Source organism: Pseudomonas tohonis, assembly GCF_012767755.2.
Lineage (GTDB): Bacteria > Pseudomonadota > Gammaproteobacteria > Pseudomonadales > Pseudomonadaceae > Metapseudomonas > Metapseudomonas tohonis.
The window spans coordinates 227,209-453,551 of the sequence record NZ_AP023189.1; the positions used below are offsets into that span (position 1 = coordinate 227,209).

At 61.7% G+C, this 226,343-nt stretch carries 206 protein-coding genes, 1 other RNA gene, 4 pseudogenes and 1 other annotated feature (2 of these 212 only partly in view); of the genes and pseudogenes, 122 read left to right on the top strand and 89 right to left on the bottom strand.

The genetic code is table 11. The features are described 5' to 3' along the window. On the top strand, positions 1–30 hold the 3' end of the coding sequence (locus tag HSX14_RS01090; protein ID WP_021218912.1) for a RidA family protein. The gene continues 351 nt to the left of window position 1, outside the view; only the last 30 of its 381 coding nucleotides appear in the window; the start codon falls outside the window, past its left edge; it ends in the stop codon at positions 28–30. Positions 31–89: 59 nt separating this feature from the next. Next, positions 90–827 carry a putative periplasmic lipoprotein gene (locus HSX14_RS01095; RefSeq protein ID WP_173178550.1) on the top strand — a complete coding sequence of 246 codons (738 nt, stop codon included), beginning with the start codon at positions 90–92 and terminating at the stop codon, positions 825–827. Positions 828–831: 4 nt separating this feature from the next. Here HSX14_RS01095 and HSX14_RS01100 read toward each other — a convergent pair whose 3' ends face one another. From HSX14_RS01100 to HSX14_RS01110, 3 genes are all read right to left on the bottom strand, one after another. Continuing rightward, complete coding sequence (locus HSX14_RS01100) at positions 832–1,452, bottom strand: LysE family translocator (RefSeq protein WP_173178551.1); 621 nt, start codon at positions 1,450–1,452, stop codon at positions 832–834. Between the two features lie 67 nt (positions 1,453–1,519). Continuing rightward, on the bottom strand, positions 1,520–2,320 hold the full coding sequence (locus tag HSX14_RS01105; protein ID WP_173178560.1) for a helix-turn-helix transcriptional regulator: 801 nt from the start codon (positions 2,318–2,320) through the stop codon (positions 1,520–1,522). A gap of 2 nt (positions 2,321–2,322) precedes the next feature. Beyond that, entirely contained in the window at positions 2,323–3,180 is an 858-nt protein-coding gene (locus HSX14_RS01110; protein WP_173178552.1) for an NAD-dependent epimerase/dehydratase family protein, read from the bottom strand. A 268-nt stretch (positions 3,181–3,448) separates the two neighbouring features. Between HSX14_RS01110 and exbB the strand changes: the two genes are divergently transcribed. The 6 genes from exbB to HSX14_RS01140 all read left to right on the top strand — a co-directional run bounded on the left by exbB (position 3,449) and on the right by HSX14_RS01140 (position 10,304). Then, complete coding sequence (gene exbB, locus HSX14_RS01115; protein WP_373874670.1) at positions 3,449–4,537, top strand: tonB-system energizer ExbB; 1,089 nt, start codon at positions 3,449–3,451, stop codon at positions 4,535–4,537. A 4-nt stretch (positions 4,538–4,541) separates the two neighbouring features. Next, the gene (gene exbD, locus HSX14_RS01120) at positions 4,542–4,964 is read left to right on the top strand and encodes a TonB system transport protein ExbD (protein ID WP_173178554.1); all 423 of its coding nucleotides are present in this window, start codon (positions 4,542–4,544) and stop codon (positions 4,962–4,964) included. After that, on the top strand, positions 4,965–5,705 hold the full coding sequence (locus tag HSX14_RS01125; protein ID WP_173178555.1) for an energy transducer TonB: 741 nt from the start codon (positions 4,965–4,967) through the stop codon (positions 5,703–5,705). It abuts the gene before it with no gap. A gap of 87 nt (positions 5,706–5,792) precedes the next feature. Continuing rightward, on the top strand, positions 5,793–6,734 hold the full coding sequence (locus HSX14_RS01130) for a hydrogen peroxide-inducible genes activator (protein ID WP_111259368.1): 942 nt from the start codon (positions 5,793–5,795) through the stop codon (positions 6,732–6,734). Beyond that, positions 6,731–8,806: an ATP-dependent DNA helicase RecG gene (gene recG, locus HSX14_RS01135; protein WP_173178556.1), complete on the top strand. Its 2,076-nt coding sequence runs from the start codon at positions 6,731–6,733 to the stop codon at positions 8,804–8,806. The genes HSX14_RS01130 and recG overlap by 4 nt, the downstream gene beginning before the upstream one ends. Before the next feature lie 91 nt (positions 8,807–8,897). Next, on the top strand, positions 8,898–10,304 hold the full coding sequence (locus HSX14_RS01140; protein ID WP_173178557.1) for an aminoacyl-tRNA deacylase and HDOD domain-containing protein: 1,407 nt from the start codon (positions 8,898–8,900) through the stop codon (positions 10,302–10,304). A 69-nt stretch (positions 10,305–10,373) separates the two neighbouring features. Here HSX14_RS01140 and HSX14_RS01145 read toward each other — a convergent pair whose 3' ends face one another. Next, positions 10,374–11,096, bottom strand: coding sequence for a hypothetical protein (locus HSX14_RS01145; protein WP_173178558.1), 723 nt, complete (start codon positions 11,094–11,096; stop codon positions 10,374–10,376). 107 nt (positions 11,097–11,203) lie between these two features. Further along, positions 11,204–11,596 (bottom strand): helicase, encoded by a 393-nt coding sequence (locus HSX14_RS01150; RefSeq protein WP_173178559.1) that lies wholly within the window; start codon positions 11,594–11,596, stop codon positions 11,204–11,206. 358 nt (positions 11,597–11,954) lie between these two features. On the opposite strand from HSX14_RS01150, the gene HSX14_RS01155 reads away from it, so the two are divergent. Further along, on the top strand, positions 11,955–12,674 hold the full coding sequence (locus HSX14_RS01155) for a response regulator transcription factor (RefSeq protein WP_081672164.1): 720 nt from the start codon (positions 11,955–11,957) through the stop codon (positions 12,672–12,674). A gap of 233 nt (positions 12,675–12,907) precedes the next feature. Here the strand turns inward: HSX14_RS01155 and HSX14_RS01160 are convergent, their stop codons facing one another. Next, on the bottom strand, positions 12,908–14,575 hold the full coding sequence (locus HSX14_RS01160; RefSeq protein ID WP_021701995.1) for a UvrD-helicase domain-containing protein: 1,668 nt from the start codon (positions 14,573–14,575) through the stop codon (positions 12,908–12,910). Then, positions 14,572–16,494, bottom strand: a complete 1,923-nt coding sequence (locus HSX14_RS01165) for an ATP-dependent nuclease (RefSeq protein ID WP_021218898.1) — start codon at positions 16,492–16,494, stop codon at positions 14,572–14,574. Before HSX14_RS01165 ends, HSX14_RS01160 begins: the two co-directional genes overlap by 4 nt. Positions 16,495–17,311: 817 nt before the next feature. Here HSX14_RS01165 and HSX14_RS01170 point away from each other — a divergent pair. The 3 genes and pseudogenes from HSX14_RS01170 to HSX14_RS01175 all read left to right on the top strand — a co-directional run bounded on the left by HSX14_RS01170 (position 17,312) and on the right by HSX14_RS01175 (position 19,551). Continuing rightward, the gene (locus HSX14_RS01170; protein ID WP_021218897.1) at positions 17,312–18,091 is read left to right on the top strand and encodes a COG4705 family protein; all 780 of its coding nucleotides are present in this window, start codon (positions 17,312–17,314) and stop codon (positions 18,089–18,091) included. A gap of 422 nt (positions 18,092–18,513) precedes the next feature. Further along, a pseudogene (locus HSX14_RS31075) lies at positions 18,514–18,621 on the top strand (helix-turn-helix domain-containing protein); the annotation flags it as partial. A 576-nt stretch (positions 18,622–19,197) separates the two neighbouring features. Continuing rightward, positions 19,198–19,551, top strand: a complete 354-nt coding sequence (locus HSX14_RS01175; RefSeq protein ID WP_021218895.1) for a histone-like nucleoid-structuring protein, MvaT/MvaU family — start codon at positions 19,198–19,200, stop codon at positions 19,549–19,551. Positions 19,552–19,629: 78 nt separating this feature from the next. Here HSX14_RS01175 and HSX14_RS01180 read toward each other — a convergent pair whose 3' ends face one another. After that, positions 19,630–20,046: a hypothetical protein gene (locus tag HSX14_RS01180; RefSeq protein ID WP_228723522.1), complete on the bottom strand. Its 417-nt coding sequence runs from the start codon at positions 20,044–20,046 to the stop codon at positions 19,630–19,632. A gap of 234 nt (positions 20,047–20,280) precedes the next feature. Here HSX14_RS01180 and HSX14_RS01185 point away from each other — a divergent pair, with 234 nt between their 5' ends. The 7 genes from HSX14_RS01185 to HSX14_RS01215 all read left to right on the top strand — a co-directional run bounded on the left by HSX14_RS01185 (position 20,281) and on the right by HSX14_RS01215 (position 27,165). After that, complete coding sequence (locus HSX14_RS01185) at positions 20,281–20,976, top strand: class I SAM-dependent methyltransferase (RefSeq protein WP_021703171.1); 696 nt, start codon at positions 20,281–20,283, stop codon at positions 20,974–20,976. Beyond that, positions 20,973–21,692, top strand: a complete 720-nt coding sequence (locus HSX14_RS01190; RefSeq protein WP_021703170.1) for a lipopolysaccharide kinase InaA family protein — start codon at positions 20,973–20,975, stop codon at positions 21,690–21,692. The genes HSX14_RS01185 and HSX14_RS01190 overlap by 4 nt, the downstream gene beginning before the upstream one ends. Before the next feature lie 558 nt (positions 21,693–22,250). Continuing rightward, a complete protein-coding gene (locus tag HSX14_RS01195) occupies positions 22,251–24,197 on the top strand; it encodes an LTA synthase family protein (protein WP_021703183.1) in 1,947 nt (648 codons plus the stop codon). A 289-nt stretch (positions 24,198–24,486) separates the two neighbouring features. Beyond that, positions 24,487–25,167, top strand: a complete 681-nt coding sequence (locus HSX14_RS01200) for a cupin domain-containing protein (RefSeq protein ID WP_004574802.1) — start codon at positions 24,487–24,489, stop codon at positions 25,165–25,167. Next, on the top strand, positions 25,164–25,748 hold the full coding sequence (locus HSX14_RS01205; protein ID WP_004574803.1) for a TetR/AcrR family transcriptional regulator: 585 nt from the start codon (positions 25,164–25,166) through the stop codon (positions 25,746–25,748). Before HSX14_RS01200 ends, HSX14_RS01205 begins: the two co-directional genes overlap by 4 nt. Positions 25,749–25,807: 59 nt before the next feature. After that, positions 25,808–26,584: an SDR family NAD(P)-dependent oxidoreductase gene (locus HSX14_RS01210; protein ID WP_004574804.1), complete on the top strand. Its 777-nt coding sequence runs from the start codon at positions 25,808–25,810 to the stop codon at positions 26,582–26,584. Between the two features lie 14 nt (positions 26,585–26,598). Next, positions 26,599–27,165 carry an OsmC family protein gene (locus HSX14_RS01215; protein ID WP_004574805.1) on the top strand — a complete coding sequence of 189 codons (567 nt, stop codon included), beginning with the start codon at positions 26,599–26,601 and terminating at the stop codon, positions 27,163–27,165. Positions 27,166–27,218: 53 nt separating this feature from the next. On the opposite strand, the gene HSX14_RS01220 is transcribed toward HSX14_RS01215, so the two are convergent. Beyond that, on the bottom strand, positions 27,219–28,148 hold the full coding sequence (locus HSX14_RS01220; protein ID WP_003150544.1) for a recombinase family protein: 930 nt from the start codon (positions 28,146–28,148) through the stop codon (positions 27,219–27,221). A 201-nt stretch (positions 28,149–28,349) separates the two neighbouring features. Between HSX14_RS01220 and HSX14_RS01225 the strand changes: the two genes are divergently transcribed. From HSX14_RS01225 to HSX14_RS01235, 3 genes are read left to right on the top strand one after another with little or no spacing between them, the layout of a single operon-like run. Next, on the top strand, positions 28,350–28,589 hold the full coding sequence (locus HSX14_RS01225) for a ribbon-helix-helix domain-containing protein (RefSeq protein ID WP_003089107.1): 240 nt from the start codon (positions 28,350–28,352) through the stop codon (positions 28,587–28,589). Beyond that, positions 28,589–28,999: a putative toxin-antitoxin system toxin component, PIN family gene (locus tag HSX14_RS01230; protein ID WP_003463562.1), complete on the top strand. Its 411-nt coding sequence runs from the start codon at positions 28,589–28,591 to the stop codon at positions 28,997–28,999. The genes HSX14_RS01225 and HSX14_RS01230 overlap by 1 nt, the downstream gene beginning before the upstream one ends. A gap of 3 nt (positions 29,000–29,002) precedes the next feature. After that, positions 29,003–31,996, top strand: coding sequence for a Tn3 family transposase (locus tag HSX14_RS01235; protein WP_003299771.1), 2,994 nt, complete (start codon positions 29,003–29,005; stop codon positions 31,994–31,996). Between the two features lie 12 nt (positions 31,997–32,008). On the opposite strand, the gene HSX14_RS31080 is transcribed toward HSX14_RS01235, so the two are convergent. The 3 genes from HSX14_RS31080 to HSX14_RS01245 are packed head-to-tail and all read right to left on the bottom strand — an operon-like array spanning position 32,009 to position 32,867. Further along, positions 32,009–32,221 (bottom strand): GDCCVxC domain-containing (seleno)protein, encoded by a 213-nt coding sequence (locus HSX14_RS31080; protein ID WP_003089113.1) that lies wholly within the window; start codon positions 32,219–32,221, stop codon positions 32,009–32,011. A 7-nt stretch (positions 32,222–32,228) separates the two neighbouring features. After that, positions 32,229–32,504 carry a mercury resistance system periplasmic binding protein MerP gene (gene merP, locus HSX14_RS01240; protein ID WP_003150552.1) on the bottom strand — a complete coding sequence of 92 codons (276 nt, stop codon included), beginning with the start codon at positions 32,502–32,504 and terminating at the stop codon, positions 32,229–32,231. Between the two features lie 12 nt (positions 32,505–32,516). Continuing rightward, the gene (locus tag HSX14_RS01245) at positions 32,517–32,867 is read right to left on the bottom strand and encodes a mercuric transporter MerT family protein (RefSeq protein WP_028697165.1); all 351 of its coding nucleotides are present in this window, start codon (positions 32,865–32,867) and stop codon (positions 32,517–32,519) included. Positions 32,868–32,941: 74 nt separating this feature from the next. Between HSX14_RS01245 and merR the strand changes: the two genes are divergently transcribed. Continuing rightward, positions 32,942–33,340, top strand: coding sequence for a mercury resistance transcriptional regulator MerR (gene merR / locus HSX14_RS01250; protein ID WP_003089120.1), 399 nt, complete (start codon positions 32,942–32,944; stop codon positions 33,338–33,340). 302 nt (positions 33,341–33,642) lie between these two features. Beyond that, positions 33,643–34,488 carry an AraC family transcriptional regulator gene (locus HSX14_RS01255; protein WP_003464995.1) on the top strand — a complete coding sequence of 282 codons (846 nt, stop codon included), beginning with the start codon at positions 33,643–33,645 and terminating at the stop codon, positions 34,486–34,488. 29 nt (positions 34,489–34,517) lie between these two features. On the opposite strand, the gene HSX14_RS01260 is transcribed toward HSX14_RS01255, so the two are convergent. The 4 genes from HSX14_RS01260 to HSX14_RS01275 all read right to left on the bottom strand — a co-directional run bounded on the left by HSX14_RS01260 (position 34,518) and on the right by HSX14_RS01275 (position 38,391). Beyond that, positions 34,518–35,036, bottom strand: a complete 519-nt coding sequence (locus HSX14_RS01260) for a YkgB family protein (protein WP_003464991.1) — start codon at positions 35,034–35,036, stop codon at positions 34,518–34,520. Between the two features lie 469 nt (positions 35,037–35,505). After that, a complete protein-coding gene (gene istB / locus HSX14_RS01265) occupies positions 35,506–36,309 on the bottom strand; it encodes an IS21-like element ISPst3 family helper ATPase IstB (RefSeq protein WP_011911830.1) in 804 nt (267 codons plus the stop codon). Beyond that, the gene (gene istA, locus HSX14_RS01270) at positions 36,302–37,801 is read right to left on the bottom strand and encodes an IS21-like element ISPst3 family transposase (RefSeq protein WP_173180429.1); all 1,500 of its coding nucleotides are present in this window, start codon (positions 37,799–37,801) and stop codon (positions 36,302–36,304) included. The genes istB and istA overlap by 8 nt, the downstream gene beginning before the upstream one ends. A gap of 179 nt (positions 37,802–37,980) precedes the next feature. Beyond that, a complete protein-coding gene (locus HSX14_RS01275; protein ID WP_173180428.1) occupies positions 37,981–38,391 on the bottom strand; it encodes a low affinity iron permease family protein in 411 nt (136 codons plus the stop codon). A 595-nt stretch (positions 38,392–38,986) separates the two neighbouring features. Between HSX14_RS01275 and HSX14_RS01280 the strand changes: the two genes are divergently transcribed. Continuing rightward, positions 38,987–40,486: a sensor domain-containing diguanylate cyclase gene (locus HSX14_RS01280; protein WP_173180427.1), complete on the top strand. Its 1,500-nt coding sequence runs from the start codon at positions 38,987–38,989 to the stop codon at positions 40,484–40,486. A gap of 207 nt (positions 40,487–40,693) precedes the next feature. On the opposite strand, the gene HSX14_RS01285 is transcribed toward HSX14_RS01280, so the two are convergent. The 3 genes from HSX14_RS01285 to ligD all read right to left on the bottom strand — a co-directional run bounded on the left by HSX14_RS01285 (position 40,694) and on the right by ligD (position 43,781). After that, positions 40,694–40,894, bottom strand: a complete 201-nt coding sequence (locus tag HSX14_RS01285; RefSeq protein WP_175384234.1) for a hypothetical protein — start codon at positions 40,892–40,894, stop codon at positions 40,694–40,696. Between the two features lie 68 nt (positions 40,895–40,962). Next, entirely contained in the window at positions 40,963–41,187 is a 225-nt protein-coding gene (locus HSX14_RS01290) for a DUF2188 domain-containing protein (RefSeq protein WP_111261199.1), read from the bottom strand. Then, a complete protein-coding gene (ligD, locus tag HSX14_RS01295; protein WP_175384235.1) occupies positions 41,187–43,781 on the bottom strand; it encodes a DNA ligase D in 2,595 nt (864 codons plus the stop codon). The genes HSX14_RS01290 and ligD overlap by 1 nt, the downstream gene beginning before the upstream one ends. Before the next feature lie 267 nt (positions 43,782–44,048). On the opposite strand from ligD, the gene HSX14_RS01300 reads away from it, so the two are divergent. From HSX14_RS01300 to HSX14_RS01310, 3 genes are all read left to right on the top strand, one after another. Next, the gene (locus HSX14_RS01300) at positions 44,049–44,597 is read left to right on the top strand and encodes a GNAT family N-acetyltransferase (protein ID WP_173179316.1); all 549 of its coding nucleotides are present in this window, start codon (positions 44,049–44,051) and stop codon (positions 44,595–44,597) included. Between the two features lie 215 nt (positions 44,598–44,812). Continuing rightward, entirely contained in the window at positions 44,813–46,876 is a 2,064-nt protein-coding gene (locus HSX14_RS01305) for an ATP-dependent nuclease (protein WP_173179314.1), read from the top strand. Next, positions 46,873–48,855, top strand: coding sequence for a UvrD-helicase domain-containing protein (locus HSX14_RS01310; RefSeq protein WP_173179312.1), 1,983 nt, complete (start codon positions 46,873–46,875; stop codon positions 48,853–48,855). The genes HSX14_RS01305 and HSX14_RS01310 overlap by 4 nt, the downstream gene beginning before the upstream one ends. A 139-nt stretch (positions 48,856–48,994) precedes the next feature. Here the strand turns inward: HSX14_RS01310 and umuC are convergent, their stop codons facing one another. Both umuC and HSX14_RS01320 read right to left on the bottom strand, forming a co-directional pair. After that, the gene (gene umuC, locus HSX14_RS01315; protein ID WP_111261194.1) at positions 48,995–50,266 is read right to left on the bottom strand and encodes a translesion error-prone DNA polymerase V subunit UmuC; all 1,272 of its coding nucleotides are present in this window, start codon (positions 50,264–50,266) and stop codon (positions 48,995–48,997) included. Further along, entirely contained in the window at positions 50,263–50,700 is a 438-nt protein-coding gene (locus HSX14_RS01320) for a LexA family protein (RefSeq protein WP_111261193.1), read from the bottom strand. The genes umuC and HSX14_RS01320 overlap by 4 nt, the downstream gene beginning before the upstream one ends. A 134-nt stretch (positions 50,701–50,834) precedes the next feature. On the opposite strand from HSX14_RS01320, the gene HSX14_RS31030 reads away from it, so the two are divergent. The 3 genes from HSX14_RS31030 to HSX14_RS01335 all read left to right on the top strand — a co-directional run bounded on the left by HSX14_RS31030 (position 50,835) and on the right by HSX14_RS01335 (position 52,467). Continuing rightward, on the top strand, positions 50,835–51,266 hold the full coding sequence (locus HSX14_RS31030) for an SOS response-associated peptidase family protein (protein WP_197970207.1): 432 nt from the start codon (positions 50,835–50,837) through the stop codon (positions 51,264–51,266). Positions 51,267–51,354: 88 nt separating this feature from the next. Further along, positions 51,355–51,909: a hypothetical protein gene (locus tag HSX14_RS01330; protein WP_158545595.1), complete on the top strand. Its 555-nt coding sequence runs from the start codon at positions 51,355–51,357 to the stop codon at positions 51,907–51,909. Positions 51,910–52,032: 123 nt separating this feature from the next. Further along, positions 52,033–52,467 carry a hypothetical protein gene (locus HSX14_RS01335; RefSeq protein ID WP_173179310.1) on the top strand — a complete coding sequence of 145 codons (435 nt, stop codon included), beginning with the start codon at positions 52,033–52,035 and terminating at the stop codon, positions 52,465–52,467. A 201-nt stretch (positions 52,468–52,668) separates the two neighbouring features. On the opposite strand, the gene HSX14_RS01340 is transcribed toward HSX14_RS01335, so the two are convergent. The 10 genes and pseudogenes from HSX14_RS01340 to HSX14_RS01385 form a co-directional block, all read right to left on the bottom strand. Next, a complete protein-coding gene (locus HSX14_RS01340) occupies positions 52,669–53,499 on the bottom strand; it encodes a Fic family protein (RefSeq protein WP_111261191.1) in 831 nt (276 codons plus the stop codon). Between the two features lie 50 nt (positions 53,500–53,549). After that, complete coding sequence (locus HSX14_RS01345; protein ID WP_173179308.1) at positions 53,550–54,089, bottom strand: hypothetical protein; 540 nt, start codon at positions 54,087–54,089, stop codon at positions 53,550–53,552. Further along, on the bottom strand, positions 54,067–54,612 hold the full coding sequence (locus tag HSX14_RS01350; protein ID WP_146603003.1) for a hypothetical protein: 546 nt from the start codon (positions 54,610–54,612) through the stop codon (positions 54,067–54,069). The genes HSX14_RS01345 and HSX14_RS01350 overlap by 23 nt, the downstream gene beginning before the upstream one ends. A gap of 26 nt (positions 54,613–54,638) precedes the next feature. Then, positions 54,639–56,762 carry a peptidase domain-containing ABC transporter gene (locus tag HSX14_RS01355; RefSeq protein WP_173179306.1) on the bottom strand — a complete coding sequence of 708 codons (2,124 nt, stop codon included), beginning with the start codon at positions 56,760–56,762 and terminating at the stop codon, positions 54,639–54,641. A gap of 1 nt (position 56,763) precedes the next feature. Further along, positions 56,764–57,927 (bottom strand): HlyD family secretion protein, encoded by a 1,164-nt coding sequence (locus HSX14_RS01360; RefSeq protein WP_228723661.1) that lies wholly within the window; start codon positions 57,925–57,927, stop codon positions 56,764–56,766. Positions 57,928–59,390: 1,463 nt separating this feature from the next. Then, on the bottom strand, positions 59,391–59,756 hold the full coding sequence (locus tag HSX14_RS01365; RefSeq protein ID WP_111261188.1) for a histone-like nucleoid-structuring protein, MvaT/MvaU family: 366 nt from the start codon (positions 59,754–59,756) through the stop codon (positions 59,391–59,393). Positions 59,757–60,107: 351 nt separating this feature from the next. After that, on the bottom strand, positions 60,108–61,193 hold the full coding sequence (locus tag HSX14_RS01370) for a hypothetical protein (RefSeq protein ID WP_173179304.1): 1,086 nt from the start codon (positions 61,191–61,193) through the stop codon (positions 60,108–60,110). 779 nt (positions 61,194–61,972) lie between these two features. Continuing rightward, positions 61,973–62,776: an inositol monophosphatase family protein gene (locus HSX14_RS01375; protein WP_111261186.1), complete on the bottom strand. Its 804-nt coding sequence runs from the start codon at positions 62,774–62,776 to the stop codon at positions 61,973–61,975. Between the two features lie 85 nt (positions 62,777–62,861). Next, positions 62,862–64,667 (bottom strand): hypothetical protein, encoded by a 1,806-nt coding sequence (locus HSX14_RS01380; protein WP_146603000.1) that lies wholly within the window; start codon positions 64,665–64,667, stop codon positions 62,862–62,864. Between the two features lie 313 nt (positions 64,668–64,980). After that, positions 64,981–65,601: pseudogene (locus tag HSX14_RS01385) on the bottom strand (ATP-binding protein); the annotation flags it as partial. Positions 65,602–65,648: 47 nt separating this feature from the next. Between HSX14_RS01385 and HSX14_RS01390 the strand changes: the two are divergent. The 5 genes and pseudogenes from HSX14_RS01390 to HSX14_RS31085 all read left to right on the top strand — a co-directional run bounded on the left by HSX14_RS01390 (position 65,649) and on the right by HSX14_RS31085 (position 70,435). Continuing rightward, a complete protein-coding gene (locus tag HSX14_RS01390; RefSeq protein WP_228723523.1) occupies positions 65,649–66,437 on the top strand; it encodes a TnsA endonuclease N-terminal domain-containing protein in 789 nt (262 codons plus the stop codon). Continuing rightward, positions 66,434–68,344: a Mu transposase C-terminal domain-containing protein gene (locus HSX14_RS01395; RefSeq protein ID WP_173179300.1), complete on the top strand. Its 1,911-nt coding sequence runs from the start codon at positions 66,434–66,436 to the stop codon at positions 68,342–68,344. The genes HSX14_RS01390 and HSX14_RS01395 overlap by 4 nt, the downstream gene beginning before the upstream one ends. Before the next feature lie 6 nt (positions 68,345–68,350). After that, a complete protein-coding gene (locus tag HSX14_RS01400) occupies positions 68,351–69,256 on the top strand; it encodes a TniB family NTP-binding protein (RefSeq protein ID WP_173179298.1) in 906 nt (301 codons plus the stop codon). 6 nt (positions 69,257–69,262) lie between these two features. Then, positions 69,263–69,649, top strand: a pseudogene (locus HSX14_RS31515) (TniQ family protein); the annotation flags it as partial. Positions 69,650–69,823: 174 nt separating this feature from the next. Beyond that, the gene (locus HSX14_RS31085; RefSeq protein WP_228723524.1) at positions 69,824–70,435 is read left to right on the top strand and encodes a hypothetical protein; all 612 of its coding nucleotides are present in this window, start codon (positions 69,824–69,826) and stop codon (positions 70,433–70,435) included. A gap of 125 nt (positions 70,436–70,560) precedes the next feature. Here HSX14_RS31085 and HSX14_RS01410 read toward each other — a convergent pair whose 3' ends face one another. From HSX14_RS01410 to HSX14_RS01420, 3 genes are read right to left on the bottom strand one after another with little or no spacing between them, the layout of a single operon-like run. Further along, entirely contained in the window at positions 70,561–71,715 is a 1,155-nt protein-coding gene (locus HSX14_RS01410; RefSeq protein ID WP_173179294.1) for a PD-(D/E)XK nuclease domain-containing protein, read from the bottom strand. After that, positions 71,672–72,367 (bottom strand): hypothetical protein, encoded by a 696-nt coding sequence (locus HSX14_RS01415; RefSeq protein WP_173179292.1) that lies wholly within the window; start codon positions 72,365–72,367, stop codon positions 71,672–71,674. The genes HSX14_RS01410 and HSX14_RS01415 overlap by 44 nt, the downstream gene beginning before the upstream one ends. Further along, the gene (locus tag HSX14_RS01420) at positions 72,357–74,390 is read right to left on the bottom strand and encodes an AAA family ATPase (protein WP_173179290.1); all 2,034 of its coding nucleotides are present in this window, start codon (positions 74,388–74,390) and stop codon (positions 72,357–72,359) included. Before HSX14_RS01420 ends, HSX14_RS01415 begins: the two co-directional genes overlap by 11 nt. A 497-nt stretch (positions 74,391–74,887) precedes the next feature. Between HSX14_RS01420 and HSX14_RS01425 the strand changes: the two genes are divergently transcribed. The 3 genes from HSX14_RS01425 (at position 74,888) to HSX14_RS01435 (ending at position 77,453) form a co-directional block, all read left to right on the top strand. After that, the gene (locus HSX14_RS01425; protein ID WP_173179288.1) at positions 74,888–76,153 is read left to right on the top strand and encodes a class I SAM-dependent methyltransferase; all 1,266 of its coding nucleotides are present in this window, start codon (positions 74,888–74,890) and stop codon (positions 76,151–76,153) included. A gap of 355 nt (positions 76,154–76,508) precedes the next feature. Continuing rightward, complete coding sequence (locus HSX14_RS01430) at positions 76,509–76,862, top strand: histone-like nucleoid-structuring protein, MvaT/MvaU family (RefSeq protein WP_173179286.1); 354 nt, start codon at positions 76,509–76,511, stop codon at positions 76,860–76,862. Positions 76,863–77,165: 303 nt separating this feature from the next. Next, positions 77,166–77,453, top strand: coding sequence for a HigA family addiction module antitoxin (locus tag HSX14_RS01435; RefSeq protein WP_173179284.1), 288 nt, complete (start codon positions 77,166–77,168; stop codon positions 77,451–77,453). Between the two features lie 50 nt (positions 77,454–77,503). Here the strand turns inward: HSX14_RS01435 and HSX14_RS01440 are convergent, their stop codons facing one another. Genes HSX14_RS01440 through HSX14_RS01450 form a run of 3 tightly spaced genes read right to left on the bottom strand, consistent with a single transcriptional unit; the run spans position 77,504 to position 79,531 of the window. Further along, complete coding sequence (locus tag HSX14_RS01440; protein WP_173179282.1) at positions 77,504–78,184, bottom strand: hypothetical protein; 681 nt, start codon at positions 78,182–78,184, stop codon at positions 77,504–77,506. After that, positions 78,174–78,890, bottom strand: a complete 717-nt coding sequence (locus HSX14_RS01445; RefSeq protein ID WP_173179280.1) for a hypothetical protein — start codon at positions 78,888–78,890, stop codon at positions 78,174–78,176. The genes HSX14_RS01440 and HSX14_RS01445 overlap by 11 nt, the downstream gene beginning before the upstream one ends. Next, on the bottom strand, positions 78,887–79,531 hold the full coding sequence (locus HSX14_RS01450) for a hypothetical protein (protein WP_173179278.1): 645 nt from the start codon (positions 79,529–79,531) through the stop codon (positions 78,887–78,889). The genes HSX14_RS01445 and HSX14_RS01450 overlap by 4 nt, the downstream gene beginning before the upstream one ends. 482 nt (positions 79,532–80,013) lie before the next feature. Between HSX14_RS01450 and HSX14_RS01455 the strand changes: the two genes are divergently transcribed. The 3 genes from HSX14_RS01455 (at position 80,014) to HSX14_RS01465 (ending at position 81,853) form a co-directional block, all read left to right on the top strand. Beyond that, positions 80,014–80,169, top strand: coding sequence for a hypothetical protein (locus tag HSX14_RS01455; RefSeq protein WP_173179276.1), 156 nt, complete (start codon positions 80,014–80,016; stop codon positions 80,167–80,169). A gap of 67 nt (positions 80,170–80,236) precedes the next feature. Next, positions 80,237–80,467, top strand: coding sequence for a hypothetical protein (locus HSX14_RS01460; RefSeq protein ID WP_173179274.1), 231 nt, complete (start codon positions 80,237–80,239; stop codon positions 80,465–80,467). Positions 80,468–81,055: 588 nt separating this feature from the next. Continuing rightward, complete coding sequence (locus HSX14_RS01465) at positions 81,056–81,853, top strand: hypothetical protein (RefSeq protein WP_173179272.1); 798 nt, start codon at positions 81,056–81,058, stop codon at positions 81,851–81,853. 994 nt (positions 81,854–82,847) lie between these two features. Here the strand turns inward: HSX14_RS01465 and HSX14_RS01470 are convergent. The 3 genes from HSX14_RS01470 to HSX14_RS01480 all read right to left on the bottom strand — a co-directional run bounded on the left by HSX14_RS01470 (position 82,848) and on the right by HSX14_RS01480 (position 87,205). After that, a complete protein-coding gene (locus tag HSX14_RS01470; protein WP_173179270.1) occupies positions 82,848–85,124 on the bottom strand; it encodes an ATP-dependent helicase in 2,277 nt (758 codons plus the stop codon). A gap of 426 nt (positions 85,125–85,550) precedes the next feature. Further along, positions 85,551–86,777, bottom strand: a complete 1,227-nt coding sequence (locus HSX14_RS01475) for an HD-GYP domain-containing protein (RefSeq protein WP_228723525.1) — start codon at positions 86,775–86,777, stop codon at positions 85,551–85,553. Between the two features lie 203 nt (positions 86,778–86,980). Continuing rightward, complete coding sequence (locus tag HSX14_RS01480; protein WP_173179268.1) at positions 86,981–87,205, bottom strand: hypothetical protein; 225 nt, start codon at positions 87,203–87,205, stop codon at positions 86,981–86,983. A gap of 58 nt (positions 87,206–87,263) precedes the next feature. Here HSX14_RS01480 and HSX14_RS01485 point away from each other — a divergent pair, with 58 nt between their 5' ends. From HSX14_RS01485 to HSX14_RS01500, 4 genes are all read left to right on the top strand, one after another. Continuing rightward, positions 87,264–87,578 (top strand): hypothetical protein, encoded by a 315-nt coding sequence (locus HSX14_RS01485; RefSeq protein ID WP_173179266.1) that lies wholly within the window; start codon positions 87,264–87,266, stop codon positions 87,576–87,578. A gap of 187 nt (positions 87,579–87,765) precedes the next feature. Next, positions 87,766–88,050, top strand: coding sequence for a hypothetical protein (locus tag HSX14_RS01490; RefSeq protein WP_173179264.1), 285 nt, complete (start codon positions 87,766–87,768; stop codon positions 88,048–88,050). Continuing rightward, the gene (locus HSX14_RS01495) at positions 88,043–88,240 is read left to right on the top strand and encodes a hypothetical protein (protein WP_173179262.1); all 198 of its coding nucleotides are present in this window, start codon (positions 88,043–88,045) and stop codon (positions 88,238–88,240) included. Before HSX14_RS01490 ends, HSX14_RS01495 begins: the two co-directional genes overlap by 8 nt. 78 nt (positions 88,241–88,318) lie before the next feature. Then, the gene (locus HSX14_RS01500) at positions 88,319–88,525 is read left to right on the top strand and encodes a hypothetical protein (RefSeq protein WP_173179260.1); all 207 of its coding nucleotides are present in this window, start codon (positions 88,319–88,321) and stop codon (positions 88,523–88,525) included. 151 nt (positions 88,526–88,676) lie between these two features. Here the strand turns inward: HSX14_RS01500 and HSX14_RS01505 are convergent, their stop codons facing one another. From HSX14_RS01505 to HSX14_RS01520, 4 genes are all read right to left on the bottom strand, one after another. Then, entirely contained in the window at positions 88,677–90,293 is a 1,617-nt protein-coding gene (locus tag HSX14_RS01505) for a ShlB/FhaC/HecB family hemolysin secretion/activation protein (protein ID WP_228723526.1), read from the bottom strand. A gap of 153 nt (positions 90,294–90,446) precedes the next feature. Continuing rightward, positions 90,447–93,905: a two-partner secretion domain-containing protein gene (locus HSX14_RS01510; RefSeq protein ID WP_173179256.1), complete on the bottom strand. Its 3,459-nt coding sequence runs from the start codon at positions 93,903–93,905 to the stop codon at positions 90,447–90,449. 129 nt (positions 93,906–94,034) lie between these two features. Further along, positions 94,035–95,735 (bottom strand): response regulator, encoded by a 1,701-nt coding sequence (locus HSX14_RS01515; protein ID WP_173179254.1) that lies wholly within the window; start codon positions 95,733–95,735, stop codon positions 94,035–94,037. Positions 95,736–95,789: 54 nt separating this feature from the next. Further along, the gene (locus tag HSX14_RS01520) at positions 95,790–96,254 is read right to left on the bottom strand and encodes a hypothetical protein (RefSeq protein WP_173179252.1); all 465 of its coding nucleotides are present in this window, start codon (positions 96,252–96,254) and stop codon (positions 95,790–95,792) included. 458 nt (positions 96,255–96,712) lie between these two features. Between HSX14_RS01520 and HSX14_RS31520 the strand changes: the two genes are divergently transcribed. Both HSX14_RS31520 and HSX14_RS01530 read left to right on the top strand, forming a co-directional pair. Further along, complete coding sequence (locus HSX14_RS31520; RefSeq protein WP_420803765.1) at positions 96,713–96,961, top strand: hypothetical protein; 249 nt, start codon at positions 96,713–96,715, stop codon at positions 96,959–96,961. A 43-nt stretch (positions 96,962–97,004) separates the two neighbouring features. Further along, the gene (locus HSX14_RS01530) at positions 97,005–97,706 is read left to right on the top strand and encodes a YoaK family protein (protein ID WP_173179248.1); all 702 of its coding nucleotides are present in this window, start codon (positions 97,005–97,007) and stop codon (positions 97,704–97,706) included. A gap of 1,037 nt (positions 97,707–98,743) precedes the next feature. Here the strand turns inward: HSX14_RS01530 and HSX14_RS01535 are convergent. Together HSX14_RS01535 and HSX14_RS01540 are read right to left on the bottom strand one after the other, a co-directional pair. Continuing rightward, positions 98,744–100,429, bottom strand: coding sequence for a sensor domain-containing diguanylate cyclase (locus HSX14_RS01535; protein ID WP_228723527.1), 1,686 nt, complete (start codon positions 100,427–100,429; stop codon positions 98,744–98,746). A 230-nt stretch (positions 100,430–100,659) separates the two neighbouring features. Beyond that, the gene (locus HSX14_RS01540) at positions 100,660–102,114 is read right to left on the bottom strand and encodes a methyl-accepting chemotaxis protein (RefSeq protein WP_173179246.1); all 1,455 of its coding nucleotides are present in this window, start codon (positions 102,112–102,114) and stop codon (positions 100,660–100,662) included. 50 nt (positions 102,115–102,164) lie between these two features. On the opposite strand from HSX14_RS01540, the gene HSX14_RS01545 reads away from it, so the two are divergent. Continuing rightward, a protein-coding gene (locus HSX14_RS01545) for an IS3 family transposase (RefSeq protein ID WP_173180457.1) occupies positions 102,165–103,387 on the top strand; the annotation gives its coding sequence in 2 pieces (ribosomal slippage) (positions 102,165–102,450 and positions 102,450–103,387; 1,224 coding nt in all). Beyond that, positions 102,443–102,559, top strand: a sequence feature (AL1L pseudoknot). It overlaps the preceding gene by 117 nt. Position 103,388: 1 nt before the next feature. Here HSX14_RS01545 and HSX14_RS01550 read toward each other — a convergent pair. Both HSX14_RS01550 and HSX14_RS01555 read right to left on the bottom strand, forming a co-directional pair. Continuing rightward, on the bottom strand, positions 103,389–105,116 hold the full coding sequence (locus HSX14_RS01550; RefSeq protein ID WP_228723528.1) for a UvrD-helicase domain-containing protein: 1,728 nt from the start codon (positions 105,114–105,116) through the stop codon (positions 103,389–103,391). Next, on the bottom strand, positions 105,113–107,530 hold the full coding sequence (locus tag HSX14_RS01555) for an AAA family ATPase (RefSeq protein WP_173176767.1): 2,418 nt from the start codon (positions 107,528–107,530) through the stop codon (positions 105,113–105,115). Before HSX14_RS01555 ends, HSX14_RS01550 begins: the two co-directional genes overlap by 4 nt. Before the next feature lie 337 nt (positions 107,531–107,867). Here HSX14_RS01555 and HSX14_RS01560 point away from each other — a divergent pair, with 337 nt between their 5' ends. The 7 genes from HSX14_RS01560 (at position 107,868) to HSX14_RS01590 (ending at position 120,040) form a co-directional block, all read left to right on the top strand. Then, positions 107,868–109,331: a hypothetical protein gene (locus HSX14_RS01560; protein WP_173176765.1), complete on the top strand. Its 1,464-nt coding sequence runs from the start codon at positions 107,868–107,870 to the stop codon at positions 109,329–109,331. After that, complete coding sequence (locus HSX14_RS01565; RefSeq protein ID WP_173176763.1) at positions 109,318–110,166, top strand: hypothetical protein; 849 nt, start codon at positions 109,318–109,320, stop codon at positions 110,164–110,166. The genes HSX14_RS01560 and HSX14_RS01565 overlap by 14 nt, the downstream gene beginning before the upstream one ends. Next, positions 110,144–115,915, top strand: a complete 5,772-nt coding sequence (locus HSX14_RS01570; RefSeq protein ID WP_173176761.1) for a coiled-coil domain-containing protein — start codon at positions 110,144–110,146, stop codon at positions 115,913–115,915. The genes HSX14_RS01565 and HSX14_RS01570 overlap by 23 nt, the downstream gene beginning before the upstream one ends. Further along, positions 115,912–117,012, top strand: a complete 1,101-nt coding sequence (locus tag HSX14_RS01575; RefSeq protein ID WP_173176759.1) for a hypothetical protein — start codon at positions 115,912–115,914, stop codon at positions 117,010–117,012. The genes HSX14_RS01570 and HSX14_RS01575 overlap by 4 nt, the downstream gene beginning before the upstream one ends. A 649-nt stretch (positions 117,013–117,661) precedes the next feature. Next, positions 117,662–118,615: a toll/interleukin-1 receptor domain-containing protein gene (locus HSX14_RS01580; protein ID WP_173176757.1), complete on the top strand. Its 954-nt coding sequence runs from the start codon at positions 117,662–117,664 to the stop codon at positions 118,613–118,615. A gap of 371 nt (positions 118,616–118,986) precedes the next feature. Beyond that, on the top strand, positions 118,987–119,742 hold the full coding sequence (locus HSX14_RS01585) for a DUF6088 family protein (RefSeq protein ID WP_228723529.1): 756 nt from the start codon (positions 118,987–118,989) through the stop codon (positions 119,740–119,742). 70 nt (positions 119,743–119,812) lie between these two features. Then, positions 119,813–120,040: a BPSL0761 family protein gene (locus HSX14_RS01590; protein WP_173176755.1), complete on the top strand. Its 228-nt coding sequence runs from the start codon at positions 119,813–119,815 to the stop codon at positions 120,038–120,040. Between the two features lie 38 nt (positions 120,041–120,078). Here the strand turns inward: HSX14_RS01590 and HSX14_RS01595 are convergent, their stop codons facing one another. From HSX14_RS01595 to HSX14_RS01605, 3 genes and pseudogenes are all read right to left on the bottom strand, one after another. Beyond that, entirely contained in the window at positions 120,079–121,884 is a 1,806-nt protein-coding gene (locus HSX14_RS01595) for a hypothetical protein (RefSeq protein ID WP_173176753.1), read from the bottom strand. Between the two features lie 79 nt (positions 121,885–121,963). Then, a pseudogene (locus HSX14_RS01600) lies at positions 121,964–122,191 on the bottom strand (magnesium chelatase domain-containing protein); the annotation flags it as partial. Between the two features lie 34 nt (positions 122,192–122,225). After that, positions 122,226–122,489 carry an accessory factor UbiK family protein gene (locus HSX14_RS01605; RefSeq protein WP_111261184.1) on the bottom strand — a complete coding sequence of 88 codons (264 nt, stop codon included), beginning with the start codon at positions 122,487–122,489 and terminating at the stop codon, positions 122,226–122,228. Positions 122,490–122,898: 409 nt separating this feature from the next. Between HSX14_RS01605 and glnK the strand changes: the two genes are divergently transcribed. The 4 genes from glnK (at position 122,899) to sutA (ending at position 125,625) form a co-directional block, all read left to right on the top strand. Beyond that, positions 122,899–123,237: a P-II family nitrogen regulator gene (glnK, locus tag HSX14_RS01610; RefSeq protein WP_003457590.1), complete on the top strand. Its 339-nt coding sequence runs from the start codon at positions 122,899–122,901 to the stop codon at positions 123,235–123,237. Positions 123,238–123,271: 34 nt separating this feature from the next. Further along, entirely contained in the window at positions 123,272–124,591 is a 1,320-nt protein-coding gene (locus tag HSX14_RS01615; RefSeq protein ID WP_111261183.1) for an ammonium transporter, read from the top strand. Between the two features lie 208 nt (positions 124,592–124,799). Beyond that, the gene (locus HSX14_RS01620) at positions 124,800–125,225 is read left to right on the top strand and encodes a secondary thiamine-phosphate synthase enzyme YjbQ (RefSeq protein WP_111261182.1); all 426 of its coding nucleotides are present in this window, start codon (positions 124,800–124,802) and stop codon (positions 125,223–125,225) included. Between the two features lie 76 nt (positions 125,226–125,301). Beyond that, positions 125,302–125,625, top strand: a complete 324-nt coding sequence (sutA, locus tag HSX14_RS01625) for a transcriptional regulator SutA (protein ID WP_111261181.1) — start codon at positions 125,302–125,304, stop codon at positions 125,623–125,625. 59 nt (positions 125,626–125,684) lie between these two features. Here the strand turns inward: sutA and HSX14_RS01630 are convergent, their stop codons facing one another. From HSX14_RS01630 to lptM, 6 genes are read right to left on the bottom strand one after another with little or no spacing between them, the layout of a single operon-like run. Continuing rightward, entirely contained in the window at positions 125,685–126,389 is a 705-nt protein-coding gene (locus HSX14_RS01630; RefSeq protein ID WP_173176751.1) for an HAD family hydrolase, read from the bottom strand. After that, complete coding sequence (xerC, locus tag HSX14_RS01635; RefSeq protein ID WP_173176749.1) at positions 126,386–127,285, bottom strand: tyrosine recombinase XerC; 900 nt, start codon at positions 127,283–127,285, stop codon at positions 126,386–126,388. The genes HSX14_RS01630 and xerC overlap by 4 nt, the downstream gene beginning before the upstream one ends. Positions 127,286–127,320: 35 nt before the next feature. Then, positions 127,321–128,022 carry a DUF484 family protein gene (locus tag HSX14_RS01640; RefSeq protein ID WP_173176747.1) on the bottom strand — a complete coding sequence of 234 codons (702 nt, stop codon included), beginning with the start codon at positions 128,020–128,022 and terminating at the stop codon, positions 127,321–127,323. Between the two features lie 13 nt (positions 128,023–128,035). Then, a complete protein-coding gene (dapF, locus tag HSX14_RS01645; protein ID WP_173176745.1) occupies positions 128,036–128,866 on the bottom strand; it encodes a diaminopimelate epimerase in 831 nt (276 codons plus the stop codon). Positions 128,867–128,870: 4 nt separating this feature from the next. After that, positions 128,871–130,118: a diaminopimelate decarboxylase gene (lysA, locus tag HSX14_RS01650; protein WP_173176743.1), complete on the bottom strand. Its 1,248-nt coding sequence runs from the start codon at positions 130,116–130,118 to the stop codon at positions 128,871–128,873. A 10-nt stretch (positions 130,119–130,128) separates the two neighbouring features. Continuing rightward, positions 130,129–130,257, bottom strand: coding sequence for an LPS translocon maturation chaperone LptM (gene lptM / locus HSX14_RS01655; RefSeq protein WP_173176741.1), 129 nt, complete (start codon positions 130,255–130,257; stop codon positions 130,129–130,131). Positions 130,258–130,408: 151 nt separating this feature from the next. Between lptM and HSX14_RS01660 the strand changes: the two genes are divergently transcribed. The 4 genes from HSX14_RS01660 (at position 130,409) to rnk (ending at position 132,525) form a co-directional block, all read left to right on the top strand. Next, positions 130,409–131,452 carry an AraC family transcriptional regulator gene (locus tag HSX14_RS01660; protein ID WP_173176739.1) on the top strand — a complete coding sequence of 348 codons (1,044 nt, stop codon included), beginning with the start codon at positions 130,409–130,411 and terminating at the stop codon, positions 131,450–131,452. 10 nt (positions 131,453–131,462) lie between these two features. After that, entirely contained in the window at positions 131,463–131,795 is a 333-nt protein-coding gene (cyaY, locus tag HSX14_RS01665) for an iron donor protein CyaY (protein WP_111261173.1), read from the top strand. Next, on the top strand, positions 131,776–131,973 hold the full coding sequence (locus tag HSX14_RS01670; protein WP_173176737.1) for a DUF1289 domain-containing protein: 198 nt from the start codon (positions 131,776–131,778) through the stop codon (positions 131,971–131,973). Before cyaY ends, HSX14_RS01670 begins: the two co-directional genes overlap by 20 nt. A gap of 144 nt (positions 131,974–132,117) precedes the next feature. Then, a complete protein-coding gene (gene rnk / locus HSX14_RS01675) occupies positions 132,118–132,525 on the top strand; it encodes a nucleoside diphosphate kinase regulator (protein WP_111261171.1) in 408 nt (135 codons plus the stop codon). Between the two features lie 27 nt (positions 132,526–132,552). Here the strand turns inward: rnk and HSX14_RS01680 are convergent, their stop codons facing one another. The 4 genes from HSX14_RS01680 to HSX14_RS01695 form a co-directional block, all read right to left on the bottom strand. Next, entirely contained in the window at positions 132,553–135,399 is a 2,847-nt protein-coding gene (locus HSX14_RS01680; protein WP_173176735.1) for a class I adenylate cyclase, read from the bottom strand. Between the two features lie 88 nt (positions 135,400–135,487). Then, positions 135,488–135,739, bottom strand: a complete 252-nt coding sequence (locus tag HSX14_RS01685) for a TIGR02647 family protein (protein ID WP_111261169.1) — start codon at positions 135,737–135,739, stop codon at positions 135,488–135,490. A 72-nt stretch (positions 135,740–135,811) separates the two neighbouring features. Then, positions 135,812–136,597: a substrate-binding periplasmic protein gene (locus HSX14_RS01690; protein ID WP_173176733.1), complete on the bottom strand. Its 786-nt coding sequence runs from the start codon at positions 136,595–136,597 to the stop codon at positions 135,812–135,814. Between the two features lie 78 nt (positions 136,598–136,675). Then, positions 136,676–136,966, bottom strand: coding sequence for a hypothetical protein (locus HSX14_RS01695; protein ID WP_173176731.1), 291 nt, complete (start codon positions 136,964–136,966; stop codon positions 136,676–136,678). A 135-nt stretch (positions 136,967–137,101) separates the two neighbouring features. Here HSX14_RS01695 and HSX14_RS01700 point away from each other — a divergent pair, with 135 nt between their 5' ends. Beyond that, complete coding sequence (locus HSX14_RS01700; protein ID WP_173176729.1) at positions 137,102–137,767, top strand: glutathione S-transferase family protein; 666 nt, start codon at positions 137,102–137,104, stop codon at positions 137,765–137,767. 9 nt (positions 137,768–137,776) lie between these two features. Here the strand turns inward: HSX14_RS01700 and HSX14_RS01705 are convergent, their stop codons facing one another. Then, positions 137,777–138,349, bottom strand: coding sequence for an AAA family ATPase (locus HSX14_RS01705; RefSeq protein ID WP_173176727.1), 573 nt, complete (start codon positions 138,347–138,349; stop codon positions 137,777–137,779). A gap of 34 nt (positions 138,350–138,383) precedes the next feature. Beyond that, a complete protein-coding gene (gene argH / locus HSX14_RS01710) occupies positions 138,384–139,778 on the bottom strand; it encodes an argininosuccinate lyase (protein ID WP_173176725.1) in 1,395 nt (464 codons plus the stop codon). A 226-nt stretch (positions 139,779–140,004) separates the two neighbouring features. Between argH and HSX14_RS01715 the strand changes: the two genes are divergently transcribed. The 6 genes from HSX14_RS01715 to HSX14_RS01740 all read left to right on the top strand — a co-directional run bounded on the left by HSX14_RS01715 (position 140,005) and on the right by HSX14_RS01740 (position 146,038). Then, positions 140,005–141,087, top strand: a complete 1,083-nt coding sequence (locus HSX14_RS01715; protein WP_173176724.1) for a sensor histidine kinase — start codon at positions 140,005–140,007, stop codon at positions 141,085–141,087. After that, positions 141,084–141,830: a LytR/AlgR family response regulator transcription factor gene (locus tag HSX14_RS01720; protein ID WP_173176722.1), complete on the top strand. Its 747-nt coding sequence runs from the start codon at positions 141,084–141,086 to the stop codon at positions 141,828–141,830. Before HSX14_RS01715 ends, HSX14_RS01720 begins: the two co-directional genes overlap by 4 nt. 96 nt (positions 141,831–141,926) lie before the next feature. Beyond that, positions 141,927–142,865: a hydroxymethylbilane synthase gene (hemC, locus tag HSX14_RS01725; RefSeq protein WP_173176720.1), complete on the top strand. Its 939-nt coding sequence runs from the start codon at positions 141,927–141,929 to the stop codon at positions 142,863–142,865. After that, complete coding sequence (locus HSX14_RS01730) at positions 142,862–143,632, top strand: uroporphyrinogen-III synthase (RefSeq protein ID WP_173176718.1); 771 nt, start codon at positions 142,862–142,864, stop codon at positions 143,630–143,632. Before hemC ends, HSX14_RS01730 begins: the two co-directional genes overlap by 4 nt. 16 nt (positions 143,633–143,648) lie before the next feature. Next, positions 143,649–144,809, top strand: coding sequence for a uroporphyrinogen-III C-methyltransferase (locus tag HSX14_RS01735; RefSeq protein WP_173176715.1), 1,161 nt, complete (start codon positions 143,649–143,651; stop codon positions 144,807–144,809). Next, entirely contained in the window at positions 144,806–146,038 is a 1,233-nt protein-coding gene (locus HSX14_RS01740; RefSeq protein WP_173176713.1) for a heme biosynthesis HemY N-terminal domain-containing protein, read from the top strand. Before HSX14_RS01735 ends, HSX14_RS01740 begins: the two co-directional genes overlap by 4 nt. 30 nt (positions 146,039–146,068) lie before the next feature. Here HSX14_RS01740 and HSX14_RS01745 read toward each other — a convergent pair whose 3' ends face one another. Beyond that, positions 146,069–147,145 carry a PQQ-dependent sugar dehydrogenase gene (locus HSX14_RS01745; protein WP_173176711.1) on the bottom strand — a complete coding sequence of 359 codons (1,077 nt, stop codon included), beginning with the start codon at positions 147,143–147,145 and terminating at the stop codon, positions 146,069–146,071. 105 nt (positions 147,146–147,250) lie between these two features. Here HSX14_RS01745 and HSX14_RS01750 point away from each other — a divergent pair, with 105 nt between their 5' ends. After that, positions 147,251–147,742 (top strand): disulfide bond formation protein B, encoded by a 492-nt coding sequence (locus HSX14_RS01750; protein ID WP_173176709.1) that lies wholly within the window; start codon positions 147,251–147,253, stop codon positions 147,740–147,742. A 284-nt stretch (positions 147,743–148,026) separates the two neighbouring features. Further along, on the top strand, positions 148,027–148,491 hold the full coding sequence (gene rsd / locus HSX14_RS01755; RefSeq protein WP_111261157.1) for a sigma D regulator: 465 nt from the start codon (positions 148,027–148,029) through the stop codon (positions 148,489–148,491). A 1-nt stretch (position 148,492) separates the two neighbouring features. On the opposite strand, the gene HSX14_RS01760 is transcribed toward rsd, so the two are convergent. Continuing rightward, positions 148,493–149,134: an FKBP-type peptidyl-prolyl cis-trans isomerase gene (locus tag HSX14_RS01760; RefSeq protein ID WP_173176707.1), complete on the bottom strand. Its 642-nt coding sequence runs from the start codon at positions 149,132–149,134 to the stop codon at positions 148,493–148,495. Positions 149,135–149,260: 126 nt separating this feature from the next. On the opposite strand from HSX14_RS01760, the gene HSX14_RS01765 reads away from it, so the two are divergent. Further along, complete coding sequence (locus tag HSX14_RS01765) at positions 149,261–150,310, top strand: AlgP family protein (protein ID WP_173176705.1); 1,050 nt, start codon at positions 149,261–149,263, stop codon at positions 150,308–150,310. Here HSX14_RS01765 and HSX14_RS01770 read toward each other — a convergent pair. Further along, entirely contained in the window at positions 150,307–150,768 is a 462-nt protein-coding gene (locus tag HSX14_RS01770; protein ID WP_173176703.1) for a TIGR02444 family protein, read from the bottom strand. The genes HSX14_RS01765 and HSX14_RS01770 overlap by 4 nt on opposite strands. A 50-nt stretch (positions 150,769–150,818) precedes the next feature. Between HSX14_RS01770 and HSX14_RS01775 the strand changes: the two genes are divergently transcribed. The 4 genes from HSX14_RS01775 (at position 150,819) to HSX14_RS01790 (ending at position 154,409) form a co-directional block, all read left to right on the top strand. Then, positions 150,819–152,732 (top strand): ATP-binding cassette domain-containing protein, encoded by a 1,914-nt coding sequence (locus tag HSX14_RS01775; RefSeq protein WP_173176780.1) that lies wholly within the window; start codon positions 150,819–150,821, stop codon positions 152,730–152,732. Continuing rightward, positions 152,732–153,271 carry a mechanosensitive ion channel family protein gene (locus HSX14_RS01780; protein WP_111261152.1) on the top strand — a complete coding sequence of 180 codons (540 nt, stop codon included), beginning with the start codon at positions 152,732–152,734 and terminating at the stop codon, positions 153,269–153,271. Before HSX14_RS01775 ends, HSX14_RS01780 begins: the two co-directional genes overlap by 1 nt. Before the next feature lie 79 nt (positions 153,272–153,350). Beyond that, on the top strand, positions 153,351–153,983 hold the full coding sequence (rhtB, locus tag HSX14_RS01785) for a homoserine/homoserine lactone efflux protein (protein ID WP_173176701.1): 633 nt from the start codon (positions 153,351–153,353) through the stop codon (positions 153,981–153,983). Between the two features lie 87 nt (positions 153,984–154,070). Beyond that, complete coding sequence (locus HSX14_RS01790) at positions 154,071–154,409, top strand: enhanced serine sensitivity protein SseB C-terminal domain-containing protein (protein ID WP_111261150.1); 339 nt, start codon at positions 154,071–154,073, stop codon at positions 154,407–154,409. Between the two features lie 44 nt (positions 154,410–154,453). Here the strand turns inward: HSX14_RS01790 and HSX14_RS01795 are convergent, their stop codons facing one another. The 4 genes from HSX14_RS01795 to HSX14_RS01810 are packed head-to-tail and all read right to left on the bottom strand — an operon-like array spanning position 154,454 to position 157,571. Then, a complete protein-coding gene (locus tag HSX14_RS01795) occupies positions 154,454–155,191 on the bottom strand; it encodes a penicillin-binding protein activator LpoB (RefSeq protein WP_173176699.1) in 738 nt (245 codons plus the stop codon). Between the two features lies 1 nt (position 155,192). Further along, positions 155,193–155,786, bottom strand: coding sequence for a penicillin-binding protein activator LpoB (lpoB, locus tag HSX14_RS01800; protein WP_173176697.1), 594 nt, complete (start codon positions 155,784–155,786; stop codon positions 155,193–155,195). Positions 155,787–155,807: 21 nt separating this feature from the next. Then, positions 155,808–156,167: a YcfL family putative periplasmic lipoprotein gene (locus HSX14_RS01805; protein WP_173176695.1), complete on the bottom strand. Its 360-nt coding sequence runs from the start codon at positions 156,165–156,167 to the stop codon at positions 155,808–155,810. Positions 156,168–156,176: 9 nt separating this feature from the next. Then, a complete protein-coding gene (locus tag HSX14_RS01810) occupies positions 156,177–157,571 on the bottom strand; it encodes a COG3014 family protein (protein WP_173176693.1) in 1,395 nt (464 codons plus the stop codon). 274 nt (positions 157,572–157,845) lie between these two features. Here HSX14_RS01810 and HSX14_RS01815 point away from each other — a divergent pair, with 274 nt between their 5' ends. Then, positions 157,846–158,298 (top strand): YaiI/YqxD family protein, encoded by a 453-nt coding sequence (locus HSX14_RS01815; protein WP_173176691.1) that lies wholly within the window; start codon positions 157,846–157,848, stop codon positions 158,296–158,298. 6 nt (positions 158,299–158,304) lie between these two features. Here HSX14_RS01815 and HSX14_RS01820 read toward each other — a convergent pair whose 3' ends face one another. From HSX14_RS01820 to HSX14_RS01830, 3 genes are all read right to left on the bottom strand, one after another. Beyond that, on the bottom strand, positions 158,305–158,775 hold the full coding sequence (locus tag HSX14_RS01820) for a thioesterase family protein (protein WP_111261144.1): 471 nt from the start codon (positions 158,773–158,775) through the stop codon (positions 158,305–158,307). A gap of 135 nt (positions 158,776–158,910) precedes the next feature. Continuing rightward, positions 158,911–159,576 (bottom strand): isoprenoid biosynthesis glyoxalase ElbB, encoded by a 666-nt coding sequence (elbB, locus tag HSX14_RS01825; protein WP_173176689.1) that lies wholly within the window; start codon positions 159,574–159,576, stop codon positions 158,911–158,913. Between the two features lie 13 nt (positions 159,577–159,589). Then, complete coding sequence (locus tag HSX14_RS01830) at positions 159,590–160,423, bottom strand: dienelactone hydrolase family protein (RefSeq protein ID WP_173176687.1); 834 nt, start codon at positions 160,421–160,423, stop codon at positions 159,590–159,592. 118 nt (positions 160,424–160,541) lie between these two features. Here HSX14_RS01830 and HSX14_RS01835 point away from each other — a divergent pair, with 118 nt between their 5' ends. Then, positions 160,542–161,777 carry a sterol desaturase family protein gene (locus tag HSX14_RS01835; protein WP_173176685.1) on the top strand — a complete coding sequence of 412 codons (1,236 nt, stop codon included), beginning with the start codon at positions 160,542–160,544 and terminating at the stop codon, positions 161,775–161,777. A 15-nt stretch (positions 161,778–161,792) separates the two neighbouring features. Here HSX14_RS01835 and HSX14_RS01840 read toward each other — a convergent pair whose 3' ends face one another. Further along, positions 161,793–162,383, bottom strand: a complete 591-nt coding sequence (locus HSX14_RS01840; protein ID WP_173176771.1) for a DedA family protein — start codon at positions 162,381–162,383, stop codon at positions 161,793–161,795. 235 nt (positions 162,384–162,618) lie between these two features. Between HSX14_RS01840 and hemB the strand changes: the two genes are divergently transcribed. Both hemB and ppk1 read left to right on the top strand, forming a co-directional pair. Beyond that, the gene (hemB, locus tag HSX14_RS01845; RefSeq protein ID WP_111261139.1) at positions 162,619–163,632 is read left to right on the top strand and encodes a porphobilinogen synthase; all 1,014 of its coding nucleotides are present in this window, start codon (positions 162,619–162,621) and stop codon (positions 163,630–163,632) included. Between the two features lie 19 nt (positions 163,633–163,651). Next, entirely contained in the window at positions 163,652–165,862 is a 2,211-nt protein-coding gene (gene ppk1, locus HSX14_RS01850; protein WP_173176683.1) for a polyphosphate kinase 1, read from the top strand. 73 nt (positions 165,863–165,935) lie between these two features. On the opposite strand, the gene ppx is transcribed toward ppk1, so the two are convergent. Further along, positions 165,936–167,441 carry an exopolyphosphatase gene (ppx, locus tag HSX14_RS01855; protein WP_111261137.1) on the bottom strand — a complete coding sequence of 502 codons (1,506 nt, stop codon included), beginning with the start codon at positions 167,439–167,441 and terminating at the stop codon, positions 165,936–165,938. Between the two features lie 362 nt (positions 167,442–167,803). Here ppx and trxA point away from each other — a divergent pair, with 362 nt between their 5' ends. From trxA to HSX14_RS01880, 5 genes are all read left to right on the top strand, one after another. Beyond that, a complete protein-coding gene (trxA, locus tag HSX14_RS01860) occupies positions 167,804–168,130 on the top strand; it encodes a thioredoxin TrxA (protein ID WP_021218198.1) in 327 nt (108 codons plus the stop codon). 260 nt (positions 168,131–168,390) lie between these two features. Then, positions 168,391–169,650, top strand: coding sequence for a transcription termination factor Rho (gene rho, locus HSX14_RS01865; RefSeq protein WP_173176681.1), 1,260 nt, complete (start codon positions 168,391–168,393; stop codon positions 169,648–169,650). A gap of 132 nt (positions 169,651–169,782) precedes the next feature. Beyond that, a complete protein-coding gene (ubiD, locus tag HSX14_RS01870; RefSeq protein ID WP_173176679.1) occupies positions 169,783–171,249 on the top strand; it encodes a 4-hydroxy-3-polyprenylbenzoate decarboxylase in 1,467 nt (488 codons plus the stop codon). Continuing rightward, a complete protein-coding gene (locus tag HSX14_RS01875; protein ID WP_173176677.1) occupies positions 171,249–172,217 on the top strand; it encodes a CDP-6-deoxy-delta-3,4-glucoseen reductase in 969 nt (322 codons plus the stop codon). The genes ubiD and HSX14_RS01875 overlap by 1 nt, the downstream gene beginning before the upstream one ends. Positions 172,218–172,517: 300 nt before the next feature. After that, positions 172,518–175,709 (top strand): PKD domain-containing protein, encoded by a 3,192-nt coding sequence (locus tag HSX14_RS01880; RefSeq protein WP_228723530.1) that lies wholly within the window; start codon positions 172,518–172,520, stop codon positions 175,707–175,709. 241 nt (positions 175,710–175,950) lie between these two features. Here the strand turns inward: HSX14_RS01880 and HSX14_RS01885 are convergent, their stop codons facing one another. Further along, positions 175,951–176,847 (bottom strand): LysR substrate-binding domain-containing protein, encoded by an 897-nt coding sequence (locus HSX14_RS01885; RefSeq protein ID WP_173176675.1) that lies wholly within the window; start codon positions 176,845–176,847, stop codon positions 175,951–175,953. A gap of 213 nt (positions 176,848–177,060) precedes the next feature. Between HSX14_RS01885 and HSX14_RS01890 the strand changes: the two genes are divergently transcribed. From HSX14_RS01890 to HSX14_RS01910, 5 genes are all read left to right on the top strand, one after another. Further along, positions 177,061–178,179: an ABC transporter ATP-binding protein gene (locus tag HSX14_RS01890; RefSeq protein WP_173176674.1), complete on the top strand. Its 1,119-nt coding sequence runs from the start codon at positions 177,061–177,063 to the stop codon at positions 178,177–178,179. A gap of 14 nt (positions 178,180–178,193) precedes the next feature. After that, on the top strand, positions 178,194–179,120 hold the full coding sequence (locus tag HSX14_RS01895) for an ABC transporter permease (protein ID WP_173176673.1): 927 nt from the start codon (positions 178,194–178,196) through the stop codon (positions 179,118–179,120). Beyond that, a complete protein-coding gene (locus tag HSX14_RS01900) occupies positions 179,120–179,920 on the top strand; it encodes an ABC transporter permease (protein WP_173176672.1) in 801 nt (266 codons plus the stop codon). Before HSX14_RS01895 ends, HSX14_RS01900 begins: the two co-directional genes overlap by 1 nt. Positions 179,921–179,937: 17 nt before the next feature. Further along, positions 179,938–180,972: an ABC transporter substrate-binding protein gene (locus tag HSX14_RS01905; RefSeq protein WP_173176671.1), complete on the top strand. Its 1,035-nt coding sequence runs from the start codon at positions 179,938–179,940 to the stop codon at positions 180,970–180,972. Positions 180,973–181,036: 64 nt separating this feature from the next. Beyond that, positions 181,037–182,497 carry an amidase gene (locus HSX14_RS01910; RefSeq protein ID WP_173176670.1) on the top strand — a complete coding sequence of 487 codons (1,461 nt, stop codon included), beginning with the start codon at positions 181,037–181,039 and terminating at the stop codon, positions 182,495–182,497. A 66-nt stretch (positions 182,498–182,563) separates the two neighbouring features. On the opposite strand, the gene HSX14_RS01915 is transcribed toward HSX14_RS01910, so the two are convergent. Next, positions 182,564–183,541, bottom strand: coding sequence for an NADPH:quinone oxidoreductase family protein (locus HSX14_RS01915; protein WP_111261127.1), 978 nt, complete (start codon positions 183,539–183,541; stop codon positions 182,564–182,566). A 190-nt stretch (positions 183,542–183,731) separates the two neighbouring features. On the opposite strand from HSX14_RS01915, the gene HSX14_RS01920 reads away from it, so the two are divergent. Continuing rightward, the gene (locus tag HSX14_RS01920) at positions 183,732–184,154 is read left to right on the top strand and encodes a flagellar basal body-associated FliL family protein (RefSeq protein WP_173176660.1); all 423 of its coding nucleotides are present in this window, start codon (positions 183,732–183,734) and stop codon (positions 184,152–184,154) included. A gap of 13 nt (positions 184,155–184,167) precedes the next feature. Here the strand turns inward: HSX14_RS01920 and HSX14_RS01925 are convergent, their stop codons facing one another. Then, on the bottom strand, positions 184,168–184,617 hold the full coding sequence (locus HSX14_RS01925; RefSeq protein WP_173176658.1) for an EVE domain-containing protein: 450 nt from the start codon (positions 184,615–184,617) through the stop codon (positions 184,168–184,170). Between the two features lie 201 nt (positions 184,618–184,818). On the opposite strand from HSX14_RS01925, the gene HSX14_RS31375 reads away from it, so the two are divergent. Beyond that, a complete protein-coding gene (locus HSX14_RS31375) occupies positions 184,819–184,947 on the top strand; it encodes a hypothetical protein (protein WP_021218212.1) in 129 nt (42 codons plus the stop codon). A 35-nt stretch (positions 184,948–184,982) separates the two neighbouring features. Here the strand turns inward: HSX14_RS31375 and HSX14_RS01930 are convergent, their stop codons facing one another. From HSX14_RS01930 to HSX14_RS01945, 4 genes are all read right to left on the bottom strand, one after another. Beyond that, on the bottom strand, positions 184,983–185,588 hold the full coding sequence (locus HSX14_RS01930) for a 5-formyltetrahydrofolate cyclo-ligase (RefSeq protein WP_173176650.1): 606 nt from the start codon (positions 185,586–185,588) through the stop codon (positions 184,983–184,985). 8 nt (positions 185,589–185,596) lie between these two features. Further along, a non-coding RNA gene (ssrS, locus tag HSX14_RS01935) (6S RNA) lies at positions 185,597–185,775 on the bottom strand. Positions 185,776–185,809: 34 nt separating this feature from the next. After that, positions 185,810–186,124, bottom strand: coding sequence for a cell division protein ZapA (locus HSX14_RS01940; protein ID WP_111261123.1), 315 nt, complete (start codon positions 186,122–186,124; stop codon positions 185,810–185,812). Continuing rightward, positions 186,121–186,330, bottom strand: a complete 210-nt coding sequence (locus HSX14_RS01945; protein ID WP_111261122.1) for a TIGR02449 family protein — start codon at positions 186,328–186,330, stop codon at positions 186,121–186,123. Before HSX14_RS01945 ends, HSX14_RS01940 begins: the two co-directional genes overlap by 4 nt. 157 nt (positions 186,331–186,487) lie before the next feature. On the opposite strand from HSX14_RS01945, the gene HSX14_RS01950 reads away from it, so the two are divergent. The 10 genes from HSX14_RS01950 to gcvP all read left to right on the top strand — a co-directional run bounded on the left by HSX14_RS01950 (position 186,488) and on the right by gcvP (position 198,853). After that, a complete protein-coding gene (locus HSX14_RS01950; RefSeq protein WP_111261121.1) occupies positions 186,488–187,051 on the top strand; it encodes a YecA/YgfB family protein in 564 nt (187 codons plus the stop codon). A 43-nt stretch (positions 187,052–187,094) separates the two neighbouring features. Next, a complete protein-coding gene (gene pepP, locus HSX14_RS01955; protein ID WP_173176648.1) occupies positions 187,095–188,429 on the top strand; it encodes a Xaa-Pro aminopeptidase in 1,335 nt (444 codons plus the stop codon). Then, positions 188,429–189,613: a 2-octaprenyl-6-methoxyphenyl hydroxylase gene (ubiH, locus tag HSX14_RS01960; RefSeq protein ID WP_173176646.1), complete on the top strand. Its 1,185-nt coding sequence runs from the start codon at positions 188,429–188,431 to the stop codon at positions 189,611–189,613. The genes pepP and ubiH overlap by 1 nt, the downstream gene beginning before the upstream one ends. 8 nt (positions 189,614–189,621) lie before the next feature. After that, complete coding sequence (locus tag HSX14_RS01965; protein ID WP_173176644.1) at positions 189,622–190,104, top strand: DUF4442 domain-containing protein; 483 nt, start codon at positions 189,622–189,624, stop codon at positions 190,102–190,104. A gap of 9 nt (positions 190,105–190,113) precedes the next feature. Continuing rightward, positions 190,114–191,331 (top strand): 2-octaprenyl-3-methyl-6-methoxy-1,4-benzoquinol hydroxylase, encoded by a 1,218-nt coding sequence (locus tag HSX14_RS01970; protein WP_173176642.1) that lies wholly within the window; start codon positions 190,114–190,116, stop codon positions 191,329–191,331. A 117-nt stretch (positions 191,332–191,448) separates the two neighbouring features. Beyond that, positions 191,449–192,450, top strand: coding sequence for an extracellular solute-binding protein (locus HSX14_RS01975; protein ID WP_173176640.1), 1,002 nt, complete (start codon positions 191,449–191,451; stop codon positions 192,448–192,450). 67 nt (positions 192,451–192,517) lie between these two features. Next, a complete protein-coding gene (locus tag HSX14_RS01980; RefSeq protein ID WP_173176638.1) occupies positions 192,518–194,137 on the top strand; it encodes an ABC transporter permease in 1,620 nt (539 codons plus the stop codon). A gap of 189 nt (positions 194,138–194,326) precedes the next feature. After that, on the top strand, positions 194,327–195,409 hold the full coding sequence (gene gcvT / locus HSX14_RS01985) for a glycine cleavage system aminomethyltransferase GcvT (RefSeq protein WP_111261114.1): 1,083 nt from the start codon (positions 194,327–194,329) through the stop codon (positions 195,407–195,409). 46 nt (positions 195,410–195,455) lie between these two features. Then, a complete protein-coding gene (gene gcvH, locus HSX14_RS01990; RefSeq protein WP_111261113.1) occupies positions 195,456–195,845 on the top strand; it encodes a glycine cleavage system protein GcvH in 390 nt (129 codons plus the stop codon). 131 nt (positions 195,846–195,976) lie between these two features. Beyond that, positions 195,977–198,853 (top strand): aminomethyl-transferring glycine dehydrogenase, encoded by a 2,877-nt coding sequence (gene gcvP, locus HSX14_RS01995; RefSeq protein ID WP_173176636.1) that lies wholly within the window; start codon positions 195,977–195,979, stop codon positions 198,851–198,853. Between the two features lie 160 nt (positions 198,854–199,013). Here the strand turns inward: gcvP and HSX14_RS02000 are convergent, their stop codons facing one another. The 4 genes from HSX14_RS02000 to HSX14_RS02015 form a co-directional block, all read right to left on the bottom strand. Further along, positions 199,014–199,238: a hypothetical protein gene (locus tag HSX14_RS02000; RefSeq protein ID WP_111261111.1), complete on the bottom strand. Its 225-nt coding sequence runs from the start codon at positions 199,236–199,238 to the stop codon at positions 199,014–199,016. A gap of 227 nt (positions 199,239–199,465) precedes the next feature. Next, positions 199,466–199,768: a DUF2388 domain-containing protein gene (locus HSX14_RS02005; RefSeq protein ID WP_173176634.1), complete on the bottom strand. Its 303-nt coding sequence runs from the start codon at positions 199,766–199,768 to the stop codon at positions 199,466–199,468. A 131-nt stretch (positions 199,769–199,899) separates the two neighbouring features. Next, positions 199,900–202,224, bottom strand: coding sequence for a multiheme c-type cytochrome (locus HSX14_RS02010; RefSeq protein ID WP_173176632.1), 2,325 nt, complete (start codon positions 202,222–202,224; stop codon positions 199,900–199,902). Between the two features lie 105 nt (positions 202,225–202,329). After that, complete coding sequence (locus tag HSX14_RS02015) at positions 202,330–202,602, bottom strand: hypothetical protein (protein ID WP_173176630.1); 273 nt, start codon at positions 202,600–202,602, stop codon at positions 202,330–202,332. A gap of 263 nt (positions 202,603–202,865) precedes the next feature. Here HSX14_RS02015 and HSX14_RS02020 point away from each other — a divergent pair, with 263 nt between their 5' ends. Then, the gene (locus tag HSX14_RS02020) at positions 202,866–203,648 is read left to right on the top strand and encodes an XRE family transcriptional regulator (RefSeq protein WP_173176628.1); all 783 of its coding nucleotides are present in this window, start codon (positions 202,866–202,868) and stop codon (positions 203,646–203,648) included. A 134-nt stretch (positions 203,649–203,782) separates the two neighbouring features. Here the strand turns inward: HSX14_RS02020 and HSX14_RS02025 are convergent, their stop codons facing one another. Further along, a complete protein-coding gene (locus tag HSX14_RS02025; protein WP_173176626.1) occupies positions 203,783–204,712 on the bottom strand; it encodes a LysR substrate-binding domain-containing protein in 930 nt (309 codons plus the stop codon). 167 nt (positions 204,713–204,879) lie between these two features. Here HSX14_RS02025 and HSX14_RS02030 point away from each other — a divergent pair, with 167 nt between their 5' ends. From HSX14_RS02030 to HSX14_RS02065, 8 genes are all read left to right on the top strand, one after another. After that, positions 204,880–206,499, top strand: a complete 1,620-nt coding sequence (locus tag HSX14_RS02030; RefSeq protein ID WP_173176624.1) for a 5-guanidino-2-oxopentanoate decarboxylase — start codon at positions 204,880–204,882, stop codon at positions 206,497–206,499. Beyond that, on the top strand, positions 206,496–207,299 hold the full coding sequence (locus HSX14_RS02035; RefSeq protein ID WP_173176622.1) for an ABC transporter ATP-binding protein: 804 nt from the start codon (positions 206,496–206,498) through the stop codon (positions 207,297–207,299). The genes HSX14_RS02030 and HSX14_RS02035 overlap by 4 nt, the downstream gene beginning before the upstream one ends. Positions 207,300–207,347: 48 nt before the next feature. Next, entirely contained in the window at positions 207,348–208,124 is a 777-nt protein-coding gene (locus HSX14_RS02040) for a transporter substrate-binding domain-containing protein (RefSeq protein ID WP_173176613.1), read from the top strand. 34 nt (positions 208,125–208,158) lie between these two features. Beyond that, positions 208,159–208,872: an ABC transporter permease gene (locus HSX14_RS02045; protein WP_173176611.1), complete on the top strand. Its 714-nt coding sequence runs from the start codon at positions 208,159–208,161 to the stop codon at positions 208,870–208,872. 8 nt (positions 208,873–208,880) lie between these two features. After that, positions 208,881–209,570, top strand: coding sequence for an ABC transporter permease (locus HSX14_RS02050; RefSeq protein WP_173176609.1), 690 nt, complete (start codon positions 208,881–208,883; stop codon positions 209,568–209,570). Positions 209,571–209,601: 31 nt separating this feature from the next. Continuing rightward, positions 209,602–210,783 carry a pyridoxal phosphate-dependent aminotransferase gene (locus HSX14_RS02055; protein WP_173176607.1) on the top strand — a complete coding sequence of 394 codons (1,182 nt, stop codon included), beginning with the start codon at positions 209,602–209,604 and terminating at the stop codon, positions 210,781–210,783. Between the two features lie 85 nt (positions 210,784–210,868). Continuing rightward, on the top strand, positions 210,869–212,614 hold the full coding sequence (locus HSX14_RS02060) for an amidohydrolase (RefSeq protein ID WP_173176605.1): 1,746 nt from the start codon (positions 210,869–210,871) through the stop codon (positions 212,612–212,614). A gap of 3 nt (positions 212,615–212,617) precedes the next feature. Next, positions 212,618–213,538 carry a CobW family GTP-binding protein gene (locus tag HSX14_RS02065; protein WP_173176603.1) on the top strand — a complete coding sequence of 307 codons (921 nt, stop codon included), beginning with the start codon at positions 212,618–212,620 and terminating at the stop codon, positions 213,536–213,538. Between the two features lie 4 nt (positions 213,539–213,542). On the opposite strand, the gene HSX14_RS02070 is transcribed toward HSX14_RS02065, so the two are convergent. Together HSX14_RS02070 and HSX14_RS02075 are read right to left on the bottom strand one after the other, a co-directional pair. Beyond that, positions 213,543–214,601 (bottom strand): polyamine ABC transporter substrate-binding protein, encoded by a 1,059-nt coding sequence (locus HSX14_RS02070; protein ID WP_173176601.1) that lies wholly within the window; start codon positions 214,599–214,601, stop codon positions 213,543–213,545. Between the two features lie 197 nt (positions 214,602–214,798). Next, complete coding sequence (locus HSX14_RS02075) at positions 214,799–216,175, bottom strand: glutamine synthetase family protein (protein WP_111263696.1); 1,377 nt, start codon at positions 216,173–216,175, stop codon at positions 214,799–214,801. A gap of 276 nt (positions 216,176–216,451) precedes the next feature. On the opposite strand from HSX14_RS02075, the gene HSX14_RS02080 reads away from it, so the two are divergent. From HSX14_RS02080 to HSX14_RS02120, 9 genes are all read left to right on the top strand, one after another. Continuing rightward, positions 216,452–217,204, top strand: a complete 753-nt coding sequence (locus HSX14_RS02080; RefSeq protein WP_173176599.1) for a gamma-glutamyl-gamma-aminobutyrate hydrolase family protein — start codon at positions 216,452–216,454, stop codon at positions 217,202–217,204. Between the two features lie 42 nt (positions 217,205–217,246). Then, the gene (locus HSX14_RS02085) at positions 217,247–218,605 is read left to right on the top strand and encodes a glutamine synthetase family protein (protein ID WP_111263694.1); all 1,359 of its coding nucleotides are present in this window, start codon (positions 217,247–217,249) and stop codon (positions 218,603–218,605) included. Positions 218,606–218,669: 64 nt separating this feature from the next. Continuing rightward, positions 218,670–220,040, top strand: a complete 1,371-nt coding sequence (locus HSX14_RS02090; protein WP_173176597.1) for an aspartate aminotransferase family protein — start codon at positions 218,670–218,672, stop codon at positions 220,038–220,040. 148 nt (positions 220,041–220,188) lie between these two features. Then, a complete protein-coding gene (locus HSX14_RS02095; RefSeq protein ID WP_173176595.1) occupies positions 220,189–221,289 on the top strand; it encodes a polyamine ABC transporter substrate-binding protein in 1,101 nt (366 codons plus the stop codon). 60 nt (positions 221,290–221,349) lie between these two features. Next, the gene (locus HSX14_RS02100; RefSeq protein ID WP_173176593.1) at positions 221,350–222,444 is read left to right on the top strand and encodes a polyamine ABC transporter substrate-binding protein; all 1,095 of its coding nucleotides are present in this window, start codon (positions 221,350–221,352) and stop codon (positions 222,442–222,444) included. 74 nt (positions 222,445–222,518) lie between these two features. Continuing rightward, positions 222,519–223,610 carry a polyamine ABC transporter substrate-binding protein gene (locus tag HSX14_RS02105; protein ID WP_173176591.1) on the top strand — a complete coding sequence of 364 codons (1,092 nt, stop codon included), beginning with the start codon at positions 222,519–222,521 and terminating at the stop codon, positions 223,608–223,610. A 145-nt stretch (positions 223,611–223,755) separates the two neighbouring features. After that, positions 223,756–224,898: a polyamine ABC transporter ATP-binding protein gene (gene potA / locus HSX14_RS02110; protein ID WP_111263689.1), complete on the top strand. Its 1,143-nt coding sequence runs from the start codon at positions 223,756–223,758 to the stop codon at positions 224,896–224,898. A gap of 23 nt (positions 224,899–224,921) precedes the next feature. After that, on the top strand, positions 224,922–225,803 hold the full coding sequence (locus HSX14_RS02115) for an ABC transporter permease subunit (protein ID WP_173176769.1): 882 nt from the start codon (positions 224,922–224,924) through the stop codon (positions 225,801–225,803). Further along, on the top strand, positions 225,800–226,343 hold the 5' portion of the coding sequence (locus HSX14_RS02120; RefSeq protein ID WP_173176589.1) for an ABC transporter permease subunit. The gene runs 341 nt beyond the window's last position; only the first 544 of its 885 coding nucleotides appear in the window; it begins with the start codon at positions 225,800–225,802; its stop codon lies off the right edge, out of view. Before HSX14_RS02115 ends, HSX14_RS02120 begins: the two co-directional genes overlap by 4 nt.

Genomic DNA, 226,343 nt, shown 5'->3' on the forward strand with positions numbered 1-226,343 from the left:
GAAATGGACGCCATCCTGGTGATCGAATAACGATCGCCCGTGCGGGGCGCAGGCCCCGCCGCTCCACCCGCTTCAGGAAGGAACCCGCCATGCGCTCGACCCTCGCCCTGCTGATCGCCACGGCCGTCCTCGCCGGCTGCTCCAGCGCGCCCACCGACCCGAGCGGCATCTGGATCAACCAGACCGCCATCGACGAGGCCGCCAAGGAGGGCAAGCTGCGCGAGTCCCTGCTCGCCTACGGTCCCAACCTGGAATGGCAGATCGACGCCAAGGCCGGCACCGCCAACTACAGCAACGGCTTCGAGCTGGGCGAAGGCCGCCTGGTCAGCCAGGGCAAGGCACACTGGCGCGTCGACTTCTACGGCGATGAATTCCACGAGCAGCTCAGCCTCAATGGCAAGGAACTGGTACAGAAAGCCAGCGAGAACCTGCCCGAGCAGCGCTTCGTCCATCCCGCCAAGCCCGCCGCGGCCGACGCCCCGGAAGGCAGCAGTTTCGAATATGCCCTCTACCAGGCCTACCTCGGCGGCACCTGGAAGATCCTCGAAGGCACGGGCCAGGGCGGCCTGGTGCTGTTCCACCCCGACGGCCGCCTCGAAGGCCTGCCCGGCGCCGACCGTTTCGCCCTGTGCCTGGCGGGCGACTGCGCCGCCATGAGCGGCGAAAACGACAGCATCTGGCTGCAACTGGGCGCCCAGGGCAACCCCTGGATCTTCGTCCACGACGGCAACCGCCTGGAGATACTCGAGGCCGGCAACCGTTCGCAGATCGACGAGATGCCCGAGTACGCCCCCGGCAAGCGCGCCTGGCTGCTGGAACGCCAGTAGGCCCTCAGCAGGCGCCGGCCACCAGCCACGCGCCCAACGCCGCCAGCAAGGCCCCGCAGGCCCTGTCCAGCAGCGCCACCCGGCGCTGCAGCCAGAGCCGCCAGCGCGAATGCCCCAGCAGGCGCACCAGCCCCATGTCCCAGGCCAGCACCACCAGGGTCATCCATAGCATCGACAGCCCCAGCCCCCATCCGGGCATTGCCGCACCCCGCAGCGCGCCGAACAGCCCCGCGTAGAAGATCGGCAGCTTGGGGTTCAGGCTGCTCGCCGCCAGCCCCTCCAGCATTCCCCGCCGCCAGGAGCCCTCCGCTCCGGTATCGCCCTCCTCGGGCAGTTGCAGACGGCGCCGCGCCACCAGCGCCTGTCCACCCAGCCAGAGGAAGTAGGCGCCGCCCAGCAACTGCAGCCCCCGCCACAACCCGCCGCCCTCGGCCGGCAGCAGGCTCAATGCCAGCAGCACCAGCAGCATGCTCGCCAGGTTGGCCAGGGCGATGCCCGTCGCGCAGCCGTCGGCATGATGGCGGCCCCGGGTCAGGGCAGCGCGCAACAGCAGGAAGAAGTCCGGGCCGGGGGACAGCAAGGCGGCGAAGTGGGTGCCGGCGACCAGCAGGAACAGAGCGAACATCGAGAGGGCCTCCAGGGATCGAGGCACCAGTGTCATGGCCTGGGAGCGGCCCGGTCTTGGAGAAAACTCAGGTGCGCGCGGCGCGGCGGAACTGCCCCGGGGTCACCCCGGTGAAGCGCTTGAAGGTGCCGGAGAAGTGCGCCTGGTCGTAGAAGCCGAGGCCGAGCGCTACCTCCAGCGGCGTCTGGTCCCCCAGCAGCAGGCGCTTGGCTTCGCGCACCCGGCGCTGCAGCAGGTAGGTGTGCGGCGGCACGCCATAGGCACGGCGGAACGCCTCGATCAGGTGGCGTGGATGGCGCTGCACCAGCGCCGCCAACTGCTCCAGGCTGACGGCCTCGGCATGGTGGGCCTCCAGGTAGTCGCGCAGGAAGGCGGTCATGCCCCCATCCCGGCTCGCCGGCGCCGCCGCGCGCAGCCCGCCATGGCGCACGAAGACGCGCTCCAGCAGCGCCAGCAGCTCGCTTTCCAGGGTCAGCGGATCATTGCGCCCGAACTCCTCGGCCAGGCGCGCCAGCCCCGCCGCAACGGCACCGTCGTCCACCGGGTTGAGCGCGGTGAAGCCGGTCGGCAGGCGCTTGCGCCCCAGCAGCGCCGGGAGGCGCGCTTCCTCGACATAGAGCATGCGGTAGACCAGCCGCTCGCTGATGGCATGCCCGGTATGCGGCTCCTCGGGGTTCATCAGCGACAGCGTGCCCGCCGCCAGGGCATGGCGCGCGCCCCGGCACTGGTAGCCGCCGATACCCTGGAGGATCGCACCGATGGCGAACGCATCGTGGCTGTGACGGCCGAAGGGCTGCCCGGAGAAATCCGCATGGAACAACTCCACCCCCGGCAGCCAGGGGCGGGCGAGCATGCGATTGGCGTCCAGGCTCAGGCCCCCTTCAGCACGGCGGCGTAGCCTTCGCGGTAGCTGGGGTAGAGCGGTCGCCAGCCCAGCGCCCGGGCACGGGCGTTGCTGCAGCGCTTGCTGCCGGCACGGCGCACGGTGGACTCCTCCGCCCACTCGGTGACACCCAGGGCCTCGCGCAGCCAGCCCACCACCTCGTGCAGCGGCGCCGGCGCATCGTCGACGCCCAGGTAATCCCCGGCGAGCTCGACACCGCGGGCATCGGCCTGGAGCAGGTAGGCCAGCAGGCCAGCGGCGTCTTCGGCGTGGATGCGGTTGGCGAACAGCGGCGGCTCGCTCACCACGCGGTAGCCCATGCGCACCTGCTTGAGCAGCCATTCGCGGCCGGGGCCGTAGATGCCGGTCAGGCGCACCACGGTCGCCGGGATGCCACTGCTGCGGGCGAGGCGCTCGGCCTCCAGCATGATCCGCCCGGAATAGCTCTCCGCCTCGGCAGGCGAATCCTCGTCGACCCACTGGCCATCCGCCTGGGCGTACACGCCGCTGCTGGACACGAAGAGCAGGCGACGCGGGCGCTGGCCGGACTGCTCCAGCCAGGCCAGCACATGACGCAGGCCCTCGACATAGGCGGAGCGGTAGCCGGGCTCGTCGTGCCGGGTGGCGGCGGCGCAATAGACCAGGTAGTCCAGCTGGCCCTGGGGCCAGGCCTGCGGGCGGGCGGGTGCTTCAAGGTCACCCGCGACCGGCAGCACGCCGACAGGCAGTGCCGAGGCATTTCGTCGCAACCCGTGGACGGGCCAGCCCGCTTCGAGCATACGTACGGCGAGCCGGCTGCCGACATCGCCGCAGCCGGCGATCAGCAAGGAGGGGGAGGCGGACATAGGGGGCGGGCTCCAGGGAAAAGTGCAGAGCATAGGGGGCGCAGGAGCAATCGCCAAACCCCCGCCGCCGGGCCGGACAAAGGTAATAAAGTTACATTGTCACTTTTATAAACAAGAATTACTTGCAATAATGTTCGCCCTTTTGTCCGTGATACCTCTATCGAATACGGACGAAACCGCAATTTTCTTTTCAGGTCCGGCCATGAAACCTATTGCATCCCTCGTCCAGCCCACCCTCGTCTCTCGCTTTTCCCGCCCCGTCGCGGCGCTGATGATCAGCCTGATGCTGCTCCCGGCTGGCGCGGCGCTGGCAGAGGAACCCACCAGTGCCGCCCCGGCAGCGGTCGAGGCCCCGGCAACCGCAGCGGCATCGGATGCCGCGCAGGCCGCCCCGGCGCAGGCTGGCACACCGGAGTCGGTCGGCCTGACCGCCCTGCGCGAGTCCATCGACACCCTGGGCCCGCAGGCCACCCCGGAGCAGATCCGCGAGGCGACCCGCCAGAAGATGCAGGAGCGTGGCGCCTCCGCCGAGGAGATCACCACCACCATGGACCGCCTCGCCGAAGGCGAGAAGCTCGGCCAGGACCTGGCCGCCGCGCTGAGCGGCGCCGCCCTGGATGGCGCGCTGGCCGGCGAGGAAGCCGACAACGGCCTGGGCCACGACCTGTCGCCCTGGGGCATGTACCAGAACGCCGACGTGGTGGTTAAGGGCGTGATGATCGGCCTGGTACTGGCCTCGATCCTCACCTGGACCGTCTGGGTCGCCAAGGGCATCGAGCTGCTGGGCGCCAAGCGCCGCCTGCGCGAGGAGCTGGCCCGGCTGAAAGCTGCACGCAACCTGCCGGAAGCCGCCGAAAGCGCCAGCCGCGAAGGCAGCCTGTCACGCGTCCTGGTGCACGACGCCCTGGAAGAGATGAAGCTCTCGGCCAACACCCGCGAGAAGGAAGGCATCAAGGAGCGCGTCAGCTTCCGCCTGGAGCGCCTGGTCGCCGCCAGCGGCCGGCAGATGAGCCAGGGCACCGGCGTACTCGCCACCATCGGTTCCACCGCGCCCTTCGTCGGCCTGTTCGGCACCGTGTGGGGCATCATGAATAGCTTCATCGGCATCGCCAAATCCCAGACCACCAACCTCGCCGTGGTCGCCCCCGGCATCGCCGAGGCCCTACTGGCCACCGCCATGGGCCTGGTGGCGGCGATTCCAGCCGTGGTGATCTACAACGTCTTCGCCCGCTCCATCGCCGGCTACAAGGCCCAGGTGGCCGACGCTTCCGCCCAGGTCCTGCTGCTGGTCAGCCGCGACCTGGACCACCTGCCTGCCGACCGCAGCCAGGCCCCGCACATGGTCAAGGTGAGCTGATCCGATGGGCCTGCATCTGAACGAGGGCGGTGACGATCTCCAGGAAACCCACGAGATCAACGTCACCCCATTCATCGACGTCATGCTGGTGCTGCTGATCATCTTCATGGTCGCGGCGCCCCTGGCCACGGTCGACATCAAGGTCGACCTGCCGGCATCCACCGCCAAGCCCGCGCCGCGCCCGGACAAGCCGATCTACCTGAGCATCAAGGAAGACCAGAGCCTGTACCTGGACAACGTGCAGGTCCCGCAGGAGCGGCTCGGCGCCGAACTGGACAAGCTGACCAACGCCGACAAGGACAAGACCATCTTCGTCCGCGGCGACAAGTCGGTCGACTACGGCAAGCTGATGGAAGTGATGGACGCCATGCGCGGCGCCGGCTACCTGAAGATCGGCCTGGTGGGACTCGAGACGGTCGGGAAGTAGATGAGCCAGGCAAAACGCAACCTGTGGTGGGCCTTCAGCCTCCTCGTCGTGTTCGGCATCCATGCACTGGTGTTCGTCTGGGCCCTGTTCTGGCACGCCACCGTCGAGCCCATCGAGCTGCCGCCGGCGGCCATGATGATCGAGCTGGAACCGCTGCCCGCGCCGGCCCCCGTGCCCACTCCGCCGCCGCCCCCGCGCGTCGAGCCGGAACCGGACCCGCTGCCCAAGCTGGCCGAGGCGCCGAAGCCGACCATCGCCATCGCGCCCAAGCCGAAACCCAAGCCGAAGCCGCCGAAACCCAAGCCCCCGGAGCCCAAGCCCGAGCAGAAGCCCCAGGAGCAGGAATCGACCAAGGAGACGGTTTCCGCGCCGACCACGGCGGCACCGAGTGACGCCAAGCCGGCCGCGCCGCAACAGAGCATGGCCAGCGCGCCCTCCCAGGCGAGGGAAACCTGGCAGAGCAAGCTGATGGCTCACCTGGCACGCTTCAAGAAGTACCCGGAAGACGCACGTCGCCGGAACTTCGAGGGCGTCAACCGCCTGCGCTTCACCGTGGACGGAGAAGGCAAGGTCACCGCCTACAGCATCACCGGCAAGTCGGGCAGCGCCTCGCTCGATCGCGCCACCCTGGAGATGATCCGACGCGCCCAGCCGCTGCCGCCCCCTCCGCCGGAGCTGCTGACCGACGGCGTGCTGGAAGTGACGGCCCCCTTCGTCTACTCCCTGGATCGCCGCCGCTGAGTTGATCCGCCCCCGCAAAGGGGGCGGCTGCTGTTGGTTCCATTGAGAGCAGCCGCTATGCTTGGGCCACTCCAATGGAATAAGACTATGACCCTCACCGAACTGCGCTACATCGTCACCCTCGCTCAGGAACAGCACTTCGGCCGCGCGGCGGAGCGTTGCCATGTCAGCCAGCCGACGCTGTCGGTGGGCGTGAAGAAGCTCGAGGACGAGCTGGGCGTGCTGATCTTCGAGCGCAGCAAGAGCGCGGTGCGCCTGACCCCGGTGGGCGAGGGCATCGTCACCCAGGCGCAGAAGGTGCTGGAGCAGGCCCAGGGCATCCGCGAACTGGCCCAGGCCGGCAAGAACCAGCTGACCGCACCGCTCAAGGTCGGCGCCATCTATACCGTCGGCCCCTACCTGTTCCCCCACCTGATTCCCCAGCTGCACCGCGTCGCACCGCAGATGCCGCTGTACATCGAAGAGAACTTCACCCACATCCTGCGCGACAAGCTGCGCACCGGCGAGCTGGACGCGATCATCATCGCGCTGCCCTTCGCCGAAGCCGATGTGCTGACCAAGCCCCTCTACGACGAGCCCTTCTACGTGCTGCTGCCGGCCAACCATCCCTGGACGGCGAAGAAGACCATCGACAGCGAGCTGCTCAACGACAAGAGCCTGCTGCTGCTCGGTGAAGGCCACTGCTTCCGCGACCAGGTGCTCGAAGCCTGCCCGACCCTGCGCAAGGGTGGCGAGGACAGCGCCAAGCACACGACCGTGGAATCCAGCTCCCTGGAAACCATCCGCCACATGGTCGCCTCCGGCCTCGGTGTCTCGATCCTGCCGTTCTCGGCGGTGGACAGCCATCACTACGCCCCGGGTGTGATCGAGATCCGCCCGCTGACCCCGCCGGTGCCGTTCCGCACCGTCGCCATCGCCTGGCGCGCCAGCTTCCCGCGCCCGCGAGCCATCGAGGTACTGGCCGACTCCATCCGCCTGTGCTCGGTGGCCCGCCCGCAGCAGGCACAGGCCGAACCGCAACCGGCATGACCGAGCTCTCTCAGGTTCCCGTCACCGTGCTCAAGGGCGTCGGTGACGCGCTGGCGGAGAAGCTCGCCAAGGTCGGCCTGGAGAACCTCCAGGACATCCTCTTCCACCTCCCGCTGCGCTACCAGGACCGCACCCGCGTGGTGCCCATCGGCGCCCTGCGCCCCGGCCAGGACGCGGTGGTCGAAGGCACCGTCACCGGCGCCGACGTGGTCATGGGCAAGCGCCGCAGCCTGCTGGTGCGCCTGCACGACGGCACGGGCGCGCTGAGCCTGCGCTTCTACCACTTCAGCAACGCGCAGAAGGAAGGCCTCAAGCGCGGCACCCAGCTGCGCTGCTACGGCGAGGCCCGCCCCGGCGCCTCGGGCCTGGAGATCTACCACCCCGAGTACCGCGCACTCAACGGCGACGAACCGGCCCCGGTGGAGCAGACCCTGACGCCCATCTACCCGACCACCGAAGGCCTGACCCAGCAACGCCTGCGCCAGCTCAGCCAGCTGGCGCTCGCCCGCCTGGGCCCGGAAAGCCTGCCGGACTGGCTGCCGGAGGAGCTGGCCCGCGACTACCGCCTGGGCCCGCTCGACGAAGCCATCCGCTACCTGCACCGGCCGCCGCCGGACGCCGATCTCGACGAACTCGCCGAAGGCCAGCACTGGGCCCAGCACCGCCTCGCCTTCGAGGAACTGCTCACCCACCAGCTTTCCCTGCAGCGGCTGCGTGAAACCCAGCGCGCCCAGCAGGCACCCCAGCTGCCACCGGCGAAGAAACTGCCACAACGCTACCTGGCCAACCTCGGCTTCAAACCCACCGGCGCCCAGCAACGGGTCGGCGCCGAAATCGCCTACGACCTCGCCCAGCCCGAGCCGATGCTGCGCCTGGTGCAGGGTGACGTCGGCGCCGGCAAGACCGTGGTCGCCGCGCTGGCGGCCCTGCAGGCCCTGGAGGCCGGCTACCAGGTCGCGCTGATGGCGCCCACCGAGATCCTCGCCGAGCAGCACTTCCTCAACTTCAGCAAATGGCTGCAGCCGCTGGGCATCGAAGTCGCCTGGCTCGCCGGCAAGCTCAAGGGCAAGGCACGCGCCGCCGCGCTGGAGCAGATCGCCGCTGGAGCCCCCATGGTCGTGGGCACCCATGCGCTGTTCCAGGACGAGGTGCAGTTCAAGCGCCTGGCCCTGGTGATCATCGACGAGCAGCACCGCTTCGGCGTGCAGCAGCGCCTGGCCCTGCGCAAGAAGGGCATCGACGGCCGCCTCAGCCCGCACCAGCTGATCATGACCGCCACGCCCATTCCGCGGACGCTGGCCATGAGCGCCTACGCCGACCTCGACACATCGATCCTCGACGAGCTGCCCCCCGGACGCACGCCGGTCAATACCGTGCTGGTGGCCGACAACCGCCGCATGGAGGTGATCGAGCGGGTCCGCGCCGCCTGCCAGGAAGGGCGCCAGGCCTACTGGGTCTGCACCCTGATCGAGGAATCCGAGGAGCTGACCTGCCAGGCTGCGGAAACCACCTTCGAGGAGCTATCGTCCGCCCTTGGCGAGCTGCGCGTGGGGCTGATCCACGGCCGCATGAAGGCGCCGGAGAAGGCGGCGGTGATGGACGAGTTCAAGCAGGGCAAGCTGCAGCTGCTGGTGGCGACCACGGTGATCGAGGTGGGCGTCGACGTGCCCAACTCCAGCCTGATGATCATCGAGAACCCCGAGCGCCTCGGCCTGGCCCAGCTGCACCAGCTGCGCGGGCGTGTCGGCCGAGGCAGCGCCGCCAGCCACTGCGTGCTGCTCTACCACCCGCCGCTGTCGCAGCTGGGCCGCGAGCGCCTGGGCATCATGCGCGAGACCAGCGACGGCTTCGTGATCGCCGAGAAGGACCTGGAGCTGCGCGGGCCCGGCGAGATGCTGGGCACCCGGCAGACCGGCCTGCTGCAGTTCAAGGTCGCCGACCTGATGCGCGACGCCGACCTGCTGCCGGCCGTGCGCGACGCCGCGCAAGCCTTGATGGAACGCTGGCCCCAGCACGTGAGTCCGTTATTGGAGCGCTGGTTGCGCCACGGCCAGCAATACGGCCAAGTGTGACGTGGCGCACATTGCGCCGGTCGCCTGACCCATCAGTCACCCAGGCCGCTCGTTATACTCAGGGCAGTCGCTTTTTCGCTGGATGCTACCCATGACCGAAGTCGCTCTCGCTCCAGATTCAGAACCCCAAGCCCCATCGGTGATCCTGCAACTGCTGGACAAACTGGGCCTGGCCTACCAGATACGCCTCGAAGAGCCCTCCCTGGAGCCGGCCCGTCGCGTACAGGCGGTTCTGTTGGAAGACGCGGTCGGCACCCTGCTGGTGTTCTACCCGCGCAACCAGTTGCTGGACCTCAACCGTCTCGCCGAACTCACCGGCCGCAAGCTGGTGGCGGTGAAGCCGGAGCGCTTCGACCGCATGCTCGGCAAGCACGACCTCAACACCCTGCCGGCCCTGCCGCCGCTGACCAGCTCGCCGTGCCTGTATGACGAGCGCCTGCTGCAGGAACCGCAGCTGCTGATCGAATCCGGCCACTCCGGCGTATTGCTGGAACTGGCCGCCGAGGATTTCCGCCAGCTGCTGAGCAAGGCCAGCGCCGCCCGCTTCGGCGTGCCGCTGAGCAGCATCCGCCTCAACCTCGATCGCCCTGACGACGACCGCGCCGAGATCACCCAGGCGGTGCAGGCCTTCACCGCCCGCCGTATCCAGCAGCGCCTCGAGGAGACCATCGAGATCCCGCCGCTGCCGGAAACCGCGCAGAAGATCATCAAGCTGCGGGTCGACCCCAACGCCACCGTCGACGACATCACCGGCGTGGTCGAGACCGACCCGGCCCTGGCCGCCCAGGTGGTGAGCTGGGCGGCGTCGCCCTATTACGCCGCGCCCGGCAAGATCCGCTCGGTGGAGGACGCCATCGTCCGCGTGCTGGGCTTCGACCTGGTGATCAACCTCGCCCTCGGCCTGGCCCTGGGCAAGACCCTGAGCCTGCCCCGCGAGCAGCCGCAACACGCCACGCCCTACTGGCACCAGGCGATCTACACCGCCGCCGTGATCGAGGGCCTGACCCGCGCCATCCCCCGCGCGCAGCGCCCCGAAGCCGGGCTGACCTACCTCGGCGGCCTGCTGCACAACTTCGGCTACCTGGTGCTGGCCCATGTCTTTCCGCCGCATTTCACGCTGATCTGCCGCCACCTGGAGGTCAACCCGCACCTGGCACACGGCTATGTCGAGCAGCACCTGCTGGGCATCACCCGCGAGCAGATCGGCAGCTGGCTGATGCGCTTCTGGGACATGCCGGAGGAGCTGGCCACCAGCCTGCGCTTCCAGCACGACCCGCACTACGACGGCGCCCATGCCGCCTACCCGAACCTCGTCTGCCTGGCCGTCAGCCTGCTGCGCTCCCGCGGCATCGGCACCGGCCCGGTGGAGGAAATCCCCGATGAGCTGTTCGAGCGCCTGGGGCTGTCCCGCGACAAGGCCGAGGAATCGGTGAGCAAGGTGCTGGAGGCCGAGGCCGCGCTGCGCGAGCTGGCCTCCCAGTTCAACCCGCCACACTGACGCGGGCAGTCGCAGAAAAGGGGCCTGGTGGCCCCTTTTTTCATGGCTGCGCTGGCGCCTCGCTGCGCACTACTTGAGCAGCGCCCGACGCTTGGCGAAGACCCCGGGCAGCGCCTCCAGGCTCAGCTCCAGCAGCTGCTTGACCGCAGGCCGCTCGTAGAGCTCCGCATAGGCCCGGACATCGTCGCTGGGCATCTGCCGGTAGGCGTACAGCATGAAGGACTCCACCGCCTGCTCACTGCTCGCGCGGATGCCTTCGGCCTGCTTGGCGGTCTGTTCGGCCAGGGCCTTCTCGCCGATCTTCTCGCCGCGCTGGCGCAGGGTCAGCATGGCCAGGGTCTTGCCCACTTCGTAGCGCAGCAGCGCGGCCAGGTCGGTGGTTCGCGCCGCGCGGTCGAGCCGGCGCACCAGCTCCAGGCGATCGGCACGCGGCGGCTTGCTCGCCAGCTGGGTGCGGTAGCTGGCCAGTCCTTCGCCCACATCGCGCTCAGCCGCAGTGAAGCGCTGCGCCAAGGGGCTATCGAGGGCGGCCTCGACCTCGGCGAGCTGCTCGGCGCTGACCTTGGGCGCGACGGCAGCGGCCAGGTCACGGCACATCGCGTCGGCTTCGAAGGCCTTGTTCAGCTGCTTGAGGTAGCGTTCCGGCGCGCCGCGCTGCAACAGCGGGCCGCTCTGCTCGCAGAGCAGGCGTACACCGGCCAGCTCGAAGGCCTTGGCCAGATCGTCGGGTTTCGGGGCCGCGAAAGCGGTGAGGCTGCCGAGCAGCAGCGGTAGGGCGAGGAGGGCACGCATGAGCTGGATTCCATCGATACGAGCACCCCTCGCCAGAGAGGGGCGCACAGGAATCAGCCTAGCGAAAGCACCGCGCGCCGACCAGCGACGACGCGGCCGAATGCGGATCAGGCAGCCTTTTTGGCCGCAGCCTTCTTCTTCGGCACCAGGTACTTGGTCAGGCCCTGGAACCAGATCACCAGCGCGGGGTTGCCCTGGATCTGGATGTCCTTGTTCTGGATGCCCTGCATGAAGGCCAGCTGCTTGTTCTTGGCGTTCATGGTGGCGAAGCCGTAGGCGCCGTCCTTGAAGCCGATGGCGAAGGCCGGGGCCTCGGCGGTGCCGCGCTTGCTGGTCACGCGCTGGTCTCTGACGATGAAGTGCCGCGCGACCTTGCCGTCCAGGGTATGCAGCTGGAAGACCAGGTCCTTGCCGGCGAGCTGCTCCTGAAAAGCGGCGTTGTCACGGCTGGCCTTGGCCATCAGGCGGCCCAGCATCCAGAGGAGAAGACGGAATTTCATGCGCACGAGCCTCGGCTGAAAATGGAACGGCGGCGCATTGTAGCGGTTTGCGAGAAGGACTACAGCCAGACTTGGGATGGGCAGAACGTGCTGTCAGATCACACCCGGAGCCTGGCGGCCCCGGGTGTCCATGGCCTTAGTTGACCGCGTCCTTCAATAACCATTGAGAAATACCGTTTCATTTTTTGAAACACCGCCACCCCCCACCAGATCAGCTCACCGTTGAGAATTCTTTTGATCAAGCAGAACATTCGTTTCATTTTATAGAAAAAAGCTTGCCCCTTCGGGCGAAAACACCCTCAGGTGCTTCTACCCGGCATGTCAAAATCGTCTCCATGTATCCTTTCGCCGCCCAAAAATGACAGCTATTGCAAAACTCATTTCGATCAAAATCCTTGTCGCTCACGATCACCCGGCACTGCGCTCACATATTCGAACCTGCCTTGAGAAGTTTGGCTACGAGGTAACAGAGACAGAAAGCTGCAAGCAAGCCACAATCGTCATGAATACATCAAAGTTCTCGGCGATGGTTTTTAATGGTGACGCGCCAGACTTTTTATCCGAAGCCCCTTTAATAATCAGGTGCTCAACTATAAACAAAGACACCCCATGCATTATTTTGGCGCAAGCTAATTCACTGATCATTAATAATAAAACCTTCAACCCGAAGATTGATGATTACTTGCTTAAGCCATTCAAAATTGAGGTTATTGCAAAGCGCATCGCCGCCATAATAAAACCGAAGAATCTAGGATCTATTACGTCTATAGGCAGCATGACACTTTGCGACAAAAAAGGGACGCTCACTATTGGCGGATCAACGTCGAGGCTTCCGAAAAGGCAACATCAAATACTCTTTACACTAGCCAAACATGCGCCTCGAGTAGTCCATCAAGATCTAATTATTGCTGCACTTGATGCTCAGAAAGAATGCAAATCAAGCGATGATACGACTATCAAGTCTACGATTTATCGATTGCGCAAGAGCTTGCGAGATGCTGGCAGTGATGTACGCATCAAAAACGTTCGGGGATGTGGATACAGAGTCCAAATCCCAGAATGCGAGCCATCGGACTGAAAGCCCACTCGGCCTCAGCTAAAATTCGCGGCAAATATTCAAATACGGATGAGGAACATATCCCCAATGGCATAGAGCGGGTAAGAGTCGTTACATCTACGCTTACTCTCGGCGAATTTTAAGGCCTCCCACTACCAATAAGGAATTCTGGTTTGGGTCTGACCGCATAATCCGAGCTGGCTTTGGTTTTTTATTTCCAAGCCTCCTCCACAGCGTGAGCGGGAATTTAATAATTAGAAGTGCTGCTTGGTGAGATGGCGCACAACATGGCTCACAAACTCGGCATGCGGAGCTCGATGCTCATCCCATCTTCTTGCGTTCTTTGGCCATGGCCTGTAATCCGCAGTTGTAAGCACAAGCCGGTTTTTGGCCCTAGAGATTCCAACAAAGAACACGCATCGCTCTTGGTCGAGTTGCCCCCAGAACGTTTGTTGCTCGACGCCAAGCACAACTACCGAATGAAACTCCAAACCTTTGCTTTTATGCATGGTTAGGAACCGAACTGCCGAATCGTCAGAAAGCCGTGCCAATGCTCTGAGTAAATCTGGCTCTGTAGCCAGTAGCCCTCTGATGCGCTCACGAACTTCGCGAACAATCTCTAACAGACGAGCCTTGGAGCGGTAGTCGGCGGAGAGTGCACTGACGGACGAGAAGCCTAGTTTTTTGAGGAATTCATTGGCCATATCCCACCATGAGGCATATGGATTCGCTGTTTTGCGCTCTTGCTTAACTTTCTTCAGGTGCTCACGATAGGTCTCTTCGAAGATCCGTTGGGCACTGCTTCGGCTGTCGTCGTCCTCGAACGGGGTGAAGTGGTCCATTAATCGAGACCATGCTTCTGCTTGCTCCTGGCCGTACAGGCAAGTGAGGTAGTCGACTACAAGGCTGACTGCCGGCTCTTTCAGGAGATCCTGAAGGTTGTGATCGTTGCGATGAGCGATTCCCAACTCAGTGAGTCGAAACATTAGGAATTCGCCGTACTCTTCAATCTGACGAGGCATCAAAACGGCGATCTGACTAGGTGGTATGCCTTCCTGAGAAATCCAGCGCTGAATAAGGTTCGCTACAGCCTGCGCTTCCTCCGCGGCATTTGGGAAACGCCCCGCCAAAATCTCCCCCCCATCACCCTTGGCAAGATCTTCCGGCATCACCGCATCAGCCTCAATCTCCCGAATGACGTCATTCTGCATCCGCAGAAGGGCTGGCTGGGACCGGAAGTTCAAGAACAGGCGCAGAGGGCGGGCACCAAAGTCGTCAGCGTAAGTTTTGAAGATTCCTTCAAGTGCGCCTGCCCAACCCATGATGGTCTGCTTGGTATCTCCTACAGCGGTCAGGATCGCTGGTGTACCGTGGAACAGCAGTTTTATCAGTTCGTATTGGTCTGCAGTGCAGTCTTGGAATTCGTCAAGGAACACATGTGAATAGGACTGACGTATTGCATTGCGGGCGATCACGCTCTCTTTCACGATCCGAAGGGCAAGCGGGAGCAGATGATTGAAGGTGATCTGTTTGCCTCGGATGTACTGTGGACCAATTTCGTAGTCTTGGCTCAACGCCTCATCCACCAAAATTGGGTGGAACCGATCAATGATCCTCTTCGCAAAGCCATGAAAGGTAACGCTGTCGAAGCGTGACGAGTAATCCCAGCCACAGCGAAGCTGAACCCGCTGTTTGAGATTCCGACTGGCATCGGTCTTGAACGAGACGGCAAGTATGCGTTTCGGGTAGCGGCAGGAGTTCGTACGTAGAAGAAAGTCCGCTCGCTGCGCAAGTACTTCTGTTTTGCCTGCACCAGGACCAGCAGTAAGCACTACTGACTCTTCTCGCTCCCGGATAGCCTCCCACGCATTTCTCTCCAGTCGAATTCCTGGGGAGGGAACCCAGCGTTCAGGCTTGATCATTCCGGTGACTCATCGAGCCGTTCGATAACTTTATCTGCGAGCCGATCCAGCGACTCAGGCAGGCCATCAAGAAGCTCCTGATCAGTGAGCCTTCCTAGCGCGCCCAAGTGGGCTGCAGGCTTGCTGCTCAACTTGAAAAGCTTGTGGTAAGCCTCGAACAAGCTCTGTTCATCTTCGTCGTATTGGTCGGGATTGAAATGGCTATCTCCTAAGACCTTGGTGTGGCTCTTTGGGGTTGCTGCGATGGCTTCAGCCTCATATGCCTGTGGGAAGGCACACAGCATTGCAAAGTCCAGATCCAAGGGGTCGGAGAAGAAAACGCTCCTTTTTTCGAGCTCGTTGAAGAGGCTTACTGTTCCACTCTCGAACCAGTTATGGGTTCGTACAGGCGTGTTGGGATCGTTCCATTCATGGTAAGGCCAGCCAGCGGGTAGGTTATTTTCAGGAGCATACTGAGCAAGCTGGTCCCTGACGTACTTCACGCGTCCCCACCCGCCCTGATGGCGGCCGACATCAAGGTCAAGGAGCGTGATGTAGGGAGTTCCGATCGCTGAGAGCAACCGCCAAAAGTGGTTCACATGGCGACCACCGAGCGGGGCAATTGCAACAGCAAATTCATCGACAGGTGCCCCCTTCGCCTGAAGGATTCTGGGCAGTACGATCTCTTCGCTATCACCTTCCCCCAGCACCACCAGTCGAGCGAAATAGATCTCAGGAAACGCCTGCACCGCCTCCCTAACAAACTTGTAAGCGTCGGTATGCTTCTGAGGTAGCTGAATAGTTGTGACTTGGGTGCGCCGATCTCCATTCAGTCGCAGGTACCGGATGTTTTCAGGCTCAACCCGCCGCAGCATAGAGGGCGCTTGAGTGGCTATCAGTGCTTGGGCATCCACGTCGACTGAGGACTTCAGCGAGTTGACGATGCGGCCGAGGTAATGTGGCGAAAGGCTGTTTTCCGGCTCTTCCACCGCGAGGATGGTGAATGCCGGCGGTTTCAATTTATGGGGATCGAAAGCCTTGTTCTCTCCCGACCTCACATCACGCCCTATCGTGAGTGCTGACAGGACCAGCGAGAGGTACAGCATGGACTTCTGCCCATCACTCAGGCGTGCAAAGTCAACCTGATTTTCTCCATGGCCAGGGCTGAAGGAGACAGTGAGGTGCCGAAGTAATGCTTCGATCTCAGAGTTCTCAAACGTCAGGCGGGGCGATGCAAAGAAGTCCCCCTTGTGCAGACGCTGCCAAGCAGTGGTGAGGCTATCGCTCAGTGTTTTAACTGACTCGTTCTCAACAAGGCAGTCAGTAATTTGCTCTGTGAGATCCTTTACCGTCTCTCGGTCTTCAGTCCAGTTGGCAGCTCGTAGGAGCCGCCCCAGAAGGGCTGTTGCGCCGTAGGCGACGTGATCGGAAGGATCGCGCTTGGCTGGGAGGTAGTGGAGATGGATTGTGTCACGATGCCGTTTTGGAACCGCCTGTTTCGATACAGGCTCGTCATTCTCGTCCGTCTTGGTGACGAAGAGAAATTGCTCTTCAATCTCCCCATCCTCGTACAGTGTTGCCTCTAGGCGAAAGCGTATCCAAGGGGTCCCTCCCACCTCGCGCATTGCCATTTGCCCGAAGAACGGCGGCACAGTGTCGTTATCATCGTCCTCGAGTGTTTCCTCAAACGTAAAATCTGCTTCAAGCCACAGATGACGCTGCTCGGGCTGCTTCGCTTCAGTGGCAGGGACGTGAAAGTCTGAACGGCGGATTCGGCGTAAGCTGGGATCAACTGAAAACATCCGGCAGAGTGCCTGCAGCGCGGCTGTTTTCCCTGCACCATTAGGGCCTAGGAGGTAGGTAACATCTTCGAACGAGATCTCCTCCGCTGCCGGCCCAAAGGACTGGAAGTTACTGATAAGCAGATTGCTCAGCCTCATCGCTCAGATTCCCTTCTGACTAATCTTGTTGTTCGTTTTCTTCGGGGCCGCAGGCTAGCGGATGGCACATCCTACAGCCGCTCTTGTTCGTCCCGAAGAAGTAGCTCTCTGAAGCATAAGTCAGGAATGAGCCAGCTTGCAGTATCAAATATGCCTGTCTGGCGAAGCTGCAGTCCGATCAGAGGCTGTTTCGTAAGCAGCTGGATTGTGGCCGCTCTAGCTGCTGAATCGCCCCATAATTCGTAGGCGCTGGAATGCCACTGTTAGTCCCTAGCTGTCCTCTACGGGATGTCCCTTTACGGCCGATTCTGTTGAAAAAGTCGGTTTCTGAGCGAGCTGCGTTTTGGTAGCTCAGAAAGCACTCGATTTCGGTGTTGCTACGTAAAAACCAAGACAGCTCTTCCTTCTGAGCAAGCCAGATTTCAACGTCGCTCACGCTCTTTCATGGGGAAAAATTGCGACGGGACTTTTTCAACAGAATCGGCCAATAGCGGACGCTGGACTATCACTCCCTCGGCTTCTGAGCTATCGAGCGAAGTGGCGACAGCACCTGCTTCTTGGTCTCACTGACTAACGACTCCTGCTCGAAGACTGGTAAGGCTGCTTTTATTTCCCTCGCTGGGCGGACCTGCCGAGTTTTGTTCAGGACAGCAGATCGCTCCTCCCGCGTAATGTTGCCAGGCCAACGAAAACTTCACGTGCACTTGACAGGCACTTCACACCTTCGCCTCTAACCTCCTTCGCATTTCTTGGCAAAGGCGGTGGGTGTACACGCATCCCGGCGAGCCTCGAACAACGACAACACGGAGGCTCCAGCATGCGAGTGGACAATAGTGATTGGGCCGATGCCCTGCAGAACAAGGTTCCAGTGGTGGCACTGGTGTTTTGGGTGATCAAGATCCTGTCGACCACGGTTGGGGAGACGGGGGCTGACTTCCTGATCTTCAAACTGCATTTCGGGCTACCGCTGACCTCCTTGATCATGGGGGCGTTGCTGGTGGCGGTCATGTTCATCCAGTTGCGCAGCGAGCACTACGTGCCCTGGAAGTACTGGTTGGCGGTGGTGCAGGTGAGCATCTTCGGGACTCTGGTTACCGACAGCCTGGTGGACACCTATGGTGTGGCGCTGACCACCACCACCGCGGTGTTCAGCGTACTGCTGGTACTGACCTTTGTGCTCTGGTTCGCCCAGGAGAAGACCCTGTCGATCCTGGCCATTTACCCGGGGCGGAGGGAGTTCTTCTATTGGACGGCGATCCTGATGACCTTCGCGCTCGGAACCGCCGCCGGTGACTTAGTCGCGGAAGAGCTGAAGCTGGGCTACGCGATCTCGGCCCTATTCTTCGCCGGGTGCATCCTCGCTGTGGCGATCGCCCACTATTTCTTCCGCCTGGATGTCGTGACGGCCTTCTGGGTCGCCTATGTGCTCACACGGCCGTTCGGAGCATCCGTGGGCGACTGGCTATCGCACTCAGCCAAGAAAGGCGGGTTGGGGCTTGGAACGGTCGGAACCAGCGAGGTGTTCGCCGTCATCATCATTGCACTGGTGTGCTACCTGAGCTGGCGCGATCGCCCACGGGTCCAAGCAGGCAGGTGACTTGGGAAGGCTGGCGGCGAGAATGCCGCCAGCCTGTTGTCATTCCAGTTCGGACAGTCGATTGCCACGTTGATCATTACTTGAATGGCTAACAGTGGTTGGCTGCCCGGCTGAGCACGAAGATTGAAATTCCAACCTGCGGCCAAACGAATACTACGTGTCCGGCAAGCTGCTGTTCACCGACAACTTTATCCAGCGTGTATGTGAGTCGCCTACAGGGCTCATTCACCAACCACCGCAGCAGCTGAGCCCACTGCTCGCCAACCCGGGCGAGTGGGCTTGCCCGGCAACCTAGGTGTAGGCAGCACCAGTAATTGAGGGCGCCCCCCCCGTATTGGCCGATCCTCGCGGCCATGATTTGACACAAAGTTGGGAGCTGCCTAGCAAACGATAATGCTTATATTTGCGAGCTGTGGTGTTCCAGGCCTCAGATCCATAAGCTTCGGCAAACGCTAGACAAGCCATTCGGCACGCCCTTGCTACATACTATTCGAGGCGTAGGGTTTCGGCTCGCTGATCTTAATGAGTAGGGCGAATGATCAAGGGGTGAACTTTTTCCGTTCCACACTACCTTATCAAGCTACGCATACCTGCCAGCATAGGTATTACGAAGCTCGTTAAGGGATAATGATGGATGCTCAATCCGCGCTACGCGCAAAATTGGCTTTGTCTGCTCGCATTGAGCGTGATCGCCTTCGAACTGCCATGCAGGCGCCAATTTCTGCGCCTCGGTACCGTGTGCTTTATCTGAAGGACGGTAAAGAAAAGCACTCTGCGTGGTTTTACAAGCATGACTACGCTAGGGTGGCACTTCAGTTAATGCAGAAGAAATACGGAGATAAGAAAGCAATTATCTACATCGATTAGGCGTTTTCGTGCCAAGCTAGAGCACATGCCAATCGATGATCATGGTTCTTTATATATCACCGCTTCTACGCGCTTGAGTGGGGTGCTTTGCCATGAAATGGGTGGGGAGGTATCAGGCTTCACTAGGCCGTACGGCATAAATTTAGTGCATTGGTCGACCTATTCGTCGTTAATTTCCTCGCTGCAGATGGCTCGTGTTAGAGTGATTTAATCCAATACACCCTAATAAAGGTTTGTCTATGTCTAAGCTTGCAGAATTCAAGGCTCTTGAGGCTCAGCTTGCCGCTCAGATTAAGCAGCTCGATGTGCTTAAAAATGATGGTGGTTTGAAGCGTGAAATTGAGTTTGAAGAAAAGCTACGCAAGCTCATGGCTGAATACGGCTTTAATTTGGGAAGCGTCATTTCTCTTCTCGACCCACAAGCAAGTCGCCGCTTGGCTCCGGCAATGCAGGGGCAGCGCCGGAAACGCCAGGTCAAGGTTTATAAGCATCCAGAAACCGGTGAAGTGGTTGAGACCAAAGGTGCCAGCAAAGTGCTGAAGGCTTGGAGGGCGCAATACGGAACTGAAAAGGTAGACGGGTGGTTGCAGTAAGTCAGCCGCGTCGATTGCGAAAGGCCAGGCATTGCCTGGCTTTTCTTTTGGAGAGCGGTTGGGTAGATATCACGTAAATTAGTGTTCGGAATCCAATTGCTTTTTCTTCGAGAAGGCCTCACCCATTCGAGATTTTACATGCCTACGCCACTCGTTATCCTCGTCGGTAGGCTTGTTGGCGATCCTGTCTTCCTCTGCTTGAAGTGCGTCTTTGCACTGGCTAAGCCCATCCTCCCACCCCATTTTGTACAGCGAGTCGTTCATGTACTGCCGTACATCTTTTCGAAATGGTTCTAGACCTCCTCCAGCATGCCGACCGCTGCTGCAGCCTGCATCGAAGCCATCAACATAGGTTGGTGGGTAGCCCTCGTATAACATCTGTTCTTGAGTGTTTTGGCAGCCAGATATGAGCGCTGCTGAAAAAATTAGACATGCAGCTAATAGGGGTGAATTTTCATTATTTAGTAATGAAAATGATGTATGCGGGCGATGCATTGACTGATTCCAGGGTGTAGCCTTGAAGTCAGTCTGTTCTTTCTGTTGTTAAGCAGTCGTCAAGATATTGTGAAAAAAACATCAAGCTTAATTGAGTGTTACTGCCACACTGCTCGACGCTGAAATATTAAGTAACCGTTGCTCCGCAGTTGACGAATTTTTCGCATTTTTTTAACGAGTGCTTGATGCCCGGATCTCTAGGGTGGTCAACCAGACCATCTGGAGCGCTATCTCATGCTCAAGCAAGACCCTATCGAGCTCGAATTTTCCCGCAAGTACGACCGCGACCATGCTCAGCAATACTTTGCTAAGCATCAGGATGGTCTGGCTCGACGAATTTCCCATTGGCGGGATGTGGAGGTTGCACGACAAGCACTTAAGCTTGCGGGCGATCCCGCACAAGTTCTGGATCTGCCTAGTGGCGCAGGCCGCTTCTGGCCGCTGCTCTGCGAGAACCCTAATCGAGTAATCCTTGCTGCTGACAACTCTGCTGAGATGCTTGAGATAGCTAGGCAGGGGCAGCCGAAGGATGTTGTCCGGCGGATCACTACCTTCCAAACCTCCGCTTTTGATATTCAACTCAATGACAGTGAAGTGGACTGCGTCTTCTGTATCCGACTGCTGCATCACATCGAGTCTTCAGAGCATCGCCTTGCGATGCTACGAGAGTTCTCCAGAGTTAGTCGCGATAGCGTCATCGTCTCTCTCTGGGTTGACGGCAATTTCAAGGCCTGGAGGCGCCGGCGCCTTGAGTCGAGACGAGCTCTGAAAGGTCGCCCAGCGCAGAACCAAAACCGCTTCATCGTTCCTCGATCGGTGATCGAAAGTGAGTTTAAAGAGGCAGGTTTCCAGGTCGTTGGCCACCTGGACTTCTTGCCGGGCTACGCCATGTGGCGCACATATGTCTTGCGTAAGGCTCCCAAGCTATGAGCCTGCATACGATTACCAGTGCTGCAGGGCGGGTGCAGAAGGGCGCCAAAGGCCTTCGCTCATTTGATCGTTGGTGGGACAGTGGTGGGGAATGGGTAGAGCCAGCCAATAAGCGGCGGGGAGGAGAGAGCGGAGTGCGCATTTTGCGCTCTCTTAACGATGAGCGGCCGGATCTCTACTGCAAGCGTCAGATCGGCCACATCTATCGTTCTCTTCAGCACCCAATGGGACTACCTACGGTGCTGCGTGAGCGAAAGGCGTACCTGGCATATGCTCGCCTCGGTATTCGAACACCAAACATTGTTTACTGTGGAGCCCGTCGCAGTGACGGAAATTGGCAAGCGCTACTGGTGACAGAGGCGCTTCGTGGTTTCGTTAGCCTTCAGGACTGGTATCGAGTTCAGGGTGAGACTCACGTTGCCCAACACCTCATGGCGGCGCTTGGCACAGAGCTGGCTCGGTTGCACAAGGGTAGGTGGCAGCATGGCTGCTTGTATCCCAAGCACATCTTTGTCAAAACCCTCACCAATACCTTGGGGGGAGTGCAGGTCGAAGTTGCTTTGCTCGATCTGGAGAAGAGTCGGCAGAGATGGAGTGTCGGCAAGGCCTCTCGAAAAGATCTATCCCAGCTGAGGAGGCACTGGGGAGAGCTCCCCAAGGATGATCTGCTAGCTCTCGAGGGATCCTACCAGCTTGCTCTAAGAGGGGCTTTGTAGGGGGCTGTGGCTGTATATCTGTGATGGCGGTGTCTGTGAAATGCGCCCCATGGCATTGCTGAATGCCAATTATTGGGGACGAAATAGTTGCAGATAACTCCTGCGGTCCTTGATCAGGCCGAGTGTGCTGGAGTCTTGTTTGATGCTCGGACGGGGACTTGGCTATCAGCCCTGCTACCTACCGGTGCGCACTCTGGAGCCACTGTTTCTATCTGGCTGAGCAATCTGCATTTTGGGGCTGCCTTACCGAGTCTTTGTCTGTGTGATGGGGTTGGGAGTAACCCTTCTAAGCATCACCGATGTAGTCATTTGTCAGACAAAACATCATGTCGGGGTTCGGACAGTTCATCGCTCAGTCAGTAGCAAAGAGCAGGCTCGTGCCTGTTCCTGAAGGGCGAAAATTCTCGCATAGCACTCACGTCTCAATCAGAAGTTACTGCTGCGTCATCAGAGTTCTAGATGCGCGCACGGCGTTGACAGCTTTTTCACATCTTCTTCACCAGTTTTCGACGGCGCACTTTGCAGACTGCCGGGCATTTCTACTGCTCGGACTCTCGTATGTTCACTCCCCGCACTGCGCCTATGCGTTTCCTACTACTGCTGCTGACCTGTTGGCTGGTGGTGTTTTTGGGTACTCGGGCAGTCTTGCTTGGTTCTCACCTTACTGAGGCTGGCGGCGCGTCCGCTGGAATCTTTGCTATTGGAGCACTTTATGATCTTGGCTTCCTGGCTTATGCAGCTTTCCCTCTAGGTTTGTATCTGCTGCTGTGCCCGCCAGTGCTTTGGCGACGTCCTGGGCATCGGATTTTTCTGATTACTCTGTTTTTGGTCAGCCTGTTTGCCATGCTTTTTGTCTCTACAGCCGAGTGGCTGTTCTGGGACGAGTTCGGAGTGCGCTTCAACTTCATCGCCGTGGACTACTTGGTGTACTCCGATGAGGTGCTTAACAACTTGCTTGAGTCTTATCCCATCGGGTTGCTACTGCTCGGTCTCGGCGCAGTTAGCGCACTGCTGGGGGGGATGCTCCGTCGCCCCCTCATTGCGGCCTTGAATGCACCTCTACCGACGTGGTGCTCTCGTGGCATCGCCGTGGCTGGGTTGGGTTTTGCTGTAGTTCTGTCCGCAGTGGCGCTCAATCAAGACAGTCCCCGAGGGATGGGGGGGAACGCATACCGCCACGAGCTAGCGAGCAATGGTCCATATCAGTTCTTTGCGGCGTTCCGGAACAACGAGCTTGATTATCAGCAGTTCTACAGCACGCTGCCTGATGCCCAGATCGGCCAGCAGTTGCGCCAGGAGATGAGCGAGCCGACTGCACAATTCACTAGCGATGATCCGGTGGATATTCGCCGGCAGATCAACAATCCAGGAGCGCCACGTAAGCTCAATATTGTCCTGGTGACCATCGAGAGCCTGTCAGCCAAATACTTGGGCAGCTTCGGTGATCCGCGGGGGCTGACCCCGAACATGGATGAGCTGCGTAAGCAGAGCCTGTTCTTCAACAATTTCTACTCAACCGGTACCCGGACAGACCGAGGCCTTGAGGCCATCACGCTTTCCATACCGCCGACGCCAGGGCGTTCCATCGTGAAGCGCATTGGGCGTGAGAGTGGCTATGGCAGCCTCGGCCAGCAGCTTGCGTCTCAGGGTTACGACAGCGTCTTTGTTTATGGCGGTCGCGGCTACTTCGACAACATGAACGCTTTCTTCAGCGGGAACGGGTACCGCGTGGTCGATCAGAGCAGTGTTGATGAGGCCGACATCCACTTTAAAAATGCCTGGGGCATGGCGGACGAGGATCTTTATGCTCAAGCACTTCGCTTAGCTGATGCTGATCATGCAGCTAGCAAGCCGTTCCTGCTGCAACTGATGACCACCTCCAATCACCGTCCATACACATACCCGAGTGGTCGCATCGACATACCTGCTGGCGATGGGCGTGAGGGGGCGGTTAAGTACACCGACTGGGCTATCGGTAACTTCCTTGAGCAGGCCAGAAAGAAGCCCTGGTTCGACAACACCCTGTTCGTCTTTGTAGCTGACCACTGTGCAGGTAGCGCCGGCATGGAAGATCTCCCGGTGGCCAATTACCACATCCCATTGTTCCTATACGCCCCCAAGTGGCTTCCGGCTCGCGAGGATGGTCAGTTGGCTAGCCAGATTGACCTAGCTCCGACCCTCCTTGGTTTGCTGAACCTTGACTACACCTCCACGTTCTTTGGCCGCGATTTGCTTAAGAGCAATGCTGCGCAGCCTCGGGTTCTTATTGGCAACTATCAGCACCTGGGCCTTTTCGACGGCAAAAACCTGGCCATTCTCAGTCCGCAAAATCATATGCGCCGGCATGACGATGCCTTGGGCGAAAGCCGGGAGTATCAAGTGGATGCTCAGGATCCTCTGATGCAAAGGAACATCAGCTACTACCAGGCGGCGAGTCATGCTTTCCAAAACGGTCTATTGGCCTGGAAGCCGTTTGAAAAGCAGATGGAGGTGGGGCAGCAATGAACCAGCAGCGATATTCAGTCCGTTTTGATAGACGATGGTGGTACGGCATCCCTCTCTTTTTCATTGCCCTGCTTTTAGCTTTTGAACCGACCAGGTTGGACTTCGCAATCGCGGACCTCTTCTAGGGGACGATAGAGAATTCGGAAAAAATCGTACGCTAAGCTTCGCGAGTTCTTGTAACCAATTCATTGTTTTTTCAATGGATGAAAGAAAATGGCGAAAGCTATTTGACAAACAAATCGGGATCTTATAACTTACCTACCAAGTAGTCGGTAGATGAAATAAAGCCATGAAACTCAATTCAGATCTTTCGCAGCGTGTTGTCGTCGAGCCTTCAAGCTTACAGTGGGTCGATTCGCCAGCGACCGGGATTCAACGCCAGTTACTGGAGCGTGATGGCGACGAAGTGGCGCGTGCCACCTCGATCGTGCGATACGCGCCGGGCTCCGCTTTTGAAAATCATAAGCACGACTTGGGCGAGGAGATTCTGGTCCTGGACGGCGAATTCAGCGACGAATCCGGGACCTTCGGGCCTGGGACTTACATCAAGAATCCACCAGGTTCTTCGCATGCACCGAGCTCCGCGACGGGTTGCACGTTGTTCGTCAAGCTGCGCCATCTTGATCTAGCCGACAGCCAACGCACCGTGGTCGACACCCGTAACGGCCCCTGGTTTCCAGGCCTCGTGCCGGGTCTGTCGGTGATGCCACTTTCTGAGTTCGACACACAACATACGGCTTTGGTGCGCTGGGCCCCGGGGACACGATTCAATTCGCATCGTCACTACGGCGGTGAAGAAATCTATGTGTTGGAAGGCGTCTTTGAGGATGAGTTCGGAAGCTACCCTACCGGCACATGGATGCGCAGTCCGCATTTGAGTGCTCACCGTCCCTTCAGCAATACAGGCTGCACCATCCTGGTCAAGACAGGCCACCTGCCAGTCGCCGAATCAAATGAGGCGCTTGCATGAAGCATTTCTCCGAAATCTCGCCGACCGCCGAGCGGGTGGTCGATGCCGCTGAAGGGTTGGTACAGCAGCACGGCTACAACGGCTTCTCATACGACGACGTGGCCCAGTTGGTAGGCATCAAAAAACCAAGTATCCACCACCACTTTCCCAAGAAGGGTGAACTCGTGGCCGTGGTCGCACAGCGCTACACGCACCGGTTTCGTGAGGAGTTGCTGAGCATCGAAGGGCAGCATGCGAAAGCGCCTGACAGGCTAACTGCGTATGCGGCACTTTTCGAACGCACCTTCGCCAAGGACCGGCGCCTTTGTGTCTGCGGCATGTTGGGTGCCGAGTCGGACTCGCTGCCGGACGCCGTTGTGAGCGAGGTCGAGCGATTCTTTAAAGTCAATCTCGACTGGTTGACTCTTGTCGTTGCCGATGGTCAGCGTGCCGCGCTGATCACCTCGAATTCCACCCCAGAGGCTCTCGCAGAGGCATTCTTGTGCGCGTTGGAAGGCTCGATGATGGTGGGCCGTGGCATGCGGTCGTCACGCGGACCGGCCGAAGTTGGAAACACTTTTCTTTCCACCGTGTTGACCTGAGGTCGGCACTTTTTTTGCAACACAACCCTACCATTTAGTTGGTAGTTAAGGAGATTATTATGAGTACTGAATTTAATGGCAAGAAGTTGTTGGTCATCGGCGGCACTAGCGGGATGGGACTGCAAACTGCCCGCATGGTTCTTGAGCAAGGCGGAAGCGTCGTCATCGTCGGTCACCGTGAAGACAAGGCCGAAGAGGCCCGCAAGGCGCTGTCGTCGTTGGGCACCGTGACCGCCCTGACTGCCGATCTCTCGCGAGCCGAAGATGTGAAGCGACTCCTGCATACCATCGATGAACACCACAAGGACATCAATCTTCTGGTCAACGCGGCTGGGGTGTTCTTCCCGAAGGCGTTTCTTGAGCACACGGAAAGTGATTACGAACAATATTTGACGTTGAATAAAGCGTTCTTCTTCATCACACAAAAAGTCGTGGCCAATCTCGTGGCCAGCGAGCGTCCCGGCGCCATTGTGAACATCGGCTCGATGTGGGGCAAGCAGGCGATTGCGGCTACGCCGTCGTCCGCGTATTCGATGGCAAAAGCAGGTTTGCATTCGCTGACCCAGCACCTTGCGATGGAGCTGGCATCCAAACAAATCAGGGTCAATGCCGTTTCTCCGGCGGTTGTCGAAACGCCGATTTACGAGGGATTCATACCCAAGGCCGAGGTTCATGGCGCCTTACAGGGATTCAACAGCTTCCACCCAATCGGCAGGGTTGGGACGCCACAAGACGTCGCCGAGGTCATCCTCTTCCTGTTGTCGGACAAGGCAGCATGGGTGACGGGCGCAATCTGGGACGTTGACGGCGGCGTGATGGCCGGGCGTAACACATAATGGGGGAACGAGAAATGAACACAAACATTAAAGGAACTCCCGGCAACGGGATCAACGTCGGCGCATTGCGTGAGTTTGCAGATCAGGTCGCAGCAAAGCCCGCCGCAGGCATCGCGACGTTCGGCGTCGTGACAACCTGGGAGGGTGGCACCCGGACGCGTGCGCGAACCATGCCGCTCGTACTAGGTGACACGGCCTTGGCGCGCGGCTTTGTCATCGACGCGGACGAACCGGCAGAATTGCTCGGTACCGACACGGCCGCTAATCCACAAGAATTGATCCTGGCTGCGTTGAACGCATGCATGACTGCAACCTACGCGGCAAATGCGGCGGCAATGAACATCGAGTTGCAATCGCTGACTATCCGCACAAAGGGAAGCCTCGATCTGAGAGGTTTTCTTGGAATCGATCCTGGGATCAATCCAGGGTACGACCAGGTCGAGTATGAGGTCGAAATGGAGTCGTCGGCGGATTCGGCGGCGCTGAAAGCATTGCACGCGCAGGTGCAGCGAACATCGCCGAATTACCACAACTTCGCGAGAGCCATTGATCTCAAGGCCAAGCTGACCATTCTCCAATGATCGAGTCAGTGTTGGGGTTTGGGGAGCAATGGAACCAAAAACCAACGTAAGCCCTACCAACGCTTTTCGGTGTCTTCTTCCCAGGCGCCCATCTCGACAAAACAGTTGCGCATGTCGGCCTCCTGGCTGATCTCGGTCAGCAGGTCATGCACGCTCTTGTCCAGCTCATCGTCGCTCCGATACGGAATGGTCAACTCATAGTGGCCGGCATCCAGCCGCTTCATGCCATAGGGCTCCAGGCAGTAGCGCTCAATGTTCTCCGTGGCCCGCTTCCGGCCGCGCACGAACTTGCTGTTATTCACCACCGCGAGGCGCAGGGTGACGGTGGCCACCCGCTCGGCGGCGGGCGGCTCTGCCGGCGACGCGGCCGAAGGCTGCTGGTCGCGTGACCTGGCGCTCTTCTGGTACGCGCCGATCTCGACACCACGGTGGCGCAGGTAGCTGTACAGCGTGCTCTTGGAGATGTGCAGCTTCTCGCCGATCGCGCTGACGCTCAGGCGACCTTCGCGGTAGAGGGTTTCGGCCGCCATGGCGGTGGCCTCAGCCTTGGCTGGCAGGCCCTTGGGACGGCCACCGATCCGGCCACGCGCCCGTGCGGCCGACAGACCCGCCTGAGTCCGCTCGCGGATCAGCTCGCGCTCGAACTCCGCCAGCGAGGCGAACAGGTTGAACACCAGGCGGCCTTGGGCGTGGGTGGTGTCGATGGGGTCATTCAGGCTCTGTAAGCCGACCTTGCGCTCTGCCAGCTCGCCGACCAACTCGACCAGGTGCTTGAGGGAACGCCCAAGGCGATCCAGCTTCCAGATCACCACGGCATCACCCGGCCGCACGTTGGCCAGCAGTTTGTCCAACTCCGGCCGGGCGCTTTTCGCGCCGCTGGCGATGTCTTGGTAGATGCGTTCGCACCCGGCCTGTTTCAGGGCATCGACTTGTAGGTCGGCTTTCTGATCCCGAGTGCTCACTCGCGCATAACCGATCTTCATCAAAAGTACTGTTTACTCGACTACGTTAGTAATAGTTGAACTTTGATTAAGCGTACCAGTTATTTGAACCGTAGCGCGGGGAGCTTAACGAACCGAGCCATTCCTCGATAGAGTTCGGCAAAACCTTCGTTTTGTCGAACCATTGCATCGCCCTTTGTGATTGGCGTATAAACACACAAACACCTATTAGCGGAGAACGCTATGAATACCATTCGCTGGAATGTCGCCGTCTCGGCCGACACCGACCAGTCGCTTCGGATGTTTCTGGCCAGCCAGGGCGGCGGCCGTAAGGGCGACCTGTCGCGCTTCATCGAAGAAGCGGTACGGGCACACATCCTGGAGCTGAGCGCTGAGCAGGCCAAGGCCGCTAACGCCCATCTGAGTGAGGCAGAATTGACCAACGCGGTTGACGAAGCGCTCGACTGGGCACGTAAGCGCTGATGCGGGTCGTGTTGGATACCAACATCCTGTTCAGCGCCCTGATCTCGCCACATGGCGCGCCCGATGCGATCTACCGTGCCTGGCGGGCGGCGCGTTTCGAGGTGGTGACCTCGCGGATGCAACTCGATGAAATTCGTCGAGCCAGCCGCTATCCCAAGCTTCAGGCCATCCTACAGCCCGCCAAGGTGGGCGCCATGATCAATAACCTGCAACGGGCTGTGGTACTGGAGCGCCTGACCATCGAGGTCGAAGCCGATGATCCGGATGACTCGTTTTTGCTGGCCATGGCCTTGGCGGGCGATGCGGACTACCTGATAACCGGTGATCGCCGCGCCGGCCTGCTGCAACGCGGGCACATCGAACGCACGCGGATCGTCACGCCCGCCGTGTTCTGCGTCGAGGTGCTGTGATCAATGCCGGTCGGTTTTCTGACTCAAGAGCAACGCGACGGTTTTGGCCGCTATGTTGATTCGCCCAGCCGTGAAGAGCTGGAACGTTACTTCCACCTGAGCGATGAAGACCGTGAAGCCATCCAGGTGCTGCGGGGTAACCATAACCGTCTGGGTTATGCCGTTCTGCTGACCACCGTCCGCTTCGTTGGCGTTCTGCCGGACAAGCCCGCCGCCGTGCCGGTGGAAGTCCTGCAGGTGCTTTGCCGACAACTGGCGATTCCAGACCCCGACTGCCTCCAGCGCTATAGCGATCATCGCCGCTGGATACATGCCACCGATATTCAGAACCGCTTTGGCTATCGTCATTTCACCGATCCGGGCATCGGCTTTCGCTTGAGCCGCTGGCTGTATGCCCTCTGCTGGACGGGCACCGACCGGCCGGGAGTGCTGTTTGAGCGAGCCACCTCGTGGCTGTTCACACAGAAAGTCCTCCTGCCTGGTGTGTCTCAACTAGAGCGCTTTATCGCCCAGTTGCGCAGTCGGGTCGAAGAACGCCTCTGGTTTACGCTGGGCCGCAGCGTGACTGAGGAACAGCGATTGCAACTGCAAGACTTGCTGACGGTGGCCGAAGGCAACCGCAGCTCCCGGCTGGATCAATTGCGCTCCGGCCCGGTCATGGTCAGTGGCCCCGCGTTGATTCGGGCACTGCGCCGGCTCGATGACGTGCGCGGCATCGGCATCACCTTGCCGGCGGCGGCGCACATCCCTCCCAGCCGTATCGCCGCCCTGGCCCGCTTCGCCAACACGGCCAAGGTCACCGCGATTAATCGGCTGCCGGCGTCGCGGCGGATGGCGACACTGGTGGCCTTCGCACTCTGCCTGGAGGCGACTGCGCACGACGACGCACTGGAAGTCCTGGAGGCCTTGCTGCGCGACCTGTTCAGCAACGCGGAGAAGGCCGACAAGAAAGCCCGCATGCGCAGCCTGAAAGACCTGGATCGGTCGGCCGCGACGCTCGCCGCCGCGTGCAAGGTCGTGCTGGACAGCTCGATCAGCGATGACAACGTGCGCGCCCGGCTGTTCAACGACCTGCCGAGGACCACCCTGGAAAAGGCCCTGGAAGAGGTCAACGCGCTGATCCGCCCGGTAGATGACGTCTATTTTCTTGCATTGGAAGCGCGCTACCGCAGCGTGCGCCGCTTCCTGCCCGACCTGCTCAAGCACATCCGCTTCGGCTTCAGCCCGGCCGGCAAGGGCGTGGCGGCTAGTCTGGAGTGGCTGCAACTGAACCTGCCGCGCCGGAAGCCAGAGGATGACGCGCCGCAGGAGATCGTGGCCAAGGCTTGGCAGAAGCACATCACCCGCGAAGATGGCTCCCTCGACATGGGTGCCTATGTGTTCTGCACGCTCGATGCGCTGCGCACGGCCCTGCGCCGCCGCGATGTCTTCGTCTCGCCCAGTTGGCGCTATGCCGACCCGCGCCTTGGCCTGCTCGACGGTGCCGAATGGCTGGCGGCGCGACCGATCATCTGCCGGTCACTGGGCCTGACCATCGACGCCAAAACCACCCTGGACGCCTTGTCCGTCGAGCTGGATGCAACCTGGCTGGCAGTAGCCGCGCGCCTGCCCGACAACCCGGCGATTCAACTGAGCGAGAACACCGAGGGCAAGACCGAACTGTCGCTCGGGGCGCTGGACAAGCTGGACGAGCCCTGCTCGTTGCTGCAACTGCGGGCGGCCGTGTCTGACCTGATGCCGCGTGTCGATCTGCCGGAAATCCTCTTGGAAATCGCCGCCCGCACTGGCTTTTCCGAGGCCTTCACCCATGTCTCCGAACGCAATGCACGCGCCGACAACCTGGTCACCAGCCTCTGCGCGGTGCTGTTGGGCGGGGCCTGCAACACCGGCCTGGAGCCCTTGATCCGCACCGACAACCCGGCGCTGCGCCGTGACCGGCTGTCCTGGGTCAGCCAGAATTATATCCGCGACGACACCCTGTCAGCGGCTAACGCCATCCTGGTCGGAGCGCAAAGCCAACTGGAACTGGCCCAAGTCTGGGGTGGCGGCGAGGTCGCCTCCGCCGATGGCATGCGCTTCGTCGTACCGGTGCGCACCGTGCATGCCGGCCCCAATCCGAAGTATTTCGGCACCGGCCGGGGTGTCACCTGGTACAACCTGATTTCCGACCAATTCTCCGGCCTCAACGCCATCACCGTGCCCGGCACGCTGCGCGACAGCCTGGTGTTGCTGGCGGTCGTGCTGGAACAGCAGACCGAGTTGCAGCCGACGCAAATCATGACCGACACCGGGGCCTACAGCGATGTGGTGTTCGGGCTCTTCCGCCTACTTGGCTACCACTTCAGTCCGCGGCTGGCCGATGTCGGCGGTACCCGCTTCTGGCGCACGCGCCCGGACGCGGACTACGGCAAGCTCAACGGGCTGGCCCGCCAGTCGGTCAAACTCGACCTGATCGCCGAGCACTGGGACGACCTGCTGCGCCTGGCCGGCTCGCTCAAACTCGGCCGGGTGCCGGCGACTGGCATCATGCGCACGCTGCAAACGGGAGATAGACCCACCCGGCTGGCCCAGGCGCTGGCCGAATTCGGGCGGATCGAAAAGACTCTGCACACGTTGACCTATATCGACGACGAGTCCAAGCGCCGCGCCACCCTGACCCAGTTGAACCGAGGCGAAGGCCGGCACAGCCTGGCCCGCGCCGTGTTCCACGGCAAACGCGGCGAGCTCCGCCAGCGCTACCGCGAAGGCCAGGAAGACCAGCTCGGTGCTCTGGGCCTGGTGGTGAACATCATCGTGCTGTGGAACACCCTCTACATGACGGCGGCCGTGGAACGGCTCAAGCAGCACGGCTATCCAGTGCTGGAAGAGGATTTGGCCCGGCTATCGCCGCTGATCTACGAGCACATCAACATGCTCGGGCGGTATTCCTTTGCGGTACCGGAAGAAGTTGCGCGCGGCGAGCTGCGGCCACTGCGTAATCCAGACGACGACCTGTGATCCCCCTAAACGCTATGAGCAACACCCAAGCTGCTGCTGGATCGGCGGGCACTTCACCGAGCCGAACGAACAGAAAACGCAGCAATCCCCTGGGTTGGGGCGCAGCAGCGCCTTGCAGTTGCTGCACTCGTAATAGAACTGGCAGGCGTCCGTGGGCATGGTTTCCGGCTTGGCGAAGCCGCAGCGCGGGCAAGTCAGCACGGACTCAAGGACAATGGCGCTCATCGTGACCTCACTTCTGCACTGTGGAGGGGTATCCCGCGTTCGCGGTCGCCTCAGTCAGTGCCTCGGGCTGGGCCTTATCGGGATCGTAGGTGACGGTCGCCGTCTTCTGGTCGAAATTGACCTGGACGTCACTCACGCCGGACACCTTCTCCAGCGACTTCTTGACCGTGATCGGACAGAGTCCGCACGTCATGTTCTGCACGTCGAGCGTGACGGTTTTCGGGGGAGCCGCCAGCGCCACGAAGGGCAAGGCGAAAAGCACGGCGATCAGCAGTTTGCGCATGGTTAATCTCCTTCAGTAGAACAGCGGGGCGAGCCACGGCACGGCCAATAGGCCGAGCAGCAGCACGCTGACGATCCAGAACACGAGTCGCTGTCGCACGAGCGTGCGCGGATCGGCGCAGGGTGTACCTGGCGTACAAACCTGTGGCACCAGGTAGAGCTTGCGGAATGCCAATCCCAGGAACAGTAGAGTCAACCCGATTAAGAGGGGGCGTAGTGGCTCCATCATGGTCAGAGCGCCCACCCACGTACCGCCGACACCGAGTGCCAACAGCACCAGTGGCCCGACACAGCACACCGACGCACCGATGGCGGTCAGCGAACTCGCGACCAGCGAGCCTTTCCCGGTGAGTTGCATCCCCATTCCCATCTCCTGAGCCTGATTGCCTAGGTGCTATTCTAAACTCCGTACCAAAGTACGGAATCAAGGAGAAAGTGATGGCCACAGAGCTGACCATTGGCAAGCTGGCAGACGCCGCCGGGGTGAACGTCGAGACGATCCGCTACTACCAGCGACGCGGGCTGCTGGATGAACCAGCCAAACCCTTGGGTGGCCATCGGCGCTATCCGGTGGACATGGTGAAGCGACTGCGTTTCATCAAGCGGGCTCAGGCGCTGGGTTTCACGCTCTCGGAAGTCGGTGGACTGCTGACGCTGGATGAGTCGTGCGCCTGTGCCGAAACGCGAGCACGGGCTGCACGCAAGCTCGCGTTGATCGAGCAGAAGATGGCCGACTTGGTCGTCATGCAGCAACTGTTAGGCGAACTGGTGCAGCAATGTGATGCGGGAGACGGCGGAACGATCTGCCCGATCATCGAGGCACTGATCAGAGAGTAATGCCTGGCGGGTGAGCTGGAGATCGGAAAGCCCCTTTACGGTGGGATTCAGAGCTTACGTTGGTTTTTGGTTCCATTGCTCCCCAAACCCCAGGTACTGTAAAATAGAAGAGTGAGCACTTGATTTGCTGGTGCTTTCAAACAACGGTGTTGTTTTTTTAACAGCCGAACTGGAAAGGGAGGCTGAGCTGCTCAGTGATCACTTTATCCGTTGGCTGATTTACGCCGGCATGTTCGCTACAGGCACTGAACGACAACGCAGATGGTATGGTCTGTGCGTTCTGACTCGTCAAGGATCGGCCAATGGATCGTTTGTCTAATTTGCTCTCGCGGTTCGGCGTGCGGGCCAATCTGTTCTATGACGGCGACCTATGCGGCTCTGCATCTTACGATGGCGCCGAGCGGCGAGGTTATATCCATCTGCTTCAGGCCGGCAGCGTGACGTTGCTTGGTCCCGATCGCAAGGATTTGCAGCTCACTCGCCCTAGCTTGATTTTTATGCCACGCCCCGCCAAGCATCAATTGTTTGCGGGTGAGTCCGATGGCGCAAAGTTGTTGTGTGCTTCCATGGAGTTTGAGGGCGGAATTGATAATCCTTTGTCGGCTTCATTACCGGACTGTTTGGTGCTCGCACTCGATGATCTGCCCATGCTGGCAGACACGTTGGAGTGGATGTTTGCCGAGGCGGCAAATGTGCATTGTGGAAGGGAAGCCGCGCTTGAGCGCTTATTTGAGCTCCTAATCATTCTGTTGCTCCGTTACCTGCTCGATCATCACCAGTTGCGCACCGGAATGATGGCTGGACTGGCCGACATGCGGCTTGCCCGATCGCTTTTACAGATGCACAACTCCCCGGAACATGCCTGGTCAATAGCAGAGCTGGCCAGTGAGTCAAATATGTCACGCGCTGCGTATGCCGTGCATTTCAAGAGTGTCATCGGACAGACGCCTGCTGATTATTTGTTGAGTTGGCGAGTTAGCCTGGCTCAGAAGCTGATGCGAGAAGGGCGCTCGATTACGCTGATTGCAGCTCAAGTCGGCTACGAAAGTCCTTCGGCGCTGTCTCGCGCATTTAGACGCAAGACGGGGTTGAGCCCTCGTGACTGGTTGAAAGATCTGGCGGGGGAAAATGATGGCAAAAAGGCCTAAGGCATTACTGCCTTAAGCCATTGAAAAAATTATGCATTAATTTTACGTTTTTCCAGTTCAACCAGCGAATGGCCTGCCACAAATATCGAAACAGCAAGCAACCCTAAGTCTTTAAGCAGAAACTGACCTGGCGCAACGGAAATCGCCGGAAACCCTAAACTAGGCTCAATGACGCCCGGAGTGGAAAACATAAAGCTAAGGGTTGTGAAGAACAGGCCTGCAGACAGAGCGCCTCCTACCACGGATAGTTTGGGCGACAGCATGCGGCCTGCGATCAGAGTGCCGATCGAAATCTCTAGTATGCCGAGCAGGCTGGAGAACATGTCGACCGAAAAAATGCTATACACCCATCCCAAAAGCGGGCTGTTGCTCACCAGTGGAACCAGGCCCTCGGCCTCGTAGTGGGTAAATTTCATGCCGCCGAACCAGAAGTAAATAATAGCGAGAGCCAAGTACGCGCCATAGATACCTAGCCCCATAGTTTTGGTTCCAAGCGTTAAGTGGGCCTGTACGCTGGACTTCGAGTTTTCAATGCCTATGGTTTTCATGTCTGAGCTTCCAGTAGTGAGTGAGAGTGTGTTGGCTGCCGAACGCCGTATGCGTTGGCGATGAGATGATTATGGCTGGCATCTCTAATCAAGAGGCATCAGAAAGTATTGATTTCAGTGCAGATCGTCTTGGGCGGTGCAATTCGCGATGAAGGGATCGCCGTGGAGAGCGATGAGTGCACTATTTCGATAAAGGAGTCGTTTTACATAGGTCGATGAAGCGCGTTGCGGCATCGCCTACTGTCATTTCTCAAATCTGACTATGGGGCTTGGGGTGTTGGCGCTGATGGAAAATTGACCCACCCTGCCGATTGAAATTTGACCCAGGGCGGATTGCTGATTTTGTTACCAGCAACTGTGGATAAGTCTACCAGCGCAGCTGCTGTTGCCCCCACTCCTTCGCTAGCCCAGTTCAGTTGTTTAAGACCTGCCACACGCAGCCATGTAGCAGGCCGTCGTCGCCATGAAATCAGAACGGCTCATCGTCCTCCGGTTCCTGGCCGCCCTTACGCTTTCGCTCCCGTGATTTGATCTTGGCCTGGGCCGCCAAGCTACTGTGTTGCAGGCGATAGGACTCGTTACCGGTTTCGACGATGTGGCAGTGGTGGGTCAGCCGATCCAGCAGGGCGGTGGTCATCTTGGCGTCGCCGAACACGCTCGACCATTCGGCGAAGCTCAGGTTGGTGGTGATCACCACGCTGGTGTGTTCGTACAGCTTGGACAGCAGGTGAAACAGCAACGCACCGCCAGCCTGGCTGAACGGCAGATAACCCAGTTCGTCGAGGATGACCAGATCCATGCGCAGCAGTGCCTGGGCGATCCGCCCGGCTTTGCCGTCGTGTTTTTCGCGCTCCAGCAGATTGACCAGATCGACCGTGGAGTAGAAGCGCACGCGCTTACCGTGCCGGGTGATGCCGGACACGGCCAGCGCGGTGGCTAGGTGGGTTTTACCGGTGCCTGGCCCACCGATCAGCACCACGTTCTGCGCGGTGTCGGTAAAGGCCAGGCTGGCCAGCTCGCTGATCAGGCGTGCGTCGGCGCTAGAGGCGTTGAAATCGAAGCTGGCCAGATCGCGGTGCATCGGCAGCTTGGCCATGTTCATCTGGTGGCTCACCGAGCGCATGGCGCGATCTGTGTGCTCTTGTTCCAGCAGGTGTTCGAGCAGCCACTTGGATGAGGCTGTGTTCGACTCACCCTGTGCAGTTAACTCCGCCCAGGCCGTGGCCATGCCGTGCAGGCGCAGTTCCTTGAGTTCCGCCATCAAATCACGCATGACCGATCTCCTTGGTCTGGCCACGCAGGCGGTCGTAGCGCGCCGTGTTGGCGACGGGGGCTTCCTTGAGCGACAAGTGGGTTTCGACGCTGGGTGGTGGTTCGGATGCTGTCAGCCGTGCCACGACATTGAGGATGTGTTCGGCGCTCAGGCTGCCGCTCTCCAGTACCAGCTCAACGGCTACCAGCACGGCATCGAGTCCGGCGACCGGTACGGCAGCCAGGACTTGCGCCATGATCCGGTCACCGCCGGCATGACGCCCCAGACCGTGCTTAAGCTGACGCAGCGGCGCCGGCAGATCAGCAAAGGGCGCGCCGTTGCGCAGCGCACCGGGCTTGCGTTCGATCAGCGGGAGGTAGTGCTGCCAGTCATAGCTGACCTGGTCGCGATCCAGCAAGCGGACATGGCTGGCGATCAGCGCGTCGTCAGCCACCACCTCGATTCGCGTCGGATACAAACGGCTGCTGACCCACTTACCCGCGTACTCACACGGCACCGAGTAGCGGTTGCGCCCGACGCTGACCAGGCAGGTGCTGGAGACCCGCGCAGGCCGCTCGACGTAACCGTCGAATGGCGCTGGCACAGGCATCAGTTCAGCGCGCTCCAACTCCAGCACTTCGGCCACACTCAGCCCGCTGTATTGAGGGTGCGTCAGCTCGTTCCAAAGCGCGCGGCAGCGCTGGCCCAGCCAGGCATTGAGTTCCTCGAAGGAGTGAAACTGGCAGTCCTGGGCGTCTAGCCAGATACGCCTGCGGCTGTCTTGCACGTTCTTTTCAACGATGCCCTTTTCCCAACCAGCGGCGACGTTGCAGAAGTCCGGATCGAACAGGTAATGCGCGCACATCACCGCAAAGCGCGCATTCACCGCCCGGCCTTTGCCCTTATTGACCTTGTCGACGGCGGTCTTCATGTTGTCGTAGATGCCCCGGCGCGGCACGCCGCCCAAGGAGCCGAACGAGCGTGTATGGGCGTCAAATAACATCTCATGGCCCTGGCTCGGATACGCCACAAGCCAGAACGCACGGCTGGCACACAGCTTCAGATGTGCCACCTGCATACGCCGGTAAATGCCGCCGACCAGCAAGCCTTCCTCGCTCCAGTCAAACTGAAACGCCTCGCCAAGAGCAAAGGTCAGCGGCACAAAGGCCTGCGACGCCTTGCCCTGTCCCCCTCGCCAGGCACGGATAAACGCGGTGAGCTGGCTGTAGCCACCGTCATAACCATCGGCTTTGATTTGCGCCAACAGCGCCTTGGCACTGCGCCGCTGTTGCTTGGGGCGCAGAGAATCGGCTTTTAGCGCCTGCTCTAGCGTGGCGTGAAAAGGGCTGAGTTTGTTAAAGATCGCGCGGCGTTGGTAGACCGGCGGCTTGGCCTCAGGTGCTCTGACCCACTTGCGAATCGTGTTGCGCGCCAACCCGGTGCGCTTGGCTATCTCATGCAGCGACAGCTTGTCGCGGAAATACATCCGGCGGATTTTGCCCATCATTTCCATACTGATCACCCTGTGTTCTCCTGCTCAAAAATTGAGCAGAAGCAGTTGAACACCTGGGTCAGTTTTCAGTCGGCAGAACAGCCTCTACTGGGTCAGTTTTCGGTCAGCGGCAACAAGAGAGTGACTAGGCGTTCTAGTGCGCGCGCCGGATCGCCCAGAGACCACACCATAACGGCTATTTAATCAGCCCCCGGGTTGTTCTTCGTGTCACGAATCGGGCAAGGCGACGTTTCACATCCCTCCTCCTTCCCTAGACGAACGTACCTTTCTCGTAGTTCTTTCAATTCACTAGCGGTACGGTCGTCCAAGGCCATTAGTTCAGCTTGAGCCCCTTTTGTCGCGCGTAGTAGCTCGTCGAGTTTGATATGAAGCTCGTCAGTGTCGCGATTCTGCGTATTTTGCAGCAGGAAAACCATTAGGAACGTAATGATTGTGGTGCTCGTATTAACAATGAGTTGCCAGGTGTCGTTGAAATGAAAAAAGGGTCCCGTAATCCCCCATAAGGCGATTCCTCCTAACGCCAACCCAAAGGTCCTAGGGCTACCGCTACGTTCTGCTAACCACCTCGCCGCAGTTTCAAAGTTGCGCATAATATTCTCTCTTATTAGCGGGCCCTTTTAAGCGAACCATTCTCTCTGATCGCCGTCAAAGTGATGCCGTCTTTAGGTTGTACGGAGTCTGGGTTTGCCTCAACGCTACGCTCTCGCTTATAGCTGAGCAGGAAGACTCAAATAGGTAGACAGGGCAAACGAGCAGGAAATTCCGCATTTAACCAAGTCCAGCTGGAGGCGCATAATGGACTGGAAAATTCTATACCGTGGTGTAGACGGCGCTGAGCGAGCTGTCACCGTAAAGTGCAACCAGCTGCCAAATCTTAAAAAGGCCGCCCTTCACCTCGTTTACCATGCCTATGGAGAACGCCCGCCTAAGCCTCTGGGAAACCTATCAGCGTCCGCTTGGCTAAGGGCCTGTCAACTGGAGATTATTGATATCGTGCTAGTTGATAACTCTGTAGTGCCACAGAGCATCACCTTCTCTAAGCCAAAAGCATACTATAAGCGCGACCGCGATAATACGGAGGTCTGGTTTACTGTCAAAAACTTGGAGCCAAGCAGTGTCCGACATAGGCTTTAGAAATGACACTAAGCTATACTTTATTGATTAGCTCCAAGGAATGCTGGGTACATGACCACTGCCAACCATCCACCACGTCACTTAGAAAATCTGCGTCAACTCTCTGTAGGTCTACTGTGTGCTGGCTTTTTGGTGGTCGTGATTACACAGTTTGTTCAACTTTGGCACGCTTACAAAAACTATGTTCGCGAGGCTGAATACAATGTTTCCAACCTAACTAATGCCCTTGAAGGCATGGTGCAGGATACGGTTAGGCAAGCTGACGTGGTATTACTCGGAGTTGTAGATCGTGCTGAATGGGGGGATTTCAATATCGCGGATTCCTCCCAGATCAAGCGACTGCTGCGCCGTCAAATATCTAGCCTGCCACAGGTCCACGGCATATTCATTTATGACCATGCCGGGAATTGGGTCGTAACCGATAAGGAATCGATTCCTCCCAATGCGAACAATTCAGATCGTGATTACTTTGTTTATCATCAAACACACGATGATCGCCATGTGAGAGTGGGCAGCGCGATAATTAGCCGCTCAACCGGAGATTTGGTAATTCCTGTCTCTCGCCGGATAAACAACCCGGATGGCACATTTGCTGGCGTCGCTTTAATCACTCTGAAAGTCGATTATTTCACGAAATATTTTCAGCGATTCAGCATCGGTGACGATGGAAACATCACCCTAGCCTATAACGACGGCACTATCATGGCTCGACGCCCCGAAGTGGCCGGAGCAATCGGTTCAAGCATTTATAACGGGGTGATCTTTTCCCAGCTGTTACCGAAAAGCCCTATGGGTACTGCGCTGTTTAAATCGACCGTGGACGGGGTAGAGCGCGTTTACAGCTATAACGCCTTTCCCGAGTTGCCTATCGTGGCCATCGCGGGCGTGGACCTCAAGACGATCCTTCGCCCTTGGTGGGCGCAAGTCATCGCGAGCTCCATCGTGAGTGCTGCCATTTTCATGGGGCTCTTGGTTTTCTTCGCGGCTCTCAGGCGGGAAATCAATCGGAGCCTCGCTGTGGAGTTGGAGCTGGAACGTGTATCGCTCCAAGACCCTTTGACTGGGCTCTCCAATCGTCGGAACTTTAATCAGACCCTTCGACAGGAAATGAATAGAGTTGCTCGCAGCAATCAGCCGCTGGCTTTGTTGATGCTTGATATCGACTATTTCAAACGGTTCAACGATGAATATGGTCATGTCGAGGGCGACCGTTGCATTCAGGCCATTGCGAGGGCGTTAGCAGAGTCGGCACGGCGTCAGGAGGACTTGGCAGCTCGGTACGGTGGAGAAGAGCTGGTGATGCTGTTACCCGGGTGCGGGCCTGCTGAGGCTGAGCAGGTGGCGGAGAGAGTTAGGGAGCGCATCTGGAACCTGGAAATAGCACACCGAGGTAATCCAGCCGGACGTGTTACGGTCAGTGTTGGATTCCACACCGTGGACGCTCAGAGCATCCAGGGTGAAGATGAAGCAGGCTTCATCCAGAAGGCAGACGGGGCACTTTATCGCGCGAAGAATGGCGGGAGAAACCAGGTTTCGGGATACCAGGAATAGAAAAACGGCATATACAAGTGCATGAGCATGGGGTCGTCGCTCTCGGGACACTGATCAAAATGACGCCCCCCTGCCGTTACTTGGCCATGAAGGTGAAGGGCACCGTTCAAGATCCGCATCCCGTTGATACATCACGCCAGCAGGCAGTTCTCAAGCAAGAGAGCCCCTGCATAAGCTCCGAAGGGACTTAGTGTCGGCCCCTTGATGTTACTTGCCTACACCTGTTTTCGATCGAATCTCCTCTGTTTCCTTTTCCATTTTCTTAACTGATGTGGGCGTGATCACCTTGTCCACTGTCTCGGTCGCAGGATCGGGGGTCTCAAGTTTGCCGGCCCCTCTCTTCGACCCCTGTTGAGTTTCCTGCGAGCTTTCGGGAACGGGAGTTTTATCGTGGTCTGGGTTGTTCATGATTTTCTCCTTGATGGCTATGCAAGCTTCAATGGCTCTTGGGCTCTGCCGATACCTGGACGACGAGGTCAACCTTTGCTCTCGCGGGGATCAGACTTCCGAGGATAGGTCCGCTCTTCTTCGAGGGTGCCATCGGCCCGGTGGATCTTCACCGAGGCTTCCTTTCCAGCGAAGTGCATCGGTATCAGCAAAAGCATCTCGTCTTTGGTAGCTGCCTTCTTGAGTGACTTCGTGCTGCCTTCCTCATGCAGAACCCACTCGTTGTCTTTGGGTACCAAGTGGTAATTTTTCATCAGCCAACCCTCTTCGTGAGACCGATGCGCTCGCGCATCTCTTTGGTAATGACTTGCTTCGTTTTCGGGTAGCCCGCCCAAGGGTCGTCGCTTCCCAGTTCGGTCAATCGCTCGTGCAGGTTGTGGATGTTCCAGGCGTTCGCACCTTTGAGCTCTGCGACTTCCTCTCGGAAGATCGGAACTGATACGGGTAAGCCTTCACGGGTGCGCGCCGAGTAGGCGCCGATAGTCGTGGCACCCTGGCTGTTGCGTAGATAGTCGATGAAGATCCGGCCGATCCGGTTCTTGGGGCCGGAAACAGCGGAGAAGCGATCCGGCAGTAGCTTGGCCATGTGCTTGACGATGGCGTGGCTGAACTCTTTCACCTCGTCCCAACTGGCCTTTGGCGTCAGCGGCACCACTATGTGGATACCCTTGCCGCCACTGGTTTTCAGGTAGGAGGCCAGACCCAGCTCATCCAGAATGGTGAGCGTCAGTTGGGTCGCCTCAACCATGCGTTTCCAGGGCAGCGCAGGATCGGGGTCTAGATCCAGCACAAAGCGGTTCGGCCGCTCGAGATCTGCAGATGTTGCGTTCCAGGTGTGAAACTCGACCGTGCTCATCTGCACGGCGCCCACCAGCGCTTCGACTCGGTTGATCAGCATCACTGGTTGCCCCGAGTACTCCTTGCCCATGGTCTCGATTCCGGTAATAGCCAGGCGCTCGGCGTTTTTCTGGAAGAACAGCTCGCCAGCGATTCCCTCAGGGGCCCGAACCAGCGCAACGGGGCGATCTTTCAGATGGGGGTGTGTGAGCATCCACTGCGACACCCACGCGTAGTATTCGGCGAGCTGCATCTTCGTCGATCCGCTGGTGGCATCGATGACGCGCTCTGGGTGAGTGATACGAATCTGCTTTGCAGAAGGTGAAGGCTCTTCCCTGACACTCTTCTTCGTCCGTGGCTTCTTGGGAACAGGCTTCTCAACCTCAGCGGCTGGCTTCGCGCGCTCTTCAGTGATTGCCTTGGCGGGTTTGTCGTTACGCAACCCATGGAACACCGCGTGGCGAACGATTCCGTCCTTGGTGATCTCCGTGTACGCGACCTCGGCAAGTAGCTCCGGCTTGAGCCAATGGACACCTTTCGCTTCGAAGCCGGTCGGCGGGTTCACCAATGCCGTCTTTTTGATTTCCAGCGATTTGAGCTGCGAGAAGATTGAGCGCAGCGTTGATTCGTTGAATCCGGTACCGACCTTCCCGGCAAACCTAAGCTCGCCACTGTCAGCGTCGTGCAAACCGAGCAACAACGCGCCGAACGCGCTTCGCGACCCCTTCGGCTCGGTATACCCAACGACCACGAATTCCTGACGGTGCTTACACTTGAGCTTGATCCAGGTACTGCTTCGCCGAGAAACATACGGGCTTCCGGCCAGCTTCCCGATAAGGCCTTCGAGGTGCATCTGGCAGGCGCTGTTGAGCATCGTTTCAGCTGACTCAGCGAAGTCCTCGGAATAGCGAAGAACCTCATCCTCACTGCGCTCCATGACCTGCGCCAGGGCAGAGCGACGTTGCTCCAAGGGGACGTCTCGTAGATCCATGCCATTGAGGTACGGCATGTCGAAGGCATAGAAGACGATGTGGCCGCTACTGCCCGAATCGAAGGCATTCTGGAGCGCCTGGAAATCAGGCACACCGTCTTCGTTCGCGACGATGACCTCGCCATCCAGCCAGGCCGATTCCAAACCGAGACTGGCAATTGCCTCGGCCTGGCGGGGCATCTTGGACGTCCAATCATGCCCATTGCGGGTGAACAGCCTGACGGCGCCGTCATCGATCCGAGCCATGATCCGGTAGCCGTCGAACTTGATCTCATAGAGCCAATCGCCTTCCGGTACTGATTCAACCAACGTGGCCAGCTGGGGCTTGAGGGTTTCCGGTAGCGGCGCTGTGCGGGCGCCTTTCAGGGTGACGCTCTTGTTTTTCGTCGTCCTGCTCGACACAGTCTTGGCGGGTTTTGGTTCGGCCACCTTGCCGCCGCGCTTCTTCGGCACGATGGTACGGTCGCTCAACACGCTGTCGGGGAGGGCTTTTACGATGTCATAGTCAGAAGCAGGCCGAGCTGCCGCATCGTTGGACTTGATAAGAAACCACTGCTCCTGCTTCCCCTCGATATGGGTGCGAACGAGGTTCCAGGTACCGCTTAGCTTTTCGCCTTCGAGTTCGAACTTGAGCTTCCCTTTTCGGTAACCCTCGGCTGGATCTCCAATCGGGATCCACACCCCTCTATCCCAGACGATGACATCGCCAGCTCCGTAGTGGCCTTCGGGAATGTTGCCTTCGAAGGTGGCGTAGTCGAGCGGGTGGTCTTCCACATGAACTGCAAGCCTTCGCGACTTCGGATCGAGGCTCGGCCCCTTTGGGACTGCCCAGCTCTTGAGCGTGCCATCCAACTCCAAGCGGAAGTCGTAATGAAGGCGGGTTGCATCGTGCTTCTGGATGCAAAACTGCAGGGCATGGGCAGCAGGCGAGCGACGTTTCCTCGCATTTGAATTTCCCGATGGCTCGGGCGTAGCTGTGAAGTCGCGCTTACGGTTGTACTCGTCCAATCGCTTGGTCATGAGCAGGCTCGTACAGGTAGCCAGGAGCGGCGCATGCGCCGCGTGGATAGGGCTAGCTGTTATCCGCCGCCCTTAGAAGAGGACGAGGTATGGATCCCGTTCGTTCCAGGGTGAAGACAAACGGCTTCTTCTAGCCGGCAGCAGCCTGTCTCGAAGCGTTTTGGCCAGCAATTGGAAAACGGAAGCGCGCTGGGGAACATACAAGGCTCTTGATCGTAACGACCTGCTGATGGAGGCTGAAGCAATAGACCAAGGAGCGGCTCAACCATGCAGACATACTTCATAGACGCACTGCTTCCTGCCGAATTCGATGAGTTCGTCAACTATCTGGACGAGCATCTACAGGAGAACGGATCGCCTGAGGTTGGATATTTCCAACCGCTCTCCCGTGATGCTGGCTCGTTTCCTGAAGAGCGCAAAGCTGCGTTCCGTGCCGGGCTGGAGATAGCGGTGGGTGAGCCAGGCTGGCGCCGGGCGTGGGTGGCGCGAGGGGCGGAAGGGCAGATACTCGGGCACATCGACCTCCGAGCCCACGCAGAGCGCTACACGGCACACCGCTGCCTGCTCGGAATGGGTGTACATCGCTCCCTGCGCCGCCAAGGCCTGGGGGCTGCCCTGATCGAACACGCAAGGCTCTGGGCAGAGTCCTCGGGGCTTGAGTGGATTGATCTACAGGTCCTCAGTAACAACCAGGCCGCTCGTGCTCTCTACGAACAGGCCGGATTCCTCCAGATAGGGGAGGTGCCGAACATGTTCAAGATCGACGGGCGAGTGTTTTCGTACACCACGATGACGAGACGTTGCTTGAATCAGTAGCACTTTCTTTTACCACATGCAGCGTAGGACGGTTTTTGGCCGACACCGTAATAGGACGGCAGCTATCGGCCAGGAGCGGACAGTCATCCCAGGGGATTGGTTTCGCCTGCGAAATCATGCCATATAGCTACCTTTCATCAGGGATGAGTAATGCGTTGGCGGAAATAGCCAAGATAGGCGTCCCTGCCTCGTCATGAGTAACAGGGAGCCTAATCGTGTATCTATCCGTCTTGAAACTAGAAAATTTCCGCCAGTTTGGCCAGGCTAACTGTGGCTTGGAAGTCACCTTCAAGCCAGGTGTTACCGCGTTGGTCGGGGAAAACGATGCAGGTAAAACAGCCGTCATCGATGCGATCCGGTATGTACTGCAAACCCGTGATGCCGAATACCTGAAGCTTCAACTCCAAGACTTCCATATCGATGACAGCGGAGCTCAGGCCAGCACCATCACGCTGAGGTGCACATTAGATGGTTTGAGTAAGGCCGAACTGGGAGCGTTCGCTGAGTATGTCACCTACAAAAACGGCGTAGGTCGTCTACACATCCATTGGTCAGCCACGCGTGTCCAAGGCTCAACTCTAACCCGCAGATGGGTGGATATTTCAGTGCGTTCTGGTGAGAACGGGGAAGGGCCGTCCCTGGATGCAGGGGCCCGTCTTCTGCTCGCCACTGCGTACTTGAAACCATTACGTGATGCAGAGCGCGAGATGTCGCCAGGCCGCAATTCCCGGCTCTCTCAGGTCTTGAGCAGCTTCCCAAGCATTGATGTCGGAAACGCTTTCGATACCGCGACCCCGCCTGCTAGCCCCGTCGATGCAGAAGCGTTGAGCATTGCTGGCATGGGCGACTACATGCGCTATCTGGTGAACAAGCACAGCGCTATCGTCAGCGCTGAACATGCCATTAACCAGAACTACCTGGTCCCGCTTTCTCTTGCGGGACAGCCCCTGACAAGCCGTATCAGTTTCGGCGAGGGGGGTACCGAGGATGCGAGGCTCAAACAGATCCTTGAGCGCTTGGAACTCGGGTTGCTTGATCACGCTTCGGGCGAGTCCCGGGGCGTTTATGGTTTGGGCTCAAACAACGTACTGTTTATGGCCTGCGAGCTCCTCCTGCTTGGAAAGGAGCCAGACGGCCTGCCGCTTCTATTGGTAGAAGAGCCTGAGGCTCACCTGCACCCGCAGCGGCAACTGCAGCTCATGGAATTTCTTGAGAAGGCCGCGAAACCTGCGGACGGTTTGAGACCGGTTCAGGTGATTCTGACCACTCACAGCCCGAATCTGAGCTCAAAGATTCCGATCCAGAATCTTGTTCTCATGCATCGAGGGCGCGCGTTCTCGCTGGCTGAAGATCAGACCTGCTTGGGCGCCGATGACTATCGATTCCTCAGCCGCTTCCTGGACGTCACGAAAGCAGGATTGTTCTTCGCCAAAGGACTATTGGTGGTGGAGGGCGATGCTGAGGCGATCCTTCTGCCAGCCCTTGCGCGTAGGCTTGGAAAAGACCTGACCAAGCATGGTGTGTCGGTGATCAATGTGGGCGGCGTGGGGTTGCGTCGCTACTCCAAGATCATGCAGCGCCGAGATACGAGCAAGGGTGAAATCTCCATTCCTACGGCCTGCATTACCGACATGGATGTCATGCCTGACTGCGCGCCTGAGATTCACGAATTGGTAACGGGGCCAACAGATCCCAAGTGGAACAGTACTACCCGTCGCTGGAAGGCTGTGCGAGATTTCGGCGCGACGGCTGCAGAGCAAAAAGCCGGCATGGCTAAGCACCGCCAGAAGCGGATGGCAAGCGACGGGCAGTGCGTTCGAACCTTCGTTGCTGACCACTGGACACTCGAATATGACCTGGCCTTTTCCGGTCTTGCGCGGGAAGTGCACGCAGCGGCTTACCTCGCGGTCAACGAGGAAAAGGTTGATCAGGGAAAGGTGACTAGAGCAGCTCTTTTGGTTGAAGCTGAAACCGCATTCAAGGCCATCGAGACAGCCCACTCCACCAAGGAGGCTAGGTGTTCCGCTGTCTACAAGCTGGTCAAGAAAGCCTCCAAAACCATCACTGCCCAGCACCTGATCGACCTGATAGAAGAGCGTTTCGAGGCTAAGAAGCTAGATGCGGCAACTCTGCGTGGCTCGCTATCAAAGTCTGTGATTCACGCGATCGAATACGCCACCAGTGGCTCAGCTGTACCGCCGACGGAGTCTACGCTCACACCGGCTGCCATGGGCACGGTAGCCGGCACCTCAGCGGCTGTTGAGGAGAGCGAGGAATGAACCTGGCCCAGCTCATCGATCCGATAACCGATGGCGATGTGGAGTGGGTCACCAAGCTCATGAAGCTGGAGGCGTTGGACGAGCCTAGACGCAGCTTCCTGAAATCCATGAGCACACTGGACGTCTCTGCTTGCCCTGGTAGCGGCAAGACCACATTGGTGGTGGCCAAGCTGGCTATCCTCGCTCGCCATTGGAAGAGTCGAACTCAGGGTATCTGCGTCCTTTCCCATACCAACGCAGCTCGGGAGGAAATTGAGCATCGCTTGGGAGGCTCGGAGATTGGGCAGCGTCTGCTTCGCTACCCACATTACATCGATACCATCCATGGCTTCACTGGGCGATTCCTAGCTTCACCGTGGCTGCGCTCGAAGGGCATTCCACTCACTGCCATCGACGATGAACTTACGCATGCCGCCCGCCGGAAAGCACTGAAACCCTGGGAATACGCGGGCATGAAGAAAACGTTCGAATCGGCGTTCATCAAAGTGGAAAGTTTGCGCTTAAGAAATGTTGATTTCGACAACCCGCTAACCGGTTTGAGTCTGAAATTCGGGGCTCATACGGACACCTACAAAAATGCCTGCAAAGCGATGGCTCATGCAGCGAAGACAGGGCATTTTTGCTTCGATGAAGTGTTCGTCTTGGCTGATGCGCTGCTGGTTGACGAGCCTGAGGTAGCGAGCGCTTTGCGAGCGCGCTTTCCCTGCGTTTTGGTCGATGAGATGCAAGATACGCGGTATGAGCAGGCCAACATCTTGAGCAAGGTTTTCCCGCGTCAGGATCCAGATGTTTGTGTCATCAGGGTTGGGGATCCCAACCAGGAAATCTTCGAAGTGAAGGTGGAGCTACCAGAGCCGTTCCCGGATCAATCGAGCACCATGGAAATCGCTAGTAGCTTCCGTTTCAATCAGTCGATCGCGTCCATCGCCAATCCCTTTGCCTACCTGCCAATCACTGGCGGCCTGGTAGGGTTACGGCAGAGTGGTGCAAACCAGGCTGCTCCCAACACCATCATCGTCTTCCCTGATGGCGACGTGAGTAATGTCCTGGATGCCTATGGGCAGCTGTTGATCCAGCACCTACCTGCAAGTGTCCGGACATCAGGTGTCTATGCGGTTGGAGCGGTACATCGACTGGAGAATGACAAGCCAGAGCACTACCCCAAAGCGGTTGAGCATTACTGGGCTCCGTATCAGTCAGAGGTTAATAAGCCTTCGTTCAAGCCGCGTACGTTTTCAGAGGGTGTGCACATCGCTCGTCGCTATGTTGCTAGGGATGCAACTGCGGCTCTAGGCGTGGAACTGATAGCGTCCTGCCTGTTAACCCTGGTGCGCCTGGCGTTTCCCAGAGACGCGATTGTGGCAAGGTCTCGCAGTCATCAATGCGTCGAACAGCATCTTGCCGGTCGTGCTGGAGTGGTCGCCGCTTATCGCGGATGGCTCGAACGGCTGTTGTTCAGCCCCGCTGGTATTACCCAGGCGGAATGGGATGCAGCGGTTGCCTCAGGCTTGATGGATCTTGCTGCGGATTTGGTCTTTTCTGATCAACTGCTGGCAGCAGCGGATGCTGAAGCCTATCTCGCCTGGTCAACTGCCCCTCTGGTAGAAGACCCAGGTGACAACGGTGGTGCGCTTCTCAACACATACAGGTTTGAGGTCGGTTCTGAGAGCGTCAACATCCGGTTGTCTTCGATTCACGCCGAGAAGGGTAAAACGCATGCTGCCACCCTGATTCTGGAAACGTACAACCGCACTCACTTCGTCAACAAGCTCTTGCCGTGGCTCGAAGGCAGAGCCTCAGCTGCTAAGCGTCCGAACGAGGCCGCAAAGAAGAGCATGATGCTCATGTACGTAGGGATGACCAGGCCGACCCACATGCTCTGTCTGGCCATGCGAAAAAGCGCGATGGGTGAGGGTAAAGCCGAGACCAAGAGGAGGGCAGCACTGCAGCAGGCAGGCTGGGCAATTATCGACATTTGATACGAACACGTGGTTCGCCGTTTAGATCAGTGAATCGCCCCTGGTTTCCTAAACACTTGACGACCGCTTTTGGCCGAAAGAAGCCCTTCATAATCAGTAGCTGCAGCTCCTGCCAGAACCGGCCAAGAAGCCTCCCCACTTAACCACGAACCCCGATTACTTCCTCCCAGCGCGTTGTATATCGCGGGCTCAGCATGTCCCGCCGCATCGCCCAAACCGGCGCAGCCGGCACCCGCCCAATATGTACCGTGCCGCGCCCCTCACGCTGGTTGATCTGGTCCACCACCTCCATCAGCCGTTCCGCCCCACGGCGTTGCGTGGGCGCGAACAGGTCCGGCGTCACCTCGCCGGGCTGGCACAGATCCATCAGCAGGATGGAGCATTTGGAGAAGCGGTAGCCGGGTCGATAGATCTCACCGAGCCCGCGTTGCGCGAGCGCGAGGATCTCCCGCGTGTCGTTGGTGGGCGCGGGCAACGCCAGGGTAATAGCCTCACAGAATCGCGGCCCTTCTCTTTCGGCGAGTTGCGTCTGCAGGCCTACCTGGATGGTCTGGCACAGCGAGCCCTGGCTGCGCAGCTTCTCGGCGGCGCGGCTCACATAGGCGGCCAGCGCTTCGCGGATGGGTGCCAGCTCGGTTTGCCGCACGCCGAACATCTTGCTGCTGCAGATGGCCTCCTTCGGCGGTGGGCCTTGATTGAAACCTATGCAGCTCACGCCGAGCAGTTCGCGCGCGGTGCGCTCCATGGTGACGCCGAAAGTCTTGCGCAGGGTGCCGATGTCGAAGTTCGCCAGCTCCCACGCGCTGTTGATGCGCAGCGCGGCCAGCTTCACCGCCGAGCGGTGGCCAATGCCCCATACCTCGCTGATGGGGGCCAGGCGCAGCAGCCGCTCCTGGCGGGCCGGGTCGGTGAGGTCGAGCACACCGCCAGTGGCCTTCCACTTCTTCGCCGCCCAATTGGCGAGCTTGGCCAGGGTCTTGGTGGTGCTGATGCCGATGCCCACGGGCATGCCGATCTCGCGCGCCAGGCGTTGGCGGATGGCGCGGCCATGCGCCTCGAGGTCGGTGATGCCGGCCATGTCACCCCAGGCTTCGTCTATGGAATAGACCTCGATGCCGGGCAGCATCTCGGCCATCACCCGCATCACCCGGTTGCTGATGTCGGCGTACAGCGTGTAGTTGCTCGAGCGCGCCACCACGCCGCTGCGGCGCATCTGCTCACGCACCTGGTAGAACGGTGCGCCCATGGCGATGCCCAGCTCCTTGGCCTCTGCGGAACGGGCGATAACGCAGCCGTCGTTGTTGGAAAGCACCACCACCGGCCGGCGCTTGAGCTCCGGCTGGCCGATGCGTTCGCAGCTGCAGTAGAAGGAATTGCAGTCGATGAGGGCGAAGATCCGCTGGCCGCTCATGGCGCGACGTGGCTGACCACCCAGGTCACCACGCCCCAGATCTCGATGGGCTCGTCGCCGTCGAGCTGAATGTCATGGACGTGCGTCTCGGCGGCGCGCAGCCAGCGGCCGCCGAACATGTCCTTCACCACCAGGCGCACCCGGTAGCCCTCCCCGCCCAGGTCCACCACCACAAGCCGGTCATCTACATGGCTAGCCGCGCGGTTGACGATGAGGCGGTCGCCCTGAAACACGCCGAAGCCCTCCAGCGAGCTATCCAGCACCCGCACGCCCCAGATGTGCGGCGCGCCCAGGCCAGTGAGACGGTCGAGGGAAAGGCCCTCTTCCTTCTCATCTTCTGCTGGGGATTGAAAGCCGGTGATCCGTAGATCAGCGGCTTCGGCTAGCAGGCGTTCCCGCAGGCGCTGGCCCCGGGCAAGGATCGAAAGCGACATCTCACACACTCGCGAATACTGGATATAGATACAGTATTTTTCAGGTTCTCTTATCGGTCAATCCGTCAGCCGACGGGAGGAAGGCCGTGAGTCTGTCCTACGCTGAAACCTGACACCCGAAACCGGAGGCGTGTATGTGCGGCGGCGTTGAAGCCAGAGAGGCGGAAAAGGTGTGGAAGATCTACTTCCCCAACCCCAAGGCGGCGATCCCGGTGCAGCTCGACGGCGGCAGCCAGATCGACTGGATCGGCTGGGGCCGCCGCGAAGGCCAGCCCGGCACCGGCCCCCAGGGCGGCTGGGCCAGGCTCAGCACCGTGCAGGCCGGCGGCTGGGCGAAGTACCAGCCCCGCCGCGCCTTCGGCCTGGTGCAGCGATTCATGGAGAAGGAAGGGCAGAAGGGCGAGAAGAACCGGCCGTCACACTGGTTCGATGTGCCTGAGGGCCAGGCACTGGAATGCCTGGTGATTGGCGAGGGAGAGGATCGGCGGGTGTATGTGGTCACCACCGACCCGCCCGAGGAGTTTGCCTGGATTCATGATCGGTGGCCGGTGCTGACGGAACGGTAGTGGAGCAAAGCAAGAAGTCTGGGATGAACAGTTAGAGAGGGAGATTCACATGGGCGACTTATCAGCGCGGGCTCAGCACTTTCACAGCATGTACGCCTTCGACAACAACATGAGCTCCAAGCTCATGGTTGAGGTGGAGGGAAAGATTCGCTCTTCTGAGCACACGTATGGGAGCGGCACACTGGTGCACGTGGAAGACATGCTGCTACACCAGCTGGATGTGTGGTGGGGATATGCGGAGATACCGGCGAACGCAAAGATTGTGCTCTACGGCAACTGGAGTCCCTGCAAGCATTGCATCAGCGACACCATTCCGCGCGCGTTTGCAAAGATGAAGATCGAGGAAAAGAACCTCAGACTGCGCTTCAGGTTCAACCACTACTACACCCAGGAAAACTGGCAGCGGGCCGGCAAGCAGATTAGACAGGAAGGTGGTGGGCGCTTCTTCTGGGCGAACGCAGAGGAAGCAGACAACGCATATCTACAGCTGGCAGCTCCGTACGGAAAATTCGCCACCAAGAATATCTCCACCGCCGAGGCGGTAATGAGCAGCACCAGCCCACGCGTAGCCTTCATACAAGGGCTGAACAGGAGCAGGTCGATCACGACGTGGAGTGAGGTCTGGCGCAACAAGATATTCTGATTGCGCCTTAACGTAGGCTGGCATGCCACTCTGAATGACTGCTTTCGGCCAAGAGCGCGCATCTAGAATGAGCACTGAAGCTGACCCTTTAACCGATTTCTCTGTTTGAGTTTGGATTGCGCTATGAAAGTCGGAGATTTCAAGTATTTATGGGATGGAAGCGAGCCCGGATGGGGGCTGAAAAAAATTATGCGAGACAGCTGGCGACTAGTATTCTCTTTTTCATCAGAAGGACCTGATGCAAGGCAAATTGCTCTTCTTCGTCAACTTATTCCCGAGCTGATGCATTCGCCTTTATCGACGGTTTACAAGCAGCTTAAAGGTACGCATTGTTTTCGAACCTGCGAAGACTACGGCAGCATCGACGGCTATAGGCTTCAAAGCCAAGCCGATGCTTTAGGACTCAAGGTTTCGTCGGAAGTGACAAGAAACGTAACGTATCTGCCGATCCGTAATGAATCAGGTGTCACGTGTATTGAAGATGAAGCATTGGCTAAAGCGGTAGCCTTGAAGATGATTGAGGCTGGCGTGCCGGTTTTTGAAATCTATGTCGATTGATTGAAACGTAAAGCGGACAAGGTTGGACAGCACTGCCCGGTTACGTTTTACGGCCGCCTCTGGCCTGGGGTAGACGGTTGAGATGGAAGCGCTGTAGACAGATACCTTCGGAATACGCTTACGCCCACGTCATATAATGGATTTAGAGCCAATCTGCTTTTGAAGCTCGGCTCAAATATCATCAGATATGGGACGCTAGTTTTAAAGGGTGCCGGGAGTCGCTGCCTGATAGGTCGCATCTTGAGCACAGATGAAGATTAAATTACAAAAAAAATCGAGGATGGGTATCCAATCATTTCTGGTTATCACTTGTCTTGCACGAATCAGAAAACCACCTCTAGACAAAGAGAAGAGGTCTCTAAGAGGCAGCGTTGTACTGAGCGGCAATCCTCCAAAACGTAATATGATTTGAAAAAGACACCTTCCAACCCTACCATTCGCGTCCCTGAACGGATGACAAAACCAAATCGTGACGATGGCAACGACTGCTGAAAATAGACTAGGCAATCCTGAACGGTTTCGATTTAGATAAATATGCAAGCCTATTAATCTTTCCGCAATTCTTGACGGGTGTGTAAACACCCATTGCTTATTCCCCCTGTCAGGCTGACACCTAAGCCCTCCCGTACGAATCAAGCACTCCTCACCTAGTAGATGACTGGCCAGCGACTCGAGTTCGCAAATGAACTCTGACGAGAGCGATGTATATGGGAAGCTGTAAGAAACAATACCTTTCTGTAAAACACGTCGCTCACTCTCGGTCCTTACTCCATCAATTCTGACGTGCTCTCCCTGGTCCATGAAATAATCAGAAAGCTCATGAGAAAGTAGAATTGAATTGGGGCTCATACGCTCGATATTACCCAAATTGAACGCAGCAACATCCTGGTAGAACCAGTTTCCTAGCTCTCCTGAAATATTTTTCAGTGATGCTTCAGCTTTCTCAATTTTTTGCTTAGTAAAAACTGGTAAGTCTGCGTAGTTCGGATATGCAAATTCTGTAACGTAGTATTGGGTCGGCTTTATAGGCATAGTTGTCTCGGCACAGGAAATGAGCCGTAGGAACTACGGCCCATTGGGCGCTAGTCTGCTATGAAGACCTCTTTGAAATGGCCATTCTCCATATATATAAGGCTTGCACCAGACTCAAAAGTAAACAATGAGATACCATCGTGCTTCATGCTGATCTCTTTTGTGCAGTTGTCGGTCGCAGGTCCTGCACCTTTACTACAAGCAGTCTTATAGGAGCCCGGCTTTAAGGTCTCAATGCCTACAGACAGTAAATCATCGCCAGCCTTAAGGGTTTGATCTTGGCCATTTGCCCCGCTCAGAGTGACCACCAACTTGTACTTTTGGGTGGATGGGTCTTCTAGCTTTAGAGATGCGTAATCAATTTTGCCGTCTCCGTCGAAATCGCCTACGGCTTTCGTATAACCCGTGCCGGTAGTGTCATTGGCGCGGAGACCTGCATTGGCGCCCTTCGACAGCATTTCAGATGGTATATCTAAAAGTTCACTGCTTGCGTTGACGCAGCCTGCAGATAGAGCGGAAAGAAGGACGAGTCTTTTAATCATGGTTGCATTTCCCATATGGCCGCCTTTAGTTTGGGTCATATTCAACATGGATGTGATTGTTCGAACTGTTTGAGAAAGTCTCGTAAATAATGTCGTAATCCGGGCCAACCGCATTCCTCAGCTGCTCTACCAAGTCTTGCGCGAGGTCGGCGCTTATGTTGTTGGCTCTAAGATCAATCGCCTCATTTGCGTAATGCAGTGAATTCGCACCATGTGTAGAATCATTTCCCGATGTGATTACAGGAGTGGGAGCGTTCAGTTCCTTCCAAACCGAAACAATCTCATCAAATATTGATGTGATTTTTTCCGAAAGATTAGTTAGATCTGCACCTGCTTTTACTTCAATGTCAGATCCAGACCCCTCCGCACCAACACTGACACCTCCATTGCCGCCGCCGCTTCCACCGCCGTACCCACCAGCAGCCTCTTCATCTGTCGGGCCAATTACCCATGGATTGGGGTCATCATAGGGGTCGCCTTCAATTTCGATGGGGTCTAAGTCATATTGGTATTGATATTGAGACGCCCCGCCAGCAACCAGCATCATTTCTTCTTCAGTCAGAACTTTCATAGAAACTAACACTCCTTGTGAACTAGTTAAACTACCAAGTGCGGTGTTATCGTTTTATTTGTCTTGTCCTTAAGTCTCCTCCCCTCCATGTGTAAAATCCTGTTGCATAGCTTTATAGTTGCTTCCCTGTGGGCAACGATGATCCTTGTGCAATTTCTCTTTGCAAGAATTTCAGATATCCGAAACTCGTTTTCGATATCTAAGTGACTGGTTGCTTCGTCGAACAAAAGGAAGGAAGGAGTTCGAATTAGTGATCGTGCAATTAACAACCTTTGACGTTGACCACCAGATAGTGAGGACCCCATGTCTCCGATTAAGGTGTTATATCCCATCGGCATCTTGATAATTTCACCATGTATGCAAGCTTCTTGCGCAGCAGTCGATATCTCTTCTATAGAATATTGCTCATTGAATAGAGAAATGTTTTCAGCGATGGTTCCAGAAAATAGAGTGTCGTCTTGAAGGATAACTGCCATCCATGAGCGCAACTGCTCTTTCCCTATGGTTGTAACATCCACGCCCCCGATTAAGATCTTCCCGCTATTTGGCTCTAATAGTCCACAGATCAATTTTAGTATCGTGCTTTTTCCAATCCCGGAGCTACCAGTTATTGCGACTGCCTCTCCTGGCTTTATCGTGAAACAGCAGTTCTCAAGAATCCAAGGTTCAGAGGGAGAGTAGCGAAAATATACTGAAGCGAACTCAATTGTCTTGTCTTTGATCTCGCCGAAGAAAGTAGGGTAGTAATGTAATTCCTTTTCAGTATGTACAATGTCTGATATTCGTGCGGCATGTATTTTAAGCAGCTTCAGTTCGACATAGTTGTCCGCAAGGTGAGCAATTTTGGAACCAAACAGCAGGCTAAACATGGATATCGACATAAGCATACCTGCTGTGAGCTCTTGTTGAATAACCAGTGTTGCTCCAATCCACAATAGGACAATTTTTTCTATCCCTTGAATCAGATCGGCAAATGCTTTGAACGCAATGGTCAATCGCGATGCTAAAATATTTCTATTTAAATATGAGGTGACAAGGTTTAAATATGTTGTAGTGACCTGTGCTGTTAGGTTGTTTGCCTTTATTGTTTGCGAAGCACGCACGGCCTCGTAGAATTTCGAGTTCTGCCTTGCTTGTGCGCTAATTAAGTCGATGTTTAGACTTTTGAATTTTGAATATAACGCAAGCCGGACCAGCACATATGCAGAGGTGAAGACAAAAGCTACAGTGGCTAGCTTGGGGCTGTAGATTACCATCGCTGCGAGTGTTACTAGCGACATAAAGCCATCTAGGAAGCTAGTTGTAATCGTTGATGTAATGGCTTGTTGGATATTTTTTAGTGAGCCAAATCTTGAACCGATATCGCCTAGTGATCTTCTTTGAAAATAATCTTCCGGTAGCGACATGAGGTGAGCAAAGACACCCCCAGTCCATGACTGATTTAAAGTGCTTCCCGTCCGGCAAACTAACCAATCACGCAAATAGCTGATGAACGATTGGAATATGATAAGAACGCAGAATGACATCCCAAAAACGAGCAGCAAATCAAGGTCTGCGCTAGAAATAGCCTTGTCAATAACTAACTGCGTGAATAGAGGTGTGATAAAGGAAAACGCCTCGAGTGCTAGTGCTGAAGCAAGAATCCCAACAAGTGCCTCATGAAGTCCATGAACCTTTCCAAGGATATCTCGAACTGCAACTCCAGGGATTTTATTTTTGAGTTGGAATTGGTGCCCAGGGGCTAGTTCTAGCGCTGCACCTGTAAAGAATATACTGAACTCTTCGCGGCTTAAATTAACGACACCACTTGCCGGGTCGTGTATGCAAAATTTTCCTGCTCTTAATTCCCTTAAAACCACATAGTGGCTATTTTTCCAATGCAATAGTGCAGGCAGCTTTAGTGAGTCGATCTCATTGTTTTCAATCTTCAGTGGGCGCGCCTGCATACCAAGTTGCATGGCAACTTTGACTATTTCGAGCAATGTTGCACCGCGGCTGGAGCCGCGATGCATAGCTCGAACTTCGCGCAATGAGATTTCATGGCCATAGAAGCTGGCGATCATTGCAATACAAGCAAATCCGCATTCGGATTTTTCTTGTTGCATTATTATTGGAAGCTTCGATCTGCTATCAAAACGCAATTGGGCCATTCTATTGATTCTCTCCCATTGACTGCGATCTCATGCGCCATGCATACAGAGGCTCCAACAACCACTCTAGTAGGCTTCTTTTTTCCAGTAGAATGTCGGCAGAAAACTTCATCCCAGGTCTTAGAGGTATATTGGTCTCGTATACTTTAATTTCTTGGGAATCGATTCGGGCCCTTGCTTTATAATATCCGTCTGGGCTTTCCCGGCTTGTGTCTGGCTTGCTCATCTCTGCCGAGGGTGTTGTGTTTTGCGCAATGGCACTTATGTGCCCAACGCCCAGTCCAAATTTCTGATAGGGATATGCTTCATACTGAATCAGAAATTTCTGCCCCATTTTTAGAAACCCTACTGATTTGTTCGGGACCCTCAGTTCGGCTTCTAAGACCCCCTCAACGGGTACTAAGGCTATAAGGCTTTGCCTAACGGTGACCGCTTGGCCGGGTCGTATCAGCACAGAAGAGACGACGCTATCGTTATGAGCCGTTAGGACAACTGTTGAACTGGCTTTGCTTTGGGCCTGCGATTTTTTCAGCTCTAGTATTTGTGAGTCCAGGGAAGCTTCATCAAGGCTTAATTGGTAGGAAAGTTGATTGATTGCAGACTTGTTCTTTGCGAGATCGCCTTGGAATTCCAAGATTCTCTGTTTCAGCTGGCGCCTGCTTGATTCCAGTTCAAGTATTTCTATCTTTAATTGGTCAATTCTTTTCGGAGTCACGTACCCTCTTGCAAGTAAGCGCTCATTGGCCAGCAGCTCTTCATCTTTTTTTTCAAGGATTTCCTGTTTGATTTTTACAAGGTCCTCAATGCCCGCAATCTGTTCCTCGATATTTCTCTCGATACTTCTTAGCTCTTCTTCCTTTGCATTTGCTGCTAAGGCCATGGAGATTTTACGTGACTCAGCCTTTGATATTTGCTCGCTTACCAGTGAGGATATGGCCTCTCCGGCATACCCCACTCCCTCGCTTTTAATGTCGGTGGTTATGATCGCTAGCGGATCGCCGGCTTTCACTCTGTCCCCTTCGTTAACAAGCAGTTTTTCAACTGCACCAGAACTTCTCGCAACTATGAAAGCTACTCCACCTTCAGGTACAAGTGAGCCTTCGATTTTTTCCCGTCTGGTATAAGTTCCGAAGACAAGTAAAATTATTACAGCCGACATAGTCATCACGGATATGACCAATGCCGTTTTGCTAGTTGAAGATCTGGCGACGTGAATTTCGCCTTGATACGGATTTTTTTGATTTGGCGCGCGCGCGCCTTCCCTGCGTGAGCCAGTCATGCACATCCCTATGTTTGACATGTGTACGGCTACCAATCCATTGGTCCTACGAGCTCCCTGTCTTACGTGGCGACCCAGCAACGCTCATGCCAAACCTGTCTCCGTGGTCGATATTAAGCGAGGATTCCATTGAGGCATGACGCGTGTCGCGTGTAGAGGCCCAAAATAGAGCGGTATGTCATACTCATTGCCGCAAATTAGGGCATCTGTAAGCTGACTGGTAGAACAGGATATCGATCCCTGATTAAGGTTTTCTTACGTGATGACAGGATGCTTAGGGGCTAAGAGGATGGGAGGAATCTTGCAAGCCGTACTTTTATGGTCCCGCTCAACAGGCACCTCGACAAGCGCAGATCAGTCCTGACCGCCACCGTGACCGGCGTACTTGCTTGTGCGCCTTCCGTCATACTCTGATTGCAGGTCGGCTCAACCACACCTGCAACCGGGTGAAACGATGCTGCGGTAAATCCCCCACGTCTCCCTCATTAGGGTCCAAGCGGAATCGGTGGCCATGAGCCGCTTGTTGGGAGAAGGCTCAATGCTCTTCATTCCTCCATGCGCTCAAGCGCTTCGTACTGTAAAAAACCGCCTGTCGGCTGCTATTCCGCACATATCGTCATCCCACCTCACTGAGTCACTCGTTTCAGCTGCTGGGTTCAGGACCAATGCGTCTCTGTGGGCATCGCTTTGGGAGCCTTGAAAGGGTCCTGCGACATGTCCGGCTCTTGAATTCCACGATAGTAAATTTCTGGAACGACTCAGCCAGTTTGGCTACGAGGACGTCGGCGAGTGGCCTGGCCTTTCACATTTTGCTAAGCAGGAGTGGCTCAGCTCGATGTATCACTCCGATCGTGCAATGTGCGCGCGAAACCTCTTAACCGCAGCGATTATTTCCGGGCTTACTCAATGTCTTCTTGGATTGATTCCTAGTGATAATTTTTGGGCAGGTGCGAAGATGGGCAAACACTCAGGCCGCCCGAAGAGCGGTATCTACCTTCATGTATGGACGCCAGACGGGATACCTGCGTTAGCCTGGGTAGAGGACAACGGAATGGATGAGCTCACCATCAAGGTGGCATGCTGGCCAAAAGGGCGATCGTATTCGCAGTTCGGGCGGGTTTGAGTCCGCTGAGGCGACCGCGATTGGTTGGCTTGAGCGCAGAAATGGCGCTTGGATCATGTACGACCACCGCGGAGTCATTGATCTTACCGTTCACCGAGCGGTGAAGAGGCAGATCGCCCAAGCGATTTCACGACAGTCGGGTTCCGAGATAAAGGAACCTTCTTATGTGATTGGCCAGCTTAAGAAAGCCGCCCTGGAGGCGGCTTTTTCCTGCCGGGTCGGTGCGTTATTGCAACCAGCGTTCTACTTTTTCAGCACCGTATTGCTCTTTCCATGCCTTCAGCACCCTGTGGTTGCCGCCTTTGGTCTCAACGACCTCGCCAGTATCCGGATTCTTATAAACCTTAACTTGACGCTGTCGGCGTTGGCCGCGTGTGTTGCGGGAAGTGGCGGCCCCGCTCTGATTCGCCTGCGGGTCCAAGAGTGAAATGATACCAGGGAGGCTGATGCCGTACTCAGCCATGAGCCCGCGGAGCTTTTCCTCAAACTCGATTTCGCGCTTCAGCTCACTGTCATTCTTCAGTTCGTCCAGCTGTTTAAGCTGTGCGGCAAGTTTAGCTTCTAGGGCTTTGAATTCAGCAAGTTTGGACATGGATGACCCTTCATCAGCGAGTGCGTTTAATGTGCTGTCATTTCATCAGATCACACTCTCGAAAGATAGCTATAAAATTCGCAAATGGTTTTTGCCAGAGAGGCTTCGCTGACAGCCTACCGTTAAGCGAAGCCTTTTGGATATCTATCGTGTGATGCTCCTATCGACCAGTAACTGTCGCGTTATGGCATGTGCGAGCATAGGATCGTTATTTCATAGCTGCCTATCACCAACAGCGGCTATTGGTCAGGTTCTTCCCTCCACCGGCGCCCACTTCTGCCTCATACATAACTTATTGAAAAGGCATGAGTAAGGCTCTGACACGGAGTTCAACCCGGTGTAGCTATTCCTTCAGACGTCGACAGCTTTCGATTGCTGGAGAGAGTGTGTCGGATGGCGTCCTACCTGAAGCTTGTAAAGATGAAATAGACCCTCCGGCATCGGCAGACCATCTTCGTAGTCTCGCCAGCGATCCTCGGTAATGAACACAAGCGCTGCTGCTTGGGCTTGGGTCTGCCTCATTTCCTCGCGCAGGGCGATAATCTCCTCAACCTTCGGTTCACGATGACTACGGCGGGGCCAAAGCCGTGGAAGGCTGCTGTTTTTATCGACAAGCCGAAGTCGAACGTCATCCCAGTCCAGCAGCAGCGCGACATCTGCGCTGGTATCCCCGACGCGTCGAGCACCAAGGCCGATGGCTGACGTTGCACCAGCTTCCTTGTATTCGCGGATTGCAAGCTCAATTGCAGACCTAGCTCGCGCTACTTGGTCTTTGGATAAATTGCGCAGAGCCAGATGCACCTCGCCTACCGCTTGCACACTTCGTCGTGCACACCGCCGAATATCGATCTTCTCAGGCTGCTCATCTAGAACTCGAGGCTTGAAATCCTTATCCGCCCTGAGAGTCACTTTATTTGCATAAAAACTGACTGTTTCGACCCAGCCGTTGGTATCTCTCGTCCCATCATTGTTCGCTGTAAAACCATGAACAGCAGTAGCCTTATGCTGAACGTGGTTCCTTAAACTGCACATAAATCGATAGTCCGAGCTTCGGGAAAATGCCTTCTTCAGCTCCGACTTAGCCACCTCGCCGAAGCTAGGGGTCAGCTCCAGGCATTTGAAGTCCTGCACTACCTGGTCGGCATAGGCTCGCATAGCCGTAAGCATATTCACGACATGGCGATTTGCTGTTTCTAGGATTTCTGCTGAGTCCACGTACCGATGTTGAGGCTCCACTTTGGCACGCAGGCAAATTTCGGTAAAGGCCAGTTCCATGGCCAGAAAATTACCAAGCAATAATTCGTAGCGTTGTTCGAAAGCCAGTGCCTCGGATAACACGCTTCGGGCATGTGCCAGCTCGTTGTAGCGCTCCTCGGAGATGCTCAGTTGCAAGCGCGAGCCAATAATGAATTGTTCAAGAATGTACTCGGCAGACAATTTCTAACACCTTCTATTCGATCTTCCGTGAAGCATAGCGTCACAGACAAATCGATGGCCAGATTCCACTCGAAGCGGCTACCTGAAGACCGGCTGCTTCTGGCCGATTGCTGTCGTCCGCGCAAAGCAGCTACCGGCGAGAGCAGCCGATTGAGGTCACTGCTTGAGCCAGGCCATGACCATTAGTGCTTTGATAGCCACGAAGCAGCTTTGCGAGCAATGTTCGCAACCTGCGCAAGCCTTTTGCACCGCTGATAAGTAGGTTCGGGATCCTCGGCTAGGTGGAAGCGAAGAGGTAGCTCTTCAATTACTCCGCGAAGCCACATTCGTTTCACCGGATCCTGCTCTTGTGCGAGCAATGCTTCAAAGTGTGCTCGTTGCTGAGCGAGCTCGGCTCTCCAGCGCGGCCGTCGGCTCTTCAGAATCAATGGTGCTATCCCATAAAAGCACGCCGCCGCAGTCATCGTGGCTACGAAGCTGGTCGACGTCAGATCACCCCGCATCCAGAGACCGAGCAAAGCTAGTGCAGGAACCATTTCAAGGGTCCTGAAATACGTGGATCTCATCGGCGGAAGACCCAGTACAGTTAAGCGATAAAACCCCATTAGCTGAACTCCTGCAGCGCTGTTAGGAAATTGGGACGCAGATTCCGCGCCCCAAGACCATTTCGCCACAGACCGTTTGCCAGTTCATCTGAAGTCCATGCATTTGCCTTCGTTCGGCCAATCCAGGCCTTTATTGCCCCTGCTTGTGAATGACAACAGCCTGGCCGTTCTGCTTCATCCTTGCTTGGCGAAGAGTTTTTCCCAGTTCCTCTGTGAGAGCTTCTTGCATGCTTCGGGGGCGCCGCCGAAGCAGCGTGAGGAGACTTGAGATAGCTTCGCCTGGGTGCTGTAGGTGATTGGAAGGCCGTTCTGGTTCAGTAGAGCTCCATGGGCTCCAATCAGCAACGCATGACCTGCGACTACGTCGTGTGCGCCAACAGGAACCAGAGATACCCCGGCGATGGCTTCGCCAGCAGCTGCAAGCGCAAGCCGGTAGGCGATGCTTGGCATAGGGACGTATGTGGCCGGGGCACAGAGCTCTGCGTTGAGCTTCGGTTTGTTCTTTGCTGCAGTACTGACCAGCACCTGGGATCCAGGGGTGAGAGTTTGGTTACTGAGGTACGGCTCAATTCTCTTGCCGTTTCTGAGTAGACCAGATAGCCCGATCCCCCATGCGATGTAGTCTGGCCCGCGGTCATCGGTTATGGGGGCGTACACCACGCCCAAAACTGGCTCTGAATTTCGAAGCAGGCCTACGGAAATTGCAGAGCCACGATTGCCACTCAAGAAATCCGCGGTCCCATCGTTTGGGTCGACCACCCAGCAGAACTCGGCGCCCGTTAAGCGGCTGTCAGTTTCCTCGCCCCAGAAGTCGCAGTTGACTATGCCAAGGAGATCGGCGCGAAGGACATGCTCAATTTCGATGTCGACATCAGCCTTGTCGCCGGCGCCACGAGGGCCATCTGGACGCTGCCACTCCGCTGCGAGAATCTCACCAGCCGCGAGAACTGAATCTATGACCTGGTCTAGGTAGTCCAAGGTGAGGCTCTCCTTGGGAGGGGATGAACACTACCAGCATATCCGCTGCTACAAAGGGTGCCCACATACCCCTACACGAGCCGGCTTAGTCCTGTTCAAGCTTCTCTGTATCTAGTGTCTGTGGACGGCGAACCTTCACTTCCATCTTGCTGAGCGCCAGAACTGCTGTGGCATCGCACCAGCCATCAGGGTTCCCAGTTGATCGATGCTCAAATACCTTGATGTTATTCGGGAGTGAGCTTTTGAATCCTGGGAAGACGCCCTTCCTGCTGGGGAGATAATCATTCAGTTCATTGAATATTTGAGTGGCCTCACTCGAGTCTGCTACCTCACAAACGAGGCCAGAGAAGCTGTCTTCTTTATAGATGCCATACTTGTCAATCCACTCGTCGCGCTGGATTTCAACAATCAGAATAAACTTCCGTTGCACTCTGACAAGAATCAGAAGAAGCCCTCTTTGACCGCCATTTCTAAGGCTTAGCCATTTTGTTATTTGGGGATCTCTAAAGTCATCTTTGAAGGCAATGCACTGAAAATCGCTGTTGGAATGTTTATCACTTGGTGGAACAAACCACCACAGATGGTCAATTTGTTGAGCGGCTTTGAGTCGCTCAAAGGACTTCCACATTTCATACAGCATTCCAGATGAATTAACGCCGAACTCTCTGTCGACTAAAACAGCTTTCCCAGTAGTGTCATTGCGCTGCCCAGCGGCATCCCCGGTACTGAAATCCTCCATTTCCAGCTCGTCTTTTTTAATCGTCTTCTGTCGACCGGTAAGCTTAGGAACCTTAATCCTATTCACTACTCGAGATTTGATGACTTCGAAGCTACTGTCCTCTACTTCCTCACGAGGATACTGGCTCCGGGGCTGGTTCAAGTCGGTCAGGACAATTGTCATTGGATCATCACGCAGAGCGATAAGGCGCTCCTGCTCAATGCGATCCTCAGGAGTTGGGGTGCGTGTGGAGTGATCGCGACGAGCTTCGATGGGGATGCCGGTTGGCTCTTCAAGACCAACAAGCTCAGTGCAATAGAAGTTCTTTTTGTCCTCAGACCAGAATCCGCGGCATTTGAGTTTGGTTTCGCTGTTAAACCATGGGGCAGCTGTGATTGGGAGCTCTTCCCCATTACGGAATCGAGTTGGGTCTAACTGAGAGAAAATGGATTTAGCTGCGTTTGCTGCGTATGTTTCATCGTTGGCGATGTGAGCTAAAAGCACGTCATCGTCTTTCACCATGTCGGAGTGAGGATAAACAATCCATTTTTCTGTTCCGGTAGGAGTTTTCCATTTTGAAATTTTCTCATTATCCGGTGTTTGTTGTGCAAATAGACGACTTTCTACCTCTGACCATTCGTAGGTTGCCAAGATTCGCGGAATTTCTGATCGCCTCGAATATCCACGAACTAAGAACTCAACACAGTTGAGAATGAGTTTTTTGCCATTTCCAAGCTTGAATACAAGCCCCCACTCATTGTCGCAGTATTTCGGTAGCAAGAATCCACTTTCATCAGAGCTCAGTTTGAGCTCGGGGATTTGCATGAAGCTCCATTTTCCAGCAGCGCGGTTGAAATTTACGTCGAACCACTCAGCGTCAGTCGCAAGCCTTTCGGAGAGAACATTGTCGACCAAGACATAGCCGGGCTGATAAAAGCAGAGGCGGCTAAGAGCAATCCTCCTTTTAACAAAAGTGCCCGTCAGTTTGTCGCCCTTCAAGCGCCTGAAGACAACATTGACCAAGGGAACTGTGTAGTCCAGGCCATTGCGCCTTAGGCTGCTGTACCACCAGACGACCCAGTCTCCCGGAGGAAGCGACAAGCTGCACTCATAAGTGCGTTGTCGAGAAGCTGAAGGCACGTAGGGAACGCGTTGGACTTTTTGTTGAGGCACTGCCCATCCTTACTGAAACGGCTTTGTGATGCAGCTCTCCGAGGATCATAAGACGGAGCGGCTCGCCGACGGAAGGTAGGGGTATGAATTTCCCGTAACAGGTAGCCAATCCCTCCGTAGCTAGGAAGCGTCAAGCGTGACCTGGACGAGATGGAGGCGAAGGCGTCGGATGCGCTGGCTCCTCCGCTTGAGGCTAGAAACGCGATGCCGAGCCCGCCGTATAAGGCTTACGACGTTTAGGGCTAGCAGTAAACTGCATCGCCAAGCTGTCTCACATTATTCGTTAATGTCTCAGCTATTTCGTTTTCTCCTAGCCTCCGCCCACCAGGGCGGGGCCGGAGGCGCTGTGGTGCGGTTGGCGGAACGGGCGCAGGGGCCAGGCATCCAGCGGGGCATGGCTGGCCACCGAGTGGATGGCGGCGACTTCCAGCGCCTCCTGCTCCTGCAAGGGGGGCAGCAGGCCCGGGAGGCGGCTGGCGAGCAGCGTCTTGCCGGTGCCCGGCGGCCCGGAGAGCAGGAGGTTGTGAGCCCCCGCCGCCGCCACCAGCAGGGCGCGCTTGGCCGCCACCTGGCCTTGCACCTCGATCAGGTCGGGGTAGGAGGCCGCCTGGTCGGGCAGGCCGGCGGAAACGAAGGGTTCGAGGGGCGCCTGCCCGTTCAGGTGCGCGGCCAGCTCCAGCAGGTGGCCGATGGCGATCACCCGCAGGCCACTGGCGAGGCTGGCTTCCTCGGCGTTCTCCCGTGGCACCACCAGGGTGCGTCCGGCGGTGCGGGCGGCGAGCGCGGCCGGCAGCACGCCCTGGACCGGACGCACGGCGCCGGAGAGGGCCAGCTCGCCCAGGCACTCGAGCATCTCCAGGCTGGAGGCCGGCACCTGGCCGCTGGCGGCGAGGATGCCGAGCGCGACGGCGAGGTCGAAGCGACCTCCGTCCTTGTCTCAGATATTATGATATATGACAGGGGTAAATATGGAATTTGATAATGATGAGCTCCCGACCTTTGATCAAGGATGTTTCGCCTGCTTACTTCGGTGTCTGGCTCGATCGTCTTTTCGAGGGGTATGAGATGGCTGCTCGAAAAATCGGAAGGAGCGCATATAGCGTCACTGGCTATGTCGCTACGGAGAAGGCTGCCAAGATTCAGCGAACGGAGTCCGCACTGGAGCAAGACTTTCTCATCTTGCTGGAGTACGACTGGCGTGTCCTTCGATACGCCACTCAGCCATTCAAAATTCAATGGAGCGATGAGAGGGGTAGGCTACGCAGATTCACTCCTGATGTAGCTGTTGCCTATAACGACTTGGCAACCCGGTCCGATCCGTCGCTACGGACCACCATCTTTGAGGTGAAGCCACGCGCCCAGCTGAAGGCTCGATGGGCTGAGGAGAAGCCTAGGCTAAAGGCGGCTTCCGCTTGGGCTAAAGACTATGGCTGCAGATTCAAGGTGATGACTGAGCGCGAGATCCGTACCCCCTACCTCGAGAACGTCCGGTTCTTACTGCGTTATCAAAAGATGTATGGCGATCGGGAGCTGTACGACGCGCGTATTCCCCACATCTGCGAGTTGCTTGTTCGCTTAGGGCCCACTACCCCACGAGCACTCTTGGAGGCGGTTCGGGGAGATGCAATTCATCGTGCCGAGTACATCCCGTATCTCTGGCACCTTGTCACCCAGCAGATTGTAGGAATCGACCTTGGTCAGCCTCTGAATATGAAGTCTCCAATCTGGCCGACATCTCAGGCGCAGGCTATTGCAGGAGGTAGTTTGTGACCCCCACAACCGTTGCTATTCACGTAGGCGCAGTCATCTCCTGCTTCGGCCGAACCTATTGCGTCAGGAAATTTGTTTCCCCTGATGAGATTTTGGCTTCGGACGTGTTGGCCGGCGAAGACCACGTACTGAAGCTCAGCGAAATAACCGAGAGCTACGGGCAAGCCGCTGCGCAGGCTGGCGAGCAAATCGATCTGGCTGCAATTCCTGAAGATGACTGGAAGGTTGCTATCGAGCGCTACAACGCGATTGCACCTCTAATTGGTATGCCATCGCGAACAGAGGCGCTCGTTAAGGAGGTTGCGGATCAGCTTCTTGTATCGGTACCGACTCTCTATCGATGGTTAGCACGCGTGGAGCGACACGGATCCGTGACCTGCTTGCTCCGCAAACGTCGATTCGATGCCGGCGGCAAACGACTTGATCCGAGGGTGGAAGAGATCATTGAGAAGGCCATCCGCTCGGACTACCTCACCGAGCTTAAAAAAAGCCCGACTGCTGTAACACGTGTGATCGAAACGCGGTGCAAGAACATAGGCCTTCCTGCCCCCAGTAAGGTCGCGGTCATGGCGCGAATTGAGGAAATCCTCCCTGAAGAACGAGCTGCAAAACGTGAAGGGCGTAATGCAGCCCTCGATCATCGATCAATAAAAGGCTCAATGCCCGGCGCCGATACCCTGAATGCGGTATGGCAGATCGATCACACACCAGCTGACGTGATATTGGTCGACGAGCAAGACCGAATTCCTATCGGCAAGCCTTGGATCACTCTCGCGATTGATGTTTTCTCGAGGATGGTGGTTGGCTGGTACATCTCTTTCGATCCACCAGGTGCATTGGCCACGGGCCTATGTATTTCGAACGCCATTCTTCCTAAGGACGGGATGCTAGGCCGGCTAGGTGTTGATTTCCCTTGGATCTGCCAGAGCAAGCCTGCGGTCATTCAGGCCGACAACGCCAAGGAATTCCACGGCGAGATGCTTCAGGAGGCGGCCCAAGAGCACGGCTTCAACATGAAGTTTCGCAAGCTCAAGAAGCCAAACTACGGCGCGCATATCGAGAGATTGTTCGGCACGTTTGCTGAGCGTATCCACGAGCTGGACGGCACCACATTCTCTAACACTGCCCAGAAAGGTGAATACAAGTCCGAGAAGAACGCCACCATGACGCTTGTCGAGTTCGAGCGCTGGTTCGCGAATCTGATCTTTGGGGAATACCACCACAAGAAGCATTCGGCGCTCGGTGTTTCGCCGATCCAGCGTTACGAAGAGGGGCTCTACGGTAGCGACGACATTCCTGGGCTAGGGGTGATCCGAATGGCTTCAAACCCCGACAAGCTCAGGATCGACTTCATGCCGCTGTTGCGTCGGACCATCCAGACATATGGAGTGGTGTCGGACTTCATCTTCTACCACGACCCTGTACTCGATAAGTGGATTGGCGCACCGGAGCCGGGCAACAAGCGGAAGGCCAGGGAATTTATTTTCAGGTACGACCCTAGGGACATTAGCTACCTGTTCTTCTGGGATCCCCACCTACGAGAGTACTTCCGGATTCCTTATCGCAACACCGCCTATCCACGGATCAGTACCTGGGAGCTGAAGGCAATTAAATCCTTCCTGAAAGACCGAGGGATCAAGCTCGAGAACGAGGAGCAGATATTTCGAGCGCGAAACGAAATGATTCGGATCGAGGAGCAGTCCAGATCTGACACGCACAATAGGCGTGGCGCGAGGCAACCTACTACGGCTCCGCGGAAAAAGCGGATGGCCAAGGAGCGTGACCGCCTCCACAAGGCTATGCCTCCCTTGCCGCTGCCTTCTGACCGCATCGACTCGCCGCCCTCGGATCCGGCAAAAGCCGTAGTCGATGACTTCTCTCATCTGGCTCCCTTTGAAGAGCGGTAGGTGCTGATGAGCAAGCTAAATGTCAGTTGCCTTACTGGGCGTCCCACTCCGGAGATGAAGGTACGTCTGGCTGCCTTTCGTGAGGAACGCTGGATTGGCTATGACAGTGCAGTTCGGATTCGTGAGCAGATTGAAAGTCTGCTCGATCACCCGAAGACTCACCGGATGCCCAATCTCGTGCTGCTTGGCGAGAGTAATAGTGGCAAGTCGATGATCCTAAATAGCGTTCGAGATCGGGCCAATCCCCCCTACGACCTGAACGCCCACAAAATAGAACTACCGGTAATCATGGTGCAGGCGCCGCCATCACCCGATGAAGGACGCATGTACACGAGGATCATGGAGAGCCTCGGGATGCACGTTGCATCAAGGGAGCCAGAGGACTCGAAGCTGCGGCGGATAAAGGTTATGTGTCAGCACCTGAATGTGCAGATGTTGATACTGGATGACTTCTTCAACATTGCTGCAGGGTCGATTGCACGTAGGCGAAAGTTTCTCAATGCTCTGAGGAACCTGAGCATGGAGCTCAGTATTCCGATCGTCCTTTCGGGTGTTCCTGAAAGCCAGAACATACTGACCGCGGACTCATCCATTGCGAATCGCTTCAAACCTATTTTCGTCCGTAGGTGGACCGAGGAGCGAATTGAGGAGTACGCGACCTTCGTCGTTAGCATACGGCCGCGTCTGGAACTCGAGAAGGGAATGGATATCCTGCAGCGCGCCACGCTGACGCGGTTGCTTCAGTTCAGTGAAGGGTTGCTGGGTGAGACGGTGGAGATACTCCGACTCTTTGCGAGCTGGGCTGTGCGTAGTGGTACGGAGCATGTCACTGGGGACATGGTGACCTGGGAAAACCTGCATGCCCTGGGCTATGTCTTGCCCTCCGACCGAACTCGATACTTGGAGCGCTGAGCATGGTTGCCTGGCTCTACCGGACCTCACCCTTTCGAGGGTGAGCTATTCAGCTCGTGGCTGTGCCGGCTTGCTTGGGGAAACGGTACCAAGCTGCTTCCGTTCGTTACTCATCACCTTCTTCAGTCTCCTCAGTTCCTGACGCGGGACATTGATCGTGTTGCTTCTGCCTCGGTTGTCGGTGGTGTCGGTGCAGGCTGTGGTGTTACAGACTCCTCGGCTCACTCGACGAGGCTCTCCGTATTCGAAGGCATTCTGTGGGAACAGCTTGCGCAGAAAGGTTCCTGTGATTGGGTTCTGACTCACATCCGTGGCGCTCGGAACCCAAGGCAACGAGCGGGTCATTCTCTCCAGTTTTGTCGGCGCTGTTTGGCCGAAGATGTTGAACCCTATTTTCGTTGTACCTGGCGCCTCGCGCTAAGCGCGATATGCCCTATTCATGGGGTCTATCTGGCTGATGAGTGCCCGCGATGTCACTGCCCAGTGGTTCCCACGATAGTTGATTGTGGCCAGCGCTTGCTTCCCCTTAAAACGCCCTTGGTGAGTTGCTATAAGTGCGGCTGGGATTTGCGCGAGCCCTTGGCGGGTGACCTTGTTGCTGATGCAGAAAACCTATTTTTCCAGAAGAGCATTCTTGATGCGCTGATCCAAGGGCGTTCAGCCCATCTACCTGGTGGAGATTGCTATTCGTTGCTTCTGTTTCGAGGGCTAAAGCGTCTGCTGCAGTTGCTTGGTGGTGAAGGTAGGTTCAAGCGGGTTCGAGAGTTGATGTGCCTTGATGGTGGGTTACTGGATTTACCACTGCAGACAGGCTCGCGCTTTTGTTTGGAGGCGCTTCGGGTCGGTGATCGTGCAATTATGCTCTCTCAGCTTCGGTTGTTACTGGAAGATTGGCCAGCCGCTCTTGTTGATGTTTGTAGGAGGTCACGTGTCTCGAGTTCCTATCTGCTGAACTACAGTGATGATCTGCCCTATTGGCTCTATAAACCCATCCACGATCAATTGTTTGATAAACCATACTCACCTTCACTACTGGAGTGGCAGGAGGCGAGACATTACCTAAATCGTAATGGTGAGCCTGTGAGCGCTAGTGCTGTAAGGCGGCTGCTTGGTATGTGGACGGCGAGTGATAGCTGGAAGCTTGAACATCCGCCATGGAATCGTCGTCGGCTACTATGAATTTGACTCCGTCAGATCAGATCTTGGATAGCTTCATTCGACTGAATTTGAGCCTCTATCTGCGCTTTCTAGTTGTAATTATGCAGAGAGAAAGATTCATTCTAAAAGCAGGTTTTTCTAATTTTTCATTTGGACTTTCTGCCTGATACAGCTTTTTTATTTTTTGGGATAGGCGCCTTTTTAACTGCCGCCGCCTTGGTTGTCTTTTGTTTTGGCCTATCTGCGGGAACTTGCATCGGATACTCGCCCAGTCTCACCCCCTTTTGTTTGGCGTGGGGTTTAAGCTCTGGCATAGCTTGTTTGTTGCGTCGCGCATCATATAGACATGCAAAACATGCATCAGTCTCAGCGTTTGCGTAATTTTTTGCTTGATCAATGCCGCTTATGGCCCAGGCGCTATTAGCTTCAAAGCTTTTTGCAGATGACAGAACTTTAAGCTCGATAACCGTGTTGACTTTTTGTCTAGAGCCAGGGGAGGTTTCTCTTTCTACTATTATGTCGGTGCGGCCTCCCTGATTATTAATTTCTTCGTTTATAAAAACACCAGACCTTCTGTAGGAACTTTTTAGGTATGTAAGCAGGAAAGACTGCACATGTCGCTCTGGTTGGGTCTTTAAGGTGGATCGCGTTTTTCCACTTTTGACCTCCCACATATTTCTTGCAGCGATCGCAGTGGAGGTACTGAGGTATTCATGATGAAACCTCGATAAATCCTCATCTAGCGTCTCTGGGGTCAGCGAGATGTCATCATTTTTGACAGTTATCTCCTCAGGTTCGTAGATCCACTCTTCTATCTCTTGGCCTTGCCTGTGAATCTGCATTTTCTGTTGGCCAAATTTCGCTAAAACGAAAGTGTGGTTTGACGATAGGTTTTCATCAATGAACAGGTATGCATTGTCGACAGTTAGGATGTCATGAATCTTCAGAATTACTCTGAAGTTCTGATTGCATACAACGACCCCTTCGCTCAGTGTGCCCCCTTTTCTAAAGACTTTAACGGTGGGTATGTTGGGGTGGTACGTGAACCCCCAGTCTATATCAGGGGTTTCAGAAAAAATCATTAACAAGGCTTGAGTGTCAGGACCTAGGTCGTTTGAGGGGCGTGAGCTAAGCCAGTAGCGATAGAACTCAATCGCTTCTTGAATGAACTGATCCTCAGGAGAGCCTGAGACTGCAGAGTCCATTCCAGTGATTATGTCTTGTTCAATCTTTGAAAAAAGAGATGAATTATCCAATTTAGGCAGCCTTCGCACGGTTTCGTAGGAGAGTTTGATACGCACTGAGCACATCTTTCCTGTTAACGAAGGTTTTCTGGCTTAGCAGTTGTTGGATAGAGTTCAGTCCCTTAACGGTAGGTGTGATCTCCTCAGGTGACTCTTCGATAAGTAATGAGTTACCTGGTCGCTTCAATGCATTCACATACGTCAAGTCTTGTGCAAGCATTTCGTCTAACGTGCCATTGTCCTGGGTGCTTAGCTCTTCGGACTCCCCTAAGATAACGCGCGCGGTTCCTAGGCACATATCCAGCAAGAATTTGTAAATAATCTCGCCCGTATTGGTCTGGCGCAGATCCTGGCATACCTTCAGGCCGCTCTTCGTTAATCTAAAGGTTCCTTCGAACTGCAGGTCTTTTGGTGAGGGGTGTGCCTTAAAGTCTGCGACGTCTATGAGCCCTGAAAAGGCTAAGTGCCCAAGCGCAAGGTGCGCGGCTCGGTAATAAGGGCCGTGGGGCGTTCGTTGTGCTCTTTGCCTTAATGGCTTCAATCCATAGTAGCGAGCTGATGCGAATGACATGAAGAGAAGTGCATGCAATCGAGCGCGAGTTAAGTCCTTTATTCCGGCAGCTTCGCATGCCGTTACAAGAAACAGCACCCAGCGTAAAAACTGAAGCCGCTCATAATCACGTTTCAGTAGTTTTTGATCACTTAGCATGAAGGAACTTCCCTAGCTCTTCAGACAGTAGAGACTGCACTTCTTGCTGGTCAAGTGCAGCTGGAGGTGGTGTCAGATCAAGTAGATTGATTAGATGATTTTCGCGCTCTATAGGCAGTTTTGTAATCGAGCCATCCTCCTCCACTAGTCCTAGCAGTGCAGGAATCATCTGTGTGCCGTTAACATTGGAGGTGGCGATTACTTTTCGGGAGGTGCTCGTGTCTTCTGGTGCGAAGCGGCGCATGAGATCTGCGGCTCTGCGCATGAACCAACTGTCTAAGCTTGCCTCTGGTGTCTCGATCACGAGCATTATTGGCCCGTTATCATTGACCATATCCAAAAGCGTCATTCTGAAAGCCAAATCTAAAAATTCTTTCTGTGACTCTGAAACACTATTGCTCTGCAACCGCTCATGCGCGACTTTATGAGTGCTTGAAGTCATATTTATTGTAAATGTTGGGATGTTTACGCGGTCTGCGCCAGTTGCAATTTTAAAGGGTGTTTGACGGCTAAAGGTTACGCTGACCTTTTCCTGTAGAAATGAAGTGGCATATGCAGTGAGCGTTGTTTCGAGAGTCTCTTTAAGAACTCCCATCCTTTCTTGGGCTAGATCGACTGCTGCGCGATATCTCTCTGTAAGTTCTTTGCGGTTTTCGGCGAGCTCATCCAGAGCATCTTGCTCTCTATCAAGCTCCGCTTGTAATCCGACTATCGGCTTTTGATCTTGACTTGGGCGCTGGATCTCTAAGTATTCTCTTTTTTGTAAGGCTGAGTTTCTTAAGTTAACCGCTTCTCTGAAGGCCTGTGATGAGATGGCTATTTCTTGCTCAATTTCCGAACGCTGAATTTCAATCTGTTCCGCGTTTCTTCTTAAGTTTTCTATTTTCTCCTCAAGGATATGAACTTGTGGAAGTGAAATAGGCGTTACATTATCTGGCTTGGGATTGCTGATTGTTGCGTCGCAAGCAAAGCAATGGCCTTTACGAGTCTTTTTGCCAATATTTTCCAACTGTTTTTTTGACTTGCTTCCGCAAATGAAACATCCGCAGCCAGTCGCGTACCCTTGCATAAGAAATTTTTCTTTATCACGTAGCGATGGTAGCGCTTGAAGGATAAACATCGCATCAGTCTGGGAGAACTGAAGCTCTAACTGAGCGAGATCCACTTGAGCCTCATCAGACATATTGTCTAATGAGCGGAGTTCTTTCTGAAGGTTGTCGTATTCGCTTTTCCTTGTCTGGAATTGCTTTTCTGCATCAATATGAGCTTCAGTTGCTTCCTCAATCATTTTATCGAGCGTTTCTAGCTCAATGCTTGCGGAGTTTGTCGCGGCAGGTGGAAGAGATTCTTTTCGTTTGTTGAGTTGGTGGAGGCGGTTTCGATAGTCAGTATCTATCTTCTGGATTTGTGCAAATGCATCATTTAGCGATGATGCTACAGTGTCCTCAAGGAATAGAATTTTGAAAAACTCGAACTGTGCGCCTGCGTCCCAAAGAAGAGGAATTCGATCTTCGCCAAAAAATTGCAAGTACCGAACAACCATATGGAAGTCATAGCCAGACAGAAGCCCGCTTAAATATCCTAGGTAATCTATAAAATCTATTTCGGATTCGGGGTCGTATCTTTTTCCGGATACTTTTACTGATTTCAGTTTCAAGCTACCAAGGTATCTTGAAACCTCGATGCTTTTTCCGCCTAGCGAGAAAAATAGCGTTGCAAAAGCGTCATCACCCAACTTCCCAGGGACGCGCTTTGAAAAGAAGTCGAATTTCTTGAGTCCAACAAGGCGTCGCCGACTGGCTCGGCCGAGGCTACGAGTGGCCTTCTCTGGGTCATTAGGACCTAATAACATTCTAAGGAGTAGAGTAAGAAGAGTTGTCTTCCCAATTCCATTAATGCCGGCGATCACGCTTATCCCATTAGGGAATGTGATATCTAGTCCGGAGTTATTTCGACCTGGATAGAGCGCGAAATTTCGGATGGTCACCCGTTGGATGACAGGTAGAGAAATACTTGATCGCAAAATAACCTCCTTGTGCATTGGCCATTAATGTGGTCTCCGCACGTTCCTTGTTCTCTTTGCGGTTGCCGCGCTCTGGCGCAACTTTTTTATTGCTCTCAACGCGTCTATTAGGCACAAGGCATCTTCTTCGGTGCCTTCCCAAACGCTATCTAGTAGTTGAGTCAGGCGAAATCGCGTAGCGCTATCCGCTGCCCTCGATGGCACCTCCGTAAGGAAAGGAACGCTCGCATCCCGACACATTTGCTGGACCGATCCAGCTCTGGCGCCGAAATAGCCTCGGTAGATTCGCCCCACCCAACTTTGCGAGACGTTATAGCACTCTGCCACCTGTGCCTGTGTCAACCCTTGCGCGTTGAAATAGGCAGCAAGGGCGGCACCGATGGCCTCTGCCTTGTCTTTTGAGGTCATGAAATATACGTGTATTTCTCTAAAATATGCGTATATTTAGCATTAGAAAATGGCGTCATGCAAATGCGCGGAATGACAGGGGAACGTTTATGCAGCTCGCATTTGAGCAGTGGACCAAAGGTCGTCAAGTACCAACGCTGGGGACAAACGCCGGCGCAGAAAAGCTCCCGTTTCAGACATGGCGACATTTCAAGGAGGCGTTCGCCCCGGAACTGGTTGCGCGTGCAGTTTCAGAATCATCGCTAGACGTGCGCAAGTGCATAGACCCATTTGGGGGGTCTGGCACGACGGCGTTAGCTTGTCAGTTCTTGGGGGTTGAGCCGGTGACTATGGAAGTTAACCCCTACCTTGCCGACTTAATCGAGGCTAAGTTGGCTGCGTACGATGGAGCTATGCTCACTCGCGATCTGGGGCAGATCATTCGTGCTGTAAGAGATGAGTGCCGGCATCATGATTTGAGTTGGCTTCCTCCGACCTTTGTCGCCCCTGGTGTGGATGAGCGGTGGATTTTTGAGGAAGCTGTTGCTCAGCGTATTGAGTCCTATCGGCTGGCAATTTCTGAGTTGGCGACGCCTCTCCACCAGATGTTTTTCAGAGCTATTCTCGGCGGCTTTCTGGTCGATGTGAGCAATGTACTCATAAGTGGAAAAGGTCGCCGCTATCGGCAGAATTGGCAGTCACGTCGTCAGCTTCCTGAGACTGTTGATCAGCAGTTTCTCGTGCGTACCCAGCGTGCCTTGTATGAGATCGCTAGGTATTCCACTAGGCCGATGACACGCTATACCCTCATACGGGGTGACTGTCGCGAGACTATTTCTAGATCGCCTACAGTTGACCTTGCTGTATTTTCTCCGCCGTACCCGAATTCATTTGATTACACTGACGTTTACAATGTTGAGCTTTGGATGGTTGGCTACCTGCATGACTCAGCTAGTAACCGTATCTTGCGCCAGTCCACATTAAGTTCACACGTCCAAGTCCAAAGAGAGTTTGGACCTCGACCAAGCGGGTCCCAAACGCTGGACTCTGTGTCTACCCAGTTGCATGGTGTCCAGAAGGCGCTGTGGAATCGCAGGATACCTAATATGGTTGATGGGTACTTCGCCGATATGACCACGGTTATAAAGGCACTCGAAAGCTGTTTGAGCCCGGGTGGAGAGGCTTGGGCGGTTGTTGGTGATAGCCTGTACGCGAATGTGCATATTCCAGTCGCGAAAATCTTGAGTGAGCTCGCACCAACGTGTGGTTTCGAAACGGTGCGAATAGAGGCTTTCCGTTCAATGCGTTCATCCGCTCAGCAGGGGGGGCGTGCAGAGCTTGCCGAAAGCTTGGTGGTTTTTAGAAAAATACAGTGATCAGTAGCATTTGCTCTTCAGTTGAGTCGTAGGGCGCTGCTTTAATCTGAGCTGTCGTCATCCGATCGAGAAGTCGGGGCGGGAGGTATCGACAGTCCGTCACTGTATGCCTATTTGCCAGTCATGCCAGTCATGCCAGTTTGGGGTTTCGCTTTCGATATGGCTCTGCCTATTTCTATTCCTTTTGCCGGATGATGCTCTACGATCTCAATTTGTGCATTAATGCGGTTAACCTCTACTGCCAATAGTGCAGCTCATGCTCTCGCACCTATGGCTCTAGTCTCTTCCCCAGAAGGGCTGGCTCGCAGTAAAGTACGGGCTCTATTTTCTACCCTCCGACTAAAAAGGCTGATTCATGTCCAAACTCGCTGAGTTCAAAGCGCTTGAAGCAAAACTTGCAGCTCAACTACGACAGCTCGATGAGCTGAAGAATGATGGCGAACTGAAACGCGAAATTGAGTTTGAGGAAAAGCTCCGCAAGCTAATGACCGAATACGATGTGAGTCTGAAGGGCATCATTGCTCTTCTAGACCCTGATGCCACAGTGAGCTTGTCTGCGGTTCGTGGACAGCGTCGGCAACGTCAAGCCAAGGTATACAAGAATCCGGAGACTGGAGAAATTGTAGAAACCAGAGGCGGTAACCACAAAGTACTTAAGGCTTGGAAAGAGCAGTATGGCGTTGAGTGCGTAGATGGGTGGTTGCAGTAATTCTGTTGAGCTAAAGGCGGGAAGCAAGGCAAGGTGTTGCTCGAACTGTGATGCGTGACACCACAAAAATAGCTTGCGGGTTGTGATGTATAGCGGCATGGATGATCCATTGGAACCGAAGCTGCTGGACCGCGCCAAGGCACCGGGCGACAGGATCTGCTGGACTGGGGCTTGCACCCCCAAAGGCAAGCTAGTCGGGTACTGATCGGTGTCGGTCAACGGCAATTGGCGCCTGATTTCTGGTTCGTCGGCACGGACGCTGAGCTGGTCAACTATCTGAACTACCGCTGAGGAGGTGCCCTAATGGCCCTGCACAACCCGCCCCACCCTGCCGAGACCCTGCGCGAGGACGTGTTGCCCGCCCTGGGCCTGAGCGTGACCGCGTTCGCCCGGCACCTGGGCATGGCCCGCGATACCGTTTCGCGCGTCCTCAACGGCCACGCCTCCATTTCCACTGACTTCGCTCTGCGCCTGGAACTGGCCGGCCTGAGCCGTGCCGAGGTGTGGATTGGCGGCCAGGTCGATTACGACCTGTGGCTGGCCCGCCAGGACGTCCTGCCCGACGTCGAGTGTCTGCACGTCGCCGAGTGACGCGTCACGCTGAAACGAAAAAGCCCCGCACGAGCGGGGCTTTTTTGTGGCTATTTCAAGACTAGACAATTGTCGCAGTCCGTCTGCTGCTTGATGGTCGCTATGCCCGGCTCCAGGCTCAGCACGCTAGCGTCATCTAGGACGCACTGCAGATCGACACCCATCTGAAGGTGTTCACACCAATAGCCGTCACTGCAGAGCAGTAGGTGGGCATTCTGGGGGAGGCCGGTCGTCAGGCAGCCCGGAAGACAGAAACGCTTGGCGTTCAGGGAGCGAGTCAACAGATGTCGTGATTCCTGAGGCGGCAAGGGTGCTTTCGGCCAGATGCCTTGCTCTTGGGCATTGTGTGGGCGGATTAGCCAGTTGATGGCTTCACCGTGTCTTTGGGTGCCTACTAGGCAATCGCCAATATGCACGATATGCAACAGCTCCTGCCGAAGGTCGACCAGCACGCAGCAATAGCTGGCGATAGCGTGCAGGTGTCCATGGCGTAACTGCTGTTGTTCGGTGCGCATGATGCTGATCAGGTTCGCAGGGTCTAACTGCTGTGTCGTTTCTAGCGCGGCGGTGATGATGGTGCGCGCCCAGTGCCGGGCAAGTTCCTGTCCATTACCTTTCTCAGCAGCATCCACGAGCATGGCCAGCACATAATGATCTTTTCGTCCGATAGCTGCGGCATCGTTGTTGCTGCCCCTTTCTTTGCCCTGACAACTGATCCAACTAATCTGCATCAGCGACACTCCCCGGCGCGAGGGCTTCCAGCCGTTCAAAAAGCAGATTTGCGCGATCTGTATCACCTCCGCTCTGGGAGTCGACGGCATACTCAATATCAGGGTGGGATAGCAACTGGCCAATCTCGTGGCGAATGTAGTTGCGCACCTCTTCGCTCGCTGATTGGATTTCGTCATGTAGCTCCGGTCGACCATCAATCAAGTTGAGGATGTCCTCAATGTCTTGACTTACCAGGGGATCTCCCCGGCCTCGCCCTCTCCAGGCCTCCAGTTTGGTTGCAACGAAATACACTGGGCTGACCAGCTGGATAGTGGTTTCTTGGTCTAGATCATAAGGCGTAGATGTTGCCATTGCGTCCTTGTACCAGCGGTTGCTGAAGCCAAGAGAGTCGTCGTCAGGCATAAAATCAACGCGAAGGTCGTCTAGCTTCATGGCGCAGATGGGGAAGTCATCGTCTTCTTGCGGACTGACCCGGAAGCCGCGCTCTCCAAGTGCTGTCTGCAATTTGGCGAAGCCCGTTGGGCCCATGACGTGCACGATCAGATCGACATCGTCGGTGCTGCGCACTTGCTCGCGGGTAAAGTCGTCGGTCAACAGCAGGCCGGTGGTGCAGCCTCCAACAAATGTCATCTGTTGGCGCAAGTCAGGCCCTAGTGCTTGGGCCACCCGGCACAACATGGCTTGAAGGGTAGTGAAAGCGCTCATCGAAACTCCAGGTGCTCGTGCAACAGGTTCGCAGCAATCTTACGTTCGCGAGGCTGGCCCATTCGTATAGCATCGACCAAAGCTAGCAAGGCGTACATTTGGGGATCTCTACGCGCCGCATCGGCCGCAGTCTTAAACAACGGCTCGACTCTCATACCCATCGTGTTGCCGCGGGCATAGGGCCAGACCAGCACGTGCTCACCGGCACTGATTATGCTCTTGGGTAAAGCTGGGGCAGCAAAGCTTGTTGCAATACCCCGAGTAAGCTCTCCTGCCCGGACTGGAAAAACGTATTTCAGTCCATACACGATGAACTCAAATAAAGCCGTAGTGTTCGCTCTAGGCACACCCTGTCTGCGGTCGATTTTCGCCAAGCCAATCTCCATACAATGTTTAAGAGAAATGTTGATCTGTGTCTTGCTGATGCCGGTCTGTAGTTCTAGTGCACGAACTGTGTAGGGGGACTGATTTGTGATGCCCGCTTCAGCGTCAAACCACGCTTGATCTGGGGGCAGTTGATCTTCGTCCAGACCCTCCCAGTCTTTCCAATCATGTGGCCAAGACACCATAGCCTTGTCGCGCGACTCATGCCGTTGTAGGCAAACCAGCTTCAGTAGTAAGCCTATGTCTTGACCTTTCATATGATCCCCTATCTTCTTGTCCCGCGTCCTGGGACTCGGGACAAGAAGATCATGCAATTCAGGGGCGCGCAAGGGGAGAATTGGGCTGCATACGGGCTCGATATTGGTTTGTGGGCGTGCGTTACGCCATGCCTGCGGGTAAGCGGTGGTTTGATATGTGCGTGTGCATCAGTCCGTTCACTCGTGCCGATGGGATTAGGTTCAGGGTCGCAACCGAGCGCATCGCTATGCTGCGATCCATTGCGGTCAGCTGAATGTGCAAGCACTCACGGCCGGATCTTGCTTCGACCTAGTTGCTGCTGATATGCGTAGAGACGCGGCGGGGTGGGTGATCACAAAGGCTAAACAGTCATCCAATGAAGTCAGGAACCTGTTTGTAGCCTGTGTGTATGCCGGGCGTTATCGGGTGGGGTTGTGCTTTTGACGGCCAGCTGTTAAGTATTTACCGGCAGGGCACTTTGATATTGCTTGGAGAGACAGGGATGAGTGAGAAGAATTTTCGCGTGACGTTCACTCGCGGCACGAGCTCCTCGGTAATCACGACCAGCGTACGGGCGAGTAGTGCGAGCCAGGCGAAGGAGAAAATCAAAGAACGGGAGCGCGGACAGGCAAAGATCATTTCTGCAGTAGAAACCTGAAGCCAACAATTTGCCTGTGTAGCAAGCCCATCTCATCGCTGTGGGCTTGCTCCGCTGAGGAACGTGCATGGACGATGAGACTCAGGAAAAAAGTGGACCCTCCTTCAACGAGTCGCTGGATAAGATGATGGTCGATGCGTGGGGGGAAGTGAGGAGTAACTATTCCCATGGTACAGGTATGGATCGGGCTGCCTCGACGGCAAAGTTGTTCGGCAAAGGATCATTTTATCTAGGCGTGAAACTCATTCAGAGTCTGCCTGACGTCCTCGAAAAGATGAAAGAAAAGCAAGTTAAGTAACGCTGCCCCCTTCACCATCTCAAAGGGTTCGATAGAGCCGAGCATCGTCGAAGGATATCATCAGGCGCGCGTTCACAACTGCCGTTTGATCACCCGGCTTGCTTCATCTCTGCCAGAAAGCGTTCGCGTCGGGTCTGTTTGCGTTTATCGGCGTACTCGGCATCGGAAAAGCTCATCTGAGTCATGCGACAGGGCTCAAACTCTGTGGGGGCATCATTTCAGCAGATCGGTCGGGACTTTTTTGGAGTTTCCTTAAGGCGAAGGTGTTCGCCTAAATTTGAGTGGACGCCATTTCTAGCCTTTTTAAGCGGACGCTCAAGCCACAAGAACGCCATTCCTATTCCAAGTATTTTAAAAACCCAGGCCATCGCCGAGTGTGCGCAGACTGATACTTCGATTGCCAATGTCGCCTTGACCTTAAATCTCAAATGTAAACCTTCTCCATAAGTGTATTCAGGGGCACAGGTTGCCTAGCAGCAAGCATCGCTCCCGAAAAATCCGTCAGCCCCAGACAGTGGTGGATTGAATCTGTTAATAGATTTCTGCGAAGATTCTCTACGAAGGATATCAACATGGAAGGAACTAGGAATGATATGCGCATACTGTAAAAAAGACGCTCCAGCGACTCGTGAGCATGTAATTCCAGCGTTTATATATCGCTTTCAAAAAGAGCTGCAAGCTAACGTGATTGGCTGGAATGAAGTCGCTAACAAAATGGTTGGCGGCGAGCACCAAGTGAAAGATGTCTGTGAAAAATGCAACGGCGGAGTGCTATCCAGCCTTGATGCTTACGGAAAAGAATTTCTTATCGCCAATGGGTTCTTGACCCAGAATTACACCCAGCGCAGCGCCGAGCTTTCATATGATTATGACAGGCTAGTACGCTGGCTCTTGAAGATATCCTTCAATTCAACTCGCACTGACCAAGGTCACGTCCATTTATTTGAAAAATTTATACCTTATATTTTGAATGGTTCTCCATCACCTCAAAAGACAGATTTTGCAGTGCTGGCAACTCTAGCAGCTCCAGTAACCACTGAAGAGCTAAATGGCCAATATAAAGTATTTGATGATCTTGCAAACGGATCCGGTGTGGTAAATCCATTCTTAATGAGAGTCGCCTATGGACCTAATCAGTACGAAACATTTACATTAAGAGTGATAATGTTCGGTCCATTGATATTTTTCATGCTTATGTATGTGCCAGGCGTGTCGGCTGGCGGAGCGTCCATCGAAACCAAGCGGCTGTTCAAAGTGTTTTCCAACTTTACTCAGATGAAGCCTGGAACCACGAAAGTTTTTTTGACGGCTGGCTCCACAACTTGGCTTGATTACTACGCCCCGCAGGTCGGTAGAGTTAAAGCTCTCGGCACCTACAAGCCTTGATGGACATCGCTGCGGCCCTTTCTACCTAGCGCCCTAGTGTCTGAATTCGGACTTGCCTATTGATTCCAGCGTGCATTCCCGAGGGGGGGCACAAAACGGTTTGCAATTAGTGCACCCTTAGGAGGCGCGCAAGTCAACGACGTGACAAAGAGTCGCTCTTGAACCAGCAGGAACGAGATAGGCGCCGTGGTGCTACTTGCGGGTTGCGATCAGCCAGTATAGTGAGCAATCGCTGCTTGATCATGCGAACGGTCTTTCTTTTTTCGTTATGTTGGAGAAGAAAAAATCGGGCTTTATAAGACCTGTGAGAGCTGATTTTTATTATTAGCCGATGCATATTTGGTTCGGGCAGAGACGCATCGGATGAATCAATAGCAGGGCGTACTTGGTGCTGCAAACAAAAGAGTTCCGGCCAGAAGCAGCCACTGGGAGGACGCTCCATCTGACACAGACTGTCGTACCGGACTGAGTTCATTTACGGAGTCAAAGCAATAACCACTCCGATGTATGGCGAGTGGTATGCCTAGATCCAGGGGATGGTTGCGGAAACGTTATCGTTGAGCTCCCCAGAGCTTTTAGAGAAAACTGGCTGATCTTTGGGAGACGAGTTGGTATTTGAGCGCAACGAGGAAGGGGTAACTCTAAGGTTCAAGCAGGATGCGTAACGACTCCAAGCTGGATTTGCCCTTGCTATAGATACGATCACTGTTGATGGCGTCGTAGCTGTCTGCCTCTGTGACAATCTTGGCAAAGTGAGACTTCATTTATGGCCTCTGCAGATGCCTGCCACCCGCTGTAGCGAACCCTAGTAGGGACTGCCTTCGTTTCTTCTCATACGCTGACCCTGTGCTGCTAGCGGCCTAGTCGGTATTCGCGGGTGATACCTGAATGGCTGCGTAAGCACGAAGGATCTCGTATGAGCAGTTACTTCCCTCGTCGTAGAGCTTTATCCGTCGAATACTAAGATTCTAGGTAGAGCTGCGCCGCCAGTTCGTTACATCAGTGCGGTCTCCATCGGTGCCATGCTGGCTACTAGTAGTCGAGTATCTCCGTCATCAAAGATTACCCTCAGGACTCGATCATCAATCCACTTTTCGATAGTCCCCGTACCGAACACTGCATGAATGACCTTAGTCCCAGCTTCTGCTCCCAGAATGCCTTGATGTGTATTTGCGGCTATTGAGGCCTGGGGGCGCTGTACATAGTGCCAATCCTGTGAGAAGGGGAATGTTGCGAAGTAAGCGTTTGCAATCTGTGGGCGCTCTATTTCTCCAGGGGCTTCAAAGCGTTTTTCTTCGATCGCCGCTCCAGCGTGTCGGGCTAGGGCGATATCCATCTCCCAGAGAAAGCAGGAGACTGAGCTGATTGCAGGGTCAGGATCGGTTGGGGTAGCAGTCTCAAGGATGCGCTGAAACTCTGGGTCACTGGGGTGAGCAATGAACACCTCATCAACGGCACGAGTGATAGCTACATAGAAAAGCCGACGCTCTGCCTCAATCTCTTCGTTGCTAAGACGGTCGCGAGGAAAACCGCCTCTCACCAACCCAGGTACAAAGACTCGGGACCATTGGGCTCCTTTAGCACGATGGATAGAGCTGATCCATACGTGTGCAGTAGTGGGTGGCTCCACCGCAGATGAGTCAATGAGAGGGTCAAGGCTGTCCAGGAACTCGTCGATGGTGCCCTCATGCCGGCTGGCTATGGTTCGAAATGCCTGAACGTTTGCCATGACAGCTGTTGCTTGGTCTAGGGTAGGCGACTGTTTTTCAATGTTTCGTTCGAACTCCGTTGCCAGCAGGTAGCGATCAAGCACTGTAATAACTTTTTCGTGGGGGGCCGTAGAGGTTGCGAGAATCTCAAGTAAGTCAGCACGATCACGAATTTGGTTCGCTTGGAAATCTTTGGTCTGCGGGGTGATGGTAGAGCGGATAGCCTCCACAAGTCGCTCGGGATGATGCACTACTAACTCTATAACGCGATTTAATGCTGCCTTGTCCAGATAGAGAGTAGGTCGGTACAGCAAGCTCTTGATGACGTATCGCAATTGATCACCTTCTAGGGATCTCCAGCGACCGCTGGCCAGTTGAAGAACACCGAGCAGTGCACTGATTTCTGGAATTCGCATCAGAGGTGGTCGGCCATATACGTGGTAAGGAATCCCTCGCTGATGCAAGTCCAGTTCTAGGGTGACGCTGAGATCATAGGTTCTGACCAGCACTGCAATATCTTGGAGCGCGACCCCAGCGGTGAGTTGTTGTGCTACGTGCTCGCCGAGGTCAGCTAAACCCAGGGTAAGTGGCAAGCAATGGATGCGTGTAAGCGGAGCTTTCTCATTGGAGATACTGATCTTGGGGTTACGGTTTTTATTGTGGGTGATCAGCTGGCTGGCCGCGATTGAAAGTGCGTGACCGAAGCGGAATGTGTGGGGCAGGGTATATCGGGTGGCATGCGGGAAGTCCTGTTCGAAGCCGCGGATGAGATAGTCCGGTTCCGCGCCGCGCCAATCGTAGATAGCTTGATCTTCGTCTCCGACCAGCATTACTTGAGCTCTATCGCCGGCGAGAATCTTCAGTAGTTCGATCTGAATACCATTCATGTCCTGAGCCTCATCCACTATCAGATGGTCAACTCGGTTCTGGACATAGCGTTGCGCTAGAGGCCGCCTCAGCATCAGCTTGACTGGGTCATAGAGTTGATCTTCAAAGAATCTGATTTTCAGTTGTGCACGGCGACTTTCAAAAAGATGGAACGCTTCGGGATACCCTTTGGCGATCGAGCCATAACTGTATCTCTCGAATACCTCCTCAGGCCTGTTCGTGCTCGACTTGACCAGCATCAGGAAGGAGATAAAACCGTCTACCTGCTCCTTGTCTGGGGCAACGTTGCTTCCGTTGATAGCTTTGAACACATGAGTGAACGCCTCTCTGGCAATCTTTGTCCGTAGGTGATCCTTGGATTCTATCCTCGCCTCTGGAAGCAACCCGTGCTGGACGAGTAGATTTACGATTTTGTTGCCCATCGAGTTGAACGTTCTGATCTCGGGCGCAGTGCCTTGCACTGCTTGTTCGAAGCGTCGCCGAAACGATAGTGCTGCATCCTTGTTGAACATGACGACGGCGATGTGTCTTGGGCTTATGTCGCGTAGGAGGTGCCGAACCCGGCCTACCAGTGTTTCGGTTTTTCCCGATCCTGCCACTGCGGCCACGACTGCATGCCCGGCTGAGTGTTCAATGACCTGAAGTTGTTCTTTGGTGTATGTCCGCTCTGACATCGCCAGCGTTCCGCTCTGAACAAGAAGCCCAATCTTATACAGCAGTAGGGTCTAACGAGCCTCACCTCGACTTCCACTAGGTCGGCATCAGTCAGGAACGGTATGGTGTCAGAGACACACGTACGCCTTTCTAGCCCATCACAAAAAAGACAGCTGACGTGTTGCTTGGTCATCGACAGTTCGGCGAATAAGGTCGCGATGCCCTAGGGATGGTTCCACCATGATTGCTCATCAAGTCTAATGAAAGACAAAATGTCTAATGTCACTATGTTGATGAAGACGCGTAGGATTCGTGAGCCTCATAGAGGGAGCGCTAAACTCTTTCTGCGCTTTCGAGTGTTAAGAAACGGAAGACTTGCATTGGAGGCTGCGTCGGGCTCGGCCCTCAAGTGATACCAAGGCGCAGGCTGCCGTATCCTCTGGGCATCAGAGATTGCCCGGGACCATCAGCCCTTTACGACGGTACGCCTCGATATCGATGCCAAAAACCCCACTCCCATGCACCTCTCGAACTCGGCAGGTTCTGCAAACAGCTGCATCTGCCAAGTCTACGACCCTCTCCTTGCATGGCTTCTTCTCAGCGTCTCGGACAATCAAAATCTTAGGCTTGAGCTTGTTGCCTGCAGGGCAGCCGATAATGATGCCAACCTCGCCAGTGCTTAGCTCTGCGATCTCTCCTGGTGGGTAGATGCCGATCATTCGGATGAAGCACCCCACAATCGCTTCATCGAAATGGCTGTTGACCGCCTCCAGCAGGATGCGCAAGGACTCCAGACTGGACTTTCCCTTGCTATAGACACGATCACTATTGATGGCGTCGTAGCTGTCTGCCACTGCGACGATTTTGGCAAAGTAGGGAATCCTGGCGGCATCTAGTCCACGCGGATAGCCTTTGCCGTCCACCCGCTCATGGTGTGAGTAGGCAACATCGACGGTTGCTGGCGTGATCTGCTGGTTGCTCATGAGGAGCTTTCGCCCTTCCGCAGCATGACTCTGCATGATCCTCAACTCTTCGGCCGTCAGCGCTCCTGGCTTATTGAGGATCTCGTTGGGCACCTTCAGCTTGCCTACGTCATGGAGCATGCCGCAGACACCGATCTGCTCCAACTGGTAGGCCGGTATACCGAGCTCTCTACCCAGCGCAATCGATAGGATGGAGACTCTCAGCGAGTGTTCGGCGGTGTAGTCATCGCTGTTTTTTATACGAGCCAACCAGAGCATGGCGGCCGGATTTCGCAGGATGCTTTCGACGCAGTCCTTGACCACTGCTTTGACTGCAACGACATCCAACTCCTCCCCCATCTTCACTGCGTTGAGGATACGCAGCGACTCCTCATGCGCGGCCTCCCAGACAAGTGAGGCTCGCTCCATCTCCACCGAGAAGTCGACCTTGCCGATTGCCGGAACGAGGATATCTGACTGGGCGAGGTTCTCCGTCAGTTGCTTTTGCACTCCAAGCGAACGGCGGGCATCAACCCAAACGTAGTTACAGACTTCCTGCAGCAGTCGGATCTCTTGCTGCTGGCGAATGCGAAAACCCTGAAAAAGAAAGTTTGTGTCCGTCCATGGGCGATCCAACTCCGCCACATACATGCCGATGGTCAGCTGTGCTGTTTCGACTTTGATGCGGTCCATCTTGGCGCTATCAGCCATGAGGGCACTCCAAAGACAGCGATAAGCGATGTCAATTAGCCACTGCACTAGCCCTCGCGAGCCAATTACTTTTGTCTATAGCTAAGTCGAGGCAAATAGATACTGCCGATGGCTGGTTTCAGCATGGAAAGCCCCAGGCTGAAACGACATTACCTCTACGATACCTCTACAAAAAGGGACAAGTGTTTAAATATCTCCTACCATCATTCATCAGCTTCAACGCCGATACTAGAGCGTTGCATCACCATCATGAAGGAAGCCAAATGTTTGGGCGCGCTGCAGAGATCAAGGAGAACACGCCTCTTCACCGAGGCGAGGCCTTCGTTAGCTTCGTTGCCCTTTCCGGCTATGAAACTATCGTTCGCGACGACATAGTCCTCTGCCAGCTTGAGAATGGTGTCTATGAGCTTCGATCGAAGCGACAGCAAGTTGGGTTCCGTGTTCTCGTGACGAGCGACACCGGGAAGTCTTGGAAAGGTATCGTGGTTGAGCAGCTACCCGGAATCACCCGATTTGTGCAGAGGTAGTACAGAAACCAGCAAGGAGGCCAGCATGGTTGGGGAGCACCGCGACATCAAACTGTTCGAAGGCAAGGCCTTTGTCAGCTTTGTTAATAAGGACATCATTTACGACATAGAGGGGCTGGACGTTATTCTGCTCGCTGAGGAGTCGTGCATTGCACTCAAATCCCACAAGCAAAGAACCGCAGTCAGCGTAATCATCAGTACAGACGACGGCCAGACATGGCAAGGAACAGTGGTGGAGCAAGTGCCAGGAGTTACCAGATTCTTTCAGCGCTAAATCTCTGACACGCATGTGGCAGAGCTTCGTTGTTGAAGCCCAAGCGCCGTATCAAGCGGCGCTAGATCTAACCGAACTCTACCTGTAATCCCCCCATGACTGCCTCTCGCCTGCACGTGGCTAGAGAGCATGGCTGCCAAAGCTTGCCACTGGTCTACCCTCCATGAATGACATGGAGGGCACCGGTATGATCATCTACGAAGGACAAGCCACTCTCACCTACCCCGGCCAGCACGGTGATCTACTCGGCATCTTTCAGCGACGTACACGAATTATCCTTGAGCAAACGGAGCCCGGCTTCTACGACATCACCTGTGGCGCAGATCTCAGCAGCGCCAGCGATTTGATAGTCACCGTGCCAACCGGTCAGTCCTACGAAGGCAGGGTTGTAATCAGAGCTGGTAATAAGGCAACAATCGCAACCAAGAGCAGAATCTGGTTCCAACGTATACAGGGAGTGAGACATGGGTAACGACGTGCATTTCTGGATCGCGCTTGAAGCAGTATTCGGAGCAGCAATAGTTACCGGAGCAGATCCTGAACACTTGAGGCGTACAGCTCTCGCAATCGTTCACGAGCTGGAAGATGGGGAGCGCTCAGACAAGGTTGGCAAGATCATTCAGTCTGCCAGCCGATTAGAGCATCTTGGCGTTCAGGCATGAGACCTATAGGCGCTATTTGCTCAGTCCGAAAGCGACAGCAACTGCGCGAAGATGTGGCGCATGCCTCGAGGATCAAGGATGAATAGTTGGAAAGTCACTTATGAGATGCAAGGCGAAACCCGAGATATTGAGGTTTCCGCCAGCGCGATACCTAGCAAAGAAGCTATCGCCTTTGCGGTGTACTCGGATGCTTTTCCCGGAGCGGCTGCCCCTGACGGCGCATCCTCTATTGACGAATGGCTTTTTGTCAGTGGAATCGTGGTACGCAACATCACACTGATATAACCGGTTGTCGGTGAAGCCTGCATTCCACCCAATCAGACCTATTCTCAATAACGTCCTTGCTGAGGGACAGGCCGCCCTGTCATCCCCCGTATGCGGGGCGGCCTTCACGGTTCCAGACCTTATCCTCTCCCTTCCGATAAGCAGTCATCCCTCAGAAAAGCTTGATGAAGTTCAGGTAGAGGCGCGGCTCCTTGCCGTTGTCGCCGTCCAGTTCTTCCGCCGAAACCGAGCGCGTCAGCGGGAAGGCCAGCTCGGGCGACAGGTACATGTCAGGCGCGACCTGCAGGTGTACACCTAACCCGGCGGACGCCAGGCTTTCGCTGCTGGTTTCGCGCGGCTCCTCGTTCCAGACCTTGCCGACGTCCCAATAGGCGTAGTACTGGGTGGGTAGCTCGTGGTCACCGATCCGGTGCTGGCGGTTGTACTGCAGCTCGACCTTGCCGGCGAGGCCGTTGTCACCGGCGATCTCCGAGGGGTCGTAGCCACGGCCGAACTGGCTGCCGCCGACGCCGAACTGTTCCGGTGTCAGCAGCGCATCGCCGAAGGATGTCTGCCCGCTAATGGCCAGGTAGAGGTTGAGGCCCGGGGTGATCCAGCCCAGGTCCTGGATGCGCTGGGCATCCAGCTGCAGGCGGGTGAAGTCGGTCTGGCCGCCTGTGCGCGAGGGATTGAGCCGTTGCTCACTGCTGGCGCCCAGCACGTCCAGGCCCTGGCTCAGCTCGCCCTTGAGCAGGTTGCGGCCGCCATGGCTGTCGCTGTAGTCCCAGCTTGCGCCAAGGCGCAGGGCGCGGATACGGTCGTCGCTGGAGGGCGCAAGGTCAGGCTCGTCGAGGTATTCCGAGCGGCCGTTGTACCAGCTGAAAGCCACCGAGGTCTTGAAGGTTTCCGCGCGGCTGCGCACCCAGGGATGGGTCAGGCGTACGGCGAAGGTGTCACCGCTGCTGTTGGCGTTCAGCACGCTCCAGGTATCGGCGCGGCCGTCGTTGTGCTGGGCAAGGAAGCTGAGCATCGTGCCTTGTCCGCCCACCGGCAGTTCGTACTGCCCTTCGTAAAAGGCCATCTTGTCGCCTTCGAGCGAGCGGCCGTAACGCAGCGAGAGCTGATCACCGATGCCGGTGAGGTCGTTGATGCCGATGCCGCCGTAGCCCTGCCAGGGGCCGAAGTAGCGGCTGTCGCGGTTGTCGAAGCCGATGAAGCCTTCGACCCTACGCTGCTTGTTGGCAATATCGAGGTCGGTACCTTCGCGATCCTGGGAAGCAGAGAGCGTGCCGTGGGCTTCATTGCCGGGCAGGTCGTTCATCAGCAGCAGGTTGCGCTCCAGGGTCTGTCCCCTGATCGGTACCTCCTGCTCGATGTTCTGCGCATAGCGCTCCATGGCGCGGCTGGTCGGCCCCTGGATCTTGACCTGGTTGACCCGGCCCTCGATCACGCGGATATGCAGCTCGCCGCCCTCCAGGCGCTGGGCGGGTACCAGGGTGCGTGCCAGGAGAAAACCGGCCTGGCGATAGCGCTGGGTGATTCGACCCGCCACGTCATTGACTTCGGCCAGGGTGACGGTGCGCCCCTCCAGCCCGGCCAGTAGCGTCTGGAAGGTGCCTGCGGGGTAGCTGGTGACGCCATCGAGCACCACCCGGGTGACGGCGAAGGCCGCATCGGTCTTGAGCTCGGGCTCGGCGGGCGGCACGTCACGCAGGCGTGGCTGATCGGGAGTGATGGTGCTGGGCGGCAGTTCCAGGGTGCCGGGCATCTCGCTGGGTGAAGAGCGCATGCCACTGGCATCCGGCACCTGCACGCGGCCGGGGTCAAGTGTGGGCAAGGGAGCGGCCCAGGCCACGGGCGGCAGGGAGCCACACAGTAGCAGGGTGCAGAGGCCCACCGTAAGGGCACGGAGTGGGGAGAAGTTCGAGGTTTTCATGATGGATCACTCGCCTCCTTTCGGTTGCGACTGGAGATCACGCGGGATGACGCTGCGGTTGAAGTCCGGGAGCTGGAAGCGCCCGTTCTGGAACAGCCCGTTGGCGTAGTTGAGGAGATCGGTCTTGTCCGGCAGTTGCTCTTGCGCCGTGCCATAAGCGCGGGGCTTGCAGACCAGCTGCACGCTGTAGCTGCGCACCACGGCCGGGGTCACCGAGTGGTTGGCCACCACCGAGGACGGGGATTCGGTGGGCGTGCAGCGCTCGCTCGCGTTGCCTTGGGCGGGGATGCCGACCGGGGGCGAAGGAGCGGCGGCCGGAGGCAGCGGGGGGGCCACCGGGCCGTGGATGGCAAGGTTGCCGTCGACGACCGTGACCTGGTAGTTGGCGCTGACCAGGCGGGTGCCGTCCTGCTCGAAGATGCGGTAGTTACCGGCGGCCTCGCCCGGGGCGCGGGCCAGGCTGAAATCGCGTTGGTCCTGGTCGAACTTCCAGCCCTCGGCCTGGTAGGTCAGCGCTGGGTCCTGTTCGCCGGCAGCCTTGCTCTTGTCGTCGATGTGCACGACCAGGGGCGCCGGGGTAATTACCAGGCGCGCCTCGCCGAGGCGGACTTCATAGCGCCGCGAGAGGAAGCTGCCGGTAGACAGTTGACCTTCGATGCCGTAGCTGCCGACATCGCTGCTGGCGCTGGCCGCCGTGGAGAGTTCCACGCTGTGTGCGAAACGGTCCTGCTGCAATTGACGGTCGACGAACTCGTCGAGCGCCCTGGCGGCCAGCGCGTTGTCGCGGCTGGTCAACTCCGAGTGGGTCAGCGTCGGGTTGGCGTCTCCGTAGACACGGCTCTGGTCGTGCACCTGGATGTTCAGGTTGGCCTTGTTGGCGCTGAGGTCGGCGGTGGCGCTGCGGTCCTGGTTGGCGAGGAAGTGCACCTGGGCATTTTCGAGCAGCGGCGTGCGCACGCTGTTGTCCCAGACTTTGTCGTCCTGCAGCCAGGCCAGGGTCGCCCTGACTTCGGTGGTACTCCCGCCCAGGGCGATGACCAGTTGTTCGGAGCCATGGCCGGCCGGGTCGTGCTGAATCTCTTCGTGGATCTGCGCGCCGGGGATTTCGTAGCCCGAAACGCCCCAGCCATAGGTGGTGCCATTGCGCACCGCGATCATGGCGATCCCCTGGTGGGCATCGAAGCTGAAGTTGGCCGGCGCCTCGCTGCTTTCCACGAAGCCACTGCCGGTGTCCTTGTAGAAGCGCGCCAGGGTCTCGGGGTTGTCCTTGTCGGGAACCACTTTCCACTGCACGCCGTTGGCGTCGGTGAAGGCCAGGCCGTTGACCAGGAAGTCCGAGCTGTCCGGGTAGTCGCCGATGGGATGGCTGGCACCGGCCGAATCCGTGTAGCTCACCAGGGGGCGGCCGTCCTTGTCGACATAGCCGGTGGCCTCGAATACGAGGTAGTCGAAGGCCTGGCCGTCGATGGAGAGCAGCACGTCCTTGTCGGCGATGCCGTTGACGTCGGCGTGCAGGCTGCGGGTTCCCAGGTGCTCGACCTGCTGCACGCTGACCCCGGCCATGTGTTGCGGCACGCTGCCGTAGGGCGAAGCCACGCTGCCCAGGTTGGCGCTGCCGCTGGCGTTGGTCTGGTGGAATACGAAGCGGCCGTTGGTGGCGGCGCCCGCGAGTGTGCCAGCGAAGTTCAGGGCGCTGTCCATCACCACGCTGGCGCCGCGCACGGCGACCTTGTCCGCCAGGACGGCGGTGCCGGCCTCCTGGCGAATGCTCGCGGTGTTGGAGGTGTCGATCCACAGGGTGCCCTTGCCGAGGTCGATGATAGCGCGCCCCAGCATGGCCAGGTCTCCGCTCTGGCCTGCGGTTGTGTTGCGCAGGGTCACGTCCCCGGTGGCGTCGATGAACAGGTTGCCGTCCTTGAGCAGGATCGGCGCGCTGATGGTGACCGAGCCGCTGGCGTTGCTCTTGTCCTGCCCCTCGTATGAGGTCAGCGTGCCTACCGCGCCCTTGGCGATCAGCACCAGGGTGTGCGGGTTGCCCGAGGCGTCGGTGGCCTGACTGACGATGATGGGGGCGTTGATATTGATCGCCTGGCTGGCGTCGATACGCACGTTGCCCCGGGTCAGGCCATCGGCGATCACGCTGGCGGCCGCGTCGTCGACATCCACTGTCTCCGGGTCCAGCAGCCAGGTGCCGGGCGTCTTGCCGGAGACATCGACCCGGGCCTGGGCGTCGATGCTCAGCGTACGGCCGGAGGTTTCCACCACACCGCCGCGCTCGCCGCCCTTGGCACTGGCGTCGCCGGCGAAGTTGGTGCTGCCATCGGACCACACCACCACCTTGCCGCCCGCCACGGCGCCATCCGCTTTCAGCTGGGCACCCTGGGCGACATTGGTGGTACGGGAGGCGGGTTCGCTGCCCTGGCCCTGGAGGCTGCCACCCACCAGTACCGCCCCCCCCTGGCCCTGGGTGCCGGAGGCGTCCAGTTTCGCAGTGCCGGCAAGCTCCACGTTATCGCCCAGGACCTTGATGCTGCCGCCGTCGCGCCCCTGTGCGGAGAGACTGCCCTGCACCCGGGTGTGTTCGGCATTGCCGAGCACGATGGTGCCGCCGTCGTCACTCACCGAGTCAGCCGAGAGGGTGCCGCCGCTGCTGATGACCGATTCCAGGTGCTCGGCCGCACGCGCTGCGCTCATGACCACCACTCCCGAACCGACCTCAATCTGCCCGCTGTTGTAAACCCCACCGCGCAGCGCGGGGTCGACGGAGTTCGCGGCTGCCGCCTGGCCGCCAACCGCCAGGCTCACCAGGCCGTCGCCGTGGAAGTCCAGCGTCGCCTGCGGGCCGGTGGCCAGGTTGACCTGGCCCTTGCGCGCCTGAATGACGCCGGCGTTTTCCACCTGCGCCCCCAGCAGCGTCACCAGCCCGTGGTCAGCCGCGGTGATGGCGCCGTCGTTGCGCACCAGGCCCTTGAGCTGGATGTCCAGCTTGCCTGTCTTGGCGAATTGCTCCAGTTGCGCTTCGGTGACCATGCCGGCACCGGCTACCAGCGCGCGGGTGGCGACCTTGGCGTTGGGGCCGAACCAGATGCCGTTGGGATTCAGTAGAACCAGCTTGCCGTTGGAGGTGAGCACGCCGTAGATGGCGGAAGGGTTGGCACCGGTGACACGGTTGAGGGTCACCGAGCTGCCGTCAGGTTGCTGGAAGTGCACCCGGTTGTCCGGGCCGATGCTGAAGTCCTTCCAGTTGATCACGGTGGTGGGCGTACCGGTGTCGATGCGCATGCTCGAACCATCGGTCGAGATGCTCGCAGCGCCGGAAACCACATCCTGTATTTGCGGCAGGGTGTCCGCGTTGGCCAGATAGGTGATGCCCAGGCCTAGCAGCACGGCGCAGCACAGGCGGCTGAGTGGTGCGAAGGGGCCATCCGCGAGCAGCGGAAGGTGTTTGGGAAGCAGGCGTTTCATGTCGTCACTCCTTGCCGGCCCAGTGCGCCCATGCGCGGGCCGTTACCTGAGCCAATGCTCGGGCGGAGGGACGGGAGAGACGATCAGGGAATCCTGAAGACGCTGTAGTGCACGCACTACAGGGAAGGGTCAGGCGATGGGCAGGGCCAGGGGCAGGTCGAGCTCCAGGTGCAGCGACGGGATGCCAGCGTCCGATACGCTGCGCTCCAGGGTACCGCCCATCAACAGGGCCAGTCGCCTGGCCAGCACGCCGTGGATGTCCAGCGGGTCATCGTCGGCGCGGGTCGAGCTCAGGTCCAGAGTCCACCGCAGCCTGCCGTGTCCGGCCCGCGCCAGCGACTCACGCAGCTCGGCGTCGGGCCCGAGGGGCGCGGCATGCCTGAGCAGGGCCTCCAGCAGTTGCCGGTAGCGCGCCGGATCGACCCAGGCCAGCGCCGGGTGCGCGCTGGGTCGGTGCTGCAGAGTGGCCGGCCGGCCCCGGCTGGCCTGCGCTTCACTGAACTCGCCCAGTGCTTGTTGGGTCAGCAGGTGCAGATCCGTTCTCTGCGGTCGCAGTGGCAGGTGGCCGTACCGGCAGCGCACGCTGTCGAGCATGGCCCGTACCTGCTGTTGCAGATCCTCAATGTCGAGGCGTGCCTGTGCCAGTGTCTGGTCGCTGGGCGCTTGCTGATCGAAGCTCTGCAGCAGGCGGTCCAGCTCGGCCAGGCGCTGCGCCAGGCATTCCCCGGAGCGCTCCAGGTAATGGGCCGCCGTGCGTCGCTCCACGTCGCGTCGCTGCTGGGCATCGACCAAGGTAGAAATATCCTGCTCGTGCTCGGTGCGATCGACGAAGGAACAGAGCATGCCAACCAGCGTGCCCTGCTGGTTGTGACAGGGAGCTCCCCAGACGTGCAGCACCTTGTTCCGCCCCAGATACTGAACCTCGATTTCCTGGCTGAATGAGCGCTGCTCGCTGAACGCCCGCAGGTAACCCTGGTGCAAGCGCAGGGCATCCTCCGGTGCTAGCGCCTGCACATCCGTCAGCAGGGTTCCCTTGGCCTGCTCGGGCGTCATCCCGTTGAAGCCGAGGTGCTCGTGGTTGCAGGCCAGCAGCCGCCCCGTGGCATCACGCATCGCCATGGGAACTGGCAAGGCGCCGAACAACTGGTGGAACTGCGTGGCGATATCGGCTTTCTCGCCGGTTGCGTGGCTGGATGGCAGCGCCGGCGCCAGGCCGATACGCCAGGCGATCTCCAGTAGCTCGGCCAGCGAGCCGGCGTTGAGCTTCTGCTGCAGCCGGGCCTTGTAGGTACTGACGGTACGATCACTCAGGGAGAGCTCGTCGGCGATGCGCTTGTTGCCGAAGCCCGCCGCCAGGTAGCGCAGCACACTCAGCTCACGTGGGGACAGGCTCTGCAACTGCGCATCCTCCGACAGCAGGACTACCGTGGGCGCCAGGGTGCCCAGTGTCTGGCTCGGGAAGTAGCCGTGGCCTCGCAGCAGTGTGGAGATGGCGTCGCGCAGGCTCGCCAGGGGTTCTTCCTTGCCGACGAAGCCGGTGGCCCCGGCCTGCAGGCAGACCCCGGCGAAGTGCTCACTGCTCTGTGCGGTCAGAACTAGGATGGCGATGCGGCTTTCCCGCTGGCGCAGGCGGCGGACCACCTCCAGCCCGGAGAGCCTGGGCAGGGCAAGGTCGAGAATGAGCAGGTCGGGGAGCAGGCGCAGGCAGTCCTGCAGGGCATCGGTACCGTCGTCCCGCTCGGCGACGACCTCGTGCCCCATCTCGCCGAGCAACTGCCGGAGGGCATGGCGAACGATGGGTTGTTCATCGGCGATCACGACTCGGCGCATGGTTCAGTGCTTCCATTCAATTCCCCGTTTCAAGAGAGGTGATGGAGCAACACATCACCGTGGAAGGGGTGAGCCTCCTTCCGGCTCGTCCAGCAACTGCCGGATCTCCAAGGCTAGGGCTACCGCTTTCTCCGCCTCGTTCTGCGCGATGTGTGCTTTGCCTGGATCCAGAACACCGAGTTCAAGCGCCTTACCATGGATGAGGTCACGCTGAACAATCCGCAGTTGCCTGGCCCTGTTCAATATCGCGTCTTCCGTGATGCCCAACGCCCGCAGTTTCGCTTCAAAGACGACGGAGTCATTGTAGTTACGGCCAAGGCGTCGCCGACCATGGTGATAAAGAGTGGCCTCCAGATAGCTCCAACTGGACGTTATAGCGACAACGGCCTGCCTGATGGATGTTCGCTTAAAAGTGGCCGAGTCAGCGGATGCATCAGTTCTGAGGAGTGCTGATCGGGCTGAACGGTGTTTCTCAAGCGCATCCGTGGCCGCGTCGATAAGAGCATCCCTGTTATCCATTGAGCTGCCTCTCTGCCAAAGTGGTAGAAATTTATGATGCTCAAACATCAGCACTGGGTCTGGCCGCATCTAATTGTGCGCCCGTAAGCCAGCGGAATTCTCAGCATAGCTCCGGAATCTTCTCTCACATGAGGTGCTCCATCCGGCGCCATGGCGTTGTGGATTCAGTCATTTCTTCGCAGTGATCAAGAGCCTTATCGCTTGAAGCCGGCGCTTGCCGTTGGTATTGGTAGCCGGCATTCTCTGGCGAGCAACTGCTTATCTTCCACTGGGCAGCGGTGCGGATGACCAGAGAGTGTTCAGCGACTCAACGTCATAGTGCGGTGGTCCTTAAGGTGACAGGGATGCCCCTTTATCTACTCACCAAATGGTTCTAGGGGGCTAGGGTGCTGATTCGAAGCGGTTTTGGAGAACGCCTAAAGAGCGAGCGAATCCGACTGGGACTATCACAACGAGAGATGGGTCTTTTCGGCGAGGTAACTCAGAATACTCAACGTGCTTACGAGAGTGGGAAACGTACCCCTGACATCCAGTATTTGGAAAATCTTGAGCGCAACAACATAGATATCATGTACGCGCTATCAGGAAGGCGGGAGCAAGAGAACTGCCTGAGAGAGGATGAGAATGAATTGGTATGGCTGTATAGAACCCTACCTGAAGCACTTAAGTCGAAAGTGGCTCGAATAATCTCGGCCCTGAACGACTAGTGCCTGCAAGAAAGCATGACTCTGAAATACTGAGGCAATAGCAATGCTCCCCTCGATCTACGCACGCTCCAATCCAAAGCGCGAGAAACTGCGAAAGGTCCGTGCCCGAGTAGGGATGGGAATGGTTGCCGCTCTATCGGTTTTGGCTGGGATGACGGATGCCATTGGCCTGATGGCGCTCGGTGACTTTGTGTCTTTCATGAGTGGCAACACCACCAGGTTGGCGGTTGCGATCAGCAGTGGGGATGTCATAGCCGGAGGCAGGTTGGTGATTGCTGTTCTGAGCTTTGTAGGCGGGAACGCACTGGGAGTAGTGCTGGCACATTTTGCGGGGAGACGCTCAACCTTTCTGTTGGCACTGGTTTCAATCTTGCTGGCCATATCTGCGTTGCTTCCAGAAGGCGCACGGATCATCGCTTTGATAGGAGCCACCACCGCCATGGGCATGCTGAATGCAGTCGTGGAACAGGTTAACGGTATGCCGATAGGGCTGACTTACGTAACAGGAGCCCTCTCCCGGTTCGGAAGAGGACTGGGCCGATGGCTTCTGGGTCGGCGCCATAATGGCTGGCGAGTACAACTGGTGCCTTGGTCGGGGATGTTGGTAGGCGCCATTATTGGGGCCTGTCTAGGCTCTAAACTCGGCTTGCCCGCCATGCTCTTCAGTGCCTTATCAGCTTGCCTGCTGACTGTCGCATCGCTTTTTGTACCGGCGTCATGGCAACGAGGCTACAAGCTTGGTTAAAGAGGCATGCTATGCAGATTCAGTGCGCAGCGCTGTCACTCTTTCCAGCCATAGTCTTGCGGGTATCGGATCGCGAATATACAGGCACGAGCAGAGACATCCCCGTTTTTGTACTCGACTATTTCGTAAGGCTGTTCGTGGCCAGGCACCATTGCACACACATTCTTAGCCATCCGGTACCGAGTGCCATGGAGTGCCTTTTCCACATCTACTGCGCTTAGATTTTTCCTCCGGGACCTGTTGATGGCTTGAGCGATCTCCTCAACGTGATGGTACTGCTGAGGGTCTAACTGCCCCTTGTTTAGCAAAAAGCGGAATACTTGCGTATCTGTGTCCATAGTCACTCACTCCTGTTGTCGCCGCATCGACAGAGAAGGTTTCCTGAGCAAAATCACCGCGCATCAGTATAGGCAGATGCCTAACATCTGCCAGTCCACTATGACATTAGATAGCTACGGGGTTGGATGAGCGCGAATGGAGAACTCTCCCGTTCCTGGTCGGTGAGTACAATACTCGACGACATGATCAACACCTTTCATCTTGGCCATATGTAAAGCAGTCTCGCGTGAGCCCACAACCGCAATGAGGGACCAAGGTTCCCGTTGGATTACCGCCCATCCCAGTACACAGTTCTCATCTTGGGGGTCGGCCACCAGTGTTTTACTGCAAATAACCATCTGCATGGTTCCTTATATTTGGGGCGCTTATTTCTGTATGGGCTGACGGTTGCTAGAATTTATTTCAATAAGAAGCCTTCCCGAGCGCCCCCTCAAGCGTATGCGTGTAATGTAAGGCGCTACTATTCTCATCGTTTCAGGGTCGCACACCATGTAGGCACTACCTTTTCTGATAAGCTTCCTCTGAAGAATAAGCGCAATAAGAAGCGTTTTGGCGATAGGGCGACAATTGAAGATTGCTGAGTGTTTTTTGACTTTTCTAAATTTAGCCATGTTCTATTCCCTCCAGCGCATCAGATGTTCTGGTACTTAAGCACGGCAAATTATCTAAAATCACAGTCGCCCAGTGGAGCTGTTACGCTACTCGGCAACCGATGGGCAGACCTCAATACTCTCCCCAGCATATTGAAGATCAACAACGACCCTGTTACGCCCAGTCTGCTTGGCGTGATAAAGAAGCTCGTCAGCCTTCTTGAGTGTTAAAGGAGTACTTGCGTTGAGCATCGAACATGTCACTCCCAATGAAACCGTAATGTAGCCAACCGGATCAATATAGCTTGTCGCGATGGTGCTTCTAATCCGCTCTGCAGCATCTGCTGCCGCCGTAAGGGGGGTGTCAGGAAGTAATATGAAAAATTCCTCTCCCCCCACTCTGCATGGCAGGTCCTTTGCCCTGCATGTATTTTTGAGAATGGCGGCTACTTGTTGAAGTGCTGAGTCTCCTACGTCGTGACCAAACGTGTCATTGACTCGTTTGAAGTGATCAATATCCAGACTTATTGCGGAAAACGGAGCTCCCGTAGCCTGCCAAATCTCCAGAATATCCTCAAAAGCTCTTCGGTTGGCCAACTGAGTAAGTGAATCACTTTTGGCCTGATGATCTAGAGTGCCAATTTGCTGCTGCATTGACTCAACGCCTGCTAGCAGTGCGATTCGTATTTTCCATGCCTCTTGATACCAAGCTCTGATCTTAAGGATATGGTTGACACCACTAAGGTTGGACGCACTTTCTGAAAGTTGCTGCAGCGGAAGACTGATTTTAGTGGCAACCCACCAGATAAAAAACAGCCCCAGTAGGCTCGTCGGAATAATAGTGATCATCTGCTTATAGATCAGCTCATTAACAGAATTTTCCACTTCCTCAAGCGGCTGCTGAGACACCACACCCCAGCCACTTATTGTCACGCGAGCATAACCTGCCAACATTTCGCGCCCCTGCGAGTTTGTAGCCTGCACGGATCCGCTGTCATTTTTTAATAAGGCCTCAACAACGGGGCTGTTGTTGGCAATTTCACCTATGCGCTCCGCCTGTGGGTGCGAAAGTATCCGTCTCTTATCGTCGACAAGATAAACGTACGAATTATCACGATAGAAATGATGGTTTATTATTGTGTTAAGCGAGTTTTGAACCCCTAGGTAGATCGTACCTCCAATCAACCCAAGATACTTGCCGCCATCACCCCAGATAGGATATGAGACAAAAATAATAAGATTGCCTTTGAGCGACCAGTAAGCTCTGCTCACCATCTCACGGCGCTGTTCAATAGGTTCAAGTGAAAGGAGTTTCTGCCCGATAATCTTAAGGTTGTCTGGTTGGGTTGCGATTATGACCCCAGCTTCGTTGGTCACGATTACCGTGTTGAAGCTCCCATCCTGCCGAACTAGACGATCAGCTTCCGCACTCATGATCTCGGCGCTCGGGCTAGCACCTATCATCTCCGCGCTATACTTGAGCTTGTCTAGGTCGGATATGAGGCTCTCATTAATACTGATTGCTATTTTTGCCGCGTAAGCGCTATTCGACTCCAGTGCATTTTGTATAAGTGTCTGCTTCTGAATGCGGTAAGTCACTAGGAGATCATTGAGAACAGTTGCAGCCACTGAGAAAAAGGCGAATAAAAGAATGATACTCTTTAAGTTTAGCTTCGGAGATGGCCCATAGGGCATGACACGGCACCCTTGATGATTTTGAAGGTCGAATTCTATTCGAGCAGCCATGTAAGGCTTAGCTCGCCCTTCTTGATGTATTAAGCCTTCTTTTACCAAAACAGCTCACGGTTAGCCACGAGCAATGTCTAAAGCACCCTCAAGGTTTACTTTCCAACATTGCTGTAGCCAACGCTAGCTTGGTAGTTTTACCTGTGTTGAGAGGTGCTAGCCAGTGGGGCACGTCGCCCTAAAGAATGACTTAAACGATTAATCGCCAATTGTCTACGATGCTAGACGCGAGCTCTTAGGTCGTCGTGTGGACATTGGAGCGCCTCCCTGGCCAGCTCTTAGATCTTGAATCGCCCTACCATCTCATTTAAGCGAGCTGCAAGCTGCGAGAGTTGGTAGCTGGCTGTGCTTGCTTGGTTCGCTCCTGCAATAGTCTGCATTGACAGGTCACGGATATTGATGAGGCTACGGTCAACCTCCTTAGCCACAGATGCCTGTTCTTCTGTCGCACTGGCAATCAGTAGATTACGCTCGCTAATCTGTGTGATGGAGTGAGTGATCTCGTCCAGTGCTTGCCCTGCCGATTCCGCCATCGTCATGGTACTCATGGCGCTGTCACGGCTGTTTAGCATGGCGCGCACGGACTGTTCAGTTTCCGTCTGGATCAAGCCAATCATTTTCTCGATTTCAAGCGTCGACTGCTGACTGCGCTGCGCCAGCATACGGACTTCGTCGGCCACCACGGCAAAGCCCCGCCCTTGCTCTCCCGCACGTGCCGCTTCAATGGCAGCATTCAGGGCCAGGAGATTGGTCTGATCCGCTATTGAGCGGATGACGTCCAGTACGGAACTGATTTCGCGGATGTTTTCGGCAAGAGCGCTGATCTTGCTGGATGTCTCATCTACTTCGGTTGCTAATACGCTGATCGCGTCCACCGTGCGACGCATCTCCCGACGTCCTACCTCCGCACTTTGGCTGGATTGGTTGGAGGCTTCGGAGGTGTTCACAGCATTGCGGGCGACCTCGTCGACTGCAGAGGTCATCTGGTTTACGGCAGTGGCGGCCATTTCTATTTCGGCATTCTGTTGAGTCAGTGCCTTAGATTCGTTCAGCGTGACGGAGTTGAGCTCGCTGGCAGTGGCGGCGAGTTGCTGGGAGGAGTCCGCCATACCATGCACGGCTTGGCGCAAACTCTCCTGCATCTTGTTCAGTGCTTCTTGTAATTGGGATAGCTCGTCTGCCCCATACGCAACGCACTGACTTACAAGATCCCCTGAGGCGATCTGCTGTGCGAAGTCGACTGCCTCGCCCAACGGCTTAACGATACTGCGAGTAAGCAGCATCGCAAGCAGCACGACCATCGCGAGCGTCAACACAATGCAAACGAATAGGATCATCTTCGCGGAATTGAACACGGTGCCACTTTGTGTGGAGGCACGAAGCGCTTCCTGCTCGTGGTAGTGGGTCAGCTCGCTCAATGCGGTCGCCATTGCATTGGCTTGAGCATTCATATCCCGATTGACAACCTCTTTCGCATCGCTTGCGCGCTGCGACTGCATCAACTCAACCACTTGAGTGTGGCTATTGAGATAGGCGCGCTCAGCAGAGTCGAAAGCATCGTAGAGGGTCTGTTGCTTCTGCCCACTGACGGTTTTGCTGTAGGCGCTCTGGAACTTATCGAGGTTCTGATGAAGCTCCTGGATGCGCTGCAGGTCGTCCAGCAACGCTCGATCATCCTTTTCCAGGAGAAGACGCAGTGTAAGAGTGCGCAGTCGGTACAGGTTTTGGCTCACTGAATCGCCCCGGGTTTCGTGGAGGCCCCAACTCTTGAGAAGATGAGGCCATGAGAAAGACTACGACCTACTCCCCCGAAGTCCGTGAACGTGCTGTGCGCATGGTTCTGGAACACCTGAACGACTACCCCTCCGAGTGGGCGGCCATTGAGGCCATTGCGCCGAAAATCGGCTGCGCAGCGCAAACCCTGCATGGCTGGATTCGCCGCCAGCAGACCGATGCCGGTCAGCGCCCTGGTCAGACCAGCGAAGAGCGCGAGCGCATAAAGGCCCTGGAGCGCGAGAACCGCGAGCTGCGCAAAGCCAACGAGATTCTGCGCCTGGCCAGTGCGTATTTTGCCCAGGCGGAGCTCGACCGCCGCACCAAATCCTGAGGGCATTTGTCGATCAGCATCGTGACCGTCTCGGGGTCGAGTCGATCTGCCGTGTCTTGCAGATCGCCCCGTCCGGTTACCGCAGGCACGCGGCTCAGCAGCGCAACCCGGCATTACGTTGCTGCCGTGCTCGACGCGATGACGCATTGATCCTGGAAATCCAGCGTGTATGGGACACCAACATGCAGTGTTATGGCGCGATGAAGGTCTGGAAGCAGCTCCGGCGAGAAGGCACCGAGGTGGCCAGATGCACGGTGGAGCGGTTGATGCGTCGGGCTGGATTACAGGGCATCAGGCGCGGCCAGGTCATGCGAACAACGGTGGCCGGCGACAAGTCGCTCTGTCCGCTGGATCGTGTGCAGCGCCAGTTCCATGCCGACCGTCCAAATCAGCTGTGGGTGTCGGACTTCACGTACGTGTCGACCTGGCAGGGCTGGCTGTATGTGGCCTTCGTGATTGACGTGTTTGCGCGGCGGATCGTTGGCTGGCGAGTCAGTACCAGCATGAAGACCGACTTCGTGCTGGATGCTCTGGAGCAAGCCCTGTATGCCCGCCAGCCGCATTGCACGGGTGGTCTGATCCATCACAGCGACCGTGGCAGCCAGTATGTCTCGATCCGCTACACCGAGCGGCTGGCAGAGGCCGGTATTGAACCCTCGGTTGGCAGCAAGGGCGACAGCTACGACAACGCCTTGGCTGAGACTATCAACGGGCTGTACAAGGCCGAGCTGATTTACCGCCAGTCGTGGAAGAGCCGCGAGGCTGTTGAGATGGCGACCTTGAAATGGGTGCACTGGTACAACCACCAGCGCCTGTTGAGCTCAATCGGCTATATCCCGCCTGCGGAGGCTGAGGCAAACTTCCACCAGCAACAAGCAGGTCAGGCCATGGCGGCCTGACTTAAACGAAACGGCCTCCACAAAAGCCGGGGCGATTCACGTAGTCGTACATTCGGTAGTCGCTTTCTTCTTCGTCCATCACCACTATGACGCGTTCGAACTGCGCTCCCTTCACGCCGTGCTGCGTGGCATAGGGGGAGCCTTCTGAGACATAGCGTTCATAGGGCAAAAGCTCTTGCGCAGAGCAATTGAGGAACTTGGCCATTGCCGCGTCCGAGGATAATCCTTCAGCCGGAACTGCATCAGCAGCCTCGGACTCCTGAACGGCGTCAGCAACATCTCTGAAAAACCCAAGAACACGCGCATAGCGCTCATCGAACTTGAAAAGACCCGTGTCACAGAGATGGAGAGCTATGTCACCAATGGTGGTCCCTGCCTCATCCAGCATGGCCACAAGTCTCGATACAGCAGCATGCAGCTCTCGCAATACATCCACGGCACGTTGGCGGGTCAGAGCCGCAGGCGCCAGGCGCGGGCTGAACTCCCGGAGCAGGTTTATAGCCGCGAACTCATTGCCGGCCTTCACAGCTGCAATGATCGGTAGCGCAAAACTTAGGAAGGGTCGAACGGGCCAGCCGGTGCCGTCCTGCATCCCCTGCTTCATGGCATCCGACGTCTTGTCGTTCAGCGCCGAGTAGATGCCGCCGAAGCCGAGCCGGTTTGCCGCCATGCGGTGCACGATGACAAGAATCTTGACTGCGATGTCTGGGGTTGTCCAACCATCGTCGTTGTTCGTCGCCGAGCTCCACGCCCGGACTCTTGCCAAGGCCTCGGTTCGGTTCAGCGTGTTCGGCAAGACGAACATCCGGGCCGACCCCTCCACCAGCTTGAGGCCCCCATCGACCCTCTCGTGCAGCCCGCGGACTTGCTCCATACCGTCGCCCTGCGCGCGCACGGCATTGGCGACGTCAAGGATCTGCTTGGCGCAGCGAAAGTTCTCCGGCTTCGTGATGGCCCTCCAATGGTCCTCAAGCTGGATGTCCCCTGCGCCTCTCATGAAGATCGACTGCATCGGGTCGCCGAAAAAACCAAGGCAGAACTTGCCCTGCATCTGGGCTTCCACTTCCTTGAAAGACTTCACCACGCCCGGGAACGTGTCCTGACTCTCGTCGATAAACACGAACGGGTAGCTCAGCGCCACGACCCGTCGAAACAGCGGGCGGTTTTGTAGCAGGAAGTCGGCGAGCTGAAGGATGTCCTCGTGGCCGAGTATGCCCTTGGCGTAGTCACTGCCCATGCCGTAGTTGAACGTCCTGACGCCGGCCACAGCCTCTAGGCTTCGGGCATAGCGCTCTTGGTCGGCCTTGTTCCTGTCTCGCGTGGTCTGCCGGACACGCGAGCTGTAATTCTCAAACTCTTCTTTAAGATCGGAAATCCGCCTGCGGATGTCGTTCTGCAGCCAAACCTTGATGTCGGCCTGAAACGTCTTGGCAATAGACCAGTAAAAGCTGTGGATGGTCGAGACATGAACCAGCGGGTCATCGTTGACGTCCGCCAGGATTTCATTGGCGGCAAGGTCGGTATACGTGATGCACGCGACCTTCTGCTTCCTCGCCCGCATGCTGGCGCCGTGCTCCGACATCACCCAGTCCAGCGCCTTGATGAGGGAGGTGGTCTTGCCGGAACCTGCCCCAGCACGAACCACGAAGGGCTGCGGAGGCGTCGCGGCAATGCATGCGTGGATCTCGCGGTCGGCGTCGGTATCTGGGCTATCAATTCGTCTGCTCATGCCGTCTGTCCCGGGGCAACAATGACAGCGACAACATCGGCTGCAGTCGGCTCAATAGTCGCGACCTCGGTGGCGATGGCGGCGTCCGCCTCAAGCTCGTGGGCCACTTTGGCTTCGAGCCAAGCCAAGGCCTCGGCGATGTACGCGGGAACCTTCCAGCCATTGAGCGGCCCGCTTGCGAGGACCTCCAGCGCAAAGCGGGTCTTGTCGAAGTTCTTGCTGACCACCCTATCGTGTAACTTCTCAGCCAGTTCTTCGGGGCTGCTCGGTGCGCGCCTGAGCTTGAGGCCGACCGCCCGGTTGGCCTCAGCCTGGCACCAGTCCGCGTTCTCAAGACCAAAGGCCTCCTCAAGGGTGCGGCCGCAGAGCTGCGATGTCTTCGCCCCCACCGTCACCGAAACCTTGGTCTGATAGGCCACCCGAACCTCAGCGTTTGAATCCTCAGCCAGCGACAGCGTCTTTTGCTCCGCCGTGACTTCCCAGAGCTCTTTAATCGACCGCTTCTTCGGGATCCAGCTGATGAGGGTTTGGTTGGACGTGACGGCACCTTCCACGTGTGCATGGCAGGTGCTGCCACGCTTCTTGGACTTTTTCTTGCCACCCGGTTCTGCCTCGTCGTCGTCCTCAAGCTCGAAGGGCTTCAGGTCGTCGTCCTCGTCATCTCCGTCAACGGCTCCCTCCGCGCCTGTGTCTTGTGCGGCGGCCTTCTCGGCGTCCGTCTTGACCTTCACGCTGTCCAAATCCGTGATGACCAGTGTTGTGAGCCCAATGAAGGCGATCAGCTCCTGAAACCGATGTGCGAACGCGCCACCGACTTCAAGGATGGTTAGGGCGGAAGAACGCAGGCGCTTGGCCGCCAACTCGATCATTGCAGGCAGGAGCAGACGCTCGACGTTGCCTTCCACCAGTATCACCGCATCGGAAAAAAAGAGATCGCAGTGCGTCAGCTTCAAATACCGCTGCAGGAATTCGCGCGCTGGAGCGTCTGACGCGCCCGTTTTGAATAGCGACAGATTGCGCACGTCCGTGTGATGGCCCAAGTGGTCGCTGACGCGGCGGAAGTACCGAATAGGCGAGAATCCGCGTTCATAGAGGATGTGCGGGGAATGCGTGGTGATGACGAGCTGCGTGTGGAAAAAAGTCGTGTGATCGTTAGCGTCCTCAAGGAGGCGCAAAACGTTCCTGATGAAGACCTGCTGAATCTGCGCGTGCAGGTGCGCCTCAGGCTCCTCAATGAAGACCAAATGAAGTGGAGCTCGCCTGTCCTCCTCGGCTTTCCACTGCTCGTGCAGGTCGAGTAGCTCAACCACCATGTAGACCAGGTTCTTGAAACCCAGGCCGTTGTAGCTGTCTGGCAGTTGGGCGGAAGCCACGCCCGGGATCACGTAGTGAACCTTGGCGTCTTGCCCCGGGACAGTAGTCGGATCCAAGGCCGCCCGAATCACAATCTCGGGATTGTTGACGCCCGGATAGCCAAGCTTGGCCAGGCGTTTGAGGGTGTCACTGAAGACTTCCTTCAGATGGAAGTTCAGCTCATTCTCCGAGGTATCGAGCGCCTTGAGAGCCGCATGGTCGTCGCCACGCTTCTCTAGGTTGCGGTGATAAAACCTGCTCAGGCGCCGAGACAAGCTCTCGGCGCGATCAGAGCTACCGGCATCCGGGTCATCGAGGTGCCGCTGCGCGCGCAGGAAATCGACCCTCACCAACGACTTGAGAATGGCCGCACCGCCCGGGTCCTTGCCTAGGGGTAGCGGCTCGTAGTCGGCCTCCTTTGCCTGATAGCCGACAAAAGCCCGCTCATCGAGCACGTAGTAGCGGAAGGTGTATTCCTTGCTCAGCTCCTTGGTGAGGTACTTCGTCAGGCTTTCCGGCCAAGGCTTGTACTCGCCGGCTTCGGCCACCACCGCAGCCGCGTCTTCCGCGCCCGCCTCCACGGCTTGCTCCCCGGCGGCCTTGCGCTTGGCCGCAAGCGCGACAGCTGCGTTGTTGGCCTTCTCATGTAGCTCATGGAACTTCCAGACGAGCTCGTGGGCATCCCGAGGCTCGAACGCCACCCGGATCCCGACGCACTTGCCGTCCCACTCAGTGCTCGGCAGCAGCGACATCGCAGTGGCAAGGTCGTCTTCACCGACGCGGAACCAGAGATCCAAGAGGATGGACGGTAACCTTTTGGGCGCATCCTCATCGCCAGGAGGAGTTCTGCCGACCGCGTCGATCTCAGCCCACAGCGCCGCACTGAAGTCAAAGAGCTCGAACTTCTTCACTTCGCCGCGGAGCATTGAGTACAGTCCTTGGACAGCGGACGTCTTCCCGCTGTTGTTGGCGCCGACAAAGATAGAAATTTCTTCATCGAGCTCGATGACAACATCGCGCAGCCGGCGGTAGTTCTGCAGCCGATATGCCTGTAACTTCATGAGCACCTCTTCCTAAGTGTTGCCGGGGCAGTTTGGTACTGAGCACGCCGGCCGGCAGCTTTCCTTTTAGCGCTCGCGCTTTTTCCCGGCTGCTGAACCTAACAGCATCCATGTATGGATGCCGAACGTCCTGCGTTTGCTAACCGGGTCTTTGGTCTGGCAAGTCATTGCGTCATGACCGCGCGCCGCAGCTGGATCGCTGGCAGTAGTCGTCCCACATCAGGCCAGGTCCGTGGCATGCCGTCAATTTGACATTTCAGTGCCGCAGAGGCATATGAGATGGCGTTGTGCGGTCTAGCTAGGCCTTTACCTGGCTACGCCGCGGAGGGTATGAACAATGGATTTGTTCGAGGACGACTTACCGTCTGAGGCACTGGGCGCCACCTTAAGCCCGCTGGTCTCACCGCTCGAAACACCGCCCGACCTACCGGTGGAGGTTCGACTTGTCGCGGCCGTCTCGCGCCTGCTCGACTTCCACCAGGCACGAAGCTCTGGCAGCAATGTCTCGGTTCCCGAAGTGCCTGAGACGGCGGCGCACAACCTTCATCTCGCCATCTCCTTGATCACTGCGCTTGGGCAGTGGGAACTGGATCAAGGTCAGGCTCTGGTCTCGCTCAAGCAGCTACGACAGCTCGCGAGCGAGGATGTGCAGTCGGTCGATGAGGCAACCCTGGAACACTGCGTATTGTCGCTCTCGCATCCGCGCGAAATCCGCTTCGGAGTCAAGACTACAGAGGGAATTGGCGTCGCGAGTACGAGCGATACCACACCGCTCCTCATTTTCGACAGCAGCCTACGACAAGTGGGCCTGACCGATAACGCTCGAATGTTCATTCGTGTCGCCGAGCTCAAGGACAGCTGGCTCTACAGCGACCTTGATGCCCAGCGTCTGCTGGCCGCACTTGAGAGGCGTCAGTTTGCGGATATCCCCCGCTTCTGCCGGGAGATGCTTCGAGACCTTGCGACTAAGGCTCGGCAAATCGCTGATGTTTCCGAACGCCCTGCGTACACCGACCTGCGAGATGGGCTAATTCGAGAAGGTGCCACCATTAGCAGCGCTCTTCGGGAAGCTACGGGCCTTGTAGATAAGGCAATGCGGTACCTGTTCTCACCGCCCGTAGTAGATGCTTTTGAGCTGTGGAAGGCCTCTAACGGCATCTCTTACGAGTTGAGCAACCTTCAGGCGGAAATGGAAAGGGTTCTCCAGGCGACGGAGAGCCTTTCACGGAGGTTCGTGCACTTTTTGACTGAAGCGCAGCAGGCGCAAACAGTCCGTAGCCCATCAATTGGCTTCCTGGAGCTCGTCAACTCCCTACATTCGCGAACAGATGGGTTCCTTGAGCAACTCGAGGCTGCAACTGCCGACTTTGTCCCTTGGGCCCCCGATCTCGCCTTCTTCAGCCCTGACCTCGTCGCCGGCGAAGTCAGCCTATCGAAGCTCTATGTCCAGAGCCTCCCTGCTCCGCCCAAGCTGTCGTTCCGCCAGACCGACCAGGTAGATGACCACGCTGAGCAAGTGCACGAGTTTTTGCTGCGCAATGCCAAGCTGATAGTCAGTTCGCTGAAGTCAGGCCCCAAACCGCTTGAGGAGCTGCTGCGGCTTGAAGGGCTGGTCTACGAGGGGGCGGAAGGTCTTGCCGATTTCACGGGGGCCTATTCCTACCCCGAAGTCTTCGATGTGGGCGAGCAAAGTATTCGTGTCTTGCATCAGGACGAGCTGATCGAAGTATTTTCGGACAGCTCTGTTCTGGTCACCAGCAATCCGATTTTGTCTCTGGAGGTGCCTGATGTCCCCAGCTGAGCAAGGCTTCGTGTTCTCAATACTACTCAAGCATCGGGAACTCTCCACTCGGCCCATAGGGCGCTCGGCATATCCAGATGAGATACGTGCTGCTCGGATCTTGTTCGATTGCAGGCAGTCGGTGCTTGATGACTTCGACGAGTTTCTCTCCGGTCAGGGGTTGGGATTGCGTGTCCTGGACGGCATCGCAGACCTGGGTGTTCCTGACCAGAGCGGGCGCCCGATCGTTTACTACATCCTCTGTCGCCGATTTGGAGAGGAGTCGCCGTCCTACGTTGACGCCAAAGCGTTCTTTTCTGATTTCCGTGATCGTCGTCGAGAACGGAATGCTGATGATGAGGCGGTGGAGCTGAACAAAAGCTCTTCGGTCTTTTGGATCGCGAGGCTTTGGCTGACCCTTCAGTACTTCTTCTACGATCGGATCGATCGACCCGTCGGTAATCTCTACAACTGGCGCAATGCTCTGGTGAAAGAGGCCGACTTCATTATTCAGCTCAAGACCGATGTCGAGACGATGGGGAATACCGGCCGTCCAGAAGGCGAAGCGGGCTTGCTCTGGGATGACTACTGGCAGAAGCGAGCGAGCATCCCTCAGATTGCGCGACGGTTCTTCAAGCTCATGAAGCAATACCGAATGATCGAACAGACCGACCAGGACGGTATTTGGCGTCAGTCACTAGTGGCAGCCGTGGACATGTCCGGTATTGCTGATCGGTCCTTGCGCTATCTGATGCCAGCGGCAGATCAAGCATTTCTGACTCGAGCTCAATCGCTGATTAATGGCTACGAGGAGCTTTCCGTAGGAGAAGACGATGCCCCTGATTCACGCGTTTGAGGTCTCAAACTTCCTGAACCATCGACGCAAAGCTCCCTGGAGGCCAGACTGGCCCTGCAATCGCTTCTTGCTGGGTGGCTACCATGCCGCGCTCAACATCCCTAACGGACGTGGCAAGAGCACGATGGTGTTGATGATACTGGCGATGCTGGCCGGCAAGACCAAGAAGCTCAATGAGCTGATGCGAAAGCATGCCGCACCAGAATCTTACGGTGCGTTCACGCACCTACGTATCGAGATCACGCACCGCAACCCGGGCCACGAGGACCTGCTGCAGGAACTCATTGGCCCCAGTGACGGCGAAAGAATGGTCTTCGGTATGTATGGCAATGCTAGGGACGGCAGGACTTTCGATTTCTATGCATACCGGGGAACGTTTGATGACTGCCCCCTGGGTATAGAAAGTGGCCGAATTACCGACATAGTGACTCGCGAAGAGTTTTTGGAGTGTTTGAGGAAGCGCCCAGGCCTGTTTCCCTCCAACCAGAAAGAGCGACAAGACGAGGAGTGGCGGCGTTTCATCTCTGAGCACTTTGACGCTGCATCGATTCTGCAGCAGTACGCCTACCAGGCCGCGAACGCTGCGGAAGGCTCAAGCACCTACTTCGAGGTGGAGTCGAAGACGGGCAACTACAGCGCTCAGCTGTTCTACAAGCACCTCGCTCCCGAGCTGCTCGCAGATGTGATGGGTAGCTACGGCGAGGAGGATGAGCGTGGAATCGAAGACACGATCCATGAAAAGGCTAGCAGCGTGGTCCGGGCACGCAAGCGAACCAAAGAGACCGCGCGCGAACTAGATGAGGCCGAACGAGTTCTTGAGCGCCTTAGAGATCTTGACGAAGAGGTGCAGAAAATTGAGGCCGCACAAGCGGATTTGCACGCCACGCGGCGGCCCTTGATCGAAGAGCTTTGCGTTCTTGAAGACGCCGTGCTCAAGAATCCGATCCCAGGCTCTCCCCGTCCTCCTGCGGTAGAGGATCCAGATCTGTTCCACTACATGCTTCTGCAGCGCGAGGAATGGTGGATCACCGACCAGGGGCTCGCATCCTTGCTGAATGAGCCGGTAAGGGCTCTTAATCAGCGAGTGGTACGGGTCTTGAGTGCACGACCGGATACGAAAGCGCAGAAATCACAAGCTATTGATTTGTCTTGTAACCTTCCTCGTTTTATCCCTGCTCGTGGCGGCCATCCTGCGAAGCTTTACAACCTGCCTGATGCGATCACGCTTTGCTTCGACGCGATGAGTGATGAAGCAGCGTCTGATCGCGAGGCAGTGATCACACAGTTGAATGCAGCCTTCGCTTGGGCAAGGGATCACGCGGACACCAACCCAGCCCGTCGTGAAATCCGGAACAGCAATTTGCAGCGAGCGGCTATCGCTGTGCAGAACCGTACCCTGGAGGAAGAAGCCGGGGCGCTCCAAGGACGATCTACGGAGCTAAGTCATGAGGAGTCGGGGCTCAGAAGCGGCGGTGTAGCGTGGGAGATGCTTCAGAAAAGCGGCTACTTCAGTGAACAGGAGCTGGCCAACCCCGCAGGTACGGAAGCGGCAGTAACAGAAGAGTTATTGCGCGCGAACCGGGACTTCGATCATCACAACAGGGTCACGTCAGAGCATCAGTCAACCTTCTTGAAGTGGCAAGAATTCCAGGCTGAGCACGGTGAGGATGTTTCACCCGGTATTCTGGTAGCCGACTTGGAGCGCGAGGAGGTCGAGGCTAGGCAACAATTAGAGGAGGCAGACGGTAAGCAAGAGGCCCAAGCAAGCCTTGTCGCTAGGCTGGTCCAGCAGCACAAGCGAGCCAAATCCGATTTCGAGCGGCTTCGAGAGAGTCACTCCACGGTGACCCACTACCTCCCCGACACTCGAGTTTTCCATGAAATTTTCGCAGGCGAGTCTGCGAAGGGGCTGGAGCAGCAAGTCCACAGAGAGCTCGATGAGGCAAAGTCTAAGCGGGACCACTATTCTGATGAGTTGAGGTCACTCGCCGGAGCTATCAAAGCGCTGGAAACGTTCAGCCAAACGTATCCAAATAGCGACCCTGCTCAATGGCTTCACGCTCGAGCAGCCGAGAGAAAACAGCTAGGCGAGCGAGAAACGTCCATTCGTCTCGCATTGGGTCGCAGGAAGGAATTGCTGGCGCGTGCAGAAACGCATTGGCAGGCTGGGACATCGTTTGGTCTGCGCTTCGAGGGAGCTACGACCGAGGGTTTGGAAGCGCAGGTACAGCGTGAGCTCGAACACGCTCAAATTTCGCTCCGCCAGAATGAGCAAACCTTGGCAGCCCTCCAGCCCGACCTGGCGGCGATCGAGCAATTTCAGCAGCACTTCCCCAGCGCGCACCCTGGTGAGTGGCTTGCGTATCGATCTCAAAAGAAGACTCACGCCGACGAAGTGATATCCGCAAACGGGCTGCGTTTGGACTCTATGCTCGCTCAGCGGCACGTCGTTGCCGAGCATCGCGATGGGGCAGAGGCCTACGACTCCTACTTCCTGAATGAAGATCCATACGGTCTGATAGGCAGGATTGGAGCAGAGCTCGCATCCGCGAAGCTTCGGCGAGAAGACGCCCTAGGTGCTTTGACTCACATCCAAGCAGAGCTTGATGCAGTGGAGGTGTTTAGGTCTGAGGTGGTTGGCCTGGAGCCGGGGCTCTGGCTTGAACAATGGCGTGCATCTCGCTCAGCTGCAGAGCAGGCGCTGGCTGAGATGCGCGACGAGTATGAGCGCGTTGGTGAGCGGCGCCGTATCCTCGACAAGGATCCGGTGGTACCGAGCTCGACCGCACGTGCTGCTATGGATGTTGCGGGAACTACTGCTCAGCCACTTTACGCCTTTATTGATTCGCTTGAGCTCGGCGAAGCGCGCAAGGAAACGGTTCTATCACTGTTCTCTGCTTTGATTTTTGCCCCGGTGCTTCACAGTGTCGAGGCTGCAGCCGAAGTCGCAGGGCGCCTGGCTCAGGCAGAAATCGATGTCCCCGTACTTGTGGCAGGCCCGCTTGGTGAGTTCTGCCGAAGCGGCTCGATTTCTTATCAAGATGGTGTGGCCGTCACTTGGCTCGTCGGTGTCAAAACCTGGCCGGTGGCTTGTTTGCTGGACCCTGGTCTTCTGCAGCAAGAGCGTGCTCGACTTGATGTTTTGCTCAGTGAGCTGCGGGCCCAGATTGACGAGCTTCAGGCGCGCATTGATCGATTCGTTGCAGAGGAGCTTTTCGCTCAAACTGCAGAGCAGGCGCGAGATGCGATTTTGCGTCGAATTCCTGAGCGCGGTGCGGAGCTTAAAGCCTTCATCCAAGGGCTGGATGAGGATCTTCCCAGGCTCGAAAGGCGTGCCTCAGTGGAAGCTAAACAGGCCATTGAGTCTCGGCTGATTACCACTGAAACGCTCGGTCTTACGTCCAATGCTGGCTGGGATTCCATTCTGCATTCTGTGGCCGAGTTGGCTCGTCTTGTCGAGGGGCTTCAAGCAGGTATTGATGAGGCCCAGGCCGTACTCGTCGAACTTGAGCGGGACGCTGATCAGGAAGTCAATGCTGCAGTCGCTGCGAAGGCCATAGACGAAGGTAAGGCCCGTCAGGCTGAACAGCTACGTGGTTCCATATCCCGACTCCACTCTGAATTGCCTGCACTGGAAGATAGGGCGTCGAAAGATGCCCGGCTTTCCATTCGTGCCATGGCAAGCCTTCAAGATTTGCTCCAACTCTCTCCTGACGCCTCCTGGGTAGTCGTTCTGGAAGCGCGTACCCGGGTCGACGAGGATATAGCTGTCCAGGACGCGAAGCTGCAGGACGTTCTCCAATCCATCGAGCGATGGGATCAGACTTCGCTGATTGAGCCCGTCGCGCGTGAAGCAGCAGCAGCTATCGAGAATAGGGTCCCTGAGCAGCATACGACGTTGCTCGCGCTCGCCCAGGAGCTTGACCAAGTCATGCCCCGGCTGGAGACGCGAGCATCGTTCGATGCCATTACTTCCATTCGGGCGATGTGTGCCGTTGAAGAGGCATTGCAGGGTAGGTCGCCTGATGAGCTGAGCCTGACGATCCAGGAAGCCAGTACCAAATTCGATGTCCTTACTGTTGATCTCTCTGACCACGAGTCAGTGTTCGAGACGCTGGTGCAATTTAGGAAACGAAGTCAGGAACGGCTTGTTAAGGCCCTTGAGCAGGCCCGTCAGATTGATGGCTTGAGTCGTCTACAAAGCTTTGCGGATCACCCTGAGCATGGCCCGGACTTCATGGCGAAGGCTGACGAAGTAAGGGGCCAGCTTGAGCGTGCTCGTGAGTACGCTCAGCGCAGAGCTGCATTTGATTTCGAGGGTGTGGCGCAGTTTGTGGCGAGTGGTGGGAACGTCAGGCTGGCAGCCATTCAGGCAGAGCTTGGGCTCGCAGGAGATCGCCTTCAGGCGATTGCAGCACTTCTGAAAGAGAACCAGACGAAGGATGAGCAACTGCGTGCTGAACAGGAGACCCTTCGAAGGGCGGAGCGGCTCATCGACGAGTCGATCATACAAGTGCGGCGTGGCTACTTGGAGCGCAAGAAAGTAATACCTGAACCGGTCTCAATAAGCCCCGAGCAGTTACGTAACCATGAGCTCTATCGGGCGCTCCACCCGGCGGGTGACTCCTCTCATATGGGCCTTGCCCGAAGCATGGATCAGGCCTGTGAGTTGTTGTCGTCCGGAGAGGCTGAGCAGTTGCGGCAACGCTACAGCGAGGCTGGAAAAGGCCTTCAGCTTCACATGGAGAGTTTCATCAAGCTTACCGATAAGATATTGGGCGACTCTCACCTCAAGTTGCCTGAGGTGGCACGTACCCAGCTACGGCAAGCGCGCGAGAACCCGCCACTGGTCACTGTGATGCTGCAGGCCAGCCAGGTGTCATTCGATGAGAACATGAAGGTCAACAGGATTGCTGATGAGCACCTGGCTGAGGAGCGTGCCGGACTCAGTAGCTGGCTGACAAATTTCACGCTACGACTGCCTGACAACCTCAAAACACTGCGTACCATTCTCGCGCCTAAAGTTGATCAGACGTCCAAGGCTGTAACTCGAGCTGGGTTCCACGTTGATGCCAAGGTCATCGATTCAGAGGGTGTCCAGGCGCTGATCGAGTCGATTATCCAGGACGTTGAGAATTACGAGGATAACGAGCTGGCCAAAGAGTCTTCTGTGCGCGATCACCTAAGACAAAGTCTGCGCGACGACATCCGCAGAAACTTCTATCAGAAAGTGATTGTGAATCCCCGCATCTACCTCGTTCTGCCAGCTATGAGCGAGGCCCCCCTCGAGATGGAACGCGACATGGCGAGCTCTGGCCAGGGGATTGCCATTACCTTCCTCTGGATCCTACGGCTTTCAGAGTTCATAACGGAGAGGGAGATCCGCCGGCAAACCGTTGGGCGAGCGCAGCGTCAGCGGCTGCGCGATCGGTCCACAGGCTTCACTATCCTAGATGGTGCATTTTCCCACCTGTCCTCGAAAAGCTTGATTGATGAAACCTTGAAGGGCATTGAGGATACTACGGGGCGATTCCAGCTGATTGTCACTGTCCATGATCCCGCCTATCAGAACGATTTCAATCGATTCCCCGCTCTGGTAGTGGCCAGAGAGATGCAAGGGCATTACATGCGTGCTTGGTCTCACCTGAATGAAGTTGGCGAGAGAGATGTTTTAGGGCAAGAGACCCTCGCCACTTTTCAGGCCATCCGGGTGGCTCGTACAGCTAAAGCAGCGGAGGAAGGTCGGTGAGTATTGACGACCGGATACCAGAGCTGCAGGCAGCGATTTGGAAGCGCCTCGGGAAAGGAGCGTACTTGAGACCAGCCGGCCTGCTGGAAAAACTGGGGAAGGATCTGGGCCTTCACCATAGCGATGTCCGGCGTGGATTTATCAGGCTCAAGGAGCAGGGCTGGCTGGATAACGTGGCCGCCAATGGTGAGCCTATTGGTCAAGTCAGAGTCCTGGCTAGCAGGCCATCGGCTATCGAGTCAGACTCATTGTTAGTTTGGCGTTCGGCATTGCAGCGCAGCGCGCTGGATAGGGACTCGCAAGTACTGCTTGAGTCCCTGCACCTCGCAACAGACGGATTGTCTCCTGAGATGCTCGATCGGCTCGCAGCGGGTCTTGGCCGACTGCGAAAGGAGCTTAGCCAGCCTACGGATGAGTCAGCCTTCGTTATCAGTACCAAGTACCTGCTTGGATCGTCGAAAGTTGTTGGCAAGCTCCCGGTTGCTCCGATGCGCCAGTTCTGTCCAGCGTTATTCGCTCAGCCTGACCGTATCCCTTATGTGGTGACTGCCGGGCCGGCACTGCCCGAGCGGGTTGTGCTCATTGAAAACCCTTGGGCGTTTGAACGTGCCATTGAAGCTGGGTTGGCTGAGCGCTGTGCACTGATTGCGACATTTGGATACGGGCTTTCCAGGAGCGGTGAGGCGTATGGAAAACAGCTGCAGAGCCTCTTGAGCGGTAGTTGGGCGGACCTGATCCAACTGCGGAGAAATCCAGAAGTAGCTGAACTCTGCAGCTTGCTCACGCATCCGGTCATCGAATTCTGGGGGGATTTCGACCTGGAGGCGTTCCGGATCTATCGGAGTCTCCTTAAACGCTTGCCTCAGCTGGTGCTCAGCCCCCTTTACACAGCGCTGCGAGACCACCTGCTGAATGGAGAAGGACATGAGTACCATGCGATTACCGCAAAGGAAGGTCAGGCGCCCCTAGGGGGTGACGAGTTTGCGGATATGCCAGAGCTTCGAAAGCTCGCTGAGTTGTGCGCGGTCCGAGGCCTTGATCAGGAGTTTCTCTCGCTGCCAGAAATCGCTGTCCTAGGCACTTGTGAGAGGAGCTAAATCAAGAGCCGGCGAGAATTTATAACTCGTTGATATCTATTGTGATCTTGCTTTTGGGGTAGTCTAAAACCGACTCTCTCGAGGCCTATAGGAAAACCAGCCTGGATAGGCCCCGGCTTTCTAGAGACCGTCCTGTTGAAGAGTCTTACGCTTTGGTTGTGGCTGTTGCAGACCGCATAACTAGGACGCACAGCTCTGCATCCAGATTCAGGCTGTGATCGCACAGCAGGTGCACACCAGTAACTGTCATGCCCATATGCCTGGGCATGCGTTGTTGTCACAGATGGCGGGTCGTTGTTTGGACTTCCTCAAGTCGGAAGTAGCGGTCTCCAGACTTGAGTGCTGGGAACGCCTTGCAGTTCGCATAAGCCTGGCTGTATGAGACGTTGCCTCCCTGAATGTCGAAGACTATGTCCGCTGATCCATAGGATGGCCGGTGACTGAGATTATCGAGAGCCCCCATCTCTCCGCTTTCCTCGGCTGCCTTGATAACCACACCGTGCTCCGTTTTGTTTGTCTGTGGCAGGCGAGTTGCGGTTACGCTGACTTGGGATTGTAGTTACCAGGAAATCACAATTCAGGAGGCTTTATATTAGGCGCAAAACAGGCCGTAAGATCGGGCCATCGCCGATCAGCTGGAGTAGCCATCTTGCCGAATGTATTTTTCTCATACTGTCACGCTGACGAAGCGCTGCGAGATCAGCTTGAGAAGCAGCTCGCCATGCTAAAACGGCAAGGAGTCATCGAGACCTGGCATGATCGAAGGATCCATGCTGGCCAGGAAATCGATACTGCCATTGATGAGCATATCAACAGCGATGAGATCATCTTGTTGTTGGTCAGCCCGGACTTCATCGCTTCGGACTATTGCTACAACATCGAGATGAATCGGGCTATGGAGCGCCATCATGCGGGGGAAGCGATCGTCATCCCGGTAATCCTGCGCGCATGCGATTGGCACTACGCGCCATTCGGCAAACTGCTTGGCACTCCTCAGGATGGAAAGCCGGTAACGCAGTGGCCTGACAGGGATGAGGCGTTCCTGCAGGTGGCGAAAGAGGTCCGTAAAGCGGCTGAAAAGTTGCGCAGCACTCATGCGAAAGCTAGCCCGCAAGCTGCTCGAGTCGAACTAATTACCCCTCAACAGGCAGTACCTAGCGGACCGCGATCAAGCAACCTTCGCCTGGCCAAGACGTTCACTCAGCTGGACAAAGACCGATTCCAGATTGATACCTTCGAATACATCGCCCGCTATTTCGAAAACTCTCTGCAGGAGCTCCAGGCACGAAACCCAGGCTTCGAGGGCGTGTTTCGTCGTGTCGACGCCAATAGGTTCTCCGCGACCATCTACAAAGATGGCCAAGACGTTGCGAGAGCAACAGTCTTCGTTGGGGGGCAGATGGGGGCGGGGATCTACTACAGCCAAGGCGCTTCGTTCAGTGGCAACTCGTACAACGAAATGCTTACGGTGCAAGCGGATGACCAGTCTCTCTATCTCACCAGCTTGGGGATGACCTTCCGTAGGGGGCAGGACCAGAAGCTGTCCCAGGAAGGCGCCGCTGAACTGCTGTGGGAAACCGTCATCGCCCCTCTTCAGCGTTGAGCTGACGACTGCCAGTGGGGGCTGAAGAGAAATCCTTGAGCCAGAAATGACAAAGGCGGCCTCAGAGGACGCCTCAAACCATGTTTCGTCACCGGTATCTATAGCCGGGAGAGGAAGCTCATGGGCAGAGGCTCAGGATACCACTTGCGGAGCTTCTGCTGCTGGTTCATGACGACCGAAAGGAGTTGGCTGGTGTCGCTGAGCCGGCGCTTCCGGCTGCGGTTTAAGGCTGTTTCTGAAGCATTCTTGGGTCATAGAGGAAGTCCTCTTCCTCTATGACCTTGATGCCAGGCCAGGCGGGATAGCGTGAGTTGATCACTAGTTTCTTCTGAGCAGGCAGCATGGCAGAGGTCTCATCAGGCGCCAAGTGAGTGCCCGACTGCAGCCAGGCTGAGCCAAAGTCCACGCTCGGAGTGTCTGCCGGCTTTGTCCCGTCACAGAGAGAGCTCGAAGGTTGGCGTGGTTACTATTTGACCAATGTCAGAAAGTGGAATAGATTTCTGACATCGAAAGAACACACCGGCTCGAAAGCGATGAAAACTCTTCCTCAAACCATCTTGGAGCAAAGCAGGCAGCTGCCCGAGGGGGGGATGCTGGCCGCAAAGGATTTTCTTCATCTCGGAAGTCGGGCTGCAGTGGACCAGGCATTTTCCAGACTGGCCAAAGCTGGGCTGCTTCTTCGCGTGGTGCGTGGACTGTATGTGGCGCCAGTTACGAGCAGGTTTGGGACAAGGGCTCCGGCGCTAGAGAAGGTCGTCCAGGCTCTGGCTCAAAAGACCCAAGACGTAATCACAGACAGTGGCGCGCGAGCAGCTAACGGCCTTGGGCTGACCACCCAGGTACCTGTTATGTCTGTGTTCTTCACCCGCGGGCGAGGGCGCACGCTCACGTTGGGCAAGTCGAAGGTCGAGATCAGGCGCGTTCCTAAGTGGATGCTCTCGCTCGGTGCGACGCGCCCTGGGGCGGTAATTCGGGCGCTCGCTTGGTTAGGTGAGGCGCATATAAGTCATGCGATGGAAAAGCTGCGCAAGCTGCTATCCCCGGCGGATTGGCAGGAGCTGCGCTCTGTCCGGCATTTACTTCCGTTCTGGATGGCTATGGCGATCAGTCGTGATGTGGTCTGGTAGCTGGCCCGGTCTACGCTTAGCTAGGAGTCAGGACATGAGTTGTGGCTCTATGCCTTCTGGGGAGGTGACTATGACAATGCCCAACGAGCGCTCTCGGGCAGTGGTGAATACGCGGGAATTCCTTGTCGCGCTTTCTCGAGATGGCACCCTGCCGGAGAAGGTGCGCCACGACGCTAAATTCCTCTTGCGGCATTATCCAACATTGGACGACGTCATCCTGGCCGGGAAAATTGAGGAGCAGGCTGAGACGTTGCCCATCGGGGTAATGGGGCCTGTCTTCAGCTCGTCGCTGAAGTGAGCGTGCAAAGGGATCGAATGAAGCAGCGGAATCTCGCGTCAGCGCGGGCGGCGAGACCTAGTCGATCGTGGTGCCGCTTGAGGTTGGCTGAACAGTCGGCTCAGAAAATCATCCGCAAACAGTTCCGGATGTTTCCAGTCGATTTGGATTTTATGATTGTGTTTGCATCGGCCCCATTGCAAATTGTCCCGAGCCGTTGAGCGCATGAGTGCATCGGAACCAGTGGGGTCTGCAAAACCCAGTAAAAGTTCGTAGAGAAGCCCTTCTGGGATTTCATCTTCCGACTCTGTCCAAATGACGCCAGTTGAAATAGCTTGGTTCAATCGCATTTGTAGCTCGAATACGTATCGAACCTTACCGTCGAACTCGACCCTGGCCATGACAGCTACACGTTGCCGTACTTTAAGTTCGTCGCTGTAAAGCCAGGCTTTATCTTTGCCATCGTGCGTCGAGGGAAGTAAGCAAAGCGGGATCCGATTATTTTTGTCTATAGCTAGTTCTTTGGGCTGAAATCCCTCAGTGAGAAAGCAGACCTCCGCTAGCTCGTACTCATGCGCTTTGAACAAAATTATCGCTGTTGCGATGCTTTGATTCTGCACATCATTCGAAGTTAGCTGAAAGTTCTCGAGCTCCTTGTCTTTCTCTGTGGTGCCTGCAGGATTTTTTGCTTTTCCTCTGACTTCAGCTTTACGTTTCTTTTCTGAGTCGGGGCCGCCAGGTGCAGTAGTGGCCACTTCAACAGATACATTTTTTTTGACGTATTTTCCGCCTTCCTTCTCAGTCGGATCTGGCTTCGGCGAGCGTTTGACGGGAATTTTCTTTAGGCCTGGAAAGCGCTGGTCAATGTGCGGTGCATACACCGGGCTTCTAGCCTTCCTACGGTCCACGCCTTCATCAATAATCTGTTCGGCGGGCTCAATGTTGTTCAGTGCCAAGGGGACCATTTCTGAACCCCTTCCTGTTGACGTAGTGCTAGATCTCCCATCCCGGTCCCATTCTATGGAACCAATAGCGGGTACCCAGTCACAGCTTAATATTTGAGTAACTAGAAGTCGATTTTTGCCAATATTCCTGCCGAGCAGTTTAAAGCCGACTTTTCCTTCCGTTGGAGGAGCCGCCCGTATAGGCCATCGCTTAGACGATTGGCCGTCAGGTCCCCTGTCTGTGAAAATGGCTTTTGCTGCTCCGAGGGCATATTCATCGAAGAGCAACGCCGCCAAAAAATCTACTATCTGCTCAGGTACACCCTTCTTTAACCAGATTTTTTTATGCGGGCCAGTTGTAACGGATTTTTCTTTGTCATAAATGCTGAGCTCTGGATTAAGAATGTGCTCGCTAAGTACAAGCTCCGTCAGGAATGTTGAGTTCGCATAGAAGAAAAGAAAAATGTCTACGGATGGAATAATGACGCCGTAGCGGTCACCGTTATGGCCTATGCCCATATAAACCGTTTCGTTATCTTCCTCTGCGCTTGATTTTGTTCTTGGGATTATTGCCTCTGAGTTTTCTTCAGCAAAGCGTTTGAAGAACGTCAGATTTGCGCGAGAGAGATCAAGGGTGAGGCGTTTCTTTCTGGCCTCCACCAACTGGTAGTCGGTGCGAAGCAGGAACCCATCGCGTATGAGCCCATTTCGCCTCAGCGACGGCAGGTCGCCTATCGGCACAGGGACGATATCATCCGCCTCCTGCCTCGGTTGCTCACCGGGCTCCGTTACCTTTCCGATGACGACTTCGAGCCGCAGATCTTCCACGTCCGCATAGCTCTGCTTCACCAAGTACCTAAAGTTCTTGATGCGCCATAGGCCGTCCTTGTGGAGTTGTTCGTGATAAACCTCGCGGGTCATCTGAGCAATCTATTCTCATAAAAAGAGCACGATATTCTCAGATGCCAAAACCGCTATCAAATATTAAAACATCTTAGACCTTGGGCAGGTCGGCGGGAGCGAGGTTGAGGGTGATACGGCGCAGCGGGAATTCGAAGCCGCTGGTGAGGATGGCGCTGCGGACGCGGTCCTTGCTCTCCTTCACCGCCGTCTCCGGCAGGCCGACCAGGGCCAGCGAGGGCAGGCCGTTGGTCAGGTGCGCCTCGACCGTGACGGCCGGCGCTTCCACGCCCACCTGGGCGCGGCTGTGGACGAGGGCCAGGGACATGATCACTCCTTGATCGCTGTCACCGGCCGCCGGGTCATTCGGTCGGCGGCGGTGTCGGCGTGGCTTCGAGCTCGGCGACCTTGGCTTCCAGGGCCTCGAGGCGGGCGCGGGTACGGGCGAGGACGGCCATCTGGCTGTCGAATTCCTCGCGGCTGACCAGGTCGAGCTTGCTGAAGGCGCTCTGCAGCAGGGCTTTGAACTGGGTTTCGAATTCGGCGCGCGGCAGCGGGGTATCACCGCTGAACAGGCGGGAGGCGTGGGCACCGAGGGCGTCTAGCAGGGCTTTGGGCGGCAGCATGATGGACTTCCATGGACAGGCGGTGCGCAGTCTACCACGGGCGGTGGCAGGCCGATCCGGATGGACGGCGCACGATTTTTGAGCAACGGCCGATCATCCGCTGCGCCAAGTTGGTGCGTGTCGCCGGTGCCGCAACGGGCGCCGAGGGGGCATACGGCCAGTATCTGCTTGAAAAGAAGCGCTTTTGATGGAGCTGGCAAGCTTTCTGCTTTAGGGCTCATGACGCATGCACCGATGCAGTACCGGTGTGTCGGGCGAGGCGGGGGAGTGTTTCGCCGGAAGCGGTTGGTTTGCGTTCGAAGTGGCCGAGCCAGGGCGGTTCGACGCGTTACAAAGCCAGACACTGCGCTTAGACTTGAGCCGGGGTCGTTTTTCCTGGGGCAAGTCCACCAATACGGGAGAGAGTTTCATGAAGCTAGTCACTGCCATCATCAAGCCGTTCAAACTCGATGACGTGCGCGAGTCGCTGTCCGAGATCGGCGTGCAGGGCATCACCGTTACCGAGGTCAAGGGCTTCGGTCGCCAGAAGGGTCACACCGAACTGTACCGTGGCGCGGAATACGTGGTCGATTTCCTGCCCAAGGTGAAGATCGATGTCGCCATCGCCGACGATCAGCTGGATCGCGTGATCGAGGCCATCACCAAGGCAGCCAACACCGGCAAGATCGGTGACGGCAAGATCTTCGTCGTCAATCTGGAACAGGCCATCCGTATCCGTACCGGCGAAACCGGCACAGACGCGATCTAAGCCTCCGAACCCCAACGCCCCAGGAGAAAACAACATGACTCTGCGTAAAGCCGCAGGGCTAGGAGCCCTTTTGTCCCTCGTCACCCCCGGCCTGGCCATGGCCGCCGACGAGGTTGTGCTGAACAGTGGTGATACCGCGTGGATGCTGACCGCGACCGCGCTGGTGCTGTTCATGACCATCCCCGGCCTGGCGCTGTTCTACGGCGGCATGGTGCGTTCCAAGAACATCCTCTCGGTGATGATGCAGTGCTTCGCCATCACCGGCCTGATCAGCATCCTCTGGGTCATCTACGGCTACAGCCTGGCCTTCGACACCACCGGGATGGAACAGGGCGTCGTCAACTTCAACTCCTTCGTCGGTGGCTTCGGCAAGGCCTTCCTGTCCGGCCTGACCGTCGACAGCCTGACCTCCGCCTTCCCTGAAAGCGTGTTCATCACCTTCCAGATGACCTTCGCCATCATCACCCCGGCCCTGATCGTCGGTGCCTTCGCCGAGCGCATGAAGTTCTCCGCGATGCTGATCTTCATGGCCATCTGGTTCACCCTGGTCTACGCGCCGATCGCCCACATGGTGTGGAGCGGCAACGGTGGCCTGATGTGGGACTGGGGCGTACTGGACTTCGCGGGCGGCACCGTGGTGCACATCAACGCCGGTGTCGCCGGTCTGGTGGCCTGCCTGGTTCTGGGCAAGCGCAAGGGCTACCCGACCACCCCGATGGCCCCGCACAACCTGGGCTACACCCTGGTCGGCGCCGCCATGCTGTGGATCGGCTGGTTCGGCTTCAACGCCGGCTCCGCGGTCGCCGCCAACGGCACCGCCGGCATGGCCATGCTGGTGACCCAGATCGCCACCGCCGCCGCCGCCCTGGGCTGGATGTTCGCCGAGTGGCTGACCCACGGTAAGCCGAGCGCCCTGGGCATCGCTTCCGGCGTGGTCGCAGGCCTGGTCGCCATCACCCCGGCTGCCGGTACCGTCGGCCCGATGGGTGCCCTGATCATCGGCCTGGCCGCTGGCGTCCTGTGCTTCTTCAGCGCCACCAGCCTCAAGCGCAAGCTGGGCTACGACGACTCCCTGGACGCCTTCGGCGTGCACGGCATCGGCGGCATCATCGGCGCGCTGCTGACCGGTGTGTTCGCGGCCCCGGCCCTGGGTGGCTTCGGCACCGTCGAAGACATCGCCAGCCAGGTGTTCATCCAGTTCAAGGGCGTCGCCTTCACCGTGATCTACACCGCTGTCGTGACCTTCGTGATCCTCAAGGTCCTGGACCTGGTGATCGGCCTGCGTGTAAGCGAAGAGGAAGAGACCGTAGGCCTCGACCTGGCGCAGCACAACGAGCGCGGCTACAACCTGTAAGCGGCGGGGCCCGGCCCAAGTGCCGGGCCGTTCCACGGCGGCCCGGTGCCGCCGGACCTGGGGCCCTGGCTCGCTCGAGGTTGCCGTCGCCACGCGGCGTCGGCAGAGATTGCAACACGAGCCACGAAGGGCGCCCGCAAGGCGCCCTTTGCTTTTTCTGGAGCCGCGCTAGAATGCGCGCCGGACGACTTCGCAGCGGGAGACGCGCATGTGGCAGCAGACACTGATCACCCTTGGCGCGCGACCGCGGGGCTTTCATCTGGTGACCGATGAACTGCTTGCGAACTTGCCGGAACTGCGACGCTGTCGTGTCGGTCTGTTGCACCTGTGGCTGCAGCACACATCGGCATCACTGACCGTCAATGAGAATGCCGACCCCTCCGTGAGGCGCGATTTCGAGCGATTCTTCAATCGCCTCGTGCCCCAGGGGGAAGGTGGCTACGAACATGACTACGAAGGCCCGGATGACCTGCCGGCGCATTTCAAGTCGAGCCTGCTGGGCTGCCAGCTGACGCTGCCGATACAGGAAGGGCGGCTCGCGCTGGGGACCTGGCAGGGCATCTACCTGGGGGAACATCGCGATCATGGCGGTGCACGTCGGGTAGTCGCCACGCTCAATGGCGAGGCGATCTGATTTTTTTCCAGTGGCGTTAGCGCGCTGGCGCGGCTGGGCTATAACTAACCTGCTTTGGCAAGACAAGAGGTAGAACATGAGCGACGAAGATCTGGAACAAGACGAGCTCGAGGCATCCGACGAGGATGAGGGCGAGGAGCTCGCCGCAGCCGAAGACAGCGACGACGGCGACAGCGAAAGCGACAGTGAATCCCCCGCGCCTGCCGGCAAGAGCAAGAAGGCGGCGGTAGAGGTCGAGGAACTGCCGAGCATCGAAGCCAAGCAGAAGGAGCGCGATGCGCTCGCACGGGCCATGGAGGAATTCCTGGCGCGTGGCGGCAAGGTGCAGGAGGTCGAGCCCAACGTGGTCGCCGACCCGCCGAAGAAGCCCGACAGCAAGTACGGCAGCCGTCCCATCTGAGGTTCGTCGCCCCATGAAGAAGCCCGCGTTCAGCGGGCTTTTTCATGGGCGCCGGGTACTCAGCCCGGGGTGTTCCAGCGGCCCAGCAGGGCCGGCAGTTCCGCCAGGCTGCGAATTTCCGCGTCAGGATCGGTCTCGCCCTCCCAGGGCTTGCCCTGCGGGTTGAACCAGATGGCGCGCATCCCGGCGTTGCGTGCGCCGTGGATGTCGTCGCTGGGGTGGTCGCCGATGTGGACCGCCCGCTCGGCCGCGACCCCGGCGCGTTTCAGGGCTTCCTCGAAGGGGTGCGGGTCGGGCTTGCCGACGCCCAGCTCCTCGGCGCACAGGGCGAACTGGAAGTAGTCGGCCAGTCCCAGGCGGCGCACATCGGCGTTGCCGTTGGTGATCACCGCCAGGCGATAGCGGTTGGCGAGAATCTCCAGGGTCGGGTGCACCTCGGGGAACAGGTCGATGCGGTGGCGTGCCTCGAGGAAGACCTCGAAGCCGCGGCTGGCCAGGGTGCCCGCCTCGTCACGGGGATAACCGGCCTCTTCCAGTGCATGGAAGAGGATGCGCCGGCGCAGCTCGCTGAGACGGTGCTTGAGCCCGGGCTCGTCCGCCAGCAGCCGCGCGCGGATCGCCCACAGGTGCTCGATGGGCACCGGGCCCAGCTTCGGTGCCTGCAGCGCCAGCCACTCGCGCAGCGCCGCCTCGGCGCCGTGCATCACGGTGGCGACGTCCCAGAGGGTGTCGTCGAGGTCGAAGGTGATCAGCTGGATGCTCATTCGTCGCTCGCCTTGTTCCGCTTGGCCCGGGGATGGGCCTTGTCATAGACCGCCGCGAGGTGCTGGAAGTCCAGGTGGGTGTAGATCTGCGTGGTGGAGATGTCCGCATGGCCGAGCAGTTCCTGCACGGCGCGCAGGTCCTGGGACGACTCCAGCATGTGGCTGGCGAAGGAGTGGCGCAGCATGTGCGGATGCAGGTGCTGGCCCAGCTCGCGCACCCCGGCGGCGCGCACGCGCAACTGGATGGCGCGCGGCCCCAGGCGGCGCCCGGTGCGGCCGATGAACACGGCGCCGTCCTGCGGGTTGGCCAGGGCGCGCAGTGGCAACCATTGTTCCAGCGCCTGCCGGGCCATGCGTCCGACCGGCAGCTCGCGCACCTTGTTGCCCTTGCCGTGCACGCGCACGCTGCCGTCGGCCAGGTCGAGGCCGTCGAGGTTCAGGCCCACCAGCTCGGACAGGCGCAGGCCGGAGGAATAGAACAGTTCGAGGATCGCCTGGTCGCGGCGGGCGATGAAGTCGTCTTCGACCGCGCCGTCCAGCAGCTGCTGGGCGCGATCGGCGTCGAGGGTCTTGGGCAGGCGGCGCTCGCCCTTGGGCGCGCTGAGCCCGCTGGCCGGGTCGTGGCGGCAGACGCCTTCGCGTACCAGGTAGCGGTAGAGCCCCCGTACCGCGGAGAGCAGGCGTGCCAGGCTGCGGCTCGACTGCCCCTGCTGGTGCAGCCGGGCGACCATGCTGCGCAGGGTGCGCGGGTCGAGCGCGGACCAGTCGGCGACGGCGAAGGCCTCGCAAAGGGCGACGACCTTGCCCAGGTCGCGACGGTAGCCGTCGAGGGTATGGGGGGAAACCTGGCGCTCGCTGCGCAGGTGCTCAATATAGCGGTCCAGATCGGCGTTCATCCGTCTACTCCTGCCGCTGTGCCGTCGCCCGCCGCCTACCTCACCGAACGCAGCGGGGAGGCGAAGAGGGGCAGCACACGGGCCAGGACCTCGGCGATGTAGCCGAGGAACAGGGTGCCCAGCGAGCTCTTGTAGTGCTGCGGATCATGGCTGCCGATGGCCAGGATGCCGTGCTGGCCCTGGTGGTTGAGGGAGACCACGGCGGCGGAGCCGACCCTGGCGCCCTCTTCCTTGCCGAAGAGGAATTCCAGCTCATGGGCACGCAGCACGCCGCAGATGGTCTTGCCGGCGACCAGCAGGCCGCCGACGGCCTGTTGCGCTTCCACGCTGGTGACGCTGCGGCCTACCGGCAGGGTGCTGTCGCTGAACAGGATGAGGCTGACGAAGGGCACCTGGAACTCGTGGCGCAGGCTGTCTTCCACCGCGCTGACCACCTCTTCCAGGGTGCCGGCGTCGAGCAGGTCGAGCACCAGGCGGCGGGTCTTGTCGAACAGCCGGTCGTTGTCCCGGGCGACGTCCATCAGCTGCGAGAGCCGATGGCGCATCTCGATGTTGCGCTCGCGCAGCAGCTTGACCTGGCGCTCCACCAGGGAGACGGCCTCGCCCGGCTGGTGCGGGATGCGCAGTTCGGGGATCAGCTCCTCGTGGTCGACGAAGAACTCCGGGTGGTGCCGCAGGTAGGCGGCGACCGTCTCGGCCTCGAGGTGCTGAGGCGGTTCCTGGTGCTTGTCACTCATGCTCGCTGCTCGCTCATAGGCGGACCTGCCCTTCGTACACGCGTACGGCGGGTCCGGTCATCATCACGGACTGGTCCGGGCCGGCCCATTCGATGGACAGCTTGCCACCCGGCAGCTCCAGTTGCACGGGCGAGTCCATCCAGCCCTGGCGGATGGCGGCGACCGCGGCGGCGCAGGCGCCGGTGCCACAGGCCTGGGTTTCCCCCGCACCACGCTCCCACACGCGCAGGCGCGCCTGGTGGCGGTCGATGACCTGGAGGAAGCCGACGTTGACCCGCTGCGGGAAGCGCGGGTGGTGCTCGATCTTCGGGCCCAGCTCGTGGACCGGGGCGCTGCCGATGTCGTCGACCCGCAGCACCGCATGGGGATTGCCCATGGACAGGGCGGCCAGCTCGACCTGGCGACCGTCGACCTCGACGGCGTAGCTCAGCGCCTCGGCGTCGGCGACGAAGGGGATCTGCTGGGGCGCCAGGCGGGGCGGGCCCATGTCGACGCGGACCTGGCCATCGGCGCGCACGTCCAGCTCGATGATCCCGCTCTTGGTCTCGACGCGGATCTGCTTCTTCACCGTCAGGCGCTTGTCCAGCACGAAGCGGGCGAAGCAGCGGGCGCCGTTGCCGCACTGTTCGACCTCCGAGCCATCGGCGTTGAAGATGCGGTAGCGGAAGTCGACGTCCGGGTTGGTCGGCGCCTCGACGATCAGCAGCTGGTCGAAACCGATGCCGGTGTGGCGATCGCCCCATTGCTTGGCGTGCTTGGGCTGGATGTGCGCGTGCTGGCTGACCAGGTCGAGGACCATGAAGTCATTGCCCAGGCCGTGCATCTTGGTGAAACGCAGCAGCATGGGTTCACTCCGGTAGCAGGCTTTCGCCGGCGTAGAGTTCCTCGACGGTCTCGCGACGGCGGACCTCGTATGCCCGCTCGCCGTCCACCAGCACCTCGGCGGCGCGGCCGCGGGTGTTGTAGTTGGAGCTCATGACGAAGCCATAGGCACCGGCGGAGCGCACGGCCAGCAGGTCGCCTTCGGCCAGCGCCAGTTCGCGGTCCTTGGCGAGGAAGTCGCCGGTCTCGCAGATGGGGCCGACCAGGTCGTAGCGGCGCTTCTCGCCATCGCGAGGCTCGACCGGGACCACGTCCATCCAGGCCTGGTACAGGGCCGGGCGGATCAGGTCGTTCATGGCCGCGTCGATGATCGCGAAGTCCTTGTGCTCGGTGTGCTTGAGGTATTCCACCTGGGTCAGCAGCACGCCGCCGTTGGCGACGATGTAGCGGCCCGGTTCGAAGACCAGGGTCAGCTCGCGCCCGGCGATGCGCTCGCGCACGGCCTTGATGTAGTCGCCGGCGACCGGCGGCTGCTCGTCCTTGTAGCGCACGCCCAGGCCGCCGCCGAGGTCCAGGTGGCGGATGTGCACGCCCTGGGTGGCGAGGCGGTCGATCAGCGCCAGCAGGCGGTCGAGGGCATCGAGGAAGGGCGGCAGCGAGGTCAGCTGGGAGCCGATGTGGCAGTCGACACCGATCACGTCCAGGTTCGGCAGCGAGGCGGCGCGCAGGTAAACGGCCTCGGCCTGCTCGATGGCGATGCCGAACTTGTTCTCTTTCAGGCCGGTGGAGATGTAGGGGTGGGTGCCGGCGTCCACATCGGGGTTCACCCGCAGGGAGACCGGGGCCTGCATGTCCATCTCGGCAGCGACGACCTGCAGGCGCTCGAGTTCCTCGGTGGACTCGACGTTGAAGCAGTGCACGCCCACTTCCAGGGCGCGGCGCATGTCGTCACGGCTCTTGCCGACGCCGGAGAAGACGATGCGGTCGGCGCGGCCACCGGCGGCGAGCACGCGTTCCAGTTCGCCGCTGGAGACGATGTCGAAGCCCGAGCCCAGGCGCGCCAGGAGGTTCAGCACGCCGAGGTTGGAGTTGGCCTTGACCGCATAGCAGACCAGGTGCGGGACGCCCGACAGGGCATCGGCATAGGAGCGGTACTGCGCCTCGATGTGGGCGCGGGAGTAGACGTAGGTGGGCGTGCCGAAGCGCGAGGCGATGGCGGACAACGCCACGCCCTCCGCGAACAGCTCACCGTCGCGGTAAGTGAAGGCGTCCATCAGCGCCCCCTCAGTGCGAATGTTCGGCGGAAGACGGCTTGGATTCGTCCGGCAGATACAGCGGGCCCTTCTGGCCGCAACCGGCGAGCAGGCAGGCAACGGCGACGAGCGCGACGAAAGGGGTGAGCAGTCGCTTCATGGCGAAATCCTTGAAGAAAGCGTGAATTGCCCGGGAGTATACCGACCGCCCGGCGCCTTGCCTATGCGCCGGAAAACCCGCCGGACGTGGCTTGCGGCTAGCCAATCGGCCCTTCGCGGGCCTAGGATTGGCGCCCAAAAACGGAGGCCGAATGGACCTATCCACCCCGCTGGCCAGCTCGGTTTCGGTGGCCTACCTGCAAGGCCTGGTCGATCACCTGGCGCGCCAGGGCATCGAGCCTGCCGAGCTGCTGGCGCACGTCCAGCTGACCCCGGCCATCCTCGGCCAGCGCGACCAGCGCATCGCCGCCAGCGCCTACCTCGAGCTGCTCGCCCAGGGCATCCGCCTGACCGGCGACACGCGGCTCGGCCTGCACCTGGGCGAAGCGGTGCGGCCCGGCTACTACGGTGTGCTTGGTTACCTGCTGATGAGCTGCGCGACCCTGGCCGATGCCCTGCACCGCCAGGCGCGCTATGCGGCGCTGGTGGGCAACCTGGGGCGGGTCGACCTGGCCGACGAGCCGGAGCGCCCGGGCCATGAGCCGCTGGTGGTGCATAGCTGGGAGCCCTTGCTGCCGCAGCAGCGCGAGCAGGTGGCGGAGGAGTCCCTCGCCGGCTGGGTGACCTTCGGGCGCTGGATCAGCGGCCTGGACATCCCGCCGACCGAGGTGCGTTTCCAGCATGCCGCGCCGGCCGATCTCACCGAGTACCAGCGGATCTTCCGCTGCCCGGTGCTGTTCGGCCAGGCTGACAACGCACTGGTCTTCCCCCGTCGCCTGCTGGCCACTCCCCTCGGCCAGGCCGATGCCCAGGTGCGGCAGATGCTCGATGCCTACGCCGATCGCCTGCTGGGCGAGATCAACCGGGGCAACAGCGTGCTCGACCGGGCCCGGGTCATCCTCGCCGGCCAGCTGTCGGAGCAGGGCCCCGACCTGGAGCGCCTGGCCGAGGCATTGGCGCTGAGTCCGCGTACACTGCAGCGTCGCCTGCGCGAGGCCGGCCTGTCGTTCAGCCAGCTGGTGGACGAGACGCGCCAGCAGCTGGTGCTGCATTATCTGCGCGATCCGGCGCTGGAACTCGCCGATATCGCCTTCTTCGTCGGTTTCAGCGAGCCCGGTTCGCTGGCCCGAGCCTTCCGTCGCTGGACCGGGCAGAGCCCCGGCGAGTACCGGCGCCATTTGTCACCCTTTCCCTGAGGAGCCCCCAATGAGTTTGAGCGAAGCGCGTTTCCACGATCTGATCGATGCCGCTCAGGAAGCCATCGAAGACATCTTCGACAGCAGCGACCTGGACGTCGACCTGGAGAACAGCGCAGGCGTCCTGACCATCCGTTTCGAGAACGGCACCCAGGTCATCCTCAGCCGCCAGGAATCGCTGCGCCAGCTGTGGGTGGCGGCGCGTTCCGGCGGTTTCCACTTCGACTACGACGAGGCCGCCGGCCTGTGGATCTGCGACACCAGCGAGGAGCCCCTGGGCGAACTGCTGGGCCGCGTGACCCGCGAGCAGTCCGGTGAAGAACTTGAGTTCGAAGAGCTCTGAGGAGCCCGACCCCCGGGCCTCGCCCTGCATCCGCAGGTGCTGCCTGGACGACACCGACGTTTGCGTCGGATGCGGACGCACCCTGGGTGAGATCCTGGAGTGGAACGAAGCAGGCGATGAACGTCGCCGGCAGATCCGCGAGCAGGCTGCTCGGCGCGTGCGCCAGCGCGCCCGCTGACCGCCCGGTCTTGCCAACAGCGCCCGCACTGACGTAGTGTCGGTCGGGCCGGTGCTCGAACGCATCGGCTCACAGATCTGAAACCCCGCCTTCGGGCGGGGTTTCGCTTTTTTGAGCCAAGGATTCAGGAGTTTCGGATTTGCCATGAGCACTCAACCCTCGATCATCATCACCCGCCTCGACCTGCAGCGACTGGAGCGTCTGCTCGATGAACTGGAGGACTTCGGCCCCGGCGCCGAGGCGCTGGAGCGGGAGCTCGCTCGCGCCCAGGTGGTGGGCCACGAGGAGGTACCGCCGGGCGTAGTGACCATGAATACCCGCGTGCACTGTCGTGAAGAGGGAAGCGGCAAGGACTACCACCTGACCCTGGTCTACCCGCAGGACGCCGGTGGCGAAGGCACCGTCTCCATCCTCGCGCCCATCGGCAGCGCGCTGCTCGGCCTGTCCGTGGGCCAGCACATCGACTGGCCGGCGCCGGGTGGCAAGACCCTCAAGCTGCAATTGCTGGCGGTCGAGTACCAGCCCGAGGCGGCTGGCGAATACGATCGCTGATCGACGACCTGGCCGCCTCCCCGGCGGTCAGGCCTTGTTCAGGGCCTGGTTGAGCTGCTTTTCGAGCTCGGCCTTGTAGCGCAGGTAATGAACCGTCTGCGCATGGCCCTCGCCGAGGACCCGCGACAGGTCCAAGTCGGTGATGTAGCAGGGGTAACGCTCGGCCTCGCTGCGCTGCGAGAGGATGTGCCGGGCCACGGAGGCGAACAGCTCGCCGCCGTATTCCAGTTCCGAGAATTCCCGATGGTTGCAATAGAGCGTGACGTGGACGCGATCCGCGTCCAGCGGCTCGACGATCGCCTGCACGTCGTAGAACGGATGGCTGACCGGTGCCTGCGGCGCGGCGCGGCGCTCGACCTGCTGCGCGCGCTGCGGGGGTGAGGGCAGCACTTCGTAATAGAGGATCTCCAGGTCGCTCGGTGGCGTCGGGCTGTCCAGGGGCAGCAGGGCGTTGCGTCGGTAGAGCACCGATTGCAGGAAGCGTTGCAGCGGTGTGAGCAGGCTCTGCTGGTCGCGGAACGGCTGGCGCTGGCGCCACAGGGCGTTGTGCTCGTCGAGCAGGGTCAGTTCGGCACTGTCGCCGTCCTGGCGGAAGAACACCTGGATGCAGTTCGGCCGGCCCAGCGGCAGGATCAGCGCCAGGTCCTCGCCTTCCAGGGCGTAGCGGTCGAGGAACAGCGGGCTGTAGGTCGGCAGGTCCTCGCCCAGGTGTTCCAGCAGCGCCGGTAGGTCATCCAGGGCGGTGTGGCTGACCTGCCCGGGCAGCAGCTCCAGCACGTGGTACTGCTGGCGGACCTGCAGCAGGTAGCGGGTGGTGTCGGGGCTGCCCAGGTGCGCCAGGGCGTCACGGAACAGCTCTTCCACGCGTTGGGCGATGGCCTGGGCGCGGTTGCGGCAGAAGCAGCGCACGCGCAGGTTCGGCTGCATGTCCGCAGGCGTCGCGTTGAGGAAGTCGCGCAGGCAGTCCAGCGGGGCGAAGGGGCCGTCGTAGCGGGTCACCAGCAGCTCGTTCCAGCTGTTCAGGGTGACCTGGTCGATGGTCAGCACCAGGTTGTCGCGCACGCCGGAGTAACCCAGGGAGTCGGTGCGCTCGGTGGTCATGTGCACGTTCATCTGGCTGTGCTGCTTGAGCGGGTCGACGCCGACGTTGATCAGCAGCAGCACCTCGCTGGGCGCGCTGGCACGCAGCAGCGCGGCCTCGCCCACCGGCGGCAGCGGCAGCGGAATGCACTGCTGCAGGCTGGCGATCAGGTTGGACAGCTCGAACTCGGACAGGTCGCTGGTGCCGGGGTTCAGGGACAGGCGCGTGCTGGGGTCGATCACACCGTTGCGGTGACACCAGGCGAGCAGCTCGATCAGCTCGCGGGCGCGCTTGATCGGCGCGAAGTCGCGCCACTCCTGGGCATTCAGGCTGCCCGGGAAGAGCGCCCACTGGGTCTCGCCCTGGGCCTCCGGGCTGGGGCACTGCACCAGGGTCAGGGTGTCCTCGGCCAGGTCCGGGGCGATGCCGGGGTTGATGAATTCCACCTTGCCGGCCTTGCGTTCGAAGGCGGCATAGAGGCGCCGGCCGAGCACGCCGAGATCGCGGCTGTTGAGCGAGCTGATGGCGTGCTGGCTGCGGCCGAACTCGGAAAGGAAGCGATAGCTGTAGGTCAGCTCGTTGACCAGCGCGCGGCGCTCGGCGCCGACCTGGCGCACTTTCCACTGGCTGCGGCTGTCGAGCATGGCCAGCTGCCGCGCATCCCACTGCCACTCGCGGGTCAGGCGCTCGAACAGCAGGCGTTGCCAGCTCTTGCGGCGGTTGCGCGGTGGGCGGCTGAGCTTCTTGTTGACCTTGAGGTAGAGGCAGCGGCGGATCAGCTCCAGGCGCTCGCGGTCGCCGCGCGCCGTCAGGTATTCCTCCAGGCGGCGGTACACGACTATGTAGGGGTCGAGCTCGTCGAGGTCGAGGTGGTTGGCGTAGACGGCGTGCTTGAAGCGCAGCGACAGGCAGTGCACCCGCGGGTGCTCGCTGGCGTAGACCTCGGTGAGCAGCAGCTTGAGCACCGACTTGTAGGGCGACTCGATGCCCTTGAACAGCTGCCACATGCCGGCACCGATGAACTCGCCCACCGGGATGTGCGCCAGGTGGCCCAGGTCCAGCACCTCCTCGGCACGGATGAAGCGACGTGACAGCAGTTTCTCGGTGTACTCGGCGTAGCGCCCTTCCTCGTAGACCGGCACCAGCCACCAGAGCGGCGTACGCCCGGCGAGCCAGATGGCGGTGCGGTAGAACTCGTCCAGCAGCAGGTAGTGCTGGGTGGTGCCGCAGTCGTCGGAAGTGAGCTGGGTTTCGCGGTCGCCGACCACGAAGCGCTGGGGGTCGATGAGGAAGAAGTGCGCCTCGGTGCCCTGGGTCGCGGCCCAGGTTTCCAGTTGCTCGCACTTGCGGCGCAGTTCGGCCACCTCGGCGGCGGAGAGGTCCGGTGCGTGGCAGACCCAGAGGTCCATGTCGCTCTGCTCGGCCTGCGCCACCGTGCCCAGGCTGCCCATCAGGAACAGGCCGTGGATCGGCATCGGCGGGTTGCCCCGGCGTGCCTTGTAGGCGAAGGAGCGAGTCAGGCGCTGGACTTCGGCCAGCACTTCGTCGTCGGGCTCGTAGTTGGACAGGCCCGCAGGCGTCTGCCCGGACACGTAGCCGGGCAGCAGCGGATGGTTGACGTGGAACAGCAGCGGCAACAGGCGCAGCACCAGCTGCTGGCGCGTGGAAAGGCCCTGCATGGCGCGCTCCAGGCGCCCAGCGTTGACCTTGAGGAAGCGCGCGCGCAGCTGCGCGAGGACCTTGCGGTCGATGCCGTCATCGATGTCGGGGCGGATTTCCTGGGTGCGCGTCATGGAGCTTCTGCCGGGTGGATGGGCACAGCCTACCAGCCGGCGAAGCGGCCGGGCAGGGTTGTGCCCGGGTTATCGGCGCGGACGCGTTTCAGCTTGAATGGACGGGCTCGGTGGTGAGGATGGTGAGCAGGCTCTGGGCGTGTTCGGCGGCGTCCAGCCCGAGGCTGGTGAGGTAGCCGCCATCGGGCTGGGTGATGAGTTTCTTCTGGTGGAGACGGGTGACCGCGCCTATGACCTTGGACGAGGCGTTGTTGTGCACCTTGAGTCCCTCCTGGGTGTTGTCCAGGTTGAACAGGGTCAGCAGTTCCAGTTCGGCGATCAGCTCGGGGGTATACGACATGGTGACTCCTGGGCTTCTGGTGGGCCCGCCTTCGTGCGGGCGGGTGTGACGGATCAGTGTAGTAGGCCGGGCTCAGTCTGCCGGGTAGATCGCCTCGCCGTATTGCCAGCGGTCAAGGATCGCCTGGTATCGACCGTCTTCCTGGATGCGCTGCATGCCCTGGTCGAAACGCTGCAGCAGCCAGCCGGCCCGTGCTGCGCTGCGCGAGAACGACAGGTACAGCTCCGGCTGGTGCACCGTGCCCACGGCCTGGAAGCTGCCGGCGAGCTCGGGGTGCTCGCGCAGCAGCTCGGCGGTGGTGGCGCGGTAGGCCACCACGTAGTCGACGCGGCCGTGCTGCAGCATCAGAAAGCCGTTGAGGTCCTTGCGCACCGGCACCCGCTCCAGGGTGCGCAGGGCATCGAAGCGGGCGCCGTACTCGTAGCCGATGGTCACGGCCACCCGCGCGCCCTCCAGGCCTTGCAGGTCCACCACCGGGGTGGCCCGGTCGACACGCGACCAGAGCAGGATGTCGTCGCGGAACAACGGGTGCCGCGGCAACTGGTAGGCCTCGGCGATACGTGCGTCCGGCGCGGTGTTGAAACAGCCCGCCAGCTTGCCCTGGAGGGCGAGCTGCATGCAGCGGGAGTAGGGATAGGGCACGAGCTCCACCGGGGTGTCGACGGCGGCGAAGGCGGCCAGCACGATCTCCGCCGACATGCCGCGCACCGCGCCATCGCGGAACGCAGTGAAGGGGTACCAGTCGTCCTCGGCGCCGATCTGCAGCGGCTCGGCATGGACGCCTGCGGCCAGCAGGAGCAGCAGGCCGGAGAGCGCCCGGCGGACGAGGCGGGTGACGCGCAGCGGGCTCGAACTCATGGGGGCCTGGACCTCGACGACGCTCGGGTGGGATGGCGCGATGCTAGGGCCTGTTGCGATGGGTGATCCCGGCGTGGATCAAGTTTCCTCGTCGTCTTCTTCGCTGTCGTCCGGCAGCTCGGGCAGCGCCCTGAGGGCGGCTTCGTACCAGGCCAGGTCGAAGGGCTGGTCCTGCTCCAGGCGACCGATCGCCCGAGCCAGCACCAGGGCCATGAGCTGGACGCTCTCCTCGCGCTCGTAGCCCACCAGGGTCAGCTTGTTCAGGGTGGCCTTGGCTGCCGGCGGGTTGTCGGCTTCCAACTGGTTCTCGATGGCCTGGATCAGGGTTTCCTCGGCGAAGGCTTCTTCGCTGTCGTCGTGCTCGCTCATGGCGCTTCTCCTCGTTGTGCAGGCACGCAGTGTGCCACGGCGTGCCCCTCCATTCACTGCCCTGATCCTGCTGGCGCGGCCCGGGGGGCGGGTCTATAAGGACGGACGCCCACCCCGCACGGCCAGGAGGCCCCCATGCTCAAGCTCCACGGTTTTTCCGTCAGCAACTACTACAACATGGTCAAGCTGGCGCTGCTGACCAAAGGCATTCCCTTCGAGGAGGTGCTGGTCCATGGCAGCCAGGAGCCGGCGTTCCTCGCCATCAGCCCGCGCGGCAAGGTGCCGGTGCTGGAGACCGAGCAGGGCTTCATCAACGAGACCGGCGCCATCCTCGAATACCTGGAAGAACGCTTCCCCCAGCGTCCGCTGCTGCCGGCCGATCCCTACCAGCGTGGCGTGGTCCGTGCGCTGGTTCGTGAGATCGAGCTGTACATCGAGCTGCCGGCGCGCAGCTGTTATCCACAGGCCTTCTTCGGCATGCCGCTGCCGGAGGCGATCCGCGAGAAGGGCAAGGCCGAGCTGCTGGCCGGGGTCGCCGCGCTGGCGCGTCACGGCCGCTTCGCGCCCTATGTGGCGGGCGACTCCATGAGCTTCGCCGACCTGTATTTCCTCTACAGCATCGACCTCGCCTGCGAGGTGGCGCAGAAGCTGTTCGCCACCGACCTGCTGGCGGACTTGCCCGACGCCCGCGCGCTGCTGGCCAAGCTCGGCGCCGAAGCCCATGTGCAGCGCATCGCCGCCGACAAGGCGCGGGAGATGCCCGGCTTCCTCGAGGCGGTCAAGGCCCGCGCACGGGGCTGAGGTTCGGTTTCAGCGGGGCAGGCTGTCCAGCCAGGCGTCGAGTTCCGCTCGCGACTCCAGCCTGATGAAGCGGATCCCGGCGTTGGCCGGGTCCCGCTGCTCGGCGGCGAAGCGCTCGCGGTAGATCGCGTGGCGGGTCCAGGCCCAGAGGATGATCGAGCGCCCCGGGTCCAGGCTCAGCAGGTTGCGCAGGCGTTCGCGGTTGCCGTTCCAGAGCGTCTTGCGCAGCAACAGGCGGCCCAGGGTGCGGGTGATGACCTGGCGCATCACGACCGGGCGCGGGAGGTCGAGCCAGACCACCGTATCGGCGCGGGAAAGTGTCAGCGGGCGTACCGCCGAGTAGGCGCCTTCGACGACCCAGCGTGGCGCCTGCAGGGCGGCCTCGACCCGCGCGCGGAATTCGGCGCGGGGCAGGGGCTGCCACCCGGGCTGGTGGAAGATCGCGTCGAGCTCGATATGCGGGCAGCCCAGGCGCGCGGCCAGGCGGCGCGCCAGGTGCGTCTTGCCCGAGCCCGAGCAGCCGACGATGGAAATGCGCTGGCCGACCGGCGTCGGCCAGGTGTCGGGGGTGTGGTCCTGCATGGTCATCCCTGCCGGTCGCGGGGCGACCTCGTGATCAGCGTGCGGCGAGCAGCGCCTTGCCACGAGCGACGGCGGCGCGAACCTGGTTCGGTGCCGTGCCGCCGATGTGGTCGCGGGCATTGACCGAGCCTTCCAGGGTCAGCACGGCGAAGACGTCGTCGTCGATCTGGTCGCTGAACCGGCGCAGTTCGTCGAGGCTCATCTCCGCCAGGTCCTTGCCGGAGTCGACGCCGTACTTCACCGCGTGGCCGACGATCTCGTGGCAGTCGCGGAAGGGCAGGCCCTTGCGCACCAGGTAGTCGGCGAGATCGGTGGCGGTGGAGAAGCCGCGGCGGGCCGCCTCGCGCATCACCGCGTGGCGCGGCTTGATCGCCGGGATCATGTCGGCGAAGGCGCGCAGGGAGTCACGCAGGGTGTCGGCGGCGTCGAACAGCGGCTCCTTGTCCTCCTGGTTGTCCTTGTTGTAGGCCAGCGGCTGGCCCTTCATCAGGGTCAGCAGGCCGGTCAGGGCGCCGAACACGCGGCCGGACTTGCCCCTTACCAGTTCGGGCACGTCGGGGTTCTTCTTCTGCGGCATGATCGAGGAGCCGGTGCAGAAGCGGTCGGGCAGGTCGATGAACTGGAACTGGGCGCTGGTCCAGAGCACCAGTTCTTCGGAGAAGCGCGACAGGTGCATCATCGCCAGGGAGGCGGCGGCGCAGAATTCGATGGCGAAGTCGCGGTCGGACACGCCGTCCAGCGAGTTGCCGCCGACGGCGTCGAAGCCCAGCAGGCGGCAGGTGACTTCGCGCTGGATCGGGTAGGTGGTGCCGGCCAGGGCGGCGCTGCCCAGCGGCATGCGGTTGACGCGCTTGCGGCAGTCGACCAGGCGCTCGTGGTCACGGCTGAGCATTTCGAACCAGGCCAGCAGGTGGTGGCCGAAGGTCACCGGCTGCGCGGTCTGCAGGTGGGTGAAGCCGGGCATGATGGTGTCCGCTTCACGCTCGGCCTGTTCCAGCAGGCCCTGCTGCAGGCGGGTGATCTCGCCGAGGATGATGTCGATCTCGTCACGCAGCCAGAGGCGGATGTCGGTGGCCACCTGGTCGTTGCGCGAGCGGCCGGTGTGCAGCTTCTTGCCGGTGATGCCGATGCGGTCGGTCAGGCGCGCTTCGATGTTCATGTGCACGTCTTCCAGGTCGACGCGCCATTCGAAGGTGCCGGCCTCGATCTCGGTCTGGATTTCCTTCAGGCCCTTCTCGATGGCGTCGCGCTCGTCCGCGGTCAGCACGCCGGCTTCGGCCAGCATGGTGGCGTGGGCGATGGAGCCCATGATGTCGTGGCGATACAAGCGCTTGTCGAAGTCGACGGAGGCGGTGAAGCGGGCGACGAAGGCGTCGACGGGCTCGCTGAAGCGGCCACCCCAGGACTGGTTGGTCTTGTCGGTGCTCATGAGTGGGCTCGGTGCTGGAGGTGAAGGAAGGCCGATGGCCGAAAAATTACCGGCGATAATAACAGCGTTGCTGGTGAAACCGGCGCGTCCCGTCCGAGCGACCTGCCGGTCGGCGTTTGTAGCCTGCTTCACAGTTTTTCATCTCCAGCAGCATTTCGGTGCTTTATTTCGCCCGGCCGGAGCGCTCTGGCTTGCCGCCCGGCGGGCGCTTACGGAAACTGCCCGGATGCCTGACGACAGCCGCAACAAGGCGCGCCCCGCCGCGTCCATCGACGATTTCTTCCTGCCCGAGCTGTGCCTGCCGGAGGCGCTGCTCGGCCTCGTGCTGCTCGCCGAGCTGCTGGTGATGGTACTGGTGCTGGCCGAGCCCATGCTGCCCAACTTCGACTGGGTGCGCCTGGCGCTGACCTCGCTCTTCGTGCAGTGGATCGTGCTGCTTTCCGCCGCCCTGCTGTGTCGGCTGCGTCCGTTGCTGGCGCGCATCAGTGCGGCGCTGGCGGGGATCATCTGCTGCCTGATCGTGGTCGGCCTCACCCTCACCTGCACCGCCGTGGCCGACTACTACGACCTGGGCGGGCCGCTGCCGCGCGCCGGCGAGGTCAACCTCTACCTGCGCCATGGGCTGATCAGCCTGATCATGTCGGCGCTGCTGCTGCGCTACTTCTACCTGCAGAGCCAGTGGCGCCGGCAGCAGCAGGCCGAGCTGCGCGCGCGCATCGAATCGCTGCAGGCGCGCATCCGCCCGCACTTCCTGTTCAACAGCCTGAACAGCATCGCCAGCCTGGTGGCCATCGATCCGTACAAGGCCGAGCAGGCGGTGCTCGATCTTTCCGACCTGTTCCGCGCCAGCCTGGCCAAGCCCGGCACCCTGGTCAGCTGGGCCGAGGAGCTGGAACTGGCGAAACGATATTTGTCGATCGAGCAATATCGTCTCGGAGAACGGCTACAGTTGGATTGGCAGGTAGACGAAGTGCCCGATGATTTGCCGATTCCACAACTGACCCTGCAACCCCTGCTGGAGAATGCCCTCATCTATGGCATTCAACCGCGTATAGAAGGGGGACTGGTGCGGGTGGAAGCCGAGTACAGGGATGGTGTGTTCCTGCTCTGCGTGAGCAACCCGTTCGACACGGGTGCGGAACCCCAGCCTTCACGCGGAACCCACCAGGCACTGACGAATATTGATGCCCGACTTACGGCACTTTTCGGCTCCAGAGCCAGTCTCAGCGTGGAGCGCCGTGACGGTCGCCACTTCACCTGTCTACGCTATCCTTGTGCGAGACTCACGCAGGAAGCCCGAGCAATATGAATGTCCTGATCGTCGATGACGAACCCCTTGCCCGAGAGCGTCTCAGCCGCCTGGTCGGCGACCTCGACGGATACCGAGTTCTGGAGCCCGCCGCCACCAATGGCGAAGAGGCTCTGACCCTGATCGACAGCCTGAAACCGGATGTCGTGTTGCTCGACATCCGCATGCCAGGGCTCGATGGCCTGCAGGTGGCCGCGCGGCTCTGTGAGAAGGAAGCGCCGCCCGCGGTGATCTTCTGCACCGCCCATGACGAGTTCGCCCTGGATGCCTTCCAGGTGAGCGCCGTGGGATACCTGGTCAAGCCGGTGCGGCCGGAGTCACTGGCCGAGGCCCTGAAGAAGGCCGAGCGCCCGAACCGGGTGCAGCTGGCGGCGCTCACCCGCCCCGCCGCGGAGAGCGGGACCGGGCCGCGTTCGCACATCAGCGCCAGGACCCGCAAGGGCATCGAGCTGATCCCCCTGGACCAGGTCATCTACTTCATCGCTGACCACAAGTACGTGACCCTGCGTCACGAGCACGGCGAGGTCCTGCTGGACGAACCGCTGAAGGCGCTGGAGGACGAGTTCGGCGATCGCTTCGTGCGCATCCACCGCAACGCCCTGGTCGCCCGCGAGCGCATCGAGCGCCTGCAACGCACCCCGCTCGGGCACTTCCAGCTGTTCCTCAAGGGCCTCAACGGCGATGCGCTGACGGTCAGCCGGCGCCACGTCGCCGGAGTGCGCAAGCTGATGCACAACCTCTAGGACGCATGGCCGCAGACGCCGGGTGGTCGCCCGCGCGCCTGCGGCTGTCTTGCCTGTTATCATTCCGGGCAGTCCTGCTTCCGGAAGTCATCATCCATGTCCCGCGAGATTCGCATCGCCACCCGCAAGAGTGCCCTGGCCCTGTGGCAGGCCGAGTTCGTCAAAGCCAGCCTGGAGAAGGCCCATCCCGGGCTCAAGGTCAGCCTGGTGCCCATGGTCAGCCGCGGCGACAAGCTGCTCGACGCCCCCCTGGCGAAGATCGGCGGCAAGGGCCTGTTCGTGAAGGAGCTGGAAACCGCCCTGCTGGAGAACGAGGCCGATATCGCCGTGCACTCCATGAAGGACGTGCCCATGGACTTCCCCGACGGCCTCGGCCTGTTCTGCATCTGCGAACGTGAAGACCCGCGCGATGCCTTCGTCTCCAACACCTTCGAAAGCCTCGACGCGCTGCCCGCCGGTGCCGTGGTCGGCACCTCCAGCCTGCGCCGCCAGGCCCAGCTGCTGGCGCGTCGCCCGGACCTGAAGATCCAGTTCCTGCGTGGCAACGTGAACACCCGCCTGGCCAAGCTCGACGCCGGCGAATACGACGCCATCATCCTCGCCGCCGCCGGCCTGATCCGCCTCGGCTTCCAGGAGCGCATCCGTTCCTCCATCAGCGTCGACGACAGCCTGCCCGCCGGCGGCCAGGGCGCTGTGGGTATCGAATGCCGCACTGCCGACACCGAGATCCACGCCCTGCTGGCGCCCCTGCACCACCGCGACACCGCCCTGCGCGTCACCGCCGAGCGCGCCCTGAACAAGCGCCTCAATGGCGGCTGCCAGGTGCCCATCGCCTGCTACGCGATCCTCGAGGACGACCAGCTGTGGCTGCGCGGCCTGGTCGGCCAGCCCGACGGCGGCACCCTGCTGCGCGCTGAATCCCGCGCGCTGGCCAGCGACGCCGAGAGCCTTGGCGTGCGTGTCGCCGAAGACCTGCTGGGCCAGGGCGCAGAGGCCATCCTCCAGGCCGTCTATGGTGAGGCCGGCCACCCGTGACCGGCTGGCGCCTGCTGCTGACGCGCCCCGCCGACGACAGCGCCGTGCTGGGCGAGATCCTCGCCTCGCACGGCGTGCACAGCGCCAGCCTGCCACTGCTGGAGATCCAGCCGCTGGATGACGCCCCCGAACACCGCGCCACCCTCCTGGGCCTCGACCGCTATCGCGCGGTGATCGTGGTCAGCAAGCCCGCCGCCCGTCTCGGCCTCGAGCGCCTCGCGCGCCACTGGCCGCAACCTCCCGGCCAGGTCCGCTGGTTCAGCGTCGGCGCCGCCACCGGCGAGGTGCTCACGGCTGCCGGCCTCGATGCCCACTGGCCGGAAAGCGGCGACGACAGCGAAGCCCTGCTGGCGCTGCCGGCATTCACCGAGGCGCTGGCCGCCCCGCACGCACGCGTGCTGATCATGCGTGGCGAGGGTGGCCGAGAATTTCTCGCCGAGCGTTTGCGCGGCCAAGGCGTGACGGTGGACTATCTGGAACTCTACCGCCGCCGCCTGCCCGACTACCCGCCGCGCAGCCTGCAGCGGCTGATTCGAGCGGAACGCCTGAACGGCCTGGTGGTCAGCAGTGGGCAGGGTTTCGAGCACCTGAACGCACTGGCCGGGGATGATTGGCCCACCCTGGCCCGTCTACCCTTGTTCGTACCGAGCCCGCGCGTGGCCGAACTGGCGCGCGATGCGGGCGCGCAAGTCGTTGTGGACTGCCGGGGCGCCAGCGCCTCGGCCTTGCTGGCGGCGCTGGAGAATCAACCGGCCCCGGCCCCCTGATGCAAAGGATGGATACGTGAGCGAAGCAGATCTGGCTAAAACCGAGCAGCAACCCCCGGCCTCCGAGCCCGTCATTCCTGCCACCGCCAAGCCGGCTTCCCGGGGCGGTGGCCTGGCCATCCTGGCATTGCTGGTGGGCGCCGCCGGCGTCGCCGTCGCCGGTTGGAGCCTGTGGCAGATACGCAGCCTCGAAGCCCGCGACCAGCAGCAGCTGAGCATGGTCGAGGACGCCCGTGGCCAGGCCCAGTCCCTGCAGCAGCGCGAGAAAAAACTCACCGAGCGCCTCGACCAGCTGCCCAGCGCCGAAGAACTGGACGAGCGCCGCCGCCTGCTGGCCGACCTGCAGGGCGACCAGCAGCGCCTGAGCCAGCGCCTGGAGACCGTTCTCGGTGCCAGCCGCAAGGATTGGCGCCTGGCCGAGGCCGAGCACCTGTTGCGCCTGGCCAGCCTGCGTCTCTCCGCGCTGCAGGACATCACCAGCGCCAAGGCCCTGGTGGAAGCGGCCGACGACATCCTCCGCGAGCAGGACGACCCCGCCGCGTTCGCCACCCGCGAGCAGCTCTCGCGCAGCCTCGAGGCGCTGCGCACCACGGCGCAACCGGACCGCACCGGGCTGTTCCTGCAACTCGGCGCGCTGCGCGAGCAGGCCACCCAGCTCAGCCCCCTGGCCCCGGCCTTCGAGGACAAGGGCGGCGTGCTGCGCAACATGGCCGCCGACGGCGACGGTGGCAGCTGGTGGGCCGAGTGGCTGGAAAAGCTCTCCCACTACTTCCGCATCCAGTTCGACGCCGACCAGAACATCAAGCCGCTGCTCGCCGGGCAAGGGCTGTCCCAGGTGCGCCTGGCCCTGTCGCTCGCCCTGGAGCAGGCGCAGTGGGCGGCACTGCACGGCCAGACCCAGGTCTATCGCCAGTCGCTGAAGCAGGCGCGTGATGTGCTGGATTCGCAGTTCAACGCCGAGAAACCGGAGAGCCGTGCATTGCTGGCGCGCATCGACGAACTCGCCACCCAGCCGGTCGAAGTGAAGACGCCCGACCTCGGTGCCTCCCTCGAAGCGCTCCAGGCCTACCTGCAGCGCAGCCAGCGTCTCGCCGATCCGAAGGCCGCCGCCGCGCCCGAGGCCGACCCGTCGCAGGACCCCGAAGCGGCGCCGCCGGTGGAGGGCCAGGGCCAATGAGACGGATCATCCTCGTCCTGCTGCTCCTGGCCGCTGCGGGCACCCTGGTGGGCATGGCCGTGGTCCAGCACCCCGGCTACGTACTCTTCGCCTACAAGGGCTTCCGCTACGAGTCCAGCCTCTGGGCCTTCCTCGCCCTGGTCGCCGTGGTGGTGCTGCTGCTCTGGCTGGTGCGCGCGCTGCTGACCCTGGTGTTCGTCTCCGGCGGCGTGGTCAACCCCTGGTCCCGGCGCAACGCCCGCCGTCGGGTGCGCCTGGCCTCCGAGCAGGGCCTGCTGGACCTGGCCGAAGGCCGTTGGGCCCGCGCCCTGCGCCACCTGCGCCGTGCCGCCGAGGCCGACCCTCAGCCCTTGATGTACTACCTCGGTGCGGCCCGTGCGGCCAACCGCATCGGCCAGTACGAGGAGAGCGACCAGCTCCTCGAACGCGCCCTGGAGCGCCAGCCGCAGGCCGAGCTGGCCATCGCCCTGGCCCATGCCGAACTGCAACAGGAGCGTGGCGAGACCGATGCCGCGCTGGAGACCCTCAAGGTCATGCAGGAGCGCCATCCGCGCCACCACCAGGTGCTGCGCCAGTTGCTCCAGCTGTATCGCCAGCGCGGTGACTCGGCGGCCCTGGTCGGCCTGCTGCCCGACCTGCGCAAGAACAAGGCGCTACCGGAATCCGAACTCAACCAGCTGGAGCTGAGCGTGTGGAGCGACCGCCTGGTGCACGCCGGGCAGGCCGGCCTCAACGAGGGCGAGACCGCGCTCAACCCGCTGATCCAGGCCTGGCAGCATCTTTCCGCCGCGCAGCGCGCCGAGCCACGCCTGGTGCTGGCGTTCGCCGACCAGCTGCGTCACCTGGGGGCCGAGCCCGAGGCCGAGGAGGCGGTGCGCATTGCCCTCAAGCGTGGCTATGACGACGCCCTGGTGCGCTTCTACGGACGCCTGCGTGGCGCCGATCCGGCGCGCCAGCTGCAGACCGCCGAAGCCTTCCTCAAGGACCACCCGACCGACCCGGCGCTGTTCCTCACCCTGGGCCGGCTGTGCCTGCAGAACAGCCTGTGGGGCAAGGCACGCGAGTATTTCGATACCGGCCTGAGCTTCTCCCGCGAGCCGGAGCTCTGCGCCGAGCAGGCGCGCCTGCTGGCGCAGATGGGCGAGCTGGAACGCAGCAACCAACTGTTCCAGGAAGGCCTGGTGCAGCACCTGCCCGCCCTGCCCCTGCCCGGCGAACGCGTCGCCTGATGTCGCGCCGCCGCCATGGCGGCGCGTCTTTCACGAACCCTCGTAGCTGATGCGGTAGATGGCTCCGGCCTGGTCGTCACTGACCAGCAGCGAGCCATCCGGCGCTACCAGCACGTCCGCCGGGCGCCCCCAGACCTCGCCATCCTCCAGCCAGCCTTCGGCGAACACGCTCTGGCGCTTGAGGCTGCCATCCTCGTTCAGTTCCACGCGCTTGATGCGGTAGCCGATCTTCTCGCTGCGGTTCCACGAGCCGTGCTCGGCGATGAACAGGTTGTCGCGGTACTCCGTCGGGAACTGGCTGCCGGTGTAGAAGCGCAGCCCGAGCGGCGCCACGTGCGGGCCGAGCCTGGCGACCGGGGCGACGAAGTCCTCGCAGGGGCGTGTGCCGAACTCGGGGTCGGCGACACTGCCGGCGTGGCAGTAGGGAAAGCCGAAGTGCTGGTTGGGTGCGGTGATGCGGTTGAGTTCGCAGTCCGGCGTGTCATCGCCGAGCAGGTCGCGGCCGTTGTCGCTGAACCACAGCTCGCCGGTCTTCGGATGCCAGTCGAACCCCACGGTGTTGCGGATCCCCCGGGCCACCCGTTCCAGGTCGCTGCCGTCGGGGTTCATGCGGTGCAGTGCGGCGTAGCGATCGGGGTCGCGTTCGCAGACGTTGCAGGGCGCACCCACCGGCACGTAGAGCTTGCCGTCGGGGCCGAAGGCGATGAACTTCCAGCCGTGATGGGTTTCGGCGGGGAAGGACGGGCCGACCTGCTCGGGCTGCGGTGGCGCATCCAGATGTGCCTCGATGTCGCGCAGGCGCAGGATGCGGCTGATCGCCGAGACATACAGGTCACCCTCGTGGAAGGCTACGCCGACCGGCATCTGCAGCCCGCTGGCGAGGGTGCGTACGCGGCCGCTGGTGGTGTCCAGCGCATAGACCCTGCCGGCGGCATTGCTGCCCACGAACAGCGTGCCATTGGCGCCCCAGGCCATCTCCCGGGCGCTGGGCAATTGGTCGCTGAGGACTTCGATGCGGAACCCCGGCGGCAGGCGGATCCTGTCCAGGGGCAGTTGCGCCTGGGCCAGCAGGGGCATGAAAAGCAACAGGGCGAGTAACCGACGCATGGCGTTCTTCTCTGGATGGGCACCCGCTGCAGACTAGACGGTCGCCTTGAAAGGCCCATGGGCTTCCTCTACCGTATCGGCCTCTCATCACTCCTCGGAGCCGCCATGACCCTGGCCAGCCCCCGTTCCCTGTTCTTCGCCGCCTTCCTCGCCTGTGTCGCCGTCATGGGCGGTGCGCTCTACCTGGAACACGCGATGGGCCTGGAGCCCTGCCCCCTGTGCATCGTGCAGCGCATCTTCATCATCCTCTTCGGCGTGGTCTGCCTGATCGCCGCCGTGCACGCGCCCCAGGCCCGTGGTCGTCGTGTCTACGCCGGGCTGGCGCTGCTGTTCGCCGCGGGCGGCGCCGCGACCGCCGGCCGCCAGGTCTGGCTGCAGGGCGTGCCCGCGGACCAGCTTCCGGCCTGCCTGCCGAGCCTGGAATACATGATAGATGCGCTGCCCTTCCAGGAAATCATCAAGCTGATGCTGCACGGCACGGCCGATTGCGCCGAAGTCACCTGGACCCTGTTCGGCATGAGCATTCCCGAGTGGAGCCTGCTGGCGTTCGCCGGCTGCATCCTCTTCTCGCTCTACCAGATGTTGCGCCGCGCCTGATCCTCTCCCCCGCCGCGCCTGGCTTGCAGCCGGGCGCGCGCCCTCGTCGCACCCTCCCGCCCTGATGCAGAAGCCGCGCCGGCTCTGGCGCGACGATTAAACGCTCGTATGAAATTTTCTCGACGAGGTGCCTTGCTGGCAGGCAGGCACGGGCATAATCTGGCCCGCACGCGACGCCGGAAAGTTGCCACTTCCGCGCCGCCTTCCCCGTTTTTGCACCGATCGACAAAAAACCGTCTCGGAGCAGACGAACAAGGCATTACCGAAAGGGAAGCGAGGACATCATGCTCGAAAGTTGCCAGAACGCTCAGGAACGTTGGGGTGGGGTACACCAGTTGATCGACCGCTGGTTGCTGGAGCGCCAGGAACTGGTCAGGGTCTTCACCAGTGTCAGCGACAGACCCCAGGCACCTGCGGTGGAAGACCTGCAGGGATTCTGCGAAGTACTGGTCGACTACGTGTCGGCGGGGCACTTCGAGGTCTACGAACAACTGCTCAACGAGGCCAAGGCCTTTGGCGACCAGCGCGGCCTGGATCTCGCCAAGCAGATCTACCCCCGTATCGAAGCCATCACCGAGGTCGCGTTGAGCTTCAACGACTGCTGCGACGGCAGCGCCAGCCGCGAAGTCTGCCTGGCCACCGAGCTCAAGCGCCTCGGTCCATTGCTGCACGAGCGCTTCGAACTGGAGGACTGCCTCATCGAGGTGCTGCACAACGCCCACCAGAACCAGGGCGCGCAGCTCGCGTGATTCAGCGGACCTCGAGCAGCTCGAGGTCGAACACCAGGGGCGCGTGGGGCGGAATCAGGTCCCCCGCGCCTTCCGCGCCATAGGCCTGGGCCGAAGGAATCACCAGGCGCCACTTCGCCCCTACCGGCATCTCCTGCAACGCATCCCGCCACCCGGCGATCACGCTGTCGAGGCGGAACCATTGCGGCCCGTCGCTCTCGTCGAACACGCTGCCGTCGGCCAACTGCCCGCGATAGTTCACCCGCACCTGCGAATGCGCGCCCGGTTTCGCGCCGCTGCCGGCCCGCAGTTCGGTCACCAGCACGCCATCCTTCAACTCGCGCACACCGTACTTGCCACGTTCCAGCGCGATGAAGCGCTTCTCCGCGGCGATGGCTTTCTGCATGTCCTGGCCGTTGCGTTCGAGGGCCGTCTCGTGGGCATCGAGCAGCTGTTCCATGCGCTGCGCATCGAGCTCCGGCTTCTCGCCGCGATAGGCCTGGGCGAGCCCGCGCAGCAGTGAGTCCAACTGCAGGCCCGGTGCTTCCTGGCGCAGCCGCTCCCCCAGTTTCACGCCCATGCTGTAGGCGAGATCCTTCTGCTCGTCGGCGGCTTGAAGGGGAAGAGCGAAGAGGCAGAAAAGCAGGGGGGCGAGGATGCGCATCGGGCGTTCTCCAGGAGCGGAATGCCGGCGATTATGCCAGCCATGCAGTTTGGAATAACGGGGAACTAGCGATGGCTCAAACAGGCGTCTAGTATGGGCGCAACCACGTCCGCCCGGAGGCGCACCATGTCGGCCAAGAAGAAGCCCGTAAGCACCCCGCTGCACCTGTTGCAGCAACTTTCCCACAGCCTGATCGAACACCTCGAAAACGCCTGTAGCCAAGCGTTGGTCGATGCCGAGAAACTGCTCACCAAACTGGAGAAGCAACGCGGCAAGGCCCAGGAGAAACTCCACGGTGCGCGGACCAAATTGCAGGGTGCTGCCAAGGCCGGCAAAGCGAAGGCGCAAGCCAAATCCAAAGAAGCCGTCGCGGAGCTGGAAAGCCTGCTCGACGCGCTGAAGGCCCGCCAGGCCGAGACCCGCTCCTACATCGCCGACCTCAAGCGCGACTCCCAGGAAAGCCTGAAGATCGCCCAGGGCGTCGGCAAGGTGAAAGAGGCCGCTGCCAAGGCGCTGGTCGCTCGTGAAGCCAAGGCCAAGCCCGCTGCCGCCAAACCGGCCGCCAAGGCCGCGCCGAAAGCCGCCGCCAAACCCGCTGCCAAGCCTGCCGCGAAAGCACCGGCCAAGGCTGCCGCAAGCAAACCCGCTGCTGCCAAGCCTGCCGCCAAACCTGCTGCCAAGGCTCCGGCCAAGGCGGCTGCAGCCAAGCCCGCCGCCGCCAAGGCTCCGGTGAAAGCCGCTGCCAAACCGGCGGCCAAGCCTGCCGCGAAAGCGCCGGCCAAGGCCGTCGCCAGCAAGCCTGCCGCTACCGCGAAACCCGCTGCCAAGCCGGCTGCGAAACCGGCCGCCAAGCCCGCCGCCAAGGCTCCGGCGAAGGCCGCAGCGAAACCCGCTGCTACCAAGCCCGCTGCCGCGGCGAAACCTGCAGCCAAGCCTGTCGCCGCCAAGCCGGCAGCTGCCAAGCCCGCCGCCAAGGCTCCGACCAAACCGGCTGCGAAGCCGGCACCCAAGGCCGCTGCCAAACCCGCTGCCAAGCCTGCCGCGAAGGCCCCGGCCAAGCCCGCCGCCCCGGTGAGCGCACCGGTCGCCAAGCCTGCCGCACCGGCTCCGACCGCTGCTGTCACGCCGGCGCCGTCGGCTGCCAACGGCGCAGCGCCGACCACGCCTTCGGCCTAAGCCTCGAGGGCCGCGACGCGCAGCGATTGCAGCGCGTCGCGGTCACTCTCCCCCGCCTTTCCGGCCAGTCCCTCCAGCCAGCCCACGCCATGCCCAGTGGCCTCCGGCCAGGGCGCCGCAGCCTGCTCCAGGCGGGCCAGCAGACGCCGCTCGGCATCCAGCTCCAGCCGTTTCACCGCCTCGCGCAACGCGCGCAGTTCCTCGTCCATGGCCGCCGCTTCGCGCCATCCGCGCCTCAGCGCACGCAAGGGCTCCACGACCTCCCGTTGCCAGGGTTCGGCGATCAGGCGCAGCTGTTCCTCGCGGGCATCGTCGTGCCTGACGCCCCGGCGCGCGAGCCAGGCGCTGGCCAGCAGCAGGCAGACATCGGCACCCTGTTCCTGCAGGCGCAGGCAGGCATCTTCGACGCCCGGACGGGCGTAGAGATCAAGGGCGAAACTCCATAGATCGGGGGGCATGGCGCATACCGGGCGGTGGGGGAATGAAGCTGATAAACTCCGCCGCCATTATGATCCGACTCCAGAACCTCACACTACAGCGTGGTCCTCAGCGCCTGCTCGAAGGCGCCGAACTGACCCTGCATACCGGCCAGAAGGTCGGCCTCATCGGCGCCAACGGTGCCGGCAAATCCAGCCTCTTCGCCCTGCTGCGCGGCGAGCTCGGCCCCGACGCGGGCGACTGCTTCGTGCCCGCCGACTGGCGCATCGCCCACATGCGCCAGGAGGTGGACACCCTCGACCGCCTGGCGGTGGACTATGTCCTCGACGGCGACGTGCAGCTGCGTCGCGTGCAGGCCGAGCTGGCTGTCGCCGAGGCGGGCCATGACGGCACCGCCATCGCCCGCCTGCACATCGAGCTGGACAGTGCCGACGGCTACACCGCCGATGCCCGCGCGCGCAAGCTGCTGGCCGGCCTGGGCTTCACCAGCGAGCAGATGGACCGTCGCGTCGGCGACTTCTCCGGTGGCTGGCGCATGCGCCTGAACCTGGCCCAGGCGCTGATGTGCCCGTCCGAACTGCTGTTGCTCGACGAGCCCACCAACCACCTGGACCTCGACGCCATCCTCTGGCTGGAGGAGTGGCTCAAGGGCTACCCCGGCACCCTGCTGCTGATCTCCCACGACCGCGACTTCCTCGATGCGGTGGTGGACAACGTCGCCCACCTGGAGCAGCAGAAGCTGACCCTCTACCGCGGCGGCTACTCGGCCTTCGAGCGCACCCGCGCCGAGCGCCTGGCGCAGCAGCAGCAGGCCTACGAGAAGCAGCAGGCCCAGCGTGCGCACATGGAGAAGTACATCGCCCGCTTCAAGGCCCAGGCCACCAAGGCCCGCCAGGCGCAGAGCCGGATCAAGGCCCTGGAGCGCCTGGAGGAACTGGCGCCCGCGCACGTCGACTCGCCCTTCGACTTCGTCTTCCGCGAGGCCGACAAGATCTCCAGCCCGCTGCTGGACGTCGCCGAAGGCCAGCTCGGCTACGGCGACAAGGTGGTGCTGCAGCAGGTCAAGCTGCAGCTCGTCCCTGGTGCGCGCATCGGCCTGCTCGGCCCCAACGGCGCGGGCAAGTCCACCCTGATCAAGACCCTTTCCGGTGAGCTGGCGCCTGTCGCCGGGCGCCTGGCCCGGGGCGAGAACCTCGCCATCGGCTACTTCGCCCAGCACCAGCTGGACTCCCTCGATCCCAAGGCCAGCCCGCTGCTGCACCTGCAGCGCCTGGCACCGACCGAGCGCGAACAGACCCTGCGCGACTTCCTCGGCGGCTTCGACTTCCGCGGCGATCGCTGCGACGAGCCGGTGCTGAACTTCTCCGGTGGCGAGAAGGCGCGCCTGGCCCTGGCGCTGATCGCCTGGCAGAAACCCAACCTGCTGCTGCTCGACGAACCGACCAACCACCTGGACCTGGAGATGCGCCTGGCGCTGACCATGGCCCTGCAGGAGTTCGCCGGCGCGGTGCTGGTGGTCTCCCACGATCGCCACCTGCTCAAGAGCACCACCGACGAGTTCCTCCTGGTGGCCGACGGCCGCATCCAGCCCTTCGAGGGCGACCTCGACGACTACGCCCGCTGGCTGGTCGACTACCGTGCCCGCCAGGCCCCGGCGAGCACCCCCGCCGCCGGGGCCGGCACGGGCACCGACAAGCGCGCCCAGCGCCAGGCCGCCGCCGCGCTGCGCCAGCAACTGGCCCCGCACAAGCGCGAGGCCGAGAAGCTGGAGAAGGAGCTCGGCACCCTGCACGAGAAGCTCGCCGCCGTTGAGTCCCGCCTGGGCGACTCCGGCCTCTACGAGGCCTCGCGCAAGGACGAACTGCGCGACCTGCTCGCCGAGCAGGCCAGGCTCAAGGCCCGCGAAGGCGAGCTGGAGGAGAAGTGGCTGGAGGCGCTGGAACTCCTGGAAAACCTGCAGAGCCAACTGGAGGCGAGTGACTGATGGAAGACCTGGTGCTGTTGACGGCCTGGAGCGAACCCCTGATCCGGGCGGCGCAGGTGCTGCTCATCCTGATACTCGCCTGGCTCGTGCAGCGCATCGTCACCCGTGGCATCACCCGCCTCGGCGCGCGTTATCCACAGCTGCCCCAGGAGCTCCTGCTGCCCCTGCGCGGCCTGCTGCGCTGGCTGATCCTGGGCAGCGCCTTCATGCTGGTGCTGGAGCGTCTCGGGGTTTCCGCCGAGGTGCTGTGGACGGCGCTGACCGGCTTCACCGCCGTCGCCGCGGTGGCCTTCTTCGCCATCTGGAGCGTGCTCTCGAACATGTTCTGCGCGGTGCTGATCTTCTCCCTCGGCCCGTTCCGCCTGGGCGATGTGGTGGAGGTCGTGGAGAGCGCCGACAAGCCCGGCGTAAAGGGCCGCGTGGTGGCCATCAACCTCTTCTACACCACCCTGCAGGACCTCGGTGAAAGCGCCGACGGCGCCCTGGTGCAGGTGCCCAACAGCCTGTTCTTCCAGAAGGCGGTGCGTCGCTGGCGCTGAGCCGCCGGCCGGGGCTGGGCAGCGCAAAGCGCAGCGGGTAGTCTGCTCGGCCCCCCTTCCGTTTTCCGAGGTTCACGCCATGGCCATGCACACCTGGCTCGCTTTTTTGGTCGCCTGCTGGGTGATCAGCCTCTCGCCCGGCGCGGGCGCCATCGCCTCCATGTCCTCCGGGCTGCAATACGGGTTCCTGCGCGGCTACTGGAACGCCATCGGCCTGCAGCTGGGCCTGGCCCTGCAGATCGCCATCGTCGCCGCCGGTGTCGGCGCCATCCTCGCCACCTCGGCCATGGCCTTCAGCGCGATCAAGTGGTTCGGCGTCGTGTACCTCGTCTACCTGGCCGTCCGCCAATGGCGCGCGCTGCCCAGCGACCTGTCCGCCGACTCTGCCGAGCGTCCCCTTGGCCGGCCGCTGACCATGGTGCTGCGCGGCTTCCTGGTGAACGTCAGCAACCCCAAGGCGATCGTCTTCATGCTCGCGGTGCTGCCGCAGTTCATCGACCCCCATGCGCCGCTGGTGCAGCAGTACCTGGTGATGGGCGCGACCATGATCACCGTCGACCTGATCGTCATGGCCGGCTACACCGGGCTGGCCGCCAAGGTCCTGCGCGTACTGCGCTCGCCGCGCCAGCAGCGTTCCATGAACCGCGGCTTCGCCGTGCTCTTCGTCGGCGCCGCCGCGCTGCTGGCCACCGTGCGTCGCGTCCCGGCGTGATCCAGTCGATGGCCTGAACGTGACCCGGCGCCGCGACAAGGTGGCGCACGGGCACTAGGCTGCCGGTCTTCCCAAAGGAGCATCGGCATGCCGCCATCCAACAGCCGGGACGGGGTCTATGGCGACTCGCCGGACCTCGCCATCGCCCCCCTGCGACACCCTCCGCTGGAGCAGGCCCTGAGCGCCGCCTGTGGCGAACTCGACATCCACGAAGCCTTCCTCGCCGCCCTGCGCGACCCCGCGCTCGGCCCGCAGCCGCGCCTGCTGCTGGGCGTTTCCGGCACCGACCTGGCCGGGCGCCGCCGCCTTGCCGCGCTGGTGGCCGAGTTGCTGCCCGACGACCTCGAGCTCGACCTCATCGAGCTGGAGGACGACAACCTGTCCCAGGCCCTGCGCGAATGCTGCGAGGCGTTCTACCGGCGCTGAGCCCTGGCGGCGGCAAAAGAAAAGCGGCCCGCAGGCCGCTTGTCTCAATGCAGGATCTTCGCCGGTTCGTCCGGTGGCAGCGCGCCGTAGCGCCCGTTGTCGGTCACTGCCGCCGGGCCCACGCCGAGCTGCTCCTGCAGCTGCCGGGCGACGTCTTCGCCCAGGGCCTTCGACACCTCGCGCACCACGCGCCCGCGGTTGGGGGTGACGCGCCTGTCGCCGCCCTTCACCAGCTTCACGTCCTGGGCTTCACCCATCGCGGTGAAGGCGGCCTTCACTTCGTGGGTGCGGGTGTCGATGAGGCTGAAATCGGCCACCAGGGTCAGGCCCAGCACCGTGGAGTAGGTGTCGGTGTTGTCGATGGCGTTGACGTCCTGGCGGAAGTCGGCGTCCGAGAGCGAGCCGAACAGCACGTAGTCCGCGCCCTGGAACTGGCCCTGGGCGATACGCCCGATCACGTCGTGCAGGCCTTCGTTGTCGCTGCCGTAGGGGCGCCCCTGGACCAGCTGGAAGGTGCCGGACTTGAGGATCTCGCCCTTGATGTCGCCGGTGAATTTGCGCAGCTCCCCGCGCTCGATGTAGCTGTAGGTGCCTTCCTCTTCCGAGTAGCTGCTGGAAGCGCTGCCGGAGAAGCCGCTCACCTGCGAGGCGCTCTGGGCGTTCACCGTGTGGATGTACTCGCGGACGCGTTCCTCGAAGGCGAGGTCGGTCACCGCCACCTTGGGTGCCGCGTGGCTGGCCAGTGCCAGGCTGGCGACGAACAGGCCGATCAATGCGCGCATATCAACGCTCCGTGGTCTTGCGGATTTCCTTCTCGTCCATCCATTCGGCCAGGCCGCTCTCGACGTCGACGAGCTGCAGGCTGAACTTGTAGAAGACGTCCTTGTAGTCGCTGCTGCGCTTGACGATGGAGCTGATGGAGCCCTCCAGGCGGTACTTGGCGGCGACCATGTTGCCGGTCTTGGCGATGGTGGAGTTCTTGTACAGGCCGCTCTGGTTCTGCAGCTTCAGCTGGTCGACCTGGCTCTGCATGTCGGTGTTGTCGCTGGCGAAGCGTGCGGTGCCGGACTTCAGCAGCTGGGTCTTGATCGAGGTGGTGATCTCGCGGGTGTCGATGTACTCGCTGGTCTTGTTCTTCACGTCGTAGACCTGGATCACCGGGCGGCCCTGGAGCACGCCGGACTGGGCCAGCGAGCGGGTCATGGACTCGGCGATCATCTGCAGGTCGGTGGAACCGAACTCGTTGGTGATCAGCTCGACGGCCTTGCTGTCGCCGTAGCTGATGTTGCCGCCGCCGAGTACCGACGAGGGGTTGTTGGCGCAGCCGGCGGCGGCCAGGGCGAAGGCGGCGATGCAGGTGGTGCGGACAAGGCGCATGGGGGATTCGCTCTCTCGTGATCAGTCGGGGGTGTTCATTTCAAGGCGGAAGTCGGTCGCCTTGGGTACGGGGGCAATGGCCGGCAGGACGGTGGTCTGGGTGCCGTAGATCGGCAAGGCCTTCCAGCTCTCCTCGTCGGCGACGGGGAAGCCGTCGCTGTCGAGCCAGGCGAAGCGGTAGTAGAGGGTGCGGTTGTGGCTGGAGGTATTGGTCAGCTTCACCTTGACGGTGAGGAAGCCGTTCTCGCGGGCCACCCGCATGGTGTCCACTTCGATGTCTTCGACATCGCCCATGGGCGCCACCTTGCTGGAGGCGGTTTCGCGGCCGGAGCAGCCGGCCAGCAGGGCCAGGGCGAGCCCGGCGACGAGCAGATTGCGCATGTGTGTTCCTCAGGGTGTCTGGTTGCTGGCCACGGCGCGGACGCCGGGTGTGGTCGGGGTGACGGCGCCCTGGGCGTAGACCTGGCCGGCCACCAGGCGCAGCGGGACCACCTGGTGGGGCCGATCGATCTTCAGGGTGAATTCGCGCACGCCATGGGCGGTGGACAGGGCCAGGCGGTGCTCGCCCATGGCCAGGCGCAACCGTGCGACGCCGATGCTGCCGGGCAGGGTGCGCCAGGTGCGCTCGTCGGCCCCTTCGCTGGCCACCGACATGATGCCGACGGCCAGGCTGGCGAGGGCGTTGCCGTTGTCATTGAGCTGCTTCTGCAGGGCGCCCCGGGTCACCGCGCGCACGGTGGTGCGCAAGATGATGCCGGGCATGTCGTCGCGCAGGGCGCGGTGCGACATGGCGCGCACGCTGCTGAGTTCGGTGAGGGCGGTGGGCGTGCCATCCACCTCGACGAAGCCCGGCGCCGGGGTGCTGGTGTCGTCGCGCAGCAGCGGGAAGGACACGGTGCTGATGATCATCCCGGAGTCCAGGGGCACCGGCAGCGGGATGCGCAACGAGTCGCGGGCCGGCGCCAGGCCGCTCTGCAGCACCAGCAGCACGTCGCTGCCGGCGTCCGCCGCAGGCGTTGCGTCCAGGTCCAGGAGGGCCTGTTCCAGCAGCGGCGTGCCGGGGCGCAGTTCGGCCGCCTGGCGATAGCCGGGGGCGGCCAGGCCCCTTTCGCCCAGGGCCTCGTAGACGAACCCGGCGAGGTAGTGGCTGAAGGCGCTCTGGTAGCTGTTCTTCAGGTTGACCACGTCGGGTGCGTCGAGCGAGGCCACCGGGTAGCCGCGCAGGTCTTCGAAGCGGGTGCTGATGCCCTGGCGCTCGGCCTCTTCCTCGCTGTCGAGGTACTGCCGGTCGCGCAGCTCGGCGATCAGTGCTTCGCGTTCGTGGGTCTTGCGGATCTCGGTACGGGCGGCGTCGAAGTCGCTGACGGCCAGGTCGTTGAGGGCCATCTGCGTGGTGAGCATGACCTTCTCGTAGTCGTAGCCCTCGTAGCGACGCACCCGGTCGTTGGCGAGGAAGGCGCCGGCCTGCCCCAGGTAGCGCGAAGGGTCGGCCTTCATCGCCTCTTCCCACTGGAAGACGATGCGGTCGGCCTGGCGCCAGGCGGCCTGGCTGCCGGCGAGGTCGCCACGTGCACGCAGCAGCTCGCCCTTTTCGAAGTAGTAGAGGAGGTCCTTGTCCTCGCCGCTGTTGTTGGCTTCCAGCGTGCCGAGGGCGGCGTCCACTTCGCCACGGGCGAGGTGCTGGCTGGTGGTGGTGAGTTCGCTTTCGTAGCTGCGCAGGACCGAGCAGCCGGCAAGCTGCAGGGCGAAGCAGGCCGCCAGGGCGGTGAGGGCGCGGGATGCCATGTGTTCCTCGTCGAGTCCTTGATACTGCCAGCCGTTTCCAGCTGATCCAGGCGTGCAATGGCATGTGGCGGCTTCCTGCCAATCCCCGCAGGGGCCTTCCCGGGGCACCGGAGGTGCGGGAAGGGCGGGCGATTATAGGGGGATATCGGCGAAAATTGCTGGCGTAGTGAGATCATTTTGATCTCGCCGACGCTGCGGCATGGTGGCGCAGCGAGCATCCGCAGGGGGTGGCTGGCATACTGCGCGCCCGCAACCTTTTCCGGAGCCCCAGCCCATGCGTGTGTGGATCGACGCCGACGCCTGCCCCCGTGCCGCCAAGGATCAGGTCATCAAGTTCGCCCTCAAGCGCAAGTTCGAGGTGGTGCTGGTGGCCGGGCAGAGCCAGGTGAAGCCGGCCTTCGCCTGCGTGCGCCTGGTGGTGGTGCCGAGCGGGCCGGATGCGGCGGACGATCACCTGGTGGAGCAGGCCGAGCCGGGCGACCTGGTGATCTGCAGCGACGTGCCGCTGGCCGACCGGCTGGTGAAGAAGGGCATCGCCGCGCTGGACCCGCGTGGCCGCGAATTCGACGAGCGCAACATGGGTGAGCGCCTGGCGGTGCGCAACCTGTTCACCGACCTGCGCGACCAGGGGCAGATGGGGGGTGGCCAGGCCGCCTACAGCGACAAGGACCGCCAGGCGTTCTCCAACTCGCTGGACCGGCTGCTGACCCGCCTCGCCCGGGGCTGAACGCCCTCAGCCGCAGAGGTAGGTGCCGGTGCCGACGGCCACCAGGGTGCCGTCGTCGGCGTGCAGTTCCGAGCGCACCACCGCGACCTTGTTGCCCGAGCGCAACAGCACCGCCGTGGCGGTGAAGGCGCGGCCGCGCCCCGGGCGCAGGTAGTCGATACGCAGGTCGATGGTGCCGAGCTTGGACAGCCGCTCCATGCGTTCGGCGGTGGACAGGCCCCGGTGGCGTTCGAAGGCGCCGATCAGCGCCATGGCGCCGCCGGTGACGTCCAGCAGCGAGGAGATCACCCCGCCATGGAGGATGCCGTGGACGAAGTTGCCGATCAGTTCGTCCTTCATCGGCAGGTGCATGGTCACCTGCTCCTGCGACAGCTCGCCGAGCTGGATGCCGAGTACCTGGTTGAAGGGGATGCGTTCGAAGAAGCGCCGGACCGCCTGTTGCAGTTCCGGGGTCAGGACGAAGTCGTTGTCGCTCATGCTGCACCTGCGTCGGGGTCGAGAGTGCGACGCTGACGCAGCGCGGGGCGCTTGAACAGGGGCGCGGCCCAAATGGCACGCGGATTGGCGGGAGCGGCTTGCAGGGGCGGGCGGCCAGGGCCGCCCGCCTGGCCGTCAGTGGTCGGCGTGGGTCAGTTCGAGCACGCGGTCGACCAGCTTGTAGATGCCCGAGGCGGCTTCGCTGATGGACTGGGCGAGCATGTAGGCGGGGGTGGTGACCAGTTTGCGTGCCTTGTCCTCGACTATCTCGCTGACCACGCATTCGACGTGCTCGGCGCCCATCTTCTCCAGCGCACCGGCGGTGTCGGCATCGGCGCCGATGGTGCAGGTGACGCCTGCGCCGTAGATCTTCGCGGCCATGGCCGGGGCGATGCAGATCAGCCCCACCGGCTTGCCGGCCTCGGCGAAGCCCTGGGCGGCGGCCAGGACGTCGGGCTGCACGCTGCAATCGGCGCCGCTGAGGGCGAAGTCGGAGAGGTTCTTCGCCGCGCCGAAGCCGCCGGGAATGATCAGGGCGTCGTAGTCCTCGGCCTTGAGTTCACGGACGTCCTTCACCGCGCCACGGGCGATGCGCGCGGACTCGGTGAGCACGTTGCGGCTCTCGGGCATCTCCTCGCCGGTGAGGTGGTTGATCACGTGGTGCTGGGCGATGTTGGGTGCGAAGCACTGCGCCAGCGCGCCGCGTTGGTCCAGGCGCAGCAGGGTGATCACGCTTTCGTGGATCTCCGCGCCGTCGTACACGCCGCAGCCGGAAAGAATCACAGCAACTTTCTTGTTCATAGCGTTCTCCGCTTCACTGGGCCGCCTTCAGGTTCTCCTGGAGGAACGCCTGGGCATGCTGGTGGGCATCCTCGGCCAGCCTGGGTTGGTAGGTATTCAGGTCGCTGCGCTGGTCGAACACGTGGTCGGCCCCGCCGTATTGCACCAGTTGCAGTTGTTCGAGTTCGAGCCCGTCTATAGCTGATAGACACTGAAGGTGGTCAGTGATTCTGTCCTTGCCACCGAGAAACATCAGCACCGGCAGGTCGCGCCCCTTGCCCTGGCGCAGGTGCGCGGGGAAGCCACAGTAAGGGTAGAAGGCGATGACGCCGCGCACACCGTCCAGCGCCTGCTGGCCGATGCGGGGGAAGCCATGGCCGGCGCCGCCGTCGTAGGCGAGTGCATCGAGGATGCTCCAGCCGCCGTGGGAGTAGCCGAGCAGGGCCATGCGCCGGTGATCCAGGCGGGGCATCGAGCGGGCGAGGTCGAGGGCGGCATAGACGTCCAGCGCACGCTCGTTGCCCCACAGCAGCTTGCCGTCGCAGACCGGATGCCAGTCATCGATGCCACGTGCGCCCAGGCTGTCGACGAAGAGCAATGCGTAGCCCTGGGGCAGCAGCCATTTCTTCACGTTCTCGACGAAGCCCGGGCTTTGCCCGCTGCAGCCGTGGAACACCAGCACGGTGGGAAAGGGGCCTTCGCCTGCCGGGGTGAACAGGCTGAGGTGGGGCGCCAGGCGCTCGCGCGCGGACACCAGGTCGTCGGCGGCCGGCAGCAGCGCGGCGCGATAGGGATAGAGTCCCAGGAGGGCGGCCGTGGCGATCAGGATCAGCAGGATGGAAAAGGTGCGTCGTGTGGTTATGCGCATGTGTCGTCATATGCCGGTTGGGCTGGCATGCGGCGCCAGGGGCCCCGGAGAGGCGCGGGCGTAGCATCGAGCCTGGCAATCCTAGTCCCTTGATCGGCATAACGATACGGCTGACATCATGAATTACGTCCTCTACGCGGTCCCCTTCTTCTTCCTGCTGATCGGCATCGAGCTGCTCGCCGATCGCTGGCGCGGGGTGCGCACCTACCGCACCGCCGATGCCATCAACAGCCTCAGCGCCGGGGTGCTGTCCACCACCAGCGGGCTGCTGACCAAGGCGGTGGGGGTGCTCACCTACACCTATGCCTGGCAGCACCTGGCACTGTTCGAGTTGCGCGCGGACAGCCCCTGGGTCTGGCTGTTCGCCTTCGTCTTCTACGACTTCTGCTACTACTGGAACCACCGCCTGGGCCACGAGCGCAACGTGCTCTGGGCCGCGCACTCGGTGCACCACCAGAGCGAGGAGTACAACCTCTCGACGGCGCTGCGCCAGACCAGTACCGGCTTCCTCTTCGGCTGGATCTTCTACCTGCCGATGGCGGTGGCCGGCGTGCCGCCGCTGGTGTTCCTGACGGTGGCCGCGCTCAACCTGCTCTACCAGTTCTGGGTGCACACGCGCCATGTGCCGAAGCTCGGCTGGTTCGAATGGTTCTTCATCAGCCCCTCGAACCACCGCGTCCACCATGCGCAGAACGCGGTCTACATGGACCGCAACTACGGGGGCGTCTTCATTCTCTGGGATCGCCTGTTCGGCACCTTCCAGGAGGAGCTGGACGAGGAACCGGTGGTGTTCGGCGTGACCACCCCCCTGGCCAGCTGGAACCCGATCTGGGCCAACCTGCAGTTCTACTCGGTGCTGTGGCAGGACGCGGTGCGCGCCGGGTCCTGGTGGGATCGCTTGCGCATCTGGTTCATGCGCACCGGCTGGCGACCTGCGGATGTGGCGCTCAAGTACCCGCAGGCCAAGCCGGACCTGAGCCGTTTCAGCAAGTTCGAGGTGCCGCTGTCGGGCGGCCGCACCCTGTATGCAGCGCTGCAGTTCGTCGGTTACGTGGTGGGTGGCAGCTACCTGCTGGGGGCGGGCGACGGCCTGCCTCTGGGCGCCGTGCTGCTGGGCTGGGGCTGGGTGGCGTTCGGCCTGTTCGTCATCGGCGCGTGGCTGGAAAACCGGCCCTGGGCATTGCGCCTGGAGCTGGCGCGGCTGGCGGCGAACGTGCCGGTGCTATGGCTGGCGGGGGTGCTTGGCATGCTGCCGGCCAGCCCGTCGGCCTGGCTGGTGCTGGGGGTGCACGGCCTGGCCAGCGTGCTGGCGCTGGTTGCGCTGGGGCGGCGCGAGGCGGCGCTGGCGGTCTGAGTCGGGAGTGGCGGGCTACGGCTTCGGAGGCTCGCCGGCGTTCGCCTTGGCTTCGCGGCTGTTGCGCAGGCGACGGCGCAGCCAGAGCAGGCCGCCGATCACCACCAGCACGCCGAGCACCATCAGCTCGTAGCGCTTGAGGTTGCCCAGCATGCCTTCGAGCACGGCGCCGAAGTGGAAGGCGGCGAAGCCCAGGGCCAGGGCCCAGACGATGGCGCCGATGCCGTTGAGGATCAGGTAGCGCAGCGGCGGGTAGCCGGACAGGCCGATGGCCACGGGCATCACGGTGCGCAGGCCGTAGACGAAGCGGAAGCTCAGCACCCAGATGTCAGGGTGGCGACGGATGTGCTCCAGGGCCTTGTCGCCCATCGCCTGCCAGCGCGGGCGCCGGGCGAGGATCTGCCGGCCCTTGTGGCGGCCGAGGTAGTACCACAGCTGGTCGCCGGCATAGCTGCCGAAGAACGCCGTCATCACCACCAGGTTGATATCCATGTAGCCGCGGAACGCGAGAAAGCCGGCCAGGACCAGGATGGTCTCGCCCTCGAAGAAGGTGCCGAGGAAGAGGGCGAAGTAGCCGAAATCCTGGAGGAATTGTTGCAGCATCAGTTAGGCAGCGCGGCAAAAATGAACGCGAAGCCTAACCGGGTTGGCGCTGCGGGAAAAGCTCTAAAGGGTGGCGAACCGCCAGTCGAGGGTCGACTGGTTCACGGCCAGCCCTCGTGGGGCCTCGGAAATTTCGTCGAACGCGACAGAGCGTCGCTGTCATGCATTGTTACCATTCGGTCATAATTGCCGCTTATAAATGTCGCACTGTGTCCTCCTTTGGACCCTGGAGTCTGTCGTGAGCTTTACCCCCGCCAATCGCCTGTTCCCCGCTACCCGCCTGCGCCGCAATCGCCGTGATGACTTCTCCCGCCGCCTGGTGCGTGAAAACACCCTGACCGTCGACGACCTGATCCTCCCGGTGTTCGTGCTGGACGGCGAGAACCGCCGTGAAGCGGTGCCGTCGATGCCGGGCGTCGAGCGCCTGTCGATCGACCTGCTGCTGGAAGCCGCGGCCGGCTGGGTGGCCCTGGGCATCCCCGCGCTGGCGCTGTTCCCGGTTACGCCGCTGGAGCGCAAGTCGCTCGACGGCGCCGAGGCGTGGAACCCGGACGGCATCGCCCAGCGTGCCATCCGCGCCCTGCGCGAGCGCTTCCCGGAACTGGGCGTGATCAGCGACGTGGCCCTGGACCCCTTCACCACCCATGGCCAGGACGGCATCCTCGACGCCGACGGCTATGTGCAGAACGACATCACCGTGGACGCCCTGGTCAAGCAGGCGCTGTCCCACGCCGAGGCCGGCGCCCAGGTGGTTGCGCCCTCGGACATGATGGACGGCCGCATCCAGGCGATCCGCGAGGCCCTCGAACTGGCCGACTTCCCCAACGTGCGGATCATGGCCTACTCGGCCAAGTACGCCAGCGCCTACTACGGCCCCTTCCGCGATGCGGTGGGTTCGGCCGCCAACCTCGGCAAGGCCAACAAGGCCAGCTACCAGATGGACCCGGCCAACGGCGACGAGGCCCTGCACGAAGTGGCGGCCGACCTCGCCGAAGGCGCCGACATGGTCATGGTCAAGCCGGGCATGCCCTACCTGGACATCGTCTGGCGCGTGAAGGACGCCTTCCGCGTGCCGACCTTCGCCTACCAGGTCAGCGGCGAGTACGCCATGCACATGGCGGCCATCCAGAACGGCTGGCTGAGCGAGGCGGTCATACTCGAATCGCTGACCGCATTCAAACGTGCGGGCGCTGATGGCATCCTTACCTACTTCGCCGTGCGTGCCGCAGAAATGCTCAAGGCGGGAGCCTGACTCCCCAGCAGGAAACCAGATGAACACCGATGGACTGAACCAAGCGTCGAACCCCCAACAAGAGCCCGTGCCGGAGCAGCCGGTCGCCGAGGCCCCCGCCCCGGCGCCCGTCGAGACCCCGCCGCCGGCCCCCGCGCCGGCTCCGGTGATCCCGGGCCTGGATGACAGCAGCCTGTACATCCACCGGGAGCTGTCGCAGCTGCAGTTCAACATCCGTGTCTTGGAGCAGGCGCTCGACGAGTCCTACCCGCTGCTCGAGCGCCTGAAATTCCTGCTGATCTTCTCCAGCAACCTCGACGAGTTCTTCGAAATCCGGGCCGCCGGCCTGAAGAAGCAGATCACCTTCGCCCGCGAACAGGCGGGTGCCGACGGCCTGCTGCCGCACCAGGCGCTGGCCCGCATCAGCGAGCTGGTGCACGAGCAGGTGGCGCGCCAGTACAGCATCCTCAACGACGTGCTGCTGCCGGAGCTGGCCAAGCACCAGGTCAGCTTCATCCGCCGGCGCTACTGGACGCCCAAGCTCAAGACCTGGGTGCGCCGCTATTTCCGCGACGAGATCGCACCGATCATCAGCCCCATCGGCCTCGACCCGACCCACCCCTTCCCGCTGCTGGTGAACAAGAGCCTCAACTTCATCGTCGAGCTGGAGGGCGTCGATGCCTTCGGCCGCGACTCGGGCCTGGCGATCATCCCGGCGCCGCGCCTGCTGCCGCGCGTGATCCGCGTACCCGAGGAGATCAGCGGCCCCGGCGACAACTTCGTGTTCCTGTCGTCGATGATCCACGCCCACGCCGACGACCTGTTCCCCGGCATGAAGGTGAAGGGTTGCTACCAGTTCCGCCTGACCCGTAACGCCGATCTTTCGGTGGACACCGAGGATGTCGAGGACCTGGCCCGCGCCCTGCGCGGCGAGCTGTTCTCGCGCCGCTACGGCGATGCGGTGCGCCTGGAGGTGGCCGACACCTGCCCGAAACACCTGTCCGACTACCTGCTCAAGCAGTTCGGCCTGGCCGAGAGCGAGCTGTACCAGGTCAACGGCCCGGTCAACCTGACCCGCCTGTTCAGCATCACCGGGCTGGACAGCCACCCCGAGCTGCAGCACCCGAGCTTCACCCCGGTGATCCCCAAGCTGCTGCAGAAGGCCGAGAACCTGTTCAGTGTGGTGGGCAAGCAGGACATCCTGCTGCTGCACCCCTTCGAGTCCTTCACCCCGGTGGTGGACTTCCTGCGCCAGGCGGCCAAGGACCCCAACGTCCTGGCCATCAAGCAGACGCTGTACCGCGCCGGTGCCAACTCCGAGATCGTCGACGCCCTGGTGGAGGCGGCACGCAACGGCAAGGAGGTCACCGCGGTGATCGAGCTGCGCGCGCGCTTCGACGAGGAATCCAACCTGCAGCTGGCCAGCCGCCTGCAGGCTGCCGGCGCCGTGGTGATCTACGGCGTGGTCGGCTTCAAGACCCACGCCAAGATGATGCTCATCCTGCGCCGCGAGGATGGCGAGCTGCGCCGCTATGCCCACCTGGGCACCGGCAACTACCACGCCGGCAACGCGCGCCTGTACACCGACTACAGCATGCTCACCGCCGACGACGCGCTCTGCGAGGACCTGCACAAGCTGTTCAACCAGTTGATCGGCATGGGCAAGACGCTGCGCATGAAGAAGCTGCTGCACGCGCCCTTCACCCTGAAGAAGTCGTTGCTGGACATGATCGCCAAGGAGGCCCAGCACGCCACCGAAGGCAAGCCGGCGCACATCATGGCCAAGGTCAACTCGCTGACCGACCCGAAGGTCATCCGCGCGCTTTACAAGGCCAGCCAGAGCGGCGTGAAGATCGACCTGGTGGTGCGTGGCATGTGCTGCCTGCGCCCGGGCATCCCCGGCGTCTCGCACAACATCCAGGTGCGCTCGATCATCGGCCGCTTCCTCGAACACAGCCGCATCTACTATTTCCTCAATGGTGGCGACGAGCTGCTCTATCTCTCCAGTGCCGACTGGATGGAGCGCAACCTCGACATGCGCGTGGAGACCTGCTTCCCGGTGGAGGGCAAGAAGCTCATCACCCGGGTCAAGAAGGAGCTGGAGACCTACCTCGCCGACAACACCCACAGCTGGGCCCTGCAGCCCGATGGTCGCTACCTGCGCAACAGCCCCAGCGGCAACCAGAACCCGCGCAGCGCCCAGGCCATCCTTCTGGACAAGCTGCTCAACCCGCCGGTCAGCGCGCGCTGACCGGTCACTGGACCGCACCAACGAAAACGGGGCCCTCTGGCCCCGTTTCGCTGTCCGCTTCCGGCGTCTCGCTTCAGCTCACCTGCAGGGTGAAGTCGATGCGCTTCAGCCAGGTGGCTTCCTGTTCGAAGTCCGCCTGGGTCAGCGGGTTGGCCGCCAGCCAGTTCTCGGGGAACTGCACGTCCAGGCTCTGCGGGCCCACCTTCAGGCGGACCTGGGGGGTCTCCTGGCTGGTGCGGATGTGGTGGAAGAGGATGGCGAAGCGCAGCAGCACGCAAAGGCGGATGAGCTTGACGCCCTCGTCGCCGAACTCGGCGAACTTGTCCTTGGGGATGTTGCGCCGGTGGCCACGGACCAGCAGCGCGAGCATCTGCTGGTCCTGGCGGGAGAAGCCCGGCAGGTCCGAGTGCTCGATCAGGTAGGCGCCGTGCTTGTGGTACTGGTAGTGGGCGATGTCCATGCCGATCTCGTGGACGCGGGCGCCCCAGACCAGCAGGTCGCGGTGCCACTCGTCGTCCAGCTCCCAGGCGTCCGCCACCTGCTCCAGCGCCTCCAGGGCCTTGGCCTCGACGCGGGCCGCCTGCTCGGCGTCGGCGTGGCAGCGCTCCATCAGCGCGCTGAGGGTGCGTTCGCGCACGTCCTCGTGGTGGTGGCGGCCCAGCAGGTCGTAGAGCACGCCCTCGCGCAGGGCGCCTTCGGAATGGGTCATGTGCTTGAGTTCGAGGGCGTCGAAGATGGCCTCGAGGATCGCCAGCCCGGCCGGGAAGATGGCGCGGCGATCGGGCTTGATGCCGTCGAGTTCGAGCTTCTCCACCTCGCCCAGCTTGAACAGCTTGCGCTTGAGCCAGGCCAGGCCTTCCGGGTTGACCTCGCCACTGCCCATGCCGGCCGCCTGGATCGCCAGGCCGACGGCGCGGATGGTGCCCGAGGCGCCCACCGCCTGTTGCCAGCCGAGGCGGCGCAGGCTGTATTCGATGCCCATCAGCTCCAGGCGTGCGGCGGTGTAGGCCTGGGCGTAGCGGGCGGGGGTGATCTTGCCATCGCGGAAATAGCGCTGCGTGTAGCTCACGCAGCCCATCTGCAGGCTTTCGCGCAGCTGCGACTCGAAGCGCTGGCCGATGATGAACTCGGTGCTGCCGCCGCCGATATCGGCGACCAGGCGCTTGCCGGGGGTGTCGGCGATGCTGTGGGAGACGCCCAGGTAGATGAGGCGGGCTTCCTCGCGGCCGGAGATCACTTCCACCGGGTGGCCGAGGATGGCCTCGGCGCGGCGGATGAACTCGGCGCGGTTGCGCGCCTCGCGCAGGGCGTTGGTGCCGACGATGCGCACCGCGCCCTCGGGCAGGCTGTTGGTCATCTGGGCGAAGCGGCGCAGGCAGTCGAGGCCGCGCTGCATGGCTTCCTCGCTGAGCATGCGCTCGTCATCCAGGCCGGCGGCGAGCTGCACCTTGTCACCGAGGCGCTCGAGGATGCGGATCTCCCCGTGATCGGCCTTGGCCAGCACCATGTGGAAGCTGTTGGAGCCCAGGTCGATGGCTGCGATCAGGGAAGGGGTTTCGGCGCGACGGGTCGAGGGCATGGTCTTGGTGTCTCGTTTCTGAACGGCGCCATCCTGCCACGATCGTCACGTTGCGCCAACGCGAGTCGTGGAACGCTCGTGCAAGGGAATGGCAGGCGGCTTTACAGAATGCCACGGAGAAGTTTCCGCTTCATGACGGCCGCCTCCTTACTATAGGCGGCGCCCCGCCTCCCGGCGGCGGTGTTCGCGAAGGCTCCGGCACGGGGCGATAAATGGCCGCGGCGGATTGACGCGCAGCCGGTTATCCATCAGTTTTCCAGCGCACATCCATAGGAAGGCTCAATCGCCAGCGGCTTTCGGTCCGGGGAAAGCCGGGCTATGATGGCCGCCAATTTCCGCATCCGAATCCACGGAGAACATCCATGAGCGAACTCATCTCCCACGTTAGCGACGCCAGCTTCGAGCAGGACGTGCTCAAGGCCGAAGGCGCTGTGCTGGTCGATTACTGGGCCGAGTGGTGTGGCCCGTGCAAGATGATCGCCCCCGTCCTCGACGAGATCGCCAAGGACTACCAGGGCAAGCTGAAGATCTGCAAGCTGAACATCGACGAGAACCAGGACACCCCGCCGAAATACGGTGTGCGCGGCATCCCGACCCTGATGCTGTTCAAGAACGGCAACGTTGAAGCGACCAAGGTCGGCGCCCTGTCCAAGTCCCAGCTGGCGGCCTTCCTCGACGCCAACATCTGAGTCCCGCCGGGCCTCCGGCGAGCCTTCGGACCGCAACGAGAAACCCCGCAATCTGCGGGGTTTTTTGTTGAATCGGTACTAGACGCCCCTGGATGCGGGTGTTAAATTCGGGTCCGCAACGTCATTCCGTTGCCCTTCGCAAGCCGCCGCCGACGCATTCCAAATCGAATAAGCACAGCGATCCTGTCGCCTCTCCGCGGCGCGGCCTCTAAAGCTCAACGCTTTCCTTCCTTCTCAATTTTCGTACTTACGTCATTCCTATGAATCTGACCGAACTCAAGCAAAAGCCGATTGCCGAACTGCTGGAAATGGCCGAACAGATGGGCCTCGAGAACATGGCCCGTTCGCGCAAGCAGGACGTGATCTTCGCCCTGCTGAAGAAGCATTCCAAAGGCGGCGAGGAAATCTCCGGTGACGGCGTGCTGGAGATTCTCCAGGACGGTTTTGGCTTCCTGCGCTCCGCGGACTCCTCCTACCTGGCCGGCCCGGACGACATCTACGTCTCGCCCAGCCAGATCCGCCGCTTCAACCTGCGTACCGGCGACACCATCATCGGCAAGATCCGCCCGCCGAAAGAAGGCGAGCGCTACTTCGCGCTGCTGAAGGTTGACTCGATCAACTTCGACCGCCCGGAAAACGCCAAGAACAAGATCCTGTTCGAGAACCTGACGCCCCTGTTCCCCAACGAGCGCCTGAAGATGGAAGCCGGCAACGGCTCCACCGAAGACCTCACCGGCCGCGTGATCGACCTCTGCGCGCCGATCGGCAAGGGCCAGCGCGGCCTGATCGTCGCCCCGCCGAAAGCGGGCAAGACCATCATGCTGCAGAACATCGCGGCCAACATCACCCGCAACAACCCCGAGTGCCACCTGATCGTCCTGCTGATCGACGAGCGCCCGGAAGAAGTGACCGAGATGCAGCGCACCGTGCGCGGCGAAGTGGTCGCCTCCACCTTCGACGAACCGCCGACCCGCCACGTGCAGGTCGCCGAGATGGTGATCGAGAAGGCCAAGCGCCTGGTCGAGCACAAGAAGGACGTGGTCATCCTGCTGGACTCCATCACCCGCCTGGCGCGTGCCTACAACACCGTGATCCCCAGCTCCGGCAAGGTGCTCACCGGTGGTGTCGACGCCCATGCCCTGGAGAAGCCCAAGCGCTTCTTCGGTGCTGCCCGCAACATCGAGGAAGGCGGTTCGCTGACCATCATCGCCACCGCGCTGGTCGAGACCGGCTCGAAGATGGACGAGGTGATCTACGAGGAATTCAAGGGCACCGGCAACATGGAGCTGCCGCTGGACCGCCGCATCGCCGAGAAGCGCGTGTTCCCCGCCATCAACATCAACAAGTCCGGTACCCGCCGCGAAGAGCTGCTGACCGCCGAGGACGAACTGCAGCGCATGTGGATCCTGCGCAAGCTGCTGCACCCGATGGACGAGATCGCCGCCATCGAGTTCCTGCTCGACAAGCTCAAGGACACCAAGACCAACGACGAATTCTTCATGTCCATGAAGCGCAAGTAAGGTCGGGTTGGTACCAGGAAGGCCGGGGAAACCCGGCCTTCGCGTTTCTGCGATTCGTCGTGGCCTTCTGAATAACCCAGTTCGGCGCTAAACTTTGCGCCCCGACCTGCACGCCCCATGCGAGGCTCAAGCATGCAGTATCGCGATCTGCGCGAATTCATCAGCGGCCTGGAACAGCGTGGCGAGCTCAAGCGCGTCACCGCCCCGGTCTCGCCGATCCTGGAAATGACCGAAATCTGCGACCGCACCCTGCGCAAGCAAGGCCCGGCGCTGCTCTTCGAGAACCCCACCGGCTATGACATCCCCGTGCTCGGCAACCTGTTCGGCACGCCCGGGCGCGTGGCCCTCGGCATGGGTGCGGATGACGTCTCCGAACTGCGCGAGATCGGCAAGCTGCTGGCCTTCCTCAAGGAGCCCGAGCCGCCCAAGGGGCTGAAGGACGCCTGGTCCAAGCTGCCGATCTTCAAGAAGGTCATCAGCATGGCGCCCAAGGTCCTCAAGGACGCCCCTTGCCACGAAGTGATCGAGGAAGGCGACGACGTCGACCTCGGCAAGCTGCCGATCCAGCACTGCTGGCCGGGCGACGTGGCACCGCTGATCACCTGGGGCCTGACCATCACCCGCGGCCCCAACAAGGAGCGGCAGAACCTCGGCATCTACCGCCAGCAGGTGATCGGCCGCAACAAGGTCATCATGCGCTGGCTCAGCCACCGTGGCGGCGCGCTGGACTACCGCGAGTGGTGCCAGAAGCACCCGGACACGCCCTACCCCGTCTGCGTCGCCCTCGGTGCCGACCCGGCGACCATCCTCGGCGCGGTGACCCCGGTGCCGGACACCCTCTCCGAATACGCCTTCGCCGGCCTGCTGCGCGGCCACCGCACCGAGCTGGTCAAGGCCATCGGCTCCGACCTGCAGGTCCCGGCCAGTGCCGAGATCGTGCTGGAAGGCGTGATCCACCCCGGCGAGACGGCCCCGGAAGGCCCCTACGGCGACCACACCGGCTACTACAACGAGGTCGACACCTTCCCGGTGTTCACCGTCGAGCGCATCACCCGGCGCCGCAAGCCCATCTACCACAGCACCTACACCGGCCGCCCGCCGGACGAGCCGGCCATCCTCGGCGTGGCGCTGAACGAAGTCTTCGTGCCGATCCTGCAGAAGCAGTTCCCCGAGATCACCGACTTCTACCTGCCGCCCGAAGGCTGCTCCTACCGCATGGCGGTGGTGACCATGAAGAAGCAGTACCCCGGCCACGCCAAGCGCGTGATGCTCGGCGTCTGGTCCTTCCTGCGCCAGTTCATGTACACCAAGTTCGTCATCGTCACCGACGACGACATCGACGCCCGCGACTGGAACGACGTGATCTGGGCCATCACCACCCGCATGGACCCCAAGCGCGACACGGTGATGATCGACAACACCCCCATCGACTACCTGGACTTCGCCTCGCCCATCTCCGGCCTCGGCTCCAAGATGGGCCTGGACGCCACCCACAAGTGGCCGGGCGAGACCACCCGCGAATGGGGCCGGGCCATCGTCAAGGACGAGGCGGTGACCCGCCGCGTCGACGACATCTGGTCCAGCCTGGGTATCGACTGATGCGGGTCACGCTGCAACCCTCCGGCGCGGTCCTGGAGATCCAGGCCGGCGAGAACATCCTCGCGGCGGCCCGGCGCCTCGGCTACGAGTGCCCGCAGAGCTGCCGCAACGGCAACTGCCACATCTGCGCGGCCCTGCTGGTCGAGGGCCGCGTGCGCCAGGCCGGCGTCGAGCTCGACCACGGCGAACTCTTCACCTGCCTGGCCGAACCCCTGGAAGACTGCGTGCTGCACTGGGACGGCGTGCTCGCGCCCGGCGAGCTGCCGGTGCGCACGCTCAACTGCCAGGTCAGCGCCTGCATCGATGCCGGTGGCGACGTGTGGCGCGTGCGCCTGCGCGCCCCGGCCGGCAAGCCGCCGCGCTACCACGCCGGGCAATACCTGCTGGTCGCGCGCGAGGATGGCGAATCCTCGGCCTTCTCCCTCGCCTCCGCGCCCAGCGAAGGGCGCGATATCGAACTGCACATCCTCGCCCGCGAGCCCAGCGCCCAGGCCCTGCTGGCGCAGTTGCAGCGCACCGGCATCGCCCGGGTGCAGATGCCTTTCGGCGACACCCACCTCGCCGAGCTTCCCGAGGGCCCGCTGGTATTGATCGCCGCCGGCACCGGCATGGCGCAGATGCACAGCCTGATCGAGCATTGCCGTGCCACGGGATTCAGGCACCCGGTGCACCTGTACTGGGGCGCGCGGCGGCCGGAGGACTTCTACGAACTGCCGCACTGGGCGCAGTGGCAGGGCCTCGGCAACCTGACCCTGCACCAGGTGGTCAGCGACGCCTGTGGCTGGCAGGGCCGTTGCGGGCTGCTGCATGAAGCGGTGCGCCAGGACTTCCCCGACCTCAAGCCGCTGCATGTCTACGCCAGCGGCTCGCCGGCCATGGTCTACGCCACCCTCGACGCCCTGGTGGCGGCGGGGATGGACGCCCACCAGATGCGTGCCGACGTCTTCGCCTACGCCCCCAGGCCGTGAGGCCCGCGCCAGCCAACGTGCCGCGAGCCCCGTCACCCACGACGGGGCGATGAGACGCGCAGCGCCTCCTTCCGCTCCGTCTCGGCCCTGAGCCGCCGGGGCTGGCGCGATGCCAGCCCCGGCGTCCGCGCCTGGCCGCCTAGGACAGGTACGAAAACACCGCCCGTTCATGTACGGCCATACGCGCCCTGCCTATGATCGCGGCTGCCGGCAAAACTCCCTATCTCATCACTCGCGCGGCCGCTCCAGCGGTCCTGTTCGCCTGGCCTCGTGCCGCGCCGTGACTACCGAGGAACAGTTATGTCGAGCTTCCGATTGAACGCCCTTTCCCGCGCCACCCGCCGATGGAGTGCCAGCCTGGGAGCGGCCCTGCTTCTGCCGAGCGGCATGGCGCTGGCCGATGACAGCCAGCACGGCACCGAATCAGTCATCCAGGGGCATTTCATCAACCTCCAGTCATCGAATGCCAGGGCGACCCCGTTCAGCGCCGCCGAGGCCGGAACCGAGCAACTGGTGCAGGAAACCGGGATGCGCATCCGCAACCTCACGCCGCAGGCCGGCGATGCGTTCAAGGACCTGCAGGTCATGACCGGGCAACTCGAAGGGCGCGCGCGCACCCTCAGCGCCCCCGGGGAAATGACCCTGGCGGCGCGGCCCGATGGCAGCTTCGTTGCGCTGCTGCCGGATGCCAACGCCATCATCCGCGGCGACGCCAGCGGCCAGCAGTCGATGATCCGTTTCGATCCGGGCGCCGCCTTCGCGCCGGATGGCGTCGACTACGTCGCCGGCGATGACAGCGAGCCGCCGGCCCAGAAGGAGTCGCGCAGCGGCCAGCGGAGTTTCCAGGTCAGCCGCAACGTCCAGGGTGAAACCGTGATCGACCTGCTGGCCGGGTTCTCCCAGGCCGCAGCCGACTACATCGGTGACCACGAGGCCTTTGCCCTGGCCCAGGTGGCCTCGGTGAACCGCGCACTGCAACAGTCCCAGGTGCAGGGCGTGCGCCTGCGCCTGGTGGGCACCCAGGTGGTGGCCCAGGATGCCCCCATCACCAGTCCCAGCCTGGGCCAGGTGCGCAACGTCTTCGCCGAAGGCATGCGTCGCTACAGCCCGGACGTGGTCGCCAGCTTCGTCGTGGGTACTCCCGGGCAGGACACCGCCGTGGGTTGGGGCCACCTGCCCGGGCGCTACACCATCAACTCCATCAAGTCGTCCACCGTGTTCCGTCACGAGCTGGGCCACAACATCGGCGGCGGCCACTGTTCCGACGGCAAGAGCTACCGCTTCGGCTACAACAACGGCCGGCTCGGCACCATCCTGTGCGGCAACCATGTGGGCTATTTCTCCAACCCGGACGTCAAGGACAGCCGGGGCGTGCCGCTGGGCCACGCGGACACCGCCAACATGGCCCGGGTCTGGCGGGAAAACGCGGCGCGGATGTCGGCCTACAGCCCGTCCGTGGTGCCGCTCGAAGAAGAACGAGGCACCTCGATCCTCAGCGAGAAGGTCAGCCTGAGCAGCGGCCAGACGCGCTACTTCCCGGTGGATGTCCCCGAAGGCACCCGGCGCCTGGTGTTCAGCGTGGTGGACGGCGAACTCACCGAGAAGGCCGGCCAGGTCCAGCTGCTGCTCAAGCGCGGCGCCCAGCCCAGTGGCACCAGCTACGACTACCGCTCGGTACGCAGCCACAACGTCTCCCTGGGGGTGAACGACCCGCAGCCGGGGCGCTGGTACCTGGCAATCAACACCGACAACCGCGCCACCCAGGACCAGGTGCTCGAAGCCCACGCCTACGGCCTCACCCAGGACACCGCCCAGGGTCGCTACCTGAAGTTCGTCGCCACCTCGGCGGTGGACGGCCAGGACACCGCCAGCGTCGCCGAACTGCTGCTGGTGGATGCCAAGGGCAAGGCCCTGCCCCGCGAGAGCTGGACGATCCTGTCCACCAGCAGCGCCGTGCCTGGCGCGGCGGTCGGCAGCCACGCGATCGACGGCAATCCCAACTCCTACTGGAGCTCGGCGGCGGGCGCGCGCTATCCCCATGAAATGGTGATCGACCTGGGGGCCGATAGCCGCTTCTCGCAACTGCACTACCTGCCCCGCCAGGACGCCGGCCTGAGCGGCAACATCAAGGGTTACCAGGTCTACGGCAGCAGCAGCGTCAACGGCGGCTGGCACCTGCTGGCCGATGGCCAATTCAGCGCCGACAACGACCTCAAGGCCGCATCCCTCAAGCCTGTAGTGGCCGGTCAGCCTCCGGTGGCGGTGATCAGCGGCAAGACCGAAGCCAACGCCGGGGACAGGATCGTCCTGGACGCTTCCGGCTCCACGGATCCCCAGGGCAATGCCCTGAGCTTCGCCTGGGAGGCCTCGCCGCGCCTGGACTTCGACTACGACGGCGCGCGCCTCAGCTTCACCGCGCCGGAACTGCAGGCGGACACTCGCTATCGCTTCACCCTGACCCTGAGCAATGGCAAGCAGAGCAGCACCCGGACCCACGAGGTGCTGGTCAAGGGCCAGGCCGCCACCGCCAGCTGCAAGCCGGAGTGGACCCTCAGGGGTATCTATGTCGGCAACGACGTGGTGCAGTGGAAGGGGCGCCAGTACCACGCCCGCTGGTGGACCTCGGGCGCCGAGCCGGGGTTGGCCAGCACCACCGGCCCGGACGGCGCCGGCAAGGTCTGGCGTGACCTGGGCCCCTGCCAGAGCGGCGGCGAGAAGCCGGTCGAGCCGCCGGTGGCGGAGGTCAAGCCGCCCGTGGCGGTGATCGGCGGTGCCAGCCAGGCCAAGCCGGGCGAAACCGTCTACCTCAACGCCTCGGGGTCCAGCGACCCGGCGGGCCTGAAGCTCAGCTACAGCTGGAGCGTCAGCCCCGGCGTCGCCTTCGAAGCGGCTGGCGACCTGATGAAGTTCGTCGCCACGAGGGCCGCCCAGGACGTGACCTACAGCGTCAGCCTGACGGTGAACAACGGCAAGCACAGCGTCACCCGGGTGCATCAGGTCAAGGTGCAGGCCGAGACGCCGGCGACGGTCAAGCCGCCGGTGGCGAGCATCGCTGGCGCCAGCCAGGCCAAGGGCGGTGAAACGGTGACCCTGGACGCCGCAGGTTCCAGCGATCCGGCCGGCCTGGCGCTGAGCTACCGGTGGACCGTGACGCCCAGCGTCTCCTTCCAGGCCTCGGGGTCGAAACTGAGCTTTGTCGCGCCCAAGGGCGACAAGGACATCAGCTACCGCTTCACCCTCAATCTGAGCAACGGCACCCATGTGGCCAGCCGTGACCACAGCGTGATGGTGCTGGCGGACAAGGTGGAAACCCCGACCGGCTGCCAGGGTGCCTGGAGTCCCCAGGGAACCTACTGGGCCAATGACAAGGTCAGCCACAACGGTCGCTTCTACGTCGCCCGCTGGTGGACCAAGGGCAACGAACCCACTGCCGCCACCATCGGTGGCGAAGGCAGCGGCAAGGTCTGGAGGGATGTGGGCGCCTGCAACTGACGCGGGCTGGTGACCGGTTGCGCAGCCAGGCGCTGTGCGGCCGGTCCATCCGGGCCCCGGGCCGGTGGCATCCATCGATGTCGCCGACCCGGGGCGCACCGAATCCGGCATAAGCCGGGCGGCCCGTAGGATGGGTAGAGCGAAGCGAAACCCATGCGGTAAGCACGGGCAGGGTGCTCGCCGGGAAGCCCGCCTGATGGGTTTCGTACCTCTACCCATCCTACGGTCAACCGGCCGGGGATCACGCCAGTTCGGGAAACTCCGCGCGCAGCTCCGCTGCCAGCCACCCCAGGAACCACTGGATATCGGCACTGACCTCTTCGGTCGGCAGCAGCGCCTGGTAGCTCTCCAGCGGCGCCTGCAGCGACACGGGGCGTACCAGCAGGCCGGCGGCCAGTTCCTGGCTCACCAGCACCTCATTGGCCAGGGCGATGCCGTGGCCCTTCTCGGCCATGCTCAGCGCGTGGTCGTTACTCACGTAGAGCACATCGGAACTGACCCGCACGGCGCAACCGACGGCCGCCAGCCAGGCGTTCCACCATTCACCGTCGTCCACATGGATCAGCTTGTGCCGCGCCAGCTCGTCGGCTCCTGCGATCGGGCCTTGGGCGGCCAGGTACTGCGGCGAGCACACCGGGAACACATTGGGTTGCAGCAGGGTGGCCCGGCATTGCGGGTATTGCCCGGGCATGCCGTAGACGATGCCGAGGTCGGCGCCCTGGCCGTCCACGGCGGTGAAGGTGGGGTTGGGCTCGATGGCGATCTTCAGGCCCGGGCGCAGCTGCCGCAGCGACTCCATGCGCGGCATCAGCCAGCGCTTGGCGAAGGCCGGCACGGCGAGGATGCGCAACCAGCGCGGGGCGTCGCTGGCCGCGACTTCGGCGCCGGCCTCGGCGATCTGCCGCAGCGCCCGCGACACCTTGGCGTGGTAGCGCCGCCCGGCCTCGGTGAGCAGCACGCCGCGTGGCGTGCGTTCCAGCAACTGCACGCCGAGCCAGTCCTCCAGCAGGCGCACATGGCGGCCGATGGCCGGCTGGGTGACGTGCAGCGCCCGCGATGCGGCGACATAGCTGCCGAGGCGGGCAGCGGCCTCGAAGGCGCGCAGGGCGTTGAGCGGCGGCAGGCGTGGTTCGGCCATCACGGGGCTCCTGGCTGTTAATTTTATTAACAGCCAATGTAAGGAAATTGAAGTTTCCTGTCGCGGGTATTTGGCCGAGTATCCGGGCCAGGTAGCGCCGCAACGACAACAGGCGCGCCCGCTCCGCCCGCTCGCCACGAGCACTCAGTCCTGCCCAGAACAACTAGAAGTCCCGCCAGCGGACCCGCGCGGCGCGGACACGGAGGTAAGGCCATGAACGCCCTGCATGCAGTGCAGACCGCGGCGGTATCCATCCGCGCGGTACGCAAGGTCTACGGCGATCCCCAGTCCGGGCCCGTCGCCCTCAGGCACGTCGACCTGGAAATCCGCGACAACGAGTTCTTCACGCTGCTCGGCCCGTCCGGTTGCGGCAAGACCACCCTGCTGCGGATGATCGCCGGCTTCGAATACCCCAGCGCCGGCAGCATCCATCTCTATGGCGAGGACATCGCCGACCTGCCGCCCTACGCGCGCCCGGTCAACACGGTGTTCCAGCACTACGCGCTGTTCCCGCACATGACCATCGCCCAGAACCTCGCCTTCGGCCTGGAATCCCAGCCGCTGGGCCGGGCCATGAGCCGTGCCCAGGTCGCCGAGCGCGTGGCCGAGATGCTCGCCCTGGTGCAGATGGAGCGCTTCGCCGATCGTCGCCCGACGCAGCTGTCCGGCGGCCAGCAGCAACGCGTCGCCCTGGCCCGCGCCCTGGCGCCGCACCCCCGGGTGCTGCTGCTGGACGAGCCGCTCTCGGCCCTCGACCTCAAGCTGCGCCAGGCGATGCGCGAGGAACTGAAGGTGATCCAGGCGAAGACCGGCATCACCTTCATCTTCGTCACCCACGACCAGGAAGAGGCCCTGACCCTGTCCGACCGCATCGCGGTGTTCTCGGAGGGCCAGGTGCAACAGGTCGGCACCCCGCAGGAAATCTACGAGCGCCCGCGCAATCGCTTCGTCGCCGACTTCATCGGCGAGACCAACTTCCTCGACGCCCAGGTGCTGGGCCTCGAGGGCGACCAGGCGCTGTGCCAGGGGCCGGGCGGGCAACCGTTCCGGGCCGAGACCGTGGCAGGCGTGCTGCCGGGCAGCCGGGTCAGCCTGTCGATCCGCCCCGAGCGCGTGCACCTGGGGGCCGTCGATACCGCCGGCGCGTTGCCCTGCCGGGTGGAGGCGCAGGTCTACCTGGGCACCGACCTGCAGTACCAGGTGAGCCTCGACGACGGCACGCGCCTGACCGTGCGCATGCCCAACAGCCAGGTCCGCCACCGGCGCTTCGGTGTCGGCGAGCGCGCCGCGCTGCAGTTCGAGAACGGCAGCGCCAGCGTCCTGCTGGACTGAGCCCGGAGGCCGTCATGCATCGATCCACCCTCACCGGCGCCGCCCTGCACGAGCGTCGGCAATCCCTGCGCAACCTGCTCGGCGTCAGCCCGGCACTGCTCGCCATCGGCCTGTTCCTGATCGTCCCCATCCTGCTGGTGGTCGGCTATTCGCTGATGGAGGCCAACCCCTATGGCGGGGTCGAGCCGGTGTTCAGCACCGAGTCCTACCTGTCGCTGCTGTTCGAGCGGCAGCTGGACGACAGCCTGGCCTTCGTCGACTCCTACCTGCTGATCGCCCTGCGCTCCATCGGCATCGCCGCGGCGACCACCCTGGTTACCCTGCTGATCGGCTTCCCGGTAGCGGTGTGGCTGGCCATGCAGCCGCCCCACAAGCGCGGCCTGCTGATCTTCCTCATCACGGTGCCGTTCTGGGCCAACCTGCTGATCCGAACCTACGCCTGGATCCTGCTGCTGCGCGAGACCGGCGTGGTCAATGGCGCGCTGATGGGCCTGGGCCTGGTCGACCGGCCGCTGCAGCTGCTGTACACCGACGGCGCGGTGCTGCTGGGGCTGGTGTACACCTATGCGCCCTTCGTGGTGCTGCCGATCTACGCGACCCTGGAGAAGATGGACATGCGCCTGCTGGAAGCGGCCCAGGACCTTTACGCGGGCCGCTGGCGCACGCTGCGCAAGGTGGTGCTGCCCATCGCCCGGCCGGGCATCCTCGCCGGTGCCATCCTCACCTTCGTACCCTGCCTCGGCGCCATGGTGGCCCCGGAGCTGCTCGGCGGCGGCACGCGGATGATGCTCGGCAACCTGATCTTCCGGCAGTTCAGTGACGCCCGTAACTGGCCCTTCGGCTCCGCCCTGGCCCTGGTGCTGATGGCCGCGGTGATGCTGGTGCTGACCCTCTACGCGCTGCGTGCCGAGCGCGTGCGCATCGCCCGGGGAGGTGTGTGATGAAGCTGTTCGAGCGTCGCCTCGGCGCGCACCACTTCCCCGGTTTCGGCGGCTTCAGCCTGCTGTTCTATCTCTACCTCTATGCGCCGATCCTGGTGCTGGTGGTGCTGTCGTTCAACGCCAACCAGTCGGCCACGGTGTGGAGCGGCTTCAGCCTCGACTGGTACCGCGCCGCCTTCGCCAACCAGGCGTTGCGCCAGGCCGCCGGCAACAGCCTGCTGATCGCCCTGTGCGCCAGCCTGATCGCCACCGTCATTGCCACCCTGGCGGCGCTGGCCACCTCGCGCGGGGCGCGCTTCAAGGGGCTCCGGCTGTCGATGGGGGCGATCATGCTGCCGCTGGTGCTGCCCGAGATCGTGGTTGGCGTCGCCACCCTGGCGCTGTTCTCCACCCTCGGCCTGTCCCTGGGCTACGGCAACCTGATCATCGCCCACACGGTGTTCTGCATCCCCTTCGCCTACCTGCCGATCCGCGCCCGGCTCAACGACATGGACCTGTCCCTGGAGCAGGCCGCCGCAGACCTCTACGCCGGGCCCTGGCGCACCCTGCGCAAGGTCACCCTGCCGCTGCTGATGCCGGGGATCCTCTCCGGGCTGATGCTGGCCTTCATCGTCTCGCTGGATAACTTCGTGATCTCGATGATGGTCTCCCAGGCCGGCACCACCACCCTGCCGATCTTCATCTTCGGCCTGCTGCGCATGGGCGTGACGCCCGACGTGAACGCCGTGTCGACGCTGATCCTCGGCGTTTCCGTGCTCTTCGTGACCCTGTCCTGGCTGCTTGGCCGGGCAAGAACCTGACCCTGGAGAATTGACGCATGAAAAAGCTGATCGCTGTTCTGGGTACTTCGCTGGGCCTCGCCCTGGCTGCCGACGCGCAGGCCGCCGGCACGCTCAACGTCATCAGTTGGAGCGGCTATTTCTCGCCGCAGATCCTGGAGAAGTTCGAGAAGGAGAGCGGCATCAAGGTCACGGTGGACTCCTACGACTCCAACGAGACGCTGCTGGCCAAGCTCAAGCAGGGCGGCGCCGGCTACGACGTCGCCATTCCCTCGCACCAGTTCGTGCCGATCCTCATCCAGGAGCAGTTGCTGGAGCGCTTCGAACCCGGCAAGGAGGCCTACTACCAGGGCTTCACCGCCAACCTGCAGAAGCCCGCCTGGGACCCGCAGGGCGCCTACGCCGCGCCCTTCATCTGGGGCACCACCAGCGTGGTGGTCAACCGCGAGCGCTACCAGGGCGAGGCGGACAGCTACGCACTGCTGTTCAAGCCGCCGGCGGAGCTGCAGGGGCGCATCAACATGTTCGACTCGGTCAGCGAGGTGATCGACACCGCCAGCCTCTACCTGGGCATCCCGCTGTGCAGCGAGGACCCCAAGCAGATGCAGCAGGTGCTGGCGCTGCTCAAGGAACAGAAACCCCATGTGCGCACCTACAGCTCAAAGGCCGGGGCCATCCGCGAGAGCCTGGCGGCCGGTGAGCTGGACATGTCCATGTTCTGGGGCGGCTCGTCGCTGCGCGCGCGGGAGATGAAGCCGAGCCTCGAGTACCTGTACCCGAAGGAGGGGGTGATGGCCTGGGTGGACAACCTGGTGATCCCCAGGGGCGCCCGCAACCTGGATAACGCCAAGGCCTTCATCGCCTTCCTCAGCCAGCCGGAGAACGCCGCGCTGACGCAGAACTTCCTCAAGCACCAGAGCCCGGTGCAGGGCGTCGAGCCCTTCCTCGAGCCCGGCCTCAAGGACGCCCCGGAGCTGCACATCCCCGAAGGCACCAAGGTGGTGTTCAGCCAGACCTGCGGTGCCGGTGCCATCCGCCTGGCCGATCGCCTGTGGACCAGCCTGATGCGCTGATGAACGACGCCCCCGCCGTCGTGGGGGCGCATAACGAAAACGAGACGGAACGAGATCACTGCCCATGAGTCATGCAACCCCGATCAGCGAGCTGGTGCGCCTGCCGGCCGCCGAGCTGGCCGAGCGCATCCGCGCACGCGATGTGTCCTGCCGCGAGGTGATGCTGGATTACCTGGCCCAGATCGAACGCTTCAACCCGGCGGTCAATGCGCTGGTCAGCCTGCAACCGGCCGAGGCGTTGCTGGCCCAGGCCGATGAACGCGATGCCGAGCTGGCGCGGGGCCTCCACAGGGGCTGGATGCACGGTCTGCCCCATGCGGTGAAGGACCTGTCGGCGGTCAGGGGCATCACCACCACCTACGGCTCGCCCTTGTTCCGCGACCACGTGCCGGCACGTGACGGCATCATGGCCGAGCGCCTGCGCGCGGCCGGGGCGATCTTCATCGGCAAGAGCAACACGCCGGAATTCGGCCTCGGCTCGCAGAGCTACAACCCGCTGTTCGGCGCCACCGGCTGTGCCTTCGACCCCACCCGCACGGCGGGCGGCAGCAGCGGAGGCGCCGCCGCAGCGCTGGCGCTGCACCTGGTGCCGGTGGCCGATGGCAGCGACATGATGGGCTCGCTGCGCAACCCGGCGGCGTTCAACAACGTCATCGGCTTCCGACCCTCCCAGGGCCGCGTGCCCTTCGACGACAGCGCCGACCTGTTCTTCGACCAGCTCGGCTACGAGGGGCCGATGGGCCGCAGCGTGCGCGACGTGGCCTTGCTGCTCTCGGTGCAGGCCGGTGGCGATGCGCGCGCACCGCTGTCCATCGCCGCTGGCGGGGAGGTTTTCGCCGGTTCGCTGCAGCGCGACTTCAAGGGCGCACGCCTGGGCTGGCTGGGCGATCTCGATGGCCAGCTGCCGATGCAGCGCGGCGTGCTGGAACTGTGCCGCACCGCCCTGAAGGACTTCGAGGCGCTGGGCTGCGTGGTGGAGGAGACGAGCCTGGGCTTTTCCCGCGAGCGGCTCTGGGACACCTGGCTGACCCTGCGTCACTGGCTGGTGGCCGGCGGCCTGGCGGCGGCCTACGAGGACCCGGCGAAACGCGCATCGCTCAAGCCCGAAGCCTGCTGGGAGGTGGAAAACGGCCTGCGCCTGAGCGGCCAGCAGGTCTACCGCGCCTCGGCCGCCCGCAGCGACTGGTACCGCGCGGTGAGCCGGCTGTTCGAGCGTTTCGATTTCCTGTTGCTGCCCAGCGCCCAGGTCTTCCCCTTCGACAAGGCGCAGCACTGGCCTGAGGCGATCGAGGGCGTGGCGATGGATACCTATCACCGCTGGATGGAGGTGGTGATCCCCGGGACCCTGTCGGGCTGCCCGGTGGCCAACGTGCAGGCGGGGTTCAACACGGACGGCCTGCCGATGGGGCTGCAGATCATCGGCCCGCACCAGAAGGACCTGGCGGTGCTGCAGCTGGCCCATGCCTACGAACAGGCCAGCGACTGGTTCCGCCGGCGTCCGTCGCCGTTGCTGGCGGCGGGCTGAGACGCCCGCAAAGAAAAGGGCCCGCTCCCGTTTCGTGGCGGGGCGGGCCCAGTACTGCCCGGTTGCCTAGCGGACCTTGACGACCACCTTGCCCACCGCCTTGCGCTGGCCGAGGGCATTGATGGCGTCGGCGGACTGCTCCAGCGGGAACACCTGGGAGACCAGCGGCTTGAGCTTGCCTTCGGCATGCCAAGCGAACAGTTGCTGGAAGTTGGCCAGGTTGTCCTGGGGCTGGCGCTGGGCGAAGGAGCCCCAGAACACGCCGACCACCGAGGCGCCCTTGAGCAGGGTCAGGTTCACCGGCAGCTCGGGGATGCGGCCGCTGGCGAAGCCGACCACCAGCAGGCGGCCGTTCCAGGCGATGGAGCGGATGGCCTCGTCGAACAGGTCGCCGCCGACCGGGTCGTAGATCACGTCCGCGCCCTGGCCGCCGGTCAGCTCCTTGACCTTCTCCTTGAGGCTGGACTCGCTGTAGTTGATCAGCAGGTCGGCGCCCGCGGCCTTGGCCACTTCCAGTTTCTCGGCGCTGCTGGCGGCGGCGATCACCTTGGCGCCCATGGCCTTGCCGATCTCCACCGCCGCCAGGCCGACGCCACCGGAGGCGCCCAGTACCAGCAGGGTCTCGCCCGGCTGCAGGTTGGCGCGCTGCTTGAGGGCGTGCATGGAGGTGCCGTAGGTCATGCCGAAGGCGGCGGCGGAATTGAAGTCGATGCCCTTGGGGATCGGCATCACGTTGTAGCCGGGCACGGCCACCTGCTCGGCGAAGCTGCCCCAGCCGGTCAGCGCCATGACCCGGTCACCGGGCTTGAGGTGGGTGATCTTCTCGCCGACGGCGGCGACGGTGCCGGCCGCTTCGCCACCCGGGGAGAAGGGGAACGGCGGCTTGAACTGGTACTTGCCTTCGATGATCAAGGTGTCGGGGAAGTTGACGCCGGCGGCATGCACGTCGATCAGCACTTCGTTCTTCTTCGGCTCGGGGCTGGCAACCTCTTCGAGCACCAGGGTTTCGGCTGGGCCGAAGGCTTTGCACAGGACGGCTTTCATGGACGCTTCCTCAACGTGGATGCCGGCGCGAAGGGCGCGGCAGGTTGGCCTGATGGCTTGGCAGTGTAGGTAGCCGGCCCGGTGGGTCAACGAGCATGGCCCGGCCTGATAGCCATGCATAAGCATCGGGCTTGGGCCGGCGCGCGGGTCTGGCTATGCTAGGCGGCATGCCTCCTCAGGAATGATCCCCGTGAAAACCACCCTCGCACTGCTGCTGGCCCTGCTCATCCCCTTCGCCGCCCTGGCCAACGAGGAGAAGGAAGAACCCAAGGAGGGCGAGGCTGCCGCCCCGAAGGTCGCCTATGTCGGCCTGACGCCTGCGCTGGTGGGCAACTACGGTGCGGGCCCCAAGCTCAAGTACTACAAGGCCGATATCTCCCTGCAGGTGGCCGGGGCGGATGCCGCCAAGTCGGTGGAGTACCACGAGCCGCTGATCCGCAATCAGCTGGTGATGCTGTTCGCCCAGCAGACCGACGAGAGCCTGGCCACGCCCGACAGCAAGGAGAAACTGCGCCAGGAGGCGCTCAAGCAGGTCCAGCAGGTGCTACAGCAGGAAGAGGGCAAGCCGCTGGTGGACGACCTGCTGTTCAACAACCTGATCATCCAGCCCTGACCCGGGCTCGCGTTCAGCGCAACGCGAGCACCGCCTGCCATTCCTCGTCGCGCACCGGCATCACCGAGAGGCGCGACCCCTTCTGCACCAGCGGCATCGCCTCCAGCGCGGCCTGGGCCCTCAGCGTCGCCAGCGGGATGACCGTCGGGAAGGCCTCGACGAACTCGACGTCCAGCGCGCTCCAGGGGTTCTTCTCGTGGCTGGCCTTGGCATCGAAGTAATGGCTGCCGGGGTCCAGCGCCGTCGGGTCCGGGTAGGTGGCTCCGACGATGCGGGCGATCCCGGCGATGCCCGGTTCCGGGCAGCTGGAGTGGTAGAAGAAGAACAGTTCGCCCTCTTGCATGGCACGCATGAAGTTGCGCGCCTGGTAGTTGCGCACGCCATCCCAGCGCGCGCGGCCCAGCCGCTGCAGGTCGTGGATCGACAGTTCGTCGGGTTCTGATTTCATCAACCAATAAGGCATGAACTTTGCTCCTGACGTCCGGTCCTTGTCGCGGACGAAAAATCATCAACTGGCCGACGGTCGGCTGGCGTCATAAATTGCGTGTTCCCCAGCGTTGCCGGAGAATGCCGCACTTTAAGCCGCAGACCACTCGCGGCCCATAACTAAAAGCAACCGCCGCAAGTCATCGCGGAACGTTTGCCTTGAAGGGGGAGGCAATCGATGAAACGCAAACCCGATCTTCTCTGGGTACTGGTCATACTCTTCGGCCTGGGCGTGGTTACCACGGGTTACACCCAGAGCCTGTGGGAGCAGCGCCAAGGCGCGCCTGTCAGCATCCAGCAGCCCTGATTCTCCGACGGCGCCGCAAGGAACGCGGTGCCGCCTCAGTTCCCGCGATACCAGCCCCCGTCCGTCACCGTCGCCTGCAGGCGCACGTCCCAGCTCGCCAAGGGCAACCGATCCACCTTCTGGCATTCATGGGCCAGGCCCAGCAGCGTCGGCTTCTGCCAATTTTTGCGCCGTGCGCGATAGGCCAGGCTGCGGTCGTAGAAGCCGCCGCCCATCCCCAGGCGCCCGCCGTCCTCGTCGAATCCCACCAGCGGCAGCAGGACCAGGTCCAGCGTCCACACCGGGCGCTGCTGCGACCCATTGGCGCGGGGTTCGAGGATGCGGAAACGGTTGCGCACCAGTTTCTCGCCCGGACGCAGGCGCTGGAACACCATGCGCGTCGGCGGCCAGGCCTTGAGCACGGGCAGGTAGGTGGCCTTGCCGCGCTTCTGCGCCTCGCGCAGCAAGGGGCGCGGGTCGATCTCGCCGTCTTCCGGCAGGTACAGCGCCACATGGCGGGCACGGCGGAACAGCGGGTGCTGGGCGAGCTGGCGGTAGAGGTCGCGGGCGGCGCGTTTCTGTTCGAGGGGGGACAGGGTGCGGCGTGTCTGCCTGAGCAGGCGCCGCAGGGCCGGGCGGGAGAGAGTGCCGGCGCTGATCATGAAGGGTACGACTCCCCGGTTATGCCGCTGTCGGTTTAGCCCTTGAACCCGAAAGTTCAAGGTGGAGGTTGCAGGAGGCGTTAAGGCTTTCCGTCAGGCGGACATGCACACCGGCCCCACTTACAACCCCCGTGGTTGTGCGTATCGGCTCAGGGACATCACCGACTGGCAAACACACCAGGGAGCTGCCGGCGAGTATACCCCAAGAGAAGGCTCTGGCGTCAGGCTTCGTGACCATCCGGATCAGCGGCCAGGGCATGGTCGACGCGCTCGAGCAGGTCGCGCACGCGCTCGCGGGTCGAGGTGGCTTCCTGATCCAGGCGCTCCTGCTTGTGCAGCAGTTCGTGGGTGATGTTGAGGGCGGCCATCACGGCGACGCGGTCAGCGCCTATGACTTTGCCGCTGGTGCGGATCTCGCGCATCTTGCCGTCGAGGTAGCGGGCGGCGCTTTCCAGGTTGGCGCGCTCGTCCGAGGGGCAGGCGATGCAGTATTCCTTGTCGAGGATGTGGACGGTGACGGTGTTCGGCTGGGTCATGAATCCTGCTCCAGGGCTTTCAGGCGCGAAATCATCGCTTCGACCTTCAGCCGGGCCATTTCGTTCTTTTCGATCAGATGAGCGCGTTCTTCTTTCCAGGCCTTTTCAGCCGCCTGCAGTTGCCGGTTTTGCGACTTGAGCTGCTCAACGCGCTGGATCAGGAGCTCCAGCTTGGCGGTGAGGGCTTGCAGTTCCGCGTCTTCCATGGGCTCTCTACTTGGGCGATGAATGGTCGGACTATATAGGATCGGCCCGATCCAGGGTCAAACCCGTCGGCGGCGGTCGATGGTCTTGGCGCGCGTGCCGATGCTAGGATACGAGGCCGTCATTCTAGTGATTGCGCCCTCTGGCGCCTAGCCACCCATGCCCAGTTCCAATTCCCCGTATTCCGCCTTCGCCACCCTGCTCGCCACCAGCGGTCAGCCCGTCTCTCCCGCCGAGCTTCACGGCCTCCTGCTGGGGCGCAGCTGCGCCGGCGCGGGCTTCGACGCCGAGCCCTGGCTGGAGGATGCCGCCGAGCTGCTCGGTAGCGCCCCGCAGGACAACCTGCGCCAGGCCCTGATCGGCCTGCAGGAGATGGTCAAGGACGAACTCACCGGCAGCGAGATGGCCGTCGTGCTGCTGCTGCCCGACGACGAAACGCCGCTGGCCGACCGCGCCGCCGCCCTCGGCCAGTGGTGCCAGGGCTTCCTCGGCGGCTTCGGCCTGACCGCACGCGAAGGCGCGCTGTCCGGCGAGGCGGTCGAAGTTCTGCAGGATCTTGCCTCCATCGCCCAGGTGCAGAGCGCCCTGGAAGACTCCGAGGACGGCGAGACCGACTATATGGAAGTGATGGAGTACCTGCGCGTGGCGCCCCTGCTGCTGTTCAGCGAGTGCGCCAGGAAGCCCGCGCCGGTGGCTCCGGCGCCGAAAACCTCTCTGCATTGAACCCGCGTCACGGGCGCATGGGCGCCCCTTGTAAGGAGCGCGCATGACCCGTATCCCGAAGTCCGAATTCGCCCGTCGTCGCAAGGCCCTCATGGCGCAGATGGTGCCCAACAGCATCGCCATCCTGCCTGCGGCGCCGGTGCACATCCGCAATCGCGACGTCGAGCACGTGTACCGCCAGGACAGCGACTTCCAGTACCTCAGCGGCTTCCCCGAGCCCGAGGCGGTGCTGGTGCTGATCCCCGGGCGCGAGCACGGCGAATACGTGCTCTTCTGCCGCGAGCGTGACCCCGAGCGCGAGCTTTGGGACGGCCTGCGCGCCGGCCAGGATGGCGCCATCAGCGAATACGGCGCCGACGATGCGTTCCCCATCGGCGACATCGACGACATCCTCCCCGGCCTCATCGAGGGTCGCGAGCGCGTCTACTACTCCATCGGCACCAATCCCGAGTTCGACCAGCACCTGATGGAGTGGGTCAACGTGATCCGTTCCAAGGCCCGCCAGGGCGCCCAGCCGCCGAACGAGTTCGTCGCCCTCGACCACCTGCTGCACGACATGCGCCTGTACAAGTCGGCGGCCGAGATCAAGGTCATGCGCGAGGCCGGCGAGGTCTCCGCCCGCGCCCACGTGCGCGCCATGCAGGCCGCCCGCGCCGGCCTCTACGAATACAGCCTGGAAGCCGAGCTGGAATACGAGTTCCGCAAGGGCGGCGCGAAGATGCCGGCCTACGGCTCCATCGTCGCCGCCGGCAAGAACGCCTGCATCCTCCACTACCGCGAGAACGACGCGCTGCTCAAGGACGGTGACCTGGTGCTGATCGACGCCGCCTGCGAGCTCGACTGCTACGCCAGCGACATCACCCGCACCTTCCCCGTCAGCGGCCGCTTCAGCCCCGAGCAGAAGGCCATCTACGAGCTGGTGCTGGCCTCCCAGGAAGCCGCCTTCCTCGAAATCGCCCCCGGCAAGCACTGGAACGAAGCCCATGAGGCCACCGTGCGCGTGATCACCGCGGGCCTGGTCGAGCTCGGCCTGCTGCAGGGCGATGTCGACGAGCTGATCGCCAGCGAAGCCTACAAGCCCTTCTACATGCACCGCGCCGGCCACTGGCTGGGCATGGACGTGCACGACGTCGGCGAATACAAGGTCGGTGGCGAATGGCGCGTGCTGGAACCCGGCATGGCCATGACCGTCGAGCCGGGCATCTACATCGCCGTCGACAACCAGGACGTGCCGAAGAAGTGGCGCGGCATCGGCGTGCGCATCGAGGACGACGTGGTGGTGACCAAGAAGGGCTGCGAGATCCTCACCGGTGGCGTACCCAAGACGGTCGCCGAAATCGAGGCCCTGATGGCCGCCGCACGAACCGAGGCCGCGTGATGCAACGTACCCAACTGGCGATCATCGGCGGCGGCCTCGTGGGCGCCAGCCTGGCCCTGGCCCTGCAGGAAGGCGCCAAGGCGCGCGGCTGGAAGATCACCCTGATCGAGCCCTTCGCCCCCGGTGACAGTTACCAGCCCAGCTACGACGCGCGTTCCTCGGCGCTGTCGTTCGGCACCCGGCAGATCTACGAGCGCCTCGGCCTGTGGCAGGCCATCGCCCGCCGCGCCGAGCCCATCCTGCAGATCCACGTATCCGACCGTGGCCGCTTCGGCGCCGCGCGCCTGGCCGCGATCGAGGAGGGCGTCCCGGCGCTTGGCTACGTGGTGGAGAACGCCTGGCTCGGCCAGTGCCTCTGGCAGGCGCTGGATGCCGAGGTGGTGAGCTGGCACTGCCCCGCCGAAGTGGTGCGCATGGAGCCCCTGGCGGACGGCTATCGCCTCAGCCTCAACGATGAAACCCAGCTCGACTGCGACCTGGCGGTACTGGCCGACGGCGGCCGCTCCGGCCTGCGCGAGCAACTGGGCATCGGCGTCAAGCGCAACCCCTATGGGCAGACTGCGCTGATCGCCAACGTCAGCCCGATGGAAGCCCATCGCGGGCAGGCCTTCGAGCGCTTCACCGACGAAGGCCCGATGGCCCTGCTGCCGCTCGCGGAAAACCGCTGCGCGCTGGTCTGGACCCGTCCGGGCAAGGACGCCGAGCGTCTTTCCCGTCTCGACGACCGCGCCTTCCTCGCCGAACTGCAGGAAGCCTTCGGCTACCGCCTGGGCGCCTTCGGCCAGGTGGGCGCGCGGCACCTCTACCCGCTGACCCTGGTGGAAGCCGAGGAGCAGGTGCGCGCCAACCTCGTGGTGCTCGGCAACGCCGCCCACAGCCTGCACCCCATCGCCGGCCAGGGCTACAACCTGTCCCTGCGCGACACCGTGGCCCTGGCCGAGACGCTGCTGGCCAGCACGGCGCCCCTGGGCGATTTCGCCACCCTGCAGGGCTACCTCGACAGCCAGCGCCTGGACCAGGACCTCACCGTCGGCTTCTCCGACCAGGTGACGCGCCTGTTCTCCAACAAGGAGCCGCTGCTGGCCACCGGGCGCAACCTGGGCCTGCTGGGGCTCGACCTGCTGCCCCCGGCCAAGCGCTGGTTCGCCCGCCAGGCCATGGGCCTGGGCACCCGCCCCCTCTGAGCCGCGCGATGCAGGACCGTCGAATGGCGCGCAAGGCGCGCTTCCTGCGCTGGGCGCTGAACATCTACCCGCCCTACCTCGGTGCGGGTGTGCGCGTGCGGCAGATCAGCGCAGACTTCCGTCTGGTACGAGTCAAACTGGCGCTGGGCTGGTACAACCGCAACTACGTCGGCACCCAGTTCGGCGGTTCGCTCTACAGCATGACCGACCCCTTCTTCATGCTGATGCTGATGAACCTGCTCGGACGCGACTACATCGTCTGGGACAAGGCCGCCAGCATCGACTTCGTCTCCCCCGGCAAGGGCCCGGTCTACGCCGAGTTCCGCATCGACGACGCGCTGCTGGCGCGCATCCGCCAGCACACCGCCGATGGTGAAAAATACCTGCCCGAGCTGCACGTCGACGTGCGCGACGGTGACGGCACCCTGGTCGCCAGGGTGCACAAGACCCTCTATGTGCGGCTCAAGCCGCGCGCGCGGCAAGCCGCCTAAGGAATGCACATGCAAGCGGATCTGATCATCGTCGGTGCCGGCATGGTGGGCAGTGCCCTCGGCCTGGCGCTCAAGGACAGCGGCCTGGAGATCATCCTGATCGACGGCAGCCCCCTGAGCATCAAGCCCTTCGACGCCGAGGCCGCCTTCGAGCCACGGGTCAGCGCCCTGTCCGCCGCCAGCCAGCGCATCCTCCAGCGCCTCGGTGCCTGGGACGGCGTCGCCGCGCGCCGAGCCAGCCCCTATGGCGAGATGCAGGTCTGGGACGGTTCCGGCACCGGCAACATCCACTTCTCCGCCGCCAGCGTGCACGCCGAGGTGCTCGGCCACATCGTCGAGAACCGGGTGATCCAGGAAGCCTTGCTGGAGCCGCTGCACGACAGCGGCGTCGGCCTGCTGCCCAACGCCCGCCTGGAGCGCCTGCGGCGTTCCGGCGACGACTGGCTGCTGACCCTGGTGGATGGCCGCGAGCTGCGCGCCCCGCTGGTGATCGCCGCCGACGGTGCCAATTCCGCCGTGCGCCGCCTGGCCGGCTGCGCCACCCGCGAGTGGGATTACCTGCACCACGCCATCGTCACCAGCGTGCGCTGCGAACAGCCGCACCACCGCACCGCCTGGCAGCGCTTCACCGACGACGGCCCGCTGGCCTTCCTGCCGCTGGATCGCCAGGGCGACGAACACTGGTGCTCCATCGTCTGGTCCACCACGCCCGAGCAGGCCACGCGCCTGATGGCCCTGGACGACGAGGCCTTCCGCGTCGAGCTGGGCAAGGCCTTCGAGCATCGCCTGGGCCGCGTCGAGGCCGCCGATCCACGCCTGTGCATCCCGCTGCGCCAGCGCCACGCCAAGCGCTACGTGGAGCCGGGCCTGGCCCTCATCGGCGATGCCGCCCACACCATCCACCCGCTGGCCGGGCAGGGCGTCAACCTCGGCTTCCTCGACGCCGCGGTGCTGGCCGAGGTGCTGCTGCACGCCCATGGCCGTGGCGAGCGCCTGGCCGATGAGCGCGTGCTCAGCCGCTTCGAGCGCCGGCGCATGCCGCACAACCTGGGGATGATGGCGGCGATGGAAGGCTTCCAGCGCCTGTTCCAGGCCGACCCGCTGCCGCTGCGCTGGCTGCGCAACGCGGGGCTCGACCTGGTCGACGGCCTGCCCGAGGCCAAGGCCCTGTTCGTGCGCCAGGCCCTGGGCCTTTCCGGCGACCTGCCGGAGCTCGCCCGCGTCTGACCTCCCCGGGCCGCGCGCGCGGCCCGGGCGAAACACCTCGTCATACAAAGCGCCGTCGGATGCCAACTGAGGTTGATTATCATCTGGCTCCTTTTGTCCATCGCGAGGCATTCGCAAATGAAGGCGCGCAACTCCCTGCTCACGCTCCTGGCCGTCGGCCTGGGCGCTACCTCCGTCCAGGCAGCCGATGAAGTGGTGGTCTATTCGTCGCGAATCGACGAGCTGATCAAGCCGGTGTTCGATGCCTACACCGCGAAAACCGGCGTCCCCATCAAGTTCATCACCGACAAGGAAGCCCCGCTGATGCAGCGCATCAAGGCCGAGGGCGAGAACGGCGTGGCCGACCTGCTGCTCACCGTCGACGGCGGCAATCTCTGGCAGGCCGAGCAGATGGGCATCCTGCAACCCTTCAGCTCCCCCACCGTCAAGGCCAACATCCCCGCGCAGTACCGTTCCGGCACCGACAGCTGGACCGGCCTCTCGCTGCGCGCGCGCACCATCGTCTACTCCACCGAGCGGGTGAAGCCGGAGGCGCTCTCCACCTACGAGGCCCTGGCCGATTCCAGCTGGGAAGGCCGCCTGTGCCTGCGCTCTTCGAAGAAGGTCTACAACCAGTCGTTGACCGCCACCCTGATCGAGGCGCGCGGCGCCACCGAGGCCGAGAAGGTGCTCAAGGGCTGGGTCGCCAACCTGGCCACCGACCCCTTCGCCGACGACAACGCGGTGATCCAGGCGGTGGACGCCGGCCAGTGCGACGTCGGCATCGTCAACACCTACTACTACGGGCGCCTGCACCAGCAGAACCCGAAGCTGCGCGCCAAGCTGTTCTGGCCCAACCAGGCCGACCGTGGCGTGCACGTCAACCTCTCCGGCATCGGCCTGACCCGCCACGCGCCCCATCCCGAGGCGGCCAAGGCACTGGTGGAGTGGATGACCACCCCCGAGGCGCAGAGCCTGTTCGCCGGGGTCAACCAGGAATACCCCGCCAACCCGGCGGTGCAGCCGTCGGCCGAAGTGGCCGCCTGGGGCGCCTTCAAGGCCGACGACGTACCGGTGGAAATCACCGGCAAGCGCCAGGCCGAAGCCATCCGCATGATGGACCGGGTGTCCTGGAACTGACCCGCGCCGGGGCGCCCCCCGGTGGGCGCCCCTCGCCACCCTTCTCCCGCCTGGTCGAGAACCCCGCTTGAAGCGTCCCGCCCTGCGCCGCTGGTACCCCATCACCTTCGCCATCGCCGCCCTGGTGCTGCTGCCGCTCTGCGTGCTGCTGTTGTCCTGGCACGAGGTGGACCGGGAGATCTGGGCGCACCTGTGGGACACCCAGTTGCCACGCCTCCTGGGCAACAGCCTGGTGCTGGTGCTCGGCGTCGGCTGCGGGGTGACGCTGCTGGGCGTCAGCCTGGCCTGGCTCACCAGCCTCTGCGAGTTCCCCGGCCGGCGCTGGCTGGACTGGGCGCTGATGCTGCCCTTCGCCATCCCCGCCTACGTGCTGGCCTTCGTCTTCATCGGCCTGTTCGACTTCGCCGGCCCGGTGCAGAGCCTGCTGCGCGAAGGGTTCGGCAGCGGCGTGCGCCTGCCCCGCGTGCGATCCACCGGCGGGGTGATCACCGTACTGGTGCTGGTCTTCTACCCCTACGTCTACCTGCTGGCGCGCAGCGCCTTCCTGGCTCAGGGGCGGGGGCTGATGGAGGCCGCGCGCACCCTGGGGCTGACACCCTGGCAGGCGTTCTGGCGCGTCGCCCTGCCCATGGCGCGACCGGCCATCGGCGCCGGGCTGGCCCTGGCGATCATGGAGACCCTGGCCGACTTCGGCGCGGTCTCGGTGTTCAACTTCGACACCTTCACCACCGCCATCTACAAGACCTGGTACGGCTTCTTCAGCCTCGGCAGCGCGGCCCAGCTGGCCAGCCTGTTGTTGCTCGGCGTGTGCCTGGTGCTCTATGGCGAGCGCCGCGCGCGTGGCGTCACCCGCCCGGCCAGCGAACGGCCCCGTGGCGCCGCCCTCTATCACCTGCGTGGCGCCCGGGCCTGGGCGGCCACCGCCTGGTGCGGCCTGGTGTTCGCCTGCGCCTTCGTCATCCCCCTGCTGCAACTGCTCGTCTGGTGCTGGCAGCGCGGTCGCTTCGACCTCGACGAGCGCTACCTGGGGCTGATCCTGCACAGCCTCTACCTGGGCGCGATGGCGGCGCTGATCACCGTTGCGGTGGCCTTGCTGCTGGCCTTCGCCCGGCGCCAGGAGCCGACCCGGCCGATCCGCTCGGCGGTAGGCCTGGCCAACCTCGGCTACGCCCTGCCGGGCTCGGTGCTGGCGGTGGCCATCATGCTCGCCTTCAGCTGGCTCGACCGCGAGCTGGTGGTGCCTGTGTCCGGCCTGCTCGGCGGGGCCGGCAAGCCGCTCTTGGTGGGCAGCCTCTCGGCCCTGCTGCTGGCCTACCTGGTGCGCTTCATGGCGGTGGCCCATGGGCCGCTGGAGAACGCCCTGGCGCGCATCCGCCCAGCGCTGCCGGAGGCCGCGCGCAGCCTCGGCGTCGCCGGCCCGCGTCTGTTCCTGCGGGTCTACCTGCCGTTGCTGGTGCCCGGCGCCCTGAGCGCGGCGCTGCTGGTGTTCGTCGATGTGCTCAAGGAGATGCCCGCCACCCTGCTCATGCGTCCGTTCGGCTGGGACACGCTCGCGGTGCGCATCTTCGAGATGACCAGCGAGGGCGAATGGGCCCGCGCTTCGCTGCCCGCCCTGAGCCTCGTGCTGGTGGGGCTGCTGCCGGTGGTCGGCCTGATCCGCCGTTCCGCCCGGGGTTTCGGGCGCTGAAACATGGCGTGACCGGTGGGTCGCCGGTCGGGTGTCCAGTCTTCCACCTTGCGGCTACAATGCGCGCCATTCGTTGCGGCGCGTCTGCATGAAAGGGTGCCGGGAGCCCCCGCCTGGGCCACCCAAAGCCAGGCCCGGCAAGGGCTCCGCACCCGTCCGCATCTTCGCCAAGCCCGGAAGGAGAAACCCATGGGACAGCGTACCCCCCTCTACGATCTGCACCTGGCGTTGGGGGCCAAGATGGTCGATTTCGGCGGCTGGGACATGCCGCTGCACTACGGCTCGCAAGTCGATGAGCACCACCAGGTGCGCACCGATTGTGGCGTCTTCGATGTCTCCCACATGACCGTGGTCGACGTGTCCGGCAGCCAGGCCGCGGCCTACCTCCAGCGCCTGCTGGCCAATGACGTCGACCGCCTCGGGACCCCCGGCAAGGCGCTCTACAGCGCGATGCTCAACGAGCGTGGCGGTGTCATCGACGACCTCATCGTCTACCTCACCCACGACGGCTACCGCCTGGTGGTCAACGCCGCCACCCGCGACAAGGACCTGGCCTGGATGCACAAGCAGGCCGAGGGCTTCGCGGTACGCCTCGAGGAGCGCAGCGACCTGGCCCTGCTCGCCATCCAGGGCCCCGCCTCCCGCCACCGTACCGCCGAGCTGGTGAGCAGTGCCCGCGCCTCGCTGATCCATGAACTCAGGCCCTTCCAGGGCCTGCCCGAAGGCGACTGGTTCATCGCCCGCACCGGCTATACCGGTGAGGACGGCCTTGAAATCATGCTCCCGCGCGACCAGGCAGCGGGCTTTCTCAACGAACTGGTGGGCGCCGGTATCGCGCCCATCGGCCTCGGGGCCCGTGACACCCTGCGCCTGGAGGCGGGCCTGAACCTCTATGGCCAGGACATGGACGAGGACAACTCGCCCCTGGCCTCGAACCTGGCCTGGACCATCGCCTGGGAACCCGCCGGCCGCGACTTCATCGGCCGTGCCGCGCTGGAAGCCCAGCGCGCCGCCGGCGAGCAGCCGAAGCTGGTGGGCCTGGTGCTGGAGGAGCGCGGCGTGCTGCGCGCCCACCAGGTGGTGCGGGTGGAGGGCGTGGGCGAGGGTGAGATCACCAGCGGCAGCTTCTCGCCCACCCTCGGCAAGTCCATCGCCCTGGCCCGCCTGCCGGCGGGGACCTGCGATCGCGCCGAAGTGGAAATCCGTGGCAAGTGGTACCCGGTTCGTGTCGTCCAGCCGAACTTTGTTCGCAATGGCAAAGCCTTGATCTAAATTTTCCTGGCGGGCCGACCGCCGCCGTCCTTTAGGAGCCTGAACAATGAGCAACATCCCCGCCGATCTGCGTTATGCCCCCAGCCACGAGTGGGCCCGCCTGGAAGCCGATGGCAGCGTTACCGTGGGCATTTCCGACCATGCCCAGGAAGCCTTGGGCGACGTGGTCTTCGTCGAGCTGCCGGAAGTCGGCAAGACCCTGGCCGCCGGCCAGGAAGCCGGAGTGGTCGAGTCGGTGAAGGCCGCCTCGGACATCTACTCGCCGGTTTCCGGCGAGGTGATCGCCATCAACGAGCAACTGACCGAGTCCCCCGAGGACGTCAACAGCGACCCCTACGGCGCCTGGTTCTTCAAGCTCAAGCCGGCCAACACCGCCGAGCTGGACAAGCTGCTGGACGCCGCCGCCTACAAGGCCTCCGCCGACTCCGACGCCTGACCCCACCCGGCGCGCCGCTCCTCCCTGGGGCGGCCGCCGGCGTCCCGCCCGGCGGGTCTCCCCGACCAGCCGGCCGGCCATCCTGGAAATGCTTGCCTAAGCTTATTGGGCCATTTCCAGAGGCCGATCCCATGTCGCACTTCCCACCGCTGTCCCAGCTGCAACAGCCCGATGCGTTCCTCCGCCGCCACCTGGGCCCGGACCCGGCCGAGCAGCAGGCCATGCTCGAGACCCTGGGCCTCGCCGACCGCGACGAACTGGTGGTGCAGACGGTGCCGCCGGCGATCCGCCTCAACCGCCCGCTGGACCTGCCGCCCGCCCTCGACGAGGAAGGCGCCCTGGCGAAGCTGCGCGCCCATGCGCAGCGCAACGAGGTGTGGACCAGCCTGATCGGCATGGGCTACCACGGCACCCTGACCCCGGCGGTGATCCTGCGCAACGTGCTGGAGAACCCCGGCTGGTACACGGCCTACACCCCCTACCAGCCGGAGATCGCCCAGGGCCGCCTGGAGGCGCTGCTGAATTTCCAGCAGATGACCATCGACCTCACCGGCCTGGAGCTGGCCAGCGCCTCGCTGCTGGACGAAGCCACCGCCGCCGCCGAGGCCATGGCCCTGGCCAGGCGCGTGGCCAAGGCCAGGAGCAACCTGTTCTTCGCCGACCAGAACTGCCACCCGCAGACCCTCTCCGTGGTGCGCACCCGCGCCGAGGCCTTCGGCTTCGAGCTGGTGGTGGACGCGGTGGAGAACCTGCCTTCGCATCAGGTGTTCGGCGCCTTGCTGCAATACCCGGACACCCACGGCGAGATCCGCGACCTGCGTCCCCTGATCGACCACCTGCACGGCCAGCAGGCGCTGGCCTGCGTCGCCGCCGACCTGCTCGGCCTGCTGCTGCTGACCCCGCCCGGCGAGCTGGGCGCCGACGTGGTGTTCGGCTCGGCCCAGCGCTTCGGCGTGCCCATGGGCTACGGCGGCCCCCATGCCGCCTTCTTCGCCACCCGCGACGAATTCAAGCGCGCCATGCCCGGGCGCATCATCGGCGTCTCCAAGGACGCCCGGGGCAACCTCGCCCTGCGCATGGCCCTGCAGACCCGCGAACAGCACATCCGCCGCGAGAAGGCCAACTCCAACATCTGCACCGCCCAGGTGCTGCTGGCCAACATCGCCGGCTTCTACGCCGTCTACCATGGCCCCCAGGGCCTCAAGCGCATCGCCCAGCGCGTGCACCGGCTCACCGCCATCCTCGCCGAGGGGCTGGCACGCAAGGACATGCAGCGGGTCAACCAGCACTACTTCGACACCCTCACCCTGGAGGTGGGCGGCAGCCAGACGGCGATCATCGAATCGGCGAAGGCCGCCCGCATCAACCTGCGCATCCTCGGGCGCGGCCGGCTCGGCTTGAGCCTGGACGAGACCAGCAGCGCGGCCACCGTCGAGCAGTTGTGGAGCATCTTCCTCGGCGCCGACCACGGCCTCTCGGTGGACGAGCTGGACGCCGGCGTGCTGGTGCCGGGCATTCCCGCCACCCTGGCGCGCGAGTCCGCCTACCTCGAACACCCGGTGTTCAACACCCACCACAGCGAGACCGAGATGCTGCGTTACCTCAAGCAGCTGGAGAACAAGGACCTGGCGCTCAACCAGTCGATGATCCCCCTGGGCTCCTGCACCATGAAGCTCAACGCCACCAGCGAGATGATCCCCATCACCTGGCCGGAGTTCGCCGCCATCCACCCCTTCGCGCCGCTGGAGCAGGCCCAGGGCTACCAGGCGATGATCGCCGAGCTGGAGGAATGGCTGCGGGCGATCACCGGCTTCGACGCCATCTGCATGCAGCCCAACTCCGGGGCCCAGGGCGAGTACGCCGGGCTGCTGGCGATCCGCAAGTACCACGAGAGCCGGGGCGAGGCGCATCGCACCATCTGCCTGATCCCCGCCTCGGCCCACGGCACCAACCCGGCCTCGGCGCAGATGGCGAGCATGCGCGTGGTGATCGTCGAGTGCGACAAGGCCGGCAACGTCGACCTCGACGACCTCAAGGCCAAGGCGGCCGAGGCGGGCGCGCAGCTGTCCTGCCTGATGGCCACCTACCCCTCGACCCACGGCGTGTACGAGGAAGGCATCCGCGAGATCTGCGAGGTCATCCACGCCCAGGGCGGGCAGGTCTACATGGATGGCGCCAACCTCAACGCCCAGGTCGGCCTGGCGCGCCCGGCCGACATCGGCGCCGACGTCTCGCACATGAACCTGCACAAGACCTTCTGCATCCCCCACGGCGGCGGTGGCCCGGGCATGGGGCCGATCGGCGTGCGCGCGCACCTGGCGCCCTTCGTCGCCAACCACCCGGTGATCGAACTCAAGGGGCCGAACCCGGAGAACGGGGCGGTGAGCGCGGCGCCCTGGGGCAGCGCCAGCATCCTGCCGATCAGTTGGATGTACATCGCCATGATGGGCCCGCAACTGGCGGATGCGACGGAGCTGGCCATCCTCAACGCCAACTACCTGGCCAAGCGCCTCGGCGAGGCCTACCCGGTGCTCTACACCGGGCGCAACGAGCGGGTGGCCCACGAGTGCATCCTCGACCTGCGCCCGCTCAAGGCCGAGACCGGGATCAGCGAGGAGGACGTGGCCAAGCGCCTGATGGACTACGGCTTCCACGCGCCGACCATGTCATTCCCGGTGCCCGGCACCCTGATGGTCGAGCCCACCGAGAGCGAGTCCAAGCATGAGCTGGACCGCTTCATCGAGGCCATGCTCGGCATCCGCGCGGAGATCGCCAAGGTGCAGGCCGGCGAGTGGCCGGCCGAGGACAACCCGCTCAAGCGCGCGCCGCACACCCTGGCCGACGTGGTGGGCATCTGGGAGCGGCCCTACAGCATCGAGCAGGCCGTCACGCCCACCGCGCACACCCGGGCGCACAAGTACTGGCCGACGGTGAACCGCGTCGACAACGTCTATGGCGACCGCAACCTGTTCTGCGCCTGCGTACCCCTGGAGGACTACCGCGAGTAGGGCCTCTTAAAAAACTGCCTGCGTTGCCATCGCTGCGTTGAAAACAGGCCCCAAGTGCTCATCCACACGGCGTGAACTGCGCTTTTCCCCTGTCTCTGTCTTGCACCGACGGCCTCGCCGACGTTCTTGGATATGCCCGGCAGCCGCTACGTGGCCGGGGTCACTCGGCCTTCAGTTGCAGGCGTCCGAGCAGGCCGATCAGCAACACGTTGAAGACGATCAGCAGCAGGCTGCTGGCCAGGCCGACGAGGTTGATCAGCGTGCTCGGCATGAAATCGAAGAGGCTGAAGTCGAGCATCGAGAGCACGCGCTCGCCGAACCAGAACAGGTCGATCACGATCATCAGGATCAGCACGATCTTCAGCGTGGGAACGGGGTTGCCCATGGGGTACGTCCTTGTGGGAAGGGAGTGGAGGGGCCGTTGCGCCGTGACGCCGGCCCGTTGCTTTTTGCCTGAGCCAAGCGCCGCCCGCAACCACCGGATGCGCAGGGTGCGCGCCGGGTAACGCTTCGGCGCGCGGCGTCGGGGCAAAGAAAAGGGCCCTCAGCCGTGCTGAGGGCCCTTGGTGCATTCCATGCCGCGCTGCAAGCGCCCGCGCCTGCGGGTTTCCCTTATTCGCTGGCGAGGATGGCGGTGGCCAGTTCCTCGTCGCTGGCCTGGATGCCGGGGTTGTCGGCACGGACCTGCTTCAGGGCGGCTTCCAGGAAGGGGCCGCGGATGGCGCCGTCGCTGGCGACGAAGCTGCTGGCGTCCTCGCGGGCGGCCACGATCAGCTTGTGGTCCTTGAAGGTCACATAGGTGGAGGCGGTCGTGGCGCCGGAAGAGATCACGTTGCGCCAGAAGGTATCTGCCATGGCCGAGCCGGCAGGGATGGCGGCCAGGGCGATGACAGCGGCAGCTACTGTGGTACGCATGGGATGACTCCAGGTTGTTGTGGGGGGAACCTGCAATTGAGATTCCGGGCGCCCCCGGGGAGTTCCGTCACGCCGCCTGGCAGCCGCCGATCGGTCATGGCAGCTGGCCAGTCGGCATGGCCGCGACGCGGCTATTCGCGCTTGAGCGCCGGGTCGTCCGGATTGAGCTGCTCCAGCTCGGCGAGCAGTGCCTGCACCTTCTGGATCTGCCCCGCCTCGCGCCAGTAGCCGATCAGCGTCAGGCGCGCCTCGCGGTTGGCCGGCGCGTTCTCCAGCACCTGCTCCAGGCGCTGGCAGGCTTCCTCCAGCTTGCCGTCGTCGTGCAGCGCGGTCGCCAGCGCGTGGCCGTACTGGGCATTGCCGGGCTCCAGGCGCACCGCCTCGCGGAAGGCGGCGATGGCGTCCTGGCGTTCCCCCTTGCGCAGCAGCGCCAGGCCGCGAGCGTGGTGCAGCAGCGCCGATTGCGGGTGATCGCGCAAGGCCTCGGCCAGCAGCCGCTGGCCTTCCTCCCAGCGGTAGTTGGCGTCGAGCCATTGCACCAGCGCCACGCGGGCGGGGAGGAAATCGGGGTCGCGCTCGACGGCCGTGCGCAGGCGGCCCTCCACCTGGTCGGCGCGGCCGTTGCCCTGGTAGAGCGACGCGAGGTTGAGGTTGGCCTCGGCGCGCTCGGCCAGGTTCAGCTGGATGGCCTCGTACTCGCCGATGGCCTTGTTCCAGGCCTTCTCGTAATTGCCCAGGCCCGTGGTGCCCATGCCCAGCAGGCCGCGCGCGGCGATGGCGCGCACGGCCAGCACCGGGTCGTTGAGCAGCGGGCCCAGCAGGTCGCGGCGTTGCTCCGGCGGCAGCAGGGCATTGACCGCGCGCACCGCCGCCTCGCGCACCTGGGGCGCGGCGTGGTTGAGGTCGTTGGCGGCCAGGTTCAGGGCCCGCTCGCTGGGGTAGCCGGGCAGCTCGGCGAGCAGGGTGGCGCGGCGGATCGCCGGCAGATCGCCGCGCTCCAGTTGCTGGAACAGCGCGCGCGAGGCGCCGGGGCGGCCGTTGCGCACCAGGGCCAGGCTTTCGTCGTAGCGCGGCGCGGTGTCCCGGGCCTTGCCGTACCAGTGCTCGAACTGCTCGGCGACCGCCTGGCCGGCGACATCCTGGTGGCAGCCGAGGCAGGCGTCGGGCGTGCCGAGCTTCAGCGCGCGGCCCGGGTTGGGCAGGCTGAAGCCGTGGTCGTGGCGGTAGTCGATACCCATGAGCGTCTTGCCCGGCATGTGGCAGTCGATGCACTGCGAGCCGGGCTGCCCGGCGGTGTGGCGCAGGTGCTCGGGGGCTTCGTAGTCGCGCGCCTTCAGGCCCCGGTCGTCGATGCCGGCCACGGCGCTCTTGCCGGCGGGGTTGTGGCATTGGGTGCAGAGGGCGTTGCCCTGGACCTTGAGGCCGCCGCCGTGTGGGTCGTGGCAGGTGCTGCAGCTCAGGCCCCGGGCGTACATGCGGCTCTGGGTGAAGGAGCCGTACTCGTAGACCTGCTCCTTGAAGGTGCCGTCCAGCTCATAGAGTTCACGGGTCAGCGCGCTGGGCAGGTAGTTGTCCATCAGCCGCTTGCCGAAGGCGTGGTCGTCGTTCAGCGGCACGCGCCGGGCGTGGCAGCGGGCGCAGGTCTCCACCTGCAGGCGGTTGCTGGCACGGGTGAGGTCGAGGGCGAAGCCGGCCTGGGAGTGCAGGCCCTTGAAGCGTGCCCATTCCAGGTGGCGCGAGGCCGGGCCGTGGCAGGCCTGGCAGCCGACGCCCAGGGCATGCCACTGGCTGGCGTAGGTGCCGGTGCCGTCGTCGAAGCCACGGACGTAGCCGGTGGTATGGCAATCGATGCACTGGAAGTTGGCGTTCTGCGACGGCTTGCTCCAGTGCTGCGGGTTGCGCAAATCGACGCCCTGGCCGGGGGCGAGGTGGAACCAGGCCTTCTTGCGCGTATCCCAGGCCACGTCCAGGGCCTGCAGGCGGCCGCCGGAAAACTCCAGCAGGTATTGCTGCAGCGGCGCGACGCCGAAGGCATAGGCCACCTTGAAATCCGCCGGCTGGCCGTCGGGGCCCGTGGTGTTCACCCAGTAGCCGCCGTCCTTGCGGAAGAAGCGGGTGCTCCCGCCTTCGCCGTCGAAGCGGGCGTCGTCGAAGTCGCCCTGCACCGAGCGTGGCGTGGCCTCCTGCATCGCCAATTGGTGGTGGGAGCCTTTCCAGGCCCTGGCCTGGGGGGCATGGCAGGTGCCGCACTGCTGTTCGTCGACCATCTGCGCCGGCCCCTGCTCCGCAAGCGCCGGCACCGTGGCCCGGGCCGGCACGTACGGCTTGCCGCCCTGCACCCACAGCCAGCCACCCAGGCCCACCAGCAGCAACAGGGCGGCGAGCACGGGAAGGACGTAACTGGGGCGGCTGGGCGTACGCGCGGGGGAATCGGGTGCGTTCGGGCGTTTCGGCATGCAGACGTCCGCTGTGGTGCATGGATTCACGGAAGCGCGCAGCTTCCGTGAATGCGCCCGAGGCTGTCAAACCAGCCCGAGACGGGCGGCACGCCACGGCGGTGCTCAGTGGCAGAGGCTGAGCAGATGCGGTCGATAATGGCCCCCCGGCTCCGCGCTGATGGTGCAGAGAAAGCTCAGCTCGGCAGGGGTATCCAGCCAGGCCATCTGCTCGAACAGGCGGGGCTCGGCGGTCACCTGCTGCACCAGGTAGCCACGGTGCTGGTCGCGCTCCTCGTCGGTCGCCGGCTGCCGGGCGATGACCGCGTAGCACTGGTCGTGGCCTTCGAGGCTGTGGCGATGGATGCCGAGGCACAGGACGGTGAGTTGAAATTGCATGTCGCATCTCCTTTCGCGATTGGGTGCCTTGCGGCACATGCCCATCCGGGCGCTGTAACTGAAAGCCTCCCTCCGCCCTGCGCGCCCATGCCTGGGGGCCACGGGCCCGTGCCGGCGACCGGCGTTCTTCCCGACGCCTGGTCCTGCCGGCTGGCGGGCCGCGAGTGGAACACGGGCACGCATCGGCGGGCGGAGGGAGGTTGAAAACCCGTGGCGTCCGGTCGCCGGATGCCAGAGGAACAACCCGCTTAGGGATAATACACATGGTAATTCGTGCTTCGAGGGTGTATTACACTGGGTCACTGGTCGCCGGCAATACGGCGCGTAATGTCGCGCCCATGAAGAAATGGAACCTGCTGGCCAAGGCCAGGATGAAAGATCTCGGCGTCACCCAGGAGCAATTGGCCGAACGCCTGCACGTGACCCAGGGCGCGGTCGCGCACTGGCTCGGCGGGCGTCGCGAGCCCGGGCTGACACGTATCAACCAGATACTCGGCGCGCTGCACATGCCTCCGCTGAGCATCGGCGGGCAGGCCGTGCAATCGTCCATGGCGCCCGACGACGGCAAGCAGGCCGCAGACGCCCCGGATGGCGTGGCCCCTATGACCATCGGAGAACCTGAGTCGTCCCGCTATGAATACGAAATCGAGCTTCCGCTGCTGCGCGAGTCCGAGGGCGATTCAGAGCGTCCCGCCGCGCTGGAGGAATTGGACTACTCCGGTATTCGCTTCAGCCGGCATGCCTTGCAGCAGCGTCAGATAGAACCGGAACACGTTGCCTGCGTCATCGTCAGCGGCGACAGCATGGAACCGCTCTTCCCCGACGGCGCGGTCCTCGGAATCGATCGTGGGCGCTGCGAGCTGGTGGATGGCAAGGTCTACGCCCTGGTCGACGAAGGCATGCTGAGGATCAAGGTCCTGCACCGCCTTCCGGCCGGCCAGATTCGCCTGCGCAGCTACAAGCGCGAGGAGTACCCCGACGAGGAACGTCCCCAGGCCGGCATCCAGATCATCGGGCAGGTGTTCTGGTCCTCGGTGCTCTGGTGAACCGCCCGCCTGCCCGGGCGGCGTAGCCCCTTCCCCGGCCGTTCCGGCCGGGCAGCCCTGAACCGCCTCCGCGTCATCCCCCCAGGCCATCCCGCCCCGCTGCATCCCTGCCAGCCGCCCCGTCCGGGCGGGCCTCAGCGTGGGTGGTCCAGCAGCGGTTCGCTGCGTTTGTTGAGCCCCGGGAGGCTGGCCTGCAGCTGGTGCTTCACCCAGTTGCTGAAGGCGCGCACGGCCGGGCGCTCGGCTCGCAGCGGGTCGGCTACCAGGTAGTAGCCGCGGTGGGAGTCGATGCTGATCTCGAAGGGACGTACCAGCAGGCCGCGCGCCAGGGCGTCGCCGCTGAGCAGGTTGTCGCCGATGGCCATGCCCTGGGCGGCGATGCACGCCGACTGCGCGCAGTGGGCGTCGGAGAAGACGATGCCGGTGGCCGCGTCGATGTTGGAGGCGCCCGCGGTCGCCAGCCAGACGCGCCAGTCGGTGTGGTCGGTCATGTGCAGCAGGGGGAAGCCGCCCAGCTCCTGGGGGCTCTTGAGCCCGCCGTGGGCGTTGATCAGGCGCGGGCTGCAGACCGGGAAGAAGCGCAAGGGGACGATCTGCTCCACCCACTGGTCCGGCCAGTCGCCGATGCCGTAGGCGATGAACAGGTCGGCGTTGCCGTTGCTGGTGTCGTCCGGGGCGCGGGGCGAGATCACCTGCAATTGCACCTGGGGGAACTGGCGGAGAAAGGCGCCGATGTGGTGGCACAGCCAGTAGGTGGCGAAGCCGGGGTTGCAGCTCACGCAGAGCCGCCCCGAGACCTGCTGCTCGTCGAGGCCCAGGGCGGCCTCCTGCAGCGTGGAGAGGACCTTGTGCACTTCCCGCGCATAGCGCTCGCCCTGGTAGGTGAGGCCGATGCCGCGCCCGATGCGCTCGGTGAGGGCGAAGCCGAGGCTCTGCTCCAGGCTGCTGACCTGGTGGCTGATGGCGCTGCGGGTGAGGCTCAGTTCCCGGGCCGCAGCCGACACGCTGCCCAGGCGGGCGATGGCGTCCAGGGCGCGGATGGCGGTCATCGAGGGGTAGCGCATGGGGGCTCCTGGGGCGTCGAATGGTGAATCGGATTGAACAATACGGCAAAAACAATTCGATTGTTGTAGCGCGCGACTCACCAATAATGGGGTCATTCGCCGGGCCCTTCCCGGACTGCCCTCCGGCCCCGCGCCGGGAGCCCATACCAATAACAAGAGGTGCTCGCATGACCAGTTGCGCCCAGGCGCTCGTCCAGCTGCTCGAAGGCTATGGCGTGGAGACCGTCTTCGGCATCCCCGGCGTGCACACCGTCGAGCTCTATCGCGGCCTCGCCGGCAGCCGCCTGCGTCATCTCAGCCCCCGCCACGAGCAGGGGGCCGGCTTCATGGCCGACGGCTACGCCCGCGCCAGCGGCAAGCCGGGCGTGTGCTTCATCATCACCGGCCCGGGCATGACCAACATCCTCACCGCCATGGGCCAGGCCTACGCCGATTCGGTGCCCATGCTGGTGATCTCCACCACCAGCCGTCGCGAACACCAGCGCCTGGGCCACGGCTACCTGCATGAGCTGCCGGACCAGCGCGCCATGGTCGCCGGCGTCTGCGCCTTCAGCCATACGCTGCAACGGCCCCAGGAGCTGCCGGAGGTGCTGGCCCGCGCCTTCGCCCTGTTCCGCTGCGCGCGGCCCCGCCCGGTGCATATCGAGATTCCCCTGGACGTCTTGGAGCTGCCCGCCGACGGCCTCGACCTGTGCCCCCGTGCGCTGCCCCAGGCCGCCGCCCCGGCGCCGGCCGCGGTGGCCGAGGCTGCGGCCCTGCTGGCCGGGGCGCGCCGGCCGCTGGTCCTCGCCGGTGGCGGTGCCCGGGGTGGCGCCGCCGCCCTGCGCGAGCTGGCCGAGCGCCTGCAGGCACCGGTGGCGCTGACCACCAACGCCCGTGGCCTGTTGCAACCGGACCACCCGCTGCTGCTCGACGGCGTGCAGTCATCGGCCCATGGCCGCGCGCTGTTCGCCGAGGCCGATGTGGTGCTGGCGGTGGGCACCGAACTGGGCGAGACCGACTACGACTTCTTCGGCCTCGGCCCCCTGTCGCTCGAGGTGCCGGTGATCCGCCTGGATATCGACCCGCTGCAGATACTCGGCGTGCAGCGCGCCGAAGTCGGCCTGCTGGGCGATGCCGGGCTCGGCTTGCGGGCCCTGCTCGCGGCCCTGCCCCCTGCCATGCGTGACGGCGGCTGGGCGCAGGCCGCCGTGCGCCGGGTGAACGCCGCCGAACGCGAGCTCTGGAGCCTCCGGCAACGGGCGATGCAGGCGCTGCTCGACACCCTGCGTGACGCCCTGCCGGCGCCGGTACTGGTCGGCGACTCGACCCAGCCGGTGTACCAGGGCGCCCTCGGCTATCGCGCCCCGCTTCCCGGCAGCTGGTTCAATGCCGGCACCGGCTACGGCACCCTCGGCTATGCCCTGCCGGCCGCCATCGGCGCCAAGCTGGCGCTCCCCGCGCGGCCGGTGCTGGCGCTGGCCGGCGACGGTGGCGTGCAGTTCTCCAGCGCCGAACTGATCGCCGCCCGCGAGGCGGGGATCGGGGTGATCCTGGTGCTGTGGAACAACCACTGCTACGGCGAGATCCGCGACTACATGGTGGCCCGCGAGGTGCCGCCCCTGGGCGTGGATATCCTCGCCCCGGACTTCGCGGCCCTGGCCCGTGCCTGCCACGTCAGCCACCACGCGGTGCGCAGCCTGGAAGCCCTGCGCGAATTGCTCGGCAGCCTGGCCGAGGCCCGCGAGCCGCACCTGATCGAACTCGACGCCGCCGACTTCCTGCCGGCCAGGGGAGAAACCCGATGAACACGACCCATCCCGCAGCGGCGCCGACCACGCCGCCCGTGGTCGCCCTCGACGCGCTGCACAAGAGCTACGCCGAGCACCACGTGCTCAAGGGGATTTCCCTGGAGGCCCGCGAGGGCGACGTGGTTTCGCTGATCGGTGCAAGCGGCTCGGGCAAGAGCACGCTGTTGCGGTGCATCAACCTGCTGGAGATCCCCGATGCCGGCAGCCTGCACATCAATGGCGAGAAGGTCGCGCTCAAGCGTGACCGCGCCGGCCACGGCCGCATCGGCGACCCGCGCCAGGTGGAGCGCCTGCGCACCCGCCTGAGCATGGTGTTCCAGAACTTCAACCTGTGGCCGCACCGCACGGTGCTGGAGAACGTCATCGAGGCGCCGGTGCATGTGCTCGGCGAGAAGCGCCAGGACGCCATCGGCCACGCCGAGCAGTTGCTGGAGCGGGTCGGCCTGGCGGACAAGCGCCACGCCTACCCGGCCTTCCTCTCCGGTGGCCAGCAGCAGCGCGTGGCCATCGCCCGGGCGCTGGCGGTGCGGCCGCAGGTGCTGCTCTTCGACGAACCGACCTCGGCGCTCGACCCCGAGCTGGTCGGCGATGTGCTGCGGGTGATCCGGGGCATCGCCGAAGAGGGCCGCACCATGATCCTGGTGACCCACGAGATGGCCTTCGCCCGCGATGTGTCCAGCCGGGTGGTGTTCCTCCACCAGGGCCGCATCGAGGAGCAGGGCCCGCCTTCCCAGGTGCTGCTGGACCCGCGCAGCGAGCGCTGCCGGCAGTTCGTGATGGCCCAGGACAACCGCTGAATCCCCCGGCAGCCTGCCGACAACAACGACCACAACGAGGGACACACCATGAAAAGAAGCCTCATCGCCCTGCTCCAGGCCGCCCTGCTGGCCGGCGTCGCCAGTGTCGCCGTGGCCCAGGAGAAGATCGTCTTCGGCATCGCCCAGGAAGCCTACCCACCCTTCTCCTTCAAGAGCGGCCAGGGCCAGTGGAGCGGCTTCGAGCCGGAGCTGATCGCCGCCCTGTGCACGCGCATGCAGGTGCAATGCCCGCTCAACGAGATGGCCTGGGACGGGCTGATCCCCGCGCTCAAGGCGCAGCAGGTGGACGTGGTGCTGAACTCGCTGTCGATCACCCCCGAGCGCCGCGAGGTGGTGGATTTCAGCGAGCCCTACTTCTTCACGCCCGCCCTCTGGGTCGCCGACCGCAGCCTGGACGTGCAGCCCACGCCCGAAGGCCTGAAGGGGCTGATCATCGGCGTGCAGGGCTCGACCACCCACTCCGCCTATGCCAAGAAGTACTTCGGCAAGGACTCCACCGTGCGCTACTACAACGCCCAGGACGACATCCTCGCCGACCTGCGCAGCGGTCGCATCGACATCATGCTCGCCGACCAGCTGGCGGTGGAGCCGGTGCTCGAGCTGCCGGACAACGCGATGCTCGCCGGCAAGGGCGTGGCGCCGCAGGACCCGCTGTTCGGCGAAGGCGTGGGCGCGGCGGTGCGCAAGGGCAACGACGCCCTGCGCGAGCGCCTGAACCTGGCCTTGCAGGCGCTGCGTGACGACGGCACCTACGACACCCTCCGCGGGCACTATTTCAAGGCCGACATCTCGGCCCGGCAGTGATGTGCAATCGGCCATTTCCCTCGCAGGTGCATTCATGAGCGCTACCGATTTCCACCGGCTGATGTTCGCCGACGGCTGGCTGCAGGCCCTGGCCCAGGGGGCGATCAAGACCCTGGGCATCTCCATCGGGGCCTTCGTGCTCGGCCTTTCCGTGGGCCTGCTGGTCGCCCTGGTCAAGCTCTGGGGGCCACGCTGGCTGGTGATCTGCGCCAACGGCTACACCACGCTGTACCGCGCGGTGCCCGAGCTGCTGCTGATCCTGTTGCTGTACTACGCGGGCTCCGACCTGCTCAACCTGCTGATGGCCGCCGCCGGCCAGCCGCCGGTGGAGGTCAACGGCTTCCTCGCCGGCATCGTGGTGCTGGGCATCGTCCAGGGCGCCTATTCGGCGGAGATCATCCGCGGCGCCATCGAGGCCATCCCCGTGGGCCAGATCGAGGCCGCGCGGGCCTACGGCATGAAGCCCGCCCTGGTGCTGCGCCGGGTGCTGGTGCCGAGCATGCTGCCCCATGTCGTCGCCGGCCTGTCCAACCTCTGGCTGGTGCTGGTCAAGGACAGCGCGCTGATCAGCGTGGTGGGCTACAGCGAGCTGCTGGGCGCCGGTCGCCAGGCGGCCGCCTCGACCCGGCACTACCTGATGTTCTACCTGGCCGTGGCGGCCTTCTACTACTTGATCACGCTGGTCTCCAGCCTGGTCTTCCGGCGCTTCGAGGCACGCTTCGAACGCTGGATGCCGAGGCTCGCCTAGGAGAGCTCATGGATTTCACCTGGCTGGATGGCTTCACCAGCGAACTGACGCGCGGCGCGCTGCTGACCCTGCAGCTGCTGCTGATCTCGGCCAGCTTCGGCTTCCTGCTGGCCGTCTCGGTGGCCTTGGCGCGCCTGTCGCGCAACCCGCTGCTGTCGGGCACTGCGCGCTTCTACACCAGCGTGCTGCGGGGCACGCCGCTGCTGGTGCAGATCTACATCCTCTACTACGGCGTGGGCAGCGTCTTCGCCAGCTTCCCGCTGATCCGCCACAGCCTGCTCTGGCCCTACCTGCGCGAGGGCTTCTGGTACGTCGCCCTCGCCCTGACCCTGAGCGTCGGCGCCTATGTCGGCGAGGTGCTGCGCGGCGGCCTGCGCGCGGTGCCCCGTGGCGAGCTGGAGGCGGCGCGGGCCTACGGCATGCGCCCCGCTCAGGTGCTGCGGCGGGTGTGGATGCCGCGGGCGTTGCAGATGCTGCGCCCGACCCTGGCCGGCGAGAGCGTGATGCTGCTCAAGTCCACCGCCCTGGCGTCCACCGTGGCGGTCACCGACCTGCTCGGCGCGGCGAACCTGGTGCGTGCGCAGACGCTGAAGGTGTACGAGCCGCTGCTGGTGGTGGCGGTGGTCTACATCGTCCTGGCCTTCCTCATCGAACAGGGCTTCGCGCGCATCGGCCGTACGCCGCAGCGCCAGGCCTGAACCCATGGAACCGGATCCCAAGGAGCCGTGCATGAAGTATTCATCCCTGGTCGGGCGCATCAGCGGCGAGACCGTCAGCGCCTGGGACATCCACTACGCGGCCTGCGCGGCCCAGGAGCGTGGCGAGGACGCCATCGTCCTGAGCATCGGCGACCCGGACTTCGCGACCGCCGAGCCGATCCGCGCCGCTGCCATCGAGGCTCTGGACCAGGGCGACACCCACTACACCGCAGTGATCGGCCGCACGCCGCTGCGCGAGGCGATCGCGGCCAAGCAGCGCACGCTGCTGGGTATCCCGGTCGAGGTGGACAACGTCGCCGTGGTCGCCGGGGCGCAGAACGGCCTCTACGCCACCGCCATGTGCCTGTTCGAGAGCGGCGACGAGGTGCTGGTGCCGGAGCCGATGTACCTGACCTATGCCGCCAGCATCCAGGCGTCCGGCGCACGCCTGGTGAGCATCGCGCAGCCGGCGGAAGGGGATTTCCGCCTCACCGTCGAGGCGCTGGAGGCGGTGCTCACCGAGCGCACCCGGGGCATCGCCCTGGCCACGCCCAACAACCCCACCGGCAACGTCTATACCGACGAGGAGCTGCAGGCGGTCGCCGAGGTCGCGCGCCGTCACGACCTCTGGGTGCTGTCCGACGAGGTCTATGGCCAGCTCACCTACGACCGACCGCACCGCAGCATCGCTACCCTGGAAGGCATGGCCGGGCGCACCGTGGTGCTCAACAGCCTGTCGAAGAGCCACGCCATGACCGGCTGGCGCGTGGGCTGGGTGGTGGCGCCACCGACGCTGATCGGTCACCTCGACAACCTGATGCTGTGCATGGTCTACGGCCTGCCGGGCTTCATCCAGGCGGCCGCGCTGAAGGCCCTGGAGCTGGACGAAGAAATCGTCGGCGCGGCGCGTGAGCTCTATCGTCGCCGCCGCGACCTTGTCGCCGGGGCGCTGGCCGACGTGCCGCTGCTGCGCTGCAAGGTGCCGGAGGCCGGCATGTTCATGCTGGTGGACGTACGCGGCACCGGCCTTTCGGGGGTGGACTTCGCCTGGCAGCTGTTCCGCGAGACCGGGGTCTCGGTGCTCGACGCCGAAGCCTTCGGCGCCAGCTGCCGGGGCTTCGTGCGGCTCTCGTTCACCGTCTCCGATGCCGAGCTGGAAGAAGCCTGCCGACGCATCGCCGGCTTCATCGAGCGCCTGCAACGCTCGCGCTGACCCACCGCCTCTCCTGACCGATCCAGGCTGACGGCGCATTCACGCGCCGGGCCTGGCCACGCCCGAAAAATCACAAGGTGCCGCCATGACTGACGCCGACAATTTCTCCTCGACCCATTCGGCCACGGGCCATTTCGCCGACCTGATCCTCGACAACGGCCGCATCTGCACCCAGGACCCGGCACAGCCCTGGGCCGAGGCGGTGGCGATCCGCGCAGGCCGCCTGCTGGCCGTGGGCGACCGTGCCGCCGTGCAGGCCTTCAGGGGCCCGGCCACCCGCGTGCATGACCTGGGCGGGGCCTTCTGCATGCCCGGGCTGCACGACATGCACACCCACCCGGACCTGGCGCTGGCGCCGCGCTACAGCGATGACCTCGATGTCGGCATCGAGGACCCGACGCCCGCGCAACTGGAGGCGGCGATCCGCGCCTATGCCGATGCCCACCCCGGCGAGGGCTGGATCCACGGCCAGTACTGGGTGCGCTACACCTTCCGCGAGGCGGGCCTGGTGCCCGGCCGCGCCTGGCTCGATGCGGTGATGCCGGACCGCCCGGTGGCCCTGCTCGATCGCATGTGGGGCACCATGATGGTCAACTCGAAGGCGCTGCAGCTGGCCGGCATCGACCGACACACCCCCGACCCGCGCAACGGCTACCTGGAGCGCGACCCGCTTACCGGCGAGCCCACCGGGCTGATGATCGACGGCGCCTACGCGATGATCCACGCCGCCATGCCGCCGACCCCGGTGGCGGTGCTGCGCCGCGCCTACCGCGACGGCGTGCACTTCCAGAGTTCGCGCGGGGTCACGGCGAGCAAGTACGTGCACGTCTGCGAGCACCGCCTGCAGGCGCTGAAGGCGCTGGACGACGCCGGTGAGCTGACGGTACGCATCGAGGCGGCGATCAGCTGGCAGGACGATATCTTCCCGGTGCGCCGGCGTTGGGAGCTGCTCAGCGGCGAGCGCCACTACTACCGCAGCGCCCGCCTGAGCGCCAATGCGGTGAAGTTCCACTTCGACGGCACGGTGGAGCCGCGTTCGTCCTACCTGCTCACGCCCTGGCCTAACGAGGCGGACTGGCGCGGCAAGCTCAACCTCACCCCGGAACACATCACCGACATGCTGGTGGACATGGACCGCCGGGGCATCCGCGTGATCGCCCACTGCACCGGCGATGGCGCGTCCGACGTGTTCCTCGATGCGGTGGCCGAGGCGCGGCGGCGCAACGGCTTCAGCGGCGTTCGCCACCAGTGCGCCCACAGCACGCTGCTGCACCCGGGCAACCTCAAGCGCTTCCAGGAGCTGCAGGTGATCGCCGAGTTCTCCCCGGCCGCCTGGTACCCGACTCCTTTCGCCAGCGGCGCGCGTTCGGGCTACGGCCAGGAGCGGCTCAAGCGCATCTACGACTTCAAGGGCGTGCTGGAGGCCGGCGGCACGGCGGTGTTCGGCACCGACTGGCCGGTGGCGTCGATCGACCCCTGGCTGGCGCTGGAGACCATGGTCACCCGGCAGAACCCTTGGAACGACGACCCGGCCTGCTTCGGCGAGCCGATCACCCTGGAGCAGGCGCTGCGCGTGGCCACGCGCAATGGCGCCATCGCCATGGGCCTGGAGGCCGTTACCGGCAGCCTGGAGGTGGGCAAGGCGGCGGACCTGATCGTGCTCGACCGCGACCTGTTCGCCCAGCCGGCGCGTGACTACATCCACCGCACCCAGGTGTTGCTGACCTTCGTCGAGGGCCAGCTGGTCTACGACCGCCAGGGCGCGCTGGCCGGGCTCGGCCTGGAGGCGGTCTGGAAGGGCGAGCCACCGGTGATCGAGGCGCAGGGGTAGGCCATGGACGAGCGCATCGCGGTCACGGTGGTGGCGGGCTTCCTCGGGGCCGGCAAGACCACCTTGCTCAATCGCATGGTCCGGCGCGCGGGGGACAGCCGGCTGGCGGTGATCGTCAACGATTTCGGCGCGCTGAACATCGATGCGGCGCTGGTGGCCGAGGTCACCGACGCGGTGTACAGCCTGCAGAACGGCTGCATCTGCTGCACGGTGCAGGAAGACCTGCTGGCGCAGCTGGCCAGCCTGGCGCAGCTCTCGCCGCGCCTGGAGCGCATCGTCATCGAGTGCAGCGGCGTCTCCGACCCGCAGCGCATCGTGCAGACCCTGGGTTATCCACAGCTGCGTGGCCTGTTGCGGCTGGACCTGGTGATCACCCTGGTGGACGCCACCCGCCACCTGGCGCTGGAGGGCGAGTACGCACGGCTGGCCCGCGCCCAGGTTTCGGCGGCCGATGTGCTGCTGCTGAACAAGAGCGACCTGGTGGGCGCGGACGAGCTGGCGCGCCTGCGCGAGGCGTTGCCGGGGCGTGCGCTGCTGCATGTCGGGGTGCAGGCCGACCTGCCGGATTCGCTGTGGCTGGATGCGGAGCCGCCATCCCGGGTGCCCGGAGTGCTGAAGCCGGTGGCGACGGCGGACCACGGGCAGCTGTTCGAGTCCTGGGTCTGGGAAGGCGAGGGGGTCTTCGATGCCGGGCGCCTGCGGGCCTGGCTGGCGGGCCTGCCGGATGCGCTGTTCCGCCTCAAGGGCTGGGTGCGCCTGGAGGCGGCCGGCGGGGCGCTCTGGTTGCAGCAGGTGGGACGGCGCAGCCAGTTCGGCCCGGTGAGCGGGCCGGTGGGCGATGGCATGCGCCTGGTGTTCATCGCCCGGCGTGGGTTCGCCGGGCGGCAGGCGCTGGAGGGCGGGTTGCGCGCTTGCCTGCGCTGAGGGCTCAGTGCCCGTCGCGGAATTCGGCCCAGACCTGGTCGCGGGTGGCGCCGAGCTTGTCCGGCAGGGATTCCAGGGCGAACAGGCGGCGCTTGGTTTCCTTGTCGGGGTAGAGGCCCGGCTGGTCGCGCAGGTCGGCGGCGAGGAATTCGCGGGCGTCGGCGTTGCCGTTGGGGTAGAGGGTTTCGCTGGTGATCTGCGCGGCGACCTTGGGCTGCATCATGAAGTCGATGAAGCGGTGGGCGAGGTCGGCGCGGTTGGCGCTGCTGGGGATGGCGAGGTTGTCGATGAACAGCACCGAGCCCTCGTCGGGCACCACGAAACGCACCGGCTGGCCGGCGGCCGCGGCGCTGAGGGCGTCGCCGACCCAGGCCATGGCGACGCACAGCCGGCCCTTGTTGAGGTCTTCGATGTAGCGCTCGCTGTCGATGTAGCGCAGGTTCGGGCGCAGGCCGCCGAGCAGCTCGGCGGAGCGCTTGAGCCGGCTGGGCGCGGTGCGGGCGAGGGTGCGGCCCTGGTAGGTCATGAGGATCGACAGGGCTTCGTCCGGAGCGTCGAGCACGCTCATGCCGCAGCTGGCCAGGCGCTTGCTCTGCTCGGGCTCGAAGAGGACGCTCCAGCTGGAGGGCAGCGGGCCACCGTAGGCCTTCTCGGCCTGGGGCGTGTTCACCGCGAGGCCGACGGCGCCCCAGAGGTAGGGCACGGCGTGCTGGTTGTTGGGATCGACGGCGGCGAGCTTGCTGAGCAACTGCTTGTCCAGGTGCTTGCGGTTGGGCAGGCGGCTGAAGTCCAGGGGCTGCAGGCGGCCGGCCTTGATCAGTTCGGGAAGGTTGTTGTGGGAGGGCACCACGATGTCGATGGCCTCGCCGCTCTCCATGGCCTTCTGCAGTTCCTCGGCGCTGGCGAAGGTGTGGTAGTCCACGCGGATGCCGGTCTGCTGCTCGAAGTCCTTGAGCACCTGGGGGGCGATGTAGTCGTTCCAGTTGTAGACGCGGATGGTGTCTTCGGCGCTGGCCAGGGTCGGCAACAACGCGAGGAGCAGCGGTGCGAGGAAGCGGGGCATGGAGTCCTCCCTGATGGTTGGCGGAGCATTATTGCTGCGCGTATGTTTCAGCAGGTTGATGCATGTCAGCGACTAGGCCTCTCTGGATCGGGCCTTTGCGCGGTTCCACGGCGCCCTTCCAGCGTCGCGGATGAGGGGACGGGTGGAAATGGCAGGCAAAAAAACGCCGGCCCTGGGGCCGGCGTCTTTCGACTCGCTTACACGGTATGCAGGTACCAGTTGTACTCGAGGTCGGAGATGGAGTGTTCGAACTCCTCCAGCTCGCTTTCCTTGCACGCGACGAAGATGTCGATGTAGTCCGGGCTGATGTACTTGGCCAGGATCTCGCTGTCGTCCAGCTCGCGCAGTGCATCACGCAGGTTGTTCGGCAGGCTCTGCTCCAGCTGCTCGTACGAGTTGCCTTCGATGGGGGCGCCGGGCTCGATCTGGTTGGTCAGGCCGTGGTGCACGCCCGCCAGGATCGACGCCATCATCAGGTACGGGTTGGCATCGGCACCGGCGACGCGGTGTTCGATGCGCACCGCATCCGCGCTGCCGGTGGGCACACGCAGGGCGACGGTACGGTTGTCCAGGCCCCAGCTCGGTGCGTTCGGCACGTAGAACTGCGCACCGAAGCGACGGTAGGAGTTCACGTTCGGGCAGAGGAAGGCCATGGAGGCGGGCAGGGTCTCGAGCACACCGCCGAGCGCATGGCGCAATGCGGCGTTCTGCTCGGGATCCTCGCTGGCGAAGATGTTCTTGCCATGCTTGTCCAGCAGCGAGATATGGACGTGCAGACCGTTGCCGGCCTGGCCCGGGTAGGGCTTGGCCATGAAGGTGGTGTCCATCTCGTGGTCGTACGCGATGTTCTTCACCAGGCGCTTGAGCAGCACGGCGTAGTCGCAGGCCTTGATCGGGTCCGCCACGTGGTGGAGGTTGACCTCGAACTGGGCCGGGGCGCTTTCCTTGACGATGGCGTCGGCCGGGATGCCCTGGACCTTGGCGCCTTCGAGGATGTCCTGCAGGCAGTCGGCGTACTCGTCGAGATCGTCGATCAGGTAGACCTGGGTGGACTGCGGACGCTTGCCGGAGATCGGGGAGCGCGGCGGCTGCGGACGGCCGTTCACGTTCTCCTGGTCGATCAGGTAGAACTCGAGCTCGAACGCGGCGCAGATGGTCAGGCCGAGGTCGTCGAACTTCGCGACGACCTGGCGCAGCACTTCACGCGGGTCGGCGAAGAAGGGCTCGCCTTCCATCTCGTGCATGGTCATCAGCAGTTGCGCGGTGGGGCGCTTCTGCCAGGGCTCGTCGCACAGGGTGCCGGGGATCGGGTAGCAGATACGATCGGCGTCGCCGATGTCCAGGCCGAGGCCGGTGCTTTCAACGGTGGAGCCGTTGATATCGAGGGCGAATAAGGAAGCGGGGAGGTTGATGCCTTTTTCGTAAACTTTGTGGAGGCTGGCGCGTTCGATTCGCTTGCCTCGGACTACTCCATTCATATCTGCGATCAGGAGGTCGACGAACTGGACCTCAGGATGTTCCTTAAGGAACTCGTTCGCTTCTTGAAGCTGAACGGCACGCGGGGGTACCGACATGATGCAACACCTTTCTTGTTAAAAATATCAATCACACGTTCGCTAGGGTGAGAGTCAATCGGAATCCCCTAACGATGTCAATAGCGCACCATTTTGCCCTAAAACAGGGCCATATGGCCAATTTTGGGGCGTTTGAGGGGTATCTGACCCCTCTCGGGGCCATGGCGCACGCGGCGCTCAGCGAGGTGTGTTCGATTTTTTACAGCCCTATTGTGTAAAAAAATGAACAACGCTAAGCTCGGTCGCAACCCATAACAGCAATAAAACGGGTGTCTCATGTCTCGCCTGCCGTTCATCGGCGTAACCGCTTGTACCAAGCAGATCGGTCTGCATCCTTACCATATAGCGGGTGACAAGTATCTTCGTGCGGTGGCCCTTGGCGCCGGCGGTGTTCCTCTGATTATTCCCGCTCTCGGCGAGCTCATCGAGACGACTTCCCTTCTGGCCAGTCTAGACGGCCTGCTGTTCACCGGTTCGCCTTCCAACGTCGAACCCCATCATTATTCCGGCCCGGCCAGCGAGCCCGGCATCCTCCACGATCCGCAGCGCGATGGCACCACGCTTTCGCTGATGCGTGCCGCCGTGGCCGCGGGTGTGCCCGTGCTCGGCATCTGCCGCGGCTTCCAGGAGATGAATGTGGCCTTCGGCGGCACGCTGCACCAGAAGGTGCACGAGGTCGAAGGCCTCATGGACCATCGCGAGCCGGCCGACGAGCCGCTCGAGGTGCAGTACGCACCCCGCCACCCCGTGCATGTGCAGCCGGGTGGCATCCTCGCCGGTATCGGCTTGCCGGCGGAGATCCTCGTCAATTCCATTCATGGCCAGGGCGTTGAACGTCTGGCGCCGGGCCTTCACGTAGAAGCGCTGGCGCCTGACGGGTTGGTCGAATCCTGCTCGGTCGTCGGCGCTGCGAGTTTCGCGCTCGGAGTACAGTGGCACCCCGAATGGCAGGTTCGTTCGAACCCCGATTATCTCGCCATCTTCCAGGCCTTTGGTGAGGCTTGCAGGAAGAGGGCGGGGCAACGCTGAGCTCAGCTATACCAGTTGCAGCTCTCACACCCTGAGGTCTTTATGACTACCAAGTTGGACCAGCTCACAAGCTGGTTGAAAGAACGCAAAATCACCGAAGTTGAATGCTTGATCAGCGACCTTACAGGCATTGCCCGGGGCAAGATCTCGCCGACCAACAAGTTCCTCGACGAGAAGGGCATGCGCCTCCCCGAGAGCGTGCTGCTGCAGACCGTCACCGGCGACTATGTCGAGGACGACGTTTATTACGAGCTGCTCGACCCTGCCGACATCGACATGGTCTGCCGCCCGGACGAGAACGCCGTGTTCCTCGTGCCCTGGGCGCTGGAACCCACCGCGATGGTGATCCACGACACCTTCGACAAGATGGGCAACCCCATCGAGCTGTCGCCGCGCAACATCCTCAAGAAAGTGCTCAAGCTCTACGCCGACAAGGGCTGGCGTCCGATCGTCGCGCCGGAGATGGAGTTCTACCTGACCAAGCGCAGCGACGACCCGGACTACCCGCTGCAGGCCCCGATCGGCCGCTCCGGTCGCCCTGAGACCGGCCGCCAGTCCTTCTCCATCGACGCGGCGAACGAATTCGACCCGCTGTTCGAGGACATGTACGACTGGTGCGAGGCGCAGGACCTGGACCTGGACACCCTCATCCACGAGGAAGGCCCGGCGCAGATGGAAATCAACTTCCGTCACGGCGAAGCCCTGTCCCTGGCCGACCAGATCACCGTGTTCAAGCGCACCATGCGCGAGGCCGCGCTGAAACATAACGTCGCCGCCACCTTCATGGCCAAGCCGATCACCGACCAGCCGGGCAGTGCCATGCACCTGCACCAGAGCGTGGTGGACATCAAGACCGGCAAGAACATCTTCTCCAACGAAGATGGCTCCATGAGCGAGTTGTTCCTCCACCACATCGGCGGCCTGCAGAAGTTCATCCCCGAGCTGCTGCCGCTGTTCGCGCCGAATGTGAACTCCTTCCGCCGTTTCCTGCCCGATACCTCGGCGCCGGTGAACGTGGAGTGGGGCGAGGAGAACCGCACCGTGGGCCTGCGCGTCCCGGATGCCACCCCGCAGAACCGCCGCGTGGAGAACCGCCTGGCCGGTGCCGACGCCAACCCCTACCTGGCCATCGCCGCCAGCCTGCTGTGCGGCTACATCGGCATGGTCGAGCAGATCAAGCCGAGCGCGCAGGTCAAGGGCCGTGGCTACGAGCGCCGCAACCTGCGCCTGCCGCTGACCCTCGAGGACGCCCTCGAGCGCCTGGAGAACTGCAAGCCCCTGGAGAAGTACCTGAGCACCAAGTTCATCAGTGCCTACGTCGCGGTGAAACGCGCCGAGCACGAGAACTTCAAGCGCGTCATCAGCTCCTGGGAGCGTGAGTTCCTGCTGCTTTCCGTCTGATCCAAACGGCGTGCCGCGTTCGTGGCGCGGCACGCCAACCCAGATTTGCATAGAGGTGTAGATAATGAAGAGCCAAGTGACCAACCCCCAGACCCTTGAGTGGCAGGCACTCAGTCGCGACCACCACCTGCCGCCGTTCACCGACTACCAGGCGTTGAATGCCAAGGGCGCGCGGATCATCACCAAAGCCGACGGCGTCTACATCTGGGACAGCGAGGGCAACAAGATCCTCGACGCCATGGCCGGCCTGTGGTGCGTCAACGTCGGCTACGGCCGCGAGGAACTGGTGCAGGCGGCCACCCGCCAGATGCGCGAGCTGCCCTTCTACAACCTGTTCTTCCAGACCGCCCACCCGCCCGTCATCGAACTGGCCAAGGCCATCTCCGAGCTGGCGCCCGAGGGCATGAACCACGTGTTCTTCACCGGCTCCGGCTCCGAAGCCAACGACACCGTGCTGCGCATGGTCCGCCACTACTGGGCGACCAAGGGCCAGCCGAAGAAGAAAGTGGTCATCGGCCGCTGGAACGGCTACCACGGCTCCACCGTCGCCGGCGTCAGCCTCGGCGGCATGAAGGCGCTGCACGAGCAGGGCGACCTGCCGATCCCGGGCATCGTCCACATCGCCCAGCCCTACTGGTACGGCGAGGGTGGCGACATGGCCCCCGAGGAGTTCGGCGTCTGGGCTGCCGAGCAGCTGGAGAAGAAGATCCTCGAAGTCGGCGAGGAGAACGTCGCCGCCTTCATCGCCGAGCCCATCCAGGGCGCGGGCGGCGTGATCGTCCCGCCGGAAACCTACTGGCCGAAGATCCGCGAGATCCTCGCCCGCTACGACATCCTGTTCATCGCCGACGAAGTCATCTGCGGCTTCGGCCGCACCGGCGAGTGGTTCGGCAGCCAGTACTACGGCAACGCCCCGGACCTGATGCCCATCGCCAAGGGCCTGACCTCCGGCTACATCCCCATGGGCGGCGTGATCGTCCGTGACGAGGTGGTCGAGGTGCTCAACCAGGGCGGCGAGTTCTACCACGGCTTCACCTACTCCGGTCACCCGGTCGCCGCCGCGGTGGCGCTGGAGAACATCCGCATCCTGCGCGAAGAGAAGATCGTCGAGAAGGTGAAGGCGGAAACGGCACCGTATTTGCAGCAGCGTTGGCAGGAGCTGGCTGACCATCCCCTGGTCGGCGAAGCGCGCGGGGTCGGCATGGTCGGCGCCCTGGAACTGGTCAAGAACAAGAAGACCCGTGAGCGTTTCACCGATCTGGGCGTGGGCATGCAGTGCCGCGAGCACTGCTTCCGCAATGGCCTGATCATGCGTGCGGTAGGCGACACTATGATTGTTTCGCCGCCGCTGGTGATCAGCAAGGACGAGATCGACGAACTGGTGACCAAGGCCCGCAAGTGCCTCGATCTCACCGCGAGTGCGGTTCTGGGTTGAGCAAATGGGCGAGTTTGCAAACAATCGCATCCCGCGAGCTGTTGTAAGCGCGCCCCTGACCTTGCCAGACTGCGCCAGTGCGTTGGCCAGGCTCACCGGGCGGTGGCGACGCCGCTCGGACACTTAAACAACAAATGGAGCTACCCGCATGTTCAAAACCTTCGGCAAGACCCTGCTCGCCATGACGCTCGCCGGCGCTGTGGCCGGCGTGGCGCAGGCAGAAGACAAGGTGCTGCACGTCTACAACTGGTCTGACTACATCGCCCCGGACACCGTCGAGAAGTTCACCAAGGAAACCGGCATCAAGGTCGTCTACGACGTCTTCGACTCCAACGAGACCCTGGAAGCCAAGCTCCTGGCCGGCAAATCCGGTTACGACATCGTGGTGCCGTCCAACAACTTCCTGGCCAAGCAGATCAAGGCCAAGGTCTATCAGCCGCTGGACAAGTCCAAGCTGCCGAACTGGAAGAACCTGGACCCGAACCTGCTGAAGACCGTCGAGGTCTCCGACCCGGGCAACCAGTACGCCTTCCCCTACATGTGGGGCTCCATCGGCATCGGCTACAACGTCGACAAGGTCAAGGCCGTGCTCGGCGACAAGGCCCCTGTGGATTCCTGGGACCTGCTGTTCAAGCCCGAGAACATCGAGAAGCTGAAGTCCTGCGGCGTCTCCTTCCTCGACTCGCCCACCGAGATCCTGCCGATCGCCCTGCACTACCTGGGCTACAGCCCGACCAGCCAGGACCCCAAGCAGCTCAAGGAAGCCGAGGCGCTGTTCCTCAAGATCCGTCCGCACGTGACCTACTTCCACTCCTCCAAGTACATCTCCGACCTGGCCAACGGCAACCTGTGCGTGGCCGTGGGCTACTCGGGTGACGTGTACCAGGCCAAGTCCCGTGCCGACGAGGCCAAGGCTGGCGTGAAGGTCGCCTACAACATTCCGAAGGAAGGTGCCGGCACCTTCTTCGACATGGTCGCGATCCCCGCCGACGCCGCCAACCCGGACGCCGCCTACGCCTTCATGAACTTCCTGATGAAGCCGGAGGTGATGGCCGAGATCACCAACTTCGTGCAGTTCCCGAACGGTAACGCCGCCGCCACCCCGCTGGTGGACGAGGCGATCCGCACCGACCCGGGCATCTACCCGAGCAAGGAAACCATGGCCAAGCTCTACGCCTTCCCGGACCTGCCGGCCAAGGTGCAGCGCGCGATGACCCGTACCTGGACCACCATCAAGTCGGGCAAGTAACACAAAGACCCACCCTCCGGCGCCCCGCCGGAGGGTGAACCACCCCGAGAGGACCTCCTCATGCGCAATCGCCCCTGGCTGTACGGGTTGCTGGCCAGCTTCCTCGCCGTGTCCATGACACAGGCCGAGGAGCGTGTCGTGCATGTGTACAACTGGTCCGATTACATCGCCCCGGACACCCTGGAGAACTTCCAGAAGGAAACCGGGATCAAGGTGGTCTACGACGTCTTCGACTCCAACGAAACCCTCGACGGCAAGCTCGCCACCGGGCAATCCGGCTACGACGTGGTGGTCCCCACCAACCACTTCCTGGCCAAGCAGATCAAGGCCGGCACCTACCAGAAGCTGGACAAGTCCAAGCTGCCGAACCTCTCCCACCTGGACCCTGCCGTGCTGAAGAACCTCGCCGGCGGCGATCCGGGCAACGAATACTCCGTGCCCTACATGTGGGGCACCAACGGCATCGGCCTCAACGCCACCAAGGTGCGCGCCATCCTCGGCGCCGATGCCAAGCTCGATTCCTGGTCGCTGCTGTTCGATCCCGCCGTGGTCAGGCAGCTCACCCAGTGCGGCGTGGCCCTGATCGATTCCGGCGACGAAGTCATGCCGCAGATGATCAACTACCTCGGTGGCTCGCCCCATACCCACGAGCGCGCCGACTACGACAAGGCCACCGCCCAGCTGCTCAAGGTGCGCCCGTACATCACCTACTTCCACTCCTCCAAGTCCATCGGCGACCTCGCCAACGGCGACATCTGCATCGCCTTCGGCTATTCCGGCGACATGCTCCAGGCCGCCAGCCGCGCCAAGGAAGCCGGGCGCACGGACGACATCATCTACGTGATCCCCAAGGAAGGCACCGCCATGTGGGCGGACATGCTCGCCATCCCCCGCGACGCCAAGCACGTCGACGAGGCGCATGCCTTCATCAACTACCTGATGCGGCCGGATGTAATCGCCAAGATCAGCGACTACGTTTCCTACGCCAACGCCAACAAGGATGCGACCGCGCTGGTGGATGCCGGCGTGCGCGATAACCCCGGCGTCTACCCCTCGCCGGAAGTGATGGCCAAGCTCTACGTGGCCCGGGAGCGCCCGCGCGATGTCCAGCGCTGGCTGACCCGTGACTGGACCCGGATAAAAAGCGGTCGTTGAGACGACAACCCGATAAGAAACTCCGCAGCGCGCCCCGGTGCGCCAGCGGCCCGGCCTATCAAGAGGATTAAAGTGTGCGAGTTTCCTTCTGCAAAACCCTGATCACCGCCGCCGTGCTGACCCTGGCTTCACAGGCCCATGCCGAGCAGACGGTGCACATCTACAACTGGTCCGACTACATCGGCGAGACCACCCTGGCCGACTTCCAGAAGGAAACCGGCATCAAGCCCGTCTACGACGTCTTCGACTCCAACGAAACCCTCGAAGGCAAGCTCCTGGCCGGCCGCACCGGCTATGACGTGGTGGTGCCCTCCAACCACTTCCTCGGCAAGCAGATCAAGGCCGGCGCCTTCCAGAAGCTGGACCGCAGCCAGCTGAAGAACTGGGGCAACCTCGACCCCGCCCTGCTCAAGCGCCTGGAAGCCAACGACCCCGGCAACCAGTACGCCGTCCCCTACCTCTGGGGCACCAACGGCATCGGCTACAACGCCGAGAAGGTCAAGGCCGTGCTCGGCGTCGACAAGATCGACTCCTGGTCGGTGATCTTCGAACCCGAGAACATCAAGAAGCTCAGCCAGTGCGGCGTGGCCTTCCTCGACTCGGCCGACGAGATGATCCCGGCCATGCTCAACTACCTGGGCCTGGACCCCAACAGCAAGAACCCGGACGACTACAAGAAGGCCGAGGCCAAGCTGATGGAGGTCCGCCCCTACGTGACCTACTTCCACTCCTCCAAGTACATCGGCGACCTGGCCAACGGCGACATCTGCGTCGCGGCGGGCTTCTCCGGCGACATCTTCCAGGCCGCCGCGCGCGCCGAGGAAGCCGGCAAGGGCGTCGAGATCGCCTACGCGATCCCCAAGGAGGGCGGCAACCTGTGGTTCGACATGGTCGCCGTGCCGGCCGACGCCGCCAACGTCAAGGAGGCCCATGCCTTCATCGACTACCTGCTGCGCCCCGACGTCATCGCCAAGGTCAGCGACTACGTGGGCTACGCCAACCCGAACACCAAGTCGGGCGAATTCATGAATCAGGACGTGCGTGACGACGAGTCCGTGTACCCGCCACAAGCGGTGCTGGACAAGCTGTATGTCTCGGAGGAACTGCCTCCGAAGGTGCAGCGGCTGATGACCCGGAGCTGGACCAAGGTCAAGTCGGGCAAGTGATCGGGGGCGAGCCGCGCGGGCCGGCCCCGCGCAGCTCGCGCCAGAGCGGGCGACGAGCGGACCAGGACGCGTGTCTCGCGCCTAACGAGCGATACTCAACGCAACCGGCCATAATGGCCGGCTAGCAAGAATTGGGAGTGTGGTAATGGCAATAGCCTCCGGTGCCTACAAGAAAGCCCTCGAGGGCAACCAGCAACCCAAAGAGGTGCTGGTCAAGATCGACCGGGTGACCAAGCAGTTCGACGAGACCCTTGCGGTGGACGACGTCTCGCTGACCATCAACAAGGGCGAGATCTTCGCCCTGCTGGGTGGCTCGGGCTCGGGCAAGTCGACCCTGCTGCGCATGCTGGCGGGTTTCGAGCGTCCGACCGAGGGTCGCATCTTCCTCGACGGCGTCGACATCACCGACATGCCGCCCTACGAGCGGCCGATCAACATGATGTTCCAGTCCTATGCGCTCTTCCCGCATATGACTGTTGCGCAGAACATCGCCTTCGGACTCAAACAAGACCGTCTGCCCGCCGCCGAGATCGACGAGCGCGTCACCGAGATGCTCAAGCTCGTGCAGATGACCCAGTACGCCAAGCGCAAGCCGCACCAGCTCTCCGGTGGCCAGCGCCAGCGCGTGGCCCTGGCCCGCTCGCTGGCCAAGCGTCCCAAGCTGCTGCTGCTCGACGAGCCCATGGGCGCGCTGGACAAGAAGCTGCGTTCGCAGATGCAGCTGGAGCTGGTGGAGATCATCGAGCGCGTCGGCGTGACCTGCGTCATGGTGACCCACGACCAGGAAGAGGCCATGACCATGGCCCAGCGCATCGCCATCATGCACCTGGGCTGCATCGAGCAGATCGGCAGCCCGGTGGACATCTACGAGACCCCCATCAGCCGCCTGGTGTGCGAGTTCATCGGCAACGTCAACCTGTTCGACGGCGAAGTGGTGGAAGACCTCGAGGCCCACGCCCTGATCGCCTGCCCCGAGCTGGAGCGGCCGATCTACGTCGGCCACGGCGTGACCACCTCGGTGCAGGACAAGCGCATCACCTACGCCCTGCGCCCCGAGAAGCTGCTGGTCACCACCGAGCAGCCCACCTGCGAGTACAACTGGTCGCGCGGCAAGATCCACGACATCGCCTACCTGGGCGGTCACTCGGTGTTCTACGTCAAGCTGCCCGGCGGCTCCATCGTCCAGTCCTTCGTCGCCAACGCCGAGCGTCGTGGCGCACGTCCGACCTGGGACGATGAAGTCTTCGTGTGGTGGGAGGACGACAGCGGGGTGGTGCTGCGCTCATGAAAATCTCCAGACTGAAGAAACGCCTGCCCACGGGCCGGCACGCGGTGATCGGGATCCCGTTCCTCTGGCTGTTCCTGTTCTTCCTGCTGCCCTTCGCCATCGTGCTGAAGATCAGCTTCGCGGAAGCGGACGTGGCGATCCCGCCCTACACCGAGATCTACACCTGGGCCGACAACCAGCTGCAGATCGTCCTCAACCTCGGCAACTACTTCATGCTGAGCGAGGACGAACTCTACCTGGCCGCCTACCTGGGCTCGCTGAAGATGGCCTTCTTCAGCACCCTGCTGTGCCTGCTGATCGGCTACCCGATGGCCTACGCCATCGCCCGCGCCGGCAAGGAAGCGCAGACCGTGCTGCTGCTGCTGATCATGATGCCGACCTGGACCGCCATCCTCATCCGCGTCTACGCCTGGATGGGCATCCTCAGCAACAACGGCCTGCTCAACGGCTTCCTCATGGGCATCGGCCTGATCAGCGAACCGCTGCAGATCCTCAACACCAACACCGCGGTCTACATCGGCGTGGTCTATTCCTACCTGCCGTTCATGATCCTGCCGCTGTACGCCAACCTGGTGAAGCACGACCAGAGCCTGCTGGAAGCCGCCTCGGACCTCGGTTCGAGCAACTTCAACAGCTTCTGGAAGATCACCGTGCCGCTGTCGAAGAACGGCATCATCGCAGGCTCCATGCTGGTGTTCATCCCGGTGGTGGGCGAGTTCGTGATCCCCGAACTGCTCGGCGGCCCGGAGACCCTGATGATCGGCAAGGTGCTGTGGCAGGAGTTCTTCAACAACCGCGACTGGCCCGTGGCGTCCGCGCTGGCGGTGGTGATGCTGGCGATCCTCATCGTCCCGATCATCCTGTTCAACCGTAACCAAGCCAAGGAACTGGAGGGCAAGGTATGAAGCGCTTCAGTTTCTCCAACGTGATGCTGTGGATCGGCCTGCTGTTCATCTACCTGCCGATGCTGATCCTGGTGATCTACTCGTTCAACGCCTCCAAGCTGGTGACGGTCTGGGGCGGCTGGTCGGTGAAGTGGTACGTCGGCCTGCTCGACAACACCCAGCTGATGAACTCGGTGATGCGCTCCCTGGAGATCGCCTGCTACACTGCCATCGCGGCGGTGGCGCTGGGCACCCTGGCGGCCTTCGTCCTGACCCGCATCCCGCGCTTCCGTGGCCGTACCATGTTCGGCGGCCTGGTCACCGCGCCGCTGGTCATGCCCGAGGTCATCACCGGCCTGTCGCTGCTGCTGCTGTTCGTGGCCATGGCGCAACTGATCGGCTGGCCCCAGGAGCGTGGCATCGTCACCATCTGGATCGCCCACACCACCTTCTGCTCGGCCTATGTGGCCATCGTGGTGTCGGCGCGCCTGCGCGAGCTGGACCTGTCCATCGAGGAGGCCGCCATGGACCTCGGTGCGCGTCCGTGGAAGGTGTTCCTGC

What these genes read in the sequence shown, in the direction of transcription:
- HSX14_RS01835 (WP_173176685.1), top strand. Translation starts at nt 160,542, where the DNA reads ATGAATTACGTCCTCTACGCGGTCCCCTTCTTCTTCCTGCTGATCGGC.
- HSX14_RS01570 (WP_173176761.1), top strand. Translation starts at nt 110,144, where the DNA reads ATGCCCCTGATTCACGCGTTTGAGGTCTCAAACTTCCTGAACCATCGA.
- HSX14_RS01590 (WP_173176755.1), top strand. Translation starts at nt 119,813, where the DNA reads ATGACAATGCCCAACGAGCGCTCTCGGGCAGTGGTGAATACGCGGGAA.
- HSX14_RS01530 (WP_173179248.1), top strand. Translation starts at nt 97,005, where the DNA reads ATGCTCCCCTCGATCTACGCACGCTCCAATCCAAAGCGCGAGAAACTG.
- HSX14_RS01465 (WP_173179272.1), top strand. Translation starts at nt 81,056, where the DNA reads ATGATATGCGCATACTGTAAAAAAGACGCTCCAGCGACTCGTGAGCAT.
- HSX14_RS01690 (WP_173176733.1), bottom strand. Translation starts at nt 136,597, where the DNA reads ATGAGTTCGAGCCCGCTGCGCGTCACCCGCCTCGTCCGCCGGGCGCTC.
- ppk1 (WP_173176683.1), top strand. Translation starts at nt 163,652, where the DNA reads ATGAACACCGATGGACTGAACCAAGCGTCGAACCCCCAACAAGAGCCC.
- HSX14_RS01360 (WP_228723661.1), bottom strand. Translation starts at nt 57,927, where the DNA reads ATGACTATGTCGGCTGTAATAATTTTACTTGTCTTCGGAACTTATACC.
- rhtB (WP_173176701.1), top strand. Translation starts at nt 153,351, where the DNA reads ATGGCCATGCACACCTGGCTCGCTTTTTTGGTCGCCTGCTGGGTGATC.
- HSX14_RS02055 (WP_173176607.1), top strand. Translation starts at nt 209,602, where the DNA reads ATGAAGTATTCATCCCTGGTCGGGCGCATCAGCGGCGAGACCGTCAGC.
- HSX14_RS02035 (WP_173176622.1), top strand. Translation starts at nt 206,496, where the DNA reads ATGAACACGACCCATCCCGCAGCGGCGCCGACCACGCCGCCCGTGGTC.
- HSX14_RS01355 (WP_173179306.1), bottom strand. Translation starts at nt 56,762, where the DNA reads ATGGCCCAATTGCGTTTTGATAGCAGATCGAAGCTTCCAATAATAATG.
- HSX14_RS01660 (WP_173176739.1), top strand. Translation starts at nt 130,409, where the DNA reads ATGGACCTATCCACCCCGCTGGCCAGCTCGGTTTCGGTGGCCTACCTG.
- HSX14_RS01440 (WP_173179282.1), bottom strand. Translation starts at nt 78,184, where the DNA reads ATGCAGATTAGTTGGATCAGTTGTCAGGGCAAAGAAAGGGGCAGCAAC.
- istB (WP_011911830.1), bottom strand. Translation starts at nt 36,309, where the DNA reads ATGCGTGATTTGATGGCGGAACTCAAGGAACTGCGCCTGCACGGCATG.
- HSX14_RS01200 (WP_004574802.1), top strand. Translation starts at nt 24,487, where the DNA reads ATGAAACTCAATTCAGATCTTTCGCAGCGTGTTGTCGTCGAGCCTTCA.
- dapF (WP_173176745.1), bottom strand. Translation starts at nt 128,866, where the DNA reads ATGCTGCTGCGTTTCACCAAGATGCACGGCCTGGGCAATGACTTCATG.
- HSX14_RS02050 (WP_173176609.1), top strand. Translation starts at nt 208,881, where the DNA reads ATGGATTTCACCTGGCTGGATGGCTTCACCAGCGAACTGACGCGCGGC.
- HSX14_RS01350 (WP_146603003.1), bottom strand. Translation starts at nt 54,612, where the DNA reads ATGAAAGTTCTGACTGAAGAAGAAATGATGCTGGTTGCTGGCGGGGCG.
- HSX14_RS01905 (WP_173176671.1), top strand. Translation starts at nt 179,938, where the DNA reads ATGAAAAAGCTGATCGCTGTTCTGGGTACTTCGCTGGGCCTCGCCCTG.
- HSX14_RS01470 (WP_173179270.1), bottom strand. Translation starts at nt 85,124, where the DNA reads ATGTCAGAGCGGACATACACCAAAGAACAACTTCAGGTCATTGAACAC.
- HSX14_RS01510 (WP_173179256.1), bottom strand. Translation starts at nt 93,905, where the DNA reads ATGAAACGCCTGCTTCCCAAACACCTTCCGCTGCTCGCGGATGGCCCC.
- gcvT (WP_111261114.1), top strand. Translation starts at nt 194,327, where the DNA reads ATGGGACAGCGTACCCCCCTCTACGATCTGCACCTGGCGTTGGGGGCC.
- HSX14_RS01345 (WP_173179308.1), bottom strand. Translation starts at nt 54,089, where the DNA reads ATGTTGAATATGACCCAAACTAAAGGCGGCCATATGGGAAATGCAACC.
- HSX14_RS01210 (WP_004574804.1), top strand. Translation starts at nt 25,808, where the DNA reads ATGAGTACTGAATTTAATGGCAAGAAGTTGTTGGTCATCGGCGGCACT.
- exbD (WP_173178554.1), top strand. Translation starts at nt 4,542, where the DNA reads ATGGGCCTGCATCTGAACGAGGGCGGTGACGATCTCCAGGAAACCCAC.
- HSX14_RS01945 (WP_111261122.1), bottom strand. Translation starts at nt 186,330, where the DNA reads ATGGAAGACGCGGAACTGCAAGCCCTCACCGCCAAGCTGGAGCTCCTG.
- merR (WP_003089120.1), top strand. Translation starts at nt 32,942, where the DNA reads ATGGCCACAGAGCTGACCATTGGCAAGCTGGCAGACGCCGCCGGGGTG.
- HSX14_RS01125 (WP_173178555.1), top strand. Translation starts at nt 4,965, where the DNA reads ATGAGCCAGGCAAAACGCAACCTGTGGTGGGCCTTCAGCCTCCTCGTC.
- HSX14_RS01880 (WP_228723530.1), top strand. Translation starts at nt 172,518, where the DNA reads ATGTCGAGCTTCCGATTGAACGCCCTTTCCCGCGCCACCCGCCGATGG.
- HSX14_RS01745 (WP_173176711.1), bottom strand. Translation starts at nt 147,145, where the DNA reads ATGCGTCGGTTACTCGCCCTGTTGCTTTTCATGCCCCTGCTGGCCCAG.
- HSX14_RS01175 (WP_021218895.1), top strand. Translation starts at nt 19,198, where the DNA reads ATGTCTAAGCTTGCAGAATTCAAGGCTCTTGAGGCTCAGCTTGCCGCT.
- HSX14_RS01275 (WP_173180428.1), bottom strand. Translation starts at nt 38,391, where the DNA reads ATGCGCAACTTTGAAACTGCGGCGAGGTGGTTAGCAGAACGTAGCGGT.
- HSX14_RS01255 (WP_003464995.1), top strand. Translation starts at nt 33,643, where the DNA reads ATGGATCGTTTGTCTAATTTGCTCTCGCGGTTCGGCGTGCGGGCCAAT.
- HSX14_RS01130 (WP_111259368.1), top strand. Translation starts at nt 5,793, where the DNA reads ATGACCCTCACCGAACTGCGCTACATCGTCACCCTCGCTCAGGAACAG.
- HSX14_RS01915 (WP_111261127.1), bottom strand. Translation starts at nt 183,541, where the DNA reads ATGAAAGCCGTCCTGTGCAAAGCCTTCGGCCCAGCCGAAACCCTGGTG.
- HSX14_RS01715 (WP_173176724.1), top strand. Translation starts at nt 140,005, where the DNA reads ATGCCTGACGACAGCCGCAACAAGGCGCGCCCCGCCGCGTCCATCGAC.
- HSX14_RS01435 (WP_173179284.1), top strand. Translation starts at nt 77,166, where the DNA reads ATGGCCCTGCACAACCCGCCCCACCCTGCCGAGACCCTGCGCGAGGAC.
- HSX14_RS01390 (WP_228723523.1), top strand. Translation starts at nt 65,649, where the DNA reads ATGATGAGCTCCCGACCTTTGATCAAGGATGTTTCGCCTGCTTACTTC.
- HSX14_RS01155 (WP_081672164.1), top strand. Translation starts at nt 11,955, where the DNA reads ATGACAGCTATTGCAAAACTCATTTCGATCAAAATCCTTGTCGCTCAC.
- potA (WP_111263689.1), top strand. Translation starts at nt 223,756, where the DNA reads ATGGCAATAGCCTCCGGTGCCTACAAGAAAGCCCTCGAGGGCAACCAG.
- recG (WP_173178556.1), top strand. Translation starts at nt 6,731, where the DNA reads ATGACCGAGCTCTCTCAGGTTCCCGTCACCGTGCTCAAGGGCGTCGGT.
- cyaY (WP_111261173.1), top strand. Translation starts at nt 131,463, where the DNA reads ATGAGTTTGAGCGAAGCGCGTTTCCACGATCTGATCGATGCCGCTCAG.
- HSX14_RS01185 (WP_021703171.1), top strand. Translation starts at nt 20,281, where the DNA reads ATGCTCAAGCAAGACCCTATCGAGCTCGAATTTTCCCGCAAGTACGAC.
- HSX14_RS01765 (WP_173176705.1), top strand. Translation starts at nt 149,261, where the DNA reads ATGTCGGCCAAGAAGAAGCCCGTAAGCACCCCGCTGCACCTGTTGCAG.
- HSX14_RS02030 (WP_173176624.1), top strand. Translation starts at nt 204,880, where the DNA reads ATGACCAGTTGCGCCCAGGCGCTCGTCCAGCTGCTCGAAGGCTATGGC.
- HSX14_RS01680 (WP_173176735.1), bottom strand. Translation starts at nt 135,399, where the DNA reads ATGACGCGCACCCAGGAAATCCGCCCCGACATCGATGACGGCATCGAC.
- xerC (WP_173176749.1), bottom strand. Translation starts at nt 127,285, where the DNA reads ATGAACGCCGATCTGGACCGCTATATTGAGCACCTGCGCAGCGAGCGC.
- HSX14_RS01810 (WP_173176693.1), bottom strand. Translation starts at nt 157,571, where the DNA reads ATGGCATCCCGCGCCCTCACCGCCCTGGCGGCCTGCTTCGCCCTGCAG.
- HSX14_RS01640 (WP_173176747.1), bottom strand. Translation starts at nt 128,022, where the DNA reads ATGAGTGACAAGCACCAGGAACCGCCTCAGCACCTCGAGGCCGAGACG.
- HSX14_RS02100 (WP_173176593.1), top strand. Translation starts at nt 221,350, where the DNA reads ATGCGCAATCGCCCCTGGCTGTACGGGTTGCTGGCCAGCTTCCTCGCC.
- HSX14_RS01970 (WP_173176642.1), top strand. Translation starts at nt 190,114, where the DNA reads ATGCAAGCGGATCTGATCATCGTCGGTGCCGGCATGGTGGGCAGTGCC.
- HSX14_RS01450 (WP_173179278.1), bottom strand. Translation starts at nt 79,531, where the DNA reads ATGAAAGGTCAAGACATAGGCTTACTACTGAAGCTGGTTTGCCTACAA.
- HSX14_RS01790 (WP_111261150.1), top strand. Translation starts at nt 154,071, where the DNA reads ATGCCGCCATCCAACAGCCGGGACGGGGTCTATGGCGACTCGCCGGAC.
- HSX14_RS01340 (WP_111261191.1), bottom strand. Translation starts at nt 53,499, where the DNA reads ATGCCTATAAAGCCGACCCAATACTACGTTACAGAATTTGCATATCCG.
- HSX14_RS01950 (WP_111261121.1), top strand. Translation starts at nt 186,488, where the DNA reads ATGCCCAGTTCCAATTCCCCGTATTCCGCCTTCGCCACCCTGCTCGCC.
- gcvH (WP_111261113.1), top strand. Translation starts at nt 195,456, where the DNA reads ATGAGCAACATCCCCGCCGATCTGCGTTATGCCCCCAGCCACGAGTGG.
- HSX14_RS01230 (WP_003463562.1), top strand. Translation starts at nt 28,589, where the DNA reads ATGCGGGTCGTGTTGGATACCAACATCCTGTTCAGCGCCCTGATCTCG.
- merP (WP_003150552.1), bottom strand. Translation starts at nt 32,504, where the DNA reads ATGCGCAAACTGCTGATCGCCGTGCTTTTCGCCTTGCCCTTCGTGGCG.
- HSX14_RS02045 (WP_173176611.1), top strand. Translation starts at nt 208,159, where the DNA reads ATGAGCGCTACCGATTTCCACCGGCTGATGTTCGCCGACGGCTGGCTG.
- HSX14_RS01160 (WP_021701995.1), bottom strand. Translation starts at nt 14,575, where the DNA reads ATGATCAAGCCTGAACGCTGGGTTCCCTCCCCAGGAATTCGACTGGAG.
- HSX14_RS01750 (WP_173176709.1), top strand. Translation starts at nt 147,251, where the DNA reads ATGACCCTGGCCAGCCCCCGTTCCCTGTTCTTCGCCGCCTTCCTCGCC.
- lpoB (WP_173176697.1), bottom strand. Translation starts at nt 155,786, where the DNA reads ATGCGCCTTGTCCGCACCACCTGCATCGCCGCCTTCGCCCTGGCCGCC.
- hemC (WP_173176720.1), top strand. Translation starts at nt 141,927, where the DNA reads ATGTCCCGCGAGATTCGCATCGCCACCCGCAAGAGTGCCCTGGCCCTG.
- HSX14_RS01555 (WP_173176767.1), bottom strand. Translation starts at nt 107,530, where the DNA reads ATGAAGTTACAGGCATATCGGCTGCAGAACTACCGCCGGCTGCGCGAT.
- HSX14_RS01940 (WP_111261123.1), bottom strand. Translation starts at nt 186,124, where the DNA reads ATGACCCAGCCGAACACCGTCACCGTCCACATCCTCGACAAGGAATAC.
- HSX14_RS01260 (WP_003464991.1), bottom strand. Translation starts at nt 35,036, where the DNA reads ATGAAAACCATAGGCATTGAAAACTCGAAGTCCAGCGTACAGGCCCAC.
- HSX14_RS01830 (WP_173176687.1), bottom strand. Translation starts at nt 160,423, where the DNA reads ATGCGCATAACCACACGACGCACCTTTTCCATCCTGCTGATCCTGATC.
- ubiH (WP_173176646.1), top strand. Translation starts at nt 188,429, where the DNA reads ATGCAACGTACCCAACTGGCGATCATCGGCGGCGGCCTCGTGGGCGCC.
- HSX14_RS01190 (WP_021703170.1), top strand. Translation starts at nt 20,973, where the DNA reads ATGAGCCTGCATACGATTACCAGTGCTGCAGGGCGGGTGCAGAAGGGC.
- HSX14_RS01095 (WP_173178550.1), top strand. Translation starts at nt 90, where the DNA reads ATGCGCTCGACCCTCGCCCTGCTGATCGCCACGGCCGTCCTCGCCGGC.
- HSX14_RS01695 (WP_173176731.1), bottom strand. Translation starts at nt 136,966, where the DNA reads ATGAGCGAGCACGACGACAGCGAAGAAGCCTTCGCCGAGGAAACCCTG.
- HSX14_RS01290 (WP_111261199.1), bottom strand. Translation starts at nt 41,187, where the DNA reads ATGAAAAATTACCACTTGGTACCCAAAGACAACGAGTGGGTTCTGCAT.
- HSX14_RS01100 (WP_173178551.1), bottom strand. Translation starts at nt 1,452, where the DNA reads ATGTTCGCTCTGTTCCTGCTGGTCGCCGGCACCCACTTCGCCGCCTTG.
- HSX14_RS01280 (WP_173180427.1), top strand. Translation starts at nt 38,987, where the DNA reads ATGACCACTGCCAACCATCCACCACGTCACTTAGAAAATCTGCGTCAA.
- glnK (WP_003457590.1), top strand. Translation starts at nt 122,899, where the DNA reads ATGAAGCTAGTCACTGCCATCATCAAGCCGTTCAAACTCGATGACGTG.
- HSX14_RS02000 (WP_111261111.1), bottom strand. Translation starts at nt 199,238, where the DNA reads ATGGGCAACCCCGTTCCCACGCTGAAGATCGTGCTGATCCTGATGATC.
- pepP (WP_173176648.1), top strand. Translation starts at nt 187,095, where the DNA reads ATGACCCGTATCCCGAAGTCCGAATTCGCCCGTCGTCGCAAGGCCCTC.
- HSX14_RS01805 (WP_173176695.1), bottom strand. Translation starts at nt 156,167, where the DNA reads ATGCGCAATCTGCTCGTCGCCGGGCTCGCCCTGGCCCTGCTGGCCGGC.
- HSX14_RS01475 (WP_228723525.1), bottom strand. Translation starts at nt 86,777, where the DNA reads ATGGCTGATAGCGCCAAGATGGACCGCATCAAAGTCGAAACAGCACAG.
- HSX14_RS02010 (WP_173176632.1), bottom strand. Translation starts at nt 202,224, where the DNA reads ATGCCGAAACGCCCGAACGCACCCGATTCCCCCGCGCGTACGCCCAGC.
- HSX14_RS01150 (WP_173178559.1), bottom strand. Translation starts at nt 11,596, where the DNA reads ATGAAATTCCGTCTTCTCCTCTGGATGCTGGGCCGCCTGATGGCCAAG.
- HSX14_RS01685 (WP_111261169.1), bottom strand. Translation starts at nt 135,739, where the DNA reads ATGTCGTATACCCCCGAGCTGATCGCCGAACTGGAACTGCTGACCCTG.
- trxA (WP_021218198.1), top strand. Translation starts at nt 167,804, where the DNA reads ATGAGCGAACTCATCTCCCACGTTAGCGACGCCAGCTTCGAGCAGGAC.
- lptM (WP_173176741.1), bottom strand. Translation starts at nt 130,257, where the DNA reads ATGAAGCGACTGCTCACCCCTTTCGTCGCGCTCGTCGCCGTTGCCTGC.
- HSX14_RS01515 (WP_173179254.1), bottom strand. Translation starts at nt 95,735, where the DNA reads ATGCGCCGAGTCGTGATCGCCGATGAACAACCCATCGTTCGCCATGCC.
- gcvP (WP_173176636.1), top strand. Translation starts at nt 195,977, where the DNA reads ATGTCGCACTTCCCACCGCTGTCCCAGCTGCAACAGCCCGATGCGTTC.
- HSX14_RS02075 (WP_111263696.1), bottom strand. Translation starts at nt 216,175, where the DNA reads ATGTCGGTACCCCCGCGTGCCGTTCAGCTTCAAGAAGCGAACGAGTTC.
- HSX14_RS01495 (WP_173179262.1), top strand. Translation starts at nt 88,043, where the DNA reads ATGGGTAACGACGTGCATTTCTGGATCGCGCTTGAAGCAGTATTCGGA.
- HSX14_RS01460 (WP_173179274.1), top strand. Translation starts at nt 80,237, where the DNA reads ATGGACGATGAGACTCAGGAAAAAAGTGGACCCTCCTTCAACGAGTCG.
- HSX14_RS01595 (WP_173176753.1), bottom strand. Translation starts at nt 121,884, where the DNA reads ATGACCCGCGAGGTTTATCACGAACAACTCCACAAGGACGGCCTATGG.
- HSX14_RS01720 (WP_173176722.1), top strand. Translation starts at nt 141,084, where the DNA reads ATGAATGTCCTGATCGTCGATGACGAACCCCTTGCCCGAGAGCGTCTC.
- HSX14_RS01930 (WP_173176650.1), bottom strand. Translation starts at nt 185,588, where the DNA reads ATGATCAGCGCCGGCACTCTCTCCCGCCCGGCCCTGCGGCGCCTGCTC.
- HSX14_RS01445 (WP_173179280.1), bottom strand. Translation starts at nt 78,890, where the DNA reads ATGAGCGCTTTCACTACCCTTCAAGCCATGTTGTGCCGGGTGGCCCAA.
- HSX14_RS01220 (WP_003150544.1), bottom strand. Translation starts at nt 28,148, where the DNA reads ATGAAGATCGGTTATGCGCGAGTGAGCACTCGGGATCAGAAAGCCGAC.
- HSX14_RS01620 (WP_111261182.1), top strand. Translation starts at nt 124,800, where the DNA reads ATGTGGCAGCAGACACTGATCACCCTTGGCGCGCGACCGCGGGGCTTT.
- HSX14_RS01215 (WP_004574805.1), top strand. Translation starts at nt 26,599, where the DNA reads ATGAACACAAACATTAAAGGAACTCCCGGCAACGGGATCAACGTCGGC.
- HSX14_RS02025 (WP_173176626.1), bottom strand. Translation starts at nt 204,712, where the DNA reads ATGCGCTACCCCTCGATGACCGCCATCCGCGCCCTGGACGCCATCGCC.
- argH (WP_173176725.1), bottom strand. Translation starts at nt 139,778, where the DNA reads ATGAGCACCGACAAGACCAACCAGTCCTGGGGTGGCCGCTTCAGCGAG.
- HSX14_RS01700 (WP_173176729.1), top strand. Translation starts at nt 137,102, where the DNA reads ATGCTCAAGCTCCACGGTTTTTCCGTCAGCAACTACTACAACATGGTC.
- HSX14_RS01875 (WP_173176677.1), top strand. Translation starts at nt 171,249, where the DNA reads ATGCGGGTCACGCTGCAACCCTCCGGCGCGGTCCTGGAGATCCAGGCC.
- HSX14_RS01900 (WP_173176672.1), top strand. Translation starts at nt 179,120, where the DNA reads ATGAAGCTGTTCGAGCGTCGCCTCGGCGCGCACCACTTCCCCGGTTTC.
- lysA (WP_173176743.1), bottom strand. Translation starts at nt 130,118, where the DNA reads ATGGACGCCTTCACTTACCGCGACGGTGAGCTGTTCGCGGAGGGCGTG.
- HSX14_RS01705 (WP_173176727.1), bottom strand. Translation starts at nt 138,349, where the DNA reads ATGCAGGACCACACCCCCGACACCTGGCCGACGCCGGTCGGCCAGCGC.
- HSX14_RS01775 (WP_173176780.1), top strand. Translation starts at nt 150,819, where the DNA reads ATGATCCGACTCCAGAACCTCACACTACAGCGTGGTCCTCAGCGCCTG.
- HSX14_RS02065 (WP_173176603.1), top strand. Translation starts at nt 212,618, where the DNA reads ATGGACGAGCGCATCGCGGTCACGGTGGTGGCGGGCTTCCTCGGGGCC.
- HSX14_RS02085 (WP_111263694.1), top strand. Translation starts at nt 217,247, where the DNA reads ATGACTACCAAGTTGGACCAGCTCACAAGCTGGTTGAAAGAACGCAAA.
- HSX14_RS01165 (WP_021218898.1), bottom strand. Translation starts at nt 16,494, where the DNA reads ATGAGGCTGAGCAATCTGCTTATCAGTAACTTCCAGTCCTTTGGGCCG.
- HSX14_RS02070 (WP_173176601.1), bottom strand. Translation starts at nt 214,601, where the DNA reads ATGCCCCGCTTCCTCGCACCGCTGCTCCTCGCGTTGTTGCCGACCCTG.
- HSX14_RS01455 (WP_173179276.1), top strand. Translation starts at nt 80,014, where the DNA reads ATGAGTGAGAAGAATTTTCGCGTGACGTTCACTCGCGGCACGAGCTCC.
- HSX14_RS01965 (WP_173176644.1), top strand. Translation starts at nt 189,622, where the DNA reads ATGCAGGACCGTCGAATGGCGCGCAAGGCGCGCTTCCTGCGCTGGGCG.
- HSX14_RS01300 (WP_173179316.1), top strand. Translation starts at nt 44,049, where the DNA reads ATGCAGACATACTTCATAGACGCACTGCTTCCTGCCGAATTCGATGAG.
- HSX14_RS01550 (WP_228723528.1), bottom strand. Translation starts at nt 105,116, where the DNA reads ATGAGCAGACGAATTGATAGCCCAGATACCGACGCCGACCGCGAGATC.
- HSX14_RS01285 (WP_175384234.1), bottom strand. Translation starts at nt 40,894, where the DNA reads ATGAACAACCCAGACCACGATAAAACTCCCGTTCCCGAAAGCTCGCAG.
- HSX14_RS01630 (WP_173176751.1), bottom strand. Translation starts at nt 126,389, where the DNA reads ATGAGCATCCAGCTGATCACCTTCGACCTCGACGACACCCTCTGGGAC.
- HSX14_RS31030 (WP_197970207.1), top strand. Translation starts at nt 50,835, where the DNA reads ATGTGCGGCGGCGTTGAAGCCAGAGAGGCGGAAAAGGTGTGGAAGATC.
- HSX14_RS01400 (WP_173179298.1), top strand. Translation starts at nt 68,351, where the DNA reads ATGAGCAAGCTAAATGTCAGTTGCCTTACTGGGCGTCCCACTCCGGAG.
- HSX14_RS01335 (WP_173179310.1), top strand. Translation starts at nt 52,033, where the DNA reads ATGAAAGTCGGAGATTTCAAGTATTTATGGGATGGAAGCGAGCCCGGA.
- HSX14_RS01795 (WP_173176699.1), bottom strand. Translation starts at nt 155,191, where the DNA reads ATGCGCGCATTGATCGGCCTGTTCGTCGCCAGCCTGGCACTGGCCAGC.
- elbB (WP_173176689.1), bottom strand. Translation starts at nt 159,576, where the DNA reads ATGAACAAGAAAGTTGCTGTGATTCTTTCCGGCTGCGGCGTGTACGAC.
- HSX14_RS01890 (WP_173176674.1), top strand. Translation starts at nt 177,061, where the DNA reads ATGAACGCCCTGCATGCAGTGCAGACCGCGGCGGTATCCATCCGCGCG.
- HSX14_RS01770 (WP_173176703.1), bottom strand. Translation starts at nt 150,768, where the DNA reads ATGCCCCCCGATCTATGGAGTTTCGCCCTTGATCTCTACGCCCGTCCG.
- HSX14_RS02080 (WP_173176599.1), top strand. Translation starts at nt 216,452, where the DNA reads ATGTCTCGCCTGCCGTTCATCGGCGTAACCGCTTGTACCAAGCAGATC.
- HSX14_RS02015 (WP_173176630.1), bottom strand. Translation starts at nt 202,602, where the DNA reads ATGCAATTTCAACTCACCGTCCTGTGCCTCGGCATCCATCGCCACAGC.
- HSX14_RS01520 (WP_173179252.1), bottom strand. Translation starts at nt 96,254, where the DNA reads ATGGATAACAGGGATGCTCTTATCGACGCGGCCACGGATGCGCTTGAG.
- HSX14_RS31080 (WP_003089113.1), bottom strand. Translation starts at nt 32,221, where the DNA reads ATGAGCGCCATTGTCCTTGAGTCCGTGCTGACTTGCCCGCGCTGCGGC.
- rho (WP_173176681.1), top strand. Translation starts at nt 168,391, where the DNA reads ATGAATCTGACCGAACTCAAGCAAAAGCCGATTGCCGAACTGCTGGAA.
- HSX14_RS02040 (WP_173176613.1), top strand. Translation starts at nt 207,348, where the DNA reads ATGAAAAGAAGCCTCATCGCCCTGCTCCAGGCCGCCCTGCTGGCCGGC.
- rsd (WP_111261157.1), top strand. Translation starts at nt 148,027, where the DNA reads ATGCTCGAAAGTTGCCAGAACGCTCAGGAACGTTGGGGTGGGGTACAC.
- HSX14_RS02060 (WP_173176605.1), top strand. Translation starts at nt 210,869, where the DNA reads ATGACTGACGCCGACAATTTCTCCTCGACCCATTCGGCCACGGGCCAT.
- HSX14_RS01560 (WP_173176765.1), top strand. Translation starts at nt 107,868, where the DNA reads ATGGATTTGTTCGAGGACGACTTACCGTCTGAGGCACTGGGCGCCACC.
- HSX14_RS02020 (WP_173176628.1), top strand. Translation starts at nt 202,866, where the DNA reads ATGGTAATTCGTGCTTCGAGGGTGTATTACACTGGGTCACTGGTCGCC.
- HSX14_RS01425 (WP_173179288.1), top strand. Translation starts at nt 74,888, where the DNA reads ATGCAGCTCGCATTTGAGCAGTGGACCAAAGGTCGTCAAGTACCAACG.
- HSX14_RS01780 (WP_111261152.1), top strand. Translation starts at nt 152,732, where the DNA reads ATGGAAGACCTGGTGCTGTTGACGGCCTGGAGCGAACCCCTGATCCGG.
- HSX14_RS01500 (WP_173179260.1), top strand. Translation starts at nt 88,319, where the DNA reads ATGAATAGTTGGAAAGTCACTTATGAGATGCAAGGCGAAACCCGAGAT.
- HSX14_RS02005 (WP_173176634.1), bottom strand. Translation starts at nt 199,768, where the DNA reads ATGCGTACCACAGTAGCTGCCGCTGTCATCGCCCTGGCCGCCATCCCT.
- sutA (WP_111261181.1), top strand. Translation starts at nt 125,302, where the DNA reads ATGAGCGACGAAGATCTGGAACAAGACGAGCTCGAGGCATCCGACGAG.
- HSX14_RS31375 (WP_021218212.1), top strand. Translation starts at nt 184,819, where the DNA reads ATGAAACGCAAACCCGATCTTCTCTGGGTACTGGTCATACTCTTCGGC.
- umuC (WP_111261194.1), bottom strand. Translation starts at nt 50,266, where the DNA reads ATGAGCGGCCAGCGGATCTTCGCCCTCATCGACTGCAATTCCTTCTAC.
- HSX14_RS01885 (WP_173176675.1), bottom strand. Translation starts at nt 176,847, where the DNA reads ATGGCCGAACCACGCCTGCCGCCGCTCAACGCCCTGCGCGCCTTCGAG.
- HSX14_RS01490 (WP_173179264.1), top strand. Translation starts at nt 87,766, where the DNA reads ATGATCATCTACGAAGGACAAGCCACTCTCACCTACCCCGGCCAGCAC.
- HSX14_RS01910 (WP_173176670.1), top strand. Translation starts at nt 181,037, where the DNA reads ATGAGTCATGCAACCCCGATCAGCGAGCTGGTGCGCCTGCCGGCCGCC.
- HSX14_RS01565 (WP_173176763.1), top strand. Translation starts at nt 109,318, where the DNA reads ATGTCCCCAGCTGAGCAAGGCTTCGTGTTCTCAATACTACTCAAGCAT.
- HSX14_RS01895 (WP_173176673.1), top strand. Translation starts at nt 178,194, where the DNA reads ATGCATCGATCCACCCTCACCGGCGCCGCCCTGCACGAGCGTCGGCAA.
- HSX14_RS01925 (WP_173176658.1), bottom strand. Translation starts at nt 184,617, where the DNA reads ATGCCTTATTGGTTGATGAAATCAGAACCCGACGAACTGTCGATCCAC.
- HSX14_RS01815 (WP_173176691.1), top strand. Translation starts at nt 157,846, where the DNA reads ATGCGTGTGTGGATCGACGCCGACGCCTGCCCCCGTGCCGCCAAGGAT.
- HSX14_RS01180 (WP_228723522.1), bottom strand. Translation starts at nt 20,046, where the DNA reads ATGCATCGCCCGCATACATCATTTTCATTACTAAATAATGAAAATTCA.
- HSX14_RS02095 (WP_173176595.1), top strand. Translation starts at nt 220,189, where the DNA reads ATGTTCAAAACCTTCGGCAAGACCCTGCTCGCCATGACGCTCGCCGGC.
- HSX14_RS31520 (WP_420803765.1), top strand. Translation starts at nt 96,713, where the DNA reads ATGGGTCTTTTCGGCGAGGTAACTCAGAATACTCAACGTGCTTACGAG.
- HSX14_RS01740 (WP_173176713.1), top strand. Translation starts at nt 144,806, where the DNA reads ATGAGACGGATCATCCTCGTCCTGCTGCTCCTGGCCGCTGCGGGCACC.
- HSX14_RS01225 (WP_003089107.1), top strand. Translation starts at nt 28,350, where the DNA reads ATGAATACCATTCGCTGGAATGTCGCCGTCTCGGCCGACACCGACCAG.
- HSX14_RS01975 (WP_173176640.1), top strand. Translation starts at nt 191,449, where the DNA reads ATGAAGGCGCGCAACTCCCTGCTCACGCTCCTGGCCGTCGGCCTGGGC.
- HSX14_RS01170 (WP_021218897.1), top strand. Translation starts at nt 17,312, where the DNA reads ATGCGAGTGGACAATAGTGATTGGGCCGATGCCCTGCAGAACAAGGTT.
- HSX14_RS01195 (WP_021703183.1), top strand. Translation starts at nt 22,251, where the DNA reads ATGTTCACTCCCCGCACTGCGCCTATGCGTTTCCTACTACTGCTGCTG.
- HSX14_RS01320 (WP_111261193.1), bottom strand. Translation starts at nt 50,700, where the DNA reads ATGTCGCTTTCGATCCTTGCCCGGGGCCAGCGCCTGCGGGAACGCCTG.
- HSX14_RS01760 (WP_173176707.1), bottom strand. Translation starts at nt 149,134, where the DNA reads ATGCGCATCCTCGCCCCCCTGCTTTTCTGCCTCTTCGCTCTTCCCCTT.
- HSX14_RS01245 (WP_028697165.1), bottom strand. Translation starts at nt 32,867, where the DNA reads ATGGGGATGCAACTCACCGGGAAAGGCTCGCTGGTCGCGAGTTCGCTG.
- HSX14_RS01205 (WP_004574803.1), top strand. Translation starts at nt 25,164, where the DNA reads ATGAAGCATTTCTCCGAAATCTCGCCGACCGCCGAGCGGGTGGTCGAT.
- HSX14_RS01310 (WP_173179312.1), top strand. Translation starts at nt 46,873, where the DNA reads ATGAACCTGGCCCAGCTCATCGATCCGATAACCGATGGCGATGTGGAG.
- HSX14_RS01505 (WP_228723526.1), bottom strand. Translation starts at nt 90,293, where the DNA reads ATGCGCTCTTCACCCAGCGAGATGCCCGGCACCCTGGAACTGCCGCCC.
- rnk (WP_111261171.1), top strand. Translation starts at nt 132,118, where the DNA reads ATGAGCACTCAACCCTCGATCATCATCACCCGCCTCGACCTGCAGCGA.
- HSX14_RS01330 (WP_158545595.1), top strand. Translation starts at nt 51,355, where the DNA reads ATGTACGCCTTCGACAACAACATGAGCTCCAAGCTCATGGTTGAGGTG.
- HSX14_RS01415 (WP_173179292.1), bottom strand. Translation starts at nt 72,367, where the DNA reads ATGCTAAGTGATCAAAAACTACTGAAACGTGATTATGAGCGGCTTCAG.
- HSX14_RS01365 (WP_111261188.1), bottom strand. Translation starts at nt 59,756, where the DNA reads ATGTCCAAACTTGCTGAATTCAAAGCCCTAGAAGCTAAACTTGCCGCA.
- HSX14_RS01820 (WP_111261144.1), bottom strand. Translation starts at nt 158,775, where the DNA reads ATGAGCGACAACGACTTCGTCCTGACCCCGGAACTGCAACAGGCGGTC.
- HSX14_RS01145 (WP_173178558.1), bottom strand. Translation starts at nt 11,096, where the DNA reads ATGCGTGCCCTCCTCGCCCTACCGCTGCTGCTCGGCAGCCTCACCGCT.
- istA (WP_173180429.1), bottom strand. Translation starts at nt 37,801, where the DNA reads ATGGAAATGATGGGCAAAATCCGCCGGATGTATTTCCGCGACAAGCTG.
- HSX14_RS01605 (WP_111261184.1), bottom strand. Translation starts at nt 122,489, where the DNA reads ATGCTGCCGCCCAAAGCCCTGCTAGACGCCCTCGGTGCCCACGCCTCC.
- ligD (WP_175384235.1), bottom strand. Translation starts at nt 43,781, where the DNA reads ATGACCAAGCGATTGGACGAGTACAACCGTAAGCGCGACTTCACAGCT.
- HSX14_RS02090 (WP_173176597.1), top strand. Translation starts at nt 218,670, where the DNA reads ATGAAGAGCCAAGTGACCAACCCCCAGACCCTTGAGTGGCAGGCACTC.
- HSX14_RS01235 (WP_003299771.1), top strand. Translation starts at nt 29,003, where the DNA reads ATGCCGGTCGGTTTTCTGACTCAAGAGCAACGCGACGGTTTTGGCCGC.
- ppx (WP_111261137.1), bottom strand. Translation starts at nt 167,441, where the DNA reads ATGCCCTCGACCCGTCGCGCCGAAACCCCTTCCCTGATCGCAGCCATC.
- HSX14_RS01430 (WP_173179286.1), top strand. Translation starts at nt 76,509, where the DNA reads ATGTCCAAACTCGCTGAGTTCAAAGCGCTTGAAGCAAAACTTGCAGCT.
- HSX14_RS01110 (WP_173178552.1), bottom strand. Translation starts at nt 3,180, where the DNA reads ATGTCCGCCTCCCCCTCCTTGCTGATCGCCGGCTGCGGCGATGTCGGC.
- ubiD (WP_173176679.1), top strand. Translation starts at nt 169,783, where the DNA reads ATGCAGTATCGCGATCTGCGCGAATTCATCAGCGGCCTGGAACAGCGT.
- HSX14_RS01140 (WP_173178557.1), top strand. Translation starts at nt 8,898, where the DNA reads ATGACCGAAGTCGCTCTCGCTCCAGATTCAGAACCCCAAGCCCCATCG.
- HSX14_RS01615 (WP_111261183.1), top strand. Translation starts at nt 123,272, where the DNA reads ATGACTCTGCGTAAAGCCGCAGGGCTAGGAGCCCTTTTGTCCCTCGTC.